This is a genomic window from Kutzneria buriramensis, assembly GCF_003387475.1.
In the GTDB taxonomy this organism is placed as follows: domain Bacteria; phylum Actinomycetota; class Actinomycetes; order Mycobacteriales; family Pseudonocardiaceae; genus Kutzneria; species Kutzneria buriramensis.
In genome coordinates this window covers 57072-244785 of the sequence record NZ_QUNO01000020.1, presented here as the reverse complement: position 1 = coordinate 244785, position 187714 = coordinate 57072, and the positions used below count along the sequence as shown (strand labels likewise).

Sequence of the window (187714 nt, the reverse complement as noted above, 5' to 3'; positions counted from 1 at the left end):
CGACCGGACTACCTACAAGGCCACCATCAGCATCGATGTCCTGGCCTCGCCCGAACCTTGACAGCTACGTGTCACGGCTAACTGAACGGCATTGGACCTAGTCCGCCAGCGTCCGCGGCAAGCCGAACCGCGGCAGCAGCTCCGCCCCCAGAAACGCGGTCATCCGAACGATCCCCGTCCCGGCGAGGGTCAACACCGTCACGCCATGGGCCCGCGCGATCCCGGCCTGGGGATCGCACACGTACCGCCCGAACGCCGGCTGGCCGTTGGCCCTGGTCGGCACGAGCCGCCACCGCCGCGTCCCCTGCACGAAGACGATGGCGTCGAAGAACTCGCCGATGGCCGAGCGCCCCTGGTATTCCAACGGCAGCGGCGGCATCGACATCCAGGCGTCGTCGGTGAGCAGCTCCACCATCGCCGGCACATCGCCGCTCTCGAACGCCACCACGAACGCGTCCACCACACGACGCTCCGCGACGGAACCCGGCAACGGAGGCGCCTCGACCGGAGCACGACTCGCCAGCGCACTCCGGGCCCGCTTCAAGCCGCTCGCGACGGCATCCTCCGTCGTGTCGAGCATCGACGCCACCTCGGCGCCGCGAAACCCGAGCACATCCCGCAGCACCAGGATCGCCCGCTGCCGCGGCGGCATCGTCTGCGCCGCGGCGATGAACGCAAGCGACACGGCCTCTCGGCTCTCCACCGACGCCTCCGGGCCGAGAGTCGGCACGTCGAAGGGGTACGGCTCCAGCCACGGCACCTCGTCCATGCGGCTCGGCTCCGGCAGCTGAGCCGCGGTGGCGTACGCCGGCCGATGGTCGCGGTCGCGCAGGGCATTCAGGCAGCGGTTGGTCGCGATGCGGTACAGCCAGGTCCGCAGGGACGACCGGCCGGCGAAGCGGTCGATGCCCCGCCATGCGGCCAGCAGCGTGTCCTGCACCAGGTCCTCGGCGTCGCCGAGGGATCCGAGCATCCGATAGCAGTGCACGTGCAGCTCCCTCCGGTACGGCTCGGTGAGCCGGCCGAACGCATCCGCGTCGCCGCCGCGAGCTTCCGCGAGCAGCGCCTCGTCCACGGTCATGTCCATGCCTGTATCGACACCGCCCGTCCCGGAAATCGGTCGCGCCCGGTTTCCCGGGTCGCCCGTGTCTACCCCGACATGACATCCCAGACCACAACACCCCGCGCCCCGGCCACCGACCAGCGCTGGACGCTCGGCCTGGCCAGCGTCGGCTCCTTCCTGGTGATCCTGGACCTGCTCGCCGTGTCGACGGCGCTGCCGACCCTGCGCACCGCCCTGAACGCGACCATCGCCACGCTCGACTGGACGATCAACGCCTACACGATCACCTTCGCGGTGCTGCTGATGACCGCCGCCGCGCTCGGCGACCGCTGGGGCCGGCGGCGGGTCTACGCCGGCGGCCTGCTGCTGTTCACGGGCGCGTCCGTCGCCTGCGCCCTCGCGCCGAACGCCGCCGTGCTGATCGGGGCGAGGGCGGTGCAGGGCGTCGGCGCGGCGGTCACCATGGCGACGGCGCTGGCCTTGATCAACGCCGCCTTCCCGCCCGAGCGGCGGGGCTGGGCGATGGGCGTGTTCGGCGCGGCCACCGGCGCCGCCAGCACCCTGGGGCCGGTGCTCGGCGGCGTGCTCACCCAGCTGCTGTCCTGGCCGGCCATCTTCTGGATCAACGTTCCGGTCGGGCTGGCGGCCGCGGTCGGCGTCCTGCTGCGCGTCCGTGACGGACAGGACCGCACCGCTGCGCCACTCGACCTGCCCGGGCTGCTCCTGGGTGGCGCGGCGGTGCTGGCCCTGGTGTGGGGCGTGATCCGCGCCGCGACCGACGGCTGGGCCGACCGCACGGTGATCGGCGCGCTCGTGCTGGGTGTCCTGCTGCTCGGTGCGCTGCTGCTCCGGGAGCAGCGCACGAAGCACCCGATGATCCCGCTGCGCGTGTTCACCGACCGCGCGTTCACGTCCGGCGTCGTCGGGATCTTCCTGCAGTCGGCATCCCTCACGGCGATCGTGTTCTTCACCGCCCAGTTCCTGCAGAACGGGCAGCACGACGGCCCTCTCGAAGCCGGTCTGCACCTGCTGCCGCTGGGCCTGGTGCCGCTGCTCCTCGCGCCACGCACCGGCGCCCACACCGACCGCGTCGGCACCCGGCCGATGATCGTCATCGGCCTGACGCTCCAGACGGTCGGCACCGCGATCCTCGCCGTCCTGGCCGGTCCCGACCTGCCGTACGCCGTGCTCGGCGCGGCCGTGGCGGTCGTCGCGACCGGCGTCACCTTCGCGGTGCCAGCGCTGACGAAGTCGGTGGTCGGTTCCGTGCAGCCGGCCGACATCGGCACCGCGTCGGGACTGTTCAGCACGGTCCGGCAGGTCGGCGCGGCCTTCGGCGTGGCTGCGAGCTCCGCGGCCTTCACCGCCGCCGGCGGCTACGGGAACGTCGCCGCCGGCTACCGCGCCGCCATGATCGTCGCGGTGGCGGCTGTCGGGATCGCCGTCGTCACGACACCCAGCCGGCGGTCAGCGACTGCACGACGGAGCCGTCCAGGTCGCTGAGCTTGGTGCCGCTGAAGGTGCGGGCGGCGTCCGAGGTCTGCACGCGGAACGCGGGCTTTTCGGCGGTGAGGACGTCGACGATCGAGGCGGCGGCGTCCTCGGAGGTCTGCGCGCCGTCGAACGCGTTGCGGGTGCGCTCCAGGTAGGAACGCAGCTGCGGCGCGTACGGGCCGGCGGCCTCCAGCTGGGCCGGGTCGAAGCCGACGTTGGCGACGAACTCGCTGGCCACGGCCCCGGGCTCGACGACGGTGACGCGGACGCCGTGCGCGGCGGCCAGCGGGGACAGCGACTCCATGAAGCCCTCGACGGCGAACTTCGCGCCGCAGTAGGCCTCGTTGAACGGCTGGCCGACGACGCCGCCGACGCTGGTGATGGTGATCAGGCGGCCCTGGGCGGCACGCAGGTGCGGCAGGGCGGCCTTGGTCACGTTGAGCACGCCGAAGAAGTTGACCTCGAACACCCCGCGGATGTCGTCGATCGACTCCTGCTCCAGGGTGCCGACGTGGCCCGCGCCGGCGTTGTTGATCACGGCGTCGAGCCGGCCGTACTCGGCGACGACGTCGTCGACGCAGGTCGCGGCGGCATCGGTCACGTCAAGGGCCCGCACGTCGATCAGGTCGGCGACGCCGGCGGCCTTGGCCGCCTCGACCAGCGCCCCGGACCGGGAGGTGTCGCGCATGGTGGCGACGACCCGCCAGCCGGCGCGGGCGGCGGCGACGGCCGTGGCCAGGCCGATGCCCGAGGAGGTGCCGGTGACGAGCACGGTGTTGGTCATGTCCTGCTCACTCTCGTTAGTTATGTTCCATAACCTTTATACTTCATAGCATGCCGGATGACGATGTGACCCTCGACATCACCGCCCAGGTGGTGCGCCTGATCGCCGCGATCACCCGCCGCTACTCGGCCGAGGCCCAGGCCGCGGCCACCCCGCACGGCCTGACCGCGATGCAGGCCAAGGCCCTGCTCGCGGCCCGGACGCCGGTCCCGATGCGCCGGATCGCCGAGGTGCTCAACGCCGAGCCGTCGAACGTGACCCCGCTCGTCGACCGCCTCGCCGAGTACGGCCTGCTGGAGCGCCGCCCGAACCCGGCGGACCGCCGCGGCAAGCTGGTCGCCGCCACCGAGGCCGGGCTCAGCGCCGCCGAGGACATGACCGCCCACATGCCGTTCGCCGCCGACCCCCTCGCCGCCCTCACCGACGATCAGCGCCACCTCCTGCGCGATCTGCTCGAACGCGTTCTCGAGGGCTAGCGGACACCAACCCCTCGGATCCCGCCACCCGTGGACCCCAGTGGTGGGACCAGGGCGTCCCACGGGTGCGACGGGTCTCCGCGACGGCGCAACCTTGTGCCAGCGGCCGCCGACAGACGGCCCCGGAACAGGGAGTCCGATCATGGACATGAAGCTCGAAGTGGTGGTCCTGCCCGTCACCGACGTCGACCGGGCCAAGGCGTTCTACACGACGCTGGGCTGGCGCGAGGACGCCGACTTCCCCGGCGCGGACGGCTTCCGCGTGGTGCAGCTGACCCCGCCCGGTTCGCCCGCCTCGGTGATCTTCGGGTCGAAGATCAGCGGCGCGCGGCCCGGCTCGGTCCAGGGCCTGCACCTCGTCGTCAGCGACGTGGAGAAGGCCCGCGCGGAGCTCGTCGAGAAGGGCATCGCCGTCAGCGAGGTCTTCCACGACGCCGACGGCGTCTTCCACCACGCCGACGGCGAGAAGGAGGTCGCGGGCCCGGACCCGCAGCACCGCAGCTACTCCTCGTTCGCGCGGTTCAGCGACCCGGACGGCAACGAGTGGGTGCTCCAGGAGATCACCACCCGCCTGCCCGGTCGGGAGTGGTGAGCCCGATGCCCGCGACCTACGAGAACTCCGACGAGCTGGCCGACGCCCTGCGGCGTGCCGCGGCGGCCCATGGCGAGCACGAGAAACAGCTCGGGCATGAAGACGCGGACTGGCCGAGCTGGTATGCCCAGTACATGGTGGAAGAGCAGCAGTCATGACCTACGACTTCGATGCCATCGTGCTCGGCGGCGGCGCACCCGGCGAGCACTGCGCCGCCGCCATCGCGGCCGGCGGCCTGCGGGTCGCCATCGTCGAGCGGGAACTGCTCGGCGGCGAGTGCTCCTACTACGCCTGCATCCCGTCCAAGACGTTGCTGCGGCCGGGAGAGGCGGTTGCCGGCACGCGGGACGTGCCCGGCGCCCGCGAGGCGGTGACCGGTCGGGTCGACGTCGCGGCGGCGTTGGCGTGGCGGGACTTCATGGTCTCCTCCTACGACGACGCCGGGCAGCAGAAGTGGGCGGCGAGCGCCGGCATCGAGGTCCTGCGCGGGACGGGCCGGCTTGCCGGCCCGCACGCCGTGGCGGTCGGCGACCGCACGCACACCGCGGCGCACATCGTCATCGCCACCGGCGCGGATCCGGTGATCCCGCCCGTGCCGGGGCTGGCCGACCTGTCCGGCGTCTGGACGAACCGGGAGGCCACCGGCGTCAAGGAGATCCCGCGCCGGCTGCTGGTCCTGGGCGGCGGGCCGACCGGCGTGGAGCTGGCGCAGGCCTTCCACCGCTTCGGGTCCGAGGTGACGCTGGTGGACGGCGCCGACCGCGTGCTGCCCCGGGAGCCCGAGGCGGTCGGCCGGGCCCTGGCCGAGGCGCTGACCGCCGACGGCGTCACCCTCCGCCTCGGCCAGCACGCCGCCGCCGCGCGTCTCGACGGCGACGACTACGTGCTGGACTTCCCGGACGGCTCCCAGCTGCGCGGCGACAAGCTGCTGGTCGCGACCGGCCGCAAGCCTCGGGTCGACGGCATCGGGCTGGAGACCGTCGGCATCGAGGCGAATCCGCACGGCATCGCCGTCGACGAGCGGATGTCGGCCGGCGACGGGCTGTGGGCCATCGGCGACGTGACCGGCCAGTGGAACCTCACCCACGTCGGCGAGTACCACGGACGGGTGGTGGCCGCGAACATCCACGGCGCCACTCGGGTGATCAACTACGACGCGGTGCCGCGAGTGGTTTTCACCGACCCGCAGGCCGCGGCGGTCGGCGCGGCGGAGGGGGCGTTCACGGCGACCATCCAGCTCGCCGGCGTGCCCCGCACCGCGACCTACACCCGTGCCTACGACACCACGCCCGGTTTCCTCACGCTGGTCTCCGACGGCTCGGTGCTGACCGGCGCCCACGCGCTCGGCCCCGAGGCCGGCGAGTGGCTCCAGCAGGCCACGGTCGCGATCCGCGCCAAGGTGCCGCTCGACGTGATGCTGGACGTCATCCAGCCCTTCCCCACCTTCTCCGAGTCGTTCCTGCATGCGTTGCGCGACCTCGACAAGCAGATCAAGGGGCAGTCGTGAACGCGCTCGGCGGGCAGACCGTGCTGGTCATCGGCGGCAGCGCCGGCATCGGGCTGGAGACGGCCCGGCTGGCGCGCGCCGAGGGCGCCGAGGTGATCATCACCGGGCGGAACGCGGACCGGCTCGAGCAGGCGGCCGAAGAGGTCGGCGCGGCACGGGCGGAGGCCTTCGACGCCACCGACTTCGAGCGGCTGGACGAGTTCTTCGGGGACCTGCCGGCGATCGACCACGTGCTGGTCACCGCCGGCAGCCCGTACTACGGCCCGCTGGCCGACTTCGACTTCGAGCGGGCGAACCGCAACACCGACCAGCACCTGTGGCTGCCGGTGCGCGTCGCCAAGCACGCCGTCGACAAGGTCCGCCCCGGTGGGACGCTGCTGTTCATGAGCGGCACCGGCGCGCGGCGGACCTACCCCGGCCTGTTCCTGGCGTCGGCGATGACGGCGGCGCTGCCGGCGCTCGTCAAGGGCCTGGCGCTGGAAATCGCGCCCGTACGGGTGAATCTGATCGCCGCCGGCTTCGTGGACACCCCACTGTCCGCGCAGCTGCTCGGCGACCAGCTCGACAACCGCCGCCAGCAGCTGCGCGACACGCTGCCGATCCGGCGGGTCGTCGGGCCGGCGGACGTCGCGGCGCTGGCCGTGCACCTGATGGCCAACACGGCGCTCACCGGCGCCACGTACGACATCGACGGCGGCCAGCAACTGCTCTGATTCGTACCGGATCGGGGGATGCCGTGTGTGGTACTCACATTCCATGCCAGCTTTCACGGCGTTGCTGATCGGCGCCCTGCTCCTCCCCGCCGCACCCTCGAGTTTCGCGCCGGAATACGTGGCGCTGGGCGATTCCTACGCGGCTGGGGTGGGCACCCCGGGCTCGTCCGGCCCCTGTGGACAGAGCCCGCAGGCCTACCCCAGCCTCTACGCGGCCCGGCAGAACCTGCCCGTCGTGCACGACGAGGCGTGTACCGGCGCCAGCACCGCCGACGTGGTCAAGGACCAGCTCGGCGACCTGACGCCCGGCACCTCGCTCGTCTCCGTCACCGTCGGCGGCACCGACATCGGCTTCTCCGACGTGATGACGACGTGCGTGATCGGCAGCGACTCGGCGTGCCTGGACAAGGTGCACCAGGCCGAGGGCGTCATCGACGGGCCGCTCGGCGGCGACCTGGACCGCATGTTCGCGGCGATCCGCGCCAAGGCCCCCACCGCTCACATCGTGGTGCTGGGCTATCCGCACGTGGTCGAGGCCGGCGGCGCCTGCTCGCTGAGCTCGACCAAGCGACAGGCCCTGAACGAGGGCTCGGACCGGCTCGCCGCCGTGACGCAGGCCCGGACGGCCCACGCCGGCGCCGATTTCCGCGACGCCCGGCCCGCCTTCGCCGGCCACGGCTACTGCGGCGGCGACCCGTGGATCAACGGCGTGAGCCTGCTCGACATCGCGGGTTCGTTCCACCCGAACGCAGCCGGCCAGCGCGAGGGATATCTCCCCCTGCTGGCCGGCTGAGTGCGTGCGGGTCGGACAGCTGGTGGTCCGGCTGTCCGGCGGCGGGAGGGTTCGTCAGCACTGCTTCCAGTTGAACTGGTACACCGTGTCGACGCTGGCGTGGCTCGAATCCATCTCGATGAAGCTGGTCGCGCCGGAATCGGATGTGCCGGCGTTGGCCCGCACCTCCGCGTTGATGTTCAGGTTCCGGTCGAGGCCGCACGGCGCGTACACCAAAACATCGGCGACGTCCTTCGCGGTCCATTGGCCGTCGAACGGTCCGGTAAGCGGGTGCGGCACGCGGGCCGTCGCCGCCTGTCCGGTGAAGTAGTAGTTCGCCTGCTCCAATGCGGACGCACCGGCGGCCACATGCGCGAATCCGCTGTAATCGGCCTCGGCGATCGCGAAGGTGAATCCCGCCGGAACGTGCACGAGCACGTTGATCTGGCAGTTCTTGCGCCCGTCGACGGCGGACGCGCCGTTGCCGGCCTTGGCCGCGAAGTTGTTGTAGTGAACGGTGAACGACGTGTTGTCGGACGAGACGTCGGCGGACGCGTCCGCCGTGCCGGCCGGGCAACCCGAGCCGTTGATCGTTTTGATGTCGAGGGTGATCTTTCCGGGCGGCGGCGACGATGTCTGCGAATCGGTCACGGGTGTGAACAACGACAGGACGAGGCCGACCACGGCCAACGCACCACGCATAATTCCCTCCGAAATGCGCGACAATTCAAGGTCGCGCGGCGTCAACGACCATATAGCACGTCCGTCGACACGCCGCCTGCTGAACGGAGTAAAAATTAGCCGCGAATTGCGAAGAAAGGGTGGCACGCTGATCCCATGAGGGGACCAAACCGATAGAACCTCGACTGTCCCGCCACGGCGGGACAACAGGGACATCCGGGCGGCGCCCACCACCCGGACGAGGCAACCTCGACTGAGCCGCTCGGGGGCGCGCGCCCGCCGTTCCCGACGCGACACGGCCGATCCGACACCGCCACCGCGGTGTCCCCTCCCCCGCTCCTCTGGCAGCATGACGCCGACGGATCTCGATCTTGAACCGGGCCTGCCGTTCGGAGCAGCCGCGACACGCGAGTGGACCTGGGCGAACGTGACAAAAACTTGATTGATTCCAGATTATGGGCGAGACTTCGTCCCGTGCCCACCTCCTCGGACTACGAGCGGTTGCTGCGCGGGGCCGCGCTGCGGGTGACCCGGCCCCGGGTGGCGGTGCTGACCGCGGTGCACGCGAATCCGCACGCCGACACCGAGACCATCCTCGGCGCCGCCCGCGCGGACCTCGGCGAGGTCTCCCACCAGGCCATCTACGACGTGCTCAAGGTCCTGACCACCGCGGGGCTGGTCCGGCGCATCCAGCCGGCCGGCCACGTGGCGCGCTACGAGTCCCGGATCGGGGACAACCACCACCATGTCGTGTGCCGGTCGTGCGGCGTCATCGCGGACGCCGACTGCGCGGTCGGCGACGCACCCTGCCTGACCGCGTCCGACGATCACGGATTCACGATCGACGAGGCCGAGGTCATCTACTGGGGCCAGTGCTCGGACTGTTCGACACTCGCCGCCTCGAGTCGTTTCCACTAGTTCCGGAAAGGTTTCCCGTGTCTGACAAGCCCGACGCCGTTGTTGGCGAGATGAACGACGAGAGCGCAGGCGGGTGCCCGGTCGCCGGGCGCTTCAAGCACCCCACCGAGGGCGGCGTCAACAGTGACTGGTGGCCCAACCAGCTCAACCTGAAGATCCTGCGCAAGCACCCGGCCGTGGCCAACCCCATGGGCGAGGACTTCGACTACGCCGCCGCGTTCGCCACCGTCGACCTGGACGAGCTGGCCCGCGACGTGGACGCCGTGCTCACCACCTCGCAGGACTGGTGGCCCGCCGACTTCGGCCACTACGGCGGCCTGATGATCCGGATGGCCTGGCACAGCGCCGGCACGTACCGCATCCACGACGGCCGCGGCGGCGCCGGCGCCGGCATGCAGCGCTTCGCGCCGCTGAACAGCTGGCCGGACAACGGCAACCTGGACAAGGCCCGCCGCCTGCTGTGGCCGGTCAAGCAGAAGTACGGCAAGTCGATCTCCTGGGCCGACCTGATGATCTTCGCGGGCAACCGCGCGCTGGAGACCATGGGCTTCAAGACCTTCGGCTTCGCCGGCGGCCGCGCCGACGTGTGGGAGCCCGACGAGGACGTGTACTGGGGCCCGGAGACCACCTGGCTGGGCGACGAGCGCTACAGCGGCGACCGCGACCTGGAGCAGCCGCTCGCGGCCGTGCAGATGGGCCTGATCTACGTCAACCCCGAGGGCCCCAACGGCAACCCGGACCCGCTGGCCTCGGCCCGCGACATCCGCGAGACCTTCGCCCGGATGGCGATGAACGACGAGGAGACCGTCGCGCTCATCGCCGGCGGCCACACCTTCGGCAAGACCCACGGCGCCGCCGACCCCAACGTCTACGTCGGTCCCGAGCCCGAGGGCGCGCCGCTGGAGGAGCAGGGCTTCGGCTGGCGTAACAGTTTCGGCACCGGAAAGGGCCGCGACGCCATCACCAGCGGCCTGGAGGTCAGCTGGACCGCCACGCCGACGCAGTGGAGCAACGGCTTCTTCGACAACCTCTTCGGCTACGAGTGGGAGCTGACCAAGTCCCCGGCCGGCGCCAACCAGTGGAAGCCGAAGGACGGGGCGGGCGCGAACACCTTCCCGGACCCGGAGACCGGTGAGCTCAACCGCACGCCCACGATGCTCACCACCGACCTGGCGCTGCGCTTCGACCCGATCTACGAGCCGATCTCGCGCCGGTTCCACGAGAACCCCGACCAGTTCGCCGACGCGTTCGCGCGGGCCTGGTTCAAGCTGACCCACCGCGACATGGGCCCGATCCAGCGCTACCTCGGCCCGCTGGTGCCGCAGGAGGAGCTGATCTGGCAGGACCGCGTGCCGGCCGTCGACCACGAGCTGGTCACCGACGCCGACGTCGCGGCGCTCAAGGAGCAGATTCTCGCCACCGGCCTGTCGGTGTCGCAGCTCGTCTCCACCGCGTGGGCGTCCGCCTCGACGTTCCGCGGCAGCGACAAGCGCGGCGGCGCCAACGGCGCTCGCATCCGCCTCGAGCCGCAGCGCGGCTGGGACGTCAACGAGCCCGACAACCTGGCGCAGGTGCTGCGGACCCTGGAGGGCGTGCAGGCCTCGTTCGGCAAGAAGGTCTCGCTGGCCGACCTGATCGTGATCGGCGGCGCCGCCGCGGTCGAGCAGGCCGCCAAGGCCGCCGGCCACGACGTCACCGTGCCGTTCACGCCGGGCCGCACCGACGCGTCGCAGGAGCAGACCGACGCCGACTCCTTCGCCGCGCTGGAGCCGACCGCCGACGGGTTCCGCAACTACCGGGGCAAGGGCAACCGGCTGCCGTCCGAGTACCTGCTGGTCGACCGGGCCAACCTGCTCACCCTCAGCGCGCCCGAGATGACCGTGCTCATCGGCGGCCTGCGGGTGCTCGGCGCCAACTACCAGCAGTCCCCGCTGGGCGTGTTCACCTCGAACGTCGGGACCCTGTCCAACGACTTCTTCGTGAACCTGCTCGACATGGGCGTGCAGTGGCGCAAGGGCTCCGACGAGGAGACCTACGAGGGCATCGACACCGCCACCGGCGACATCAAGTGGACCGGCTCCCGCGTCGACCTGCTGTTCGGCTCCAACTCCGAGCTGCGGGCCGTCGCCGAGGTGTACGCCAGCGACGACGCCAAGGCGAAGTTCGTCGCCGACTTCGTGAAGGCCTGGGCCAAGGTCATGGACCTGGACCGCTACGACGTCTGACGCAGTCCGATGAACCGGGCCGGTCGCTGAGCGACCGGCCCGGTTCTCGTTTCACCGACTTTCGGCGGGTTGACCGGGGCTGGTCAACTGAGTGCGGTGGGGGTCGTGCGACGACTGAGCCTTGCCACAGTGATTCTGGCGATGGCCGCGACCACGTTGGTCGCCGTCTCGCCCGTCGGCGCGAACGGAGCGCCGGCCCCTAGTGTGAACGCCGTGATGTCGAATGCTGATCTGGACGCGGCGACGATCCCGCAGCTGCAAACGCGCATGGCGAAGGGGGCGCTGACGGCGGTGGGACTGACGGAGGCGTACCTGGGGCGCATCCACCAGCTGGAACCGAAGGTGCACTCGATCCTGTTCCTGGACCCGACGGCGGTGAGCCAGGCCCGGGCCAGCGACGAGCGCCGCCGGAGAGGGCACGTGCTGGGCCCGCTGGACGGGATTCCGGTGCTGCTCAAGGACAACATCGACACCAGGGACCTGCCGACCACCGCCGGCTCGCGGGCGCTGCTGGCGAAGAACCCGGTCAAGGACGCGCCGCTGGTGACGGCGCTGCGCCGGGCGGGCGCGGTGATCCTGGGCAAGGCGAACCTGTCGGAGTGGGCGAACTTCCGCTCCACGACGTCCACCTCGGGCTGGTCGGGCGTCGGCGGCCAGACGAACAATCCCTATGTGCTGGACCGGAATCCGTGCGGCTCCTCGTCGGGGTCGGCGGCCGCGGTGGCGGCGTCGCTGGCGCAGGTGGCGATCGGAACCGAGACGGACGGTTCGATCGTCTGCCCGGGCGGGCAGAACGGCATCGTGGGCATCAAGCCGACGCTGGGCGTGATCAGCGGCGCCGGCATCGTGCCGATCTCCCACGAGCAGGACACTGCCGGCCCGTTCGGCCGGCACGTGGTGGACGTGGCGCTGACGCTGTCGGTGTTGGCGGGCAAGGACTACGTGCCGCCGACGACCTCCCTGCGCGGCAAGCGGATCGGCGTCTGGGCGATGGCCGGCACCGACGCCGGCGTGGACAAGGTGATGCAGGAAACCGTGGCGGCGCTGACAAAGGCGGGCGCGACGGTGGTGGATGTGGTGCCGGCCAACCAGGACACGATCGGCAACGATGAACTTCCCGCGCTGCTGGCGGAGTTCAAGCACGACCTGAACGCCTACCTGGCCACCCGGCCGGGCGTGCCGCAGACGCTGGCCGACCTGATCGCCTTCAACCAGCACGATCCCGTCGAGCTGTCGAAGTTCGGCCAGGAGCTGTTCGAGCAGGCGCAGGCCGCCCCGCCGATCACCGACCCCACCTACCTCAAGCAGCGGGCCGAGGCGACCGACCTGGCCCGGCACTCGATCGACGACCTGATCGCCGCCGACCACCTCGACGCGATCATCGCGCCGACCAACGGCCCGGCCTGGGTCACCGACTACGCCAAGGGCGACGTGGACGAGATCGGCTCCTCGACGCCGGCCGCGGTCGCCGGCTACCCGGACATCACGGTGCCGGCGGGCTTCGCCGGTCCGCTGCCGATCGGCGTGTCCTTCATGGCCGGCAAGAACTCCGACGCCCACCTGGTCGCGCTGGCGGCGGCGTTCGAACGGCTCACCGCGGCGAGGCAGGCCCCGAAGTTCCTGCCGACCTCACCTTGAGCCAGTGCTCGTTGCAGCACACGACGTGCAGGCGCAGCGGCGTGTCCCGCCGCTGCCCCCGCTCGGTTCCGACGTGCCACAGGCCGAGATCGATCTCGGCGCAGGTGTGCTTGTCGGGACGGACCGCGAGCGCGGCGGGGGCCTCGTCGAGTAGTTCCATCACGGTCTCGCCCTCGAGCTCGTACCCGTGCCGGCTGCCGGTCAGGAACAGGGTGTCGGCGGCGACTGCGTAGCGGAGGTGATCACGCGACGCGCGTTGGTGGTGCGCGGCCGGGTCGAAGGCGCGGAACGGCCGCTCCGGCAGGGTCACCTGCTGGATGCCGGTCGGCTTCAGCCGGGCCCGCACCTCCTTCCAGCGTGACGCCGGGAAACCGAGCCCGTGGTGTGCCAGCACCAGGTCCATCTTCCGGCCGCAGTACGACGACACCTCGTCGCAGCAGCTCTGCCGCAGCGGCAGGTACACCAGGCTGTGCGGGGACCGCGCGGCCAGCCACCAGGCCAGCACGAAGTCCACGGTGGCGGCCTTGTTCACGTACAGCTCGACGCCCCAACCGGCTTCGTGCATCGGGGCGTGCACGATCGGCCGTACCGGGTGGATCACCCGGTACGCTTCCGCGCCCAACCGCACCTCGTTGGTGTAGAAGCGTCTTCGCACTGCCGCCATGGTGTCCACCCTAGGCACCGCCGCGACCCGATTTCCGTGGTCAAGCGGCCCCGGTCCGGGTGCGAACGGCCGATTCGGAGGCATGATTACCGCCGTGATCGGTTTGGAACTCGTGGTGGCGCTGGGCATGGCGGTGCTGGTGTCGGGCGTGGTGGCGCAGCGGTTCCGGCTCGCGCCACCGGTGGTGCTGCTCGCCTGCGGCGTCCTGTTGGGATTCGCGCCGGATCTGTTGGACGTGCACCTGCCGTCGGAGGTGGTGCTGCTGCTCTTCCTGCCGGCGCTGCTGTACTGGGAGAGCCTGACGACCTCGCTCCGGGAGATCCGCTCCAACCTGCGGGGCATCGTCCTGATGAGCACGCTGCTGGTGATCGTCACGGCCGGCGCGGTCGCGTGGACGGCGCACGCGCTGGGCGTGCCGTGGGGCCCGGCGTGGGTGCTGGGAGCTGCGGTCGCGCCGACGGACGCGACGGCGGTCGGTGTGCTGGCGGGGATGCTGCCGCGTCGGTTCGTCACGACGCTGCGCGCGGAGAGCCTGGTCAACGACGGCACGGCGCTGGTGATCTACGCGTTGGCGGTCGGTGTGACCATCGGCCAGGAGCAGCTGAGCGTGGTGCACGTCGGGGGCCTGTTCCTGCTGGCCTACCTCGGCGGGGTGGCGGCCGGCGCGGTGACGGCGGCGGTGGGGATCCCGATCCGCCGGCGGCTGGAGGACCCGCTGCTCGGCAACGTGGCGATGCTCCTCACGCCGTTCGTGTCCTTCCTGCTGGCCGAGGCGATCCACGCGTCCGGGGTGCTCGCGGTGGTCACCACCGGTCTGATCATGAGCCAGGTCGGCCCGCGCATCGGCCGCGCGGCGACCCGGCAGCAGTCGCAGGGTTTCTGGAACCTGTCGACGTTCCTGCTCAACGGGGCGCTGTTCGTGCTGGTCGGGCTGGAGTCGCACGGGGCGGTGCGCGGCCTCGTCAGCGGCAGCCTGATCCGCGGACTGGTCATCGTCGGCGTGGTCTGCGTGGTGTTGGTGGCGGCGCGGATCGTGTTCCTGTTCGTCACCGTCTACATCATCCGCGCGGTCGACCGCCGCCCGTCGCAACGGCTGCGGCGGGTCAGCCACCGCACGCGGATCGTCAGCGGCCTGGCCGGTTTCCGCGGCGCGGTGTCGCTCGCGGCGGCACTGGCGGTGCCCGAGACGATCGGTGGCGGGGCCGCCTTCCCGGACCGGGACATGATCGTGTTCGTGACGGCCGGCGTCATCATCGTGACGCTGGTGGCGCAGGGCCTGGTGCTGCCCGGTGTCGTGCGCTGGGCGCACCTGCCCGAGGACCGGGTCGTCGAGGAGGAGCGCAAGCTCGCGCAGACGGTGGCAACCGAGGAGGCAATGGCCGCAATGCCGGCCGTCGCCGAGGAACTGGGCACCGACCCCGAGGTGGTCGACCGCCTCACCCGTGAACTCGAGGAGCACCTGGCGGTGCTGCACGCCGGCGAGACGCAGCTGGAGGACGAGCCGGCGCTGCGGCACGACCAGCACTACACGGCGCTGCGCCTCGCGCTGCTGGCCCGCAAGCGTGCGACCGTCGTCCGTCTACGCGACGAGCGCCGCATCGACGACACCGTGCTGCGGCAGATCCAGGCGCGCCTGGACATCGAGGAGGTCCGGCTCTCGCAGCGCGAACTCGTCGACTAGGTGTTGAGCACGAAGGCGACGTCCCGAGTCGGGATCTCCACGCCGTCCTCGCCGACGAAGGCCACGCGCACGGGCCGGCCCTCCTTGCTGCGCCGCAGCGCCGACGGGCCGACGGTGCGCGGCCGGTGCTCGTCGCCCCACTGCTGCAGCGCGCCCAGCACCAGCTTGAGCTCCCGGCCGGCCGGGGTCAGGTGATAGCTCTGCCGCTGGCGGCTGCCGGGCTCCTGGTACGCGCGGGCCTCCAGCACGCCGGCGGCGACCAGCGTCTTCAGCCGGGCGCTGAGCAGGTTGGGCGCGATGTCCAGCGCGCCCCTGATCTCGGCGAACCGGTGCCGGCCGGCGAAGATCTCGCGCAGCACCAACAGGGTCCACCGCTCGCCGAGCACCTGCAGGCTCCGCTCGATCGAGCACGCCGGCAGGTCGTCGGCCACCACCAGCTCCGTCATCCGGACCACGGTACCTCCTGACTACAGATTCGCAACCCAGCTGCGCTGTGAGAACAGCCACCAGGTTCAGCTGAGTACAGTTTTTATATCCAGCTGCTACGGTCGCTGCCAGGAACCGACCGACAGGAGCAGGACGATGACCGACACCCAGCAGGCCGTTCGCGTCCACGAGGTCACCCCCGCCTACTGGCAGGTGACGCTGGACAACCCGCCGCTCAACGTGGTCGACGCCGCGATCATCACCGGCCTGGCCGAGGTGCTCGACCGCGTCGAGGCGTCCGACCAGGTGCGGGTCGTGGTGTTCGAGAGCGCCGACGACGAGTTCTTCCTGGCCCACTTCGACATGACCGGCAACTCCACCGCCGCCGCCCGCACACCCGGCCGCACCGGCTTGCCCGGCACCACCGACGTGCTCGTCCGGCTGGCCGCGCTGCCGGTGCTGACCATCGCGAAGATCCGCGGCCGGGCCCGCGGCGTCGGCAGCGAATTCGTGCTGGCCTGTGACCTGCGCTACGCCAGCGCCGAGCGCGCGATTCTCGGCCAGCCCGAGGTCGGCGCGGGCGTGATCCCGGGCGGCGGCAGCATCGAGCGGCTGGCGCACCTGGTCGGGCGGGCCCGTGCGCTGGAGATCGTCATCGGCTCGGACGACTACGACGCCCGCACCGCGCAGGAGCTCGGCTACGTCAACCGGGCGGTGCCGGACGCCGAGCTCGACGCCTTCGTCGACGCGTTCGCCCGGCGGGTCGCCTCGTTCGACCGCCGCCCGATCGCCACCGCCAAGCGGCTGGTCGACCGGATCACGTTGCCGGAGAACGGTCATCTGCTGGAGAGCCAGGCCCAGTTCGCCGCCGCGCTGACGTGGCCGGAGACGCAGAAGCGGGTCGTCCGGCTGTTCGAGAAGGGCCTCCAGCAGCGCGGCGACTTCGAGCTGCGGTTCGGGCACCACCTGAACGGACTGTTCGACGAGTCCACCGTGGACTGAGCGCGGTCGCCAGGGGCAAGGCTTTCCACCGACACCGCGAGCGGGCGATTCCGCCACGATGTCGGCCGCCATGGGGGTGGTCGCACCCGGCGGCCACCCCTATGGTTGAAAAACGAACGTTCCGTCTCACGGCGATGTGACAGGCACGGATTCCAACACCGGCCGTTCGATCGCCCAGCGTGCGCCATCACGGCCACGGCTCCCGCCAATTCGGCGACCCGCGTAACGGGTTACCTATGCCGTTCCGGTCAGATGACCGATGCTCATCGCCGCCCGGCCTGGATACGTTCTCGGCAACCCGAGCAATACCCGTAGGAGCGTGCGCTGATGCGCAACGGAGTGACAGTGGCCGACGCCGTGCGAACGGGCGTCGGTTCCGCGAAAGGATGGCGACCATGGCAACGCCGCTACCGGCCGGTCCCGCTCCGAGCTACGGCCGACTCTGGCGAGCGCTGCCGCACGGGGAACGCGCTGTGGTGATGCACACCGACACCGCCCCGACCTCCGGCGGCTCCCGGCCGACGCTGTCGCGCGGGCGCTTCCGCCACGTCATCGCGCTGGTGGTGCCGACCGACGCCGTGTCGCTCGACATCGACGTCGTGCGTCAGGTATTCGGCCCGCGGGCGGCCGCCGAGTCCGATGTCGCCGGCCAGTACGAGGTGATGCTGTGCGGTGAGCGAAGCGACACGGAGAGCGACAAGCTGGCGTCGCTGGAGAGGCTGGTCACCGCCGACACCGTCATAGTGCCCGGTGTCGAGAATCCGCTCGCGCCGCGCAGCACCGCCCTGATCGACGCATTGCGCGCGGCCTATGCCGCCGGCGCCCGCATGGTGGGCTTCGGCAGCGGGGTATTCCTGCTCGGCTACGCCGGCGTGCTGGACGGCCGCCGCGCAACCACACATTGGCGTTATGCCCGCGAATTCCGCGACATTTTCCCGAACAGCCGCCTCGACACCGAACTCCCGCACGTGGACGACGAACGGGTGCACACCGGCGGCGGCGTGCTGTCCGGCGTGCACCTGGCGCTACACCTGCTGGCCATGGACGTGGGCCGCGGCCGCGCCGAGGCCGTCGGCCGGGCGGTGATCGCCGCGCCGTGGCGGGCCGACGCCCGGACCCGGCGGGAGCAGGACCGGGAGCCGATGGCACCGGTGATGACGTGGCTGCGGGAACACCTGCACGAGCCGCTGTCGCTGGCCCGCGTCGCCGAGGAGTCCTACATCAGCGAGCGCAGCCTGGTCCGCAAGTTCCGCGCCGCCACCGGCACCACCATCTTCGACTGGGTCAACCGGGAGCGGATCGACCGGGCCAAGCTGCTGCTGGAGACCACCGACCACCCGATCTCCGACATCGCCGCCATGGTCGGCTTCGGCTCGCCGGAGACGCTGCGCCGCAACTTCCAGCGCCACGTCGGCACCACCGCGCGCAGCTACCGGCACAAGTTCCGGCACGCCGGCGCCCGCGCCGACCGCGACTGAACGGCAGCGGGCCGGGGATGCCCCGTCGCCGTGTCGTGGATGACGTCGCGCGGTACTTGTCGTAGCCGAACCCCCGCGAGTCGCGCTCACAGACACACCGAATGCAGGTTTCGGGTAGATCAGTTGTGGACGGGGCAGACTCGCCACTGTGGACGCTCGGCAGCTGGAGTACTTCCTGGCGGTGGTGGATCACGGCGGCGTGAGCCGGGCCGCAGCCGCGCTGTACGTGGCGCAGCCCTCCCTCTCCCAGGCGCTGCGGACCCTCGAACACGACCTCGGCCAGCCGCTGTTCCACCGGATCGGCCGCCGCCTCGTGCTGAACGACGCGGGCCGGGCGCTGGTGGAGCCGGCGCGGCAGGTGGTGCGGGGGCTGGCGACGGCCCGGTCGAGCGTGGAGTCGGTGGGCGGGCTGGCGGTCGGCCGGGTGGAGATCGCGGCGACGCCGTCGCAGGCGGTGGAGCCGCTGGCCAGCCTGATCAAGACCTTCACCACGGCGCACCCCGGCATGACCGTCGCCGTCAGGGCCGCCTTCACGGCGTCCAGTGTCATCGACATGGTCCGCAGCGGCGTCGTCGAGGTGGGCCTGCTGGCCTCGACGGAGGAGCCGGCGGCGCCGGGGCTGCGGTTCACGGAGCTCGGCCGCCAGCGGTTCGTGCTGGTCACGCCGCCGGACGGCCCGTTCCCGCCGGGACACGTCGTCCAGCACGGCGAACTCGCCGGCCGGCGGCTGATCGTCGGCCAGACCGGCAGCGGCATGCGGCGGCTGGTGGACCGGATCCGCGACGGCGGCGTGGAGCTGGCGCCGATCGTCGAGACCGAACACCGCGAGGCGATCCTGCCGCTGGTGCTGAACGGCGTCGGCATGGCGGTGCTGGCGGACTCGTGGGCGGGCCTGGCCGAGCGCGCCGGCGCGCTGGTGTTCGACCTGGAACCGGCGGCCCACCTGCACATCTCGCTGGCCAGCCGGCCGGACGCGCTCGGCCCGGCGGCGGCCGCCTTCCTGGCGTCCCTATAGGCGTTGCCTATGAGCCGGGCTGGGATCCGGTCTTGGACCGGGGCCGCGCGCACGGTGTTGGGTCGAGGCATGGTCACGCATCGCATCGCGCTCATCCCCGGCGACGGCATCGGCCACGAGGTGACGCCGGCCGCCCGCCAGGTCCTGGACACCGTCGGCGCGCGGCACGGCGTGCGCTTCGAGTACGACGAGTTCGACTGGTGCTGCGCCCGCTACCACGAGACCGGCGCGATGATGCCCGCCGACGCCCTGAGCCGGATCCGCCATCACGACGCGGTGTTCCTCGGCGCGGTCGGCGATCCGTCGGTGCCGGACCACGTCTCGCTGTGGGGCCTGCTGATCCCGATCCGCCGAGGCTTCCGCCAGTACGTGAACCTGCGGCCGGTCAAGGTGTTCGAGGGCCTGCCGAGCCCGGTGCGCGGGGCCCGGTCCGGCGAGGTCGACCTCGTGGTGGTGCGGGAGAACGTGGAGGGCGAGTACGGCGAGATCGGCGGCCGCCTGCACCGCGGCTTCCCCGAGGAGATGGCCGTGCAGGAGGCGGTGTTCACGCGGGTCGGCGTGACGAGAATCGCCGAATACGCCTTCACCCTCGCCGAAAACCGTCGCGGGGTGCTGACTTCCGCGACGAAATCGAACGGGATCGTGCACACCATGCCGTTCTGGGACGAGGTCGTCACCGAGGTCGCCGCCAGCCACCCGGACGTGTCCTGGCGCGCCGAGCACATCGACGCCCTGGCCGCCAAGCTGGTGCTGGATCCGGCCCGGTTCGACGTGATCGTCGGCTCGAACCTGTTCGGCGACATCCTCAGCGACCTCACCGCGGCCGTGGCCGGCGGCATCGGCATCGCGCCGTCCGCCAACCTCAACCCGGAGCGGGAATTCCCGTCCATGTTCGAGCCGGTGCACGGCTCCGCGCCGGACATCGCCGGCCGCGGCGTCGCGAATCCGTTGGGGGCCATCTGGACCGCCGCGCTGATGCTCGATCACCTCGGCCATGCCGAGGCCGCCGCGGAGATCGAGCATGCCATCGCCGCCACCCTCGCGCAGACGTCCATCCGCACGCCCGATCTCGGCGGCACAGCGACGACCGCGGAGTTCACCAAGACCCTGTTGGAGCTGCGATGAGCGTGCCGCTGCCGGACAGCTTCACCTATCACGACATCGACGCCGGCGGCGTCCGCATCCACTGCGCCGTCGCGGGTGACGGCCCGCCGCTGCTGCTCCTGCACGGCTATCCGCAGACCCACCTGATCTGGCACCACGTCGGGCCCGCGCTTTCCCGCGACCACACCGTCGTGCTGGCCGATCTCCGCGGTTACGGCGACAGCGACAAGCCGGCGCCGACCGCCGGCGATGCCGAGTACACCAAGCGGGCCATGGCCGCCGACCAGGTCTCCCTGATGCGGACACTGGGTTTCGACCGGTTCGGCGTCGTCGGGCACGACCGGGGCGGACGGGTCGGCCACCGGATGGCCCTCGACGCGCCGGAGACCGTCGAGCGGCTGGCCGTGCTGGACATCGTGCCGACCCGGCATTCCTTCGAGCACGCCGACGCCACGTTCGGGCTCGGCTACTTCCACTGGTTCTTTCTCGCCGCCGGCAACGGGATCCCGGAGCGGCTGCTCGCCGCCGAGCCGGAGTTCTGGATCCGGTCACGGATGAATTCCCGGCACCGCGGCGGCACCGCCTTCGACCCCGCTGCCGTCGACGAGTACGTGCGCTGCTTCGCCGACCCCGCCGCGATCGCCGCCTCCTGCTCCGACTATCGCGCCGCCGCCGGCCCCGATCTCGTGCACGACAGGGGCTCCGGGCCGGTCACGTGCCCGCTGCTCGTGCTGTGGGGCGAGCACGGTTTCGTCGGCCGAACCTACGACGTGCTGGAGGTTTGGCGGGAGTACGCGGCAGATGTCACCGGTCGGGCGCTGCCCGGCGACCACTACCTGCCCGAGGAACAGCCCTCGCTGGTCACGGATGCGCTGCGGGAATTCTTCCGGCCTGCGTGATCCCTCCGCTCGGGGGTGACAGAGGGACCACGCGGCACCGGGTGGAGACTTTGGGAATCCCGGCTACGGCATTAGTCGCCGACGCGCCGCTGATCGTTAGCCTTTCGGGCACAACTTCTGCCCACCGGCCCGCTCCGGCTGGTCAGCAATACTTTCTGCCCCTTGAGGCAAGCCCGCGACCCGGCGTCTGCCGTAGCATCTGGGTTTCACACTGAAACCTAGGGGGCGGTCATGCCGATGCTCGATGTGCACATTCCCGACGGCGCGCTGACGCCGGCAGCCGAGGCGGAGCTGGTCGCCCGGCTCACCGAGATCCTGGTGCGACACGAGGGGTTCGACCCGACGGATCCGGCGACCCTGGCGGTCTCCTGGGTCTTCGTGCACCGGCCGGCGGCGGTGTACGTGGGCGGCAAGGCCGCGGACGCGCCGCGGTACAAGGTGGTGCCGTCGGTGCCGGAGGGGCAGCTCGACGCGGAACAGCGGGCCGGCGTCGTCCGCGAGGTGACGGCGGCGATCCTGGCGGCGGAGAACGGCGCCTGGCCGCCGGATCCGAGCCGGGTGTGGGTGTTCCCGACGGAAATCCCGGAGGGCCACTGGGGTGGGACGGGCCGGATCCTGCCGCTGGCGGCGATCCTGACCCGCCTGACCGGAAATGACGAGGAGCAGGCCCGGAAACTCGCCGCCGAACGGATCGAGCGCAGCCGGGCTAGGTGATCGCGGCGAGGATGTCGGTGCGGGCCGCCCGGTGTGCGGGCCAGAGGGCGGCCAGCACGCCGCAGGCGACGATCCCCGGCAGCGACAGGCCGATGGCGTCGAACGGCGCGGTGAAGGCGAGCAGTTCCTGGCCGAGCATGGCGTGCTGCATGACGGCCCCGACCCCCACGCCGATCAGCACGCCCGACAGCGCACCGAACAGGGAGATCACCAGGCTCTCCATGGTGATCATCCGGCGGACCAGACGGCGGCCGGCGCCGAGGGCGCGGGTGAGGCCGATCTCGCGGGTGCGTTCGAGCACGGACAACACGAGCGTGTTGACGACCCCGAAGACGCCGATCACGATCGCGACGCCGAACATGGCGTCGATGACGACGAAGGCCAGGGCCTGCTCGGCGATGTCGGCGGCGACGAGGGCATCACGGTCGGTGACGACGACGTCGGGGCGGTCGTGGAAGGCGGCCTCGATGGCGGCTCGGGGGCCGGCAGCGTAGATCATCGACGGCCGATCGCGCAGCTTGGCGGGGGCGAGCGAGACGTCGAAGTACAGGCTGGATTGCAGCTCGGTGGCGTTGTAGACGCCGGCGACGACCGTGTGGATCGCGGTGCCGTCGACCGTGATGGTCAGGGCGGAGCCGGGGCGCACGGCCATCATGGCGGCCTGGTTCCGGGAGATCATGACGCCGCGACGCAGATCGGCGACACCGGCGGTGAGCTGTGGCGTCAGCACCGTGCCCAAGGCCGACGGCTCGATGGCGGTCACCTTGAACACGGTGCCGTTGACGTTCGCCAGGGCGGTGCGAGCGGCGGCCGCGGTGACGCCGGGTAGCGACCGGACCGCGGTCAGGTCGGAGGCGTCCAGCGCCGCGGACTTGCCGGCCGCCGGTTCGAGAATCGTTGTGGTGGCGGGAATGTTGGCCCGGTCGGCGGAGCCGATCAGTGACGTCAGCGTGGCGCTCAGGGTGCCGAAAGCACGCACCAGCCCGAGCCCGACGGTGATCGCCGTTGCGGTGCCGGCGGTGCGGCGGGGATCCCGCCCCGCGTTCTGGACACCGAGTCTGGTCGCGGGTCCGGCGCGGCGCGCCAGCGCGATCAATGGCCGCAGCACCAGGCCGGCAAGAACCGGAGCCAGCAGGAGAATCCCGAACGCCCCGATGATCGCGCCGCCGATGGCGACGATGCGAGCGGTGGTGTCGGCAGCGGGGTCGAGCGTGGCAAGGACCGCTGTCACAGCCACGGCGACGGCCACCAAGCCGATGGCAGTGCGGCGATTTCGGGCCTGCCGAGTCACCGTGGCGTCGAGCCGCAACGCCGCCATCGGCGAGACCGAAGCCGCGCGGCGGGCGGCACCGTAGGCCGACAACGTGGTCACCACGATCGCCACGAGGTAGCCGACGCCGATCGTCAGCGGCGTGATCGTGTAGTCGATCTCCTGACCGGGGCGTAGCACGGCGATCATCAACGGCCCCAACGCAATGCCGAAGATCTCCCCCACCGTGCCGCCGACCAGCCCGAGCGCCGACGCCTCCACGAGAACGCTCCGCCGAACCTGCCGACGGTGGGCGCCGACCGCGCGCAACAGCGCGTACTGCTGGGTCCGCTGCGTGATCAGCATCGAGAAGGTGTTGGCGATGACGAACATTCCGACCAGCAGGGCCACGGCCGCGAACGGCAGCAGCGTTTCGCGCAGGTCGTCGGCGTTGTCCGTAGCTGTCGACTGCGCCGCCGAGGACAACTCCGCTCCGGTTTCAGCGGTGTAGCCCAGCGCCTGCGCCTCGGCCTTGACCTTGTCCGGCGAGTCGGTGGTCAACTCGACGCGTGAGTAGTCCCCGGTCGACGTGGCATGGGCAACCACCGGAGTCGGGTCCGAAGCGGATCCGAGTGACCGATACCTGAACAGACCTACCACCGTTGGGTTGTCCCGCTTTCCTCCCGCCAGCAGCACGCGGTGCTTGGTCCCCACGTGGATGCCGACCGCCGCGTTGACGGCGATCTCGCCGGGACGCGCCGGCGCCCGGCCTGCGACCAGCACGAATCTGCCGGTGTCGTCCCAATTCGTGCCGGCCTGCTCGGGCAGCGTGTCAGCGGCGACGAGCTTGCCGTTGTCCCCCACCAATCCGGCGCGGGCCACCACGATGCCCGTCGCCCGGGTGACACCGTCGAGCTCGGCCAACCGATCCCGGTCGCCACCCGGCACCGACACACCGTCGAGCACGCGAATGTCCCTGTGGGACAACGTCATCGAGACGGAATCGCTGACGATCAAGGAGGCCACCGTGGCCGCGACGCCGAGGGCCACGGCCACCACGGTCATGACCACGCGGCCCTTGTGCGCGAACAGGTCCCGCAGCGTCGCCCTCAGCATGACGACGTCACGATCGCGCCGTCGGCCAGGTGCAGCACCCGATCCGCGTACGCCGCGGCGGCCGGATCGTGCGTCACCATGACCACCGTCTGCCCCAGCTCGTCAACGCTCCCCCGCAGGAACCCGAGCAGCTCGGCGGAAGCGGCCGAGTCCAGCGCGCCGGTCGGCTCGTCCGCGAACACCACGTCCGGCCGCGTGACCAGCGCGCGGGCCACAGCGACTCGCTGCTGCTGGCCGCCGGACAGCTGGCTGGGACGGTGGTCCAACCGGTCGCCAAGTCGCACGACGTCGACCACCGACCGCACCGCCGCGGGGTCCGGCCGCCGGCCGGCCAGGTCGAACGGCAGGGTGATGTTCTCCCGCGCGGTCAGCGTCGGCAGCAGGTTGAACGCCTGGAACACGAACCCGATCCGGTCTCGGCGCAGCGCCGTGAGGGCGTCATCCTTGAGCCCGGTGAATTCGGTGTCGCCGAGCCAGATCCGGCCGGCGTCTGGCCGGTCGAGGCCGGCGACGCAGTGCATGAGGGTGGACTTGCCCGAGCCGGACGGCCCCATGATCGCGGTGAAGCCGGGCTCGAACTCGACGTCCACGTCGTCCAGGGCGAGCACGCGGGCGTCGCCGCTGCCGTAGGCCTTGGTCAGCCCCACGGCCCGGATTGTCGTCTTGACCATGGTGGCTAATCCTGGCCACGCACGTTCCCCGGCACGTCGGCCGATGGACGATCGGCAGGCCCTACTTTAGGTGTAGAGCTATGGTGGTCGCCGTGACCGAGAATCGGGGGACGGCCACCACCGCGATTTTGGCGGCGCTCGCGTTCGGCGGCTCGCTGCTGCCGGCCGGCGCACGCTCGGTCTCCTACTTCCAGCTTCCGGTGCCCGATCTGCTCCAGGGCGTGGCGCTCGGATTGCTGGCCGCAGCGGCGGTGCTGCTGAACCCACGCTTGTGGCCGCTGTTCGTGCTCACGGTCGTGGCCTGGCTGCTGCGGTCCACCTGGCCGGTGCTGATGATCACGTCGTACCTGACGGCGTCGACCTATCACCGCTCCCCCAAGCTCATCGGCTACGGCGTCGCCGCCACTGCCCTCGCGCTCGCGCCGATCACCCCGTCACCGGACCTGCCCAGCATGATCGGCGGCGCTGGTCTGTTCGTCTGGCTGCCGATCGCCTTGGGGCTGTGGCTGGACGACCGCCGGCAACTACTCGCCGGCCTGCGCGAACGGGCCGCGCAACTGGAGCGGGAGCAGGCCGTGCGGGCCGGGCAGGCCAGGGCCGAGGAGCGGGCGCGGATCGCGCGAGACATGCATGACGTTGTGGCGCACCGGGTTTCGCTGATGGTGCTGCACGCCGGCGCGTTGGAGATGAACGCGAAGGACGACTACACCGCCGGCGAGGCCGAGCTGATCCGGATCACCGGGAAGGACGCGCTCGCCCAGCTGCGCCAGGTGCTCGGCGTGCTGAAATCGTCCCCGGTGGACGGTTCGCCGGGTGATCTCGACCGGCTGCTCGACCACACCCGTTCCGCCGGCGTGCAGGTCTCACGCCGGGACGAAGGCCAGCCGCGCGAGCTGTCTCCCATCATCGCGTCGACCGTGTTCCGGGTCGTGCAGGAAGCGCTGACCAACGTGCACAAACACGCCCAGGCGCCGACGACTGTCGTGCTGCGGTACCTGCCGGACGCCGTCGAGGTGGAAGTCGTCAACGAGCGTCCGGCCCGGACGCCGGATCCGTTGCCCGGCAGCGGAATGGGGTTGGTCGGGCTGCGGGAGCGGGTCGAGCTGCTGGGCGGTGGGTTCAGCGCCGGTCCCCGTGACGGCGGCTTCACCGTGACAGCACACCTGCCGGAGGAAGCCGAGTGATCCGCGTGCTGATCGTCGACGACGAGGAGCTGGTCCGGGCCGGGTTCCGGATGATCCTCGAGCCCGTCGACGGCATCGAGGTCGTCGCCGAGGCCGGCGACGGGGCCGCCGCGCTGACCGCCATCGCCGCGCACCGGCCGGACCTCGTGCTCATGGACGTCCGGATGCCCGGCATGGACGGCCTGGCCGCCCTCGCCGCGATCGGCCGCCTCCCGCAACCGCCAGCCGTCGTCATGCTCACCACCTTCGACCTCGACGACTACGTGCACACCGCCCTGCGCCACGGCGCCGCCGGCTTCCTCCTCAAGGACACGTCCCCTCGCGACCTCGTCGCCGCCGTCCGCACCGTCGCCGCCGGCAGCGCCATGCTCGCGCCCACCGTCACCAAGCGGCTCATCGACGTCTTCGCCGGCCAGCACCACCCCCGGTCCGCCGAGGCCCGCCGCAAGCTCGCCCTGCTCACCGCCCGCGAGGGCGAGGTCGTCCAGGCCGTGGCCCGGGGCCTGTCCAACGCCGACATCGCCCGTGAGCTGGTCATGAGCGAGGCCACCGTCAAGGCGCACGTCAGCCGCTGCCTGACCAAGCTGGACCTCACCAACCGCGTCCAACTCGCCCTGCTGGTCCGCGACGCCGGCTGATCAGCCCAGCCGCTCCTTGAAGAGGGCAGTCGCCCGGGAGAAGGCGTCGTCGGCGGCATCGGCGCGATAGGTGTCGCGTTCGTGGCAGAAGAAGCCGTGCGGGGTGTCGGGGTAGACGACGAATTCGTGGTCGACGCCGTCCTCCACAAGTCGGGAACGGATGTCGGTGAGCTGTGACCGGGTGAAGAGGTGGTCGTCGGCGCCGACGACGAACAGGAGCTTGGCGCCGTGTTTGGCGATGCCGGGGGTGAGCGCCAGGGTGGGCTCGGGGCGGCCCAGGGGGATCGTGTCGTCGGTGAGCCAACCGGGATAGAACGTGGCGATGGCGGCAAGGGGGAACTGGGTGGCGGTGTAGTAGGCGAGGTGCCCGCCGACGCTGAGGCCGATCATGGCGGCGGGTCCGGGGAAACGGCTCAACACCGCCTCGACGTCAGCGAAGACGCCGGAACGGGTGACCTGGGACAGCAGCTCCAGGCCACGGGTGCGGCCCTCGGCGGTGGCCGGTAGCGAGATCCGACGGCCGGAGCGGTGGTAGAAGTCGGGGACCACGGCGGTGTAGCCGAGGCCGGCGATGCGGTCGGCGACGGACCGGACGTAGTCGGTGACGCCGAACATCTCGAAACCGACGAGCACGGTGGGGTGATCACCGGGCGCGTCGGGGCGGGCGAGGTAGCAGGACATCGGCTCGGCGACATGGGGCACGGTCACGTCGAGCCAACTGGTTTGGATCTCCACGCGGCGACCGTATCCGGCGGCTAGGCTGCGGAACCATCCGCTGTCGTTGCTAGTAAGACGGGTACCAGGATGAGCGAGCTCGCGGACCTGCTCCGCACCCGCCGGGCGAAACTCCAGCCGGCGGACGTGGGCCTGCCGACGCACGGCCGGCGCCGGACGCCGGGTCTGCGGCGGGAGGAGGTGGCGCAGCTGGCGGGCATCTCGACGACGTACTACACGTTCCTGGAGCAGGGCCGGGACGTGAGCCCGTCCCGGCAGATCCTCGACGCGCTGGCCCGTGCGTTGCGGCTGTCAAACGCCGAGCGGGATCACCTGTACGCCCTGGTCGACAGCACACCGGACGACCGGCCGCCGGAGGTGTTGGTGCCGGGTGTGCAGGACCTGGTCCAGCGGCTGGATCCGCACCCGGCGTACGTGAGCGGCCGGCACTGGGACGTCCTGGCGGCGAACCGGGCGGCGTGTGCACTGTGGACGGACTGGACGACAAAGCCACCGGAGGAAAGGAACATCCTCTGGTGGACGTTCGCCGACCCCGAGGCGCGCAAGATCCTCGTGGAGTGGGAGGCGGAGGCCCGGGCGCAGCTGGCACGGTTCCGGGCGGCGGCCGCGCGGCACCCCGACGACCCGAAGTACGGCGACCTGATCGACCGCCTCGAGGGCACGGAAGTGGACCGGTGGTGGCGGGACCACGATGTGGCGCGGCTGACCTCGGGGCGGAAACTCCTGTGGCACAAGGATCTGGGACGACTGGACCTGGAACTCGTGGTGTTGCAGGTCGCCGACGACCCCGAGCAGAAGGTGATCACGTTCCGGGCGGACGAGGCCGACGCCCAACGGATCGCCGACCTGATCCGCCCGGAACGCTGAGGGTCACGTCTTCGGGTTCAACGTCAACCCGAAGTGGTTGAACACGTCCGTGGCCTCCACCCAGAACACGCCCGGCGCGCCGTCGCCGGGGTCGCCGTCGGACAGCACACCCCGGGCCTGACGCGTGTTGCCGCTCTGCACGGCGAAAATCGTCGCACCGGAGTCACCGCCGGCCGCGCCCCACGAGCCGTCGCCCCACACGCCACGCACCCGATAGCTCAGCCCCGGGCAGCCCTCGGACGGCCCGCACCACTTGTCCTGGTTCGTCACCTTGATCCCGCACGGCGTAGGATGCCCCATGAAGAACGACCGCTGGCCGTCGTGGCAGACGTAGTCGCCGTTGTACGAGTAGGCGAAGCTGGTCAGCGGCAGCCACCCGCTGGTGTCGCTCTCGTCGGCGTTGTTGTCCGCGCCGTCGATGGTCTCGGAGTCGAACTGCTCGTACCGCGCGGTCACGGTGCCGACGTAGTTGCCCAGCTTGCCGCTGCTGTAGTCGCCGGTGGTGCCGCCACGCGTGTAGACCTTGGTGCCGACGCCGAAGCAGTGCGCCGCGGTGATCATGATCGGGTGGTTGTCGGACTTGCGCACGGCCGGCAGCCCTGCGGTGCAGCCGTGGCCGGAGCCGCTGCCGGTGATGGCGTCGCCGCCGATGAACGGCGAGCTGTCGTGCCACTTGGAGTCCCGCCATGCCTTGGGCACGAGCGTGTGGCCGGGTTGGAAGCTCGCCGGCACGCCGATCGCCGCCGACGCCGCGAACGGCACCGCCTGCGGGTTGTCGACGTTGATCTCCAGCCCGGACGCGTCCGGCGCCGGCCCGACCAGATCCACGTGGTACGGCAGGCTGTGCGCGTCGGCGAGGTCGAGGACGTGCACCGCCGCGGCGTCCAACTGTTGGTGCGTGAAGGCGGCCTTCGCCACCCGGATCAGGCCGGCGTTGATGGACGGGTCGATCCGCTCGGCCGCCGTCACCACACGGTCCAGCTGGCCGGGATCGGTCAGGTACAGCTCGACGACGCCGTGATTGGCGTCGATGTCCAGATTGCCGTAAATGTCGGCCGCCGGGCCGCGGCCGACCTCGCCGACGGCGTTGGCGACGGCGCGCAGGGGATCGAGGATCTTGGCCTGCTGCAAGGGATCCATCGACGCCAGCTGCGCGTCGGTGTAGACCGGCGCGGCGGTCGCGGGCGCCGCCAGCGTGCCGGCCAGCGCGAGCGCCGCGACGAGCGCCCGGGTCGTTCTTCTCACGGTTGCTGCTCCCGTCTGTAGGAGGAACCAAGGACTACTCGGATCCGCCGCCGGCGGGCAGCCGGTTTGCAGGTTTAGGCACGGACGCGGGCGAAGGAGTCACTCGACCGGTTGGTCGATGATCATCTACGGCGCGTCCGCCGCCACCCGGAACATCCGGTGCGGTGCACTCCACGCCATGCGTACCTCACCGCTCGCCCGCACCCTCACCGCTCTGACGGTGGCCTGTGCGGCGCTCACCGTCATGCCCGTCGCGGCCTCCGCCTTCCCGGCCGTCACCCAGGCGCCGGCGAAGCACAAGATGAAGGTCCAGGCCAAGCCGGCCAAGACGAAGATCAAGAAGCAGGAGAAGACCCAGATCAAGGGGCGGATCGACGACACCGCGCGATCCGCGTCCGACACCGCCGAGACGCTGATCGTGCAGGAACTCCAGGCCGGCGTGTGGGTGGACGTGGCCACCGACGAGTGCCGCCCGAACGGCGCCTTCGCCATCGACGTCAGCTTCGACGTGTCCGCGACGCTGTCCCTGCGGGTGTTCCACCCGGAGAGCACGCTCTACGCGGCCGCCTACTCCGACGTGTTCGCCCTGGTCGTGCTCTGACCTTGTCGGTCGAACGGCCGACGTCTGTCGCCTGATCGAGGCGTTACGTCGGCCGTTCACCCTCTGTGACCGCCGCCCCGAAAAGCTCACGCTGTGCAGTGTCCAGTCGTCGAGCGGAACGGGGTGATCGCCGTGGCGCTGCTGTACGAGCCCGTCCCGGTCGTCGCGGTCCGCCTGATGACCGTCGCCGCCGCCGAGCCACGCGTGGCGACCACCCGGGGCACCGCCATCGACGCGCTGGTGCAGTCGGTGGAGGCGGTGGCCGTGATCGGCCCGACCCTGCCGCTGGCGGCGGCGCTGGAGTTCGCCGCCGAGGCCCGGCTGGCCCGCCCCGGCGCGGGCATCGTGCTGCTCCGGGACAAGATCGACGACGACGTGCTGGTGCGGTCGATCCGCGCCGGCGTGCTCGTCGTGGTCGACGCCAACGACCCGGTCGCGGTGGCCAACGTCTTCAAGTACGCCCACCCGTCCGAGGTCTCCTACCGGCCGGGCCAGGTCACGGTGGTGCTGGGCGCCGCCGGGGGCTGCGGCAAGACCACCGTGGCGATCAACCTCGCGACGGTCCTGGCGGCGGCCGGCGCGCAGGTGTGCCTGGTCGACCTGAGCCTGGACACCGGCGCGATGGCGGCCGCGCTCACCCTCGACCCCGTCTCGCCGCTGGTGACGCCGTACCGGCCGGGCCTGGACTGCGCGCTGGCGCAGGCCAAACCCGGCGACGCCGAGCGGTTCACGCCGACCTTCGTCGCCGAACTGCTCGTCGCCCTGGAAGGCGAGTACGACCACGTGGTCGTCGACACGCCGACCCGCTTCACCGAGCACGTGCTGACCGCGCTGGACGCGGCCCGCCACCACGTGCTCGTGGGCACGTCCGAACGGCCGTCGCTGAAGTCGATGCGGCTCGCGCTGGACATGCTCGACCTCCTCACGTACGACCGGCGGGGGCGTCGGATCGTGCTCAACCGCGTGGATCCGGCCATCCGGCTCGGTGCGCGGGAGATAGACGCCGTGGTGCGCAACCGCGTGGACGGCGAGCTGCCGGCGACCCGTGCCGTACCGGCATCCATCAACCAGGGCGTGCCGCTGGCCGCCGCTCTCCCGGACCACCCGTTCAGCCGGTCGGTGCGCCGGTTCGCCGACACCTGCATCGACCACTGCTGATGTCCGAAAACCCTGTCCAGCAAAGGAAGCGTGCCATGCTCGAGCAGATCCGCGCCGCCCGCGAGAACGAGAGCGGCTTCACCCTGATCGAACTGCTGATCGTCATCGTCATCCTCGGCGTGCTCGCCGGCATCGTGGTGTTCGCGGTCAGCGCCTTCAACAACGACGGCGTCGCCGCCGCCTGCAAGTCGGACGCGAAGAACGTCGAGGTCGCCAGCGAGGCCTACTACGCCAAGACCGGCGGCTGGGCGAACGACATCCCCACGCTGGTCACCGCGAACTACCTGAAGCAGGCCCCAAGTACGTCAAAGTACACGATCACCTACACCAAGGGCACCGGCACCACCGAGTCCACCGTGACCGGCGCCATCAACGGCGGCGGCTCCTGCTACCCGTAATCGTCCACTGAGGAGGGTCGGGTCACACCGGCCCTCCTCTATCACTTCCGTTGGGAGGAAAGCGATGCACGGACCGGAAGCGGGCGGCAGGGTCGACGGCCTGCTCGCCGAACTCTGGCGGGCGCAGGGCACCGATCTCCTGCTCACCGTCGGCATGCCGCCGCAGATCCGGGTGCACGGCGAGCTCTCCGCCGTGCCCGGCCAGCCGGCGCTGCGCGCGGAGGACACCGAAGCCCTGCTGGGCGAGTTGCTCGACGCCGAGCAGAAGGCGGCGTGGAAGGCCGCCCACGAGTACGACTTCGCGTTCACGTGGCGCACCGACGCCCGGGTCCGCGGCAACGCCTTCACCCAGCGCGGCTACACCACCGTTGCGTTGCGGATGATCCCCATGACCATCCCGACCATGCAGCAGCTGGGCCTGCCGCCGGTGCTGGGCTCCTTCGCCCGCAAGCACCAGGGCCTGGTGCTGGTCACCGGGCCGACCGGCTCGGGCAAGTCGACCACGCTGGCCGCGGTGATCGACCAGATCAACACCGAGCGGGCCTGCCACATCATCACCGTCGAGGACCCGATCGAGTACGTGCACCAGCACAAGCGGGCGGCGGTCAACCAGCGCGAGGTGGGCATGGACACGCCGTCCTTCCCGCACGCGCTGCGGGCCGCCCTGCGGGAGGACCCGGACGTGCTGCTGGTGGGCGAGATGCGGGACCTCGAGTCGATCCGGTTCGCGCTGACCATCGCCGAGACCGGCCACCTCGTGTTCGCGACGCTGCACACCAACGACACCGCCCAGTCGCTGGCCCGGATCATCGACGTGTTCCCGGCCGAGCAGCAGGCGCAGGTGCGGGTGCAGCTGGCGGCCGCCCTGACCGGCATCGTCTACCAGCGGCTGATCCCCCGCGTCGGCGGCGGCCTGGTCGCGGCGTACGAGGTGCTGGTGGCCAACTCCGCGGTGCGCAACCTGATCAAGGAAGGCAAGACCAACCAGCTGCGCAACTCGCTGGTGACCGGGCAGCGCGAGGGCATGGTGACCTTCGAGCAGTCGCTGTCGGTCCTGGTGCAGGGCGGCTGGGTGAGCTACGAGGACGCCGTCGCCCGCAGCCTGTACCCGAAGGACATCGAGCGGCAGCCACGACTGCGAGTGGGGGCGCCGGCATGAGACCACGCAATCCGCTGCGCGACTTCGAACGCGTCGATCTCGGCGCCATCGCACCGGATCCGGCCGCGACGGCGCTGCTGTCCGAACGCCAGGCGCGCGAGCTGACGGCGATCCCGCTGTCGGTCGACCGCGACGGCGTGATCGTGGCGGTCGCCGACCCGACGCCGGACGTGGTGGAGAAGCTGCGCGCGGCGATCAGCCAACCCGTGATCGTGCAGACGGCGGCGCGGGCCGACGTCCTCGGCGTGATCGGCGCCGTCTACCGGGCGCTGTCCGGGGTCGGCGACCAGGTCAAGGCGTTCGAGACGCGGGACGCGATGCGCCGCGACCAGGCCCGGGCCGAGGTCGCCGGCGTCAACGAGGACGCGCCGGTCGTGCACGTGGTGCAGATGATCATCACGCAGGCGCTGCGGGACCGGGCGTCCGACATCCACATCGAGCCCAGCGCCGACCGGATCCGGGTGCGCTACCGGGTCGACGGCGCGCTGCACGACGTGCTGGACCTGCCCGGCTCGATGGGGCCGGCGGTGGTCAGCCGGATCAAGATCCTGGCCGGCATGAACATCGTGGAGCGCCGACGCGCGCAGGACGGCCAGATCAGCACCGAGGTGGAGGGCCGCCCGGTGGACATCCGCGTGTCGACCGCGGCGGTGGTCGGCGGCGAGAAGGCGGTGCTGCGGCTGCTGGACAAGAGCCGGCCGCTGTACCGCCTGGACCAGCTGGGCATGCCGGCGGCGATGGCCGAGCGCTACACGGCGATGCTGCGCGCCCCGTACGGCATGCTGATCAGCGCCGGCCCCACCGGCAGCGGCAAGACCACCACGCTGTACGGCTCGCTGGGCGAGATCAACAGCCCCGACCGGAACATCATGACCATCGAGGACCCGGTCGAGTACACGTTCCCGTCGATCAACCAGATCCAGATCAACGAGGCCGCCGGCATCACCTTCGCCGGCGGGCTGCGGTCCATCCTGCGCCAGGACCCGGACGTGATCCTGGTCGGAGAGGTGCGGGACGTGGAGACCGCGCGGATCGCGGTGCAGTCGGCACTGACCGGCCACCTCGTGCTGTCCTCGCTGCACGCCACCGACGCCGCCTCGGCGCTGCACCGGTTGCTGGACATGGGAATCGAGAACTTCCTGGTGGCCTCGTCGGTCAGCGCCGTGCTGTCGCAGCGGCTGGTGCGCCGGATCTGCGGGCACTGCCGCGAGTACTACCACCCGACCGCGCAGGAGCTGGCGTTCCTCGACGCGATCGGCGGCGCCGCCCCGCCCGGCGGCTTCCTGCACGGCGCGGGCTGCAACCTCTGCGCCCGCACGGGTTTCCTGGACCGGATCGGAGTGTACGAGATGATGCCCGTCTCCGACGGCATCCGTGAGCTGGTGCTGGATCGCGCCCCGCACGGGGAGATCCGCAAGCAGGCCCGGTACGAGGGCATGCGCACGTTGCAGGACGAGGCGGTGCGGCTGGTCGGCGAGGGCGTGACGAGCCTGGCCGAGGTGCTGCGGTCCGTGTACCTCCCGGGGGTGTCGTGATGGCCAGGTTCACTTACGTGGCAACGGGCCCGGACGGGATGCCCGCGCACGGCGTGCAGAAGGCCGCCACCCGCGAGGCCGCCGAGCTCGCCCTGTACGAGCGGGAGCTGCGGGACATCCGCGTCACCGAGCGGCCGAGCCTGCTGCGCACGGAGCTGTCCGCGCCGCGGGTGAAGCGGGAGGAGGTCATGCACCTTTCCCGCCAGCTCGGCGCGTTCGTGCGGGCCGGCCTGCCGCTGATCGACGCGGTCCGCTCGCTCGGGCTGGAGTCGTCGAACTCGTCGGTGCGGCGGATGATGGCGCAGATCGAGGAGGGCCTGCGCGGCGGCGAGAAGCTGTCCGACTGCCTGGACGCCCACCCGAAGGTGTTTCCCGAGTTCTACCGGGGAATCCTGCGCTCGGCGGAGCTGTCCGGGCAGCTCGACACCGTGCTGGACCGGCTGGCCAGGTATCTGGAACGGGACCTGGAGGCCCGGCGGAAGATCACCTCGGCGCTGATCTACCCGGCCATGATCTTCGTGATGGCGATCGTCACGGTGGTGGTGCTGTCGACGTTCGTGCTGCCGCGGTTCAAGGACTTCTTCAACAACCTGCACGCGCAGCTGCCGCTGCCGACGCGGATGTTGTTGGCGGTCACCGACTTCCTCACCGAGTGGTGGTGGGCGCTGACCTCGGGGCTGGCCGTGGTCATCGCCGTCCTGATCGTCGTGTTGCAGTTCGAGTGGGGCAAGTACGCCCGCGACCGGTTCTATCTCGCTATTCCCGTGGTCGGCGACACGATCCGATTCGCGCTGGTGGAACGGTTCTCGCGGATCCTGGCGTCGATGGCGGGCGCCGGCGTGTCGCTGCCGGAGGCGCTGCGCGTGGCGACGGAGTCGTTGCGCAACAGAGTGTTCACCAACGCGCTGTGGCGGGTGGCCGAGGCGATGCTGGAGGGACAGGGGCTGGCCGGCCCGCTGGCCGCGACGGGCCTGTTCCCGCGCACGGCGGCGCAGATGATGCGGGTCGGCGAGGACACCGGCACGCTGGACACCCAGCTGGAGGTCACCGCCTCGTACTACGAGGGCGAGTTGGACTACAAGCTGAAGAAGGCGACGGCGCTGATCGAGCCGATCGTGATCGTGGTGATGGGCGTGATCGTCGGCTTCGTCGCGGTGGCGCTGGTGTCGGCCATGTACGGCATCTTCAACCAGGTGCAGGTGTGAGATGACCGACGAGCGGGGCGAGACCCTGCTGGAGCTGCTGATCGCCGTGGTCATCATGGCGGTCGCGGTGGTGGCGGTCGTCGGCGCGCTGGTGAACAGCATCCAGCTCTCAGATGTGCACCGGAAACAGGCCACCGCTTCGGCGGCCGTGCGCGACTACGGCGAGGCCATCACCAACGCGGTCGACGGCGGCGGCTACGTCAGCTGCGCCGGCCCGTCCAGCTACGGCACGGGTTTCACCCCGCCGGCCGGCTACACCAAGTCCGTCGGCTCGGTGAAGTACTGGGACGGCGCGGCCTGGCAGACGACCTGCGGCGCCGACACCGGCCTGCAACAGGTGACCATCCAGGTGGCCAGCGCCGACGGCCGGGCCAGCGAGCAGCTGGTGGTCGTCGTGCGCAAGCCCTGCGGACTCTCGGACTCGCCATGTGCATGAACGACGACGACGGTTTCACCCTCATCGAGCTGCTGATCGCGATCGTCGTGCTCGGCATCATCGTGCTGGGCTTCGGCAACGTGCTGATCGCGGCGTTCCGCAACACCGACGCCACGTCGGCGCGGTTGCAGCTCTCGCACGACGCCCAGATCAGCTCGGCGTACTTCGCGCAGGACTTCGCGGCGACCGGCCGGCGTGACTACTCGGCCGCCGGCGCGGCGAGCGGGACCGTGACGTTCCTGCCGTCGGTGCAGACCAACGCGGCGTACAACGCCGGCGGCGTCACGTGTGGCACCGCCGCCACGCCGACCGCCCTGCTGCGGCTGCTGTCCGACGACTGGGACTACTCCGGCCCCTCGCCCGTCATGGGCACGGATGTCGTGGCGTACTACCTGTCCGGCACGGAGCTGCACCGGTTGAAGTGTGTCGCCGCGTCGACCCCCAGCTCGGACGTGGTGCTCGCGCACTTCGTGGACACGTCGACCGTGACGGTGACGTGCTCGTCGACGTGCACGGCGACGCCGATCCCCCAGCAGATGACCCTGGCCTTCACGGTGACCATGCCGTCGGCCGATCCCTACCCGGTCACGCTGACCAGCCAGCGGAGGCAGTCATGAGACGCGGCGACGACAGCGGCGCGGCGCTGATCCTGGTGCTCATCGTGGTCACGGTGCTCGGGCTGGTGCTCGGCGCGCTGCTGACCTTCACCGACACCGGTCTGCGCGCCACGCTGGCGCTGCGGGATCAGGCCGCCGCCGCGTACAACGCCGACGGAGCGGTGCAGGCGGCGATCAACAACCTGCGCAACAGCTCCTACGACGCCGCCGTCGGCCAGCAGTGCTTCGGCGGCTCGAACACGTTGGCACTGAACAACTTCTACGGAGCGGACTCGGCGGCGGTGACCTGCTCGCCGGATCCGGCGAAGGTGCTGATCCAGTGTCCGTCGCTGGCCCACTGCAACCGACCCGGCTCGGCGATCCTGACGCTGGGGCGGATCGCCGGCGAGGACGGCGTCAACATCACGCAGCCGAACGGTTCGGCGTTCAACGTGCACGGCGTGGTGTTCTCCAACTCGAACATCAACGTGGTCAAGGGCAGCCTGGCCACCAATGCCGCCGCCTACGCCCGCGGCGCGTGCACCGGAGCCATCACCAGCACGCCGGCCGCGCAGTGCAATTACGGCAACACCGCGAACGCTCTCGGCAACGATCCCGGCTATGCGGCGGCGACCGCCACCGTGCCCGTGCACCAGGACCTGCCGGCGTGCACCGCGGCCAACTCGGTGGTGACGTTCCTGCCCGGGTACTACGACGACGCCGTCGGCCTGTCGCAGATGATGGCGGGCAACAGCTTGTGCAAGCACAGCACGTGGTGGTTCAAGCCCGGCACGTACTACTTCGACTTCCACAACGGCGGCACGAGTCCGAATCCGCTGCTCACCGCGGGCAGCGACATCTGGACCGTGAACGACGGCTACCTCGTCGCCGGCTCGCCGGTGAACTCCTCCGGCGCAGCCCTCGCCACGCCGCCGGTGCCCGCGACGATCCCGGGCTCGTGCGACAACCCGATCAACCACGCCAACGCGCAGGGCGTGCAGTTCATCTTCGGCGGCGACAGCCAGCTCGCGGTGAAGGCCGGGCAGGCCGAACTCTGCGGCACCCTCACTCCCGACTCGCCGCCGGTCGCGCTGTACGGCATGACCTCGGGCGCGGAGACGACGTCAGCGGTCACGCTCAAGACCACCGCCGTGACGCCCGGCGACTTCACCGACGCCACCGTCACCAAGCTGGCCAACATCGACGGCAACATGGCCACGTGGGCCAACAACAGCAACGGCAACCAGACCGGCACGGTCACCACCAGCGGCTACGCCCCGCCCGCGGCCGTCCCCGCCGGGTCGATCCTGCGGTCGGCGAAACTTCGCGTCGTCCATGCCAACTCCGCCCTGTCCGCTATGGACAACCTCACCCTCAAGATCACTCCGAACGGCGGAACCGCCTACACCGTACCGATTCCCATCACCAACCCGATCGACTCGTCGGTGCACAACGACCTGATCGACATCTCGCAGGGCGGCACCGGCGTCCTGGCCCAGCAGATCTACGCCGGCACGTTCACCGGTGCGCAGATCCAGTACTCGGCCGCGGTGAAGCACAAGGGGAACGAGCAGCTGGACTCGATGCAGCTCGAACTCAGCTACGTGGCCCCGGCGCTGCGGGCCGAGAACGGCTGCACCACCACCGGCCCGTACACCGGCGTCGGCAACTCCACCACGTGCGCGATGGTCACCACCGTGAACAACGCCGGCGGGCTGTTCTACGTGCAGGGCACGACGTATGCGCCCGGGGCGGTCCTGGACATCACCCTGAACAACGCCACCGAGCAGGTGTTCCGGTTCGGAGTGATCGCGAGGTCGTTGTGGGTGAAGGAGACCGGCAGCTTCGCGTACATCGGTCCGGTGATCGAGGTGCCGGACGACTCACCCGGCTTCGTGTTGAGCGTGTTCCTCCAGGCGTACATATGCCCGAAGGCATCGACGTGCACGCCGAGTGGGACACCGGTGTTGACGGCGAAGGTGGCCATCGTGGATGCGGATCCGACGACGCCGGCGCCGGGGAGGCGGCAGATCTCGGTGCTGAGTTGGTCGAGCCGGCGGTAGCGGGTGCGGTCGTCCCCCGACCCCTACCACCCGGACCTCGCACGCGATCCCGTACGCCCAACTCGGCGAACCCCCGGCTGCTGACCGACAACGGTCGCCGCAGGCATCAAGATCATCGTTCGGGAGCCTGCCCTCCGACGTCGAGGAGCGCCCGTCCGAGCCGCTCACGGCTGGCGTCAGCAACCAGAAGTTGATGCCGGCATGCGACCTCGATGTCCCGCCAGATCCGTTGAAGAGGGCTCGCGGAGGCGAACCCGCGAGCAGCGCAGGAGTCCATGAGCAATCCAATAGCCTCGCGGATCTGCGTAGAAGCCACGCCGACATCCATATGTGTGCGAGCCGCTGCCGCCGCGTCCAGGCCAGTGCGGCTTTTCATGGCCGCAGAAAGTACGCCAACCGCGCGGTCGACGTGCAGGTGGGCGCCGTCTATCAAGCCGACCGCTTTCGCGACGGAGAGCTGAACGGCCGGCGAATACACCGCCCTTGAGTAGTCGGTGCCAACAATGGCGCCGCGCTCACGGATCAGACCGAGCGCGTGCGCCAAAGCGCTGTCCACCATTCCCAACACCGGCCCGACGGCTATCGTCGCCAAAAATGGAACAATGGGAACCGCCGCAAGTGGAAGATTGATTTTCCGCGTCGCATAACCACCCGAAAGCGCTCGCGAGAAGGACAAAGCTCTACGATTCGGAACAAACACGTCATCTGCAATAATCGTGTCGCTAGCGGTTCCACGCATGCCAGGCGCAGACCACGTCGGTTCGATACGGATCTCACTCGCGGGTATCAACATCTGTGTGATTTCATCCTTGCCGCGGTCTCCCGGCACCGGCGTCCCCACGAGTACCCACTGTGCATGCCGCACGCCCGATGCGGGTTGCCAACGTCCAGAGACATGCCAACCGAATGACACTTTCCGAGCGACCCCACTCGGGCTCGTCACAGTCGCAACGGCGGCATGCGGGTCGCCACCCCACACTTCATCGCAGACCTCGTCATCCAGCAGAGAAACCAATGCGCAGCCGCCGGAAAGGATCATAGCCACCCAGGCGGTCGAGCCGCAGCCGCGACCGAGTTCCACGAGTGCCTCAACGACGGCCGGGAGCCCGCTGTCCGGGCCCCACGCAGCTCGTGGCGCAAGCATGCTGAACATGCCGGCTTCCTTCATCAGCGCCAGACAGGGCGGCGCTATGTCGCCCGCGAGCTCAGTTTCAGCGGCATGCTTCGCCAGCAGCGGACTCAGCCTCCGCGCGTGGCGCACCAGCGGCGACACGGCAAGATCTCCAGACATGAGTGCCAACCTAGATTTCCATTTCACTTGGTGACGGATAGGAGCAACCAAGCTCGAACCGGCCGGTCGCGGCCCGGGCGCACAGTTGAAGACGGTCGCCTCGTAGGCACCGGCGGCAGCCGTGTCGAGTCAGCCCCACTCGAGCACACACCCTGACAGTCCCCCGCCGATAGCCTTCTCAGGGAGTCACACATCGAGAAGGTCCGAAACCTGACGCGGACGACAACACCTTTGACCAACAACACCACGGGTTTACGCGACCAAAGTTGGCAACGTCAGAGGATTGAAGATCAGTCGATTACAAGTATTTACACTCCCTCATCACACCTCCGGATGAAAAGTGATTTCACATAGGAAAACATGAATACACTTGCCTCCGGATGCGGTGCGCCGTCACCGTCCGGCTTCCGATTGGACGGGGTTCGCCGTTGTCCCGCTGCGATGGATGGCGCACGCTCACCCTCACACCTCTCCGGTTCAGGACGGTCTGAGACAGCGAACGTCACTACGCCAGGCCCACGACTGTCATCCGACAGGCCTCGATCGCAGCCCGCCTGATCGTTCGTCGTGTGTCGGTCGCCTCGCCGGCCACAGTTTTACGACAAGCAAGAGTGCACGAAAACCCGGGTCGCACCGTTTAAGGCCGACTCGGTGACGGCTTGACGCCATTGTTACCGAGATACCGCGACTCAAGCACCACGTCCCTGATTAGGGTCTCATGTGTCGCATGCTCGATCGAGCGCCATGTCCTCCCTTCTGCCGACTTCATGTACGCGCGGTACTCCGGAGCGCCAGGGAACTTGACATTGTCCGCGACCACGACGGAGCCTGCGTGCAGCCAGTCTCGATCGACAACTCGGTGGAGGTCAGGAAGGTACGCGTCCTTGGCGTGGTCGATGAACACGAAGTCCACCGAGCCGGGCGCAAAGCCATGTTCGACCTCGAGCCGTTTCAGCGTCACGTCGCCATCGCCGAGCGTCCCGACCACGACGGCCACACGGCTTCCGACCCCGGCGTGATCCCAGATCCGCCGCGCAATGTCGGCGTTGGCAGGGTTGAACTCGACTGAGACCAGGCGACAGTCCGCATCCAACAGTCGCACTATCCGCAACGCGCTGTATCCACAATAGGTCCCCAGCTCGAGCACGCGCTTCGGGCTTGTACGCCGGACAGCGGCGTCCAAGATCGCACCCTTCTCCTCGCTGACGTGGATCATGAAGCTGCGTCGAGCGCAGAATTCGTCGATAGTTCGGATCACATCGTCGACGTCACCCGCCCGCGCTCTCGTGACCACATAATGAGCAAGCGCTTCCTCGCGACCGTCGCCGACCTGCCACTCGGTGGTCAACTTCTTAAAGGAGAACAGCAATCGCAGAAAAGACCATCGCAGAAATGGCACGCGCTTGCCGACCAGCTCCAGCGGATTCACAGAACAGGATCCTTCCCTCTCGAGGTCGAGTTGATTCAACGCAATGCGATATTAGGCCTCCTTCCCATTTTCGACGGCGTCACGCCGGACATGCGCTGCGGGCACCGCAGCAGATCCCATTCCACGATCAACCGGACAGGACGGTCGACCCTGCGTCCGCGGCGGCCCAGGTACACGCGACCACGCACCGGTCCGACCCCATGTCACACCGGGACCGCGGATCAAAGTCCGACACCCCGCCTTCTGGTGCACACACAAAGCTCCCACCTCGACGAGGCCATTCAAACGAATAACGGAGGTAGTTTTCGGGCCAGCCTCGGGCTGCCAAGAGGCCGTCGAAGGCGATATTGAATTTCTACAGGACCGCTTCCCGTCGGCTCGATATAGAACCAGGCAGGATGAACCCCGTATCGAACTCCTAATTGTCGTCGACCTCCGACCGTCATCACTATAAGTGTCAATTTGACTACCGCGCGTGATGCAATCGGGTGAGTCGAACGGAAAGCAGTCGAGTGAATCCAAACGGAGTACGCCCGCACCTCGCATACGCTTCCCGCTCGGCATCGGGCGTCAAGCAGGCGGGCCATGCATCAGGGCATGGATCCTCGCGCGGTTCCGGTGTCGATTCGGTCCAGTGTGGCCGCCATGAAGGTGACCGCCGGTCCGAGAGTGGCGGTAGGGCGGCTCAGCCCGAGCACGGACCCGGCCGAACCGGGTGCGCGGCGACAAGGCCCAATCGTCGCGGACGATCCGGGCTCTTCTACGCCGGATTCGTGCGGCCTCGGGGTGGCCGGCCACCGGCGTTGGACGCGGTGGACCAAAGCTCCGTCAGACACGCCCTATGCCAAGCCCTGTAGCAAAAGTTTCACGTACCCGTCGGCAATCGCGTCGGCGGTGAACATGGCCAGCAGCGCTCCCGCGACCATGAACGGTCCGAACGGGAGCGCTGTTCGGCGTCCGCCCTTGCGCACGGCCATCACCACCACGCCGACGACCGCGCCCAGCAGGAAACCGCCGAAGCTGCCGATCAGCAGCGCCCGCCACGACAGGTAGCCGAGGACCATGCCGATCAGGCCGGCCAGCTTGACGTCGCCGAAGCCCATGCCGGCGGGGTACACCGTGGCGAGCATGAAGAAGAACGCGAACAGCACGACCCCGCCGACGCCGGCCCGCAGCAGCGGCCAGAAATCCCGTTGCCACGCCGCGGACGCGGTCAGCAGCACCGCGATGACCGGATAGGACGGCAGCACGATGGCGTTGGGCAGCCGCCGGGTGTCGAGGTCGATCGCCGACAGCGCGACGCCGATCGCCGTGAAGTACAGGTACGCCGGCAGGTCCGGGATGGACACCCGCAGCGCGACCGCCACGAACAGCAGACCGGTCAGCAGCTCGACGAGCGGGTAGCGAGCGCTGATCGGCTCCTTGCAGTCGAAACACTTGCCGCGCAACAACAACCAGCCGAGGACCGGGACGTTGTGCCGCACACGGATCCTCACATCACAGTTGGGACACGCCGAGGGTGGGGTCGCGACCGAGATTCCGGCCGGCACACGGTGGATGACGACGTTGAGAAAAGAGCCCACGACCAGGCCCAACAGCCCGATGAAGATCAGCAACACGGCCATCGCCAACCCTCCGCCAACCTGTGAACTCCCTGAATGGTGTAGCACACGCTGGGCCAAAGCGATGAAGAGGGCAACACGCACCACGCGGGACAGGACGGCCAGCCAATGACGATCAGAACGGCAGTCATCGAGGAGCACACGCTGATCCGCTACGGCCTCGCCCGGCTGATCGAACAACAGCCGGACATGGAGTTCGTCGGTGAGGCATGCTCGGGTTCCGACGCCGTGCGCCTGATCGCCGCGCAGCGGCCCGATGTCGTCACGGTCGCCGTCACACTGCCCGACACCGACGGCATCCGGCTGGCCCGCGAGCTGCGCGACCGCCACCCGAACCTCGGCATCGTCGTGCTGACCTCCCAGGGCGAGGACGACGTGCTGTTCCGCGCCATGGAAACCGGCGCCTCCGCCTTCGTGCCGAAGACCGCCCCCACCAGCGAGGTGCTCGGCGCCGTGCGGCACGCCTCCGTCGCCGCGTCCTCGTTCACGGCCAGCGGCCTGGCCGGCGCGTTCGCGCGGCAGCGGGAGGCCGAGGCCCGGCACGGGCTGAGCCCGCGCGAGCGGGAGACGCTGGAACTGCTCAGCCGCGGGCTGTCCGTCCCGGCCATCGCCGGTCAGATGTACGTCAGCCTCTCCACGGCCAAGACCTACGTCACCCGCCTGTACGACAAGCTCGGCGCGAGCAACCGGGCCCAGGCGATCATGGCCGCCGTGCAGCACGGCCTCATCCAGGGAGTCGCCTCCTAGGCTGGCGCGGTGACCGATTTCGCGCCGCAGACGGCGACCGGCAAGGTGTTGTGGCACTTCGCGATGTCGCTGGACGGCTTCGTGGCCGGCCCGGACCACTCGATGGACTGGATGACCGGCTTCACCGTGCGGCCCGGCCTGCACCAGGAGTACATCAGCACCACCGGAGCCGTGCTCGGCGGCCGCGACGGCTGGGACGTGATCGACGACGCCCGCCCGTACGGCGGCGCCTGGCAGGGCCCGATCTTCGTGCTGACCCACCATCCGGAGGACGCCGAGCCCGCCCCGGGAGTCACCTTCCTGAACTGCGACGTCGCCGAGGCGGTGCGGATCGGCCTGGAGGCGGCCGGCGGCAAGAACCTGGAGGTGTTCTCGCCGACCATCGGCCGGCAGCTGCTGGCCCGCAACCTGATCGACGAGATCGACCTGCACATCGTGCCGGTCCTGCTCGGCGACGGCATCCGCCTCTACGACAACCCCGGCGGCGTGCCGATCCGGCTGGAGCCCGCCGCGGCTGTCAATGTGCGGTACCGGCCGGCCACCCCCTGACGGCCATTCGTACATTTTAATTAACCCCAGCCACGCCGAAGCTGCCCTGTCGGTTAACATCGGGGGCGCTCCAGGCAACGAGGGAGGGGTGCGGTGGACACTCGCATCGAGGGGGCGGCCCCGTCGACGTTCGTGCTGGCCAGCCGGCTGAACCACCTGTTCGACATCACGGTGAAGTCCCTCGACCCGCAGGGTCGGCCGGTGCGCTACTCCACCCCCGAGGTGGCCTACGCCATCAGCGCGGATCCCTCGCACCCGCTGTCGATCTCCCGGCTTACGCTGTGGCAGGTCCGCGAGGGCAAGGCGAACCCCACCATGGAGAAGGTCCGCGCCATCGCCAAGTTCTTCGACGACCACCGCCCCGTGGGCGCGCCGCGGGTCACCACCTCCTGGCTGCTCGCGCTCGGCGAGGTCGGCGATCCCGGCGGCGAGCCGAACTTCGAGTAGGAGCCGCATGAGCAGGGTGCTGGTGATCGGCGGCGGGGTCGCCGGCATGGCGACGGCGATCGCGCTCAGACACGCGGGCCTGGACGCCACCGTCTACGAGGCGCATCCCACCGGCGCGGACGGCAAGGGCGCCTTCCTCACCATCATGGCCAACGGCCTGGACGCGCTGCGCGCCGTCGACGCCGAACACCTGGTGCTGGATCGCTCGTTCGCCTCGCGGGACGTCAAGATGCGCAACGGCAAGGACCGCGCGCTCGGCGTGCTCACCATCCCGACCCCGGATCCCGAGAAGGTCATCCCGCGCACCCTGCGCCGCGCCGACCTGTACCGCGCGCTCACCGACGAGGCACAGCGCCGCGGAGTCGAGGTGGTGTACGGGAAACGCCTGGTCGCCGCGAGACAGGAGGGCAGCGTCACCGCCTTCTTCGACGACGACACCCGCACCGGCGGCGACCTGCTCGTCGGCGCGGACGGCGTGCACTCCACGACCCGGACCCTGATCGACCCGGACGCCCCGAGGCCGGACTACACCGGCTGGAACATCGTCATGGGCGCGGTGCGGGACGTCCTGCCGTCGAGCAGCCGCGACTCGTACTACATGTACTTCGGCACCAAGGCCAGCTGCGGCCACACCACCGCGCCGGACGGCGAGACCTGGTGGTTCGCCAACGTGCCGTGCGGGGAGGAGGAGCTGGCCGGCGCGACACCGGCCGAGCTCCGCAGCCGGCTGGGCGAGCTGTTCGCCGGCGACCGGATCGACACCGTGGAGGCGATCCGGGAGACGGCCGACGAACAGTTCATGGCGACGGCCTGTTTCCAGCTGCCAACCGTGCCGACCTGGTCCCGCGCCGGCATGACGCTGGTCGGCGACGCGCTGCACGTGGCCTCGCCGGTCACCACGCAGGGCGCGTCCATGGCCATCGAGGACGCCGTCACGCTCGCCCATTGCCTGCGCGACATCCCGGACACCACCGCCGCGCTGCGCACGTACGAGCGGTTGCGCCGGGAGCGGGTGGAGCGCGTGGTGAACACCGGGGCTCGGATGCTCGGGCCGAAGAATCCCGGGCCCCTCCTGCGAATGATCCGGGACTGGGCGATCAGCCGGCAGACGCGGAAGCCGGACATGGACTGGCTGCACCTGCACCACATCGACTGGGACAGCGAGCTCACCGGCTGACAGCCGGGCGTAACGAACACCTTCCGTCGGCAGACATTCGCATGCAGTGACCGTCGCGACGAAGGGGCGTGCCGCCGTGAAGATCGACCTGTTCAACGAGATCCAGAACCCCCGGCCCTGGCCCGAGGGGCACGAGCAGCTCCGCTTCCGGCGGGCGATCGAGCAGGCCAAGCTCGCCGACGAGCTGGGCTACGGCTGCTGGTGGCAGGTGGAGCACCACGGCGCGGGCGAGTTCAGCCTGTCCTCGGCGCCGGAGCTGATGCTGGCGGCGATCGCCCAGCACACCAGCCGGATCCGACTGGGCCACTCCGCGGTGCTCGCACCCGGGCGGTTCAACCACCCGATCCGCGTGGCCGAGCGGGCGGCGACGCTGGACCACCTGTCGGGCGGCCGGGTGGAGCTGGGGCTGACCCGCTCGACCATCCCCGAGTGGCGGCTGTTCGGCATCTCGCCGGAGCAGGCCCGGGCGCAGACGCAGGAGGCCTTCGAGATGGTCCCGAAGATGTGGACCACCGAGAACTTCTCCCACGACAGCGAGAACTACCGCATCGACAACGTCTCCATCGGGCCGAAGCCGTTGCAGCAGCCGCATCCGCCGCTGTGGCAGGCGGCGGCCAGCCCCACCTCGTTCGAGGACGCCGGCCGGCGCGGCGTCGGCGTGCTGGGCACGACCATGTGGGAGTCGCTGGAACGCGTCGGCCGGATGATCAAGCTGTACCGGGCGGCGGTGGAGTCCTGCACCGACCCGGTCGGCTCGTTCGTGAACAACCAGGTCGGCTACTTCACGTTCGTGCACTGCGCCGAGACCGACGAGCAGGCCATGCGCAACGGCGCCGCTGCTGCTGCAGCCTGGTACACCGTGACGGCGCTGCGGTTCTTCGAGGCCGCCACCGAGTTCGCCGCCACCATGCAGCGGCACCAGGACCTGCTCGACTCCCCCGACGGCGGCGGCCTCACCGGCGACTTCCTCCGCGGCGAGATCGACAACGCGCCGACCGACGCCCAGTTGTTGATCGGCCGTGTGCTCCAGGGCGAGGACGTGCCCGACGAGGAGGTGTTCACCGTGCTGAGCGCCCAGCAGTCGCTGATCGTGGGCAGCCCGGAAACGTGCCGGGAGAAGCTCCAGGTGTACGCCGACCTTGGCATCGACCGGCTGATGTGCCTGCACCAGATCGGCAGCATCCCGGACGAGGCGGTGACCACCAGCATCCGCCTGATCGGCGAGCTCATCGGTGAGTTCGAGCGCTAGGGTGACGGCATGGAACGACCCAGCTGGGCGCCGCCGGACGTGGACATCGACCAGCCGAGCATCAGCCGTATCTGGGACTGGTTCCTGGACGGCTCGCACAACTTCGCGGTGGACCGCGAGGTGGCCAAGCAGATGCTCAAGCTGATGCCGGAAGGTCCGAAGATGGCGCAAGCCAGCCGGGCGTTCCTGCGCCGCGCGGTGCGCATGTGCGCGGCGGCCGGGGTGACACAGTTCCTGGACATCGGCTCCGGCATCCCGACCGTCGGCAACGTGCACGAGATCGCCCGCGCGGCCGACCCGCAGTCCCGGGTCGTGTACGTGGACACCGATCCCGTCGCGGTCAGCCACACCCGGCAGCTGCTGGGCGGCGATCCGACGACCACCGTGCTGCGCGGCGACCTGCGCGAGCCGGACGCCATCCTGGACAGCCCGGAGCTGCGCGGGACGCTGGACCTGGAGCGGCCGGTCGCGGTGATGCTGATCATGATCCTGCACTTCATCCACGACGAGGACGACCCGGTCGGCATCCTGCGGCGGTTCCTCGACCGGCTGCCGGCCGGCAGCATGCTGGCCATCGCGCACGGCAGCCCCAACACCGAGCGCATGCCGGACGAGCACCTACACGCCGCCCGCGAGATGTACACGAAGTCCGTGGCCCAGGTCCGGCTGCGCACCCAGCCCGAGGTCCAGGCCCTGTTCCAGGGCTGGGAGCTGGTGCGGCCGGGCGTGGTGTGGATCCCGGACTGGCGGCCGGACCTGGCCGACAACGGGCCGGAGTCGCTGATGCCGAACGCCGGCTACGCGGGCGTGGCCGTCAAGGTCTGAGCGGCCAGCCGGCCCTTCTCCTGGTTCTCCGCGACGTACGGGCGGAGCTCCCGCTCGTACGCGGACGGCTGGTCCAGGTGGCGGGCGAGCGTCCGCGCGCCGATGAGCGCCTGTGACGTGCCCATGCGGCTCGGTGCCGCTGGCCCTGTTCACCGGCCTGATGCTGCAATGGCTGGTCGACCCCGTGCACGCGCCGTCCGGGGCTGACGTGGTGGCAGAGCTGGAAAAATGGCCGGAAGGCCATAGCGCGTTCTGCGAGAATCCGCCGCATGTTCGCGGGCGACTTCGAGATCCACTTGACCGGCGCTCCGGTGGAGGCGGACGCCCTGGCGACGTTCGCGCAGCGTGCCGGGGCCAAGTACACCTGCATCGAGCTGAACCGCGGCGCGCAGGCGACGCAGCCGATGCTGACCATCACCGCCAGCGGCACGCTGGACGACGTGCGCCGAGTGGCGCAGCGCTGGGCCGGCGATCTGGCCACGGCCGGACTCCGTGTGCTGCGAACAAAAATCGAGGCGGCGCCGTGGAACGAGGGCGTGCCGCGCACCGATGACGACCACCGCGACGGCCTGTACTTCGAGCACCACGTCAAAGTCCTGCTGCCGTCCGGTGATCTGCGCACCGTGCTGGCGTTGACGATGACGGCCGTGGGGCACGACGGCCACGTGTCGCGCAACGCACGCCGCCGGCGCGCGGACGGCCGTGAGGAGCGGTTCGTCACGCAGCGGTGCCGCCTGGTGGGGCTCGACACCGCCCGGGCCCGGCTGGACGGGTTGCTGAATGCCTTGCGGGGCTTCGAGGTTCTGGAGGTCGAGCAGGAGTACGTGGTGGTGGACGACGCCCCGAGCGTGGACGTCGGCTGGTCCACCACGCAGTGGCGGGACGAGCGGCTGCGCGCCTGGAAGGCCGGCCGCGAGGGCTTCCCGGCCACGTACCGGCCGCTCGCCGTGGAGCCGGGGCAGGGTGTCTGGCAGCAGGCGATCTTCGATCCGGCACTCAAGCAGTACTCGAACGCCTATCGCGCCGGCGATCCCTGGTTCGCCGACGCCGCCGACGGCAAGCGGTGGATCAAGGCCCGCCGCGACGCGATGGGACACGTCCTCGCCACCATCGCGGAATCCCCGTGGGCCCAGAACCTGGTGCTGCGCGGCAGCATCGTGCTCAAGGCGTGGCTGGGCGAGGCCGCCCGCGAGCCCGGCGACCTGGACTTCGTGGTGGTCCCGCGGCGGATCGATCCCGACGACGCCGAGGCCGAGGCGATGCGGGACGGCCTGGTCGAGCGGCTGCGGGCCAACCCGGGCCCCGGGCTGCGCGCGGACCAGGCCGTCGCCGAGGAGATCTGGACGTACGAGCGGGTGCCGGGCCGGCGGCTGGTGATCCCGTTCGACGTCCCCGACCTGCCGCAGGGCGCGATCCAGCTGGACTTCGTCTACCGCGAGCCGATGCCGGAGCCGCCGGAGGTGGTGCGGATCCCGCCGCTGGACACGCCGATGCTCGCCGCGCCGGCGGATCTCTCGCTGGCGTGGAAGCTCCAGTGGCTGGTGACCGACTTGTACCCGCAGGGCAAGGACCTCTACGACGCGGTGCTGCTCGCCGAGCACGCCACCGTGTCGCTGGATCTGGTGCGGCGGCTGCTCAAACCCGAGATCGGCAGGGACGAGGCGGAGGCGTTCACGGCGCGGAACCTCCTGGAGCTCCGGGAGGTCGACTGGGAGAACTTCCGCAGCGACCAACCCGGCGTCGACGGCAGCGCCGACAGCTGGCTGCGCCGGCTCGTGTCGGCGCTGGAGCGGGACCCGTCCTGGCGCTGAGCGAACCAAGGAGGTTGCGGCCGTTCGGCCCGCGCCGATCGGCCGCGTTGACAGGAATCGCCTACGGGCCAAGTGTTACCGGCATGGAGCCCTTACGACCAAGTCGCCGAGGTTTCCTCGCCGCTTCCGCGGCGGCGGCCGTCGGCGCCGCAGCATCCACGACACCAGCAGCGGCCGATCCGGGGCCGGCGGCCTGGCCGCCCGGCCCCGGGACCCGGTTGCGGCCGCAGGCCCCGGACGCCGAGCTGCGCGGCATCCTGGCCCGCATCGACCAGACCAGACTCCAGGCCACCGTCCAGAAGCTGACCACGTTCGGCACCCGGCACACCCTGTCCAGCCAGACCGACCCCAACCGCGGCATCGGCGCGGCCCGGGACTGGATCCTGGGCCAGATGCAGGACATCGCCGCCACCTCCCAGGGCCGGATGACCGTGCAGGCACAGTCCTTCGTGCAGCCCGTCTCCAGCCGCATCCCCACCCCCACCGTGATCACCAACCTGATCGCCACCCTGACCGGCGCCGCGTCGCCGAACCGGGTCTACGTGGTGTCCGGCCACTACGACTCGCGCGTCAGCGACGTCATGAACTTCACCAGCGACGCCCCGGGCGCCGACGACGACGCCTCCGGCGTCGCGGCCGTGCTGGAGATGGCCCGCGTCATGGCCACGCACCAGCCGAAGGCCACCATCGTGTTCGCGGCGGTCGCCGGCGAGGAGCAGGGCCTGTACGGCGCGGCGCACATGGCCGCGCAGTTCAAGGCGGCCGGCACCGACGTGCAGGGCATGTTCACCAACGACATCGTCGGCAGCAGCCGGGCCGACGACGGCACCCGCGACCCGCACGCGCTGCGGCTGTTCTCCGAGGGCGTGCCGACGTCCGAGACCCCGCAGCAGACGGCGGTGCGCCAGGCCGTCGGCAGCGAGGCGGACTCGCCGAGCCGGCAACTGGCCCGGTTCGTCACCGATGTCGCGAACAGCGCCGACATGACCGTGCACGTGATCTACCGCCGCGACCGCTACCTGCGCGGCGGCGACCACATCCCGTTCCTGCAACAGGGTTTCCCGGCCTGCCGGTTCACCGAGCCGCACGAGAACTTCGCGCACCAGCACCAGGACACCCGCGTCGAGAACGGCGTCCAGTTCGGCGACCTGATCGAGTTCGTCGAGTTCGACTACGTGCGGCGGGTGGCCCGGGTCAACGCGGCGGCGATGTGGTCGCTGGCCAACGGCCCCGGCACGCCGAAGAACGCGCTGCTGCTCGACGCCCAACTCGGCAACACCACGACACTGACCTGGGACGCCTCTGCCGAGGCCGACCTGGCCGGCTACGAGGTGGTGTGGCGGGAGGCGACCGAACCGGACTGGACGCATGGCGTGCCGGCCGGCAACGTCACCTCGTTCACCGTGAACCTGGCCAAGGACAACGTGTTCTTCGGGGTGCGGGCGATCGACAAGGCCGGGCGGCGCAGCCCCGTCGCGTTCCCGACGCCGTCACCCTGACCGCTCGCCGGACAGCCTGGCGATCTCGACCCGGGACTGCGCGCCGAGTTTGGCCAGGATGTGCGAGACGTGCGTCTGAACCGTGCGGCGGGACAGGAACATCAGGGCGGCGATGTCCGGATTGGACAGTCCGTCGGCGACCAGCGTGGCCACCTTCGACTCGGTGACCGTGAGCGCGTCCCAGCCGGTCGACGGCCGGTTGCGGGGGCCGCGCCGGCCCCGGCGGACGCCGTGCCTGCGGGCACGGCTGTCCGCCCGCATCACGTCCCAGGTCGCGCCCAGCGACAGGTAGGCGTCGACGGCCTCGGTGAGCGTGCGCAGCGCCGTGGGCCGGTCCTCGTAGGCCATCAGCACCGCCGCGTCCTCCAGGCAGTGCCCCAGTTCGAGCGGCCGGCCGGCGGTGCGGAAGTACTCCGCGGCCTCCAGCAATGCAGCCCAGTCGCCGACCAGCAGGCCGCGGCACCAGCGCGCGGCGGCGGTCTTGACCGGTATCGGTTCCGCCTCGGCCTCGTACTCGCAGAGGTCGCTTGCCCGGCGCGCGGTGTCCAGGTCGCCGAGTTCCATCGCCAGCCGCACCAGCTGCGGCGACCAGCGGTGCCGTAGGTACTGGTACTTCTCGACGCGGTTCGGGTCGAGGGTCTCGCGCAGCACCGCCAGCGCGCCCTCCGGCCGGCCCGCCCGTTCCTCCGCCATCGCGCGGGCCCGGACCAGCAGGATGGAGTCCGAGCCGCGGACCTTCGGCCGGTTCAGGTCCGCCTCCACGGAGGCGACGTCGTCGCGGTGGCCGGCGATGAGCGCCTTCATGCCGTACACGCGTTCCCACAGCTCGGGCCACGAGTCGGCAGCCGGCAGGTGCTCCGCGGCCACGTCGGAGGCGGCCAGCGCGTCGTCCCACTGCCCCATCGCGAACCAGATGTCCGCGGCGTTGGTGTAGACGTGGCACAGCCGGGGCGTGCCGGTGTGCTCGGCGAGCTCGATCGCCTCCCGTACGGACCGGCGAACCTCGTCCCAGCTGTCGAGCTGCGCCAGGAACGCCGTCTGGTCGATCAGCAGCGTCTGGCGCAGGTCGGTGGTGTACGGGTTGTCGCCGACCGCCCGCAGCGCCCGGCGGACCGCCCGCAGCGCGCCGGCGGTGTCCCGCTGCCGCAGCCGCACCAGGCTGATCTCGTGCAGGGCGTACCCGATGGCGACGGGGTCGTCGGCGAGTTCGGCCTGCGTCAACGCCTTCTCCGCGGCGGAGTCGTCGAAGCGGCGGCCGCTGCGCCGCAGCCGGACGCTGATCGCCAGCAGCCGCGCCTCCCACAGCGGGGGCAGCTCCGGGTCGCGCAGCGCCACCTCGACCATCTCGCGGGCGTCGCAGAACCGGCGCGACCGGTGCAGGCAGCCGACCACCGTCCAGCGCATCTTGGCGACCATCTCGGGATCGCGCGTACGGGCCAGCACCTGCCGCGCGAGGCGTTCGCTCAGCTCGCCGTTGCCCAGCAGGAACGCCGTGATGGCCAGCCTGGCCTTCAGCTCGTCGTGCAGCGGGTCGTCCGGCGGGATTCTCGCCACGGCCCAGGTCAGCAGCCGTTCGGCGACCGGCGACGCCCGCTGGGTCAGGGCGGTGGAGTGCTCCGCGAGCCACTGCGGGACCCAGTCCGCCATCTCGCCCCGCGCGGCGGTCAGCTGGGCGGAGATCCGCTCCACGGGGCCGTTCGCCCGCACCAGCGCATGGGCGGCGTCCTGGTGCAGCGCGGAGCGCAGCATCTCCGGGATCGCGGCGTACAGCGCGTGCCGGATCAGCGGATGCCGGAACGCCAACCGGTCGCCGCGCTCCGCCAGGACGCCGGCGGACATCGCCTCCTCGACGCCGTCCGCCAGCTCCGGCGGCGCATGCCCGCTGACGGCGGCGAGGTCGGCCAGGGAGAACTCGTTGCCGAGCAACACCGCCGGGCGCAGCACGCGGGTCGTGGCGTCGGACAGGAACGCCAGCCGGTCGGCGATGGCCGTGCCCAGCGACGCCGGCGCTCGGTCGATGCCCGCCGCCAGCTCGACGAACCCGTCGCGCTCGACGTGCTGCTCGCGCACCAGGGCGTCGACCAGCTCCCGTACGAACAGCGGATTGCCGCCGGCCTGGCGGGCCATCGCCCGCAGCCGGGGGCCGGAGGGCGCGCCGACCAGGTCGTCCACCAGTTCGTCGACCTGCTGGTCCGGCAGCGCCCGCAGCCGCATCACCGTGGTGCCGTGGGTGGTGAGGGTCCGCCGCAACTCGGCGATCTGGGCCCGCCGCGGCACCGGCCGGCAGGTCGCCACCAGCAGCAACGGCACCTGGTCGACGGCGCGGCTCAGCCGCCCCCACGTCAGCAGGCTGGCGTCGTCGGCCCAGTGCAGGTCGTCCAGCACCAGCACCACCGGCGAGTCGGCGCACAACTGGTCGGCCAGGGCCAGAAACCTCTCGACCCCGGCCGTGACCGGATCTCCGACGGCCGGGCACGGGCCGAGGCTCTCCCGCTCGGCCGGCGTCAGCGCGTCCCGCAGGGCCTGCAGCGGGAAGCGGCTCACCAGCTCGTCGGCGGCCGCCCACAGGACGCGGCAGCCCAGCGTCGCCGCCAGGACCAGACCGGCGTTGACCAGCGCGGACTTGCCGATGCCGGGCTCGCCCTCGACCAGCACGGAGCGGCCGCGACCGGCGACCAGGTCCCGCAGCAGCGCACGGAACAGGTCGAGTTCGGCAGCGCGACCAACGAGCACGAGGCGAGGGTATCCCGGATCTGTCACCGCTTCGGCCGTCGGGCTGCCCGAACAACGAAGTCGGACTGCCCGGTCGGTCAACCGCGCGCGTCCGTCCCCACCGCGTCCGCGACGCGGGTGAAACCGTCGCGCCGCAACAGCTTGGGCAATTCTCGGTTGATGGCGCGCGCGACGGTCGGTCCGCGGTAGACGAGCGCGGTCAGCAGCTGCACGAGCGAGGCGCCGAGCCGGATCTTGGCGTACGCGTCCTCGGCGGTGAACACGCCCCCTGATCCCACGATCACATGTCGTTCGGGGTCGATCGATCGGTAGAGCTCCCGGATGGTCCGGTTCGCCGCCGCGGCCGCGGGCCGGCCGGACACCGCGCCCGGCAGCTCGGCCGCCGACGCCCGCAGCCCCGGCGGCTTCCCGGCCGGCAGGTTCACCGAGAAGCCGGACACGAACTCCGCCGGCGCCACCGCCTGGAGGAAAGTCTCCATCGCGCGGAGATCGGGGAACGGCGCCACCTTCAGCAGCAGCGGCTTCTCGATGCCGACCTCGCGCAGGCCGTCGATCAGCATCGCCAGCCGGTGCGGCTGGTGGAAGAAGCCCTGACCGTCGTGGGTGTTGGGGCAGCTGAGGTTCAAGCACAGATAATCAGCGTGCGGCTGGAGGATCCTGGTCGACGTCAGGTAATCGGCGATCACTTCGTCCTCAGTGGACGGTGGCGCGTCGATGCCGTGATTGGTGTTGACGATGTTGATGCCGAGCGTCGCGGTGCGGCGACGGTTCGCCAGCCGCTGCGCGACACGGTCCGCGCCTTCGTTGGGCACCCCGTAGTACACGACGATCGCCTCGTCCTCCGGGAGCCGGAACAGCCTCGGCCGGGGATTGCCGTCGGACGGCCGCGCGGCGATCGAGCCGACCTCGACGTGGCCGAAGCCCAGCGACGCCAGCGCCGGCACTGCCCGGGCGTTCTTGTCGAAGCCGGCGCCCAGCCCGATCGGCGTCGCCATCCGCAGGCCGGCAACGTCGGTGACGAGGCTGGCATCGGTCGGCGCGCAGTAGCTCGCGATCGCCGGCACGCGGCCGACCCGCTCGGCCAGCCGGATCGCCCGGTCATGGATCCACTCCGGCTCGGCGCGGAACAGCGCCGGCGCGAGCAGCCTCCGGTACACGACGCCTCCTCCCCGGATCGCTGGAAAGCGCTTACCCTATACCTCCCACGAGCCCGGGAGTGATCGATGAAAGCGGTTCAGGTCATCGGCTACGGCGAACGAGTCCGCGTCGGCGAGGTCAAGGAGCCGGCCATCGTCGACCCGCACGACGTGATCGTGCGCATCGCCGGGGCCGGCATCTGCCGCACCGACCTGCACATCCTCGACGGCCAACTGGCGGAGGCGTTCCACCCGACGCTGCCGTACACACTGGGCCACGAGAACGCCGGCTGGGTGCACGAGGTCGGCCCCGCGGTCGACGCCTTCTCCCCCGGCGATCCGGTGATCGTGCATCCGGCCGTGACGTGCGGGCTGTGCACGGCCTGCCGCTCCGGCAACGACATGCACTGCCCCACCTGGCGATTCCCCGGCGTGGACGGGTGGAACGGTGGCTACGCCGAGTTGCTGCGCACCAGCGTCCGCTCGCTGGTGAAGCTGGCGCCGAAGACCGACCCGACGCGGATCGCCCCGCACGCCGACGCCGGCCTCACCGCCATCCACGCCGTCAAGCGGCTGGCGCCGTTCACGTACCCGGGCAGCACCGTCGTGGTGATCGGCTTCGGCGGGCTCGGACACCTTGCCGTGCAACTGCTCCGCGTGCTGACGCCCGCGCGGATCGTGGTGGTGGAGGCCGATCCCGGGCGCCTGGAGTGGGCGCGCGGATACCCGGTGGACGCCGTGCACGCCAGCGGCGAGGACGGCGGCGTTTCGGTCGTACTGGACGAGACGAACGGCCTTGGCGCGGACGTCGTGCTGGACCTGGTCGGCGACGGCCGGGCGCCCGAGCACGCGCTGCGGATGCTGCGCAAGGGCGGTGTGTACTCGATCGTCGGCTACGGCGGCGGGGTCGCCCTGAACCACCTGGACATGATCAACCGGGAGCTGACGGTGATCGGCAACCAGATCGGCTCGCACCGGGACCTGATCGACCTGATGGAACTCGACCGGTCCGGAAGGGTCGTGCTGCACACCCGCTGCTTCCCGCTGGACGAGGCCGCCGACGTGCTGGCCGAGGTGGCGGCCGGTCGGGTGCCCGGACGGGCCGTGCTGGTGCCGTGAGCCTTGACAGCGGGCGCGTCGTCGGCGACCGTGGACGCGCGGGAAAGCGCTTACCTGGATCTCCGCCGGGAGGCTCGATGACGAGTGCGGCCGGGCTGCCGTCGATTCGTGGGCTGCTGTCCGTGCGAGGCGTGAGCAAGGCCTTCGCCGGCACCACGGTGCTCGACGACGTCTCGATGGACGTCCGGGCGGGCGAGGTGCACGCCGTCGTCGGCGAGAACGGCGCCGGCAAGTCGACCCTGATGAAGGTCGTCGCCGGCCTGCACCAGCCCGACGGCGGCGAGCTGGCGCTGGACGGCCGGGTCGTGCGGTTCCAGCATCCACGGCAGGCGATGGCCGCCGGAATCAGCCTGGTGCACCAGGAGTTCAGCCTGCTGCCGGACCGAACGGTGGCGGAGAACGTGTTCCTCGGCCGGGAGCCGACGCGGCGGCTGCGCGTGGACCGCCGGGCGATGATCTCCCGCACCGCAACACTGTTGGCCGAGTCCGGTGTGGACAATGTGTCGCCGCATTCGCTCGTGCGGCGGCTTTCCGTGGCCCAGCAGCAGAACGTCGAGATCACCAAGGCCCTGGTGCACCGACCGCGGATCCTCGTGCTCGACGAGCCGACCGCCGCCCTCGCCCCGCACGAGGTGGACGCCCTGTTCGCCCGGCTGCGCGCGATGGTCCACCGCGGACTGACCGTAGTCTACATCTCGCACCGGCTGTCGGAAGTCTTCCAGCTGGCCGACCGGGTCACTGTGCTCAAGGACGGCCGGGTGGTGGACACCGTCGACATCAAGTCGATCACGCCCGCCGACCTCGTCCGGATGATGGTCGGCCGGGAGCTGTCCAACCACTACTTCCCCGACCGCGCAACCGATCCCGGCAAGGGCCCCGTGCGGCTCCAGGTCAGCGGCGGCGGCAACGACGCCGTGCACGACATCGACCTCGCGCTTCGCGCCGGCGACATCGTCGGGCTGGCCGGCCTCGACGGCTCCGGCCGCTCCGAGCTCGCCAGGGCCCTGTTCGGGGTGCAGCCGTTCACCCGGGGCACCGTCCAGATCGACGGCTCCACCAGGCGATTGACCTCGCCGCGAGCCGCCATCCGGGCCGGCATCGGCCTGCTCACCGCCGATCGCAAGGCCGAGGGCCTCGCGCTGCCGCTGCCCGCCCGTGACAACGGACTGCTGGCCGCCCGCGCCCTCGGCGGCCGCGTCGCCTCCGCCGCCGTCGCCGCGCTCGTCGAACTGGCGGTCAAGGTCGGGCTCCGTCCCGAGGCCCTGCATCGGGAGAGCCGGCTGCTGTCCGGCGGCAACCAGCAGAAGGTCGTGCTGGTCAAGTGGCTCGCCACCGACGCCAGGGTGTACCTGTTCGACGAGCCCACCCGCGGCGTCGACATCGGCGCCAAGGCCGGCATCCACGACCTCATGCGGCAACTCGCCGCCGACGGCGCCGCCATCCTGATGATCTCGTCCGAGCTGCCGGAGATCATCGGCATGAGCGACCGGATCCTGGTCATGCGCGACGGCCGGATCGCCGGCCACCTGCCGGCCGGCGCCGGCGAGCCGGAGATCATGGCCCTGGCGGTGCCCGCATGACCGCCGCCGCGCACCGCCACGTCGGTTCCAGCCGGCCGGTCTGGCTGGTGCTGGTGCTCCTGTTCGGCGTCGCCTGGCTGGTCGTCGCGCTCGACGGCGGCAACTTCGTCGCGCTGCCCAACCTCCAGAACATCGCGCAGTCCTCGGTGGCGCTGGGGCTGGTCGCCGTCGGCCAGAGCCTGGTCGTCCTCGCCGGCTCCCTCGACCTGTCCGTCGCCTACGTCGTCAGCGTCTCCGCCGTCACGGCGTCGGTCGTGATGAACGGCAGCGCCGCCGACATCCCGCTCGGCCTCGCCGCCGCGCTGGGCGTCGGCGCGGTGATCGGCCTGGGCAACGGGGCCGTCATCGTCGGGCTGCGGGTGAACCCGTTCATCGCCACGCTAGGAATGTCCCTGGTGGTACGGGGTATCCTCAACGCACTGTTCGACAATTTCGCCGGGGCGGTGCCCGACGAGTTCCAGGCCCTCGGCTACGACGCCGTCGCCGGCGTGCCCGTGAGCTTGTTCCTGCTCGCCGCGGTCGTGGCCGGGGCGTGGCTCCTGTTGCACCGCACCAGGTTCGGATATCACGTGTACGCCGTCGGCGGCAACATCGAGGCCGCTCGGGCATCCGGCATCCGTACCGGACGGGTCGTGCTGGTGGCCCACGTGCTGGCCGGGGTGTGCGCGGCGGCGAGCGGCGTGTTCCTGGCCAGTCGCCTTGGTGCCGGGGCGCCGTGGGTTGGCCCCGACGGCGGCTACGACCTGGAGTCCATCGCCGCGGTAGTCCTCGGCGGCACCGCCCTGGCCGGCGGCCGCGGGCGGCTGCTCGGGACCATCGCGGCGGTGCTGATGCTGGCCGTCCTGGACAGCGTGTTCAACCAGTTCCAGGCCAACGCCTTCGTGCAGACCCTGGTCCGCGGCGTGATCATCATCGGCGCGGTGGCGCTCTACGCGTTCCGGGAGCAGTCATGACCGCCGCGACCACCGCCGCCCGGCTGCGCCGGATCGCCCCGATCTGGGTCGTCCTGGTCCTCGTGCTGGTCGGCATCGTCTGGCGCGACCCCACCTTCGCCGACCCGCCGACGCTGCTGGCCTTCGTCAAGCGCTCCGCCCCGCTCGCGGTGCTCGCCCTCGGCCAGCTCTTCGTCGTCATCTCCGGCGAACTGGATCTCTCCGTCGGCGCGCTGATCACGGCCTGCGTGGTGGCGGCGGCCCGCCTCGGCGAGGGCGATCCGTCCCGAACGTGGTGGATCATCCTGCTGGTACTGGGTTTCGGCGTCGTGGTGGGCGTGGTGAACGGCCTGATCACCACCATGCTCCGGGTGCCGTCATTCATCACCACGCTCGGCATGATGCTGGTGCTGGGCGGCGCGGTTTTCCTCTGGACCGGCGGCTCGCCGACCGGGGCGCTCGCGGAGAACTTCCGTCAGTACGGCCGGGAGGACATCGGCCCGGTCCCGTACGCGGTCGTCATCCTGCTGGCGATCGCCGTCGCCGCGTACTTCCTGTTGCACCGCAGCAGGTTCGGCCACCAGGTGTTCGCCACCGGCGGCGGCACCCGCGCCGCCGAGCTGTCCGGCGTGGCGGTGCGGCGGATCCGCGTCACCAGTTTCGTGCTGTCCGGCCTGCTCGCCGCCGTGTCCGCGATCCTGCTGGCCGGCTTCGCCGGGCTGTCCGCCAACGCCGGCCAGGGCTACGACTTCCAGTCCATCTCGGCGGTCGTGCTCGGCGGTGCGGTCCTCGGCGGCGGCCGCGGCGGCATCGGCGCGGCGCTGGGCGGCGCGTTCGCGCTGCAGGCCATGTTCACCCTGCTCAACCTGCTCGGCATGGCGGCGCCGCTGCGCGACACCGTGCAGGGCCTGCTCATCGTCGCGGCGGTGGCCTTCGCCGCCTACCGACTCCGAAGCAATCGGTGACCGGAAGGAGATGCCATGTCCCGCAAGGTGTTGCCCGGCATCGCGATCGCGGCAGCGGTGCTCGCGATCGCCGCGTGCACCTCGACCAAGCCGACCGGCGCGGCCGGCCCCAGCTCGTCCGCCACCCCGACGGACGCGAGCCAGTCCAAGTTCTACAACCAGGCCGACTTCGACCGCGAGCTGAAGCAGCGGACCGAGACGGCCCAGGGCGATCCCTCGACGCCGTGGTTGCAGACCATCGATGCGTCCTATGTGGACACCACGAAGTACAAGAAGAACCCCAAGTGGCACCTGTGCTTCTCCAACGCCAGCGTCAGCAACCCGTGGCGGGTGACCGGACTGACCACCATGAAGGCCGAGGTGGCGCTGCACCCGGAGATCGGCGACTTCACCGTCGACGACGCGCAGGGCAAGGACGACAAGCAGATCTCCGACATCGCCGACCTCCAGACCCGCAACTGCGACGCGCTGATCATCTCGCCGAACACCACCGACGCGCTCACCCCCGCCGTCACCAAGGCGTGCCAGAGCGGCATTCCGGTCGTCGTCTTCGACCGCGGCGTCAACACCACCTGCCCGGTCTCGGTGGTGCACCCCATCGGCGGCTACGCGTTCGGTGCCGCCGCGGCCGAGTTCGAGTCGCAGCGCATCCCCAAGGGCGGCAAGGTGCTCGCGCTGCGCATCCTGCCCGGCGTCGACACCCTCGAGAACCGGTGGGCCGCCGCGAAGTCCGTGTTCCAGAAGGCCGGCGACAACGTCGTCGGCGTCGAGTTCACCGACGGCGACCCCGCCAAGACCAAGACCATCGTGTCCGACTACATCGACCGGTTCGGCGGCCTGGACGCCGTGTGGATGGACGCCGGCGCGACCACCGTCGCCGCCGTGGAGGCGTTCCAGGACGCGGGCAGGAAGGTGCCGCCGATCGACGGCGAGGACGAGCAGGACTTCCTGGAGCTGTGGCAGAAGGACGGCCTGAACGCCATCGCCCCCACGTATCCGGTCTACGAGTGGCGGACCGCGGTGATCGCCGCCGTCGACATCCTGTCCGGCAAGCAGGTGCCCAAGGAATGGGTGCTGCCGCAGCCGGTGATCACCAAGGACAACCTGTCGCAGTTCATCACGCCCGGGATGCCGCCGCTGTTCTATTCCACCTGCGGCTGCCAGAAGATGCCGGGATTCCCTCAGACCTGGGGCGGAAAGTGACGCTCACAGCGCGACGGTGATCGTCACCCGATTCTTCGCCGTGCGCCGCGCGACGGCGTGCCCGGTCCGCTGCCCGCCGGGAAGGTCCAGCGTGAGCGGGCCGCCGTCGCCAGTGAAGTTGCGCCACCAGTTCTTGATGTCGGGCATCATCACCGCGATGGTGACGGCGTCGCCCTTGCGCCGATAGCCGACCGGCGTGCTGAACGTGCGACCCGATCGGCGGCCGGTGTAGCTGACAACCGTGAGATGGCGGCTCAGCCACGGGCCCAGCAGGCGTGACGTGCGCAGATTGTCCAACCGGCGGTTGAAACCGTCGACATAACGCGCGACCGAGCTTTCCTGCACCCTCATCTTTCCTCCTCCGCTGCTGAGAAAAACGTAGCACCGGAAGTGGAGCACCCCGTCCACTTGACCTAAAGTGAGAGACATGCGCGCCGACCCGTCTCACCTGCGCTCGGACGCCGCGGCGAACCGCGACCGGATCCTCGCCGTCGCCCGGGACCTGTTCGCGGAGCGCGGCCTCGACGTGCAGATGGCCACCGTCGCCCGCCGCGCCGGGGTCGGCGTGGCCACCCTGTACCGCCGCTTCCCCACCAAGGAATCCCTGGTCACAGCGGTGTTCGAGGACCAGTTCGAGGCCTGCTTCGTGACCCTGGACGCGGCGATCGCCGATCCCGACCCGTGGCGCGGCCTGTGCACCGCGGTCGAGCAGGTGTGTGCGATGCAGGCCGTCGACCGCGGCTTCAGCGCGGCGATCCTGTCGGCCTTCCCGGACATCGTCGACGTCCACCGGCAGCACGCCCGCGCCGTTCGCGGCATCGCCGAACTCGTCGACCGCGCCAAGTCCGCCGGCCATCTTCGTGCCGATTTCGTGCCCGAGGACCTGACCCTGGTGCTGATGGCCAACAACGGCATCGTCGCCGACTCGCCGGAGACCGCGCTGGCCGCGTCGCGGCGGCTGGTCGCCTACCTGCTCAGCTCGTTCCGCGCCGAGCACACGGAGCCGCTGCCGCCGCCCGTGTCGGTCGACCTCCGGGACGTGCTGCCGGGATTCAGCGCTTCTCGAACTTCGTCTCCAGCCAGTCCAGCGTCTCGTCCGTCACCGGGTCCGTGACGTCGGCGAACCCGTCGTGCTTGCCCAGGTACGCCAGCACCGCCGGGCACACCGGCACGATCCGCTTGCCCGCCGCCACGGCGTCGGCCAGCGCCCGCTCGATGAGCACAGTGGACAGTCCCTCGCCGCGGTGCGAGCGGCTGATCTCCGTGTGCGTGAAGATCCGCTGCCCGTCGCGGTCCACGTAGGCGGCGAGGCCCGCGATCTTGCCGTCGACCCAGATCTCGTACCGGTCGTCCTTGCGCTGCACGTCGATGTCGGTCACGGGGTGATCCTATGTCCCGAGGCCGCCGAGCCTCCGAACCTGCGCCGGGGAGTACACCACGCCCGGCAGCCAGTCCTCGTGCACCTGCGCGATCTGGGAGGGCAGCGGCTCGAGCGGGTTGGACGCGACGCCCCGTGACCAGTTCCGGAGCAGACCCTCGGTGGTGTCGACCGCGGTGACCACCAGCGTGACCGGCACCTTGCCGCCGAGACCCCACGTACGCCACAGCGCCCAGCCCTCAGGCCGCGGCTCGACCCCGAGTCGGTCGCACTCCTGCTCGTAGTCGTCCTGCTCCGGGCGCACGATCCGCGCGCCCGCCAACCTGATCAGCGGCCGCCCCTCTTCCCAGCATCCGTCGCCGGTGAAGTGGTCGTGCCGCACCGCGCGGGCCAGCAGATTCACGGCTCGCTGCAACTTCGATGCGTCCGATTCCGCTTCGTAGGAAAGCCAGCCCTCGTCGTACGCCGCGTCGACCACCCGCCGGACCCGTCGCTCGATCTCCCGCAGATAGTCCAGCTCGGAGGGCTCTTCACTCGACACGGCCGGCAGTCTGACAGCCCGCACTCGCTGCGAGCACGACAATTTCCGCATGCGGATCCAGCAGCTGACCGCCCGCGACCATGCCCTGCTCGACACCGCCGTCCGCACCTTCCGAGGCGTCGCCGTCGACAACCACGAGCCGTTCCTCACCGACCCGGCGTCCATCGCCTTCGTCGCGGTGGACCGCGACGAGGTGATCGGCTGGGTGTGGGGACTCCGCCAGCGCCACGCTGCCGGCTACTCGCAGGTGCAGCTCTACGAGATCGGAGTCGTCGCCACCGCCCGACGCAAGGGCGTCGGTCGCGCGCTGCTCACCGCGTTCCGCGAGCTGGCCATCCGCGAGCGCCACCGTCGGATGTGGCTGTTCACCGACGAGGACAACCACCCGGCGAAGGCCCTGTACGAGGCGATGGGCGGCGAGCCGTCCCCGCACGACGACGCCGGCTACTGGTGGCAGCTCGGTCAGTAGTCGTCGTCCCCGGTGAACTGCTCCTCCAGCAGTTCGGCGGAGCCGGCGATCAGTTCCAGCGGCTCGGTGAACTCGTTGATGTCCAGGTTCACCAGCGGCAGGGAGTGCCGCAGCACCAGGTAGTCGCCCATGATCACGGCTCCGCCGACCACGGTGGTGGCGCCGATCTCGGCGAGCACCCCGGTCACGTCGACGGCGTCGGCCCGGGCGAACGGGGTGGCGATCTGCACCCAGTCCTGGCCCTCGACGTCCTCACGGGCGACCACCACGATCTGCGTCCGCTCGCCGTCGTCGACGTCCTCGCCGCCGTAGTGCAGCCGCACCCGGATCTCGTCCGGTTCCCTCCTGGTCACGTCGTACTCGAGCTCGATGAACCGGACGAGATCGCGCCAGGCCGCCATCGCCGACTCCTTCCCGTGTCCACGGTACGCGCCGGCGACCTACTACAGCGTTGTAGTATCTAGCCTGTGCTGACCTATCTCGAAGCGATCGTGGTCGGCGCCTTCCAGGGCGTCACCGAGCTGTTCCCCGTGTCCAGCCTCGGCCACTCGGTGCTCATCCCGGCCCTGGTCGGCGGCGAGTGGGCGCGGGACCTCGACGTCTCCGCGCCCGAGTCGCCGTACCTGGCGTTCATCGTCGGCCTGCACGTGGCGACCGCGGCCGCGCTGCTGCTGTTCTTCTGGCGGGACTGGGTCCGCATCATCGGCGGCTTCGTCACGTCGATCCGCCACCGCCGCATGCAGACCCCCGACGAGCGGCTGGCCTGGCTGATCATCATCGCCACGATCCCGGTCGGCGTCGCCGGCCTGCTGCTGGAACACCTGTTCCGCACCACGCTCGGCCGCCCGATCCCGGCGGCGGCCTTCCTGATCGCCAACGGCGTCGTGCTGTTCGTCGGCGAACGGCTGCGCCGCAAGGCCGAGGCCACCGACGAGGCCGACGCCGACGCCCGGCTGGCCAAGATGTCCATCGGGCGCGGCACGCTGATCGGCGCGGCGCAGATTCTGGCGCTGCTGCCCGGAATCAGCCGCTCCGGTGTCGCCATGGTCGCCGGCCTGCTGCGCGGACTGTCCCATGAGGACGCCGCCCGGTTCTCCTTCCTGTTGGCCACGCCGGTGATCCTCGCCGCCGGCGTGCTGAAGATTCCGGACCTGTTCGGCCCGCTCGGCGCCGGCATCCACGGCCAGGTGCTGGCCGGCAGCATCGCCTCCTTCGTCAGCGCCTACCTCGCGGTCCGATTCCTCACCCGCTACTTCCACACCCGCACGCTGACGCCGTTCGCGATCTACTGCGCGATCGCCGGCACGGCCAGCCTCATCTGGCTGACGGTATGAAGTCCGGATCCACCTGCGCCGCAAGGTCCTCGCCGGCCCAGGCGCGGGCGTTGCGCAGGTGGAACTCGACGGCCTGACGCTGGTAGGCGGCCCAGTCCCGGGTCGTGCCGTCGAGTTCGGCGCGGATCGTGTCGAGCGCGGCGAGATTGTCCGGCTCCAGCTCGGAAACCGGCAGCACCCGGCCGCGCTCAGCCGCCCGGACGTGCGAGGAGCGACCGAGCCAGCACAGCAGGTTGTCGCCGACCTCGTCCCGCAGGAAGTCCAGGTCGTCCTGGTCGCAGACCTTGTTGCCGATCACCGCGATCCGGATGCCGAAGTCCTTGGCGTAGCCCAGATACTGCCGGTAGACGCCGACGCTGCGCAGCGTCGGCTCGCAGACCAGCGCGGTCAGGTCGAAGCGGGTGAACAGCCCGGAGGCGAAGGAGTCGGCGCCGGCGGTCATGTCCACCACCACGTACTCCCCCGGCCCGTCGACGAGGTGGTTGAGCAGCAGCTCGGCCGCCCCGACCTTGGAGTGGTAGCAGGCGACACCGAGGTCGTCGTCGGTGAACGGCCCGGTCAGCGCCAGCCGCGCGCCGTCGATCTCCCGCACGCAGGCGGCGTAGATCGGGTTGTCCTGCGCCACTTCCAGCAGCCGCGAGCCGGCGCCGGGCGGCGTCGTCTTGATCATCTCGGCCGCCGAGGAGATGCGCGGGTTGCTGCCGCGCAGCCAGTCCTTGATCAGCGGCAGGTGGGCGCTGAGCGTGGGCAGCGTGAGCACCTCCTCCTCGGTGGCGCCCAGCGCCGCCGCGAGGTGCTGGTTGATGTCCGCGTCGATGGCGAGCACCGGCGCCCGCTCGGCGACGAGCCGCCGGGTGAACACGGCCGACAGCGTGGTCTTGCCGCTGCCGCCCTTGCCGACGAAGGCGATCTTCATTCGGGTGACCCCTGTTGATAATGAATTCGATGTTCAGTAGAACGGTAGCACCCGACGATCACCCGGAGGTTCTGGTGTCCCTGGACGTGTCCCCCGCCCTGCTCGCCCGCGCCGTCGACGGCGACGTCAGCGACGAGGAGTTCGTCGCCTGCGTCCGCGAGTCGCTGCCCTACGCCTGGCAGGTGATCAGCGGCGTCGTCGCGGACCTCGGCTCCGGCGACTTCGCCGACGACGCCACGCCCCCGCCCACCGAGGCCGAGCGGGGGCAGCTGCTGCGGGCGCTGGCCTCCGACGCCATCCGCGGCGGCCTCGAACGGCACTTCGGCGTGACCCTGGCGTTCCAGAACTGCCACCGGGTGGCGGCGTTCCGACCGTCCGCAGTGGACGGCCAGCGCTACCGGCGGTTCGTGTCGCCGCGCGGGCAGTTGCTCAACCAGAGCCCCGAACTGCGGGACTGCTAGGCCAGCGTCTCGTCCAGCCAGTCGAAGATCACCTGGTGGGAGCGGGACATCGCGCCCATGTGGCAGTGCTCGCCGGCGCCCTCGGCCTCGCGCAACGTGACGAGCGTGGCGTTGGCCAGGGCCTTGGCGACCTGCTCCGGCTGGCCCTTGAAGAACTGGTCGTTCTCCGCGTCGAGCACCAGGGTCGGCGCGATGATCCGGTCTGCGACGCCGTCGAGCGTGTAGCGGCGGAACTCCCGCGCCAGCGCGGCGTCCGAGTCGACGCCCATCGTCCACTGGCCGTTGCGCATCGCCCACCGGAGCTGGGTGTTGAACGCCCGCAGCATCGCCATCACCGGCGCCACCGCGTCGTCACGGCCCTCCTCGATCCACTGGGTGATGAACGGCGGCAGCGAGTGCTGGATGGCGGCGTAGAAGTCGAACAGGCCGTCGTCGAGGATCACGGCGGCGGGGCGCTGGTCGAACGCCGCGGCGCGGGCGACCAGGTAGCCGCCGAGGCTGTAGCCGAACAGCGCGACAACGCCGACCTCCGGCCGGGTCAGGGCGAAGTCGATCACCGGCGTGATGACGGCTTCCCAGTCCGGCCGGAACACCAGGCCCTGGTTGCGCAGCGCGGCGCCCTGCCCGGGGCCGTCGAAGGCGAGCACGTTGTAGCCACGGGCGAGTGCCGCGGCGGCGATGGCGAAGTACGACTCCTCCAGGGTGGAGTCGTAGCCGCTGTTGTAGATGACGGTCGGCCGCCGCGTACCGTCGACTGTGTACAGATAACCGGGCAAGGTCGTGTTCTCGTAAGGGATGTCGATCCGCTCGAAGCCGAAGTCGAACAGCTCGGCGGCGGTGACGAAGGCGTCCCGGGAGCGTGACGACAGCTCGATGACCTCCGGGTCGTGCTTGGGGTCGTCGCGGCGGTAGAACTCGGCCGTGCGGAAGTAGTTGGACGCCCGCAGCAGCGCCTCGCGGGCGCTGACCTTGTGCCCGGCGGCGAGCGAGGCGCGCCCCAGCGCCTCCACCCGCTCCGCGGTGGCCTTCCACTCGCGGTGCCACGCCGCCTCGTCGCCCTCGGGAATGGCCCGCGCGGTCGTCAGGACCTCGCCCAGATCGGCCCCGCCGTAGTTCGCGAAGCCGGCGGCGCGCAGCGCCTCGAAGGAGAAGGACTCGTCCTCGAACAGGAACTCCATGGCTCTGACCTCGTCAAACCAACGGAACGGAACGGTTACGTTCCGTACGATAGACCCGACGGGTCGCGAGACGCAACCGTTCCGTTCCGTGCTACCGTCGGTGCCATGACCGTGGGCAAGGCGCTGCGCGACGACGTCACCGACGCGATCGGCGAGGCGTTCTTCGTGGAGCTGGCCGAGACCGGGTACGGGCGGCTGTCCGTCGACGCCGTGGCCAAGCGCGCGGGCGTCGGCAAGGCCGCGATCTACCGGCGGTGGCCGTCCAAGCAGCGGATGGCCGTCGAGCTGATCGCGTCGGTGGCCGTGCCCGCGATCGACAGCCCCGACACCGGCAGCCTCCGCGGCGACGTCCGCGCCTACCTCGTGAACGCCCGGGCGGCACTGGAGCACCCGCTGGCCCGGACGATCGTCCCGGACCTGCTGGCCGAGGGGAGCCGCAACGGCGAGCTGGCCGAGGCGCTGCTCGCCAACATCCGGGATCCCCGCCGCGCCAAGGCATCCGACCTCCTCTCGCGGGCGATCGCCCGCGGCGAGCTGCCCGCCGACACCGATGTCGAACTGTGCCTCGACTTCCTCGCCGGCCCGCTGTACTGGCGGCTGACCGCCATCCACAGCCCGATGGCCGAGGACTATGTGGACCGGCTGGCCGACATGGTGGTCGCCGCCTTCCGCGCCTGAATTCCGGTTGCCGGCGTCGGTGAGACTGGCGCCATGGAGGAACCACCCGGGGCGCTGACATGGTGCGTGGTCGCGAACGTGGCCGCGGAGACGACTTACGGGCCGGACGCGGAAGTCCGTCGCGGGCTGCGGCACTTCGCCGGTGGAGCGAAGGTGTGGGTGTTACCGCCGCAGTGGGGCGACGGCGGCGACAGCGTGTTCGTCATCGGGCGGCACCGCGGTCGCGGGCAGAGCCGGTATGTGCGCATCGTGATCGAAAGGTTCCATCTGACCAATTTCCGGGTACGCGGTGTGTACAGCCCGGCGGTTCATCGGGAGCTGACGCGGCCGTGGAAGCACTGGGATCGCGAGCTGTGGCTGTGGGACACGCGGGAACTGGCCGAGCAGGTGGCGCAGCGGTGGAACCTGGTCAGCACCGGGCTGACGGAGGTGCGCCGACCTCGCAAACGCCTCGAACTGCTCGGCGCGGTCCAGAACCTCGCGGACGGCGGAATTTATCGATGGGACACACTGCTCCGGTTGACGCCCGGCGAGGTGCTGCGCAACGATCTCGAGGCCGCCGCATTCGAGGCCGTTTTGGCGCTATTGCAACGAATGGTCGGCGACCTTGGGCCCGATGCGCGTTATGAGCGGTATTCGGAGGATCCACGATGGACCGATGTCGTTGACGCCGCGGCAGCACTGTTCACCGTCATGACGAGTTGAACCCTCGCGGGCTCCCCCGCGTATCAGAGCGTGGAGATCTACGTCCCATCGTCCGGTCGGAGGTGCTCGCGCCCCATGGCGGCACATCACTCGCGCGACTCGCGGCATCCGCTGCGTCCGTTCCTCCTCCCCCTCATGGTCGCCTCCCTCGCTGTCACCGGCGTGGTCGTGGCGAACGCCGTGCGCTCGTCGCACTGCCACGGCCAGTCCGTCACGCTCCGTGTAGTCGTCGCGCCCGCCATGCTCGCGCCCGTGCGGAACATCGCCGAGGCCTTCGACCCCAGCGCGGCCGACGGCCCCTGCTTCTCCGTGGAGGTCGCCGGCGAGCAGGCCGCCCAGGTCGTGCAGGACCTCCCCGTCAACCCGATCGACCCGCCGGCGCTGTGGATCCCCGACTCCAGCCTGTGGGTGCCGACCGCCCAGCAGCTGGAATCCAAGATCACCGGCCCCACCCCGCACCTGCTCGAGCACTCGTCGCTCGCCTCCTCGCCGCTGGTCATCGCGACCAGTCAGCAGCAGGCCGCCAAGATGGGCTGGCCGGCGTCCCGGGTCAGCTGGCAGCAGCTCGTCGGCGGCGACGTCGCCATCGCCGACCCGCTCAGCAACACCGAGGGCATCGCCACGCTCGCCCTCGCCCAGCAGCTCTCCCCCGCCTCGACCGGCACCCCGCCGCCCCAGCTCATCTCCGCGCTGCTCAAGCTGCGCAGCTCCACTGTGGACAGCGTCGACTCCGCTTTCGGTGTCCTGCAGGGCAAACCCGGCGCCGTCTTCACCACCACCGAGCAGTCGGTCGTCGCCCACAACGCGTCGGCCACCACCAAGGTCGTCGCCGTCTACCCCGCCGAGGGCAGCGTCCTGTTCGACTACCCCGTCGTCCGCGTCGCCACCAACACCGAGTCCTCGGCCGTCGCCGCCGCGGCCACCTCGTTCGAGAACGAGCTCCGCTCCGCCCGCTCCATGGGCGTCTTCGCCGCCGCCGGCTTCCGCGACCCGCACGCCGTCGCCTCCGCCTCGTGGGGCGGCAAGGACGGCGTCCGCTCCCAGACGCCGGCGATCCTGCCCGCCCCCACCGCCGACCAGGTCACCACCGTCATGCGGGCGTGGAACGTCGTGCACCTGGACGGGCGGACCCTGGCGATCATCGACACCTCCGGTTCGATGAACGAGCCCATGCCCGACCACCAGAAGCGCATCGAGGTCGCCCGCGACGGGGCGCTCGCCGGCCTGTCGCTGATGCCCGACACCACCGCCGTCGGCCTGTGGACTTTCGCCCAGCAGACCACTGAACTCGTGCCGCTGGGACCGCTCGGCGGCCTGGACCACGGCGTGCCCCAGCGGCTGGCCCTGCAACAGGCCGGCCTCACCCTGCCCGGACGCGTCGGCGGCAGCACCGCGCTGTACGACACCGCCCTGTCCGGCTTCGAGGAGCTGCGCAGCACCTACGACCCCACCAAGGTCAACGCCGAGGTCCTCATCACCGACGGCCGCAACGAGACCCCCGGCGGCCTCGACCTCAACAGCCTGCTCACCAAGCTCCGCACCGAGGTCGACCCCACCCGCCCCATCGAGATCATCGGCATCGGCCTGGGCCCCGACGCCGACATGAACGTCCTCAACCAGATCGCCGCCGCCACCGGCGGCAAGGCCTACCAGGCCCTCGACGGCGCCGCCTTCCGCGCCGTCTTCTTCGACGCCCTCAGCCGCCGCCCCTGCACCAGCGGCACCTGCTGACCCCAGTCCCGCCACTCCGCTCGAAGGCCCCACCCACCGTTCCCAGCCCCACCCACCACGACCCTGCTCAGCCACCTCGCCGTTCCACCGCCCGCCCGACCACCGCACTAATCCCGCATGTGGTCCACCACGTCCAGCCTCTGCTCCCGGACCCGCCCATCGCCGCTCCGCCCCTCGACCGATTGCTCACCCTGCAGCGCGACCACCCCGCCCGCTCCTCAGCCTGTCAACCACCCTCAGGACCGTCGCCTCCCTTGTCGCCACCCGCTACTGCCACTCAGTCGCCGCCTTCTCCACCGCCGCTCGCCGTTCGGCCCAGAACGCCGCATCGCGGCCCAGCATGTCCGCACCGGGCTGGCCGTCGAGGCCCTCGCGCAGGATGTCGGCGTGCCCGGCATGCCGGCTGGTCTCGGTGAGCATGTGCACCAGGATGTTGAACAACATCACGTCGGGCCGCGGCCACCACGGCACGTGCCCGGCGGCGTCGATGGGCAGCGCCTCGATCGTCGCGTCCGAGTGCTCCACCACGCGCCGATAGCGGTCGACGATCTCCGCGCGGCTCTCGAGCTCGGTGGCCCACATGTCCCGACCACGCTGCGACAGGTCGTCCCACCGCGGCATGGCCTCGGCGAACGGCCGCCCGAAGACGTCGCCGAAGTACCGCGACTCCGACAGCGTGAGGTGCTTGACCAGGCCGAGCAGGTTGGTGCCGGTGTAGGTCAACGGCCGGCGGATGTCGTGCTCGGACAGGCCGTCGAGCTTGCCGATCAGCTCCTCACGGATCGAGCGCAGATCGTCGTGCAGATACTCTTTCGCGAATTCGTCGATCATGGACGTCAGCTTGTCACTGGGACTCGCCCGGGTCCTCGGCGCCGTCACGCTCGTCCCGCTCGGCCCACTCCAGCAGCGGCTCCAGCGAGTACGCCACGTCGTCGATGCCCTCGTGCAGGTCGCCGAGCTCGGCGAACCGCGCGGGCACTGTGGCGATGGTGAAGTCTCGTGGCTCGACGCCGGGCAGCTCGTCCCAACGGATCGGCGTGGACACCGTCGCTTCCGGCACACCCCGCACGGAGTAGGCGCTGGCGATGGTGTGATCGCGGGCGTTCTGGTTGTAGTCGACGAACAGCGTCCGCGGATCGCGGTCCCGCCGCCACCAGGTGGTCGTGACGACGGCGGGCGCCCGGCGTTCCACCTCGCGGGCGAAGGCGAGCGCGGCCCGGCGGACCTGACCGAACTCCCACTCGGGCCGGATCCGCACGTAGACGTGCAGGCCACGGCCGCCGGAGGTCTTCGGGTAGCCGGTGACGCCGAGTTCGTCGAGCACCTCGTGCACCACCCCCGCGACCCGGCGGACCGTGTCGAAACCGCACTCGGGCATCGGGTCCAGGTCGATGCGCCACTCGTCGGGTCGCTCGGTGTCGGCGCGGCGGGAGTTCCATGGATGGAACTCGACGCAGGACATCTGCACCGACCAGATGACGTCAGCGAGCTTGGTGACGCACAGCTCGTCGGCATAGCGCTTGTACCGGGGAAAGTGCACCCGCACGGTCTCCAGCCAGGGCGGCGCTCCGGCCGGCACCCGCTTCTGGTGCACCTTCTCGCCGGCGGTCCCGCTCGGGAACCGGTGCATCATGCACGGCCGCTCCCGCAGCGCCCGCACGATGCCCGGCCCGACGGCCAGGTAGTACTGGGCCAGATCCAGCTTGGTCTCGCCGCGAGCGGCGAAGTACACCCGGTCCGGGCTGGACAACCGGACCGGGAGGCCGTCGACGTCCAGTTCGACCGGGCTCGCCACCCGATCACGGTAACTCGGGACCGGGGAATGCACCCGGCAAGCGCGCGACCAACCTGGCGCCGGTGTCGCTGTTCTCGACGCACAGCGAGCCGCCATGCCGGACCGCGATGCCCCGGGCCAGCGTGAGCCCGAGCCCGGAGCCGCCGACGTCGCGTGCCCGGGCATCGTCCAGCCTGACGAACCGGTCGAACACGCGTTCACGATCGTCCACGGGTATGCCGGGCCCGTCGTCGAGCACCGTCAGCACCACCTCCCTTCCACCGGTCAGGGACACCGTGACGGTCGAAGCGGCGTGTCGCACGGCGTTGTCGAGCAGGTTCCGGAGCAGCCGCTCCAGCTGCACGAGCTCGCCGCGCACCATCGCCGGACCATCCACAACGGACCGCACCGTCGGCCCGCACTCCAGCGACGACCTCTCGGCGACCTGCTCCGTGACCACCTCGGCCAGGTCGACCAGGTCCGGCGGCGCCTGCTTGTCCTCGACGGCGAGCTGGAGCAGGTCGGCGGTGATCCGCTGGAGGCGCTGCACGTCGAGCAGCGACTGCCGGGCGACGGTCGGCCAGTCGGCCCGGTCCGGGTGTTCGAGCGCGACCTCCAGACCCGTGCGCAGGCTGGCCAGCGGGCTGCGCAGCTCGTGGCTGGCATCGGCGACGAACCGTTCCTGCTGGTCGTGGGCCCGCTGGAGTCGTTCGAGCGTTTCATTGGTGGTGACCGCGAGCTGGGAGATCTCGTCCCGCGACGGCGGCACCGGCACTCGCCGGTCGAGCCGGCTGCCGTTCACCCCGGCCAGCTCGCTGCGGATCGCGTCCACCGACCGGAGCGTCCGCCGCAAGGCGAACCACGCGACCACCGCGGCGATGAACGCCGCCAGCGGGACGAAGATCTCCATCGACTCGTCGAGCAGCTCGACGGCGTTGAGCGCGTCCCAGGGCAGTACGAACTGGTACACCGTGAGCCGTTGCCCGGACGTACCGGTCGCGATCCTCCCCAACGCGGTGTACGTGCGGAACTCACGCCAGTGCGAGTGCTCGACCGACCGCAGCGTCACCTCGGTCGTCGTCTGCCAGTTCCCTGGCGCACCAGCAGGTGCTGGCGGCGGCAGCGTCCACTGTGGATGCAATCGGATGATGCTGTCGCTCGTCACCACCGCCTTGCCGCCGTCGTCCACCGCGACGAACATGGCGTCGCCGTTCAGACCCGAGTCCTCCGGCGCCGTCCGGCCGGCGGCAAGCGTCGGCGCCAGCCGTTCCACCTGGGCCCACGTGGCTTTCGCCGCCCCCGTGGACAACCGCGCCTCCACGAAGGCCCGGACGCCCAACGCTCCCAGACTGAACACCACCCCGCATGCCAGCGCGGCCGCGAAGGCCGCGCCGTGCCGGACCGACGCCGGCCACCACCTACTCATCGTCGACCAGCCGGTAGCCGATGCCGCGCACGGTGGCGATCGTGCGTCGCCCGAACGGCGCGTCCACCTTGCGGCGCAACGTGCTCACGTACACCTCGACGATGTTCGGATCGCCGCGGTAGGCCATGTCCCAGACCTGGTCGAGGATCTCCTGCTTGGCGACGACCTCCCCGTCCTGGCGCAGCAGGCACTCCAGCACCGCGAATTCCTTCGACGTCAGGGTGATCGGCTGCCCGGCCCGCCGGACCGTGCGCTTGGCCGGATTCAGCACCAGGTCGTCGAAGGTCAGCTCGGCGGCCGCGCTCACCCGCCCGCGCCGCGTCAGCGCACGCAGCCGGGCCTTCAGCACCACATAGGAGAACGGCTTGCTGAGGAAGTCGTCGGCGCCGGTGTCGAGCGCCTCCGCCTCGTCGTACTCGCCGTTCTTGGCGGTGAGCATGAGGATCGGCGTGGTGACCCCGCATGCGCGCAACGCCTCGCACACCTTGTACCCGTTCAGCTTCGGCAACATGATGTCGAGCACGATCACCTGGTACGCGTGCTCCTGCCCACGCGCGAGGCCCGTCAGCCCGTCGTACGCGAGGTCGACGGCGTAGCCGTCCGCCTCCAGTCCCCACTGGAGCGACTCGGCCAGCCGCCTCTCATCCTCCACGACGAGCACTCGCATGCGTCGATCCTCCCAGATGGGCCCGACAGATCCTGAAGAGAACTTCAGGTCGCTTCAGGACTCGTTCAGCCGCCCCCCGGCACGATCGCCGTGCGAGCCCGACGAGCGAGGAGAGCACAGTGGACAGTCCAGCGGCGGTCGAAGCGGCCGACGTGGTGAAGGTGTACGGACACGGCGACGGCGCGGTGCGGGCGCTCGACCACGTGTCCGTCGCCTTCCCGACCCGCCGGTTCACCGCGATCATGGGACCGTCGGGCTCCGGCAAGTCCACGCTGATGCACTGCCTGGCCGGCCTGGAGCGGGTGGACTCGGGACAGGTGCGGATCGGCCGGCACGAGGTCACCCGCCTGTCCGACGCAGCGCTCACGCGTGTGCGCCGCGACCACGTCGGCTTCGTGTTCCAGTCCTTCAACCTGCTGCCCACGCTGAGCGCCGAGGACAACATCCTGCTCGGCCTCCGCCTCGCCGGCCGTGACCCGGACAAGCAGTGGTTCGACACCGTGGTGGACGTGCTGGGACTACGTGCCCGGCTGGGACACCGGCCGAGTGAGCTGTCGGGCGGCCAGCAGCAGCGGGTGGCGTGCGCCCGCGCGCTCGTGGGCCGGCCGGACGTGGTGTTCGCCGACGAGCCGACCGGCAACCTGGACTCCCGCTCCGGCGCGGAGGTGCTGGGCTTCCTGCGGGCGTCGGTCCACGAGTTCGGGCAGACGGTGGTGATGGTGACGCACGATCCCGTCGCCGCCTCCTATACGGACCACGGAGTTCTACTCGCCGACGGTCGAGTCGCCTCGCATCTTCAGCGGCCCACAGCCGACGCCGTCCTGTCGGCGCTGACGAGTCTGGGGGCGTGATGCTGCGTACCGTTGTCGCCGGTCTCAAGGCCCGGCCCAAGCGACTGCTGCTGTCGGCCGTCGCCATCATGCTCGGCGTGGCCTTCGTGTCCGGCGCGCTGGTCCTGGCTGACGCCGTGCACGCAAGCGTGCGAGCAGCCGTCACATATCAGCTGCGCGGCGTCGACGCCGACGTCACCGTGAAGCATGGCGATCTGGACGACACCGTCCTGAACCAGATCCGCCAGGCGCCGGGCGTCGCCTCGGCCGAGGGCCGCGCCTTCACCCCGACTCCCCTGCTGGTCGACGGTCACGCACGGGACGCCGGCGCGATCGCCCTGCCCGCCGACCCTCGGCTCCGCCCGTTCGACCTGGCCGGCGGCCGTCTCCCGGGCAAGGCGGACGAGGTCGCCACCGCCGCCGAGCTCGGCTACGCGCCCGGTGAGCGCGTGACGGTGTTCGACCAGAACGGCACGCAGCACCAGTACTCGGTCGTCGGCTCGTTCAGCCGGCCGACCGACGCGGGCATCGGCGCGCCGCAGTTGGTGCTCACTCCGGACGCGGCGCGGCAGCTCGCGCCGGGGACGGCGTACAGCGAGATCATCGCTCGCGCGGCGCCGGGCGTGAGCCAGCAGCAACTCGCCGACAGCATCGCCCGGACCGTGCACGGCGTCGACGTTGCGACCGGCGAGCAAGCGGCGTCGCAGCTACTGGGCAACGCCGCCCCGGACTCGGCGAGCCTGACCAAGTTCTTCACGGCCTTCGCGGTGTTGGCGATGGTGGTGGCGGGATTGGTGATCCTGAACTCGTTCACCATCCTGGTCACCCAGCGGGCCCGCGAGCTGGCACTGCTGCGCTGCGTCGGCGCCGACCGGTCGCAGGTCTTCGCCAGCGTGCTGGCGGAAGCCGTGGTGGTGGGCGTCGTGGCATCTGTCGTCGGATTGTTCGCAGGCCTGGGCGTCGCCGCCGCGCTCCAGACGATCATCGGCGCACAGTCCGTGTACGTGCCGCTCAGCGTGCGCAGTGCCGTCGAATCCGTGGCGATCGGCGTGCTGGTCACGGTCCTGGCCGCCGCTGTACCGGCACGGGCGGCCACCCGGGTCGCACCGGTGGAGGCACTGCGGACCCCGCTCGAAGGCAAGTCCACGCGGGCCGGCCGACTGCGGGTCACCGCCGCGGTCGTGGCGTTTCTGGTCGCCGTCGGAGCGGGCGCGCTGTCACTGGGCGTCGACACCGACACCGGCGCCGCACTGGCGATCGTCGCCATGGTGGCGCTGCTGCTGGCGGCGCTCACCATCGGCCCGGTCCTGGTCGGGCCAGTCGTACGCACCTTGAGCTCGGTGTTCGCGCCGGCCGTGGGCCAGCCCGCCAAGCTGGCCGCGCTCAACGCCGACCGCAACCCCCGGCGCACCGCCGCCAGTGCCGCCGCGCTGACGATCGGTCTGGCGGTGGTGTCGATGGTGACCACGACGACCGCCGGCATCGAGGCCGGCCAGAGCCGAGGCCTCGATCAGCAGCTCGCGGCGGACTTCACCGTCACCACCGCCGTCGTCAACCGGCCACTGCCCGACAATCTGGCCGGCACCCTCGCGCGGGTTCCGGGTGTGTCGGTCACCGCCGAGCGGCTGTCGTTCAACGGCGACCTCGGCTCCGCCGGTGTCTACAGCATGGCCGCGGTGACCGGGAGCGCCGTCGGCAGCCTGCTGCACCCGGCGGTGCTGTCCGGCCGGCTCGACCACCTAGACGTGGGCGAGATCGCCGTGAGCAAGGAACTCGCCACCGAGACGAGGCTCAAGGTCGGTGACACCGTGGCAGCCAGGACGCCCCTCCGTGTCGTCGCCGTGTACGACAGCGTGAACGCCCCCGGCGTCGACCTCGGCCTCGCGCTGGTCGATCTCGCGCAGCAGCAGGCGATCGCGTTCAAGGGCGAGCCCGGCTACGACGAGAGCGTGCTGGTCAAGGTGGCCTCCGGGTCGGCCGCCGCTCAGGTCCGTCCCGTACTGGAGCAGGCGCTGTCCGGCGCACCGCTGGCACAGCTCAACACCGTCGCCGACATCAAGGAGCAGATGACCACACCGCTGCGCGGCACGCTGAACCTGTTGTGGGCTCTCACCGCCCTCGCCGTGTTGATCGCCTTCGCCGGCATCGCCAACACGCTGTGGCTGTCCGTACTGGAACGAACCCGCGAGTCCGCCCTGCTGCGGGCCCTCGGCCTCACCAGGGGCGGCCTCGGCGCCACCGTGATGACGGAGTCGGTGTTCGTGGCCCTGCTCGGCGCCGCATGCGGTCTGATGGTCGGCGTCGCGTCGGCCTGGATGCTGGCCCGCGTGGCCTCCACCGACGCCCAGCCCGTGCTGTTCACCCTGCCCTGGGACCGCCTCGGCGTCCTCGTCGCCGCCTCCGTCCTGGCCGCCGGTCTCGCGGCTCTGATCCCCGCCCGCCGCGCCGCACGCCAATCCCTCACCACCGCCATGGCCGACCGATGAACCCCCGCGAGTCACGCTCACAGACACATCGAATGTACGTTTCGAGCAGAACTGCGACTCGAAGCTCGGTTCCCACGAGGACGGGTCGGTGCCAGCGTGACCCTGATTCCGGGCGTTCGCGGTGGACCATGACGACGACCCATCGTGCGGGCCGACCGTCGTGTACGGCGGGGACCTCGGCACCGCGTCGGATCAGCTCGACGACGACCGCGTGGGGCCGAACTTCGTGGCCTGGCATCGCACGTGCCCGCGCCGACGGTTCGCGCGGCTCGAGTCCGCGCCAGCGACCGCCGCCCTGACCATCTCCGTCCAGTGCGGGCCGAGCCAAGTCTTCCCCTCGCTCAGCTGCCATGCTCGGACTGACTTTGGCCGTGTTCATTCCGGGCCCGGGAGACCCGAGAGGCGAGCCGCGGATAGACGCGGCGGGCGTTGTGCTCGTACACCTTCGCGGCGTCCTCCTCGGACAGCTTCACGGCATCGACGTACCGCCGGGTGTCGTCGAAATGGTGGCCGGTGCGGTGATCCACGCCGCGGACCGCGCCGAGCGCCTCCGAGCCGAAGAGCACGGCGTCCGGCTCGATCACGTCGAACAGGAGGTTGATGCCCGACTGGTGGTAGACGCAGGTGTCGAAGGAGACGTTCGCCAGCACGTGCCGGGCGGGGTCCGGACGGCCCAGCATGTCGGCGAGGCCGCGGTAGCGGCCCCAGTGGTACGGGACCGCTCCCCCGCCGTGCGGGATGACCAGCCGCAGCTCGGGCAGGTCGCCGAACAGGTCGCCCTGCACCAGCTGCATGAAGGCGGTCGTGTCGGCATTGAGGTAGTGCGCGCCGGTGGCGTGGAACGCCGGGTTCGCGGAGGCGGACACGTGCACCATCGCCGGCACCTCCAACTCGATCATCGCCTCGTAGAAGGGATACCAAGCATGGTCGGTTAGCGGTGGCGCGGTCCAGAAGCCGCCGCTGGCATCGGGATTCAGGTTGCAGCCGACAAAACCCAGCTCCGTCACGCACCGCCGGAGCTCGCCGATCGAGCGCTCGATCGGTACCCCCGGCGACTGCGGCAGCTGGCACACGCCGACGAAGCGGTCGGGGTGCAGCGTGACGACGCGGTGGATGAGGTCGTTGCATGCCGCTGCCCAGGCGGCGCTGAGGGTCTCGTCGCCGAGGTGGTGGGCCATGGCGGACGCGCGGGGCGAGAAGACGGTCAGGTCGATGCCACGTTCGTCCATGAGCCGCAGCTGGCCCCGCACGGACTCGCGGATCTCGTCGTCGGAGATGGCCGGGTACGGCCGGATGTCGCCGGCGAGCTGCTGTTCCCGCCATGTGGTGTGGGCGGCGGGGGCGGTCGTGTAGTGGCCGTGGCAGTCGACGATCACGGGGAAAGCTCCTCCAGAGCACGGTTGCGGGTACGCGGCGTGAACTGGGCCAGCACGGCGGCGACGACCAGGAAGCTCGACACCAGCAGCAGCGCCGGCAGCGGCGCGAGCAGCGGGACCAGCGGGGCGATGACCAGCACGCCCGTCGCGCCGCCGAGCACGCCGATGCCGTCGACCAGGCCGAAACCGGCGGACCGGATGCGGGTCGGGAAGCTCTCCGCGGACAGCGCGAACGTCGGCGGCACCCAGACGTTGAAGCCGAAGAACACCAGGAAGGAGCCGGCCAAGGCCCAGCCGATGTCCGTGCCGAACACGGCGATGATGACCGCGCCGAGCACGGTCATCGCCGCGCCGACGGGCAGCCAGTAGCGGCGCTCCAGCACCTCCGAGTAGCGGGCGGAGAACAGGCCCTGCACGAAAAAGCCGACGCCACCGGCGGCGGAGATCATGCCGGCGACCGGCGGCGTGAAGTGCAGGCTGGTGAGCACCACCGTGGAGCCCGTGGAATAGGAGAAGACCGTTGCGTAGCCGGTGAACCACATCGCCACCAGCAGCAGCGCGCGTCGCCGGTAGCGGCGGTTCGCGAACAGCTCGCGGTAGGCGTGGCTGGCGTGCTCGGCCGGCGGCGGCACCGTGGACGGGTCGGGCTCGGGCAGCGGACCTCGTGCCCTGGCCTCCAGGCCCGTCACCACCGTGTCGGCGTCGTCGAGGCGGCCGTGTTCCACCAGCCAGCGCGGGGATTCCGGCAGGCGCGACGCCGCCGCGGTGGCGAGCGCGCCCAGAATCACCGCCACCCAGTGGATCCAGCGCCAGCCGTTGGCGAGACCGAACGCGAGCGGCATGCCCTGGGGAAACGGCGCCGCCTCCGTGGTGAGCACCAGCCCGAGACCGATGCCGACCATCGCGCCGAGCGTGCACAGCACGAAGGTCGTTGCGGTGTAACGGGCCCTGGCTCCGTGCGGGGCGAGTTCGCCGATGTAGGTGTTGCCGACCGCGAGCACGCCGCCCATGGCTATGCCCGTGACGGCCCGGCCGACGGTGAACGTCGCGTAGTCGCCGGCCAGGGCAGCGATCACCGAGCCCAGCGCCGTGAAGGCGACCGAGGCTGCCAACACCGACCGTCGGCCGAAGCGGTCCGACATCGGGGCGATGAGCAGGCCGCCCACGACGTAGCCGGCGAGGTACGCGCAGACCGGCAGCGGCAGCCAGGACTGCGCGTTCGCCGGCGTGCAGCCCGGGACGATCTGGCTGCACGTCTGGAGGAACGAGACGTTGATGTCGAAGTTGCAGTAGAAGATCACGAACATGCCGAAGCCGACGATGCCGGTGGCCGCGTAGCCGACGGCCCGCCGCGGCAGGCGGTCCAGCCGGGCCAGCACGGCGGCTCGGTCCTGCGTCGGCGCTTGCGCGCTGCTGGACATGAACCCTCCCTCGGGTCGATGGCCCGGAACCGTAGCTTCGCCACCACGATCGTCACAAGAGTTGTGAACGAGATTGTTGACAATCTTGTGTGAGATGCTTAGCGTCCGTTGTCGAGGAAGGGAGCACCCATGTCGAGCGCGCCACGGGACGGCGAGGCCGGCGGAGCCGGGCAGTACCTGGCCGAGAGCGTGGGCGGCCGGCAGATTCGGGAGACCCATGCGGGGCCGCATCTCCAGGAGAGCAGGCTTGGTCGGCAGCAGCAGGAAGGCGAGGCCGGCAAGCAGGCGGCGATCGCCGCGTTGCGGGCGGCACTGCTGTCCGGCGACGTCGTGCCTGGTCAGCGACTAGTGGAGGCCGAACTGGCCGAGACGTTCGGGGTCACGCGCGCCAGCGTGCGGGCCGCGCTGATCGACCTGACGGCCGAGGGGCTCGTGGAGCGCATTCCGAACCGGGGGGCGCGGGTGCGGGTCGTGACCGTCGACGAGGCCGTGGCGATCACCGAGTGCCGGATGGTGTTGGAGGGGCTCTGCGCCGCCAAGGCCGCGGAGAAGGCCACCGACGACCAGATCGAGGCCCTCGTCGAGGTCGGCGAACAGATGCGGGCGGCCGTCGCCGACGGCGAGCCGATGAAGTATTCGGCGCTGAACCGGGAGTTGCACCGGCTGGTGCGGGAGATCGCCGACCAGCCCGTTGCCGGCGAACTGCTGGAGCGGCTGCACGGGCAGATCGTGCGGCACCAGTTCCGGCTGGCCATGCGTGACGGCCGCACGCACGTGTCGCTACCGGAACACCTGGCGATCATCGAGGCCATCGCCCGCCACGACTCCGACGCAGCCGAGGAGGCGGCTCGCGCCCACCTGCGCAGCGTGATCACCGCGCTCCGCGAAACGGAGTAGACACCAACGGAACGCGGTCACGAGGCTTCGCGAGACAGAACAGCGGCGCACACCAGCACAACATCCGCGCTCCGCGAACGGAGCAGCGGCGTGCACCAGTGCGGCATGGGCACCAGCTCCGCGAACCGAGCAAGCGAACCGAGCAAGCGAACCGAGCCGACGAAGCGCCACCACAGCACGTCGGCCAGCGTCCGAGGAGCGCGGTCACAGCACTTCGGCCAGCGTCCGAGGCGCGCGGTCACAGCACTTCGGCCAGCGTCCGAGGCGCGCGGTCACAGCACTTCGGCCAGCGTCCGAGGCGCGCGGTCACAGCACTTCGGCCAGCGTCCGAGGCGCGCGGTCACAGCACTTCGGCCAGCGTCCGAGGCGCGCGGTCACAGCACTTCGGCCAGCGTCCGAGGCGCGCGGTCACAGCACTTCGGCCAGCGTCCGAGGCGCGCGGTCACAGCACTTCGACAAGCGTCAAAGGAGCGTGGTCACAGCGCTCGCGCAACACACCAGGTGGCACACAGCGGGCGGCTCGCGATCACCGCACTCCACGAGATGGGTAGGCGGCACAGCACTCAGGGAACGGAGTTGGCATGGACACCGTGGTGGTGACCGATGTCCCGCGGGCGTCGCTCGAGGCGATCGACCGGTTGGCGCCGTACGGAGTGGCGACCGTACACGAGGCGTTGGGGCGCATCGGGTTCGTGGGCCCCGGGCAACGGCCGACACACCTGGGCAACCGGATCGGCGGCTCGGCGGTCACGGTGTTGTCTTGGCCCGGGGACAACCTGATGATCCACGCAGCGGTGGAGCAGTGCGAACCGGGTGACGTCCTGGTCGTCACCACGACTTCTCCTTGCACGGATGGCATGTTCGGCGAACTGCTGGCCACGTCGTTGCAGGAGAGGGGCGTGCGGGGACTGGTGATCGACGCCGGCGTGCGGGACGTCGCGGAGCTGCACGCGATGGGGTTTCCGGTGTGGTCGAAGGCGATCAGCGCTCAAGGAACCGTGAAGTCGACCGCCGGCGCGGTGAATGTGCCGATTGTGGTCGGCACGCAGACGGTTCGACCCGGCGACGTGATCCTGGCCGACGACGACGGGGTGCTTTGCGTGCCGCGCGAACAGGTCGACCAGGCAATCGGACTGGCTCAGGCCAGGGTCCAGAAAGAAGAAGCGGCCCGGGAAGCATTCCGCGCCGGGCAACTCGGCCTCGACCGGTACGGGCTACGGGACAAGCTGGCGGCGCTGGGCGTTCGGTACGTGACCGCAGAAATGTACGCAACCCAGTGACGCCGAAGGCTGGAGGAAAGCAAAGGGCCAGAAGACCGCACGATTGACGACAACCGCCCGTTGCTGACGACGCAAGAGACCAAGGCCGCGCGAATGACGCAACCCACCCGTTGCGATGCAAGAGAGCGAGGCCGCGATTGACGACTACCTGCGCGTGAAAGAGGCGAGGTGTGGGGATGGCTGGGGTTCCGTGCATGCTGATGCGAGGTGGTACCTCGAAGGGGGCCTACTTCCTGGCCAGCGATCTGCCGGTGGATCGGGAGCGGAGGGATGATCTGCTGCTGAGGATCATGGGGAGCGGGGATCCGCGGCAGATCGACGGCATCGGCGGGGCGACGCCGTTGACCAGCAAGGTGGCGGTCGTCTCGCCGGGCACGGAGCCGGGTGCGGACGTCGACTATCTGTTCCTGCAGCTGGGGGTCGAAGAACGAACGGTCACGGATAGGCAGAACTGCGGGAATCTGCTGGCCGGAGTGGGACCGTTCGCGGTGGAGCGGGGTCTGGTGCCGGCGGGCAAACCGGTGCGGATCCGCATGGTGAACTCCGGCAGCGTTGCGACGGCACGGTTTCCGACGGAAGGGGCGGCGATCTCGGGGGTTCCGGGCACGGCGCCGGGAGTGGTGCTGGACTTCGAGGACACGGAGGGTCCGAGAGGGGTGCTGCCGACCGGCAACACCGTCGACACCATTGGCGGGGTGCGAGTGACGTGCGTCGACAATGGGATGCCGGTGGTTGTGGCCTGGGCGGAAGACCTCGGGATCACGGGATACGAGACGGTCGAGGAGCTTGCGGAGAATGCCGAGCTGACGAATCGCATCCAGGAAATGAGGCTGGGGGCGGCGGAACTGATGGGGCTGGACGACACGACGTCGGTGCCGAAGACGACGTTGATCGCGCCGCCCAGGGACGGCGGCACGGTCTGCACCCGGACGTTCATCCCGCTGGCACCGCACACGGCGATCGGCGTGCTCGGGGCGGTGAGTGTCGCTACGGCGCTGATGATCGAGGGCACGACGGGCCACGTGCTCACAGGTCGAAAGGCCAGAGTGGACGTCGAGCACCCTACCGGCCACCTCCAGGTGGAGGTCGAGCTGGACGAAACCGGCCGGGTGCGGCGCAGCGGCGTGCTGCGCACGGCCCGGAAGTTGTTCGACGGCAAGGTTTTCCCCCGCTGACAAGGAGATCCCATGGCCCCCAGGCACGACGTCGCGCACCTCGGGCATGTCGAGCTGCTGACCCCGGAACCCGAGCGCAGCCTGTGGTTCTTCACCGAACTCATGGGCCTCACGGAGAACGGCCGCGACGGCGACTCGGTGTACCTGCGCACGTGGGACGACTACGAGCAGTACAGCCTGATTCTCACGGCGAGCGACACCTCGGGCCTCCGGCGCACGGCGCTACGCACGTCCAGTCAGGATGCCCTCGACCGCCTTGCGGCCGCGATCCCGGACGGCCGTTGGCTGCTCGCCGGTGCCGGCATCGGACCGAGCTACCTGTGCACCGACCCGGACGGCCACGAGATCCAGCTGTACTGGGAAACCACCTGGTTCGAGGCCCCGACCGGGCTCAGGCCGTCGCTGAAGAACCAGCCGCAGGCCTACCCCGGCCGCGGCGTGTCCGTGCGGCGCCTGGACCACGTCAACTTCCTCGCCGCCGATGTCCCCGCCAACGGCCGCTTCGTCGCCGGCGCCCTCGGCGGCGAGGTCACGGAGCAGATCGTGCAGGACGACGGCGCGATCGCCGCGCAGTGGCTGCACTTCGGCAACAAGTCGTACGACCTCGTCTACACCAACGACTGGACCGGCAGCGCGGGCCGCCTGCACCACATCGCGTTCGCCACCGACACCCGCGAGGACATCCTGCGCGGCGCGGACATCTTCCTCGACAACGGCGTGTTCATCGAGACCGGCCCACACAAGCACGCCATCCAGCAGACCTTCTTCCTCTACGTCTACGAGCCCGGCGGCAACCGCGTCGAGCTGTGCAACCCGCTCACCCGCCTGATCCTCGCCCCCGACTGGCGGCCGATCAGCTGGACCCAGGCCGAACGGGCCAAGGGCCAGGCCTGGGGCCTGAAGACGATCGAGTCATTCCACACCCACGGCACTCCCCCGGTGCCGGCGAAGGCGTTGTAGGGCAAGGGAAACTGGTCAGCCGATGACCCGCCGGTACTGACCGGGGGCGCAGCCGTACTCACGGCGGAAGGCAGCGGAGAACTGGGCGGCGCTCTGGTACCCGCAGGCGAGCATCACCTGCTGAACGGTCTGCGAACTGTTCCGCAGCAGACTGGCGGCCTTGCGCATGCGCAGCCGCACGAGGTACCGGTGCGGTGTGGTTCCGGTGGAGCGCTTGAACGTCCGGAGCAGGTGGTACTTGCTCATGTTGGCCTGCCCGGCGAGATCGTCCAGGGTGACGTCCTCGTGCAGGTGTTCCCGCAGGTAGCCGAGCAGCGAATGCAGCGCGGTGCGCCCGAGCATGACGCGCGGCTCCTCCGGCCGGCGGCCCTGCACGGTGCACAACAGGTGCGCGGTAAGGGAATGCGCCAGCGAGTCGGCGTACAGCGGGCTGGCCCTGTGCTCGATGGCCTTGGCGATGACGTATCCCGTGGCGGTGATGAAACCGTCGTCGACGGCGAGCGAATCGGGCAGCTCGTGCGGGCGCAGCATGCCCATGCCGCCGAGTTCGTGGCTGATCTCGTCGACGAGATCCGGGTACAGGTACATGTGCACGGAATGCAGCGGCTCGGCCGACTTGGCCCGCCACCGCAGCGAACTGGTTCGCAGCGGCGCGGTCACACCGGTGGAGCCGGGCTGGTAGGCGGCGCTGTGCCAGCGCGGGCCGGACTTGGCCTCGATGGTGTAGGCGCCGTTGGTGACGACGACAACCAGCAGCGCGGCGCTCGGCGCGGTCTCGAACTCGTCGGCGACAGAGGGGTCGTGGTACGTGCGGGCCAGCATCGACCGCCAGCCGTAGCCGTCGCTGCCGGCGATCCGCCGCGACGGCAGCGCCCGGTCGGCGGTCAGCACGCCGGCCAGCGCCTCGCTGTGCGACATGGAGCCGCAGCCGACGGGCACCAGCGCGTCACCAGGCTGAGGCGCGGTGGCAGTCATGCCGGGATTGTCGCAGGCACGGGGCGACTAGCCGAAAGTAGTACGCGGTCAGCGGTTCTGAGCCGCGAGGGCGTCCCGCAGCGCGGCCCGCGAGGTGATGCCGAGCTTGGGGAAGATCTGGTACAGGTGCGCGCCGATGGTCCGGTGCGACAGGAACAGGCGCTCGCCGATCTGCTTGTTGGTGAGCCCGCTCGCGGCGAGTTCGGCGATCTCCTGTTCCTGCGGCGTGAGCAGCGACGCAGTGTTCTGCTGCGCGACCGGTTCGCCGGCGGCCCGCAGCTCGGTGGCGGCGCGGGCCGACCACGGTTCGGCGCCGAGCTGGTCGAAGGTGTCCAGAGCGGACCGCAGCCACACGCGCGACCGGGCGGTCAGTTTGGTCCGCCGCAACCGTTCGCCGAGCAGGAGGCGGGCCCGCGCGAGGTCGAACGGCCAGGTCCGGGCCTCGGGCACGCCGACGGCGGCCTCCAGGTGCTCGACGGCGAACTCGTCGTCCCCGTCCACCAGCGACTCCGCGCAGGCGACGAGCAGTGCCATCCGTGACGACAGCTTGGCGATCTCGGCTTCCCGCATGGCCCGCACGTGGGCACGGGCTTCGACCTGACGATTCGTTCGCACGGCCGCCTCGACCAGATCGAGCGCGGCCCACAACGCGTGCGGCACGTGCGAAGCCAGCGTGCCGGGCGGGTTGAACACGATGATCTGCTGGTACGCGGCCTCGAAGTCGCCCTGCCCGATCGCCGAGAGCCCGCGCGGGTGCTGCGCGAACAACTCCGCGCCGCGAGCGCCGCGCAACGCCGACCAGTTGACGACCTCGTCGCACAGGGCGCGGCTCGTCTCGAACTTGCCGCGCCGGGCGGCCAACACGGCGTGCACGTAGGCGAAGTACCAGCGGTAGAACCGGTAGCCGTGCTCCTCGCACACCTGCATGCCCTCGTCGGCGAGGGCCGAAGCCTCGTCCCACCGGCCGCTGAGGTAGTCGTCCAGGCACAGGTGCATGAGCGCCCCGAGGTGCCGCCGGACCGGGCCGCCGCCCTCCCGTCCCTGCCGGACCACCCGCCAACTCGGCTCCCGTACATCGGCGAGCCGGTCGAGGTACACCGAGGCCGATCCGACTCGAATGATCATCGTCGGATCGGGTTCGGTGGCGAGTTTCCGCAGCAACGCGTCCAATTCCGGGGCGGCGGCCACCCCGGTCCGGGCGGGGTCGGCGAACGTCCGGCAGCACACCGACAGCACCGCCGGCGGCGCGGGCCGCAGCCGGCCGACGGCGTCGAACAGCGTCGGCCAGAACTCGGTGGTGCCGCTGAACCAGCAGAACAGCAGCAAGGTGTGCAGCGCCTCGACGAGGGCGATGTCGTTGGCGTCGTAGCCGTGGTCGCCGGTCTGCACGGCCCCCATCAGCAGACGGAACGCGGTGCCGACCTCGCCGCCGCTGTTGATCAGCAGCAACGCCGCCGCGGCCGCCGCGTGCAGCGACTGCCCCTCGCCGGCGAGCGTCCGCGCACGGTCCAGCAGCTGGGAAGCGCTGCCCAGCTCGCCGGTCAGCTCCGCCGCGATGTACGCCGCCTCCGCCAACCGCCGGCTGCGATGCCGGCGCTCCGGTGTGAGGTCCGCGGCACGGATGAGGGCGTTGACCGCGCCGACCGCGTCCCCGCGCGTGAGGGTCGACCGCGCCGCCTCCTCCAGCATCGCCGCCACGTCCTCGTCGGCGGTGATCGTCGCCTCGGCGAGGTGCCACGCACGCCGTTCGGAATGGTCTTCCAGCACCTTCGCGACGCGCCGGTGTGCCTGCCGCAGCTCGACGCTGGTCGCCGCCGCGACCACCGCCGCGCCGATGAGCGGGTGCCCGAAGGTGATCCGGTTCGTCGCGGTGTCCACGGTGACGAGTCGGTCCCGCTCCGCGGCGGCCAGGTCGTCGACGGGGCCGATCGCGCGCAGAACCGCCAGGTCGCCGGTGCCGTCGAGGACGGCCAGCAGCAGGACCGCCCGTGTCGCCTCCGGAAGCGCCTGCACCCGCGTGAGAAACACCGCGTGCAGACGTTGACCCAGCGGCAACACGGGCGGCAGTGTTGCCATGGCGGCAAGCTGCGGGCCACTCAGCGCCGCCGGCAACTCCAACAGCGCCAACGGGTTTCCGGCCGCCTCGTCGAGCAGGCGCCGGCGCACCCGCGGCGCCAGCTCGGGGAAGTGCGAATCCAGCAGCGCGCCGGACGCCTCGGTGTCCAGCGGCAACAGCTCGTGCACGGGCATGCTGCCGCGTTCCGGGAACACACCCTCGCCGGGTCGGGCGGCGGTCAGCAGACCGACATCGCTTCCGACCAGGCGACGTGCGACGAAGCCGAGCACCGCGCCGCTGGCCCGGTCCAGCCAGTGCGCGTCGTCGACGATCAACCGCACGGCGATGTGCTCGGCGATGTGCCGCAACAGCAGCAGGACGGAGTTGGACAGCAGCAGCCGGTCGGGCGGCGTGCCCTGGTCGAAGCCGAGCGCCGCCTTCAGCGCGTCGCGGTGCAGCGGCGGCAGTGCGTCGAACTCCTCGTGCACCGGGAAAAGCAGCTGGTGTAGTCCGGAATAACTGATGTCGGCCTCGAACTCCACGCCGGCGGCACGCAACACGCGGTGCCCCGAGTCGGCGAACGCGGCCGTGACGGCGTCCAGCAGCGCGGTCTTGCCGACGCCGGCCTCGCCCAGCACCAGCAGCGCCCCGCCGCGCACGGGCGCTTCCTCGAAGTAGACACGGATCGTCTCGAGGTCGTGCGCTCGACCGACCAACCCGCGTCGCAAGCTGTCCATTGCGGCAAGGATCTACGACGTCGAGGGGCCCGCACCACTCCCAATCTTGCGTCGTTGTGACCGGAAGTTGCGTTCTGACCGGACGTCCGCGACCGGATTCCCGTATTGCCGGGCCCGGTGTCCACAGCGGACACCGGGCCTGGTCGCCGACGGCGTCAGAGCGGGTACTCGCTGTGCCGGTCGGCGACGGTCACCCAGCGGGTCTCGGTGAAGAAGTCCGCGCCCCACTGGCTGCCGAACCGCCCGAAGCCGCTGTCCTTCACGCCGCCGACCGGGGCCTGCGGGTCGTCGGCCACCGAGTGGTCGTTGACGTGCACGGCGCCGTGCTCCAGCCGCCGCGCCACGTCCAGGCCACGGGTGGCGTTCTCCGTGTACACGGCGCTGGAGAGGCCGTACTCGGTGTCGTTGGCCAGCGCGATGGCGTCGTCAACGGTGGCCACACGGTAGATCGTGGCCAGCGGGCCGAACGACTCCTCGTGGTAGAGGCGCATGTCCGGGGTGACATCGGCGACGACGGTGGCCGGATGGAACGCGCCCTCGGGAGCGCCGCTGCCGCGCAGCACGGTCGCGCCCTTGGACACGGCGTCCTGCACCAGCCCGGCGACCCGCTCCGCCGCCCGGGCGTTGATCATCGGCCCGACCAGCGTGCGCGGGTCGGTCGGGTCGCCCTGCACGACCCGGTCGACGGCGGCCAGGAACTTCTCGGTGAACTCGTCGGCGACCGACTCCAGCACGATGATCCGGTCCACACTCAGGCAGATCTGGCCGGAGTTGAAGAACTTCGCGAAGGCCACGCCGCGGGCCGCGTGGTCCAGGTCGGCGTCGTCCAGGACCACGATCGGGTTCTTGCCGCCCAGCTCGAGGATCACCGGCTTGAGGTAGGTGCCGGCGTGCCGTCCGACGATCCTGCCGACGGTGGTGGAGCCGGTGAAGTTGACCCGGCGCACCCGCGGGTTGGCGATCAGCGCCTCGACGACCTCGGGCGCGTCCGACCGCTCGTTGGTGACGACGGTGACCGCGCCGGCCGGCACGCCGGCCTCGATCAGGAGATCGGCGAGAAAGTAGCCCGAGGTGATCGGGGCATCCTCGCTGGGCCGGATGACCACGGGATTTCCGGTGGCCAGCGCGACCGCGACGGCGCGGGTGCACAGGATCAGCGGCCCGTTCCACGGCACGAACGCCGCGACCACGCCCGCCGGCGCGCCGACCGCCATCGACCACTTGCCGGGATCGTCGGTGGCGAGCATCTTGCCGGTCGGCTCGGTGGCCATGGTCGCCGCCTGCCGCAGCAGGTCCACGGACATGGAGACGTTGAAGGCGGCCCAGGCGCGGGTGCCGCCGGTCTCGCCGAGGAGCAGTTCGGTGAACTCGCCGACCCGCTCGGACAGGAGCTGCGCGGCGCGCTCGAGGATGAGCCGCCGCTGCGAGGCCGGTGTGCCGGCCCACTGGGGGAACGCCGCGTGCGCGGCGGCGATCACGCGGTCGACGTCCTCCTTGCCCGCGGCCGCCATCCGCGAGTGCACCTCGCCCGTGACCGGGTCGAGGTGCTCGGTGATCCGGCCCGACGCGGCGGGAATCTCGGTGTCGCCAATAAGCAGCCCACGTTCGATGGGCTGCGCTCCGACTGCGGTCATGTCGCATCTCCTGGCTTGCTGGGGTTTCGACCGCCGACGAGCCTGCCGCCGAGGTCTAGCTGCGACATCGGTCACATGACGGTGACGATGGCTCGGATGGACATGTGACTGTGGTGAGGCCGCGGCGAAACCCCGGACACTGTGTCCGGAAGCGAGGAGAAAGCCATGACAACGCCGATCCGCGCGCTGACGCGCCTGAAGCCGGCGCCGTCCCGGTGGCCGAATGCCTGGCGGTCTGGGGTGTGCGCCGCGATCGTCATCGGCACCGCGACCGCACTGGGCCAACCGGCGCTCGGTCTCGTGGCCAGCGTCGGCGCGTTCGCGCCGCTGTACGGCGGACGTGGTCCGGTGAGGCGGGAGGCGGTGGTCGTCGTCATCGCGGCGGTCGGCCTCGCGCTGGCGATGCTCGTCGGGTCGAGTGCCAGCGGGATTCCGTGGCTGGCGGTGATTCTGGTGGCGCTGTGGACGGCCGTTGCCAGCGCCGCGACGCAGATCCTGAACGCGCCGCCGCCGGGGCAGCTGATGTTCGTGCTGACGTGTGCGGTCGGCGCCGGTCTGCCCGCCGGCCATGCTGTCGGGTACGCGTGCGTCGTGCTGGTGGCCGGCGTTGTGGGGATTGTGCTGACGGTGTTGCGCCCGTGGCGGGCCGCTCCTGGCTGGGCTCCCCCGGTGATCATGTGGCGGCTGCACTGGGTGTTGCGGTCGCCGGTTCCGCGGGTGGCCTGGCGGACGGCGCTCGGTGTGGGGTCGGCCGGCCTGGCAGCGGTGGCGTTGGGGCTGTTCCATCCGTCCTGGGCGATGATCGCGGCGGTGGCCGTCCTCGCCCAGGGCACATATGCGGCCATCACCATCGAGCGGGCGCTGCTGCGCGGTGTGGGGGCGATCGCGGGCTGCGTGGTGGCTATCGGCGTGTTGCTGTGGCATCCGCGCGACTATGCCGCGGCGGTGCTCGTGGGCGGACTGTTGTGCATGATCGAGCTGACGGCGGCGAGGAATCATGCGCTGGCGATGGTGTTCATCACGCCGCTGTCGCTGACGTTGGTGACCGCTGGTGGAGCGCCGCTACCCGTACTGTCGACGACCGGCGCGCTGCTGACGGACACCGCGTTGGGCTGTGTCGCCGCCGTCATCGTCGGGCAGCTCGTGTCGACGACGTGGGTCGACAGGCAGTCCTTCTATGTCGTGAACGGTGTTCTGAAGGCGGCAACGGCCACTTTGGACGATCACGGGCGGGTCGCCGAGTTGACGCATGCCCGGGCCCGTGCGGCAATCGTCCGGCAGCGGATGATGGGTGAGCGGCGAGGAGTTCGGCCGGTGGCGGCGGCGTGGCAGGAACTGGCCGCCGATTGCGACGCGGTCGCCGGTCGGGTAATGGCCATTGTGGACGGTGAGTCGGCCGGCGCGGGTGAGGCGGCGGCGGAGATCCGGCGGCTGGCCGAACGCGCGGGACGGCAGTGGGCGCAAACCGGCCAGTCCCTCTGACACAGGAAAGCCGGGCGGTGCGCACCCCGATGCGCGCCGCCCGGCCATGTGCAGCGGGTCCTAGATGGCACCGCCGTTGGCGTAGACGACCTGGCCGTCGACCCAGCGCCCCGGGCCGGTGAGGAACGCGATGATGTCCCACCCGGCCAGCTCCCGGGCCAAGGTGAGGGTCATCGCCTCGACCGCGCCTTTGCTCGCGCCGTAGGCGGTGTAGCCGGGACGGCAGAACCGGGTGATGGAGCTGGAGAAGTTGACGATCGAGCCGCCGGGGCGGATGCGCCGCGCGGCCTGCTGGTTGACGACGAAGGTGCCGCGGATGTTGACCCGCAGGCTGGTGTCCAGCACGGCCAGGTCGAGGTCGACGAGCGGCGCCAGCGGCATCATGCCGGCCGCGTGCACCACGACGTCCAGGCCGCCGAACTCCTGCTCCACCTTGTCGAAGACGGCGGCGACGGCGATCTCGTCGGCGACGTCCGTCTGGAACGGCAGCGTCTGCGAGCCCGCGGCGGCGATCGCCGCGACGGCCTCGTCGGCCGCCTTGTCGTCGCCGACGTAGAGCAGCGGCAGGTCGCAGCCGTCGGCGGCGAGCCGCCCGGCGGTCTGCCGGCCGGTCCCTCTCGAGCCACCGGTGACGACGGCGACGCGTCCGTTGGTCAGGATGTCCTCACCTTCTTCTCCGCGAGCATGCCGAGGGCGTGCAGCCAGTGCCGGGTGATGTTGTCCGACCAGCTCGGCCGGCTCTCCCGGTATGCGGCGGCCACCGGCCCGACCGCGACCACCTCGGTGATCACGCGGGTGCACGGCCGGGCCGCGACCAGCAACCACGACTGGTAGACCTGCACCTCCGCGGCGATCGCGGTCCAGCCGACCCGGTTCGGCGGCCGGCACTCGGCGACGAGCACCTCGAACCGTTCACCGCGCATGTCGACGTCGAACGTGCACTGCGTCCGCAGTGGACCGCCGAGGTGGGTGATCGCGCTGACGCCCGGCACCCACGACGGCCACGCGGCCACGTCGGTGAGCACGTCGAACACGACCGCCGGCGGGGCCGGCACCGTGGTCTCCGCATGGCAGAAGCAGTCGGCCCGCTCGGGGGTGAACCCGGCGGGCCAGTGGATCAGTGGACGGCCCGCGTCGTCCTCCGTCATGACCTAGCCCTCTCGCCCGCGTCCGGAACGGGTACGGCGGTCACCGTGCCCGGCGGCGGGGCGGGTGGCTTCAGTCAGATGACTGGGCGAGCGACTGCCCGTCGATCAACTCGGCCCATCGGTCGAGGTGGTCGACGTCGTCGGCGCCGGAGGCGAGGGTGAACAGGCAGCGGTCGACGCCGGCATCGGCGAAGGCTCGCAGCATGGGGGCTTCGGGTATCGCGCTGAACAGCGTGACCGGAACGTCGCGGTGGGCCCTACGGCGGAGGTCGGCGATCCGGTCGGCGAGTTCCTGCACCGAGTCGAGGTGGCCGCACTGGGGCATCCAGCCGTCGCCGAAGGCGAGCACGCGGTCCTCGACGCCGGGGCCGTTGCCGCCGACGAGGACCGGTGGGTGGGGATGCCGGGTTGGCTTCGGCCATGACCAGATCGGGTCGAAGTTCGCGTGCGGGCCGTGGTGCTCGGCCTCGTCCTCCGTCCAGATCTGTTTCATCGCACGGACCCGGTCGGCGAGGACGGCCATCCGGTGGCGGGCGTCGGTGCCGTGGTTCGCGAGTTCGAGGTGGTTCCAGCCGGCGCCGACGCCGAACAGGAAGCGGCCGTCGGACATCCGGTCGACGCTGGCGACCTCCTTGGCCGTGATGATCGGATCCCGTTGCGGCACAAGGCAGACGGACGTGCCGAGCCTGAGAGTGGTGGTCACGGCCGAGGCGGCGGCGAGGGCGATGAAGGGATCGTAGGTGGCGGCGTAGTCGCGCGTGGGGCGGCCGTCGTCGCGGCGGCTGGCCACGGGGATGTGCGTGTGTTCGGCGTACCAGAGGGACTCGAAGCCGCGTTCCTCGACGGCGCGGGCGAGTTCGGCGGGCGGCAGGCCGTCGCAGCCGCCGAAGACGGCGATCCCCAGATCCATGGCGGGACACGGTAGCCGCGTCGGCGACTGGAGTGTGCGGATTTTCCGGAGTGGTCCGATGTGTGATGCGTGGACGCGTCAGCACGTGGTGAAGCATTCACATATGTGGCACGGAACTGGGGAGTTCCCGTTGACAGCGCAGGGTGACCGTTCTAGGGTCGTTACCCACAAGACATCGGATGTTCTGGCCCACTCGGGGCTCGTTCTACCGCCGCCCGATGTGTACCCCCTGTCGTACGCCGCCAGGAAGGACACATTGACGATGCCGGAATCCCTGCCCGGTTTCTCCCGTAGGACCGCACTTCGGGGGCTGGCCGTGACGGCGCTCGCCGCGCCGCTCGCGTTGCGCCCGCTCACCTCGGCGTTCGCCGCCACGACGCTGTGGCACCCGAACCCCGCCACGGACGGTCTGAACGCGTTCGAGGGCATCGAGGCCGACCGCGGAAACAAGCATCCCGACCGGAAGTACGTCGTCGTGGAGGGCGGCGACCACTACCGGTTCAACATCTGGGCCGACGACCGGGACACCACCGGCGGCGGCGACCGTCAGCGGACGGAGTCGAAAGGCATGGTGCAGAACGGCACCGTGCTGAAGATGCACAACGGCGAGACGTGGACCATCGCGTACGAGATGTTCATGCCGACCACGCTGCACGGGACCAGCAAGTTCACGCACATCTTCCAGACGAAGACGCCGGCGACCAACGCCGGGCCGTGGGTGACCATCGACCTGAGTCGCAGCGGCAGCAAGGAGATCATCCAGGCGCGGGCGTACGCGAACCCGGGATCGCCGGCGATCGCGTCGACGGACCTCGCGCCGTTGCGGAACAAGTGGATCACGGTGGAGTTGACGTTGACGATCGGGGCCAAGGGAGCTGCTTCGGCGGTGTTCCGGGACGGAGTGGGAGCTGGTGCACCGGTGGCTGCTCAGGGGCATTTGAGTGGGGTGAGCATTCCGGATCAGGGGGATTATGTGCGACCCAAGTGGGGGATCTACCGGTCCGTACAGAGTGCCAAGACGGACATTATTGACACGTATGTGTTGTTCAGGAATTACACCGCCAGCAAGGGGTAGCGGTGTAATTCGTGTGTAGGTCGCGTGGATTTTGCGTGGAGCCTCTGGACGATGGCCATGAGGGGCATCTCCGGGGCAGGCTACGCCTGCCCCTCACGCAGTAAAGCTTAGGCCATCGTCCCCCTCCACGCAAAATCCACGCTTATCGTGTTGTTGCCGGTTCTGCGCGACCGATCGCTCGATTATGCATGAAACAGTTCACCCGTTAGGGATTCGATTTGGATCTTGCAGGTCGGTATTCTTAGAGGCATGGAACTCACCCGAGAGTTGGAAAAAGCGGAGCCCAGCGGGGCCCTGCTCGACCTTCTCGCGGGGCTCGATCTGGACGCCCTTTCCGCCGACGAACGGGTCACCGTCACCATTCTCGCCCGCAAGATCAAGGCCTTCGCCGACTACGTGGAGTTGACTGTTCTGCGGAGTGTCGAGGACACCGCCGAGTTGGCGATGGCCATCACCGAACCCGAGCAGACCGTGGCCCGCCGCAAGGAGTTGACCGAGGATCTACGGACCCTGCCCCGCCTGATGGACCAGTTGCGGCAGGGGCGCCTGGACCTGCGCCGGCTCGAAGCGGTTCGCGATCGGGTCCGGAACCTGCCGTCCGTGGCACTCATCACCGAGGTCGAAGACACGCTAGTTGAGGCGGCTCCCGGCTTGACCCACTCCCAGTTGGGCCGGCGGACCACCGCCCTGGTCGCGCAAGCCGACCCCACCGGCTACGAACAACGCCACCAGAAAGCCAAAGCCGAGCGACGGGTGGAGATCCGGCCCCTGCCCGATGGCATGGCCCAACTCACCGCCGTGCTGCCCGCCGTCGAGGCCCGCATGGTCCACGACCTGCTCTGCGCCGACGCCAAAGACCTCCCCACCGACGAGCGCACCACCGACCAGAAACGAGCGGATGCCTTCCTGGACCGGTTCCTCGGCCAGGCCAAGGAACGTGACGTGCGGGTGCACGTCACCATCTCGATGGAGACCTTGATGGGGTTGACCGAAGACCCCGCCCTACTCGAGGGCTACGGCCCCATCTCCGCCGACACCGCCCGAGAGTTGGCCATGGACGGCATCTGGCGGGCGATCCTCCTCGACGAACACGACCACGCCGACACCATCGGCAAACACACCTACCGCCCCGGCCAACGCCTCAAAGAACTCGTCGGCGTCCGCGCCGGCAACATCTGCTCCGCCCCCGGCTGCACCCGCCCCATCCAAGAAGGCGACCACGTCACCCCCTGGCCCAAAGGCCACACCACACTCCCCAACCTCAAAGGCCTCTGCACCCGACACCACCACCTCAAACACGACACCCACAAAGCCACCGTCGACAACGACGGCACCCTGCACTGGACCACCCCGCTCAACCGCAGCTACACCACCACACCCCACAAATACTGACCGGCCAACCGGCCACATGACGCCGCCCCACCGGCGAGCCCCCCCATTGCCTAACCGTGCCACCGCCTAACCGTGCCACCGCCCCAACTCCATTCTCACCGCCCAACCTCCTCACCACGTCCCAGTTCCTTGACAACTCCACAGCGAACCGAAAACCCGCCAACGCACCTCCAGTAACCGCAAACTCGGGTCGATTTTGTGTGGAGGTGGACGATGGCCTAAGCTTTCCGCGCGAGGGGCAGGCGTAGCCTGCCCCGGAAAGGCTCCTCGAAGGCCATCGTCCAGAGGCTCCACACAAAATCGACCCGAACACCGCCACCAAAAACCGGGTCACCACCAGCCTTAAACGACCCCAAACCACGCCGCCCTAGAAACCACACCTCTCCAACTTCAAACGACCCCGAAACACGCCACCAAAAAAGCCACGTCTCCACCAGCCTCAAGCCAACCCAAAACACGCCACCCAAAACACGCGACACCCCAGCTCAAGCAATCCCCGAATCACACCACCCAAAAACGCCGCCACCCAAACCAAAACCACGCACAAAAAAAGGGGGCGCCCGCGACCAGCGCGGACGCCCCTCAGACACACCGGATCACTGGAACGAGCAGCCCGGGTTCGGCGCGTCGATGGCGACCGGCTGACCGGCCGGCGCCTCGTAGAGCACCTCCAGCACCACCGGCGTCGTGCCCAGGTTGCGTCCGATGTGGACGTACCCGTCGCCGGCCGTCTCGCTGATGACCTGCCCCGGCCGGTAGACGCCGTCGACCGAGCAGTCGGACTTGTTGTGGGTCAGCACGCCCGCCTTGACCACCGCGTACACCGGGCCCGGGTGGTAGTGCCAGCCGGTGGCGCCGCCCGGGTCCAGGGTGATCTCCTTGAACACGTAGTCCGTGTCCCCGATGACGTGGTCGAACAGGGTCACGGCGGTGATCCCGTGGCCCGGGGTGGCGTTCGCCGTTGCCGGCAGCACCGTCAGACAGAGGCCGGCCGCCGCCGCGACGGCGACGGCGGCACGGATGGTTGTACGCATGGATCAGCACTCCTAGCGAGACCCCAGTTGGCGCAGGTCACGCTAATGGACGAACGCCCGCCACCAGCCCGTTCGCCCCCTTCCCCGCCCGAACGTGCGGAATTCCCTGCCGCGCCGACAGCGCCCGGCCGAAGCCCGTGCGTACGACTTATCGCCGCAGGTCTTGCGTTCGCGCCCAGATTGGTCATGCTCATCCGCTCATGAGTCGTACTGATCGAGGGAGCCGCCGTGGGGGACGCCGCCGAGACCACCGGCAACGGCCGGTACCGGCCGGGCAACGAGCTGGTCGCGGAGCGGCTGCTCCAGCACATCGCCGAGCAGAACCTGCACGCCGGCGACCGGCTGCCGACCGAGCAGGGCCTGGCCGAGCTGCTGGGCACGACCCGGAACCAGATCCGGGAGGCGGTCAAGGTGCTGGCGGCGATCGGGCGGCTGAGCGTCCGCCGCGGCGCCGGCATCTTCGTGGCGGCGGCCGACAAGAGCACCGACGAAGAACTCGCGCACTTCCAGCCGACCGACATGGCGCACGTGTCGATGCTGCTGGACTTCCGCCGCCTGATCGAGGCCGAGACCGCGCGCCGGGCGGCCTCGCCGGCCACGCCGATCCAGGTGCGGGCGATCCGCGACAGCGCCCAGGAGTCGCTGACCACCGGCGCCGCCAACGGCGCGAAGGCCTTCGCCCAGGCCGACAAGCAGTTCCACGACGCGGTGGCGATCGCCGCCGACAACGTCTTCCTCCAAGCCGACGTCGTCAACATCGGGCGCTTCGCCGCCCAGACCGACACCCTGCTGTTCCACGGGAACGTGCCGGGCTCGCTGGAGGTCGCCGGCCGGCAGCACGTCGCCATCGCCGAGGGCGACCCGGACCGGGCCGTGCAGCTGATGACCGCGCACGTCGACACCACCCAGCGCCAGTTCGAACGCAAGATACGCAACCGGATGTTCAAGATGAACGACTGACCCGCCGCACGACCAACTACCCCTGGGACGGCCCGAACCACGCCGCGACCCGGTGTGGCGATGCCCCCTGCCCGCGCACAACCCTCCACACTGGACAGACCTCGAAGGTCACGCACGTCGAGTCGCACCGGATCCACGTTCCCCCGACGCAGCCGCCGTTCCACTGGCGGGACGGCCTGGCCGGCAGCCCGTCCCACACCGACGGCCTCGCCATCCTGGGCAGCACCTTCCAGCACCTCGGCGCGGCCGGCCTGCAACTCGGCCAGTACGTGCACAACTCGTCGATCACCGGCAACACGGCCACCAACCGGTACCGGTGGTCGTACCAGGTGGATCTGCGACAGGCGCAGTCGATCGACGTGGTGTCGCTGCTGATGCCGGCCGACAAGTTCGCCACCCGGTTCCACATCGACGTGTCGCTGGACGGATCCACGTACTACACCGCCGCGCGCCGGGTGGACAGCGCCGGCGGCATCACCGGTGTCCAGCTCGACCAGACGGTCAGGGCCCGCTACGTCAAGGCCGTCGCCGACCGGCCCGACGAGGGCGGTCAGACCGGCGGCCAGATGGCCGTGAGCGAACTGGCGGTGCACGGCTCGCGGTGAGGCGGCTCCGCGGCGGCCGGCCCACGCGCATTACCCTGCGCGTGGGCCGGTTTCTCGACGTCAGGAGGCGCGATGCTCGCAGCGCTGGGCATGACCGTGGCCGAGGAGCGGGTGTACCGGGAAGTGATCGCCGCTCATCGTGTGGCCACCGACGAGCTCGCCGCGCGGCTGGCCGTCACGCCCGGGGAACTGGCGCCGATACTGGACAATCTGGTGGACAAAAGCCTGATCAGCCGGGCCGGCGGGGATTTCCTGCCCGCGCCGCCGGACGTCGCCCTGGGGCCGCTGCTCGTGCACGGGCAGGCCGCCCTGGAACAGGCCCGCGCGGCGGTGGGCCAACTGGCCGAGCAATACCGCAACGACGTGCGGCGGCGGGACTCGATCCAGCTGGTCGAGGTGGTCACCGGCGCGGAGGCGATCCGGCAGCAGGCGCTGCGACTCCAGCGCGGGGCCCGCGAGGAGATGCTCTGGTTCTGCCGCAAGAGCCCCATCGCCATGGCGTCCTCGGAGAACGAGGAGGAGTTCCTGGCGCTGGCCCGGGGCGTGCGGTACCAGGTCGTCTACGAGGCCGACATGCTGGACGAGCCGGAGGCGCTGAGCGGGCTGGCCGAGGGCATCCGGGCCGGCGAGGAGGCCCGGACGATCTCCTCGGTGCCGGTCCGGCTGGCCATCGCCGACCGGGAGGTCGCGCTGTGCCCGCTGGGCGACGAGACCGGCGAGCCGACCGCCGCGCTGGTGCAGGGGACGAGCCTGCTCACCGCGCTCATCGCCCTGTTCGAGAACTACTGGAACCGCGCCGCGCCGGTGCGGATCGACGAGTCGACGGACGGGCCGCTCACCGCCGACCAGCTGCGACTGCTGTCGCTGCTGGTCGGCGGCGTGAGTGACAAGTCGATCGCCACGCAGATGCGGGTGAGTCAGCGGACCGTGCAGCGCCGCGTGCAGGACCTCATGCAGCGGGCCAATGTCCGCAACCGGATGCAGTTGTCGTGGCAGGTCGGCAAGCTCGGCTGGCTCGATCAGCCCAGCGGCAGCCGGTAGATGCCGCTCGACCCCGTGCCGACGAACAGCCAGTCCCCGGTGGTCAGCAGCGATCGGACGTCCCGATCGGGCAGGCCGGCGGACAGGTCCGTCCAGTGCTGGCCATCCCGGCTGCGGAGCAAGCCGTGCCCCGGGCCGTTCGGGCCCGAATGCGAGCCGACGTACACGGATCCGTCCGGGCCGAGGGCGACGGCGTCGTAGTCGGCGGTGAGGCCGCTGTCCGTGAAGGTCTTGCCGCCGTCGCGACTGATCTTCACGATCTTGTCGCCGACGGCGACGACCGTGGTGCCCTGGACGGCAACGCCTTCCACGTTGCCGGCGAACACCTTTACAGCAGTCACGCCGGAATCGGTGCTGTGGAACAGCCCCGCGTGGTCGGCGATCCACACCGAGCCGTGAGCGTCCGTCGCGACCGCCCACGCCCCGTCGGCGCCGTCGTAGCTGCGCGGCGTCAGCGTCTTGCCGCCGTCGGTGCTGGTGTAGAGGCTGGCGCTGGTGAGGTACGTGGCGACGTAGATCGTGGACGGATCGGCGGCGACGGATCGGGTTCCGCCGGGGACCATCGGAGCGGTGGCCTGCCAGGTGGCGCCGCCGTCGTGCGAGCGTTCCAGCGAGATGCACGGGTCCGGGCAGAAGGCGTTGCGCACCCGCACCATGTCCTTGCCGGGCAGCGCCGCCAGACCGCCGATGCCGTTGCCGATGGTGGCCGGGGCCTTCCCCGTCCAGCCCCAGTCCTGGTACCCGGCGGGCAACCGGTTGCCCAGCGCCGAGGTCGACCGGTAGCTGTCCACGGACGTGCCGGCGACCAGTGCGGAACCCGACACCGCCATGGCGTTCACGCTCGCGGCCGGCACGCCGATGCGCCGGAACTTGGCGGAGTCGGTGGTGGTGTAGATGCCGGCGGCGGCGCTGATCACCAGTTCGCGCGGGCGATCGGGGAAGCTGCCCAGGTCCGAGTACAGGTCGAGGGCGGGCAGCGCGGCCGGCTCGGCGGTCCAGTGCCGGCCGTTGTCGTGGCTGACCCAGGTGTTCTTGCGGGCGGACGTGCCGTCGCTGGGTTGCAGCGTCTGGGTCTGGATGTCGCCGCCGGGCGTGATCGCCAGGAAGCTGACCCAGTCCGTGCCCCACGGACCGGTCATCGGCCGCCAGCTCCGGCCGCCGTCGGTGGAGATCACCGCGCTGCCGTCACGTTCCTGCGACGCCACCACGACCTGCCCGCGCCCCGCGAGGTACTCGACGAAGATGTCGCCGGGCACAGGGAGCTTGGCAGTGCTGCCGTTGTCGATCCGGTAGACGGCGTTGTCCGTGGCGACGAACAGCGTGCTGCCGTCGAGAACGAGTCGCTTCGCGCCGGCCGGCGAGCCCGACAGGAGCCGCCAGTGCGCGCCGCGGTCGTCGCTGGCGAACACCCCGGACGTGCCGGCGGCGTAGACCTTGCGGCCGGACGTCGCCACGTCGGTGATGTCGGCCTTGTCGTCCAGGATCGGCCGGAACGTCCGCGCGCCGTCGCTGCTGCGGAACACATGCCCCTCGCCGCCGCCGAGCACGCTCGCCGCGACGTACACGACGTCGCCGTCGGTCGGGTCCGCGGCGATGTGGTCGCCGCTCATGTTCGGCGTGCCGAGCTGCGCCGGCTTCGCCCACGTCACGCCGTGGTCGTCGCTGCGGAAGACGCGGTCCGCACCGTCGGGCAGGACGAACAGGCGGGCCGGCGCGGCCGGCGTGAAGGCCAGGTAGCCGCCGCTGGCGTTCGGCCCCATCGACGTCCACTGCGGCTGTGCGGCCGAAGCGGGCGCGACCACTGTGGCGGCCAGTGCCGCCGCAAGCCCCATCGAGAGCAGGAAACGATGCTGCATGTGATCAGCATTGGCGACGCTTCGAGGCGCTGTCACTGTCCGAATTGCGACACGTCGCATGCCCGCCAACGCGTCACACGGCGAGCAGCCGGTAGTGCGCCACGGTCGTGAATCCCATGCGGCGGTACACCGCCTCCCCCATCGCGCTGGCGGTGAGCGCCCCGAGCCGCAGGCCACGTTCACGGCCGGCGACCAGCGCGGCGGCGGTGACGGCAGTGCCGATGCCCCGGCGGCGGTAGTCGGGATGCGTGCCGACGAGGTACACCGTGGTCACGCCGTGGCTCAACCACCCCACCGCCGTGGCGGCGAGAAAGCCGTCGACGCGGGCCTCGAACCGGAGCACGTCGAGGGTCGATTCCCGTTCGACGGCACGGGGAACGTCGTGGATGTGTGAGACCTTCGAATACGCGGTCACGAATTCGGTCACGTCATCGGCGGGACCGATGCGCACCCCGTCCGGCACGGCGAAGTCCACCCGGTCCAGGTCGATGGTCATCACCGGCAGCCGGAACACCTCCGTCGCGCCACGGGCGAGAAGCTCGTCGGCCAGGCCGGCAGAGCTGTCCGGGCCGACCCACCACGTCCACGGCACGCCGGCGAGGCGCCGCCTCGCCTCGGCGATCGCCTCCTCGACGGGCACGCCACGGCTGCGCACCACGCCGTTCAACGGCGGATGCGCGACGCCACTGCGGTAGATCACCAGGTCGCCGTCGGGCGGGTGCGTGGGATCCCAACCGCGCAGGTACGCCCGGTTGGCCGCGAAGACGTCAGGCACGCTTGCGCGCCCGCCGATTCACCATGAACGCCCGCAGCAGAACTCCCGGCTTGGCCAGCGTGCCGGGGTGTTTGAGCATGTAGGTGACCTCGTCGAAGCGGCGGCTGATGTCGGTGTCGTGCACGGCGGCGGCGGTGACCTGGCCGCCGATCCGCTTCATCAGCCAATACCCGCGCGGATACGGCCCGTCGACGTGCGGCAGCTCCAGGTCGGCGCGGGTCGAGGTCTCCCACGCCGCGTCGACCAGGACCTTCTGCAACGCGAAGAACTGGCGCGCGGGCCGGGACAGATCCGGCCGCGAGCGCAGGTACTCCGACAGTGCCGAGGCGTGCAGAATCGCCGACGACATGCCCTGGCCGTACACCGGGTTGAACGAGGCGACGGCGTCGCCGGTGGCGATCAGCCGCGCCGGAAGCCGGCGCAGGGCGTGGAAATCGCGGCGGCGGCTGTCGGCGTGCCGGTACGTCTGCGGCTCCCCGACCGGCTCCTTGGCCGCCACCTCCCCGAACTCGGCGGGATAGCCGGCGCAGAACCGCCGGAGGTCCTCGATCGTCCGCCCGGGCTTGCTGTCCTTGAAGCCGGCCACCAGCACCTGCCACCGGTCGCCCTCGATCTGGATGAAGTTCGCACCGGTGGCGTCGGTGGAACCGCCCGTCGCCCCGTAGGCGATCACGGCGTTGAGGTCGAAGTCGTCGTGGTTCCGGTGGAACATCGTGGTGGCGTAGTTGACGTCCACGTGCATCCGCTGCATCGCCGGCCGCTGCCAGCCGGCCTGCTCCAGCCAGTCGCTCAGCCGGCTGGACCGCCCCATCGCGTCCACCACGAAGTCGGCCCGCTCCACGGTCTCCGCGCCGTCGGCCTCGACCCGCACGCCGGTGACCGCGCCGCCGTCGAAGTCCAGGCCGGCGGCCCGCCCGACGATCGACTTCACGTTGGGCAGCGCCAGCGTCCGGCGGCGCATCTGCGCCTCCAGGAACGGGCGGCTGCCGGTGAGGAAGTTGGTCTGCGAACCGGCCGCCTTGCGCACGCCGCTGATATACGTGCGGCGAACCGACGCCGCCGCCATCCGGCCGCCGGCGGCCAGCGTCTGCTCGGTGAATCCCGGGAACCAGCGCTCCAGCTGCACGAGCCCGCTGGGCAGCAGGCCGTGGATCTGGTTGCCCTGCGGCACACCCGGCCGCGGCTCGGTGCTCGCGCCGGGATCATCGCGTTCGACGATGACCACGCTCTCGGCGTGATCAGCGAGGATGCGCGCGGCCAGCAGACCGGCGACGCTGCCGCCGAGCACGATCGCAGTGCCGAGCACCAGCGGGGTGTCGGTCGGCGGGTTCGGGTCGCTGAGGCGGGCGAAGACCGCCGCGGGTGAGGCCATGCAACGATTTTACTGGCGGTAGCCGCCCGGTCACGCCCGGACGCCAGCTCGGGCAGTCGGGCCTGGTCGAACTGTCAGGGGTGCTGCGTAAGCTGCGGCCCATGGGTGTCAGCAGTGCCGTGTTCCACCGTGTCCTGGACGCGCTCGGCGAGGTCGAGCACGCGCAGGGGCGCGACTGGACGTCGTTCAGCGTGCGGGGCAAGCGCTTCGGCTACTACTGGCCGCGCACCGAGACCGTCGGCCTCAAGCAGACCGTCTCCGAGCAGCTGGCGCTGGTGTCCGAACGCCCCGACGTGTTCGAGGAGCAGTTCACCATGGGCGGCTTCGGCTGGGTGGTCGTGCACCTGGCCGGCGTCGACGGCGACGAGCTCGCCGAGCTGGTGTACGAGGCGTGGCGGCTGAGCGCCCCCGAGGAGCTGGTCGAGGGCCTGCCGTTCGCCAAGGTCGCCAAGGCGGTGCCGCGCAAGCGCGTCAGGAGTTGAGGTCCTCCATGCCGATCAGGCCGTCCTGGATCGCGCGCTCCACCAACGCCGCCTTGGTCCGCGCCGGCCGGCCGGTGTTGGCGTACTTGATCCGCACCCGGTCGATGTAGGTCTCCACCGTCTTGATCGACACGCCGAGCTTGCCTGCGACCAGCCGCTTCGAGTCGGACTCGAACCACGCCACCAAAGTCTCCATCTCCCGCTCGGACAGCTGAGGACGGCTCGGCCGGCGGTCGGTGCTGATCGCGCCGCCCAGCGACGGCGAGGTGTACGGCAGGTTCGCGGCGGCCGCGCGGATCGCCGGGATCAGGTGGTCGGGCCCCTCGGCCTTGGTGAGGTAGGTGAACACGCCCAGGTCCAGGCAGGTCAGCACGGTGTCGCGGTCGGCCCGCTGGGAGTAGACGATCACCTGCCGGCCGGCGTCGACCAGCTGCTCCACCTCGCGGAACGCCGGCGGCCCGCCCAGTTGCAGGTCGAAGATCACCACGTCGGCGGACGCGCCCGGCTCGGTCCAGGCGCGGGCCACCTTGCCCTCGGCGTCGACCAGCGTCACCGGCGGTGTCGCCGCCGCGCACCACGCCCGCACGCCGGCGGTGATCGCCGGATGGTCGTCCACAATGACGGCGGTGATCAGCTCTGCCACGTCGCTCGCACCCACAGGCGGTCCTCGTCCTCCACGGTGGTGATCATCACAGCCCCGTCGGCCTCGGCCGGGATGCCCGCCGCCACGGCGTCGGCGACCACGCTGACCGAGACCCCCGAATCCGTGCCCAGAACCGTAACCCGCGCCCAGTTGCGGGCCGTGCTCAGCACCCGCACCGGCGCCTCGGTCAGGCCGCGCCGCACGTCCAGCGGCAGCCCGGGCCAACTCCCCTGCGTCGCCAGGTCCACGAGCACCCCGCGCCGCTCGGCGACATCCACGCAGGCCTTCAACTCGTGCAGCAGGCGGTCGTCCACGTCGTCGCCCTCGGCGAACAGCCGGCGCATGCGAGCGGCGGCGATCGCGCAGTCGCGGCGGGTCTGCTCCGCGGCCGGGTCCAGGCTGCCGTCGGCGAGGCCGGTCAGTAGCGGGCGCACCTCGGCGTCGAGCTGCTGCGACCGACGCCGGCGGTCATCGTGCACACGTTCGGCGATGCTTTCCGCCGCCCGCACGGCCTCCTCGGCCTCGGTGGCACGCGCGGCGGATGTCGCCGCGTACCGGAGCATCCACGTCGCGGCGCCGGCCGTCACCTGGAACGCGCCGATGGTGACGATGTCGGTGCCCACGTTGATCACGGCGATCGGCGCGAAGGCGCCGGCCACGGCCAGGTGCACGAAGCTGGTGGCGAAGTGCGCCGCGAGCACCCCGAGCAGCACGCCCAGGTGCAGGTCCATCAGCAGCAGGATGGCGACCCAGCCGATGCCGTCGATCGTCCAGTTCGCGTAGCCGGGCACCTCGGCCGCCGGGATCAGGGCGTTGACCAGCACCGACACCGCGAGCGTCAGGCCGAGCGCCGGCCACCGCCAGACGCCCCACGACCGCCGGCGCGAGATCAGCACGGCCTCGGTGGCCAGGATCGCGACCAGCACCAGGTAGCAGGCGACAACCAGCCAGGCGACCCGGTAGACGTCGAGGTGGGTGACCATGGCCGGCAGGTCCAACGCGGCCAGGTCGGCGACGGCGATGATCAGGACGGCCAGCCGGAGCTGGCCGCGCAGGCGCGCCATGGTCGCGCGGGAGTCAGCCACGGTCCCACTCCAGCCGCACGGTCGTGCCTTCGCCCGGCGCGGACGTGATCACGGCTCGGCCGCCCGCGGCGGCCAGCCGGTCGACGATCGAATTGGCGACGCCGCGCCGCTGTGCCGGCACCGCCTCCGCTTTGAAGCCGCGGCCGCGATCGGCGATCACCACCGCCACCCGACCGCCCTCGTCGGTGACGGTCACCGACGCCTTCTGCTCGCCCGAGTGCCTGGCCACGTTGTTCAGCGCCTCCCGCAGCGCCCCCAGCACCGCCGTTCCGACGGCCGACGGCAGCGGCAGCACGTCCGGCGCGGACAGGTCGACCGCCAGCCGACCGGTCCCGATCACGTCCAGCAGACCCGGCATGACGTCGCCGTACTCGGGCGTGGGGTCGGTGTCGGTGACCAGCGCCGTCAGGTCGCGGCGGGCCTGGCCCCGCACCCACGCCTGATTCGAGCCAACCTCACCCAGCCCCACCATCAGCAACGTCGTCGCCGCCGTGTCGTGCAGGGTCGCGATGTGCACGCGCTCGTCCGCACGGACCGCCTCGGCCACCAGCGCCTCGCGCCGCGCGGCCTCCGCCCGGGCCTCCTGCGCGTCGGCGGTCCGCGCACCCAGCAGCAGCAACGTCACCAGCACGCGGGACAGCACCGCCTGCACCGGCGTCCAGGCCCCGATCGCCGCCGCACCGACCCACAGCGCCGGCGCCGTCCACCACGCGCCGAGCAGGAACGCCGCCGTCACGATCAGCGCCGTCACCAGGCCGGTCGCCGGCTTCGTGTGCCACTGGTGGAAGACGACCGCCACCGACACCAGCGTGATCACCCAGCCCTGGCCGTTGGCCACCGACACCACCGGCACCGTCCACGGCTGGAACAGCCCGATCGCCGCCAGCACCGCCGCGTCCGCCCAGGCCAGCCCCACCGGCGGGTCGCGCCACAGCCATCTGGCGTACAGCGCGCTCCAGGCCGTCACCGCGATGATGATCACAACCGTCTGCGTCTGGTGGGCGCTGGGCGCGGACATGATGCCGAGCAGGCCGGCCACCAGCGCGACCGCAAGCCTTGCCCCGGCGAGGATGCGCAACGCCGCGCGCATCAGCTGCCGCTCCACCGCGCCCCTTGTGGGGTGTTCACCCGACACCATCGGCAGCGAGTATGGCGCATCCTTGGTCTCGGACGGGGAACTGTCCGCGGGGGAGAGAAAACAGTGAGGGGAAGACGGGCTCGGCGAATCTGTGCGCCGAGCCTGTCTGAATTTCCGGGCCTGTCCGGTTATCCGGGTCGTGTCATCACCGACCAGCTGCGAGACCCCCTCACCATCTGACCGGTTTCCCCGCACGGCGACCGCCGTGTGATCTTGCTCCCGTGTCGAGCCGTCAACGGCTTGTCGGTCGGCGCGCACGGAACCGTCACATAGTCGGCAGAGCCTTGTCCTCTCACGGATCGGTGAGGGGATAACACCATGGCACTGCGGTTGGTTGCTGTTGTACTGCTGGCGCTGCTCGTCGGCGGCTGCGGCGGACGGGCCGTCGGTCGGCCCGGACCGACCGACACGACGACCGACGGCCCGCTCGGCGCGGCCGACGGCGTGATCGCGGACGACGCCGGCATCAGCCCGTTCGACACCGGGCTGCCGGCCATCGCCAAGCTCGACGCGGGGCTGCTGGACGCCGTGCAGAAGGCCGCCACCGACGCGGCGGCGAAGGGGATCACCATGCGGGTGACGTCGGGGTGGCGCAGCAAGGCGTACCAGCAGCAGCTGCTCGACGACGCCGTCCGGACGTACGGCGGCATGAATGAGGCGCGCAAGCACGTCGCCACGCCGGACGCGTCGCACCACATCACCGGCAAGGCGGTGGACATCGGTCCGACCAACGCCGACGACTGGTTGCAGCGGCACGGCGCGGACTACGGGCTGTGCCAGGCGTACGCGAACGAGATGTGGCACTTCGAGCTGGTGGTGGCGCCGGGGCTGACCTGCCCACAGCCGCTGCCCGACGCCGCAAGCTGAGCCGCCCGTCACACAACTGGCACAGTCCGGGCGATGTGCTCGCACATCGGGCGCTCAGCGTGGGGTCATGGACAGAGGACTCGGGCGGGTGCATCTGGTCGGCTGCGGCGGCGTCGGCATGACCGGTCTGACGGAACTGTTGCTGCACATGGGGATTCCCGTGTCCGGCAGCGAGCTTCGCGCCGATCCCACGCTGGATCGGCTGCGCAGGCTCGGCGGCACCGTCCACACGGGACACGACGCCTCGAACGTCCACGGGGCGGACACGGTGGTGTATTCGACGTCGATTCCGGACGACCATGCCGAGCTGGTCGAGGCCCGGCGCCTGGGGTTGCAAGTGCTGCATCGCGCCGAGGCGCTGGCGATCGCCATGCGTGGGCACGAAGTCCTTGCCGTGGCCGGGACTCACGGCAAGACCAGCACCACCGCGATGGCCGTCGCCGCGCTCGGCTTCGACGTGCCGTTCGTGGTCGGCGGCGAGATCACCGGCATCGGCAACGCGGGTTACGGCGACGGCACCTTCGTGGTCGAGGCCGACGAGAGCGACCGGTCGTTCCTGAACTTCTCGCCGCATGCCGCCATCGTCACCAACATCGACTCCGATCACCTCGACACGTACGGGGACATGGCCGAGTTGCGGGACACGTTCCTGGAGTTCTGCCGCCGGGTGAGCGGGTTCCTGGTGACCTGTGCCGATGATCCCCGCTGCCGCGATCTCGCCGCCCGCGTGGACGTTCCCGTGCACACCTACGGCCTTGACCCGGACGCCGATCTGCGAGTGACCGGTCTTTCCTCCGGCGTCAACGGTGTCCGCTATCGAGCGCTTCTCGGCGGCAACCACCATGAGGTCGAGCTTCCCGTGCCGGGCAACCATCTCGGGCTGAATTCCGCCGCCGCGCTGCTGGCCGCGGTTCGCCTCGGCCGACCGGTGGACACGGTCGTCGCCGGCCTCGCCGAGTATCCGGGCGTGGGCCGGCGGTTCGAGCTCAAGGGCATCGGCGGCGGCGTGCGGGTGTACGACGACTACGCCTGCCACCACACTTCCATGGAGGCGTCGCTGCGGACCATGCGCGACCTGGCCGGCGACGGCCGGTTGCTCGCCGTCTGCCAGCCCTGCCGCACGTATCGGCTCCGCGACTTCCAGGACGAGATGGCCGCGGCGCTCGCCCTGGCCGACCAGGTGGTGGTGACCAGCGTCTTCGCCCCGGCCGGCCCCGGACCGGACGGCGCCTCCCTCACCCGGGCCGTGCCACTGCCGAGCGCCGCAAAGTCCTATGTGGACGACTGGTCGGCGGTGTCGGACGAGGTCGCGCGGCGGGCCCGTCCCGGCGACCTCGTCGTCACGCTGGGCGCGCCGGCGGTGTCCGCCATTGCCGACCAGATACTCGACGCGCTCCGGAGGTCGGGATGACCACGCTGGAAACGCTTGTCGCGGAGGCACATCACGACACCGCCGACCGCCAGGCCGACTTCTCGCTGGAGCAGATGAAGGCGCTGACCACCGACGCCCCGCCTGTCCGCGACTTCGCCGCCGCCTGCCACGCCCGCCGCACGGCCGTGGTGTGCGAGGCCAACCACCCCGACCAGGCCGCCCGCCACGCCGCTCGAGGCTGCGCAGCGGTGAGCGTTGTGACCGAACGCCATCACGGCGACGTCATCGATCTGCTCCGGGTGCGGCCGGTCGTGGAGATTCCCCTGCTGCAACGGGACATCGTCGTCACCGACTACCAGGTTTGGGAGGCCCGCGCCTTCGGCGCCGACGCCCTTTCGCTGCTACCGGCAGTGCTGAGCGACCGCGAGCTCGTCGCCCTCTACCAACTCGTCCGCGACATCGGCATGACCCCGGTGGTCGAGGCCTACAGCACCGAGGACGCGGTTCGCGCCGGCGACATCGGCGCCGAGCTGGTCGCCCTCAACCTCGTCGACTCCGCCCGCGTCGCCGCGCTCCTGCCGCCACTGACGATCACCCTCGCGCCGGCCGGCGCCGACGTCGTCCTCCTGGGCGAAGGCCCCGTTATGACAGTGCTTGTGCCGCGCGGGGTGAGGTCGCCCGACTCACGAAGTCCAGGAGATCGGCGTTGAGCTGCTCGGTGTGGGTCAAGTAGATCGCGTGGGCGGTGTTGGCGTAGACCTTGAGCTCGGCGTCGGGGATCAGGTCGGCGGTGACGCGGCCGGTCAGTTCCAACGGGGCCGAGGCGTCGTGGTCGCCGTGCACGACCAGCGCCGGCACGGTGATCTTGGCTAGCTCCGGCCGGAAGTCGGCGGCGACATTCGTGGCGGTGCAAGCGATGGCGGCGTTCAGGTTCACGCTCATGCAGTCGCGGACCGTCCAGTCCCTGGTCGCCTTGGGCACCTCACAGCCGGGCAGGCCGTCGCCGAAGAACGCGCCGGCGTTCTCGTCGATCCAGCCGCCGAAGTCGACCCGCAGCCGCGCCAGCAGCTGGTCGCTGGCCGCCGCGGGCACGCCGTCGGGGTTGTCGGGTAGCTGCCCCAGGCACGGCACGGTCGACCCGACCAGCACGATCTTGGCGACACGGTCGTCGCCGTGCCGGGTCAGGTAGCGCACGATCTCGCCGCCGCCCATCGAGTGCCCGACCAGCGTCACGTCGGCGAGGTCGAGGTGCTCGATCAGCGCCGCCAGGTCGTCGGCGAGGGTGTCGAAGTCGTAGCCGGCGCCGGGGTCGTCCGACCGGCCGTGTCCCCGCCGGTCGTAACCGACGGCGCGGAACCCGTTCTCGGCGAAGTGCTGCATCTGCTGCTGCCACATGATGCTGCTCAGCGCCCAGCTCGTCACGAACACGACCGGCCGCCCGGTGCCCCAGTCGCGGTAGAACAGCTGCGTGCCGTTGGCGTTCAGGTAAGGCATCTCTCGTCCCCTCCTCGGTTCGACGAGAGCAATCCTGGCCGCCGGCGGGGAGCTTGGCGATTACGCGACAGGTAATGGGGGCTACTCCCCCGGCGCGTCGCGCCCGATGGCCAGCCCGATCACGGTGATCACCGCCGTGACCGCGACATACGTGGCCAGCGCGGGCCAGGTGCCGGTCCAGGCCAGCAGCGCGGTGAACAGCAGCGGGGCGGGCGCGCCGCCGATGACGCCGGCCAGCGTGTACGCCAGCGAGCTGCCGGTGTACCGCAGCCGGACGGAGAACTGCTCGGCGACGAAGGCGCCCTGCGGGCCGTACATGGCCGAGTGGATCACCAGCGCGACGATCACCCCGAAGAACACCCACGCCACCGATTTCCCCGCCACCAGAGGAAAGAACACCAGCGGCCAGACCGCCGCGGCCAGCGCCGCGACGAGGTACACCTTGCGACGGTTGATCCGATCGGACAGCGCACCGAAGGCGGGAATCGCCACCACCTGCACCGCGGAACCCACCAGCACCGCCGCCATGCCGACCGCGCGGGGCATGCCCAGCTGCTGGATGTAGGTCAGCACGAACACCGTGAACAACGCGTAGTGCACGTCCGGGCAGACCCGAGCCAGCACGGCGGCGAGCAGCCCGCGACCCTCGTGCCGGAACAGCTCCGTCACCGGCGCGCTGGGCCTCTCGTCGCGAGCGGCCAACTCCTGGAAGATCGGCGTCTCCTCCAGACGGACCCGGATCCACAGGCCGAAGCCGATCAGCAAGGCGGACAACAGGAACGCCACCCGCCAGCCCCACGACTCGAACTGCGTCTCGGTCAGCGCCACCCCGAGGATCGCCAACACGCCGTTGGCCAACAGGTTTCCCACCGGCGGACCGACCTGCGCCGCCGACGCCCAGAACCCGCGCCGCCCCGGCGAGCCGAACTCGCTGGACAGCAGCACCGCGCCGCCCCACTCGCCGCCGATGCCCACGCCCTGCGCGAAACGCAGGCACACCAGCAGGATCGCCGCCGTGCCGCCGATGTCGGCGTACGTCGGCAGCACTCCGATGAGGACGGTCGCGAATCCGGTCAGCAGCAGGGTGGCCACCAGCACCCGCTTGCGGCCGATCACGTCGCCGAGCCGGCCGAACACCACGCCGCCGACCGGGCGGGCCACGTAGCCGACGGCGTACGTGGAGAAGGCCAGCATGGTGGCGGTCAGCGGGTCGCCGCCGGGGAAGAACAGGTGGCCGAAGATCGTCGCGGCGGCGACCGAGTAGGCGGCGAAGTCGTACCACTCCAGCGACGTGCCGGACAGGCTCGCCGCGAACGCGCGCCAGAGGGAACGCCGGTCCACCACCACGTCAGCCATGTGGCATATTCTATGTATACAACTCGTATGCGCAAGGGAGGACACGTGACCGAGCTGACGTTCGAGCTGGTCGACGGGCAGAAAGCGGCAGTCGAGGTGCGGTCCGCGCTGAACGGCGGCTACGCCGGGCGCAGCCAGGACGACGTCGCCGCCCACGTCGCGGAGCTGGCCGCGCTGGGCGTGCCGGCGCCGAGCACGACCCCCAGCCTCTACCCCGTCGCGCCGTACCTGGTGAGCCAGGCCGACACCGTGCCGGCGCAGCACGGCCGCACCTCCGGCGAGGCGGAGTGGGCGCTGGTCGTCACCGACGACGATGTGCTGCTGACCGTCGCCTGCGACCACACCGACCGCGACCTGGAGGTGCACGGCGTCGCCTGGAGCAAGCAGGCCGGGCCGGACGTGGTGGGGCGCAAGGCTTGGCGGCTCGCCGACGTCGCCGACCGCATCGACGACCTGACGCTGACGGCCTGGGTCGGCGACGGCGACACCTGGACGGAGATCCAGCGCGGCACGCTCGCCGAGTTGCTGACGCCGCATTACTGGCTGGAGGTGCTACGAAAGCGGGATCTCCTGGCACCCGGCACGGTCCTGCTGTCGGGCACCATCCCCATGCACGAGGGCGTCGACCAGTTCGCGCCGGCCTGGCGCGTCGAGCTCGGCGATCCGGCCACTGGTGACACCATCCGCTGCGAATATCGCGTCCAGCTGCTCCCGGAGCCGATCGGATAGCCCACGATCGGGCGTCTTTTCGGTCGGCGGCAAGGATTTCCGGTGATCTTCCCGCTAGCGTCGCGGCCGTCACAGCGAGGCGGGAGCATCCACATGGGAACGTCGACAAAGACCGTCGACCTCGTCATCCAGGGCGGCGGCGTGAAGGGGGTCGCCGCCCTCGGCGTGATCCTGACCCTCGCCGAGGCGGGCTACCGGTTCAACCGGATCGCCGGCACCAGCGCGGGCGCGATCGTCGGCACGCTGGTCGCCGCCTACCAGCGTGCCGGCGAGGACCTGCACAAGCTCGAACCGGTGATGCGCGAGCTGGACTACAACCGGTTCAAGGACCCGAGCACGCTGGAGCGGTTCACCGGCCCCATCGGCCTCGGCATCGACCTGCTGGTCAAGGACGGCCTGTACAGCGGGGACTTCGTGCAGGAGTTCATGACGCCGCTGCTGGAGGGCGTCGGCGTGACCACGTTCGATGATCTCCGCCTGGACGACCCGGACGCGGCCATGCCCGACTACCAGGCGTACTCGCTGGTCATCGCGGCGACCGACATCTCCCGGCGGGTGCTGGTGCGGCTGCCGTGGGACTACGGGCAGTACGGGCGGCAACCCGGCGAGCAGCGCATCGTCGACGCGGTCCGGGCGTCGATGTCGTTCCCGTTCTTCTTCCGCCCGGTGCAGTTCACCACCGGCGCCGGCGAGCAGGTCACCTGGGTCGACGGCGGCATGGTGGCCAACTTCCCCGTGACCATCTTCGACCGCACCGACGACAAGCCGCCGCGCTGGCCCACCTGGGCCGTGATGATCTCCGCCGAGCCGGTGGCCGCGGACAAGCCGGTCACCTCGGCCCTGGGCCAGGCCCACGCCCTCTACGACACCGTGCTGTCCGCGATGACGAATCGGTACCACCTGGCGGAGGAGGGGCTGACCAGGAGGACGATCACCGTGGACACGAGCGAGGTGACGCCGCTGGACTTCGGGCTGACCCGCGACCAGCAGCAGACGCTGTTCGCCCACGGTCGGGCCGCGGGCCAGGCCTTCCTGGCGCGACAGCCCTCGCCCTGACGGACAGGGGACCGCCGAGATGGATCTGATGCGCTTCTTCCGCCGCGAGGCCCGCGAGGCCGAGATCGGCGCCTTCCACGCCGTGGAGACGAAGGTCAAGGCGGCCAGCACCACCGCGCTGGTCACCAGCTTCGTGATGGACCTGGCGGCCAGGTACGTCTTCCCCAACGGCGTGCCCGGCTGGGCAACGGCGCTGATCAGCGGGGCCGTGGTCGGCGGGCTGACCTTCGCCGCCGGGTGGCTGGCCAAGCACACCCCGCGCGAGCCCACGACACCCGCCGCGCCCGCTCCTGCGCCTGAAAAGGCGTGACAGGGTCGTCCGGCCGGTCCAGGGACGTTGCGCTGCCCGCTAACCTCTTCCCCCGAAAGTGTTATCGAAGGGGAGTCGTGCTGTGAGGCCGTTAGGGACGTCCGACCCGGTCGCGGTGGGCCCGTACCGGACCATCGCGGTGCTGGGCCGCGGCAGAACCGGTCGTGTGCTGCTGGGCGTCGCCCCGGACGGCCGACTGGTCGCGCTGCGGCTGCTGCACCCCTACCTGATGCGTGACGAGGGCTTCCGCCGCGAGGTCATCGCCTCGCGCGACGTGACCGGTCCGAGCACCGCGCCCCTGGTCGACGGAGACCTCGACGCGCCGGTGCCGTGGCTGGCCACGGGGTACATCCCGGGCCCGTCGCTGCGGCAGGCGGGGCGGCTGCCGGCGGACTCGGTGCTGGTGCTCGCCGCGGGCATGGCGGCGGCGCTGGCCGAGATCCACGCCGTCGGCCTGCTGCACCGCAACCTCAACCCCGCCAACGTGCTGCTCGCCGACGACGGCCCGAAGGTCATCGACTTCGGCATCTCGCACGCGCAGGGCCTGGCCGGCACGCCGGGCTTCGTGTCGCCGGAGCAGGCCGCCGGCCAGCCGGCGAGCTGGGCCAGCGACGTGTTCGCGTTCGGCACCGTGCTGTACACGGCGGCGACCGGCCGCAGCCCGTTCGCGGCGCAGTCGCCCCAGCAGACCCTGGCCAACGTGATGAACGTGGTGCCCGACCTGGCCGGCGTCCCGGACACGGTGCGCTGGATCGTCGGCCCCTGCCTGGCCAAGGACCCCGCCGGCCGGCCGACGCCCCAGCAGATCGCCGAGGCCATCGGCCAGCAGGCGCCGTTCGTGAGCCCCTGGCCGCAGTCCGTGCAGGAGATGATCAACCGCCGGCGCGCCGAGGCGGCCCGCACGGTCGAGGCGCCGCCCGAGCCCGGCACCCCGCCGGTCGCCGTGGAAACCCCGGAGAAACGCCGGAAGACCGCCACGATCGTCGGCGCGACCGTGGTGGCGATGGTGTTCTTCACGGCGATGGCCGGCGTGCTGCTGGCGTTCGGCGGCGGCCCGCACACCGACGCGGCCACCCAGACCCCGCAGCCGACCACCACCACGCCGCCGCTGCCGACCACCACCGTCGCCCCGACCACGACGACCACCAGCACCACCACGACCACCAGCACCTCTAACGCAGTCCCCGTCCAGGCCGGCATCTGGTACACGATCACCAACGCCGGCACCGGCAAGTGCCTCGACGCCGCCGGCGGCGGCCGCCGCGACGGCACCCCGGTGATCGAGTTCGGCTGCGGCACCGGCAAGTCCAACCAGCTGTGGCAGTTCATCCCCGTCGGCAACGGCTTCTTCCGGGTGCTCAACCGCAACGCCCCCAAGCTCGCCCTGGACGTGACCGGCGGCCCCGGCTCGACCTCCCCCGGCACGCCGGTCCAGCTCTGGGCCTTCGGCGGCGGCTCGAACCAGCTGTGGAAGCTGGCCGACCAGGGCAACGGCGCGTTCTCTCTGATCGCCCAGCACAGCGGCCAGTGCCTGGACGTGCCCGGCAGCGGCGACAACACCCGGCTCGACCAGCAGCAGTGCAACGGCAGCCCGTCCGAGCAGTTCACGGTGCAGCAGCAGAACTGAGCGGCGGAGACCACCCGCCTACGATCGAGCCATGACACCGGACGTCGTCGAGCTGTTGCGGGCCGGCAGGTTCGCCGAGATCCGCGAGCTGTTCACGCCGCAGCTGCGGCCGCTGGTGCCGGCCGACGCGATCGGCACGGCCTGGACGGCGGCGGTGGCCCAGTACGGCGAGCTCACCGAGACCGGCGCGCCGGTCGGCGATCAGGGCACGATCCGGGTCCCGCTGACGTTCGAGCGGGGCCGGCTGACGCTGGTGCTCCAGGCCGGCCCCGGTGGACTCGGGGGGTTGCAGCTCGCGCCAGCGGAGGCGGCCGAGCCGGTCGCGCCGTGGGAGCCACCGTCCTATGCGGACGGTTCCCGTTTTGCCGAAGAGGCCGTCACTTTGGACTCCGGTCCGCTGGCCGTGGGCGGCACGTTGAGCGTTCCCCACGGTTCCGGGCCGTGGCCGGCGGTGGTGCTGCTCAGCGGTTCCGGCGCGCACGACCAGGACGAGACCATCGGCCGCAACAAGCCGCTCAAGGACGTCGCCTGGGGGCTCGCCAGTCGCGGCATTGCCGTGCTGCGCTTCGAGAAGGTCACGCACGCGCACCCGCAGGAGGCCCGGGCCGACCCCGGCTTCACCATGTACGACGAATACGCGCCGGCCGCGCTGGCCGCCGTCGAGTTGCTCAAGCAGCGCGAGGACATCGGCCGGATCCACCTGCTCGGGCACAGCCTCGGCGGCACGGTCGCGCCGCGCATCGCCGCCGAGGAGCCGGCAGTCGCCGGCCTGGTCCTGATGGCCGGCGGCGCACAGCCGTTGCACTGGGCGGCCGTGCGCCAGATGCGGCACATCGGCTCGCCGGAGGGCACGATCGCGGCCATCGCCAAGCAGGCGGAGCTGGTCGACAGCCCCGACCTCTCCCCCGACACACCCGTCACCGAGCTGCCGTTCGGCGTGCCCGGCGCGTACTGGCTGGACCTGCGCGGCTACGACGCGCCGACCACCGCGGCCGCTCTGGACGTGCCGATCCTCGTCCTCCAGGGCGCTCGCGACTACCAGGTGACCGTCAAGGACGACCTGGCCCGCTGGCAGGAGAAGCTCGCCGACCGCCCACAGGTGACGGTCCGCGTGTACGACGCCGACAACCACCTGTTCTTCCCGGGCAGCGGTCCGTCGACGCCGGGCGAGTACGAGCCGGTCCAGCACGTGGACCCCGAGGTGATCGCCGATATCGCCGGGTGGCTCACCGCGTGACCGGTTGGGAGACTCCGATGGCATCACGGCGGACCGTGTTGACCTGCGCCGCCGTTGTCCTCGCCGCGGCGGTCGGGGTCGGCGTGTATGCGCTGACCCGCGGACCGTCCGCACCGTCGTCTCCGCTGCCCTTGCGGGCGGTCCGCAAGCTCCCGCTGCCTGGCGACAACTCCCGCTTCGACTACGCCAGCCTCGACGCCCGGCGGGGCTTGCTGTTCGTCGCGCACCTGGGCGCCAGCGAGATCGTGGAGATCGACGTGCACGCGAACAAGGTCGTGCGCACGATCCCGAACGTGTCGCAGGTGCACGGTGTGCTCGTGGTGCCGGCCCTGAACCGGGTCTACGCCACAGCCACCGGCGCCAACCAGGTCGTCGCGGTGAACGAGGACACCGGCGAGGTGATCAACCACGGGGAGACCGGCGCCTACCCGGACGGGATCGCCTACGACCCGCGCCGGAACACGGTGTGGACGACGAACGAGACCGGCGGCACCGAGACCGTGGTCGACGCCGCCACCGCGGCCGCGCGGGGCAGTGTCGATCTCGGCGGCGAGGTCGGCAACGTCGCCTATGACCCGACCATGGACCGGATGCTGGTGGACGTGCAGGGCCGCAACGACCTCGCCGTCATCGACCCCGCCTCGCTCGCCGTCACCAAGCGGGTGCCGCTGCCCGGCTGCGACCACGACCACGGCCTGGCCCTGGACACCGCCGCCCGGTTGGCGTTCGTCGCCTGCGACGGCAACGCCACGCTGCTCACCGTGGACATGAGCACCTGGCAGGTCACCGGCGCCGACCTGGTGGGCGCCGATCCGGACGTGCTGGCGTACGACGCCTCGGAGCACCGGCTCTACGTCGCGTGCGAGAGCGGGACGGTGTCGGTGCTGGATCTCCACGATCGCAGGCTCACGGTGGCCGGCTCGGACCACCTCGCCGACGGCGCGCACGTGGTGGCGGTGGATCCGGGCACGCACCACAGCTACTACCCGGTGCCCGCCGGCAGCGACGGTCGTCCCGCGTTGCTGGAGCGGGAGCCGGTCACCCCTTGACTCGGCAAAGTGTGAGTGGTTTATTACTCCTATGACACGGACGCGACCACGGACCCTCTCCACCTCGGAGGAACGGCGGGACACGGTGCTACGCACGGCGGTCGAGACCTTCGCCAGCCGCGGCTACTACGGCACCACCACCACCGAGGTCGCGACCCGGGCCGGCATCTCGCAGGCGTACGTCTACCGGCTGTTCCCGAACAAGGAGGCGCTGTTCCTGGCCGTCGTCGAGCACGCGTTCGACCTGGTCCGGGACAGTCTCGCCCGCGGCGCGGCCGCCGCCGCCAGCACCGATCCCGAGCTGGTGCTGCGGGCGATGGCCGACTCGTACGCGGAGCTGATCTCGGACCAGAACCTGATCCTGGTCCAGCTGCACGCCCAGGCGGCGGCAGCGGCCGAGCCGACGGTGCGAGAGGCCGTCCGCGCCGGCTACGCCCGGGTCGTGGAGTACGTGCGCAGCGTGTCCGGGGCCAGTGAGCCGCAGGTGCAGAACTTCTTCGCCGTCGGCATGCTGTGCCACCTGATCGTCGCCATCGACGCCAGCAGCGTGGACGCCCCCTGGGCGCGCGTGCTCTCGGCCGGCATCAAGCACGTCTGAAACCTGAGTTCGGGCCGTCGGCCCTGCTTTTCGGCCGCTTAGTGAGTGATTAACCACTCTATTCCTCGAGGAGACCATCATGACCACGACCGCCACCGAGATCGTCCTGCCGGGCAAGGTCGAGCCGGAGGGCCTTCGGACCCGCTCGCACGTGATCGCCGAGCCGGCCGCCGGCCAGGTGCTGGTGCGCATGGAGGCGACCGGCGTCTCCTTCGCCGAGCAGCAGATGCGCCGCGGCAAGTACTACGACCAGCCGGCCTTCCCGTTCGTGCCGGGCTACGACGTGGTCGGCGTCGTCGAGGCGACGGGCCCGGGCGTGGACCCGGCGCTGGCCGGCCGGCGCGTCGCCGCCCTGACGAAGATCGGCGGCTGGTCCTCGCACCTGCTGCTGGCGGCCGACGCGGTGGTGCCGGTGCCGGAAGGTGTGTCCGCCGCCGACGCCGAGACGCTGGTGGTCAACGGCATCACCGCCTGGCAGATGCTGCACCGGACGGCGAAGATCCGGCCCGGCCAGACGGTGCTGGTGCTCGGCGCCAACGGCGGCGTCGGCTCCACCCTGGTGCAGCTGGCCCGCGCGGCCGGCGTCCGCGTGATCGGCACGGCCTCGCCCCGCCACCACGACGCCGTTCGGGCGCTCGGCGCGACGCCGCTCGACTACCGCGCCCCCGACCTGTACGACCAGATCCGCGCCCTGGCCCCGAACGGCGTCGACGCCGTCTTCGATCACGTCGGCGGCGCCGGCATCGTGGAGTCGTTCCGGCTGCTGGCGCCCGGCGGCACGCTGGTGTCCTACGGCACCGCCTCGACACGTGACCAGGAGGGGTCGTCGCGGCTGCCGGTGCTGAAGCTGATCGGCCGGCTGCTGTGGTGGAACGCGCTGCCGAACCGCCGCCACACCAGCTTCTTCAACATCTGGACGGGCGTCCGCGACAAGGCCCGCTTCCACGCCAAGCTGCGGCACGACCTGGGCCAGGTGTTCGACCTGCTGGCCGACGGCACGCTCCAGGCTCAGGTCGCCGCCCGGTTCCCGCTGGCCGACGCGTCGGCGGCGCTGCGCCTCGCCGAGTCGGGCACGGTTGCCGGCAAGGTCGTACTGGTCCCTTGACGGCCCCGGCACAGCGAGCTTGCATGCATCCCATGACCGACATCCACCTCGTGCACGTCTTCCCTGCCGGCCCCGGCGGCGGGAACCCGGCACCGATCGTGGTCGACGCCGACGGGATGTCCGACGCGGAGATGCAAGCGGTGGCAGGGAAGTACGGGCACGAGTCGGGGTTCGTGCTCGCCGGGCCGCCCGGTTTCGACCTCGCGCTGCGGTTCTGGGTGCCGGAGCACGAAATGTCCATGTGCGGGCACGCGACGGTCGGCGCGGTGTGGGTGTTGCGCCGCCTGGGCCGCGTGACCGGCGACCAGCTGAGGATCTCCACCGCCAGCGGCGAAGTCCGGGCCCGGCTGCGCGACGGCATCGAGATCAGCCAACCGGTCGGGACCGTCGAGCCGGTCAGCGAAGTGGAGGCCGTGCTGGACGTTCTCGGCATCACGGCGGCGGACCTCGCGCCGTACCCCGTGCAGAACGCCAGCACCGCCCGGGTGAAGACGCTGGTTCCCTTGGCCAGCACGGACATCCTGGACGGGTTGCAGCCGGACTTCAGCCGGGTCAAGGAGGTCTGCGACCTCGTCGGTTCGACCGGGTTGTATCCGTACGCGATGCGGGACCGGCAGGTGTTCGAGGCCCGGCAGTTCCCCCGCTCGTCGGGATATCCCGAGGACGCGGCGACGGGCATCGCCGCCGCCGCGCTCGCGTTCGGGTTGCTGGAGAACGGACTCGTGGAACGCGGTGACCGGCCGATCCGGGTCCGCCAGGGCCGCGCGATGGGCCGCCCGTCGGAGATCACGCTCCGGCTGGACGGGTCGCGCGGGCTGTGGCTAGGAGGTCACGTGCAGGTCGAGTCGGCGGCCGGCAGCGCGCCACCGGTGAGGTAGTCGACCACCGCCGCGTCGATGCAGGCGCTGCCGCCGAGGAAAGCGCCGTGATGGTACGCGTTGAGCTGCGTGACCATCCGTGACGCGGTGAGGTCGCGGTGCATGGCCAGCTGTCCCGGATTGGGTGTGGTCGCGTCTCCGGCAGCGCCGACCATCAGCACCGGGACTCCATTGTGGACGGTTGTCGGCGGCTCGACCGGGGCGGTGGGCCAGAACGCGCACGGCGAGATGTTCCGGGTCAGCGGTCCGAAGAGCGGCTCGTCGGCCCGATGGGCCTGGATGTCTCGGTAGTAGGTCCACGGGTCGCGCGAGACGGCGCGATCCGCGCACAGGACCGGCGTGCCGAACCTGGCGCCGGCTTCGCCGGAGCCGGTGGCAAGGCCGTCGAGCTGCGTGGCCAGAGCGCCGGTCGGCGCCGTGCCGTCGCGCAGAGTCCTTGTCGTCGCGGCGAGTTCGTCGTACCTCCGGTCGTCCGCGACGCCGGTGTAGATCAGGTACGGCAGCACGTGATCGTCCACTGTGTACTTTCCGACGGTCGTCGGCTTCAGGCCGTTCACGGTGGCCAGCACGTCCTGGGCGGTGTCGCCGAGCCCCTCGTGACCGGCGGCCCACTGCGCGAAGTGGTTGAGCGCAGCCTGCCGCGCCGGGCCCTGGTTGGTGAAAAGGTTCGGGCCGTATGCGTCCGGGTCGACCGAGCTGTCCAGCACGAAGCGGTCCGCGTGGTCGCCGAACATCTGGAGGTAGACGGCGCCGAGGTAGGTCCCGTACGAGAAGCCGATGTAGGAGATCCGCTGTTCGCCCAGGGCCTGCCGGATCACATCCATGTCGCGAACGGCGTTGCGGGTCGAGTCGTACGGCAGGTTCTTGTCGGCGCAACCAGCCGCCAGACGGGCCTCGAAGGCGACGGACTCCTGGAAGCTGCGCAGGCTCGGCCCCGCGGAGCGTTGGAACGTGGACGTGTTCCACCGGCACTCGTGCGGCGTGCTGCGCCCGACGAACCGGGGGTCGAAGCCGATCAGGTCGTACGCCTTGCCGAGCTCCGGCGAGTACTGGCCGAGCAGCGCGTTGTCCAGGCCGATGTCGCCGGGGCCGCCGGGGTTGATCAGCATGACCCCGCGGCGGTGGGCTGGGTCGGTGGCGGTGATCCGCGAGATGGCGACGGTGATCTTGTCGCCCTGTGGTCTTCGGTAGTCCAGCGGCACGGTGATGTCGGCGCACTGGGCGCCGGCGTCGTTGAGGGCCTGGCCGACGGGATCGGGCGGGGTCGTGAGGCACGTGTGCCAGGCGATGGGTTGGTGCGGCGCGGAGGTCAGGGCCGCCGCGAGCACGGCGGTCGTCAGGTAGGTGGTCAAGGGCATGGCGGAAGGGTCGCCGTGGCGGTGGTCAACTCGCGTCGGACCGGGAGCGGAGGGCAAGGGTCGGCCCGCGGTGGGATGTGCGGGCAGCGGTCACTGTGCTAGTTCGGCGCAAACCGAATCCATTCACGGCCGCAAACGGTTATTTCGGTTCACCGTTCGACGCCCGTAGCGGGCTGCGGAAAAACCATAGACAAGGCCCGCCATCCTTGTTCGCGACGGAATGGACCGGAAAGCTCTCTCTCGACGGCGGAAACCATTCCGGACCGTACGCGACAGAGGAGAGAACAATGAACGCTCTGCACCGTATCGCCACTGCTGTCGTCGCGACCGCGGCCGCCGGCGCCCTGCTCGGCGGCACCGCGGCGGCCTCGGCCGCGCCGGTCGCCCCGGCCGCCTCCGCGTCCGCCGAGGTGTCGGTGTCCGGCAGCCTGTCCGCCGTCGTCGGCAACGTCATCACCGTCACCACCAGCGCGAACGCGCACGTGAAGATCACCCTGACCAGCGGCACCACGATCGAGGGCAGCCTGTCGCTGGACGCCCTGATCACCGTGAAGGGCCACCAGGTCGGCGGCTCGCTCGTCGCCGACGCGGTGATCGTGGGCTGAAACAGGTGCGGGCGCGCTGGGGTTAATTCCCCAACCCCAGCGCGCCGCGCAGCTCGCGTCGGCCGGAAACCCCGAGCTTGCGGTAGACGCTGGTCAGCGCGAATTCGACGCTCCGCGTCGTGACGTACAATTCACCGGCTATTTCCTTGTTCGTCCGGCCGGCCGCGGCCCGCTGCGCGACGAACGATTCCCGCTCGGTCAACATCGCCGGATCGGCGGCGGCGAATCTGCGGCGACCCCCTGCCTGCCGCAGTTCCCGACTCGCCGTTTCCATCAGCGCCACCGAGCCGCAGCGCATGGCCATGTCGTGCGCCATCCGCAGCACCGACCGCGCCGCGAGCTCGTCCCCGGATTCCCGCAGGCAGCGGCCCCAGTCCGCGAGCGCTCGGCCGTACTCCAGGCGCGTGGGCGACTCGCGCAGGGTGTCCACGGCCTCCGCGAGCAGTTCGGCGTTGCCGGTCACCACACCGGCGCCGCGCAGCGCGACACCGACCGCCGACGCCGAGCCCCAGTGCCGGGCGAGGTGGAGTTCCCGCTCCGCCAACGTCACCGCGCGGCGACGGTCCCCCAGCTCGACGAGGATCCGCGCGGCGGTCGACCGCCACGGGCACACCGCCGGGTTGAGCACGCCCCGCTGGTCCTGCCGGCGACCGCATTCCAGCAGGTCATTCACCGCGCGGGCGTTGTCGCCGGTGGCCGCGCGCAGGCGTCCGCGCTGGAACAGCACCTCGTCGTACCGGGCCGAGCCTGGGACCTCGCCGTCCAGGCCGTGCGCGCTCAGCAGCACCGCCGCCGACTGCGTTTCGTTCACGTCGATCAGGGCGCCGATCATCGGCGCGAGCGCCGTGACGTGCGGGTCGTTTTGCAGCAGGGTGACCCGCCGCGCCTCGCGCAGGTCGCCGCGGCGCAGCGCGAGCTCGGTGCGCAGACCTAGCGCCAGGCGGGACAGTGCCGGCCTACGGCGGTCGGCCACAGCCGCGAGGGCGTTGTCGCACAAGCGCTCCGCCTCGTCGAGATCGTCCATCAGGGACAGTGCGGTGACGATGTGCAGGAAGGCGCGGCGGTCGACCAGGTCAGAACCGGCCGTGACGGCCAGGTTCCGGCCCGACACCCGCCGTAGCGCGGCCGATGCCCGCAGGCGGTCGCCGGAGAGGGCAAGGGAAACGGCCGCGACGGCGTGCCAGAGCCGTTGCCGACGGGCGGTGTCCGGCAGCGGCGGCATCTGGTCGACCGTGCCGGCGTGCTCGACGGCGATGGACACCGGGGCCAGGTCGTCGTCGGTGTCGGCCAGCACGCGGGCCGCGTCCACGAGTTCGCCCCGCTCGGCAAGCTCGTAGGCCAAGGTCACGCCGCCGCCGGCCTGCGTCAGGTGCGCCAACGCGGCGTGTGGGTCGGTGTGCACCTCGGCCTCGCCGAGCTGGGCGAATACCCTCCGGCGGTCGTCCTCGGTCAGCGGCTCCGCGAGCAGCCGCCGGAGGCAGTCCGCGGCGCGCTCGGGATCGCCGTCGGTCATGGCCGTGGCGGCGAACTCCGCCAGCAGGCGGCAGGTCCACTCGTCGCCGACGGGATCGGTGGCAAGCAGGTGCTCGACGACATCGTCGACCGGGGCGCGGCGCTGGTGCAGCTGCCGCGCCGCCCGCAGCCGCATCTCCGACGGCGTGCCGGCGTTCACGGCGGCGATGACCAGCGGCACGGCGACCGTCTCGAACTCCAGCAGCCCGCGGCTCGCGGCCTCGTGGCCGACGGCGGCAACCGCGGCGACCAGTGGGATGTCGCTTCTGCCGACCAACTCCGCCGCCCGGCCGACGGCCACGAGCTCCGGCCCCAGCGTCGTGACCACAGTGGACACCAGCTCCGCCGAGGGCGTCCGGCACAGGTCGCCGACCGACTCACCGCGCAGCTCGGATTCGCGCAGCAGCTCCGTCACCAGCCACGGATGCCCGCCGGTCGCCTCGTGGCACAGGGCCGCCTCGTAGCCGACCAGGGCCCGAACCGCCGGCACGTCGAGTCCGCCCAGCGTGAGGCGGCGGGCGCCGACCGTGCATTCCAGCAGCCGGCCGGGCAGGGTCGTGGCGATCATCGCGACCGGCAGGTCGGTGAGGCGTCGGCGCAGGTAGGAGAGCAGGCGCAGGGAGTCCCGGTCGGCGAGGTCGAGGTTGTCGACGGCGACCAGCACCGGGGTCCGCTCGGCGAGCTCCCGGAACTGCCGGTACAGCTCGCGCAGCGCCGCCTGGTGGGCGCGGGGATCGGGATCGGCGCAGCTGGCGACGCGATCGACCACGTCGGCGGCGAGCGGCTCGAACAGCTGCGACGCGAGTTCGTACGGGAAGTCGGTCTCCACGGCCGAGCCCTGGGCCTTGAGCACGGTGAAGCCCATGGTCGCGGCGAGCTCGGCACAGGCCTCCAGCAGGGTGGTCCGGCCCATCCGGGGGCCGCCCGCCACGCAGACCACCGACGGCAGCCGGCACAGCGCGTCGGAAAGCGCTTGCTGAACCACAGCCAGCTCCGACTCCCGGCCTACACACCCTTGCACTGCCCGCACACCCACTCCCCTCGACGTTTCGTTGAGGGGTCGTACGGGAAGGGCTTCACCCGCAAAACAGATGTCATTCAGTCACTGGGCGATTCCGGAGCGTCCGGCGTGTTAGCTTCCGGATCGATCGAGGGAGGGCCATGACCGTCGACGAGTACGGCGCCGTGCGCGCCCATGCGCTGCGCCTGTGCCTGGCCGCCGGGGCCACCCTCGAGGAGGCCGAGGACTGCGTGCACGAGGCCCTGGTCGAGCTGCTGGAGGTGGACGACCCCGAGTCCGTGCGGACGCCCGCGGGCTGGGTCGCCACCGTGTCCCGGCGGCGGCTGATCGACCTGGTCCGGCGGCAGTGCCGGGAGCGGCTGGCCGGCCGCCGCCAGCACCCGATCGGCCCCGACGATCCCGCCGACCTCGTCGCCGATCGCGACCTCGCCCGCTACCTGGTCCGGTCCATGGCCGAGCTGCCGCCGGCCACCCGCGAGGTCTGCGCCGCCATCGGCGACGGCATGTCCGAGGCCGAGGTCGCCGAGGCGTTCGGGCTGACCGCCCGGGCCGTCGAGTCCCACCTCACCCGGGCCCGGCGCCGGCTGCGCAAGCTGCGGATCGCCGTGGTGATCCCCGTCGGCGTCTGCTGTGCCCGGTTCGCCCAGCGCTTCGCCGCCCCGCTTACCTGCGCCGCCGTCGCCGCGCCGGTCGCCGCCGTCATGCTGCTGCCCGGCACCGCGCCGTCCGCCCCCGCCCCCCGCGCCGAGGCGCCGGCCGCCATGACGACCACCCCGACCACGACGGCCGTCACCACCACGACCACCACCACCCTTGCGCCCACCACCACTACGTCGGAAGCGCCGCCGGCCGCTCCACCGCCTGTGACTCCTGAGACCACTCCGCCGCCCAGCCCCAGTCACCTGTTGCAGGCCCGCGAGGTGGTGCCGCACGTCGACAGCGTCGTCAAGGAGATCCTGAGCCAGGTGCCGACCACGCTGCCCCTGCTGCCGCCGCTGCCGTCCCTGCCGCTCAAGCTCCCGTTCGGCAACTGATCAGTCCAGTTCCGCCGCGATCGCGCCGCGCAGCAGCCTGCGGGCGCGGGCGAGGGTCATCGACCCGCTGAGCCAGCGGTCGCTCAGGCCCTCGACCAGGGCGGTGAGGAGGTCGGCGGCCTCGGCCGGTCGGACGTTGCCGGAGACCGATCCGGCCCGCTGGGCCCGCGTGATGGCGGCGGCGATCTCGTCCACCCACACCTTGGTCGACGCGGCCAGCGGTTCCCGGAGATCGTCGTCGAAGACGGCGGTGGCGCGGAGTTCGCCCCAGGCGGTGCTGTTGACCCGCACCTCGTCGGTGTCCTGGAGCTCCAGCAGCAACAACCGCTCGACCTCGCGCCGCGGATCCGGCCCCGCCGGCTTCCGGGTGTAGCTCGCCGCACGGTCGTTGATGTGCTCCAGCGTCCGCCGCAACAGCCCGGCGCGGTCCCCGAAGTGGTAGTAGATCAGCGCCATGGAGACGCCGGCCTCGGCGGCGAGCTCCTCCACGCGCAGCCCCCGCACCCCGGCGCGGGCGATCACCCGGACGGCGGCGTCCAGGATCGAATTCCGGCGGTCCGGCACCGTCACCTCCACTGAGCCATGCTCGACTTGACTGAAATTTTAGTCAGACTCATGATGAGCGTCATGCGACTGTCCCGACGGACCGCGCTGCGGACTTTGGCCGGCTTCGGCATGGCCGTCGGCGGGGCGGCGTGCGCCCGGCCGGACGAGCCGGTGGCCGCCACCGCGCAGCCGTCCGCCGACCGTCGGCTCGGGGCCGAGTGGGAGAAGCACGCGCGGACGTTCATGTCCTGGCCGACCACGACGATCTGGGCCGACGAGGTCGGCGCCGTCCGCTCGGACATCGCCGGCCTGGCGCGGGCCATCGCCGGCTACGAGGCCGTCACGCTGCTCGCACGCCCCGAGGACGTCGCCGGCGCGCAACAGGCGTGCGGCGGCGATGTAGAGGTGGTCCCGATCCCCGTCGACGACCTCTGGTCCCGCGACACCCTGCCCGTGTTCGTCCACGAGTCCGGCAACGTCGCGGGAGTCGACTTCAACTTCAACGGCTGGGGCAGCAAGCAATCACACGCCGACGATTCCCGCGTGGCCCGTGCGGTGCTCGACAAGTACGGCATCCCCCGCGTCCAGACCTCGCTCGTCGCCGAGGGCGGCGCGTTCGAGACCGACGGCGCCGGCACCCTGCTCGTCACCGAGAGCTCGGTCGTCAACGACAATCGCAACCGGGGCAAGTCCCGGCAGCAGATCGAGGACGAGCTCAAGCGGGTTCTCGGCGTGCGCAAGGTGATCTGGTTCGCCGGCGTGCGCGGCAAGGACATCACCGATGCCCACGTCGACTGCCTGGCGCGGTTCGTCGCGCCCGGGATCGTGCTGCTGGACAAGGCCTTTCCCGACTCGCCACAGGACATCTGGTCCCGGGCCGCCGACCAGGCCCGCACCGTCCTCGCCGCGTCCACCGACGCCGCCGGCAAGCCCTTCCAGGTCGTCGACCTCTCCCAGCCCGATCCGGACCAGGTCACCGTCCGCAGCAGCAAGGCCGTCATCTCATACGTCAACTTCTACGTCGCCGACAAGGCCGTGTTCCTGCCGAAGTTCGGCGACGCCACCGCCGACGACCGGGCCGCGCAGATCCTGCGCGACCACTTCCCGGGCCGCGAGGTCGTGCCGGTCCGCATCGACGCCATCGCCTCCGGCGGCGGTGGAATCCACTGCGCCACCCACGACCAACCCGTCACATGAAGGTGTCCCGCCCATACCCATGAGCGGGACACACCACGGTCTCGACCTGTCAGCCGGCCGGGGTCAGGACCTTGTCGATGACGAACACGGTGGCATTGCCGGTGGGGATGTTGCCGCACAACACGTGCGCGTCGTTGACCATCATGCCGGACGACTTGTCGCCGCTGATCTTCACCGTGCCGCCCTGGAGGGTCTTCTCGGAGCCGGCGGCGATCAGGCCGTCGGCGTCGTAGCGCTGCGGCAGCACGTGGAACTGCAGGATCGGCGCGAGGGTGCCGGGGTCCTTGGCCAGGGCGGCGAACTTGTCGGCGCCGAGCGCGTCGAACGCCGGGTCGTACGGGGCGAACACGGTGATCGCCTTCTGCGAGTTCAGGGTGTCGCCGAGGTTGGCGGCGCCGACGGCGGCGACGAGCTTGGTCAGCAGCGGGTTGTTGCTCGCGGCGGTGGCGACCGGGTCGGAGGCCATGCCGTTGAGGGAACCCTTGCCGCTGGCGGGAATCTTGTCGCACGCGGGCCCGAAGGTGTCGGTGGTCTTGGTGACGCCGTCGGAGGCGCTGGTCGTGGTGGTCGGCGCCATCGAGGAGCTGGAGGTCATGCCGCCGGAGGCGGCCGAGCCGCTGCCGCATGCGGCCAGGGCGAGGGCGGCCGAGGTGACGACGGCAGCGGCGGCGACGCGGTGGAACTTGCTCACGGAGATCACTCCAGACGTTGGGCGGTACGAACACCGAGGCGTTCGCAAGTCGAGCTCGGCTCGGTTCGACGAGATTGGTAACGCTTGGATCACGCCGTCGTGAAGACGATCGTGTGCAAACCCGTTGCGCCGTCGGGTATCGGGCCGACGCGCCCTGTGGTCTGGGTGTAGCCGGTGGTGTCGGTGGCGCGGCAGATCACGGTGTGGGTGCCGGGTTTGAGATCGTATTCCTTGCGCCACATGCGCCACGTCTCGGCGCTGACGCCGGCGGCGAGGTCGGCCTCCTGCCACGGGCCGCCGTCCATCCGAACCTCGACCTTGGCGATTCCCCTGGTCTGCGCCCAGGCTATGCCGGCGACCACGACCTTGCCGTTGGGCAGCGCCTGCAATCCTTGCGGCACATCGATTCGCGACTCGGTCTTGATCGGCGCGCGTTCGGAGTAGCCGCGCGGCACCCAGTATTGCCGCTTCGCGGCGAACGTCGTCAGCTCGATGTCGTGCACCCATTTGGTCGCCGACGCGTAGCCGTAGATGCCGGGAACCACCAGCCGTGCCGGGAAACCGTGCTCGGGCGGCAGCGCCTCGCCGTTCATGCCGACGGCCAGCATCGCGTCGCGCCGGGGATCGAGCACGTCGACGACCGGGCTGCCGGCGCTGTAACCGTCCACACTGGACGACAGAACCTGGTCGGCCTCCGGTCTGACGCCGGCGCGGGCCAGCAGGTCCCGCAACAGCACGCCGGTGAAGTTCGCGGTCGACACGTACGGGCCGCCGACCTCGTTGGAAACACAGGTCATGGTGATGGTCCGCGTGACCAGGTCCATTGCCATCACGTCGGCGAACGTCAGGTGCAGCTCGCGGTCGACCAGGCCGTGCACGCGCAGCGACCAGTCCTCGGCCCGCAGCTGCGGCACCGCCAACGCCGTGTCCACGCGGTAGAACTGGGGATTCGGCGTGAGGAAACTCGGCGTGCCGTCACGAGCGAAGTCCGCGCCGTCGGGAATCCGAGGCGGCACGCGACCGGCGAACATTCGGGTCACCTTGTCCCGCGAACCGGCCACGTCCACCCGCCCGACGAGCAGACGACCGCCGACACCGGCGACGGCGATGCCGGCGAGCGCGCCGAGCGACCCCAGCAAGAACCTGCGGCGACCCGGTCCGTCCACAGTGTCCACTGTGCCGGAAAGCCGGTGCAGCCAGCGGAAAACGGTCACGCCGACGATCAAGCTGGCCACCGGGGCCAGCACACCGAGCGGCGTGAAGTTCGGCCGGCCCAGCACGGCCGCGACGCCCAGCAGGCCCAACAGCACTGCCAGTACGGTACCGGGAAGCGGTCGCCGCCGCGACAGCACGCCGGCGATTGCCGCTGCCACCAGCAGAAACGCGCCCATCCCGGACAGCAGCACGACCTTGTCGTAGGTGCCGAAGGTGCGGACGGCGAAGTCCTTGAGCGGCAACGGAGTCAGGTCGATCGCGGTGTTGCCGACGGCCAGGAACGGCGACGCGTCGGCGTCGACGAACGCGGCGACCAGGTCGCCGGCGGCGAGCGCGGCGCCGACGCCGAGCACGCCGACCGCCACGGACGTCACCAGCGAGCGTTGCTCCATGACCCGGTGTTCGCACCGGGTCGGCAGTTCGGTTCAGAACATCGTGTTGGCGTTGGCGGCGGCTTCGGGAACCTCCTGGATGACGTCCCAGTGTTCGACGATCTTGCCCTGCTCCAGCCGGAAGATGTCGATGGTCGCCAGGTCCGGCACGCCGGGACGGATGAACCGGTTGTGCAGCACGACGTGGTCGCCCTCGGCGACGGCCCGCTTGATCTCGACACGCGTCTGCGGGGCGCGCTCCCGGTTGGCGTTGATGAAGGCGACGAACCCCTCGGCCCCGTCGGCCGCCCGCGGGTTGTGCTGGATGTAGTGATCGCCCAGGTAGGCCGCCGCGGCGCCCTCCGGGTCCTTCTGGTTGAAGGTCCGCTCGAAGAAGTCGACGGCGGTCCGCTTGTTCTCGTCGATGGCCATGTAATAACCATAATCTGATTGCCTATGTCGACGTCAAGGTCGGGATAGAGTACGGGGATGTCGAACCTCCGCGAGCGGATCCTGTCCGAGCTGGGCGTGAAGCCCACTGTCGTGCCGAAGACCGAGGTGCGACAGCGGGTCGACTTCCTCAAGGACTACCTGCGCTCGACCCCGGCCAAGGGCTTCGTGCTCGGCATCAGCGGCGGCCAGGACAGCACGCTGACCGGCCGGCTGTGCCAGCTCGCCGCCGAGGAGCTGCGCGCCGAGGGCCACGAGGCCACCTTCGTCGCCGTGCGGCTGCCTTACGGCGTGCAGGCCGACGAGGACGACGCCCAGATCGCGCTGCGCTTCATCCAGCCCGACCGGTCGATCACCGTCAACGTCAAGCCGAGCGCGGACGCCGTCGCCGCCGAGTCCGCCGAGGGCCTGCGCGAGCTGCTCGGCACCGAGCCGAAGCTGCGGGACTTCGTCCGCGGCAACATCAAGGCGCGCGAGCGCATGGTGATCCAGTACTCCATCGCCGGACAGCTCAACCTGCTGGTCGTCGGCACGGACCACGCGGCCGAGGCCGTCACCGGCTTCTTCACCAAGTACGGCGACGGCGGCGCCGACGTCACTCCGCTGACCGGCCTGACCAAGCGCCAGGGCGCGGCGCTGCTCCAGGAGCTGGGCGCGCCGCCCAGCGTGTGGGAGAAGGTGCCGACCGCCGACCTCGAGGATGACCGGCCCGCGCTGCCCGACGAGGTCGCGCTGGGCCTGAAGTACCGGGAGATCGACGACTACCTGGAGAACGCCGACGTCGCGCCGGAGATCGCCGAGCGCGTGGAGTCGGTGTTCCTCGCGACCCGGCACAAGCGGGCCGTCCCGGTCACCCCGCTGGACGACTGGTGGCGCTGAACAACTCCCGGCAGTAGGCCGCGAACACCTCGGCGCGGCGGGTGAGCCGGCCGCCGGCGGCGCGGCCGAGCACCAACGGCGTGGTGGGCACCGTGTCGCGGAGCGGCACGGTGCCGAACGCGATGCCCTCCACCGACCGGTCGACCGCCGGCCGCTGCACGGAGAGCGTGTATCCGAGGCCGCGGGCCACCATGGCCCGGGCCAGCTCGAAGCTGCCGGCCCGGTGCGCGACGGCCATCGGCACGCCGGCGGCGTCGAACACCGACCGGAAGTAGCGCTCGCTCGGCTGCACGTCGAGCAGGATGAACGGCTCGTCGGCGAGCTCTTCGAGGGCCACCGACCGGCGTCGGCGGAAGCGGTGGTCCGGCGGCAGCAGCACGTGCGGCTGCTGGTCGGTGAGCACCTGAACCTCGATGCCGGGCAGGATGTCCTGCCGGTACAGAAACGCCAGCTCGCAGCGGCCGTCGAGGAGCTGGCGCTGGAGGTCCGGCAGCGAGCCCTCGACGAACTCGATCGCCACCTCGGGCTGCTCGGTTCGGAAGCCGGCGATCGCCGCCGGCAGGCACAGCGCCGCCACCGGGGCGTAGCAGCCGATCCGCAGCGTGCCGGCGATGTCCTGGCCGAGCCGGCGGGCATTCGCCCCCAGTTCGGACACGGCCGTCAGCACGCCCCTGGCCTCGGCGACGACCTCGCGGCCGGCGTCGGTGAGGACCGCGCCGCGACCCGGGCCGCGGATCACCAGCCGGAGGCGGAGAGCACTCTCCAGCTCGGAAAGGCCCAGGGAGACGGCCGATTGGGAGACGTGGCACCGCTCCGCCGCGGCGGTGAGGCCGCCGGTGTCGGCGACCGCGACCAGGTATTCGAGCCGGCGGAGATTCATCAGCTCAGCTTATGTCCTTCCCCAGATCTTTGAGCTGGACGCATGTATCGGGGCGTGCGATGGTCGGAGCGTGTCCCGCAGCCACTCGCATCCGTTCGTGCCGTACCGGCCGCCACGCCCCTCGGTCGAGGAGTCGTTGCGGCGCGGCCAGGAGTTCCACCGCCGGCTCGACGAGCGTCGGTCGGTGCGGTGGTTCTCGCCGGACCCCGTGCCGCTCAAGGCGATCGAGCTCGCAGTCCAGGCGGCGAACACGGCTCCGAGCGGTGCTCACCTTCAGCCGTGGACGTTCGTGGCGACATCGGATCCGGAGCTCAAGCGGCAGGTCCGGGCGGCGGCCGAGGAGGAGGAAAGGCGCTTCTACCACGACCGCAGCGCCCCCGACTGGCACGCGGCGCTGGCGAGGCTGGAAACCGACAAGCACAAGGACTTCCTGGAGACGGCGCCGTGGCTGGTGGTGGCGTTCGCGCAGAAGAGCACGCCGCTGCCGGACGGCTCACTCCGCAAGAACTACTACGTGAACGAGAGCGTCGGCATCGCGTGCGGGCTGTTCATCGCCGCCCTGCACGAGATGGGCCTGGCGACGCTCACCCACACGCCCAACCCGATGGCGTTCCTCACCGAGCTGTTCGGCCGCCCGGCCAGCGAGCGGCCGTACATCCTGTTCCCGGTCGGCTATCCGGCCGACGACTGTGAAGTGCCTGCGCTGCAACGAAAGCCGCTGTCGGAGGCGCTGGTCGTCACGCGATCTCCAGCAGGATCGGCTCCAGCACCTCCCTGATCCGGTCCGGATCGCTGCGGGTCTTCTCGCTGACGAGCAGATGGTCGGTGGCGGCCCGGTGCGCCCAGAATCCGTCGACGGGAAGCATGGTGATGCGGAGCCTGAACGGGATCGGCTTGCGACCCAGAGTCTGAGCGACGCCGTCGACGATGCGGTTCACCAGGAGCGGGTATGCGCGACGTCGCCGCATGAATTCCTCGATGTGCTCGTGCTTTCGCCGCCCCGCCCACTCCGAGGCCTCCTCGAGCAGGTCGGCGACCAGGGCGTGGAACTGCGGATCCCGCTCGATCGGGAAGTCCGTGTCCACCAGGTCGGCGAACCAGCCGCGCCAGGCCTGGGACCAGCGCTCGTCCCGCCGTTCCGGCGCGACCGCCGGGACCAGCGGCGGCACCCCGATCTCATCGGACAGGCCGAGGCGGTCGCGGACGAAAAGGGCGATGGTGAGGTGCCAGCCCATGTCCTCGGCGATTCTCCAGCTGTCGCTGTTCGACAGACGCATGGTTTCCCCCCTTGCGTGTTGCCTTTGATGCTACTGCCGATCGGTGTAGGCGGAGCGAACCGTCGGCCACGGGCCGGGCTGGCCGGCCAGTCCGGACAGCACGGCTCGAACCAGGCGATCCGCCTCGACGTCGACCGCGGCGGGGTCGTCGAAGCGGAGCAGGCCGTCGGCGAGCAGGGCGGCCAGGCCGTGCATGGCGGCCCAGAGCAGGAACACCGCCCCGCCCAGGTCGAGGCGGTCGAGCTCGGCGGCGAGGATGTCGTGCGGATGCGGCGAAATCGGGGCCTCGGGGTCGTCGACGCCGAAGGCGAGCCGCCACACGGCGGGATCGTCGAGGGCGAAGCGGACGTAGGTCTGGCCGATGGCGACGATCCGCGAGCCGGGGTCGTCGAAGGCGGCAGAGGCGTCGCGGACAGCAGTGCCGATGCGGCTGAGGATCCGGTGCGAGAGGGCGCGGACCAGGGCGTCGCGCGAGGCGAAGTGGTGGTAGGCGGCGCTGGGACTGACGCCGACCTGGGCGGATGCCTCGCGCAGCGACCAGCCGTCGACGCCCCGCGAGCGGACGAGCTCCTCGGCGGCGTCGAGCAGCGCGACGCGGAGGTCGCCGTGGTGGTAGGGCACGGCCAATCTTAACACCGTTCAAATAGCGTGCTACGGTCGAGAGCATCTGAACACCGATCAGATGGGAGCACCGACATGACCCTGCCGGACGTCACCGAGAAGCCGGCGGTCCGCGGCGAGCCGACGGAAGTCGCCGACGGCGTGCACGTGATCGCCGACAACCGGGTGCCGCTGGTGCCGAACGTCGGCATCGTGGTCGGCGACCGCGCCGCCCTGGTGATCGACACCGGCATCGGGCCGCGCAACGGCGAATACGTGCTGGGACAGGCAAGACGACTGGCCGGTGGCCGCCCGCTGTTCCTGACCACCACGCATTTCCACCCGGAGCACGGCTTCGGCGCGCAGGCGTTCCGAGGCGAGGCGACGATCATCTACAACCGGGCGCAGCGCGACGAACTGCGCCGCAAGGGGCCGGGATACGTCGAGATGTTCAAGGGTCTCGGCCCGCACATCGCGACCGCCCTGGATGGAGTCGAGCTGGTCGAGCCGGACGTCGTGTACGACGGGGAGGCGGAGCTCGACCTCGGCGGCCGACAGGTGACACTCGCCAGCGCCGGGCCTGCGCACACGATCGGCGACCAGACGGTGCTGATCGACGGCCGCGTGCTGTTCACCGGCGACCTCGCGGAGACCCGGATGTTCGCGATCACCCCGCATTTCCCGCCGCACGACGCCGATGTCGACATCGACGGCTGGATCGCGCTACTGGAGAAACTCGCCGCCCGACGGCCCGAGATCGTCGTCCCCGGGCACGGCGAGGTTTCGGACGTCACGCTGCTGCACGACGTCCGCGACTACCTGGACTTCGTCCGGAGCGAAGCGCAGCGGTCACAAGGCAGGGATCTCGCCGCGGCGACCGCCGAGATCTCCGCCGCGGCGCGGAACCGCTGGCCGGACTGGGCGAACCCGGAGTGGATCGACTTCGCGGTGCGGATCTGTTCCCCGGCACAATGATCGGGTGCTTGTGACCTCGCGATCGGCGGCGGAGTACCGCGCGATGTTCGACCTCTCCCCCGCCGACCTCGCCGGCCCGGTGCTGGACTGCTGCGCGGGCGGCGCCAGCTTCGCCGCGGAGACGCCGAACGTGCTCGCGGTGGATCCGTCGTACGCAGTGGGTTTCGACGAGATGGCCCGCCGGGTGAGGGCTTCCCTGCCCGGCACCGACGCGATCATCGACGACCACCGCGATGCGTTCGAGTGGAGCTGGTACGGCGATCCCCAGCGGCGGCTGGAGATCCGCAGCCGGGCACGCGAGATGTTCCTCGAGGACCTGCGGGACAACCCGAGCCACTACGTCGCCGGCGCGCTGCCGAATCTGCCGCTGGCGGCGAAAAGCGTGGACCTGGCGCTCTGCTCGCACCTGCTGTTCACGTGGTCGGATCAGCTCGACGAGCAATGGCACCGCGCCGCCCTCGCCGAGCTGGTCAGGGTCACCCGCCGCGAAGTGCGGATCTTCCCGCTGGTCGTGCAGGGCACCGGCGAGCCGGTGGAGTTCCTGGACCGGCTGCGGGCCGAGCTGCCGCCCAGCGAGCTGCGGGACGTGCCGTACCGGTTCCAGCGCGGCGCGCGGCAGATGCTGGTGATCGACGCTAGGCGGTGAAGAACTTCTCCAGCAGGGCGTTGAACGGGGCGCCGGTGTCGGGGACGAGATGCCCCGCGCCGGGGCACTGGGCGCGCTCCGCGCCGGCACGCGAGGCGATCACGTCGCAGATCGCCTCGTACGGCTCCAGATGGGCGCCGGTGATCGCCAGCATCGGCAAGTCCCGCAAGGCATCCAGCGGCGGATGCGCCTCGTCCGGCGGCCGCGCGCCGACGAGCTGGCGGGTGCCCTGCAACAGCGTGGGATGCACGGGATCGGCCACCTCGACCTGCGCGCCGACCAGCGCCAGGAAGTCCCGCAGCAGCGTCGGCAGGTCCGGGTCCGCCGGCGCCATCAGCCGGCGGATCGCCGCCGCCCACTCGTCGACGACGGGATTTCCCTTGGCCAGCGCGGTTGCCGGCGGTTCGACGACGGTCAGGGTCAGCACGTTCTCCGGCCGCCGCGCGGCGGCGTACATGGCGACCAGCCCGCCGTACGAGTAGCCGACGAGGTGCACGGGCCGGTCCAGCAGCTGGTCCGCGAGCTGCACCGACTCGGCCTCGAAGTCCTGCCGCGCCGGCGGCGTCCGGCCGTGTCCGGGGCGGTCGACCGCGCGCAGCCGCCAGCGCTCGGCCAGCGGCCGCTGCCCGCGCCAGCACTCCCGGCCGCCGAGCACCGCGCCGTGCACCAGCACGACTTCCGGCCCCTGTCCCCACTCGTGGACGTACACACGGGTCACGGTATCGGGCTTTCCATACGGCTACGTCACCAACTCGGGCGTATTGGTTGCCCGTTTTGTCGAACGCCCAGAATTCGCGCCTACTCTCCGGCTCGTGAACATTCCCACCGAGCTCGCGGAACGGTCCGAAGCCGAGGCGCTGTACGACTTCGTGTCGGCCACGCCGGCGGCGCGCGAGGCGATCGGCATCACGCTGGCCCGGATCGGCGGCGGCGTCGTGATCTCCACCCGTACCGACGAAACCGGCTTCTGGAGCCGGGCCAGCGCCTTCGGCTTCAACGAGCCGGTCACCGCGGACCTGATGGCGGAGGTGTCGGCCTTCTTCCACAACGCCGGCACGCCGCGGGCCATCGTCCAGATCGCACCGTCGGTGCTGCCGGAGGACTGGGACGAGATCGCCGCCAGGATCGGGCTGACCGCGAGCAGCCGCTGGGCGAAGCTGGCCTGCGACGTGGATGTGGCGCTGGCCCGGACCGTCGAGACGGACCTGCGGATCGGGCCCGTGTCGGCCGCCGACGGTCCGGAGTGGACGTCGACGATGCTGACGACCTTCGGCATGGACGAGAAGTACACGTCGATGGTCGAGGCGAGCATCGAGCGGCCGGGCTGGACGGCGTTCGCGGCGTGGCTGGGCGACGAGATCGTCAGCACCGGCGAGGTCTTCGTGCGCGGCGAGACCGGCCAGTGCTTCGCCGGCTCCACCAAGCCCGAGGCACGGCGCCGCGGCGGGCAGTCGGCGGTGTTGCAGGCCCGGGCGCGGGCGGCGAAGGCCGCCGGCTGCCGGTGGCTGGTGTCGGAGACCGGGGCCGAGGAGCCCGGCGAGCACAACTCGTCGCTGCACAACATGTACCGGCTCGGCTTCGAACTGCTCTACGAGCGGCAGAACTGGATCTGGTCGCCGTCCCAGAACTGAGATACTGTCCCAGATGTGGGACACGACTTGGATGGGCGGCTCGCCGCCCGGCTGGCGGAGCTGCGCCAGGCCCGGGACTGGTCGCTGGACGAGCTGAGCCGGCGCAGCGGCGTCAGCCGCTCGACGCTGTCGCGGCTGGAACGGGCCGAGCTCAGCCCGACCACGGCCGTGCTGAGCCAGCTCTGCGCGGCCTACGGGCGGACGGCATCGCAGCTGCTGGCCGAGGTGGAGGAGGAGTCGCCGCAGCTGGTGCCGGCCGGCCGGCAGCCGGTCTGGCGCGACGACGACGCCGGCTTCGTACGGCGGTCCGTGTCGCCGCCGCAACCGGGTCTGCGCGGCGAGCTCGTCGAATGCACGCTGCGGCCCGGCGCGGACATCTCCTACGCGGGGGCGTCGGTTCCGGGCCTGGAGCAGCACATCTGGGTGTTCGACGGCACGCTGGAGATCACCGTCGACGGTCGCGTGCACGTCGTCGACGCCGGCGACTGCCTGCGGTTCCGGCTCTGGGGCGCGTCCCGATTCCGTTGCGCCGGCGCGGATCCCGTGCGCTACGCACTGGTGGTGGTGCTGCCATGACGTACCTGCACCGGCCGGCGACACCGGACGATCTGCCGGCGATCGTCGACATCTACAACGCGGCGGTGGCCGCTCGGACCAGCACCGCCGACCTGGACCCGGTGAGCATCGAGGCCAGGCGACGGTGGTTCGAGGAGGCCAAGCACCCGATCTGGGTCGGCCACCGGCCCGACGATCCCGACACCGTCACCGGATACCTGTCGTTCGAGCCGTTCCTCAACGGCCGGCGCGGCTACGACGTCACCCTCGACCTGGCGATCTACCTGCACCCCGAGCACCGCGGCCGGGGTCAGGGCCGCGACCTGCTCGGCGCGGCGGTGGCGCATGCCCCGAGGCTGGGGGCCCGGACGCTGGCCACCACGATCTTCGGCAGCAACGAGGCCAGCCTGCGGCTGTTCCGCTCGTTCGGCTTCCAGGAGTGGGGGCGGCTGCCGGCAGTCGCCGATCTCGACGGCGTGTGGAAGGACCTGGTGATCGTGGGCCTCAAGCTCCAGGGGTGTCCCGTGGATCATGGGCGATGAGAGTCGGGATCGAGGTGGTTCCTGGCGGCGCCGCGGAAACGCCCTCATACCGGGCGTATTTGGACGTTTCCGCGGTGTCGTCAGGGGCCGCGTCGGCGCGGCTGTCGCCGTCTTTGATCCACGGGACACCCCCAGGCCCCAGCAGGGCGATGGCCGCCCGCACCGAGGTCTCGGTGATGTCGGTCAGCCGGCCGCCGTCCTCCACGGTGGCGGCCATCAGCTCACGCAGGCCGCCGAGCAGCACGATAGCCACCTGCCGCGGCGCCCGGACGATGCCCTTCGCGCGCAGGCTCTCGGCGTCGGTCAGGGTCTGGATCATCGTCACGAACCGCTCCATCAGGTCCCGCTGGAGGTCCCGGCCCAGCACGCCGAGGGCGGGGGTGTCGCGGATCCAGCTGTGCGTGACCGCCGGCTGCGAGTCGGCGCAGGCCAGCCACTCCTCGACCGCCCGCCGCACCTGGGTCGGCCAGGGCGCGGCCGGGTCCACGGCGGCGGTGATGCGCCGGATCATCTCGTCGTTGGCCTCGGTGATCAGCGCGACGAAACACGTCTCCTTGCTGGCGAAGTGCTCGTAGAAGGTGCGGCGGGAGGTCTTGGCGAGGCGCACGACGTCGGCGACGGTCGTGTCGCGGTAGCCGCGGTCCGCGATCGACGCGGCGAGCGCGTCGAGCAGCCGCTGCCGGTGGTGCACCGGAATCGCGGTCGTCACCGTGGTCACGCTATACCCCTCCCTTGAAACGACCTGGTACATGGGCGTACCGTCGCCATGGTACGACGCCGTACCACCTGGGAGGCAAGGATGACCACGCTGCGGCTGCCGCCGGGCCCCACCACTCCCCCGCTCATCCAGGCGGTCTACGGGCTCACCCGGCCGCGCCGCGGCGTGCACCGGCGGCGCGACCGCTACGGCGACGCCTTCACCATGAACTCCCCGGTGTTCGGCCGCTCCCTGATGATCAGCGACGCCGCCGAGATCCGGCAGCTGTTCCAGACCGATCCGGCGATCGCCGACAACGTCGAGCCCAACCTCGGCCGGGTGCTGGGGCGCGGCTCGCTGTTCGCCCTCGGCGGCGACGAGCACCGCAGGCAGCGCAAGCTGCTGGTGCCGCCGTTCCACGGCCGCCGGCTCGCGGCGTACGAGCAGATCATGGAGCGCGAGACCCTCCGCGAGTTCGACTCCTGGCCCCAGGACCGGGAATTCGCCACCATGCCGTCGATGATGCGGATCACCCTCAACATCATCCTGCGGGCGGTGTTCGGGGCCGAGGGCGCCGAGTTCGACGAGCTGCGGGAGCTGCTGCCGCGGTGGGTGAAGCTCGGCTCGCAGCTGGCGCTGCTGCCCGTGCCGACGGTGGACTGGGGCCGCTGGAGCCCGTGGGGCCGGTTCCACATCATGCGCCGCCGGTACGACGCGATCATCGAGCGGCTGATCGCCAAGGCCGAGCGGGACGGCGACCTCGACGACCGCGAGGACATCCTGGCGCTGATGCTCCAGGCCCGCTACGACGACGGCTCCCCGATGAGCCACCGCGACATCGCCGACCAGCTGCTGACCCTGCTCACCGCCGGCCACGAGACCACCGCGACCACGCTGGCCTGGGCGGTCGAGCGCCTGCGGCGGCACCCGGACGTGCTGCGCGCGCTGTCGTCCGGTGACGACAAGAAGCTGCGTGAGGCGACGATCGTCGAGGTGCAGCGGACCCGGCCGGTGATCGACACGGTCGGCCGCAAGATCCGCGCCGACGGCTTCCGGCTCGGGCGGTGGACGCTGCCCAAGGGCATGACGGTGCTGGTCAGCATCGCGTTGATCCACGAGGACGGTACCTTGTTCCCCGACCCGCTGCGGTTCGACCCGTATCGGTTCGTGGACGCGAAACCCGATCTGTACCAATGGATTCCGTTCGGTGGCGGCACCCGGCGCTGTCTGGGCGCGGCCTTCGCCAACATGGAGATGAACGTGGTGCTACGGACCCTGCTGCGTGAGTTCGAACTCGTTCCCACGGCCGCGCCGGACGAGGCCTGGCACTCCCGGGGCATCGCCAGCGCGCCCGGCAAGGGCGGCCTGGCGGTGGTGCGCCGGCGGGTCTCGACACCGGCCGCCCAGGCGACGGCGACGGCGGTGGCCCGGTGAAGCCGCAGCTCACCGGGCGGCCGGTGATGATCACCGGTGCGGCGTCCGGCATCGGCCGGAGCCTGGCACGGCGGCTGAGCCGCCTCGGCTCGCCGGTCGCGATCGCCGACGTCGACGAGACGGGGCTCAAGGAGACCGCCGCCGGCCTGCGCGGCAAGGTGCTCACCCGCGTGCTGGACGTCAGCGACGCCGCCGAGCAGCGGAAATTCGCCGACGAGGTGCGGGACTGGCTGCCGGCGCCGCTGGCCGCCGTGTTCAACAACGCCGGCGTCGCCCTGTCGTCGACCGTGCTGGACGGCGACCCCGCGGACGAGAACTGGCTGCACGACATCAACTTCCACGGCGTGGTCAACGGCACCAAGGCGTTCCTGCCGATCCTCGTCGAGCAGAACGAGGGCGTCGTCGTGAACACGTCGAGCGTGTTCGGACTCGCCGGCATGCCGTACCAGAGTGCCTACTGCGCCGCGAAGTTCGCCGTTCGGGGCTTCACCGACTCGCTGCGGCAGGAGCTGCGCGGCACCGGCGTCTCGGCGGTCAACGTGCATCCCGGCGGCATCAAGACGAACATCGTCCGAAATGGACGGATGCGGCAGGACCCGGACGGCGAGGAGCGCGGCAAGGACGAGATCGCGGCGTCCTTCGACAAGATCGCCATGACCACGCCGGACAAGGCGGCGCAGATCATCCACCGGGGCGTGGAGCAGGGCAAGGCCCGCATCCTCGTCGGACCCGACGCATACTTCTTCGACACCCTCATGCGCGTCGCCCCCACGCACTACTTCGACGTGCTCGCCCGCTTCATGCGCTCCGGGAGTCAGCGTGGCCAGTGAGAATCTTGACGTGCTGATAGTCGGCGCCGGCCTGTCCGGGGTCGGCGCCGCCCACCACATCCAGTCCGCCTTCCCGCACCGGACGTACGCGATTCTCGAGGCGCGGGAGGCGATGGGCGGCACCTGGGACCTGTTCCGGTACCCGGGCGTGCGGTCCGACTCCGACATGCAGACGCTGGGCTACCGGTTCCGGCCGTGGACGCAGGCCAAGGCCATCGCCGACGGTCCGTCGATCCTGGAGTACGTCAGGGAGACCGCCGCCGAGGCCGGCATCGACCGGCACATCCGGTACGGGCACCGGGTCGTCGGCGCGGCATGGTCCACAGAGGACTCCCGCTGGACGGTGGACGTCGAGAGCGGCGGGGAAACCTTCCAGCTGACGGCGAAATTCCTCTACCTGTGCACCGGCTACTACCACTACGACGGCGGCTACACCCCCACCTTCCCCGGCATCGAGCGGTTCGGCGGCACGGTCGTGCACCCGCAGCAGTGGCCGGAGGATCTGGACTACGCCGGCAAGAAGGTCGTGGTGATCGGCAGCGGGGCAACCGCGGTGACGCTCGTGCCGGCGATGACCGACAAGGCGTCGCACGTGACGATGTTGCAGCGCTCGCCCACGTACATCATCGCCGTGCCCGGCGAGGACCCCATCGCCAACCGCCTGCGGGGACTGCTCGGCGACCGGCTGGGGTATCGGGTGACGCGGTGGAAGAACGTCGCCGTGAGCACGCTGCTGTACCAGCTCAGCCAGCGGCGCCCCCGGCTGGTGAAGTCGTTGCTGCGCAAGGCGACCGTGAAGATGCTGCCGCCCGGCTACGACGTCGACACGCACTTCAGGCCCCGGTACGACCCGTGGGACCAGCGGCTGTGCCTGGTGCCGGACGGCGACCTGTTCCGGGCCATCAGCAGCGGCAAGGCATCCGTGGCCACCGACGAGATCGCCGACTTCTCGGAGACCGGCATCCGGCTGCGGTCCGGGACGGAGCTGCCGGCGGACGTCGTCGTCACCGCCACCGGGCTGCGGCTGCTGGCGTTCGGCGGCATCCGGCTGGCGGTGGACGGTCGCGAGATCAAGCTGCCGGAAACCATGGCGTACAAGGGAATGATGCTCAGCGGCCTGCCGAACTTCGTGTTCACCATCGGCTACACGAACGCGTCCTGGACACTGAAGGCCGACCTGGTCAGCGAATACACGGTACGGCTGCTCAAGCACATGGACGCCAACGGTTTCCGGCGGTGCGTGCCGGTGAACGACGACCCCCGGGTCAGCGAGCGGCCGCTGATGAACTTCCAGGCCGGCTACGTGCAGCGGTCCGTGCACGAGTTCCCCAAGTCGGGCTCGCGGCGGCCGTGGCAGCTGAGCATGACCTACGCCGTCGACGCCGTGCAGCTGCGCCGCGGGCGCGTCGACGACGGCACGATGCAGTTCGGTTAGAGGATTTCCGCCGCGTCCGGCCAGGTCATCGGGATCTCCGCCGAGTCGGAGATCCGCAGCTTGCGCCGGGCGCGCTGGAAGAAGGTGGTCCGTCCGAGCCGCACCACCCGTGCGGCGCCGGGGCGGGCCACCAGCTCGATGACGTCGCCCGGCTCCACGTAACCGGTCACCTCGCCGTCCACCTCGACGGCGAGCCGGCCGCTGGTCGGCAGGATCTCCAGTTCCACGGTGTCGTGCACGGAGAGCACCACGCCCCGGCTGTAGGCCGAGTGCGGCGCGGCCGGCGTCACCAGCAGGGCCTCCACCGACGGGCTGGTGATCGGGCCGCCGGCGGAGAAGCTGTAGGCGGTCGACCCGGTCGGGGTCGCGACGATCACCGCGTCGGCGGCGTAGCTCACGAACGGCTGCCCGTCGACCCGCACCGCGACCACGGCGCTGCCGTCGCCCGGCACCCGCACCACCGCGACGTCGTTGAACGCCGTCATGCGGCGGCCCGCGAACAGGGCGTCCACCGCCAGGCGCGGCTCGATCGTGAACTGGTGGTCGTCGATCGCGGTCAGCGCGTCCGGCAGCTCCGGCACGTCGACCTCGGCCAGGAAGCCCAGCTTGCCCAGGTTCACGCCCAGCACCGGCGCCCGCTGGCCGTCCGCGATGCGCATCGCCCGCAGCATCGTGCCGTCGCCGCCGAGGCTGACCACGAGGTCCGCCCGCTCGCCGAGCTCGACCGGCGAGACCGGCACCGCGGCGCAGTCCAGCCGGCCGACCTCGCCAGCGATGCCGAGGATCTCGATGTTCCGCTTCGCGGCCCAGCCGAGCACCGCGGACACGGCGGCCATCGAGTCCCGCTGGGGGTGCAGCACAAGACCGGCGGAGTGCATGGGTGAAGTCTGCCCCGTCCCGGGCGTTCCGGCGAGGCCGACTGCCCCATCGATCATCGCGTCCCGGCCGTCCGGCCCAGGTGGCCGGTATTCTTGGCGGATGAGCGTGGGGTCGACGGCACCGGCGCGGGGACAGCGCCGCGCGGCGCTGGTCGCGGTCGCGTCCGAGATGTTCGCCCGCAAGCCGTACGACGAGATCTACATCAGCGACATCGCCAAGGAGGCGGGCGTCGCCCACGGGCTGCTGTTCTACCACTTCAAGGACAAGCGCGGGTTGTACCTCGAGGTGCTGCGGCAGATGCAGGCCGAGATCGCCGCGCTGCACGACCGGCGGCCCGGCGAGGACACCAACTCGGAGTGGCTGCGCGGCGTGGTGCGGCGGCAGATCGAGTACCGCCGCGACCACGTGCACACGTCCATGGCGATCATGCGGGCCGGCGGCCAGGACCCCGAGGTCGACGAGCTCGTCGAGCAGACCCGCCGGTCCGGGGTCTGCTTCCTGCGCCGGCTGCTCGGCGTGGAGGGCGAGCCCGTGCCCCAGCTGCGGGTCGCCATGCGCGGCGCCATGGGCGCGGTCGACGAGATGACCGTGGACTGGCTCGCCCACGACCTCGACCTGGACCTCGACCAGCTGATCGAGTTCGCCTACGGCACCGTGCTGGCCATCCTCGGCTCCGTCTGCACCGCCGGCGACCACGACATCACCCAGGCCCTGGACGCCCTGCGCCCCGCCGGCTGATCAGGCCACCGGCACCGGGGCCCACAGGCCGTCGATCTCCTGCTCGGCCTGGAGCAGGCTCTTCTCCGCCAGCGGGATGAGCTCCGCCATCGCCGGCACGACCGGGGCCAGCGTCAGCTCGGCGGTGATGAAGCGGGGCTCCAGGCCGGTCGCCTCCAGGGCGTGCGGCAGCCACGGGGTGACGTGGTCCCAGCCGTGGCGCGGCGTGCCGGGGCCGTAGCCGCCGCCACGGGAGCCGAGGACGATCAGGTCCCGGCCCTCGAGCAGGCCGGTGCCGGTGCTCGGGTCGTAGGACAGACCCGGCGCGAGCAGGTGGTCCACCCACGCCTTGACGCTGCTCGGCGCGCCGTAGTTGTAGAGCGGCAGGCCCAGCACGATGGCGTCGGCCTCGCGGATCTCGCCGATCAGCTGCTCGCTGAGCCGCCAGGACGCGGCCTGCTCCGGCGTGTGCTGCTCGACCGGCAGCTGACGGGCCATGCCGCCGTTGTCGTCGAGGTGCGGGATCGGGTTCCGGCCCAGGTCGCGGTACGTGACCGTGCCGTCCGGGTGGGCCGCCCGCCACACCGCGACGGCACGCGCCGTCAGCTTCCGGCTGACCGACTGCCCGCCCTTGATGGACGAGTCGATGTGCAACAGATGAGCCATCCCGTGTCACCCCTGGCTTGACTTGACTTCATGTCAGTTGAGAGCTCAAGCATGCAACCTGACTTGACTTCATGTCAAACCCCGAGACCGGCATCACAACCCCCGCGAGTCGCGCCCACAGACACACCGAATGTCGATTTCAGGCAGAAACGAACCCCGGGTCTCAGCACCCACCCCAGGGCCTCAGATGTGCACGAACCCGCATTTCGGTGTGACGCTGGGCGGGACTCGCGGGGGGTTCTGCCCCAGAGTTACATTCGGGGTGTCTGAGAGCGCGACTCGCGGGGGTTCAGGCGAGTTGGTAGGTGATCTCGGTCCAGACCTGGGCGGGGTCGTCGTGGTGGGGGCCGTAGGTCTCCCATGAGACGCCGTTGCGAGAAAGACCTTCAGCGCCGCAGAAGTCGGTGACGGCGCGGTGGGCGGCGCCGAGGTCGGCGTACGATCCATAGTGGACGGTGCGGGCCACCCGGCCGGCGGGCAGCACCGAGGCGACGACGCGGCCCGTGAGCGGACACGGGCGATCCAGCATCACGCCGACCTCGACGTTGGGCACAGCGTCCTTGTACAGCATGATGTTCCGGCAACCGCTGGTGATTCCGCCGGCCCTTAGGCAAGCCCACACCTCGTCCAGCAGCGGCTTCCACAGCGACGGGAACTCCCGCCACGTGGTCGCCGCGGCCACGACGGCCGTCGGAACTGCGTCCACATCGACCACGGTCACGGCGTGTGCCATGCGTGCATGGTAGGCGTGGATCTACCGTTGCGGAATGACGGTCGTGTTGTGGGTTGTCATCGCGCTGTGGGCGATCGGCGAGGTCGCGCTTCAACTGACGCAGCTGCTGCGCAGCGAGCGAACCAAGGTGCGGGAGTTCGGCAGCTACGGCGGCATCGCCGTGTCGGCGCTGCTGGCGGTCGGGCTGGCGACACTGCTCCGCAGAGCGCTGCCGGCGCTGGACTTTCCGTCCCGGCAGCCGGGCTGGCTGGCGGCGAGCATCGTGCTCGTCGCGCTGGGCGGCGGCTTCCGGCTGTGGTCGATCGCCACCCTGGGCCGCTACTTCCGGGCGGTCGTGCACATCCAGGAGAACCACCACGTGGTGCGTTCGGGGCCGTACCGGGTGCTGCGCCACCCGTCCTACACCGGTCTGCTGGTGGCGCTGCTCGGCGTCGCGCTGATCATCGGCAACTACGCGTCGTCGGCGATCTTCTGGCTGACGGTGGTCGCCGGCATCCTGTACCGGATCCGCGTCGAGGAGCGGATGCTGCTCGACGGCCTCGGCGACGACTACGCCGCCTACATGCGCGAGACGAACCGGCTCATCCCCGGCGTGTGGTGACCCACTTGAGGGTTGTGCGCCATAACAGCAGACGGCAACGACGAAAGCCTCACATAGCGGTTCAATGACACACTTGAAGGGTGGATGTCGACGAACTGACCAGGCACATCACTGACACCTTCGCCGGAGTACGGGTCGCCGAGCACCAGGGCGACCTGTTCTTCCTCTACGACCCGGACGGCGACCTGCCGCCGCAGCGGCAGCTCCCGTTCGTCACGATCGTCACCGGCGACCACTACGACACGGCGTCCGATCTCGGCCGCGACGGCGCGTACCGCGTGAACATCGGCCTCACCAAGGCCGGCTACGCCGAACTGATCACCAAGTCCACAGTGGACTCATACACCGCCCGGGACACGCTCCTACCCCACCCCGAATATGCCGGCCAGCACTGGGTCTGCGTGGTCAACCCCGGCTTGCGCACCGCCGACACGGTGCGCAAGCTCGTCGCCGACGCCTACGAGTTCGCGGCCCGCAAGCACGACAACCGCACGGTCACCAGGTGACCGGCATGCTCCGCAGCCCGTAGACGATCCCGTTGTGCTTGAAATCGGACGGCGCCTGCGGCTCCGCCAGCCGCAGGCCCGGCACGCGTTGCAGCAACGCCGTCAGCGCGACCTGGAGCTCGATCCGCGCCAACTGCTGGCCGATGCACTGGTGCGCCCCGAAACCGAAGGCCAGGTGCGTGCGGTCCTTCCGGGTGACGTCGAGGCGGTCGGCGTGCGGGTAGACCTGCTCGTCCCGGTTGCCGGACTGGGTGGCGGCGATCAGCCACTCCCCCGCCTTGACGTCGATGCCACCGACCGTGAGGTCCTCCGTCGCGTACCGGAAGATCCCGAACTGCACCACCGACAGGTAGCGCAGCAACTCCTCGACGGCGGTGCCGATGGTCTCCGGCGCGGCACGCATGGCGGCCAACTGCTCGGGATTCGCCAGCAGCGCCGACATGCTCAGCACGATCGTGTTGGCGGTCGTCTCGTGCCCGGCGACCAGCAGCGACAGGGCGAGGATCTCCAGCTCTTCCATGATCAGCGGCCGGTCGGTCTCGTTCCCACGGGCGATCAGCCGGCTCACCAGGTCGTCCCGCGGTTCGACCATCCGCTGCTCGATCAGCTCCCGCAGATAGTCCCGCAGCCGCTGCGCCGTCGCCTCGCGGGTGGCCATGTCCGCCTCGAAACCGATCAGCACCTGGCTGTCGTGCTGGAACATGTCGCGGTCGGCGTAGGGCACGCCCAGCATCTCGCAGATGACCAGCGACGGGATGGGCAGCGCGAAGTCGGTGAGCAGGTCGGCGTCGGCGCCCTTGAGCATCCCGTCGATGTGCTCGTCGGTGATCCGTTGGATGTAGGGCCGCAGCGCCTCCATCCGCCGCACGGTGAACTCGCCGATGAGCAGCCGACGCAGGCGCGCGTGCTCCTCGCCGTCGTGCGAGAGGATCGCCCCGGGCAGCGGGTCGGCGTCGTCGTAGTCCGGCAGCATGTGGTTGGACGTCGCGGCGCGAGCGCTCACGCGCGGATCGGCCAGCACGGCGCGGATGTCCTCGTACCGGCTGACCAGCCACGCGTCCATGCCGGCCGGGCAGCGCACCGGGGTCACCGGGTCTTCCGCGCGCAGCCGGGTGAAGGCCGAGTCCGGGTCGAACGGGCAGCTTTCCGGCCTGGTGGCGGGGAATTCGGGGATGTCGGCGCGGGTGGCAGGGCGAGTTTCCGTCACGTGAGCTAGCTTGCCAGCCATGAGGAAGCACTGGGGTGGTGTTCTCGCCGTGCTCGGACTGGCCGGCGCGCTGATCTTTCCCGTTCAACCCGCGATGGCGGCAACTGTGCCCCTGACCCGCTGCACTTTCACGCCGACGCCGGACAATCCGGCCGCCCGGCCGGTGCTGCGGCCGCTGCCGATCGCACCGACCATCGGCACCGTCGACGTGACCTACTGGTTCAACTACGGACCGGTCACCGTGCGCCTGAACCGGGCCGGCGCCGCCCCGTGCGCCGTGCACAACATGATCAGCCTGGTGGCACAGCGGTTCTACGACCACAGCCAGTGCTGGCGGCTGACCAACAGCACGCGGCTGGGTGTGTTGCAGTGCGGGGACATCTACGAGGTGGAGAAGGGCGGCCCCGGCTACAAGTTCCCGGACGAGACCGACGGCACCGAGACCTACGGCCGGGGCACGATCGCGATGGGCAACCAGGGGCCCGGCACCAACGGCAGCGAGTGGTTCATCGTGCACTCGTTCGCCCACATCCCGACCGACTACTCGGTGATGGGCACGGTCATCCGCGGCATGGACGTGCTGGACCGGATCGTTGCCGCCGGCATCATCCCGAGCGACCGGGGCCCGCTGGACGGCTCGCCGGCCCAACCCGTCAAGATCCTCCGGGCGGCGGTGACGAACTAAGTTCGTACAGGCCGGTAGAGTGGCCGGCATGCCGCGCAAGACTCCCATCACGGCCGACCGCATCACCGACGCGGCGCTCCAGGTCATCGCCGCCGAGGGCTACGACGCGCTGACGATCCGGCGCGTCGCGGCCGTGCTCGGCACCGGACCCTCCTCGCTGTACGCGCACATCGTCAGCAAGGAGGAGCTCGACGACCTGCTCATCGGCCGCCTGCTTGCCGGCATCGAGCTGCCCGCGCCCGACCCGGCCACGTGGCGACGGCAGATCCGCGACGTCTACGCCCAGATCCGCGACCAGTACCTGGCCTACCCCGGCGTCTCCCGCGCCGCGCTGGCCATCGTCCCCACCAACCCGGAGACGCTGCGGGTCGCCGAGGGGATCCTGGCGATCCTGCTGGCCGGCGGCGTCGAACCCCGGACCGCCGCCTGGGCGCTGGACGCGCTCACCCTCTACGTCTGCGGCTACACGCTGGAGCGCTCGCTCGTCCAGCGGGGGCAGGAGTGGGTCCTCAGCCGTGAGGAACTCATGGACCGGTTCGGCGCCCTGCCGGCCGACCGGTTCCCGCACACCCGGCGCCACGCCGCCGACCTGACCGCCGGCACCGGGCACGACCGGTTCGACTTCACCCTGTCGCTGATCCTCGACAACCTCTAACGGTGGTCGTCCTCGCCCGCCTCCAGCAGGGTCGACGCCGCGCCGACCACGTTCGGGTCGGGCTTGCCGATCACCTCGTGGTCCTTGTCCTCGAAGTCGACGAGCGAGAGCACGTGCCGCATCGCCTCGACGCGGGCCCGCTTCTTGTCGTTGCTCTTCACCACGGTCCACGGCGCGTAGTCGGTGTCGGTGGCGCGGAACATCGCCACCTTCGCCGCCGTGTAGGCGTCCCAGCGGTCCAGTGACTCGACGTCGTTCGGGCTGAGCTTCCACTGCCGCACCGGGTCGACCTGGCGGATCAGGAAGCGGGTGCGCTGCTCGGCCTGGGACACCGAGAACCACAGCTTGACCAGGATCACGCCGTCGTCCACCAGCATCCGCTCGAACGTCGGAGCCTGCTCCAGGAAGCGCCGGTACTGGTCCTCGGTGCAGTAGCCCATCACCCGCTCGACGCCGGCGCGGTTGTACCAGGAGCGGTCCAGCAGCACGATCTCGCCGGCCGTGGGCAGGTGCGCGGCGTAGCGCTGGAAGTACCACTGGCCCTGCTCGCGCTCGGTCGGCTTGTCCAGCGCCACCACCCGCGCGCCGCGGGGGTTGAGGTGCTCGGTGAACCGCTTGATCGTGCCGCCCTTGCCGGCCGCGTCCCGGCCCTCGCAGACGATGACCATGCGGCGGCCGGTTTCCTTGATCCAGTACTGCATCTTCAGCAGCTCGATCTGGAGCAGCCGCTTGACGAGGTCGTACTCGTCCCGGCCCAGCCGCGAGGAGTAGGGGTAGTTCTCCCGCCACGTGTCGACGACGGAGCCGTCGGCGCGCAGCAGGATCGGCTCGTCGCCGTCCTCGTACTCGACCACCATGTCGTCGTGCTGGAGTTCCGGGAAGCGGGCGAGGACCTCTGGGGATTGCTGGATCACAGCTCAGGCATACCCGGCGGGTCACGGCCGGAACAAGGAACTCCGGGTTACCAGCGGATTGACTTCAATTGACACTGAAGCCACAGTGTTTACTTTTCGCAGGCGATGCCGTCCCCGTCCCGGTCGAGCCCGGACCGGTAGCCGGGCTGGCCGCGATAGAGCGGCGCGACGCCGGCGGCCCGCGCGGCGGCGCAGTTCGCGTAGTAGACGTTCGCCGGTGGCGGCGCGGCGGCCGTGGTCTGCGGCGCGGGCGGGGGCTGCTCGACGGTCGGCGGCGGAGGTGGCGGCGCGATCGTGGTGGTGGTCGTCGGGGGCGGAAGTGTGGTGGTCGTCGTGGTGGGCGCGGCGGAGCTGGTCGTGGTTGTCGTCGTTGTCGTCGTTGTCGTCGTGATGGGTGGTGGGGTCGCCACCCCGGACCCGCAGGCCGCCAAGGCCACAAGCAAAACGATCGAGACCGTCAATTTCGCGCACGTGCGCAATTCCACGAATTCCTCCCCTGGCCCTGTCCTGGTCATCACTATCGACGCCCGGTGCCGCCCGTTACGCCCGCAATGACCGGTCGGTGCCGCGCCCCGCGTTGGCCTAGCCTGCAAGCAGGGGAAACTGCTGAGGGGGATGGTTCGTGGCGCTGTGTGAACGGGAGTCGGAACGTACCCGGCTGGCGGCGCTGGTCGGCGGCATCCGCGAGCGGGGCGGGGCGCTGGTGGTGCGCGGCGAGGCGGGCATCGGCAAGTCGGCGCTGCTGGCGGAGATCCGCGCCACCGGGCTGCGGGTGCTCACGGCGACCGGGGTGGCGGCCGAGCAGCACCTCACCTTCGCGGGCCTGCACCAACTCCTGTTCCCCCTCCGCAAGTCGATCGACTGCCTGCCGGCGGCCCAGCGCGAGGCGCTGCGCGCCGCCCTCGGTCTGACGGACGGCCCGCGGCCGGAGATCTACCTGGTCGGCATGGCGGCGCTGAACCTGCTCGCGGAGGCGGCGGCCGAGCGGCCGGTGCTGCTCGTGGTGGACGACGCGCACTGGCTGGATCCGACCAGCCAGGACGTGCTGACGTTCGTGGCGCGGCGGCTGGAATCGGAGCCGATCGTGTTCGTGGCGGCAATTCGGGACGGAGAGGCTTCCCGTTTGGACGCCGCCGGCCTGCCGGCCCTCAACCTCGCGTCGCTGTCGGCCGAAGCATCATTCGAGCTGCTGGACGAGGCCGCACCGGAATTGGATTCGGCGACGAAATCTCGGGTGGTCACGGCGGCGGCCGGCAATCCGCTGGCGCTGCGGGAGCTTTCCCGCGGCGACATCACCGGCATGGAGCAGACCTTCGCGACGCGCGCGCGGGCGCTGCCGGCTACGACACAGACCTTCCTGCTGATCGCCGCCCTGAACGACAGCAGTGCGGTCTCCGACGCGTTGTGCGCAGCGAATGCGGACCTGGTGGCGCTCACCCCGGCGGTCGAGGCGGGGTTCATCGTCGTCGAGCAGGACACCATGACGTTCCGGCATCCGCTGATGCGGTCCGCCGTCGTCAAGGATGCCTCGCCTTCCGCACGCCAGGCGGCGCACAAGGCCCTGGCCGGGGCGATCGACGAGCCGGACCGCCGCGCCTGGCACCGCGCGGCGGCCGCCAACGGCCCGGACGAGGCGGTGGCTCAAGAGCTGGAAGACAGTGCCCAGCGAGCGGAGCGCCGGGGCGGCGTCGAGGCGGCGGTGGCGTCCTTCGAGCGGTCGGCGCAGCTCAGCGAGTCGGCGGAGCTCAGGGCGGTGCGTCTGTTGAAGGCGGCCGGCCTCGCCGTGGAGACCGGCCAGCGGGAGCTCGTCGACCGGCTGCTCACGGACGCCTCACGGCTCGAGCTGAACGCGAACCAGCAGGCCGTGGTCCGGTGGTTGCCGACCAGCTTCGATGACGGCCTGCGCGACGGCCTGTCCGGCCCGGGCGAGCTCGCCGACCTGGCCGTGTCGGTATTGGCCGACGGCACACTCGACCTGGCGATGGGGATCCTGTGGGGCGCGGCGATGCGCTGCTTCTGGGTCGAGCCGGGGCCGGCGGACCGGCGGCGGCTCACCAGGGCCGCCGACCGGATGCCGCTCGACCGGCACGACCCGCGGCTGGTGGCGATCAACGCGTACGTGACGCCGTTCGAGCGAGGCGAGTCCGTGCTGGCCGATCTGACCGTGCTGGCCGGGCAGGTTCGCGACCCGCAGGTGGACCGGTTCCTCGGCAGCGCGGCGATGCAGGTCGGGGCGTTCGACCTGTCCGCACGGTTTTCCGCCGCCGCACAGCCGGGTCTGCGCACGCAGGGCCGGCTCGCGTTCCTCGCCCGGGCGGTCGGCGTGCAGGCGTGGAGCTGTGTGCGGCTGGGTGATCTCGCGACGGCGTTGTCCGCCGCCGAGGAGGGTGAGCGGCTCGCCGTCGAGACCGCGCAGCCGTACATACACGGGCTTTCCGTTGCCGTACAGGCGGAAATCGCCGCCCTGCGCGGCGACTACGCCAGGTCCGAGGAGCTGTGCGTTGCGGCGGAACGGATCGGGCTCGCCGCCGGCGCCCGACCGGTGTTGGCGACCGTGCAGCTGGCTCGCGGCGTCGCGGCGCTCGGCGAGGGTCGGCACGCCGACGCGTTCGCGAACCTCATGCGCCTCAACGATTCCGCCGACCCGGCGTACCAGATGGCGTTGCGCTGCTATGTGATCGCCGAGCTGACCGAGGCCGCCGTCCGCTGCGGCCAGCTCGGGCCGCTGGAGGAACTGTTGCGGGAGTTCGAGATGTACGCCGCGATGACGCCGTCTCCCGCGCTGCACATCGGACTCCGGCACGCGCGGGCGGTCCTCGCCCCGGACGACGAGGCGGAGAAGCTGTTCCGCGCGGCCCTCGACGCGGACCCGTGGCCGTTGGAGCGCGGCCGCATCCAGCTGGCCTTCGGCGAATGGCTGCGCCGGCAGCGACGCCCCTCCGATTCCCGCCCGCAGCTGCGGGCGGCCCGCGAGACGTTCGAGGCGCTCGGCGTGACGGCGTGGGCCGAACGGGCCCGCAACGAGCTCCGCGCGGCCGGCGAGGCCAGCCCCGACCAGGCCGCCGACGCGGTCGGCGAGCTCACCCCGCACGAGCTGAACATCGCTCGGCTCGCCGCGTCGGGCCTCACGAACCGCGAGATCGGGCAGCAGCTCTACCTCTCGCACCGGACGATCGGCACGCACCTGCACCGCATCTTCCCGAAGCTGGGCATCAGCTCGCGCGGCGAATTGCGAGACGTGCTCGGCGGGTGACGTACACCGGTTGAGTCATCCGACGGTCGCGGGCTCAGCCGCCGGTCACTAGCGTGGGAAACGCCGTGATCGCCGTTGCCGTCAGGAGTTGTGATGATCAGCAGGAGACTGTTCGCGCAGGGGTTCGCCGGCGTGGTGGCGGCCGGCACGCTCGCCGGCACCGGCTCGGGCACCGCCGTCGCGGCGGAGAACGGCCACACCGCGTTCAAGGAGCTCAAGCAGGTGCAGGCCGGGCCGCTGAACATCGGCTACGCCGAGGACGGGCCCGCCGACGGGCCGGTGGTCATCCTGCTGCACGGCTGGCCGTACGACATCCACAGCTACGTCGACGTCGCCCCGTTGCTGGCCGCGGCCGGATATCGGGTCATCGTGCCGTACCTGCGCGGTTACGGCAGCACCACGTTCCGGTCCGCGCAAACCGTGCGCAACGGGCAGCAGTCCGCCACCGCGTCGGACGTGATCTCGCTGATGGACGCCCTGCACATCGACCGGGCGATCCTCGGCGGCTACGACTGGGGTTCGCGCACCGCCGGCTGCGTCGCCGCGCTGTGGCCCGAGCGCGTGAAGGCCGCGGTGCTGGTCAGCGGCTACCTGGTGACGAACCTGAAGGCGCAGCAGACGCCGCTGGCGCCGGCGGCCGAACTGGGCTGGTGGTACCAGTACTACTTCGCCACCGAGCGGGGCGTCACGGGCTACACCGAGAACCGCCACGACTTCAACAAGCTCATCTGGACCAACGCCTCGCCGCGATGGAAGTTCTCCGACGCCACCTACGACCGCAGCGCGCAGGCGTTCACCAACACCGACCACGTGGCCATCGTGATCCACAACTACCGGTGGCGGCTCGGCCTGGCGCCGGGTGAGGCCCAGTACGAGGCGATCGAGCAGCGGCTCCAGGCCGCGCCGCCGGTCACGGCGCCGACGATCACCATCGGCAGCGACTTCGACGGCGCCAACATCGACGGCTCCTCGTACCGAAAGATGTTCACCGGGCCGTACCAGCACCGGATCTTCCGCGGCGTCGGGCACAACGTGCCGCAGGAGGCCCCGCGCGACTTCGCCAAGGCGATCGTCGCGGCGGACCGGCTCTAACCGAACCGGCCGTGCACGGAGTGCGCGGGTCGACCGGTGAGCCGAACATCGCCTCGGTCGGCCCGGCACGATCGTGCATCCGTGGGCACAACCCGATCGCCCGACCGAATAGTCGGGCTTGGCCGCACCGAGCGTATCTCGGTGGTCTCGGGCGGGACGTGCGGAGACAATCCGCACGTGGACAGCTACCCGGGACCCGCACGACTGGAGTGGCAGGCGAACTCCGACACCCGTCTCGGCTCGTTCGAGGTGAACTCACCGTTGTTGTCGACGACTCGGGGTGGCACGCCTCGGCCGTGCTGGCCGCTTTGCCACCAGGCGGAAATCGCGATGCCTGGACGTTTCTGATGCAGCTGGACCCCTACTTCACCCTCCGACTGCCGGAGGAGGAGCAAGCCACGATCTTGGTGCACGTCGACGAGGAGACCGGGGAAGGCCGACTGCTCTTGACCGCCGCTTGATCCTCGGCCAGACGAAGCCAGGCGTTGGAGTCGGTCGGCTGCGGACGTCGGACAAGCCGTCGGCATCCCAGCCGCGAAGATCCGGCAACCGTGTCAGCGCCGCGGACACGTCTCAGTCCAGGCAGAACTCGTTGCCCTCGATGTCCTGCATGTTGATGCACGACTCGTTCTGGTCGTCGGAGACCAGGAGTTGCACGCGGGTCGCGCCGAGGGCGACCACGCGGGTGCACTCCGCCTCGAGCGCGGCCAGGCGCTCGGCGCCGGCGAGGCCGGGCGCGGCCCGGACGTCGATGTGCACTCGGTTCTTGGCGACCTTGCCCTCGGGCACCCGCTGGAAGTACAGCCGCGGTCCCACGCCGGTGGGATCGCTGCACGCGGACCACGAGCCGTCGGACTCGGCCGCCGGCCCGTAGCCCAACACCTCGCTCCAGAATCGGGCGACGCGCACGGGATCTGCGCAGTCGAACGTGACCTGGACCTGCTTGACGGACGCCATGGGCCCACCCTAGCGGCAACCCGTTTGCGGCGGGTCGCAACCACGCGCTACCGTGAAAACGGCGGTGCCGGCCGCCTCTGGGTCCGCGGGCAGGGCTGCAAGCCCACCGGAAAGAGCTCCACCCACTGACGGCAGGTCTTTCCCGCCCGATGTCGCGGACCCACGGGCGCCGAGGAAGGACTGCCTTGTCCGAGTCATCCCGTGCCCTCCCCGACCGGCCCAGCCTGCGCTTCCTGAAACTCGAGGCGAAGCGGCGGCTCGCGGCGGCGGAGTTCGGCACCCTGCACGAAGCCCAGCTGGCGATCGCCCGCGAGCACGGGTTCCCCAGCTGGCCGGCGCTGAAGAACGCGATCAGCCCGGAGACCACGGCCCTGCCGCACGTGCGGTGGCTGGTCGACCGGTTCAAGGACGACGAGAACTGGTCGCCGCCGAGCGACACGGAGCTGGGCGAACACCTCACCGAGCGGTTCCTGGGCATGGTGCCGCCCGACATCCTGACCAAGCAGCTCCGCTCGGTGGCGGCGAAGCTGCGCGAGGAGCTCACGGTCGACGCGAGCACCGACGACACCGTCCGGGCGGAGATCGCGGGACTGCGCATCGAGGCCTCGGCGGAGGACGAGCCGCCGCACCGGCTGCGGGCACTGCGCATGTACCCGATCGCCAAGAGGCTCACGGACACGCGGGTGAACAACCCGACAAGCCGAACCACCGGGGACGCGCCGCAGCGGGGACAGGACATCGCCGAGCAGTCGATGGCGGAACTGGGCCTGCCGGGCCTGATCCTCGCCGGCAGTCCGGAGTGGACGGTCGCCCGCGGCTGGGCCGACCTGGACCGCCGCGAGGAACTACGCCCCGACCACCGCTTCCCCGCCTACGGCGTGGCCAAGCTGATCACGGCCGTCGCCGTGCTGAAGGTCGTCGACGGCATCGACCGCCGGGCCAACGAACTCCTCCGCGGGCCACGCCTGGCCGACGACGACATCACGGTCCGGGAGCTGCTCACCCACACCGCCGGCGTCGTCAGCCCCGAGGTTCAGTTCGCCCCGGAAGCACCCGAATTCGCCTACCACGACACGACCATCCCCTGCTCGGACCGGCGCGGCGAGTTCGTGCCCAGCAACGGCGGCTACGCCGTGCTGGGCAAGATCATCGCCGACGTCACCGGGGTTGCCTACCCCGACGCGGTGCGGACCCTGGTGTTCGAGCCGCTGGGCATGGCGGACTCGGACTTCCCGACCCACTGGCCGGGAGGCGCCGTGGTCACCGGCTACCACCTGGCCGACGACGGGACGTTCGAGGAGGCGGAACGCCACGTGTCGACGACGGCGGCAGCCGGGGGCCTGTGGACCACGGCGCCGGACCTGGTGCGGTTCGGCCGGCACTGGACCTCGCTGCTGACACCCGAGCTGACAGAGGAAGCCCTGCGCCCGCAGGCTGGACCGCCGGGAGCCGCCCAGCTGGGCCTCGGCTGGCTGGTGAATCCGGCCAAGGCGGTCTGCGGCCACTCCGGCGTCGGCCCCGGCGCCGGAGTGTCGCTGATCATCAGCATGAGCACCGGTTCGGTCACGGTGGCGGCGGCCAACCGCCTGGTCCCGATCGAGCCGGTCAACGCCCGGCTGAGCCGGCCGATCGCCTGAGGAACGGGGGCCGGTGCCACGAGCCGGCCCCCGCACCCGTCAGACCCCCGGTGTGGTCGGGGTCTTGGACAACCCCTTGCCACCGGTGCTCTTGTTGGAGGCGCCGATGATATTCGGCGAGTTCTCCGAGGTGCACTGGCTCTGGTCGGTCGCGTTGATACCGTATCCGTTCTTGTTCTTCACGGTCAGCGTGTTCTTGCTGAACGTGTTGCCGCAGCCGGTGTTGCCCCACACGTTGTGCAGCTGGATGTCGTCCAGGAAGCCGTTCTTGGCGATGTTGTTGGTGATCTTGTACTTGTCGCCCTTGATGTCCATCGTGGAGTCGGCGTCGTGCTGGTTCTTCTCACCGGTCCCGTCGAGGGTGTTGCCGTCGATGACGCCGTCGTGCGTGCCCTCCTTGACGTCGATGCCCTCGGCGGCCACGTTCGGCCCGATCTTGTTGTTCAGCACCTGGGTGTAGTTGCTGGCGTCCGGAGTGCTCGGCGTCGCGCCGTAGCACGACCAGTTGCTGTTGGCGGAGCCCAGGTACACGCCCTCACCGAAGCCCGGCTCCTCCTTGCCGGTGTTGTAGATCGAGGAGTTCTTGATCACGCCGTAGGCGCTGCTCTTGCGGAAGTGCACACCCTCGTACCCGATGTCATGCACGCTCACGCCGTCGATCGTGACGTGCGACGCGCCGTCGAGCACGATGCCCTTCTTGGAGGTGGTGACCGTGAAGCCCTTGAGATTCCAGTAGTTCGCGCCCTGCAGCCACAGACCGTACCCCGTCTGGCCGGACGGGCAGTCGGTGTCGCCGAGCTTGAACTTCGGATCGTGCAGCACCGCCTTCGCGCTGCCCACCAGCGTGATCGGGTTGGCCGCGGTGCCCGGCGTGGTCGCGATGAACTGGTCGCCGTAGTCGCCGTCGGCCAGCTGGATGGTGTCGCCCGGCTTGGCCGCCTTGAGCGCGGCGATCAGCTGGGCGGCGGTGCTGACGTTGATCGTGGAGGAGACGTGGGGCGCGGCCAACTGGGCGACGAGCGCGGCCGCGGCAATGCTCTTGATCACAGGGAATTCCTTTCCAGCAGGGGGAACGGGGGCCGGCCCGCATAGCGGCTGGATGCGGGACGGCCCCCTCTCCGCTACACGCCCGGTGTGGTCGGGGTCTTGGACAGGCCCTTGCCCCCGGTGCTCTTGTTGGAGGCGCCGATCACGTTGGGCGACTTCGACGAGACGCACTGGCTCTGGTTGGTGGAGTTGACGCCGTAGCCGTCCTTGTTCGTCACGACGAACGTGTTGTTGCTGAACGTGTTGCCACAGCCGGTCTTCTTCCAGAGGTTGTGCGTCTGGATCGCGTCGAGGAAGCCGTTCTCGGCAGTGTTGTTGGTGATCTTGTAGCCGTCACCCTTGATGTCCATCGTGGAGTCGGCCGAGTTCTCGTTCTTCTCGCCGGTCCCGTCCAGAGTGTTGCCGTCGATCACGCCCCCGGTGGTGCCCTCCTTGACGTCGATGCCCTCGGCCGCCACGTTCGGGCCGATCTTGTTGTTCAGCACCTGGACGTTGTCGCTGGCGTCGGGGCCCTTGCCCTTGTTGGTGCCGTAGCACGACCAGTTGCTGTTGGACGAGCCGATGTAGACGCCCTCGCCGTAGCCCGGCTGCTCCAGGCCGGTGTTGTACACCGAGGAATTCTTGATCACGCCGAACGGGCTGCTCTTGCGGAAGTGCACACCCTCGTACCCGATGTCGTGCACGCTCACGCCATCGATCGTGACGTGCGACGCACCGTCGAGCACGATGCCCTTCTTGGAGGTGGTGACCGTGAAGCCCTTGAGATTCCAGTAGTTCGCGCCCTGCAGCCACAGACCGTACCCCGTCTGGCCGGACGGGCAGTCGGTGTCGCCGAGCTTGAACTTCGGATCGTGCAGCACCGCCTTCGCGCTGCCCACCAACGTGATCGGCGCGGACGCCGTGCCCGGCGTGGTCGCGATGAACTGGTCGCCGTAGTCGCCGTCGGCCAGCTGGATGGTGTCGCCCGGCTTGGCCGCCTTGAGCGCGGCGATCAGCTGGGCCGCGGTGCTGACATTGATCGTCGACGACACGTGCGGTGCGGCGAGTCCGGCCACGAGGGCGGCCGCCGCCATTGTCTTGATCACAGGAACCGTTCCTCTCTGGCCGTTATTTCGCCGTGGACGTGTTGACTGTCTTCAGGAACAGCGACTGACCGGAATCGCTCTTGCTCGCGTCCACGCCGTGGCCGTTGGTGTAGTCCTTCTGCTCGTTGTGCGCCCAGTCGGTGATCGGCGCGCCACCGACGTCCAGGTGGTGGTAGCCCGTGCCGTCCCAGCCGAACTGGTAGATCGTGTGCCGGCTCGGGTAGTACGGCGTGTACGGGGCGCCGTCGGTCACCTGCTTCTGCATGTCGTTGTTGAAGAAGACGTTGCGGTAGCCCGAGGAACCCGACCACTTGACCGCCTTCTGGCCCGTGGACCAGTAGATCGGGAACCAGGTGGAGTCGTCCGGCGGGTCGTTGCCCTCGTCGCCGCAGTGCGCGGTGCAGTTGCCCGAGCGGTGGGCGTAGGACACCTTCTGCGTGTTGTCCTCGATGAGGTTGTTGCGCTCGTACCCGCCGTGGACGTTGAAGTCGGAGTCGATGTCGTTGCCGATGGCCACGTTGCCCGAGGCCGACCACTGGAAGGTGAAGTGGCGCAGGTCGCGGGTGGTGTTGCCGGCATACAGCGAGTCCCACACGCGGGAGCCGCGGAAGTAGCCGTTGCCGCCCTTGCCCTTGTTCCACGAGCCGTCCAGCTCGTTGTTCACGATCTGGAGGTTCTTGGCCTCCTCGGTCACGATCGGGTGCGAGCCGGTCATGATCGCGTGGATGCCGGTCACCCAGTCGTTGGCCGCCCACTTGAACACGATCCCTTGCATGGCCAGGGACGGCGCCAGGTTGCCGTAGTTGTCCTTGGCCTGGGCCTGGGTCACGCCGGGCGGGGCGACCTGGGTGTAGGAGAAGTTCTCGAAGCCCACACCGACGATCGGGTCGACGATCGGCGACGCCTTGGAGGCGTACGCGGTGCCGTCGATCGGCGCCGAACCGTCCGAAGTGGAGTCGACCGGCACGTCGTACTCGAGCGGCTTGTCCACGGTCACCGTGTGGTTCTTGGTGTCGACCGCCGCGATGGTGAACCACTGCTGCCGCATGTGCAGGTTCTGGAGCGGCCAGGTGGTCGGGTACGCGTTCATCGACTTGTAGAAGTTGACGGAGTTGGCGGCGCGGATGTTGATGAAGCCGCCGACCTTCATGTTCTTCATGTCGGCGTTGGTGGCCAGGTAGACCACCTTGTCGCCGGTGCGCGCGGCGAAGCCCTTGTCACCCGGCTTCACGCGGAGCTTGGCGCCGACCTTCCAGTGCACGTTGACCGTGCCCTCGAACTCGTCCTTCCGGTTGGCCGGCGCGGACTTGTACTCGCTGGCGTAGCTCGGGTCCACGCCGCGGGACTGCACCCGGAACAGGCCGCGGCCCGGCCACAGCCAGCCGCCGCTGGCGTCGTCGAAGCCCATGTTGCTCTGGTCCCACTGGTCGCCGTCGGGCGTCAGGACGTCGTACTGGGTGTTCTTGTCCGGCGCGTACACGAACTTCGTCGCGTCCGTGCCGGCTCCGCGCAGCACCAGGTAGTTGGCGTCCACGTGGATCTCGTGGGTGACGTCCAACTGCCCGGCCGGGAACGTGATCAGGCTGAGCTTGTTGTAGCTGCCCTTGGCCGAACAGGTCGAGTGCAGCTTGTCGATCGCGGCCTGGATGCCGTTGGTGTCGTCGACGTTGTCGTTCGGGATCACCTTGTACGTGCTGGCCAGCTGCGCCGCGGTGATCTGGCAGGACTTGTCCGGGTTGATGTCGCCGGCGCCGGGCAGGTTCTGCCCGCCGCGGAACCCGGCCTTGCTCCAGTCGTACAGACCGGAGACGGGCGCACGCCGGTTGCCGGCCGAGGTGTCCAGGTTGACGAGGGCGTGGCTGCCCGCCGTGGCGCCGATCGCGGCCTGTGAGGCCGCCACCAGCCCCCCGGCGACGCACATGGTGGCCGTCACGATGGCGACGACCCGCTTTCGAGACAAGGAGAACCTCCGGGGAAATGAGGGAATTGGCGAAATGGCAGTGTTGGCTGCGATGCGCGGCGGACGCCCCAGTCCGCCGCCGGCCCCTTCGCGCACCCTGACGCGCGTCGGGGCCGGCGACGTCCCGCCCCTGCCTGGGCTTTCTGGTACGACCGGTTACTTCGCGGTCGTGGTGGGGAACGTCCACTGCGCGGCCGAGCCCGAACAGCTGCCCGCGGTCACCGCGGTCGCCGTCGCCCGGAAGCACTTCTTGCCGGTCTGGATGTCGGAGATGGTCCCGTTCGGGTTCTCCGACCACTGCTGGGTCGGTCCACCGGTGCACGTCTTGAACGCGATGCTGCCGCCCTTGGAGTCCGCGCACAGATTCTTGTTGAGCTGGGCGCGGCCGTTGACGGACAGGAACGTGCCGTCGAAGGTGAAGGTCTGCTGGGCCGAGCCGTTGCACGCCTTCACGCCGAGCGTGAAGCCGTTCTTGGTGCCACCGTTGGTGTCGAGGCAGACACCGGAGCCCTTGCTCTTGTACGGGCCCGTGGTGATGGTCGGCTCGGCGCCGCCGATGCAGTTACCCGTCGAGGTGTTGAAGATCGGGTCCGAGCTGACCTTCTCGTTCGACGGCGGGTCGATGATCACTGGTTCCATCGTCGGCGTGCCGTTGTCGTTGTAGTGGGTAAGCGCGTCCTCGCAGTCGATGGCACTGATCGGGGACCCACCCTTGCCACCGAGCCAGAGGTCGAAGTGCCACAGGTTCGGGCCGCCGTTGGGGCCCTTGCCGTTCCAGTCCGCGTTGCACTCGTCGCAGCCGTCTTCCATGATGAAGTACTTGCCCACCCGCGGCACGTAGATCCTGCCGCCCGGCTTGACCTCCTTGGTGGAGGTGGCGAACGTGATCGGGTCCGCGAACGTGCCGGTGCCGCCCGCGGTCTGGTGCAGCTTCGGGTAGGAGATGTCCCCGCCCGGGGGCGTGTTGTCCCACCAGCCGTAGAACGTCAGGAACGTCTGCTGGGTGCTCGCGTGCGGCGCGGCGGGCGCCGCCGACGCCGGCACGATCGCGGTGAGCACCATGGCGATGACGGCGAGCACCGAGAGCAGACCGGACGTCAGGACGGGGACGATGGCACGTCTGGACATGGTTGCCTCCGTAGCTGGCTGGCTGGGGCGCCAGGACTGCGAAGGCGGCGGTGACGCAAAGCTTAGGACCAATCACCCGGATTAGTAAAGAACCCTTCCTAACAATTTCGCCGCGGCAGACCGCCGAACGGCGGATCCGGTCACGACCCGGCCGGATCCGGCCACCAGTGCTCCATAATGGACAGTCATGACCGGTCCGCCGAGGTCAGCCCGTGCGAGCGCAGCACCCGCCGCTCCACCGGCGCGAACACCAGCTGGTTCACCCCGATGCCCACCACCAGCACCAACGCGATGGCGCCGAAGGCCAGCGCCATGTCGTTGGTGTCCTGAGCCTGCTTGAGCAGCTGGCCCAGGCCGTGCCCGAGCGAGGCCGAGGTGGCGATGATCTCGGCCGCCATCAGCGACCGCCAGGCGAAGGCCCAGCCCTGCTTGAGGCCGGCGACGTAACCGGGCAGGGCCGCCGGCAGCAACACGTGCGCCACCGAGGAAAGCCCGGTGGCGCCGAGGTTTCGGCCCACCTTGAGGTAGAGCGGCGGCACCTGGTCGAGCCCGGCGATCAGGCCGTTCGCGATGGACGGCACGGCGCCGAGCAGGATCACCGTGTAGATCGTTCCAGGTGTTACACCGAGGAAGATGACCGCGGGCGGAACCCACGCCACCGACGGGAGATTCTGCAACCCGGAAAGTATCGGCCCCACGGCGGTGCGGATCGTCCGGCTGCGGCCGACCACGATGCCCAGCGGAGTGCCGACCGCCACCGACACCAGGAAGCCGAGTCCGCCACGCGAAACGCTGTTCCACACACTGGACCACACCTCGCCCCTGCCGGCCGCGTCGGCCAGCGAGTGCCACACCTCCGCCGGCCCGGGCAACACCCAATCGGGTTGCACTCCGGCCAGATACAGGCCCTGCCAGGTGGCCAGCACCGCCGCCACCGCGACCAGCGGCGGCAGCAGCTTCTGGCGCAGTCGTCGTCGGGGCGCGGACCGGGCGCCGGCCAGCGAGTCGAGACCCGCCTCCAGCCGGGCCAGCCCGTTGTTGTCAGGTCTGGCCATGTCGTCGGATCTCCTCCCGGAGATGTTCGGTGATTTCCACGGACAGCGCCGCGACGGCCGCGTCCTCGACCCGCCGCGGGTGCGGGATGTCCACGGTCCACTCCCGCGCGATCCGGCCCGGCAGCGACGTGAGCAGCACGACGCGCTGCGCCAGCCGGACCGCCTCACGCACGTTGTGTGTGACGAACACGGTGCTGAACCGGGCGTGCTGCCAGAGTCGGATCAGCTCCTCGTGCAGCACGTCCCGGGTGATCGCGTCCAGCGCGGCGAACGGCTCGTCCATCAGCAGCACCTCGCTGCCCTGGGCCAGCGCGCGGGCCAGCGCGACCCGCTGCCGCATGCCGCCGGACAGCTCGTGTGGACGCTTGTGCTGGGCGTGTTCCAGGCGTACCAACGACAACAGCCGCCGGGCCTCGGTGTGCCGCTGGCCGCGCGGCATCCCGCGCAGCCGCAGCGCGAGCTCGACGTTGCGGGCCGCGGTGAGCCAGGGGAAAAGGGCGGATTCCTGGAACATCAGCGCGGCGTGGCCGCCGTCGAGCTCGACGGTGCCCGCGGTGGGCGTGTCCAGGCCGGCGATCAGGTTGAGCAGCGTGGACTTGCCGCAGCCGGAGGCGCCGAGCAGGCAGACGAACTCGCCGGAGCGCACGGACAGCGAGATGTCCTCCAGGATCGGCGGGCCGCCCTCGAACGTCTTGCCGACGCCGTCCAGCGCGACCGCCTCCCTGATGGTCTGGCCCGTGATCAGGGTCATTGCTTGGCCCCCAGCCCGGCGTCGTCGACCGCGGGACGCTTCTTCGCCGCCAGCTCCGCGTTCAGCGGGCCGGTGTCGACGATGCCGCGCAGGTCGGTCGCGCTCATCAGGCCGACGCTGACGGCGTGATCAGCCTGCACGCCGACCGTCGAGGCGAGCGGGTCGTCGGTGACCTGCTGCTCGCCCCAGGCGCGGATGATCTCGGCGTCGGTGAGGGCGGCGCCGCTGAGCCGCTTCAACTCGGTGTTCGCGGTCTTCTGCGCCTGCGCGGCGTTGGCGTCGATCCAGTCGTTGGTGGCCAGTTCTCCGTCGATCAGCCGCCGCACGATGTCCGGGTGGTCGCGCAGAAAGGTGGTCGAGACGACCAGGTCGGTGCTGGGGAAGCGGGCGTCCGGCCACAGGTGCCGCTCGTCCACCAGCATCTTGGCTCCTCCCTCGACCACCATGCGGGACGCCCACGGCTCCGGCAGCCAGGCGCCGTCGATCTTGCCGGCGTGGAACTGGTCGAGCGTGGTGGCGTTGTCCTGCGGGCGGATCGACACGTCGCCGCCACCGTCGGTGGTGGTCCTCAGGCCGTGCTGGCTGAGCCAGTACCGCAGGGCCACATCCTGGGTGTTGCCGAGTTGGGGCGTGGCAAGCGTTTTCCCCTTGAGGTCGGCCGGCGAGCCGATGGTCGATCTGACGACGAGCTCGGCGCCGCCCATGGTCGCCCCGGCGACGATCTTCAGCGCCTCGCCGTGACTCTTCACGTAACCGTTGAGCGCGGAGGACGGTCCGACATAGGCGGCGTCGAGCTGGTTGCCCAGCAGCGCGGTCATCTCCGCCGGGCCAGCGTTGAACACCTGCGTGGTCAGCGGCGTGCTCCCCAGTGCCCTGGCGAAGAACCCGTTCGCCACACCGATGATCGGCGTCACGTGCGTGAGGTTGCCCAGATATCCCAGACGGAGCCGGTTCTCCGACGACGCCGCCGAGGAGCAGCCGGCGAGCAGCAGGGCCGCGGCGGCGACGGGTAACAGCCGTCTCACGGCCACCACGTGGGCACGCCCACCATTCCCGCCGTCAGCGTGTCGCCGCTGGCTTCGTCGATCAACAGCACCGCGCCGCAGTGCCGGTTCGCCTCGTACGGGTCGACCGCGACCGGCTCCGCCGTGCGCACCGACACCAGCGCGATCTCGTTGGTGTACAAGGTGTCCAGCGCGTTGTCGGTACGCAGCGAGTGCACGTCCAGCCGCTCGTCGATGCCCTCGACCACGGCCCGGACGGTACGGGTGGTGTGCCGCAGCAGCACCCGGTCGCCGACCCGGATCGGCCGCGACGCGAGCTGACAGCCGACCAAGAGCAGGCGGTCGGCCGGGATCGGCTGGGTGGCGACCGGGGCGATCATGTCGCCGCGGGCCACGTCCACCGCGTCGGCCAGCCGCACCACGGCCGACTGCGGGGCGAACGCCTCCTGCACCGGAGCGCCGCCCAGCTCGATCCCGGTGATCCGGGTGTGGTGGCCGGCCGGGAGTACGGCCACCTCGTCGCCCACCCGGAGCATGCCGGACGACAACTGTCCGGCGTAGCCACGGAAATCCGCCGCCCGCACCACGTACTGCACCGGGAACCGGGTCGCCTCGGGCACGCCGTCGGTGTCCACCGTCTCCAGGTGCTCCAGCAGCGTCGGACCGGCGTACCAGCTCATGTTCGGGCTAGGCTCCACCACGTTGTCTCCGCACAGCGCGGAGATCGGGATCGCCACCACGTCCGGCACGCCCAGTCTCCTGGCGTACTCGGTGAATTCCTCGGCGATCTCGGCGAACCGCGCCTCGTCGTGGTCGACGAGGTCCATCTTGTTCACCGCCAGCGCCACGTGCGGCACCCGCAGCAGCGCGGAGACCACGGTGTGCCGGCCGGTCTGCTCGACGAAGCCGAGCCGGGCGTCGACCAGGATCACCGCCAGCTGCGCGGTGGACGCGCCGGTGACCATGTTCCGGGTGTACTGCACGTGCCCGGGCGTGTCGGCGAGGACGAACCGCCGCTTGGCGGTGGCGAAGTACCGGTAGGCGACGTCGATGGTGATGCCCTGCTCCCGCTCGGCGCGCAGGCCGTCGGTGAGCAGCGCCAGGTCGGCCTGGGCCAGGCCCTTGTCGCGGGACACCCGGCGGACCGCCTCCAGTTGGTCGGGCATGACCGCGCTGGTGTCGTGCAGCAGCCGCCCGACCAGGGTGGACTTGCCGTCGTCGACGCTGCCGGCGGTGGCCAGCCGGAGCAGCCCGCCGACGGCGATCTCGGTCGTGGTCATCAGAAGTAGCCCTCCCGCTTGCGGTCCTCCATGGCGGCCTCGGACATCCGGTCGTCGGCGCGGCTGGAACCGCGTTCCGTCACCCGGGACGCGGCGATCTCGGCGATCACCTCGTCGACCGAGGCCGCCGGCGAGTCGACGGCGCCGGTGCAGGACATGTCGCCCACGGTGCGGTACCGCACCATCCGTTCCTGCACCGGCTCCCCGTCGCCGGGCCCGCCCCACGACCCCGGCGCGAGCCACATGCCGCCGCGCAGGAACACCTCGCGGCGGTGGGTGAAGTAGATGGAGGGCAGCTCGATGTCCTCCGCCCGGATGTAGCCCCACACGTCCAGTTCGGTCCAGTTGGACAGCGGGAACACGCGCAGGTGCTCACCCGGCCGGTGCCGGCCGTTGTACAGCCGCCACAGCTCGGGCCGCTGCCGGCGCGGGTCCCACTGGCCGAACTCGTCGCGCAGCGAGAAGACCCGTTCCTTGGCGCGGGCCTTCTCCTCGTCACGGCGGCCGCCGCCGAGCACCGCGTCGAACCGGTTGGCCTCGATCGCCCGCAGCAGCGGCAGGGTCTGCAGCGGGTTGCGGGTCCGGTCGGCGCGCTCCTGGAGCAGGCCGGCGTCGATGTAGGACTGCACGTCGGCGACGAGCAGCCGGACGCCGAACCGTTCCACCGTGCGGTCGCGGAACTCCAGCGTCTCCGGGAAGTTGTGGCCGGTGTCCACATGCAACAGTGGGAACGGGATCGGGGCGGGCAGGAAGGCCTTGCGCGCCAGGTGGAGCATCACCGTCGAGTCCTTGCCGCCGGAGAACAGCAGCGCCGGCCGGTCGAACTCCGCGGCCACCTCGCGGAGGATGTGCACCGACTCGGCCTCCAGGGCGTCGAGGTGCGAGAGGATGTGCCGTGCTCGGGTCGTCGCCCTCACACCGAAACCCCTTTCGGTCACGGCGGGCGGCGGTTCCGCCGGATGTGGTCGTGCTACAGGGATGTTCGTGCCGGTGGGGATGTTTGTGCCGCGGAGATCTCCGGCTCAGCCGTGCAGGCCGCACTCGGTCTTGACCAGGCCGAGCCAGCGGCCGCTGCGCGGGTCCGCGCCGGGCGTGACGCGGGTGGTGCACGGGCGGCAGCCGACAGACAGGTAGCCGTCCGCGAGCAGCGGATTCTGGAGAACCCCGTGCCGTGCCGCGTGTTCGGCCACGTCCTCGGCCGTCCACCCGGCGAGCGGGTTGATCTTCACCATGCCGTGCCGCTCGTCCCAGCCGATCACGGGCGTGTCCGCCCGGGTGGGCGAGTCCTCGCGGCGCAGCCCGGTCACCCAGGCGTCGTAGTGCTCCAGGGCCGCGTCCAGGGGTGCGACCTTGCGCAGGGCGCAGCACTTGTCCGGATCGCGGGTGTACAGCCGCGGCCCGTAGGACCGGTCCTGCTCGGCCACGGTCTGCTCAGGTGTGACCGTGACCAGCGTGATCGGGTAGATCGCGGCCATCGCGTCCCGGGTGCCGATGGTCTCGGGGAAGTGGTAGCCGGTGTCCAGGAACAGCACGTGCACACCGGGGGCGTGGCGGGCCGCGAGGTCCACCAGCACCGTGTCGGCCATCGAGGAGGCCACCGCGAGCCGGTCGCCGAAGGTGCGGCCGGCCCAGCTCAGGATGTCCTCGGCGGTCGCGTCACGCAGTTGTGCGGCGGCGGTGTCGGCGATGCGCCTTATTTCGGCACGCGGGCGAGCGTCCATGACGGGTCCTCCTCCAGAGGGAGCGACCAGTTTGTTAGGAAACTTTCCTTACTGTGCGGCGGAGCGTAGGCCCGTCGCGCACGGGCCGTCAAGCCCCGGCCAGATGGCCTCATAGTGCAGGTCCAGCACGGAAAACGTTTCCATCCACGGCGTCGAAGACGAGCTTCGCTCGGCGGTCGGCGGCTTGACGCGGTCCACGTATGCGAATAGTCTCCGAGTCCGAGTTAATAAACTTTACTATCTAACTCGACCGGCCGGCGGACCCTGACGCTCTCCCGCCGACGCTCCCCCCGCCTGCGCGATCCCCTGGATTCCTCGCGGTCGCGCCATGGTGGTCCCTGGACAGAACTCCCGAGGGGTGCATTTCGCATGCGTGTACTTGTTCTGGGCGGAGACGGATTCTGCGGCTGGCCGACGGCGCTGCACCTGTCCGACCACGGCCACGACGTCGCCATCCTCGACAACCTGAGCAGACGAGCCATCGACCTCGAGCTGGAGGTCGACTCGCTGACCCCGATCCGCCCGCTCGGCGAGCGGTTACGGGTCTGGCGTCAGATTTCCGGGCGGGACATCGGTTTCGTCCGACTGGACCTCGCCACCGAGTACGACCGGCTCGTCGAGACGCTGCGACGGCTTCGACCGGACGCCGTCGTGCACTTCGCCGAGCAGCGGGCCGCGCCGTACTCCATGCGCTCCACTGTTTCAAAGCGTTACACCGTCGACAACAACGTGCGCGCGACTCACAACCTGTTGGCCGCGCTGGTGGTCACCGGCGGTGAGACCGCGCTGGTCCATCTGGGCACCATGGGCGTCTACGGCTACGGCTGGTCGGGTTCCGCCCCCGTTCCCGAGGGCTACCTCACCGTCAAGGTGCCGACCCCCGACGGCGACCTGGAGCGGGAGATCCTGCACCCGGCCAACCCCGGCTCCGTCTACCACCTGACGAAGACGTTGGACCAGCTCATGTTCGCCTTCTACGCGCACAACGACGGGCTGCGCGTCACCGATCTGCACCAGGGCATCGTGTGGGGCACGCAGACCCCGCAGACCGCCCGCGACGAGCGGCTGATCAACCGCTTCGACTACGACGGCGACTACGGCACCGTGCTCAACCGGTTCCTCATGCAGGCGGCCATCGGCCACCCGCTGACGGTGCACGGCACCGGCGGCCAGACCCGAGCGTTCATCCACATCCGTGACACCGTGCGCTGCATCGAGCTCGCGCTGGCCAATCCGCCCGAGCCGGGCGAGAAACCCACCGTCTTCAACCAGATCACCGAGACGCACCGGGTGCGCGACCTGGCCGAGCTGGTCAGCGCCATGACCGGCGTCGAGGTGGCGAACCTGCCCAACCCGCGGCAGGAGGCCGTGGAGAACGACCTCGTCGTCCGCAACGACCGCTTCCTCACGCTGGGCCTGTGCCCGACCACGCTGTCCGAGGGACTCCTGGAGGAGTGCACGGACATCGCCGACCGCTACAAGGGCCGCGTCGACCCGTCGAAGATCGTCTGCCGGTCGGTGTGGCGGCAGGGCATGGCCATCGCCGAGGACCTCGTCACCGAACTGGCCGACCGCCGGCCGGTCGCGGTCGACTGAGCCACGGGACGGTTGCAGCGATGGCGCGCCAGGCCCGGGTCCGCGGCATGAACGCGGCGGCCGATCTGACCCCGAACCTCAACGGGCACGACAAGGAGTTCCCGCACTCGTCGGTACGTCAACTTCTGGTGGCGGTGGCGATCCTGTCCGGGGGCGGGGTCCTGGCCTACTTCACCTACGCGGACGTCTCAGCGCGGTCCAGCTTCGTCGGGGCCGTACAGCCGCAGCAGACCCTGAACCTGGACTTCACCCAGACCGGGCGGATCCAGGACGTGATGGTGCGGGCCGGCGAGACCGTCAAGAAGGGGCAGCCGCTGGCCACGCAGGACCAGGCCATGGCCAAGGCGACGCTGGCCGACGCGCAGGCAGTGCTCGCCGCCGCGCAGGCCAAGGTCGCGGCGCTCCAGACGCCGGCGCTGACCGAGGCGGCCCGGCAGAACCTGGATCTCCAGGTGGCCAAGGCTAATGCGCAGCTGTCCGGTGCCCAGCGGGCGTCGGCCGACGCCACCTCCGAGGCGAACACCCAAGTGGCGCAGGCACAACAGGCCGTCACGGACGCACAGGCCAACTACGACACCGACAATGCCCAGCTGACCTCGTTGTGCGGCCCGGATTCCGACACCGACAAGACGTACTGTCTGAACCTCCGGTCCCAGGTCCAGAAGGGCAGCACGGCGATCGCCAACGCCAATGCCAACCTCACGCACACCAAGGCGTCGGCGACGCAGCTACGCGACACGGCGGCCAACGCCGTGACGTCGGCGCAGTCCGCGCTGGCGCTGACCCAGAACCAGCGCGCGGCGGCCAGCGACCCGGCCTCGCCGGCGGACATCTCGTCCGCCCAATCCGGGGTGGCGTCCGCGCAGACCGCCGCCGACCAGGCCAAACACACCCTCGATCAGCTCACGCTGACCTCCCCGATCGACGGTGTGATCGCCAATGTCGGCGGCGTGCCCGGCGAACTCGACGGCACGACCGGCGTGCACGGGTTCGCCGGGCCCCAGTCCGTACAGCCCGCGCAGGCCCCGGCGTTCAGCCTGTTCCCGCCGGCCGACGGCGGCGGGTCGCAGAACACCGGCGCCGCCAACCAGCATCCGCTGATCACCATCGTCAGCACAGCCAGCGACGCGATCGCCCAGGTGGCCGAGTCGGCGATGCCCCGGCTCAAGCCCGGCAGCAAGGCCCGGGTCACCGTCAACGCGTTGCGGCAGACCGTGGACGGCACCGTGGAGCAGGTCATCCCGATGCCGATCGACCAGTCCGGCGGGGTCGAGTACGCGGTGCGGACGAGCGTGCCGCGCTGGCCCGACGGCACCACCTCCGGCATGAGCCTCAGCGTGGTCTTTCCATGATCAGATGGACCGGGCTGCTCCTGCTGGCGCTCAACATCGGGCTGATCGCGGTGCTGGTCGTGCACGCGCTGCGGCGCCGGTTCGACGACTCCGACCGCGGCGTCGGCAATGTGGTGCGGCTGCCCAAGCCGCACCCGCCGTCGCTGCGCCGGGTCGCCGCGTTCGTGCTGATCACCCTGGGCGGCAGCGCCACGCTGAACGGCCTGCGCTCGCCGGATCTGTCCACTTCGTACAGATGGGTGATCGGCCGCGCGGTGACGTCGGTGGTGCCGATGCCGGCCGTGGTCGCCGACTACGTGTCGCACCTGCGGCCGGTGATCCCGATCAGCTTCCTGGCCTTCACGGCGGCGCTGGCGCTGTGCGTGCACGCGACCCCGTTGCGGCGTCTGCTGATCCTGCTGCACGCCCCGCTGGCGATCTTCGCGGCGGTCACCGCCGACACCGCGCTGGCGGTGATCGGCATCGAGTTCCGGTTGCCGCTGGGGCCCTTCCCGCTGATCAGCATCCTGATGCACTACTTCGTCGCGTACGTGATGGCGATGCGGCTGGCGCTGACCACGTACCTGCTCCCCCGGCCCACGCAGGTGCCGATCCGGCGCAAGGGTGACGCCCTCGACACCGTGATCACCATCGTCTCGCTGGCGGCGGTGTCGGCGTTCGTCGCCGCCGGCGCCGCGTACGTGGTGAGCCTGATCGGCGACGACCCGGTGGCGTACACGTTCCTGCTGCTGGCCATCCCCGTCTACCTCAAGTTCGGCCTCTACGTGCTGCTCACGCTCCTGCGCGTGGTCGGCCGGCGGCGACTGCCCGAGCCCGGGCCGAATCCGCCGCCGGTCGACGTGATCGGGCCGGCGTTCAACGAGGAGACCAACATCGTCAACTGGGTGCAGAGCGTGGACCGCGCCGCCGTCGCCTATGGCGGCCCGGTGCACCTGATCCTGTGCGACGACGGCTCCACCGACAACACCCGACAACTGGCCGAGGAGGCGATGGCGCGTGCGACCGCCCTACAGGGCACGGTGATCGCCGGTTCCCACACCGGCAAGGCGACCGCCCTCAACCTGGCTCTGACCCGGTGCACCGCGGACTACGTGGTGCGCCACGACACCGACTGCGAGCTGCACCCGAACGTCCTGCGCCACAGCATCCCCTGGTTCCAGTCGGATCCGCGGATCGGCCTGGTCGGGGCGTTCATGCTGCCGAAGTTCCCGTTCCACACCTGGGTCGACCGGATGCGGTCGCTGGAGCTGGCGGCGGGTTTCGGCCTGCCCCGCCTGGCGTACGCGGTGGTCGACATGCAGCCGTGTGTGCCGGGCAACTACACGGCGGTGCGGCGCGAGGCGGCGCTGGAGATCGGCGGCTGGCCGGAGGGCATGCTCGGCGAGGACATCGACTTCACCTGCGGCCTGGCCCGGATCGGCTACCGCGCGGTCTACGACCGGCGCGTCTGGGCGTACGAGGACGTGCCGGAATCCCTGGCGCAGCTGCGATTGCAGCGGCGCCGGTGGAGCCAGGGCTCGATCTACAACTTCGCCCGGTTCGTGCCGTTCGCCGCCGGCTCGGCCGGCCCGCGGTTCTGGTTCGCCGAGTTCTTCAAGGGCGCCAGGCGGTTGGTGCAGCCGATGCAGTTCGCCGCGTACCTGTTCGCCATCCAGGGCGCGGTGTTCCAGCCGGGCCTGCGGCAGAACCTGGTGCACCTGCTGGCGTTCTTCGTGCTGGCCAAGCTGCCGATGCTGCTGGTGACGGTCTGCGCGCTGTGCTACCGGCGGATGTGGAAGTCCCTGCTGTGGTGGCCGTTGTTCCTCGGCTTCGTGATGGTCAAGAGGCTGGCCAACGTGGAGGGCCTGCTGCTGCTGAGAACCAGACCGGTCCGGCCGGTCTGGCGGCGCGCCCGCCGCGTCGTCTCCGACGCCGACATGACCTGGCCGGTGCTCGCTCCCCGGTACCTCGTCCCCCCTGCTTACTCGAACGGAGAAGCGTGAAGCGACTGCATCGTGTGGTCGTGGCCACCGCCGTCCTGCTCACGGCCTGCGCCACGACGACGTCGGCGAAGGCGGCCGACCCGTGGTCCACGGCGGCCGCGGACGACACCGTCATCGTCGACCCGACCCCGCACCTGACCGCCGACCAGATCTCCTTCCTCCGGGAGGTCGCCGCCCGCACCTGGCGGCTGCTGTCCGGCCCCGGCGTGGATCCGGCGACCAAACTGCCGCTGGCCAGCGTCATGCTCGCCGGCGACCCGAGCACCGAGGTCGAGCTCGCGCCGGCGACGCCGGCCCAGCAGTACACCAATCCCACGCTGATCGGGAACTACCTGTCGGCGATCGTGGCGGCCAAGGACCTCGGCCTGACCACCCCCGAGCAGGCCCAGGCCGAGGCGGTGGGGGTGCTGGCCGAGATCCGGAAGCTGGCCAAGTACAACGGTTTCCTGTTCCGCTGGTACAGCACGACCACCGGGCAGGCGATCCAGACCCCGCAGGGCCGCCCGGTCAAGAACGGTTACGTGTCCACTGTGGACAACGGCTGGCTGGCGCAGGGCATGCTGACCGCCGCGCAGGCGTTCCCCGCGCTGTCGGGGGACTTCCACGCGCTGCTGGACGCCATGCAGTGGGACTTCCTCTACAACAAGAAGTCCAACGTGCTGTACAACGGCTACCAGGTCGGCCGGACGTACTCCGACGCCACCTACGACAATCTCTACTCCGGCCCCCGCATCGCCGACTACATCGCGATCGGCAGCGGCAAGGTGCCGGGCGCGCTGTGGTGGGGCCTGGCCCGCACGCCGCCGGCCGACCACCGGCAGCGCCAGGTGCCCGAGGGCATGAACCGGACGTACACCGATCCCCAGGACGGCAAGCCGTACACCATCTTCGAGGGGCACTACTCCTTCGACCGGATCAAGTTCGTGCCGACGTTCAACGGCAGCATGTACCAGGCGCTGGCCCCGGCGATGGTGGTGCCGGAGCAGACGCTGGCGCCGGAGAGTCTGGGCCTGAACAACCGGAACTCCGCGCTGACGCAGGGCGCGTACGCGCAGTTCCGCGCGAAGACGCCGGTGTGGGGCTGGTCGGCGGCCACCTCGCCGACCGGCAAGCAGCGCTACACCAACTACGGCGCCACCGCGCTGGCCATCAACCAGGGCGAGGTGCCCGACGACGTGACCACGCCGTCGGCGGCGTTCCTGGCGCTGCCGGTCATCCCGGAGCTCGCGTTCGCCAACATCAAGCAGTTCATCTCGTCGTTCCCGATGGTCTACAACCAGTACGGGATGCTGGACGGTGTGGTGGCGCGCAAGGGCGACCTGGCGCCGCGGTTCATGGCCATCAGCCAGACCATCATCCTGATGGCCATCGACAACGCCGTCGACCACGACCAGCTCCAGGGCTACTTCGGGGCCAGCTCGTACTCGAAGGCGCTGTTCCCGTACCTGTCCATGGAGCGGTACTCGATCCACGGGCTGGTCGGGCCCGGTGGCTGATCAGTCCCCGGCCAGCAGCGCCTCGACCTTCGCGCGGTGCTTGGCCTCCCACTGGTCCAGGGTCTGCTCCGCCTCGAGCGCCAGAACCTGCTGCGCCTTCGCGAAGATCTCGTCCGCGTCGGCGGCGGGGACGACCACAACGCCGTCCTCGTCGCCGACGACGATGTCTCCCGGGTGGACGGTCACGCCGCCGCAGGTGACGGGAACGTTGTGCGGCCGCACAGCCTTCTTCACACCGGGAATCGGCACGACTCCCCGGGCCAGCACCGGGAACGGCAGGTCGCGGATCTCGCCGATGTCCCGGATCACGCCGTCCAGGACGAACGCCTCGACCCCGCGCCGGTGGGCGACCGCGCAGACATTGCCGCCGGCAAGGGCGAAATCGGTGTCGCCGGACTCGACCACGATCACCGCGCCGGGCTCGGCGCGGTAGATGGCGGCGTGCAGCATGAGGTTGTCGCCGGGCGGGCACTGGACCGTGAACGCCGGCCCGGCGACCCGCTCGGACGGCCACAGCCGGCGGATGCCGAAGTCCATGACCTGCTTCTTGCCGAGCAGGTCGGCCAGCGTGGTGGTGGGAATCGCGTGGAAATCACCCATGTCGCGGAGCCTACCGGCGCGCGCCGCACGGGTGCGGTGGATTCCGTGACGGTGACCGGCGGGTTTTCCACGCCTGGCGAGTGTTCGTCAGCCGTCGACGACCGCCGTCAGCTCCGCCCGCTGCGCCGTCGTCAGCTCCAGGTCCACCGCGGCCAGCATCGGCTTGAGGTGCTCCGCCGACCGCGGCCCGACCACCGCCGCCGTCACGCCCGGATCTGTCAGTACCCAGGCCAGAGCCAGCGTCGTCAGCGAGACACCGTGCGCGTCGGCCAGCTCGATCAGCCGCGGCAGCACCTCGAACGCCCGCTCGATGGTCAGATCCGTCAACTCGGGCGGCCGCAACGCCATCCGCGAGCCGGGCGCGGGCGGCTCGCCGCCGCGGTGCTTGCCGGTCAGCAGGCCGCCGGCGAGCGGGCTGTACGCCGTGAATCCGACCCGTTCCGAAGAGGCCAGCGCCAGCATGTCCGAGGCCCAGCGCCGGTCGAACAGGTTGTATCCGTTCTGGACGTTCACCGGCCGGCCGACGGCCAGCGCCGCGGCCAGTCCCGGGGCGTCGAAGTTGCTCATCCCGTACGCGCCGATCTTGCCCTCGGCGACGAGCTCCTCGAACGCCCCGACGGTCTCCTCGATCGGCACCGAGTCGTCGGTGGTGTGGGTGATGTACAGGGCCACCCGCTCCACGCCCAGCCGCTTCAGGCTGTGGGCGATCTGGCGGCGGATGTGGTCCCGGGAAAGCCCTCTCCCGCCGTCGGCCGGCCCGCCGACCTTGGTGGTGATCTGCACGTCGTCGCGGGCGTTACGGCTGGCCAGCCACTCCCCGATCCACTGCTCGGACAGCCCGCCGGCGTACGCGTCGGCGGTGTCGAACATCGAGACGCCGCTCTCCCGGGCCGCGTCCATGACCTCGAACGCCGTCTCCCGGTTGTCGCCCTTGCCCAGGAACTCCTTGGGCGAGCCGATGCCGCCGAAGTTGCCGCAGCCCAGGATCACCGCCGGGACCAGCGGCCCGGCCTCCCCCACCGTCGCGTAGCGCATGCCGCCACCGTAGTCGCCCCCTTGACGACCAATTGAGCAAGTGATTTAGTCAATTTTCGCCACCGCCGCCGAGGGGAGCCCCACATGACAGAGGCGCCGCAGGCCGGCGGGCTGTCCGACCGACTGGTCGACGGCCTGCTGGACCTGATCAGCGAGGGCGCGTTGGGCCCGGGCGACAGCCTGCCCACCGTGCGCGAGCTGGCGCAGCGGTTCTCCGTCACCACGCCCACCATCCGCGAAGCATTGAGACGCCTGCAGACCACCGACGCGGTGCGGATGCGGCACGGCTCGGGCATCTACGTCGGCGAGGGCATCCACCGCAAGCTGATGCCCAACCCGAACTCCACGCCGCTCAAGGACGAGCACATCATCCAGCTCGTCGAGGCCAGGCTCACCATCGAGCCGGGCATCGCCGCCCTCGCCGCCGCCAACCGCACCGTCGACGACCTGGAGCGGCTGGCCCGCGCGGTCGACACGGCCAAGCGCGCCGCCGACGACAACCGGCCCAAGCTCAACTTCCACCGCGAACTCGCCGCCGCCTCCGGCAACCAGGTGCTGTTCGAGGTGGTCGACTCGCTGCTCGCGGCGCGCAGCCGGGAGCAGCGGGCGTTGCGGGCACAGATCGAGAACCACACCCGCGACTACGACCAGCACGTGGCGATCTTCCTCGCCGTCGAGGCCGGCGACGCCGAGCAGGCCCGCCTGCTCACCGAGCAGCACCTGCGGGACCTGCGCACCACCATCACCACCAACCTGGGCGGCCACGAATGACCTTCACCCCTCGCACCCACCGGCTCGCCGACCTGACCTGGCCGGAGATCGACGAGCTCCGCCCGCACGCGCCGGTCGCCATCGTGCCGCTGGGCGCCACCGAGCAGCACGGCCTCGGCATGGCCCAGCGCACCGACACCACCCGCGCCGAGGCCGTCGCCGACATGGTCGCCCGCCGGATGTCCCCGCAGGTCGTCGTCGCACCGGCGATCCCGGTCGGCATGTCCGAGCACCACATGGGCTTCCCCGGCACGCTCACGCTGTCCGCGGACACGCTCCAGCGCGTGGTCGCGGACGTCGTGACCAGCCTGCACCGGCACGGCTGGCGCCGCATCTTCGTGCTGACCGGCCACGGCGGCAACAACTCGGCGGTGGACACCGTGGTGTCCCGGCTGCGGGCCGAGCTCACCGACACGCACCTCGCCTGGAGCGGGGTCACGCCGGTGGTGTCGGACCTGGTCAAGCAGCACGCCGACAGCCCTGTCCGCGGGCACTCCTGCGAGATCGAGACGTCGCAGGCGATGTACGTGGACCCCGACCTCGTGCTGTCCGAACGACTCACCCGCGGCAGCGCCACGCTGGACGACCTCGACCCGGCCGGCCGGCTCGGCCGCTCGCACCCGGGTTTCCACTTCCCCCAGGCCTACGACGTGCTCAGCCCGACCGGCAACCTCGGCAACCCGCGCCTGGCCACCCCCGAACTGGGCGCGCTGCTGATCGACACCGTCGTCGACCGCATCTGCGGCTTCCTGACCGGCCTGATCGGCCTGCCGGACCGCCTCCCGGCCCCGCCACCCGCCCGTATCGCACTGGAGACCTCATGACCGCCGCCCCGACCCGGCGCCGTATCGGAGTGGCCGCGCTCGCACTCGCCGCCGGGATGTCCCTGGCCGCGTGCGGGGGCGCCGACGCCGGCTCCGACCCCAACTCGCTCGGCCTGATCAAGCCCGGCGCCATCTCGTTCGCCTTCCGCTCCGACGACAAGCCGGTGTCCTTCATCGACAACGGCAAGCCGGCCGGCTTTCAGATCGAGCTGACGCAGGCGATGGCCGCGAAGATGAAGCTGACGCCGCAGTACACGTCCACCGACTTCGCGTCCATGCTGCCCAACGTCCGCAACCACAAGTACGACTGCGCCGCGTTCGGCACGTTGGCCACCGACGCCCGCAAGCAGGTCACCGACTTCACCACCCCGGTGTCCTACGGCGAGGCGAAGATGGTCAGCCGCAAGGCCGCCCAGCTGTCCACTGTGGACGCCTCCGCCGGCAGGACCATCGCCGTCACCCGCGGCAGCGAGCTCATTCCGCTGCTCAAGGCCAAGGTGCCGACGGTCACCGTCAAGGAGTTCCCGAACATCGCGGCCAGCGCCAACGCGCTGACCGCCGGCCAGGTCGACGGGCTGTTCACCGGCGACGCCACGGCCCTGGACCTGGTGTCCAAGCACCCGGACTACTTCGCGTCGCCGTCGATCACCAGCGGCGAGACCGCGTTCCCGGTGGCCAAGGACCGGCCCGAGCTGAAGAAGGCCCTCGACGACGCGCTGAAGTCGGTCATCGACGACGGCACGTACACGAAGCTGTTCGACAAGTGGAACCCCAAGGGCGTGCCGATCCCGCAGGACATGATCAACGCCTACCCCGGCATGCAGCAGCGCCCCGGCGCGACCACATCCTGAGGCGGCCGCCATGGACGGACTCCAGCACGTTCTCGACACCTTCTTCGACCTGCCGCTGATCTTCGGCACGCTGCCCTCGCTGCTGCGGGAGGGCCTGCTCAACACCCTGCTGCTCACGGTGTTGGCCAGCGTGATCGGCCTGATCATCGGGGTGGCGCTGGCCAGCGGGCTGATGTCGCGGCACCGGCTGCTGCGGCTGCCGTGCCGCTGGTACGTGGACGTGCTGCGCGGCCTGCCGCACATCCTGTCCATCTACCTGATCGGACAGGGCCTGCCGCTGGCCGGGATCACCGTGTTCGGCAGCTGGACCTACGGCTACGCGGCGCTGGCGATCGGGCTGATGGAGGGCGCGTACATGGCGGAGATCTTCCGCTCCGGCTTCCAGAGCGTGGAGAAGGGCATCGTCGAGGCGGCCCGGAGCCTGGGCCTGTCCCGGGCCAGGACGATGCGGCTGATCGTGATCCCGATCGGCTTCCGGCGCGTGCTGCCGGCGCTGACCGGGCAGTTCATCCTCGTCATCAAGAGCACGGCGCTGGTGTACCTGCTGGGGCTGGCCACCGGGCAGCGGGAGATGTTCGCCATCGCCCAGGACAGCTCCAGCAACAACGCCTCGCTCTCGCCGCTGGTCGCCGCCGGCCTGCTGTACCTGGTGATCACCGTGCCGCTGACCTACGTGGTGAACGCGTGGGACCGGCGGATGCGGGAAGGCCGCCCGGCCGTCGCCCTGCCGCCCGTGGAGGCCGCCGCATGACCACCATGACCCGCGCCGGCACGACGGTGCGCTTCGAGCACATCGACAAGAGCTTCGGCGACCACCAGGTGCTGCACGACATCGTGCTGGCGGCGCCCGGCGGGGCGACCACCTGCGTCGTCGGCCCGTCCGGCTCCGGCAAGTCGACGCTGCTGCGCTGCGCCAACCTGCTGGAGGTGCCCAGCGCCGGGCGGGTCCTGATCGGCGAGGAGGCCATCACCGACCCGGGCGCGGACGTGGACCGCATCCGCACCCGGGTGGGCATGGTGTTCCAGAACTTCCACCTGTTCCCGCACCACACCGTGCTGCACAACGTGACGCTGGCCCAGCAGAAGGTGCTGGGCCGCTCGCGGGACGAGGCGGTTCGGATCGCCCGCTCCCACCTCGCCTCCGTCGGGCTGGCGAGGCTGGAGGACCGGCGGCCCGAGCAGCTGTCCGGCGGGCAGCAGCAGCGCGTGGCCATCGCCCGCGCGCTGGCGATGGATCCCGAGGTGATGCTGTTCGACGAGGCCACCTCCGCACTGGACCCCGAGCTGGTCAAGGGGGTCCTGGCCGTGATGCGCGACCTCGCGGGCCGCGGCATGACGATGATCGTCGTCACCCACGAGATGCGCTTCGCGCGCGAGGTCGCGCAGCAGGTGGTGTTCCTCGACCAGGGACGGCTGCTGGAGAGCGCGCACCCGACGGAGTTCTTCGACTCCCCCCGCACCGACCGGCTCCGGTCCTTCCTCAAGCAGGTGCTGTGATGAGACGTTTGCTCGCCGTCGCGGCGGCCGCCGCGATCGGCCTGGCCTTACCCGGGGTTGCTTCCGCCGACGACAATCCCGTGCACGACTACCCGATCCTGTCCTTCGGCTGCCTGAACCCGCAGACGCCCGACAACCTGGGCACCACCGTCGACGAGACCATCACCTCCGGCGGCATCCAGCGCGACTACCTGATCCACGTGCCGACCAGCTACCGGCCGTTCCACCCGATGCCGGTCGTGATGGCCTTCCACGGCCGCAAGGGCGACGGCAGCGACATCGCGGCCTTCTCCGGCATCGACAGTCTGGACGCCATCGCCGTGTATCCGGTCGGCGCCAAGGGCGAGGCCGACCAGCGGGCGTGGGAGAGCGCGCCGTACGCGGCCGTCGGCGTCGACGACGTGAAGTTCGTCAGCGACCTGCTGGACCACCTCCAGGGCACCCTGTGCGTGGACCCGAACCGGATCTTCGCCACCGGCAAGTCCAACGGCGCCGGCTTCGTCGCGCTGCTGGCGTGCCAGCTGCCGCTGCGGATCGCGGCGTTCGGCACCATCGCCGGCGCGTACTACCCCGGCACCACCACCGGCTGCGACACCAGCCCGCCCGCGCCGATCGTCGACTTCCACGGCACCGCCGACCCGACCATCGCCTACGACGGCGATGTCAGCCACGGTGTGCCGACCCCACCGCTGATGGTGTGGGCCCAGGGCAAGGCCGACCACAACCACTGCACCGCGACGCCCGAGCAGACGAACATCGGCACGGACGTCATCGAGTTCGCCTGGACCGGCTGCGCCCAGCACGAGAACGTGACCCACTACCGGATCCTCGGCGCCGGCCACACCTGGCCCGGCGAGCTCGTCGACAGCGGACCGGGCTCGGCAACCCAGACGATCAAGGCAACACAGGTGATCTGGAACTTCTTCACCGCGCACCCGCTGCTGTTGCACCTGACGCACTGAGCACTCCTCCGGTACCATCTTCCGCGAAGGACTTCGCGCCGCCCTCCGCCGGCAGCCCGCAACCCTGGGGGCTTCACCATGCCGCTCGGACGGACTCCGACCGCTGTGCCGCCGGTTCCGGCTTCGCCGTCGTCGGGACCGGCGCTCATCAGGGGTGCATTGGCGGGAATCGGGCTGCTCGCCGCGGCGATCTACGCGTGGGGCATCACGGTTCGTCCCGTGCACAACTACTACGCCTCCGCCGTGCGCAGCATGTCCATGAACTGGCGGGCGTTCGTGTTCGGCGGCTTCGACCCGCAGGCGTCCATCAGCATCGACAAGATCCCCGGCGCGTTCTGGTTGCAGGCGTTGTCCGTGCGGGCCTTCGGCTTCCACGACTGGTCGGTGGCGCTGCCGTCGGTGCTGGAGGCCGTGCTCACGATCCTGGTGCTGTACAAGGTGGTCTCCCGCTGGTTCGGCCCGGCCGCCGGGCTGCTCGCGGCGCTGGTCATGGCGTTGACCCCCATCGCCGCCGCGCTGGCGAAGTCCCAGATCTCCGACACGTTGCTGACGTTGCTGCTGGTGCTGGCCGCCGGGGCGTGGCAGCGCAGCGTCCTCGACGACAAGCCGCTGTGGCCGTGCGCGGTCTGGGTGGGGCTTGCGTTCCAGGTGAAGATGGTGCAGGCGTGGCTGGTTCTGCCTGTCTTCGCCGTCTGCTATCTGCTGTTCGCGCGTCGCCGCCGGATCTGGCACCTGCTCGCCGCCGGGGTGGTCACCTTGGCGGTGTCGTCGATCTGGGTCGTGATCGCGCTGCTCACGCCGGCCGTCGATCGGCCGTACATCGATGCGACCACCGACAACAACCCGCTGGGCATGGTGCTCGGCTACAACGCCACCAGCCGCTTCCACGGGTCGGGCGGCTGGCAGAACCTGTTGTCCGAGCACACGTTCATGCAGGTCGGCTGGATGTATCCGATTTGCCTGCTCGCTGTCGTGCTCGGTCTGCTGTGGACTCGTGAGCGCAGCGGTTTCGCCATGTGGGGCCTGTGGCTGGCCGTGCACTTCGTCGCCTTCGGTCTCGGTCAGTTCAAGCACGCCTACTACGTCGTCGTGCTCGCCCCGGCCGCCGCGGCCCTGACCGGCGCGGGATTGGTGCTGTTCTGGCGGGAGCGGACCCGGTACCGGTGGCTGCTGCCGTTCGTCGTGCTGGTGACCGCCGGTTGGACACTTGTGTTGCCGCACAAGTCTGTCACCGGGCTCGTGGCCGTATTGGCGTTGTTCGCCGTCCTCGCCCTGCTGGCCGCCCGCTCGTCGCGTGTTGTCGCAGTCGGGGCCGCGATCGGGCTCGTCGCCGTGCTGATCACCCCTGCCGCGTGGACCCTGTCCACCGACTCTTCCGTGGCCCGCGCCAATGCCGCCAATCCGTCTGCCGGCGCTCCTCCGCGTAAGCCGCACCTTTTGTCCAAAGAGGACCTTGAGCTGCTCGCTTTCGTCCGTCAGGGCAGCGTCAACGCTCGCTACGTGCTTGCCGTCGACGGCGCCGGTCCCGCCGCCACGCTGATCTCGCAGGCCGGGGCCAGTGTGCTGCCGATGGGCGGGTACAGCGCCAAGACCCCCTTCCCCAGCGCCGAGCAGTTCCAGGGCTTGATCCACAGCGGCCAGCTCCGGTACGTCAAGGGTGACGTCAAGAAGCCCGCGAAGACCGTGCCCGAGGCCAACGTCGACTGGGCCGCCGATCACTGCAGGGAAGTCCGAAAACACCTATACGACTGCGGCGGGGTTTGAGCACTACACTCCACCGGGTGATGATCCCCGTTCGGCAGGTGCTCGGCGACCAGCCGTTCGCCGAGATCAGCGAGCCTCGGGCGGTCGCCGTCGGCGAGGAACACGGGTTGATCGCGATCGGCGGGCACCGGGGATGGCTGCACTGGGCCGGGGCCGGCACCGCGAGCCAGGACTGGCTGCCGCACGCCGTCTGCCTCTACGACCAGGCCACGCACCGCTTTCGTTCGCTGCTCACCACGCGGTGGCCGGTGCGGTCCCTGGACTTCCATCCGCGGCAACCACTGCTGGCCATCGGCACCGGCAGCTACGACGGCGGCTGGAGTTTCCACGGCGAGCTGCTGCTCCTGCACCTCGACACCGGCGAGGTCGTGTCGGCGCTGGCCGACAGCCGCGAGGTGCGGGCCGTCAAGTGGCGGACCTGGCGGCACGGCCGGGTGCTCGACCTCGCGCTCGCCCCGCATTCCGAGGCCGAATACGGCAACGACGCCATGAAGATCGGTTTCGACGCCATGGTCGTCCGGGAGGACTGGCTCGCCGTCCGCGACGGTGAGATCGCCGAGCCCGAGCTCGACGGACCGTTGCGGGACAGCGACATCGTCACCGCCGACCAGGCCCGCGCGGCCGTCGAGGCCCTGTCGCCCACGTGGTCTCATCGCGGTCCCGTGCGGGCCGTCGAGCAGCTTCGCGACGGTCGGATCGTGGCCACCATGGACGGCGTCCGCCTCGAAAGTCGGCTGCCGTCGGGGGAAGTGGACTGGTCCGTCGCCGAGGACGGCGGCCGCCAGCTCTTCGTCGCCCCCGATCAGGAATCCGTTCTGGTCGCCGCCACCGTCACCGGCCGGAAGCCCTGGTATGAAACGGACATCCACGTGGGCCGCTATTCCCTCCGCGACGGGAAGCTCCTGTCCGCGCTCGACCCCGGCTTCCCCGGTGCGGTCGTCGGACGTACCGACGGCTCCTTCGCACTGCGATCCGTCGACCATGTCGCCGAGCCTGCTGCGTTCTTCTCCCCTCGCGGCGACGAGATCGGCCGGGTCGACCTCAAGGGCTTCTCCCCCTTCCACCATGCCTTCCCCATCCGCTACGCCTCGGCCCTGTACTTCCTCCGCAGCGAACTACCCACTCCTCGTGTCAACCTCGACATCGATGCCGTTGCGGTCGGCGACGATCTCATCGTGCGCCACCTTTTTCCGCTCGATTCGCAGTCCGCCGGCCCGGGCGTCGAAGTCGGCGATTCGTTGGTGTACAGCACCTCTCGGCCCGATTCCTGCCTCGTGCGCCGACGCCTCTCCGACGGGGCGGCGCTGTGGCGACTTCCACTGGCGCGGCCGGTCACCGCCATCGAGCTCGACGCCGGCGGCTCGGTCCTCTACGTCGCGCTGAACTCCGGCGAGTTGCTGGCCGTCTCCGCCGATACCGGAACCGTGTTGTGGCGTCAGGACCTTCGCGTCGGCGACGCACCGACCGTCGGCACGTCGCTCGCCTCCGCCCGACCCGGCCGGCTACTCATCGGCACCATCGACGGCCGCATCCTCGACGTTGATGTGAGTGCCAGCAACACACGAGCGGCGACGTAACCACGGGGTACGGTGGGCGGGGTGGAAGGGGTTCGTACGTGCTGGACAGCGTGGAGCAGGCGATCGTCGACACGGTGCGGGACTTCGTGGACCGGGCGGTGCGGCCGGTGGCGCGGGAACTCGAGCACGGCAACACCTATCCGGAGGCGCTGATCGAGCAGATGAAGCTGCTCGGGGTGTTCGGGCTGGCGATACCGGAGGCGTACGGCGGGGCGGAGGTGTCGACGGCATGCTTCGCGATGGTGACGGAGGAGCTGGCACGGGGGTGGATGAGCCTGGCGGGGGCAATGGGCGGCCACACAGTGGTGGCGAAACTGTTGCTACGACACGGAACCGAGGAGCAGCGACGGCGCTACCTGCCGGCGATGGCGACGGGTGAGTTGCGGGCGGCGATGGCGCTGACGGAGCCGGACGGCGGGTCGGACTTGCAGGCGCTCAGGACGGTGGCCACGAGGCAGGGCGACGAGTACGTGGTCAACGGAAGCAAGACGTGGATCACCAACGCCCGCCGAGCCGGCCTGGTGGCGGTGCTGTGCAAGACAAATCCGAACGCGGAACCCGCGCATCGCGGCATGAGCGTGCTGCTGATGGAGAAAGGGCCGGGGTTCACGGTCAGTCGCGATCTGCCGAAGCTGGGCTACAAGGGCGTCGAGAGCTGCGAACTGTCCTTTCAGGACTGCCGAGTGCCCTCGACGGCTTTGCTCGGCGACACCGAGGGCGAGGGCTTCGGGCAGATGATGCAGGGCCTGGAGATCGGCCGGATCCAGGTGGCGGCGCGGGCGACGGGGGTGGCACGGGCGGCGTTCGACGACGCCTTCGCGTACGCCCAGCAACGGGAATCGTTCGGCAAGCCGATCTGGCAGCACCAAGCGGTCGGCACGCTGCTGGCGGACATGGCGACGAAGCTGACGGCGGCGCGTCAACTGCTGCTGCACGCCGCCACCCGCTACGACTCGGGCGAGCGGGCCGATCTGGAGGCGGGCATGGCCAAGCTGTTCTGCTCGGAGACGGCGATGGAGATCGCGCTCAACGCCATCCGCGTGCACGGCGGCCACGGCTACTCCACGGAGTTCGACGTGGAGCGCTACTTCCGGGACGCGCCGCTGATGATCGTCGGCGAGGGCACGAACGAGATCCAGCGGGACGTCATCATCCGCCAGCTGATCCGTCGGGGTGGGCTGGCTCCGTAGGGAACATGATCAGGCTGGTCAGGTACGGCCGCCGCGCGCCGCCGGGGCCGTTCGCGGCCCGCCGGCGGAACACCTCGACCACCTCGAGCGCCAGCTCCTCCATCTCGGCCGGATCCACCCACAGCACGCCCTGCTTGTAACCGACGGAATCGGCGGGCGGATCGGCGTCCTCGCGGTCCAGGTAGGCGTTGAACTCGGCGAGCAGCGACGCCATGGCTCCGGTGAATCCGCGGCGATGGTCGTCCAGGGTCATCGCCAGCGCGGTCTCCCGGTCGATCACCGCGCCGCCGCGCCGCAGTCGGTAATGCCGCTCGACGGCCCCGTGCACCCGCTGCTCCTCGACGACCTCCAGGATGCCGCCGTCGGCGAGCAGCCCGACGTGCCGGTAGACGCTGGTCTTGGGCACGTCCGGCAACTGCCGGCACAGGTCGGTCGTCGTCCGCACGCGGTCGCCGGACATGGCGTGCACGATGCGCAGCCGGATCGGGTGCAGAAGCAGGTCGAGCTGGTCCACGCCGTTACATTCCCACATCTGGTACCGTTCTCAAAGTTGGGAACGCAACCGGAGGGGGAACCACGATGCTCAGCGACGCGGCGATGTTCGGACTCGACGACCTCGACCGCCTGGCCCAGGCCATCGGCGGCGCGCGGGTGGTCGCGATCGGCGAGAGCTCGCACTACAACCGCGAGCAGTACCTGCTGCGCACCCGCCTGCTGCGGCACCTGGTCGAGCGGCACGGCTTCCGCACGTACGCGATGGAGAGCGGCTTCGTGGAGGGCTGGGGCGTCGCCGACTGGGTGCGCGGCGACGACACGCGGCAGCTCGGCGACGTGCTGGCCAACGGCGTGACCGGCCTGATGGGCCTCTGGACGGAGATGCGCGCGCACCTGGAATGGATGCGCGAGCATCGGATCGCCTTCTACGGCACGGATCTGCCCGGCTCGAACGCGTCCACTCTGCCCGGCCTGGACGCCGTGCTCGCCTACCTGGCCGAGGCCGACCCACAGTTCGAGGTCGACCCCCGCATCCGCGAGATCGCGCTCTCCCTGTCCGGAGCGTCGGCGTTCTCGCAGCTCACGGCGCTGAACGCGTACACACAGAGCGCCGACAAGGACAGCCTCACCGCCGGTCTCGCCGATCTGCGCTGCCGGCTGACCTCCGGGCGGATCGGCTACGTACGGCGGACCTCCATCGAGGCGTACCAGCGCGCGCTGCGGGCCCTCGACGTCACCATCGGGCTGGACGGCACCGCCCGCGGGATGGCGCGCGGCGACCAGGCCGGCGGCATGGAGGTTCGCGAGGTCACCATCGCCGACACCGTCGAGTGGATCCTGCGGCGCGAGGAGCGGATCGTGCTCGTCGAGCACAACGCGCACGTCCAGCGCCTGCCGGCGGCGCTCACCAACACCCGCCCGATGGCGACGATGGGTGTGCATCTGTCCGACCGCCTCGGCGACGAGTACCGCATCGTCGGCACCACGACCGGCGGCGGGCAGACCCTCAACTACACGGCCGGTTTCTACGA

182 protein-coding genes (1 of these 182 running past the window's edge) are annotated in these 187714 nt (G+C 70.5%); 109 read left to right on the top strand and 73 right to left on the bottom strand.

All coding sequences use genetic code 11. The annotated features are described in order from the left end of the window. Positions 1-97 precede the first annotated feature (97 nt). Entirely contained in the window at positions 98-1081 is a 984-nt protein-coding gene (locus BCF44_RS44535) for a sigma-70 family RNA polymerase sigma factor (RefSeq protein ID WP_116180597.1), read from the bottom strand. Positions 1082-1159: 78 nt separating this feature from the next. Between BCF44_RS44535 and BCF44_RS44530 the strand changes: the two genes are divergently transcribed. Beyond that, complete coding sequence (locus BCF44_RS44530) at positions 1160-2566, top strand: MFS transporter (protein WP_116180562.1); 1407 nt, start codon at positions 1160-1162, stop codon at positions 2564-2566. On the opposite strand, the gene BCF44_RS44525 is transcribed toward BCF44_RS44530, so the two are convergent. Beyond that, complete coding sequence (locus BCF44_RS44525) at positions 2511-3341, bottom strand: SDR family oxidoreductase (protein ID WP_116180561.1); 831 nt, start codon at positions 3339-3341, stop codon at positions 2511-2513. The two genes, BCF44_RS44530 and BCF44_RS44525, sit on opposite strands and share 56 nt — an antisense overlap. A 50-nt stretch (positions 3342-3391) precedes the next feature. Between BCF44_RS44525 and BCF44_RS44520 the strand changes: the two genes are divergently transcribed. The 6 genes from BCF44_RS44520 (at position 3392) to BCF44_RS44500 (ending at position 7422) form a co-directional block, all read left to right on the top strand. After that, a complete protein-coding gene (locus BCF44_RS44520; RefSeq protein WP_116180560.1) occupies positions 3392-3817 on the top strand; it encodes a MarR family winged helix-turn-helix transcriptional regulator in 426 nt (141 codons plus the stop codon). Between the two features lie 142 nt (positions 3818-3959). Continuing rightward, positions 3960-4409 carry a VOC family protein gene (locus tag BCF44_RS44515; RefSeq protein ID WP_116180559.1) on the top strand — a complete coding sequence of 150 codons (450 nt, stop codon included), beginning with the start codon at positions 3960-3962 and terminating at the stop codon, positions 4407-4409. Positions 4410-4414: 5 nt separating this feature from the next. After that, a complete protein-coding gene (locus BCF44_RS56125; RefSeq protein ID WP_170218080.1) occupies positions 4415-4567 on the top strand; it encodes a hypothetical protein in 153 nt (50 codons plus the stop codon). After that, the gene (locus BCF44_RS57030) at positions 4564-5916 is read left to right on the top strand and encodes a dihydrolipoyl dehydrogenase family protein (protein ID WP_116180558.1); all 1353 of its coding nucleotides are present in this window, start codon (positions 4564-4566) and stop codon (positions 5914-5916) included. Before BCF44_RS56125 ends, BCF44_RS57030 begins: the two co-directional genes overlap by 4 nt. Beyond that, positions 5913-6629, top strand: coding sequence for an SDR family oxidoreductase (locus BCF44_RS57025; protein ID WP_116180557.1), 717 nt, complete (start codon positions 5913-5915; stop codon positions 6627-6629). The genes BCF44_RS57030 and BCF44_RS57025 overlap by 4 nt, the downstream gene beginning before the upstream one ends. A 43-nt stretch (positions 6630-6672) precedes the next feature. Beyond that, positions 6673-7422, top strand: coding sequence for an SGNH/GDSL hydrolase family protein (locus BCF44_RS44500; protein WP_116180556.1), 750 nt, complete (start codon positions 6673-6675; stop codon positions 7420-7422). Positions 7423-7476: 54 nt separating this feature from the next. On the opposite strand, the gene BCF44_RS44495 is transcribed toward BCF44_RS44500, so the two are convergent. Beyond that, a complete protein-coding gene (locus BCF44_RS44495; RefSeq protein ID WP_246016173.1) occupies positions 7477-8148 on the bottom strand; it encodes a DUF4360 domain-containing protein in 672 nt (223 codons plus the stop codon). Positions 8149-8556: 408 nt separating this feature from the next. On the opposite strand from BCF44_RS44495, the gene BCF44_RS44490 reads away from it, so the two are divergent. The 3 genes from BCF44_RS44490 to BCF44_RS44480 all read left to right on the top strand — a co-directional run bounded on the left by BCF44_RS44490 (position 8557) and on the right by BCF44_RS44480 (position 12863). Continuing rightward, the gene (locus BCF44_RS44490) at positions 8557-9000 is read left to right on the top strand and encodes a Fur family transcriptional regulator (RefSeq protein WP_116180554.1); all 444 of its coding nucleotides are present in this window, start codon (positions 8557-8559) and stop codon (positions 8998-9000) included. A 17-nt stretch (positions 9001-9017) separates the two neighbouring features. Continuing rightward, complete coding sequence (gene katG, locus BCF44_RS44485) at positions 9018-11225, top strand: catalase/peroxidase HPI (RefSeq protein WP_116180553.1); 2208 nt, start codon at positions 9018-9020, stop codon at positions 11223-11225. A gap of 141 nt (positions 11226-11366) precedes the next feature. Beyond that, positions 11367-12863, top strand: coding sequence for an amidase (locus tag BCF44_RS44480; protein WP_116180596.1), 1497 nt, complete (start codon positions 11367-11369; stop codon positions 12861-12863). Here BCF44_RS44480 and BCF44_RS44475 read toward each other — a convergent pair. Next, entirely contained in the window at positions 12817-13527 is a 711-nt protein-coding gene (locus tag BCF44_RS44475) for a hypothetical protein (protein WP_116180552.1), read from the bottom strand. The two genes, BCF44_RS44480 and BCF44_RS44475, sit on opposite strands and share 47 nt — an antisense overlap. Before the next feature lie 94 nt (positions 13528-13621). Between BCF44_RS44475 and BCF44_RS44470 the strand changes: the two genes are divergently transcribed. Further along, positions 13622-15208, top strand: coding sequence for a Na+/H+ antiporter (locus BCF44_RS44470; RefSeq protein ID WP_116180595.1), 1587 nt, complete (start codon positions 13622-13624; stop codon positions 15206-15208). Here the strand turns inward: BCF44_RS44470 and BCF44_RS44465 are convergent. Further along, the gene (locus BCF44_RS44465; RefSeq protein WP_116180551.1) at positions 15205-15654 is read right to left on the bottom strand and encodes a winged helix-turn-helix transcriptional regulator; all 450 of its coding nucleotides are present in this window, start codon (positions 15652-15654) and stop codon (positions 15205-15207) included. The two genes, BCF44_RS44470 and BCF44_RS44465, sit on opposite strands and share 4 nt — an antisense overlap. A gap of 136 nt (positions 15655-15790) precedes the next feature. Between BCF44_RS44465 and BCF44_RS44460 the strand changes: the two genes are divergently transcribed. The 6 genes from BCF44_RS44460 (at position 15791) to BCF44_RS44435 (ending at position 21846) form a co-directional block, all read left to right on the top strand. After that, on the top strand, positions 15791-16636 hold the full coding sequence (locus tag BCF44_RS44460) for an enoyl-CoA hydratase/isomerase family protein (RefSeq protein ID WP_116180550.1): 846 nt from the start codon (positions 15791-15793) through the stop codon (positions 16634-16636). A gap of 395 nt (positions 16637-17031) precedes the next feature. Next, positions 17032-18114: a GlxA family transcriptional regulator gene (locus BCF44_RS44455; RefSeq protein ID WP_170218079.1), complete on the top strand. Its 1083-nt coding sequence runs from the start codon at positions 17032-17034 to the stop codon at positions 18112-18114. Between the two features lie 148 nt (positions 18115-18262). Then, on the top strand, positions 18263-19129 hold the full coding sequence (locus BCF44_RS44450; RefSeq protein ID WP_116180548.1) for a LysR family transcriptional regulator: 867 nt from the start codon (positions 18263-18265) through the stop codon (positions 19127-19129). Positions 19130-19198: 69 nt separating this feature from the next. After that, the gene (locus BCF44_RS44445; protein WP_116180547.1) at positions 19199-20254 is read left to right on the top strand and encodes a tartrate dehydrogenase; all 1056 of its coding nucleotides are present in this window, start codon (positions 19199-19201) and stop codon (positions 20252-20254) included. Next, the gene (locus tag BCF44_RS44440; RefSeq protein ID WP_116180546.1) at positions 20251-21132 is read left to right on the top strand and encodes an alpha/beta fold hydrolase; all 882 of its coding nucleotides are present in this window, start codon (positions 20251-20253) and stop codon (positions 21130-21132) included. The genes BCF44_RS44445 and BCF44_RS44440 overlap by 4 nt, the downstream gene beginning before the upstream one ends. Before the next feature lie 231 nt (positions 21133-21363). Beyond that, a complete protein-coding gene (locus BCF44_RS44435) occupies positions 21364-21846 on the top strand; it encodes a tautomerase family protein (RefSeq protein WP_116180545.1) in 483 nt (160 codons plus the stop codon). Here the strand turns inward: BCF44_RS44435 and BCF44_RS44430 are convergent. Both BCF44_RS44430 and BCF44_RS44425 read right to left on the bottom strand, forming a co-directional pair. Beyond that, positions 21839-24211 carry an ABC transporter permease gene (locus BCF44_RS44430; protein WP_116180544.1) on the bottom strand — a complete coding sequence of 791 codons (2373 nt, stop codon included), beginning with the start codon at positions 24209-24211 and terminating at the stop codon, positions 21839-21841. The genes BCF44_RS44435 and BCF44_RS44430 overlap by 8 nt on opposite strands. Then, positions 24205-24882: an ABC transporter ATP-binding protein gene (locus tag BCF44_RS44425; protein ID WP_116180543.1), complete on the bottom strand. Its 678-nt coding sequence runs from the start codon at positions 24880-24882 to the stop codon at positions 24205-24207. Before BCF44_RS44425 ends, BCF44_RS44430 begins: the two co-directional genes overlap by 7 nt. Positions 24883-24974: 92 nt before the next feature. Here BCF44_RS44425 and BCF44_RS44420 point away from each other — a divergent pair, with 92 nt between their 5' ends. Together BCF44_RS44420 and BCF44_RS44415 are read left to right on the top strand one after the other, a co-directional pair. Beyond that, positions 24975-26066, top strand: coding sequence for a sensor histidine kinase (locus BCF44_RS44420; RefSeq protein WP_211353513.1), 1092 nt, complete (start codon positions 24975-24977; stop codon positions 26064-26066). After that, entirely contained in the window at positions 26063-26704 is a 642-nt protein-coding gene (locus BCF44_RS44415) for a response regulator (protein WP_116180541.1), read from the top strand. Before BCF44_RS44420 ends, BCF44_RS44415 begins: the two co-directional genes overlap by 4 nt. Here BCF44_RS44415 and BCF44_RS44410 read toward each other — a convergent pair whose 3' ends face one another. Further along, entirely contained in the window at positions 26705-27439 is a 735-nt protein-coding gene (locus BCF44_RS44410; protein ID WP_116180540.1) for a dienelactone hydrolase family protein, read from the bottom strand. Between the two features lie 69 nt (positions 27440-27508). Between BCF44_RS44410 and BCF44_RS44405 the strand changes: the two genes are divergently transcribed. Beyond that, positions 27509-28306: a helix-turn-helix transcriptional regulator gene (locus tag BCF44_RS44405; protein ID WP_116180539.1), complete on the top strand. Its 798-nt coding sequence runs from the start codon at positions 27509-27511 to the stop codon at positions 28304-28306. Positions 28307-28309: 3 nt separating this feature from the next. On the opposite strand, the gene BCF44_RS44400 is transcribed toward BCF44_RS44405, so the two are convergent. Further along, positions 28310-29551 carry a chymotrypsin family serine protease gene (locus tag BCF44_RS44400; RefSeq protein WP_211353512.1) on the bottom strand — a complete coding sequence of 414 codons (1242 nt, stop codon included), beginning with the start codon at positions 29549-29551 and terminating at the stop codon, positions 28310-28312. A 178-nt stretch (positions 29552-29729) separates the two neighbouring features. Here BCF44_RS44400 and BCF44_RS44395 point away from each other — a divergent pair, with 178 nt between their 5' ends. The 9 genes from BCF44_RS44395 (at position 29730) to BCF44_RS44355 (ending at position 38702) form a co-directional block, all read left to right on the top strand. Continuing rightward, the gene (locus tag BCF44_RS44395) at positions 29730-30152 is read left to right on the top strand and encodes a hypothetical protein (RefSeq protein ID WP_147328871.1); all 423 of its coding nucleotides are present in this window, start codon (positions 29730-29732) and stop codon (positions 30150-30152) included. 93 nt (positions 30153-30245) lie between these two features. After that, positions 30246-31310: a CpaE/TadZ family protein gene (locus tag BCF44_RS44390; protein WP_147328870.1), complete on the top strand. Its 1065-nt coding sequence runs from the start codon at positions 30246-30248 to the stop codon at positions 31308-31310. A 35-nt stretch (positions 31311-31345) separates the two neighbouring features. Then, complete coding sequence (locus BCF44_RS44385) at positions 31346-31708, top strand: type II secretion system protein (protein WP_116180536.1); 363 nt, start codon at positions 31346-31348, stop codon at positions 31706-31708. A 64-nt stretch (positions 31709-31772) separates the two neighbouring features. Then, positions 31773-32867 carry a type IV pilus twitching motility protein PilT gene (locus BCF44_RS44380; protein ID WP_116180535.1) on the top strand — a complete coding sequence of 365 codons (1095 nt, stop codon included), beginning with the start codon at positions 31773-31775 and terminating at the stop codon, positions 32865-32867. After that, a complete protein-coding gene (locus BCF44_RS44375) occupies positions 32864-34402 on the top strand; it encodes a GspE/PulE family protein (RefSeq protein WP_116180534.1) in 1539 nt (512 codons plus the stop codon). Before BCF44_RS44380 ends, BCF44_RS44375 begins: the two co-directional genes overlap by 4 nt. Further along, entirely contained in the window at positions 34402-35607 is a 1206-nt protein-coding gene (locus BCF44_RS44370) for a type II secretion system F family protein (protein WP_116180533.1), read from the top strand. Before BCF44_RS44375 ends, BCF44_RS44370 begins: the two co-directional genes overlap by 1 nt. 1 nt (position 35608) lies before the next feature. Continuing rightward, a complete protein-coding gene (locus tag BCF44_RS44365; protein ID WP_116180532.1) occupies positions 35609-36043 on the top strand; it encodes a prepilin-type N-terminal cleavage/methylation domain-containing protein in 435 nt (144 codons plus the stop codon). Further along, positions 36040-36660: a PulJ/GspJ family protein gene (locus tag BCF44_RS44360; RefSeq protein ID WP_116180531.1), complete on the top strand. Its 621-nt coding sequence runs from the start codon at positions 36040-36042 to the stop codon at positions 36658-36660. The genes BCF44_RS44365 and BCF44_RS44360 overlap by 4 nt, the downstream gene beginning before the upstream one ends. After that, the gene (locus tag BCF44_RS44355) at positions 36657-38702 is read left to right on the top strand and encodes a hypothetical protein (RefSeq protein WP_116180530.1); all 2046 of its coding nucleotides are present in this window, start codon (positions 36657-36659) and stop codon (positions 38700-38702) included. The genes BCF44_RS44360 and BCF44_RS44355 overlap by 4 nt, the downstream gene beginning before the upstream one ends. 112 nt (positions 38703-38814) lie before the next feature. Here BCF44_RS44355 and BCF44_RS44350 read toward each other — a convergent pair whose 3' ends face one another. The 3 genes from BCF44_RS44350 to BCF44_RS44340 form a co-directional block, all read right to left on the bottom strand. After that, positions 38815-39993 (bottom strand): acyl-CoA dehydrogenase family protein, encoded by a 1179-nt coding sequence (locus BCF44_RS44350; RefSeq protein ID WP_116180529.1) that lies wholly within the window; start codon positions 39991-39993, stop codon positions 38815-38817. 637 nt (positions 39994-40630) lie between these two features. After that, positions 40631-41422: an O-methyltransferase gene (locus BCF44_RS44345; protein ID WP_211353510.1), complete on the bottom strand. Its 792-nt coding sequence runs from the start codon at positions 41420-41422 to the stop codon at positions 40631-40633. A gap of 839 nt (positions 41423-42261) precedes the next feature. Next, a complete protein-coding gene (locus tag BCF44_RS44340) occupies positions 42262-43047 on the bottom strand; it encodes a prepilin peptidase (protein WP_116180528.1) in 786 nt (261 codons plus the stop codon). Positions 43048-43152: 105 nt separating this feature from the next. On the opposite strand from BCF44_RS44340, the gene BCF44_RS44335 reads away from it, so the two are divergent. The 6 genes from BCF44_RS44335 (at position 43153) to BCF44_RS44310 (ending at position 48038) form a co-directional block, all read left to right on the top strand. Further along, positions 43153-43791, top strand: a complete 639-nt coding sequence (locus BCF44_RS44335) for a response regulator transcription factor (protein ID WP_116180527.1) — start codon at positions 43153-43155, stop codon at positions 43789-43791. A 9-nt stretch (positions 43792-43800) separates the two neighbouring features. Further along, positions 43801-44340, top strand: a complete 540-nt coding sequence (locus BCF44_RS44330; RefSeq protein ID WP_116180526.1) for a dihydrofolate reductase family protein — start codon at positions 43801-43803, stop codon at positions 44338-44340. Positions 44341-44433: 93 nt separating this feature from the next. Next, entirely contained in the window at positions 44434-44787 is a 354-nt protein-coding gene (locus BCF44_RS44325) for a hypothetical protein (RefSeq protein ID WP_116180525.1), read from the top strand. A 7-nt stretch (positions 44788-44794) separates the two neighbouring features. Then, positions 44795-45964 carry an FAD-dependent oxidoreductase gene (locus BCF44_RS44320; protein ID WP_116180524.1) on the top strand — a complete coding sequence of 390 codons (1170 nt, stop codon included), beginning with the start codon at positions 44795-44797 and terminating at the stop codon, positions 45962-45964. A gap of 46 nt (positions 45965-46010) precedes the next feature. Then, on the top strand, positions 46011-47213 hold the full coding sequence (locus BCF44_RS44315) for an LLM class flavin-dependent oxidoreductase (protein ID WP_246016172.1): 1203 nt from the start codon (positions 46011-46013) through the stop codon (positions 47211-47213). A gap of 9 nt (positions 47214-47222) precedes the next feature. Beyond that, positions 47223-48038: an SAM-dependent methyltransferase gene (locus BCF44_RS44310; RefSeq protein WP_116180523.1), complete on the top strand. Its 816-nt coding sequence runs from the start codon at positions 47223-47225 to the stop codon at positions 48036-48038. Here BCF44_RS44310 and BCF44_RS56115 read toward each other — a convergent pair. After that, a complete protein-coding gene (locus BCF44_RS56115; protein WP_170218078.1) occupies positions 48011-48163 on the bottom strand; it encodes a hypothetical protein in 153 nt (50 codons plus the stop codon). The genes BCF44_RS44310 and BCF44_RS56115 overlap by 28 nt on opposite strands. 144 nt (positions 48164-48307) lie before the next feature. Here BCF44_RS56115 and BCF44_RS44300 point away from each other — a divergent pair, with 144 nt between their 5' ends. Beyond that, positions 48308-49849 carry a nucleotidyl transferase AbiEii/AbiGii toxin family protein gene (locus tag BCF44_RS44300; protein ID WP_116180522.1) on the top strand — a complete coding sequence of 514 codons (1542 nt, stop codon included), beginning with the start codon at positions 48308-48310 and terminating at the stop codon, positions 49847-49849. An 83-nt stretch (positions 49850-49932) separates the two neighbouring features. Then, complete coding sequence (locus BCF44_RS44295) at positions 49933-51348, top strand: M20/M25/M40 family metallo-hydrolase (RefSeq protein WP_116180521.1); 1416 nt, start codon at positions 49933-49935, stop codon at positions 51346-51348. Here the strand turns inward: BCF44_RS44295 and BCF44_RS44290 are convergent. After that, positions 51340-54081, bottom strand: coding sequence for a helix-turn-helix transcriptional regulator (locus tag BCF44_RS44290; protein ID WP_170218077.1), 2742 nt, complete (start codon positions 54079-54081; stop codon positions 51340-51342). The two genes, BCF44_RS44295 and BCF44_RS44290, sit on opposite strands and share 9 nt — an antisense overlap. Positions 54082-54158: 77 nt before the next feature. Further along, complete coding sequence (locus BCF44_RS44285; RefSeq protein WP_170218076.1) at positions 54159-55238, bottom strand: quinone-dependent dihydroorotate dehydrogenase; 1080 nt, start codon at positions 55236-55238, stop codon at positions 54159-54161. A 66-nt stretch (positions 55239-55304) separates the two neighbouring features. Here BCF44_RS44285 and BCF44_RS44280 point away from each other — a divergent pair, with 66 nt between their 5' ends. From BCF44_RS44280 to BCF44_RS44260, 5 genes are all read left to right on the top strand, one after another. After that, complete coding sequence (locus BCF44_RS44280) at positions 55305-56336, top strand: NAD(P)-dependent alcohol dehydrogenase (RefSeq protein ID WP_116180518.1); 1032 nt, start codon at positions 55305-55307, stop codon at positions 56334-56336. A 77-nt stretch (positions 56337-56413) separates the two neighbouring features. Beyond that, a complete protein-coding gene (locus BCF44_RS44275; RefSeq protein WP_116180517.1) occupies positions 56414-57916 on the top strand; it encodes a sugar ABC transporter ATP-binding protein in 1503 nt (500 codons plus the stop codon). Continuing rightward, positions 57913-58869 carry an ABC transporter permease gene (locus BCF44_RS44270; RefSeq protein ID WP_116180516.1) on the top strand — a complete coding sequence of 319 codons (957 nt, stop codon included), beginning with the start codon at positions 57913-57915 and terminating at the stop codon, positions 58867-58869. The genes BCF44_RS44275 and BCF44_RS44270 overlap by 4 nt, the downstream gene beginning before the upstream one ends. Further along, positions 58866-59813, top strand: a complete 948-nt coding sequence (locus BCF44_RS44265; RefSeq protein WP_116180515.1) for an ABC transporter permease — start codon at positions 58866-58868, stop codon at positions 59811-59813. Before BCF44_RS44270 ends, BCF44_RS44265 begins: the two co-directional genes overlap by 4 nt. A gap of 15 nt (positions 59814-59828) precedes the next feature. Then, positions 59829-61016, top strand: coding sequence for a substrate-binding domain-containing protein (locus tag BCF44_RS44260; protein ID WP_116180514.1), 1188 nt, complete (start codon positions 59829-59831; stop codon positions 61014-61016). 3 nt (positions 61017-61019) lie between these two features. Here the strand turns inward: BCF44_RS44260 and BCF44_RS44255 are convergent, their stop codons facing one another. Beyond that, entirely contained in the window at positions 61020-61367 is a 348-nt protein-coding gene (locus BCF44_RS44255) for a hypothetical protein (RefSeq protein ID WP_116180513.1), read from the bottom strand. Between the two features lie 76 nt (positions 61368-61443). Here BCF44_RS44255 and BCF44_RS44250 point away from each other — a divergent pair, with 76 nt between their 5' ends. Beyond that, complete coding sequence (locus tag BCF44_RS44250) at positions 61444-62130, top strand: TetR/AcrR family transcriptional regulator (RefSeq protein ID WP_116180512.1); 687 nt, start codon at positions 61444-61446, stop codon at positions 62128-62130. Here the strand turns inward: BCF44_RS44250 and BCF44_RS44245 are convergent. Together BCF44_RS44245 and BCF44_RS44240 are read right to left on the bottom strand one after the other, a co-directional pair. Then, positions 62069-62395 carry a GNAT family N-acetyltransferase gene (locus BCF44_RS44245; protein WP_116180511.1) on the bottom strand — a complete coding sequence of 109 codons (327 nt, stop codon included), beginning with the start codon at positions 62393-62395 and terminating at the stop codon, positions 62069-62071. The two genes, BCF44_RS44250 and BCF44_RS44245, sit on opposite strands and share 62 nt — an antisense overlap. 9 nt (positions 62396-62404) lie before the next feature. Further along, complete coding sequence (locus BCF44_RS44240; protein ID WP_147328869.1) at positions 62405-62935, bottom strand: hypothetical protein; 531 nt, start codon at positions 62933-62935, stop codon at positions 62405-62407. Between the two features lie 49 nt (positions 62936-62984). Between BCF44_RS44240 and BCF44_RS44235 the strand changes: the two genes are divergently transcribed. Continuing rightward, positions 62985-63404, top strand: a complete 420-nt coding sequence (locus tag BCF44_RS44235; protein WP_116180509.1) for a GNAT family N-acetyltransferase — start codon at positions 62985-62987, stop codon at positions 63402-63404. On the opposite strand, the gene BCF44_RS44230 is transcribed toward BCF44_RS44235, so the two are convergent. Further along, on the bottom strand, positions 63398-63805 hold the full coding sequence (locus BCF44_RS44230) for a hypothetical protein (protein WP_116180508.1): 408 nt from the start codon (positions 63803-63805) through the stop codon (positions 63398-63400). The two genes, BCF44_RS44235 and BCF44_RS44230, sit on opposite strands and share 7 nt — an antisense overlap. 66 nt (positions 63806-63871) lie before the next feature. Here BCF44_RS44230 and BCF44_RS44225 point away from each other — a divergent pair, with 66 nt between their 5' ends. Then, positions 63872-64738 carry an undecaprenyl-diphosphate phosphatase gene (locus BCF44_RS44225; protein WP_116180507.1) on the top strand — a complete coding sequence of 289 codons (867 nt, stop codon included), beginning with the start codon at positions 63872-63874 and terminating at the stop codon, positions 64736-64738. Here BCF44_RS44225 and BCF44_RS44220 read toward each other — a convergent pair. Next, positions 64719-65654 carry an ATP-binding protein gene (locus BCF44_RS44220; protein ID WP_116180506.1) on the bottom strand — a complete coding sequence of 312 codons (936 nt, stop codon included), beginning with the start codon at positions 65652-65654 and terminating at the stop codon, positions 64719-64721. The two genes, BCF44_RS44225 and BCF44_RS44220, sit on opposite strands and share 20 nt — an antisense overlap. Before the next feature lie 74 nt (positions 65655-65728). Between BCF44_RS44220 and BCF44_RS44215 the strand changes: the two genes are divergently transcribed. After that, complete coding sequence (locus BCF44_RS44215) at positions 65729-66115, top strand: SCO5389 family protein (RefSeq protein ID WP_116180505.1); 387 nt, start codon at positions 65729-65731, stop codon at positions 66113-66115. On the opposite strand, the gene BCF44_RS44210 is transcribed toward BCF44_RS44215, so the two are convergent. After that, a complete protein-coding gene (locus tag BCF44_RS44210; RefSeq protein ID WP_116180504.1) occupies positions 66112-67293 on the bottom strand; it encodes an alpha/beta hydrolase family protein in 1182 nt (393 codons plus the stop codon). The genes BCF44_RS44215 and BCF44_RS44210 overlap by 4 nt on opposite strands. 105 nt (positions 67294-67398) lie before the next feature. On the opposite strand from BCF44_RS44210, the gene BCF44_RS44205 reads away from it, so the two are divergent. The 3 genes from BCF44_RS44205 to BCF44_RS58795 all read left to right on the top strand — a co-directional run bounded on the left by BCF44_RS44205 (position 67399) and on the right by BCF44_RS58795 (position 70407). Next, positions 67399-67971 (top strand): TetR/AcrR family transcriptional regulator, encoded by a 573-nt coding sequence (locus tag BCF44_RS44205; RefSeq protein WP_116180503.1) that lies wholly within the window; start codon positions 67399-67401, stop codon positions 67969-67971. A 78-nt stretch (positions 67972-68049) separates the two neighbouring features. Next, on the top strand, positions 68050-68676 hold the full coding sequence (locus BCF44_RS44200) for an SCO4402 family protein (RefSeq protein ID WP_147328868.1): 627 nt from the start codon (positions 68050-68052) through the stop codon (positions 68674-68676). A 75-nt stretch (positions 68677-68751) separates the two neighbouring features. Then, positions 68752-70407: a substrate-binding domain-containing protein gene (locus BCF44_RS58795; protein WP_116180501.1), complete on the top strand. Its 1656-nt coding sequence runs from the start codon at positions 68752-68754 to the stop codon at positions 70405-70407. A gap of 267 nt (positions 70408-70674) precedes the next feature. Here the strand turns inward: BCF44_RS58795 and BCF44_RS44190 are convergent, their stop codons facing one another. From BCF44_RS44190 to BCF44_RS44175, 4 genes are read right to left on the bottom strand one after another with little or no spacing between them, the layout of a single operon-like run. Next, positions 70675-71238: a DinB family protein gene (locus BCF44_RS44190; RefSeq protein WP_116180591.1), complete on the bottom strand. Its 564-nt coding sequence runs from the start codon at positions 71236-71238 to the stop codon at positions 70675-70677. A 13-nt stretch (positions 71239-71251) separates the two neighbouring features. Then, on the bottom strand, positions 71252-72202 hold the full coding sequence (gene ligD / locus BCF44_RS44185; protein ID WP_246016171.1) for a non-homologous end-joining DNA ligase: 951 nt from the start codon (positions 72200-72202) through the stop codon (positions 71252-71254). Between the two features lie 4 nt (positions 72203-72206). Next, positions 72207-73607, bottom strand: a complete 1401-nt coding sequence (locus BCF44_RS44180) for a sensor histidine kinase (RefSeq protein WP_116180499.1) — start codon at positions 73605-73607, stop codon at positions 72207-72209. After that, positions 73600-74274 carry a response regulator transcription factor gene (locus tag BCF44_RS44175; protein ID WP_116180498.1) on the bottom strand — a complete coding sequence of 225 codons (675 nt, stop codon included), beginning with the start codon at positions 74272-74274 and terminating at the stop codon, positions 73600-73602. The genes BCF44_RS44180 and BCF44_RS44175 overlap by 8 nt, the downstream gene beginning before the upstream one ends. Before the next feature lie 119 nt (positions 74275-74393). Between BCF44_RS44175 and BCF44_RS44170 the strand changes: the two genes are divergently transcribed. Both BCF44_RS44170 and BCF44_RS44165 read left to right on the top strand, forming a co-directional pair. Further along, on the top strand, positions 74394-75125 hold the full coding sequence (locus tag BCF44_RS44170; protein ID WP_116180497.1) for an ABC transporter ATP-binding protein: 732 nt from the start codon (positions 74394-74396) through the stop codon (positions 75123-75125). Continuing rightward, positions 75125-77590: an ABC transporter permease gene (locus BCF44_RS44165; RefSeq protein ID WP_116180590.1), complete on the top strand. Its 2466-nt coding sequence runs from the start codon at positions 75125-75127 to the stop codon at positions 77588-77590. The genes BCF44_RS44170 and BCF44_RS44165 overlap by 1 nt, the downstream gene beginning before the upstream one ends. Before the next feature lie 341 nt (positions 77591-77931). Here the strand turns inward: BCF44_RS44165 and BCF44_RS44160 are convergent, their stop codons facing one another. Next, positions 77932-78966, bottom strand: a complete 1035-nt coding sequence (locus tag BCF44_RS44160) for an amidohydrolase family protein (protein ID WP_116180496.1) — start codon at positions 78964-78966, stop codon at positions 77932-77934. Further along, on the bottom strand, positions 78963-80387 hold the full coding sequence (locus BCF44_RS44155) for an MFS transporter (RefSeq protein ID WP_170218075.1): 1425 nt from the start codon (positions 80385-80387) through the stop codon (positions 78963-78965). The genes BCF44_RS44160 and BCF44_RS44155 overlap by 4 nt, the downstream gene beginning before the upstream one ends. A 129-nt stretch (positions 80388-80516) precedes the next feature. Between BCF44_RS44155 and BCF44_RS44150 the strand changes: the two genes are divergently transcribed. The 4 genes from BCF44_RS44150 to BCF44_RS44135 all read left to right on the top strand — a co-directional run bounded on the left by BCF44_RS44150 (position 80517) and on the right by BCF44_RS44135 (position 84699). After that, on the top strand, positions 80517-81284 hold the full coding sequence (locus tag BCF44_RS44150; protein ID WP_116180589.1) for a GntR family transcriptional regulator: 768 nt from the start codon (positions 80517-80519) through the stop codon (positions 81282-81284). Between the two features lie 581 nt (positions 81285-81865). Further along, on the top strand, positions 81866-82564 hold the full coding sequence (locus BCF44_RS44145) for a 4-carboxy-4-hydroxy-2-oxoadipate aldolase/oxaloacetate decarboxylase (protein WP_116180494.1): 699 nt from the start codon (positions 81866-81868) through the stop codon (positions 82562-82564). Positions 82565-82740: 176 nt separating this feature from the next. Continuing rightward, complete coding sequence (locus BCF44_RS44140) at positions 82741-83739, top strand: PrpF domain-containing protein (protein WP_116180588.1); 999 nt, start codon at positions 82741-82743, stop codon at positions 83737-83739. A gap of 12 nt (positions 83740-83751) precedes the next feature. Then, complete coding sequence (locus tag BCF44_RS44135) at positions 83752-84699, top strand: VOC family protein (RefSeq protein WP_116180493.1); 948 nt, start codon at positions 83752-83754, stop codon at positions 84697-84699. 15 nt (positions 84700-84714) lie between these two features. On the opposite strand, the gene BCF44_RS44130 is transcribed toward BCF44_RS44135, so the two are convergent. The 3 genes from BCF44_RS44130 to BCF44_RS44120 form a co-directional block, all read right to left on the bottom strand. Continuing rightward, a complete protein-coding gene (locus BCF44_RS44130; protein WP_116180492.1) occupies positions 84715-85674 on the bottom strand; it encodes a helix-turn-helix domain-containing protein in 960 nt (319 codons plus the stop codon). A 48-nt stretch (positions 85675-85722) separates the two neighbouring features. Further along, positions 85723-88467, bottom strand: coding sequence for a helix-turn-helix transcriptional regulator (locus tag BCF44_RS44125; protein ID WP_116180491.1), 2745 nt, complete (start codon positions 88465-88467; stop codon positions 85723-85725). Positions 88468-88622: 155 nt separating this feature from the next. After that, complete coding sequence (locus BCF44_RS44120; RefSeq protein WP_116180490.1) at positions 88623-90101, bottom strand: aldehyde dehydrogenase family protein; 1479 nt, start codon at positions 90099-90101, stop codon at positions 88623-88625. A 165-nt stretch (positions 90102-90266) separates the two neighbouring features. On the opposite strand from BCF44_RS44120, the gene BCF44_RS44115 reads away from it, so the two are divergent. Further along, entirely contained in the window at positions 90267-91583 is a 1317-nt protein-coding gene (locus BCF44_RS44115) for an FUSC family protein (protein WP_116180489.1), read from the top strand. A gap of 60 nt (positions 91584-91643) precedes the next feature. Here BCF44_RS44115 and BCF44_RS44110 read toward each other — a convergent pair whose 3' ends face one another. The 3 genes from BCF44_RS44110 to BCF44_RS44100 form a co-directional block, all read right to left on the bottom strand. Further along, the gene (locus BCF44_RS44110) at positions 91644-92240 is read right to left on the bottom strand and encodes an SDR family NAD(P)-dependent oxidoreductase (RefSeq protein WP_342775728.1); all 597 of its coding nucleotides are present in this window, start codon (positions 92238-92240) and stop codon (positions 91644-91646) included. Then, on the bottom strand, positions 92237-92731 hold the full coding sequence (locus tag BCF44_RS44105) for an SRPBCC family protein (RefSeq protein WP_116180586.1): 495 nt from the start codon (positions 92729-92731) through the stop codon (positions 92237-92239). Before BCF44_RS44105 ends, BCF44_RS44110 begins: the two co-directional genes overlap by 4 nt. Before the next feature lie 70 nt (positions 92732-92801). Then, positions 92802-93641 carry an LLM class F420-dependent oxidoreductase gene (locus tag BCF44_RS44100; protein WP_116180488.1) on the bottom strand — a complete coding sequence of 280 codons (840 nt, stop codon included), beginning with the start codon at positions 93639-93641 and terminating at the stop codon, positions 92802-92804. A 262-nt stretch (positions 93642-93903) separates the two neighbouring features. Between BCF44_RS44100 and BCF44_RS44095 the strand changes: the two genes are divergently transcribed. Both BCF44_RS44095 and BCF44_RS44090 read left to right on the top strand, forming a co-directional pair. Then, complete coding sequence (locus tag BCF44_RS44095; RefSeq protein ID WP_246016170.1) at positions 93904-94716, top strand: hypothetical protein; 813 nt, start codon at positions 93904-93906, stop codon at positions 94714-94716. A gap of 225 nt (positions 94717-94941) precedes the next feature. Beyond that, positions 94942-96108: an HNH endonuclease signature motif containing protein gene (locus tag BCF44_RS44090; RefSeq protein ID WP_147328867.1), complete on the top strand. Its 1167-nt coding sequence runs from the start codon at positions 94942-94944 to the stop codon at positions 96106-96108. A 596-nt stretch (positions 96109-96704) separates the two neighbouring features. Here BCF44_RS44090 and BCF44_RS44085 read toward each other — a convergent pair. After that, complete coding sequence (locus BCF44_RS44085; RefSeq protein ID WP_116180486.1) at positions 96705-97142, bottom strand: cupin domain-containing protein; 438 nt, start codon at positions 97140-97142, stop codon at positions 96705-96707. A 228-nt stretch (positions 97143-97370) separates the two neighbouring features. Here BCF44_RS44085 and BCF44_RS44080 point away from each other — a divergent pair, with 228 nt between their 5' ends. The 3 genes from BCF44_RS44080 (at position 97371) to BCF44_RS44070 (ending at position 99748) form a co-directional block, all read left to right on the top strand. Continuing rightward, positions 97371-98102 carry a FadR/GntR family transcriptional regulator gene (locus tag BCF44_RS44080; RefSeq protein ID WP_211353509.1) on the top strand — a complete coding sequence of 244 codons (732 nt, stop codon included), beginning with the start codon at positions 97371-97373 and terminating at the stop codon, positions 98100-98102. Between the two features lie 269 nt (positions 98103-98371). Further along, complete coding sequence (locus BCF44_RS57020) at positions 98372-98707, top strand: galactose-binding domain-containing protein (protein WP_116180484.1); 336 nt, start codon at positions 98372-98374, stop codon at positions 98705-98707. 72 nt (positions 98708-98779) lie between these two features. Next, positions 98780-99748 (top strand): helix-turn-helix transcriptional regulator, encoded by a 969-nt coding sequence (locus tag BCF44_RS44070; protein ID WP_116180483.1) that lies wholly within the window; start codon positions 98780-98782, stop codon positions 99746-99748. Here BCF44_RS44070 and BCF44_RS44065 read toward each other — a convergent pair. The 3 genes from BCF44_RS44065 to BCF44_RS44055 form a co-directional block, all read right to left on the bottom strand. After that, entirely contained in the window at positions 99727-101604 is a 1878-nt protein-coding gene (locus BCF44_RS44065; RefSeq protein WP_116180482.1) for a WD40/YVTN/BNR-like repeat-containing protein, read from the bottom strand. The two genes, BCF44_RS44070 and BCF44_RS44065, sit on opposite strands and share 22 nt — an antisense overlap. Before the next feature lie 73 nt (positions 101605-101677). Next, positions 101678-102379 carry a GNAT family N-acetyltransferase gene (locus BCF44_RS44060; RefSeq protein WP_116180481.1) on the bottom strand — a complete coding sequence of 234 codons (702 nt, stop codon included), beginning with the start codon at positions 102377-102379 and terminating at the stop codon, positions 101678-101680. Then, positions 102372-103751, bottom strand: a complete 1380-nt coding sequence (locus BCF44_RS44055) for an FAD-dependent oxidoreductase (protein ID WP_116180480.1) — start codon at positions 103749-103751, stop codon at positions 102372-102374. Before BCF44_RS44055 ends, BCF44_RS44060 begins: the two co-directional genes overlap by 8 nt. 101 nt (positions 103752-103852) lie before the next feature. Here BCF44_RS44055 and BCF44_RS44050 point away from each other — a divergent pair, with 101 nt between their 5' ends. Further along, positions 103853-104233 (top strand): MmcQ/YjbR family DNA-binding protein, encoded by a 381-nt coding sequence (locus BCF44_RS44050; RefSeq protein WP_116180479.1) that lies wholly within the window; start codon positions 103853-103855, stop codon positions 104231-104233. Here the strand turns inward: BCF44_RS44050 and BCF44_RS44045 are convergent. From BCF44_RS44045 to BCF44_RS44035, 3 genes are read right to left on the bottom strand one after another with little or no spacing between them, the layout of a single operon-like run. Beyond that, positions 104223-104876 carry a DNA-binding response regulator gene (locus BCF44_RS44045; RefSeq protein ID WP_246016169.1) on the bottom strand — a complete coding sequence of 218 codons (654 nt, stop codon included), beginning with the start codon at positions 104874-104876 and terminating at the stop codon, positions 104223-104225. The genes BCF44_RS44050 and BCF44_RS44045 overlap by 11 nt on opposite strands. Continuing rightward, complete coding sequence (locus tag BCF44_RS44040; protein ID WP_116180478.1) at positions 104864-105961, bottom strand: hypothetical protein; 1098 nt, start codon at positions 105959-105961, stop codon at positions 104864-104866. Before BCF44_RS44040 ends, BCF44_RS44045 begins: the two co-directional genes overlap by 13 nt. Continuing rightward, positions 105954-107099 carry a sensor histidine kinase gene (locus BCF44_RS44035; protein WP_116180477.1) on the bottom strand — a complete coding sequence of 382 codons (1146 nt, stop codon included), beginning with the start codon at positions 107097-107099 and terminating at the stop codon, positions 105954-105956. The genes BCF44_RS44040 and BCF44_RS44035 overlap by 8 nt, the downstream gene beginning before the upstream one ends. Positions 107100-107417: 318 nt before the next feature. On the opposite strand from BCF44_RS44035, the gene BCF44_RS44030 reads away from it, so the two are divergent. The 3 genes from BCF44_RS44030 (at position 107418) to BCF44_RS44020 (ending at position 110048) form a co-directional block, all read left to right on the top strand. Continuing rightward, positions 107418-107966, top strand: coding sequence for a M15 family metallopeptidase (locus BCF44_RS44030; RefSeq protein ID WP_116180476.1), 549 nt, complete (start codon positions 107418-107420; stop codon positions 107964-107966). Between the two features lie 67 nt (positions 107967-108033). Then, entirely contained in the window at positions 108034-109377 is a 1344-nt protein-coding gene (gene murC / locus BCF44_RS44025; protein WP_116180475.1) for a UDP-N-acetylmuramate--L-alanine ligase, read from the top strand. Next, positions 109374-110048 (top strand): beta/alpha barrel domain-containing protein, encoded by a 675-nt coding sequence (locus BCF44_RS44020; protein WP_116180474.1) that lies wholly within the window; start codon positions 109374-109376, stop codon positions 110046-110048. Before murC ends, BCF44_RS44020 begins: the two co-directional genes overlap by 4 nt. Here the strand turns inward: BCF44_RS44020 and BCF44_RS44015 are convergent. Both BCF44_RS44015 and BCF44_RS44010 read right to left on the bottom strand, forming a co-directional pair. Beyond that, entirely contained in the window at positions 109981-110832 is an 852-nt protein-coding gene (locus BCF44_RS44015; protein WP_116180473.1) for an alpha/beta fold hydrolase, read from the bottom strand. The genes BCF44_RS44020 and BCF44_RS44015 overlap by 68 nt on opposite strands. An 81-nt stretch (positions 110833-110913) precedes the next feature. Further along, positions 110914-112188 (bottom strand): MFS transporter, encoded by a 1275-nt coding sequence (locus BCF44_RS44010; protein ID WP_116180472.1) that lies wholly within the window; start codon positions 112186-112188, stop codon positions 110914-110916. Between the two features lie 45 nt (positions 112189-112233). Between BCF44_RS44010 and BCF44_RS44005 the strand changes: the two genes are divergently transcribed. The 9 genes from BCF44_RS44005 to BCF44_RS43965 all read left to right on the top strand — a co-directional run bounded on the left by BCF44_RS44005 (position 112234) and on the right by BCF44_RS43965 (position 120777). After that, on the top strand, positions 112234-112917 hold the full coding sequence (locus tag BCF44_RS44005) for a DUF2848 domain-containing protein (protein WP_116180471.1): 684 nt from the start codon (positions 112234-112236) through the stop codon (positions 112915-112917). Between the two features lie 93 nt (positions 112918-113010). Continuing rightward, on the top strand, positions 113011-113973 hold the full coding sequence (locus tag BCF44_RS44000; RefSeq protein ID WP_116180470.1) for a patatin-like phospholipase family protein: 963 nt from the start codon (positions 113011-113013) through the stop codon (positions 113971-113973). A 19-nt stretch (positions 113974-113992) separates the two neighbouring features. Continuing rightward, entirely contained in the window at positions 113993-114283 is a 291-nt protein-coding gene (locus BCF44_RS43995) for a hypothetical protein (RefSeq protein WP_116180469.1), read from the top strand. Between the two features lie 82 nt (positions 114284-114365). Then, complete coding sequence (locus BCF44_RS43990; protein ID WP_170218073.1) at positions 114366-115910, top strand: serine/threonine protein kinase; 1545 nt, start codon at positions 114366-114368, stop codon at positions 115908-115910. A gap of 31 nt (positions 115911-115941) precedes the next feature. After that, on the top strand, positions 115942-117147 hold the full coding sequence (locus BCF44_RS43985; RefSeq protein WP_116180467.1) for an alpha/beta hydrolase: 1206 nt from the start codon (positions 115942-115944) through the stop codon (positions 117145-117147). Positions 117148-117164: 17 nt separating this feature from the next. Beyond that, complete coding sequence (locus BCF44_RS43980; RefSeq protein WP_116180583.1) at positions 117165-118196, top strand: YncE family protein; 1032 nt, start codon at positions 117165-117167, stop codon at positions 118194-118196. A gap of 31 nt (positions 118197-118227) precedes the next feature. Then, complete coding sequence (locus BCF44_RS43975; RefSeq protein ID WP_116180466.1) at positions 118228-118794, top strand: TetR/AcrR family transcriptional regulator; 567 nt, start codon at positions 118228-118230, stop codon at positions 118792-118794. Between the two features lie 79 nt (positions 118795-118873). Further along, complete coding sequence (locus tag BCF44_RS43970) at positions 118874-119899, top strand: medium chain dehydrogenase/reductase family protein (RefSeq protein ID WP_116180465.1); 1026 nt, start codon at positions 118874-118876, stop codon at positions 119897-119899. Between the two features lie 32 nt (positions 119900-119931). Continuing rightward, complete coding sequence (locus tag BCF44_RS43965; protein WP_211353508.1) at positions 119932-120777, top strand: PhzF family phenazine biosynthesis protein; 846 nt, start codon at positions 119932-119934, stop codon at positions 120775-120777. On the opposite strand, the gene BCF44_RS43960 is transcribed toward BCF44_RS43965, so the two are convergent. Next, complete coding sequence (locus BCF44_RS43960) at positions 120729-122135, bottom strand: alpha/beta hydrolase (protein ID WP_116180463.1); 1407 nt, start codon at positions 122133-122135, stop codon at positions 120729-120731. The two genes, BCF44_RS43965 and BCF44_RS43960, sit on opposite strands and share 49 nt — an antisense overlap. A gap of 287 nt (positions 122136-122422) precedes the next feature. Here BCF44_RS43960 and BCF44_RS43955 point away from each other — a divergent pair, with 287 nt between their 5' ends. Then, positions 122423-122740 carry a hypothetical protein gene (locus BCF44_RS43955; RefSeq protein WP_116180462.1) on the top strand — a complete coding sequence of 106 codons (318 nt, stop codon included), beginning with the start codon at positions 122423-122425 and terminating at the stop codon, positions 122738-122740. Positions 122741-122762: 22 nt separating this feature from the next. On the opposite strand, the gene BCF44_RS43950 is transcribed toward BCF44_RS43955, so the two are convergent. Then, on the bottom strand, positions 122763-125273 hold the full coding sequence (locus BCF44_RS43950) for a helix-turn-helix transcriptional regulator (RefSeq protein WP_281283225.1): 2511 nt from the start codon (positions 125271-125273) through the stop codon (positions 122763-122765). Positions 125274-125413: 140 nt separating this feature from the next. On the opposite strand from BCF44_RS43950, the gene BCF44_RS43945 reads away from it, so the two are divergent. After that, entirely contained in the window at positions 125414-126307 is an 894-nt protein-coding gene (locus BCF44_RS43945; protein WP_116180460.1) for an RNA polymerase sigma factor, read from the top strand. On the opposite strand, the gene BCF44_RS43940 is transcribed toward BCF44_RS43945, so the two are convergent. Further along, the gene (locus BCF44_RS43940; RefSeq protein WP_246016168.1) at positions 126308-126883 is read right to left on the bottom strand and encodes a TetR/AcrR family transcriptional regulator; all 576 of its coding nucleotides are present in this window, start codon (positions 126881-126883) and stop codon (positions 126308-126310) included. It abuts the gene before it with no gap. 51 nt (positions 126884-126934) lie between these two features. Here BCF44_RS43940 and BCF44_RS43935 point away from each other — a divergent pair, with 51 nt between their 5' ends. Beyond that, positions 126935-128050 carry an agmatine deiminase family protein gene (locus BCF44_RS43935; RefSeq protein ID WP_246016167.1) on the top strand — a complete coding sequence of 372 codons (1116 nt, stop codon included), beginning with the start codon at positions 126935-126937 and terminating at the stop codon, positions 128048-128050. 49 nt (positions 128051-128099) lie between these two features. On the opposite strand, the gene BCF44_RS43930 is transcribed toward BCF44_RS43935, so the two are convergent. The 3 genes from BCF44_RS43930 to BCF44_RS43920 all read right to left on the bottom strand — a co-directional run bounded on the left by BCF44_RS43930 (position 128100) and on the right by BCF44_RS43920 (position 130759). Beyond that, positions 128100-128741, bottom strand: coding sequence for a fasciclin domain-containing protein (locus BCF44_RS43930; protein WP_379801598.1), 642 nt, complete (start codon positions 128739-128741; stop codon positions 128100-128102). A gap of 89 nt (positions 128742-128830) precedes the next feature. Beyond that, complete coding sequence (locus BCF44_RS43925) at positions 128831-130348, bottom strand: molybdopterin-dependent oxidoreductase (protein WP_116180459.1); 1518 nt, start codon at positions 130346-130348, stop codon at positions 128831-128833. 33 nt (positions 130349-130381) lie between these two features. Continuing rightward, positions 130382-130759 (bottom strand): nuclear transport factor 2 family protein, encoded by a 378-nt coding sequence (locus BCF44_RS43920; protein WP_116180458.1) that lies wholly within the window; start codon positions 130757-130759, stop codon positions 130382-130384. A gap of 57 nt (positions 130760-130816) precedes the next feature. On the opposite strand from BCF44_RS43920, the gene nadE reads away from it, so the two are divergent. Continuing rightward, complete coding sequence (gene nadE / locus BCF44_RS43915; protein ID WP_116180457.1) at positions 130817-131656, top strand: ammonia-dependent NAD(+) synthetase; 840 nt, start codon at positions 130817-130819, stop codon at positions 131654-131656. Here the strand turns inward: nadE and BCF44_RS43910 are convergent. Further along, the gene (locus tag BCF44_RS43910) at positions 131628-132536 is read right to left on the bottom strand and encodes a LysR family transcriptional regulator (RefSeq protein ID WP_116180456.1); all 909 of its coding nucleotides are present in this window, start codon (positions 132534-132536) and stop codon (positions 131628-131630) included. The genes nadE and BCF44_RS43910 overlap by 29 nt on opposite strands. A 70-nt stretch (positions 132537-132606) precedes the next feature. Between BCF44_RS43910 and BCF44_RS43905 the strand changes: the two genes are divergently transcribed. Further along, the gene (locus BCF44_RS43905; RefSeq protein ID WP_116180455.1) at positions 132607-133314 is read left to right on the top strand and encodes a nitroreductase family protein; all 708 of its coding nucleotides are present in this window, start codon (positions 132607-132609) and stop codon (positions 133312-133314) included. Here the strand turns inward: BCF44_RS43905 and BCF44_RS43900 are convergent. Next, a complete protein-coding gene (locus BCF44_RS43900) occupies positions 133274-133813 on the bottom strand; it encodes a hypothetical protein (protein WP_116180454.1) in 540 nt (179 codons plus the stop codon). The genes BCF44_RS43905 and BCF44_RS43900 overlap by 41 nt on opposite strands. Before the next feature lie 30 nt (positions 133814-133843). Then, on the bottom strand, positions 133844-134434 hold the full coding sequence (locus BCF44_RS43895; RefSeq protein WP_246016176.1) for a TetR/AcrR family transcriptional regulator: 591 nt from the start codon (positions 134432-134434) through the stop codon (positions 133844-133846). Between the two features lie 75 nt (positions 134435-134509). Here BCF44_RS43895 and BCF44_RS43890 point away from each other — a divergent pair, with 75 nt between their 5' ends. Both BCF44_RS43890 and BCF44_RS43885 read left to right on the top strand, forming a co-directional pair. After that, positions 134510-135388 (top strand): MBL fold metallo-hydrolase, encoded by an 879-nt coding sequence (locus BCF44_RS43890; RefSeq protein WP_116180452.1) that lies wholly within the window; start codon positions 134510-134512, stop codon positions 135386-135388. Between the two features lie 4 nt (positions 135389-135392). Continuing rightward, entirely contained in the window at positions 135393-136034 is a 642-nt protein-coding gene (locus tag BCF44_RS43885; protein WP_116180451.1) for a methyltransferase domain-containing protein, read from the top strand. Here BCF44_RS43885 and BCF44_RS43880 read toward each other — a convergent pair. Further along, entirely contained in the window at positions 136024-136743 is a 720-nt protein-coding gene (locus BCF44_RS43880; protein WP_246016166.1) for an alpha/beta fold hydrolase, read from the bottom strand. The genes BCF44_RS43885 and BCF44_RS43880 overlap by 11 nt on opposite strands. Before the next feature lie 103 nt (positions 136744-136846). Here BCF44_RS43880 and BCF44_RS43875 point away from each other — a divergent pair, with 103 nt between their 5' ends. From BCF44_RS43875 to BCF44_RS43865, 3 genes are read left to right on the top strand one after another with little or no spacing between them, the layout of a single operon-like run. Continuing rightward, positions 136847-137665 (top strand): GNAT family N-acetyltransferase, encoded by an 819-nt coding sequence (locus BCF44_RS43875; RefSeq protein WP_116180449.1) that lies wholly within the window; start codon positions 136847-136849, stop codon positions 137663-137665. Between the two features lie 15 nt (positions 137666-137680). Further along, a complete protein-coding gene (locus BCF44_RS43870) occupies positions 137681-138241 on the top strand; it encodes a helix-turn-helix domain-containing protein (protein WP_246016165.1) in 561 nt (186 codons plus the stop codon). Further along, positions 138238-138762 (top strand): GNAT family N-acetyltransferase, encoded by a 525-nt coding sequence (locus BCF44_RS43865; protein WP_116180448.1) that lies wholly within the window; start codon positions 138238-138240, stop codon positions 138760-138762. The genes BCF44_RS43870 and BCF44_RS43865 overlap by 4 nt, the downstream gene beginning before the upstream one ends. On the opposite strand, the gene BCF44_RS43860 is transcribed toward BCF44_RS43865, so the two are convergent. After that, positions 138725-139480 carry a TetR/AcrR family transcriptional regulator gene (locus BCF44_RS43860; RefSeq protein ID WP_246016164.1) on the bottom strand — a complete coding sequence of 252 codons (756 nt, stop codon included), beginning with the start codon at positions 139478-139480 and terminating at the stop codon, positions 138725-138727. The genes BCF44_RS43865 and BCF44_RS43860 overlap by 38 nt on opposite strands. Positions 139481-139561: 81 nt before the next feature. Here BCF44_RS43860 and BCF44_RS43855 point away from each other — a divergent pair, with 81 nt between their 5' ends. Genes BCF44_RS43855 through BCF44_RS43845 form a run of 3 tightly spaced genes read left to right on the top strand, consistent with a single transcriptional unit; the run spans position 139562 to position 143158 of the window. Further along, on the top strand, positions 139562-140893 hold the full coding sequence (locus BCF44_RS43855; protein ID WP_116180446.1) for a cytochrome P450: 1332 nt from the start codon (positions 139562-139564) through the stop codon (positions 140891-140893). Between the two features lie 26 nt (positions 140894-140919). Then, positions 140920-141723 (top strand): SDR family NAD(P)-dependent oxidoreductase, encoded by an 804-nt coding sequence (locus BCF44_RS43850; RefSeq protein ID WP_116180578.1) that lies wholly within the window; start codon positions 140920-140922, stop codon positions 141721-141723. Beyond that, positions 141713-143158 (top strand): flavin-containing monooxygenase, encoded by a 1446-nt coding sequence (locus BCF44_RS43845; RefSeq protein WP_116180445.1) that lies wholly within the window; start codon positions 141713-141715, stop codon positions 143156-143158. The genes BCF44_RS43850 and BCF44_RS43845 overlap by 11 nt, the downstream gene beginning before the upstream one ends. On the opposite strand, the gene BCF44_RS43840 is transcribed toward BCF44_RS43845, so the two are convergent. Next, complete coding sequence (locus tag BCF44_RS43840; RefSeq protein ID WP_116180444.1) at positions 143155-144036, bottom strand: NAD(+)/NADH kinase; 882 nt, start codon at positions 144034-144036, stop codon at positions 143155-143157. The two genes, BCF44_RS43845 and BCF44_RS43840, sit on opposite strands and share 4 nt — an antisense overlap. A 100-nt stretch (positions 144037-144136) precedes the next feature. Between BCF44_RS43840 and BCF44_RS43835 the strand changes: the two genes are divergently transcribed. Next, entirely contained in the window at positions 144137-144775 is a 639-nt protein-coding gene (locus tag BCF44_RS43835) for a TetR/AcrR family transcriptional regulator (RefSeq protein WP_170218072.1), read from the top strand. Here BCF44_RS43835 and BCF44_RS43830 read toward each other — a convergent pair whose 3' ends face one another. Continuing rightward, entirely contained in the window at positions 144776-145420 is a 645-nt protein-coding gene (locus tag BCF44_RS43830; protein WP_116180442.1) for an FMN-dependent NADH-azoreductase, read from the bottom strand. A gap of 289 nt (positions 145421-145709) precedes the next feature. Then, positions 145710-146153 carry a GyrI-like domain-containing protein gene (locus BCF44_RS43825; RefSeq protein ID WP_116180441.1) on the bottom strand — a complete coding sequence of 148 codons (444 nt, stop codon included), beginning with the start codon at positions 146151-146153 and terminating at the stop codon, positions 145710-145712. A gap of 34 nt (positions 146154-146187) precedes the next feature. Here BCF44_RS43825 and BCF44_RS43820 point away from each other — a divergent pair, with 34 nt between their 5' ends. Further along, complete coding sequence (locus BCF44_RS43820; RefSeq protein ID WP_116180440.1) at positions 146188-146754, top strand: methyltransferase family protein; 567 nt, start codon at positions 146188-146190, stop codon at positions 146752-146754. 80 nt (positions 146755-146834) lie between these two features. Next, positions 146835-147260: a DUF6194 family protein gene (locus BCF44_RS43815; protein WP_116180439.1), complete on the top strand. Its 426-nt coding sequence runs from the start codon at positions 146835-146837 to the stop codon at positions 147258-147260. On the opposite strand, the gene BCF44_RS43810 is transcribed toward BCF44_RS43815, so the two are convergent. Continuing rightward, positions 147250-148467: a cytochrome P450 gene (locus BCF44_RS43810; RefSeq protein ID WP_246016162.1), complete on the bottom strand. Its 1218-nt coding sequence runs from the start codon at positions 148465-148467 to the stop codon at positions 147250-147252. The two genes, BCF44_RS43815 and BCF44_RS43810, sit on opposite strands and share 11 nt — an antisense overlap. Positions 148468-148486: 19 nt before the next feature. On the opposite strand from BCF44_RS43810, the gene BCF44_RS43805 reads away from it, so the two are divergent. Both BCF44_RS43805 and BCF44_RS43800 read left to right on the top strand, forming a co-directional pair. Further along, complete coding sequence (locus BCF44_RS43805; RefSeq protein WP_116180437.1) at positions 148487-149152, top strand: peptidylprolyl isomerase; 666 nt, start codon at positions 148487-148489, stop codon at positions 149150-149152. Between the two features lie 28 nt (positions 149153-149180). Then, entirely contained in the window at positions 149181-149807 is a 627-nt protein-coding gene (locus BCF44_RS43800) for a TetR/AcrR family transcriptional regulator (RefSeq protein WP_116180577.1), read from the top strand. Here the strand turns inward: BCF44_RS43800 and ppk2 are convergent. Together ppk2 and BCF44_RS59350 are read right to left on the bottom strand one after the other, a co-directional pair. Continuing rightward, positions 149804-150721 carry a polyphosphate kinase 2 gene (gene ppk2, locus BCF44_RS43795; protein WP_379801599.1) on the bottom strand — a complete coding sequence of 306 codons (918 nt, stop codon included), beginning with the start codon at positions 150719-150721 and terminating at the stop codon, positions 149804-149806. The genes BCF44_RS43800 and ppk2 overlap by 4 nt on opposite strands. A gap of 89 nt (positions 150722-150810) precedes the next feature. Further along, a complete protein-coding gene (locus tag BCF44_RS59350; protein ID WP_425460123.1) occupies positions 150811-151158 on the bottom strand; it encodes an excalibur calcium-binding domain-containing protein in 348 nt (115 codons plus the stop codon). 185 nt (positions 151159-151343) lie between these two features. Here BCF44_RS59350 and BCF44_RS43785 point away from each other — a divergent pair, with 185 nt between their 5' ends. After that, positions 151344-153974, top strand: a complete 2631-nt coding sequence (locus BCF44_RS43785) for an AAA family ATPase (RefSeq protein ID WP_116180434.1) — start codon at positions 151344-151346, stop codon at positions 153972-153974. A 93-nt stretch (positions 153975-154067) separates the two neighbouring features. Beyond that, positions 154068-155066 carry an alpha/beta fold hydrolase gene (locus tag BCF44_RS43780; protein WP_116180433.1) on the top strand — a complete coding sequence of 333 codons (999 nt, stop codon included), beginning with the start codon at positions 154068-154070 and terminating at the stop codon, positions 155064-155066. A 573-nt stretch (positions 155067-155639) separates the two neighbouring features. On the opposite strand, the gene BCF44_RS43775 is transcribed toward BCF44_RS43780, so the two are convergent. Further along, positions 155640-156023: a VOC family protein gene (locus BCF44_RS43775; RefSeq protein ID WP_116180432.1), complete on the bottom strand. Its 384-nt coding sequence runs from the start codon at positions 156021-156023 to the stop codon at positions 155640-155642. A 185-nt stretch (positions 156024-156208) separates the two neighbouring features. Here BCF44_RS43775 and BCF44_RS43770 point away from each other — a divergent pair, with 185 nt between their 5' ends. Next, the gene (locus BCF44_RS43770) at positions 156209-157660 is read left to right on the top strand and encodes a serine hydrolase domain-containing protein (protein WP_170218071.1); all 1452 of its coding nucleotides are present in this window, start codon (positions 156209-156211) and stop codon (positions 157658-157660) included. A 39-nt stretch (positions 157661-157699) separates the two neighbouring features. Here the strand turns inward: BCF44_RS43770 and BCF44_RS43765 are convergent, their stop codons facing one another. From BCF44_RS43765 to BCF44_RS43720, 10 genes are all read right to left on the bottom strand, one after another. Further along, positions 157700-158707 carry a right-handed parallel beta-helix repeat-containing protein gene (locus BCF44_RS43765; protein WP_170218070.1) on the bottom strand — a complete coding sequence of 336 codons (1008 nt, stop codon included), beginning with the start codon at positions 158705-158707 and terminating at the stop codon, positions 157700-157702. 74 nt (positions 158708-158781) lie between these two features. After that, positions 158782-159792, bottom strand: coding sequence for a right-handed parallel beta-helix repeat-containing protein (locus BCF44_RS43760; RefSeq protein WP_211353507.1), 1011 nt, complete (start codon positions 159790-159792; stop codon positions 158782-158784). 22 nt (positions 159793-159814) lie between these two features. Further along, positions 159815-161752 (bottom strand): right-handed parallel beta-helix repeat-containing protein, encoded by a 1938-nt coding sequence (locus BCF44_RS43755; protein WP_246016161.1) that lies wholly within the window; start codon positions 161750-161752, stop codon positions 159815-159817. A 156-nt stretch (positions 161753-161908) separates the two neighbouring features. Beyond that, complete coding sequence (locus BCF44_RS43750) at positions 161909-162880, bottom strand: RICIN domain-containing protein (RefSeq protein ID WP_116180429.1); 972 nt, start codon at positions 162878-162880, stop codon at positions 161909-161911. A gap of 185 nt (positions 162881-163065) precedes the next feature. After that, positions 163066-163935, bottom strand: a complete 870-nt coding sequence (locus BCF44_RS43745; RefSeq protein WP_116180428.1) for an ABC transporter permease — start codon at positions 163933-163935, stop codon at positions 163066-163068. After that, positions 163922-164686 carry an ABC transporter ATP-binding protein gene (locus BCF44_RS43740; RefSeq protein WP_116180427.1) on the bottom strand — a complete coding sequence of 255 codons (765 nt, stop codon included), beginning with the start codon at positions 164684-164686 and terminating at the stop codon, positions 163922-163924. The genes BCF44_RS43745 and BCF44_RS43740 overlap by 14 nt, the downstream gene beginning before the upstream one ends. After that, complete coding sequence (locus BCF44_RS43735; protein ID WP_246016160.1) at positions 164683-165711, bottom strand: ABC transporter substrate-binding protein; 1029 nt, start codon at positions 165709-165711, stop codon at positions 164683-164685. The genes BCF44_RS43740 and BCF44_RS43735 overlap by 4 nt, the downstream gene beginning before the upstream one ends. After that, positions 165708-166970 carry a sulfate adenylyltransferase subunit 1 gene (locus BCF44_RS43730; protein WP_116180426.1) on the bottom strand — a complete coding sequence of 421 codons (1263 nt, stop codon included), beginning with the start codon at positions 166968-166970 and terminating at the stop codon, positions 165708-165710. Before BCF44_RS43730 ends, BCF44_RS43735 begins: the two co-directional genes overlap by 4 nt. Beyond that, positions 166970-167887 carry a sulfate adenylyltransferase subunit CysD gene (cysD, locus tag BCF44_RS43725; RefSeq protein WP_211353506.1) on the bottom strand — a complete coding sequence of 306 codons (918 nt, stop codon included), beginning with the start codon at positions 167885-167887 and terminating at the stop codon, positions 166970-166972. Before cysD ends, BCF44_RS43730 begins: the two co-directional genes overlap by 1 nt. Before the next feature lie 105 nt (positions 167888-167992). Further along, positions 167993-168691 carry a phosphoadenylyl-sulfate reductase gene (locus tag BCF44_RS43720; RefSeq protein ID WP_116180424.1) on the bottom strand — a complete coding sequence of 233 codons (699 nt, stop codon included), beginning with the start codon at positions 168689-168691 and terminating at the stop codon, positions 167993-167995. A gap of 369 nt (positions 168692-169060) precedes the next feature. Here BCF44_RS43720 and BCF44_RS43715 point away from each other — a divergent pair, with 369 nt between their 5' ends. The 4 genes from BCF44_RS43715 to BCF44_RS43700 are packed head-to-tail and all read left to right on the top strand — an operon-like array spanning position 169061 to position 175117. After that, entirely contained in the window at positions 169061-170287 is a 1227-nt protein-coding gene (locus BCF44_RS43715; RefSeq protein ID WP_116180423.1) for an NAD-dependent epimerase/dehydratase family protein, read from the top strand. Between the two features lie 20 nt (positions 170288-170307). Next, positions 170308-171639 (top strand): HlyD family secretion protein, encoded by a 1332-nt coding sequence (locus BCF44_RS43710; protein WP_116180422.1) that lies wholly within the window; start codon positions 170308-170310, stop codon positions 171637-171639. After that, positions 171636-173621, top strand: a complete 1986-nt coding sequence (locus tag BCF44_RS43705) for a glycosyltransferase family 2 protein (protein ID WP_116180421.1) — start codon at positions 171636-171638, stop codon at positions 173619-173621. Before BCF44_RS43710 ends, BCF44_RS43705 begins: the two co-directional genes overlap by 4 nt. A 20-nt stretch (positions 173622-173641) precedes the next feature. Beyond that, complete coding sequence (locus BCF44_RS43700) at positions 173642-175117, top strand: glucoamylase family protein (RefSeq protein ID WP_147328865.1); 1476 nt, start codon at positions 173642-173644, stop codon at positions 175115-175117. Here BCF44_RS43700 and BCF44_RS43695 read toward each other — a convergent pair whose 3' ends face one another. Together BCF44_RS43695 and BCF44_RS43690 are read right to left on the bottom strand one after the other, a co-directional pair. After that, positions 175118-175717: an RraA family protein gene (locus tag BCF44_RS43695; RefSeq protein ID WP_116180419.1), complete on the bottom strand. Its 600-nt coding sequence runs from the start codon at positions 175715-175717 to the stop codon at positions 175118-175120. 87 nt (positions 175718-175804) lie between these two features. Beyond that, positions 175805-176752 (bottom strand): aldo/keto reductase, encoded by a 948-nt coding sequence (locus tag BCF44_RS43690; protein WP_116180418.1) that lies wholly within the window; start codon positions 176750-176752, stop codon positions 175805-175807. Positions 176753-176836: 84 nt separating this feature from the next. On the opposite strand from BCF44_RS43690, the gene BCF44_RS43685 reads away from it, so the two are divergent. From BCF44_RS43685 to BCF44_RS43645, 9 genes are all read left to right on the top strand, one after another. After that, entirely contained in the window at positions 176837-177523 is a 687-nt protein-coding gene (locus BCF44_RS43685) for a FadR/GntR family transcriptional regulator (RefSeq protein WP_116180417.1), read from the top strand. Then, positions 177520-178347, top strand: a complete 828-nt coding sequence (locus BCF44_RS43680) for a creatininase family protein (protein WP_116180416.1) — start codon at positions 177520-177522, stop codon at positions 178345-178347. The genes BCF44_RS43685 and BCF44_RS43680 overlap by 4 nt, the downstream gene beginning before the upstream one ends. Next, on the top strand, positions 178344-179198 hold the full coding sequence (locus BCF44_RS43675) for an ABC transporter substrate-binding protein (protein WP_116180415.1): 855 nt from the start codon (positions 178344-178346) through the stop codon (positions 179196-179198). The genes BCF44_RS43680 and BCF44_RS43675 overlap by 4 nt, the downstream gene beginning before the upstream one ends. A gap of 10 nt (positions 179199-179208) precedes the next feature. Continuing rightward, a complete protein-coding gene (locus BCF44_RS43670; protein ID WP_116180414.1) occupies positions 179209-179949 on the top strand; it encodes an amino acid ABC transporter permease in 741 nt (246 codons plus the stop codon). Continuing rightward, positions 179946-180695: an amino acid ABC transporter ATP-binding protein gene (locus tag BCF44_RS43665; RefSeq protein ID WP_281283223.1), complete on the top strand. Its 750-nt coding sequence runs from the start codon at positions 179946-179948 to the stop codon at positions 180693-180695. Before BCF44_RS43670 ends, BCF44_RS43665 begins: the two co-directional genes overlap by 4 nt. Beyond that, positions 180695-181657: a CE1 family esterase gene (locus tag BCF44_RS43660; RefSeq protein ID WP_116180413.1), complete on the top strand. Its 963-nt coding sequence runs from the start codon at positions 180695-180697 to the stop codon at positions 181655-181657. The genes BCF44_RS43665 and BCF44_RS43660 overlap by 1 nt, the downstream gene beginning before the upstream one ends. A gap of 159 nt (positions 181658-181816) precedes the next feature. Further along, positions 181817-183421: an ArnT family glycosyltransferase gene (locus tag BCF44_RS43655; protein ID WP_170218069.1), complete on the top strand. Its 1605-nt coding sequence runs from the start codon at positions 181817-181819 to the stop codon at positions 183419-183421. Between the two features lie 20 nt (positions 183422-183441). Then, positions 183442-184998 carry an outer membrane protein assembly factor BamB family protein gene (locus BCF44_RS43650; RefSeq protein WP_246016175.1) on the top strand — a complete coding sequence of 519 codons (1557 nt, stop codon included), beginning with the start codon at positions 183442-183444 and terminating at the stop codon, positions 184996-184998. Between the two features lie 38 nt (positions 184999-185036). Then, the gene (locus BCF44_RS43645) at positions 185037-186188 is read left to right on the top strand and encodes an acyl-CoA dehydrogenase family protein (RefSeq protein WP_116180410.1); all 1152 of its coding nucleotides are present in this window, start codon (positions 185037-185039) and stop codon (positions 186186-186188) included. Here BCF44_RS43645 and BCF44_RS43640 read toward each other — a convergent pair. Continuing rightward, entirely contained in the window at positions 186148-186702 is a 555-nt protein-coding gene (locus BCF44_RS43640; RefSeq protein ID WP_116180409.1) for a helix-turn-helix domain-containing protein, read from the bottom strand. The two genes, BCF44_RS43645 and BCF44_RS43640, sit on opposite strands and share 41 nt — an antisense overlap. A 65-nt stretch (positions 186703-186767) precedes the next feature. Between BCF44_RS43640 and BCF44_RS43635 the strand changes: the two genes are divergently transcribed. Beyond that, positions 186768-187714 carry the 5' portion of an erythromycin esterase family protein gene (locus BCF44_RS43635; protein ID WP_116180408.1) on the top strand. 298 nt of this gene lie beyond the right edge of the window, so the window shows 947 of its 1245 coding nt (coding positions 1-947); it begins with the start codon at positions 186768-186770; the stop codon falls past the right edge of the window.

What these genes read in the sequence shown, in the direction of transcription:
- BCF44_RS43650 (WP_246016175.1), top strand. Translation starts at nt 183,442, where the DNA reads ATGATCCCCGTTCGGCAGGTGCTCGGCGACCAGCCGTTCGCCGAGATC.
- nadE (WP_116180457.1), top strand. Translation starts at nt 130,817, where the DNA reads ATGTCGAACCTCCGCGAGCGGATCCTGTCCGAGCTGGGCGTGAAGCCC.
- BCF44_RS43865 (WP_116180448.1), top strand. Translation starts at nt 138,238, where the DNA reads ATGACGTACCTGCACCGGCCGGCGACACCGGACGATCTGCCGGCGATC.
- BCF44_RS44250 (WP_116180512.1), top strand. Translation starts at nt 61,444, where the DNA reads ATGCGCGCCGACCCGTCTCACCTGCGCTCGGACGCCGCGGCGAACCGC.
- BCF44_RS56125 (WP_170218080.1), top strand. Translation starts at nt 4,415, where the DNA reads ATGCCCGCGACCTACGAGAACTCCGACGAGCTGGCCGACGCCCTGCGG.
- BCF44_RS43960 (WP_116180463.1), bottom strand. Translation starts at nt 122,135, where the DNA reads ATGCCCTTGACCACCTACCTGACGACCGCCGTGCTCGCGGCGGCCCTG.
- BCF44_RS43780 (WP_116180433.1), top strand. Translation starts at nt 154,068, where the DNA reads ATGATCAGCAGGAGACTGTTCGCGCAGGGGTTCGCCGGCGTGGTGGCG.
- BCF44_RS44210 (WP_116180504.1), bottom strand. Translation starts at nt 67,293, where the DNA reads ATGGAGTTCCTGTTCGAGGACGAGTCCTTCTCCTTCGAGGCGCTGCGC.
- BCF44_RS44265 (WP_116180515.1), top strand. Translation starts at nt 58,866, where the DNA reads ATGACCGCCGCGACCACCGCCGCCCGGCTGCGCCGGATCGCCCCGATC.
- BCF44_RS44165 (WP_116180590.1), top strand. Translation starts at nt 75,125, where the DNA reads ATGCTGCGTACCGTTGTCGCCGGTCTCAAGGCCCGGCCCAAGCGACTG.
- BCF44_RS44255 (WP_116180513.1), bottom strand. Translation starts at nt 61,367, where the DNA reads ATGAGGGTGCAGGAAAGCTCGGTCGCGCGTTATGTCGACGGTTTCAAC.
- BCF44_RS44445 (WP_116180547.1), top strand. Translation starts at nt 19,199, where the DNA reads ATGGTCACGCATCGCATCGCGCTCATCCCCGGCGACGGCATCGGCCAC.
- BCF44_RS43705 (WP_116180421.1), top strand. Translation starts at nt 171,636, where the DNA reads ATGATCAGATGGACCGGGCTGCTCCTGCTGGCGCTCAACATCGGGCTG.
- BCF44_RS44095 (WP_246016170.1), top strand. Translation starts at nt 93,904, where the DNA reads ATGCCGGAATCCCTGCCCGGTTTCTCCCGTAGGACCGCACTTCGGGGG.
- BCF44_RS43660 (WP_116180413.1), top strand. Translation starts at nt 180,695, where the DNA reads ATGAGACGTTTGCTCGCCGTCGCGGCGGCCGCCGCGATCGGCCTGGCC.
- BCF44_RS44125 (WP_116180491.1), bottom strand. Translation starts at nt 88,467, where the DNA reads ATGGACAGCTTGCGACGCGGGTTGGTCGGTCGAGCGCACGACCTCGAG.
- BCF44_RS44355 (WP_116180530.1), top strand. Translation starts at nt 36,657, where the DNA reads ATGAGACGCGGCGACGACAGCGGCGCGGCGCTGATCCTGGTGCTCATC.
- BCF44_RS43840 (WP_116180444.1), bottom strand. Translation starts at nt 144,036, where the DNA reads ATGCACTCCGCCGGTCTTGTGCTGCACCCCCAGCGGGACTCGATGGCC.
- BCF44_RS44280 (WP_116180518.1), top strand. Translation starts at nt 55,305, where the DNA reads ATGAAAGCGGTTCAGGTCATCGGCTACGGCGAACGAGTCCGCGTCGGC.
- BCF44_RS43855 (WP_116180446.1), top strand. Translation starts at nt 139,562, where the DNA reads ATGACCACGCTGCGGCTGCCGCCGGGCCCCACCACTCCCCCGCTCATC.
- BCF44_RS44310 (WP_116180523.1), top strand. Translation starts at nt 47,223, where the DNA reads ATGGAACGACCCAGCTGGGCGCCGCCGGACGTGGACATCGACCAGCCG.
- BCF44_RS44000 (WP_116180470.1), top strand. Translation starts at nt 113,011, where the DNA reads ATGGGAACGTCGACAAAGACCGTCGACCTCGTCATCCAGGGCGGCGGC.
- BCF44_RS44175 (WP_116180498.1), bottom strand. Translation starts at nt 74,274, where the DNA reads ATGCGAGTGCTCGTCGTGGAGGATGAGAGGCGGCTGGCCGAGTCGCTC.
- BCF44_RS43715 (WP_116180423.1), top strand. Translation starts at nt 169,061, where the DNA reads ATGCGTGTACTTGTTCTGGGCGGAGACGGATTCTGCGGCTGGCCGACG.
- BCF44_RS44340 (WP_116180528.1), bottom strand. Translation starts at nt 43,047, where the DNA reads ATGGCCGTGTTGCTGATCTTCATCGGGCTGTTGGGCCTGGTCGTGGGC.
- BCF44_RS44335 (WP_116180527.1), top strand. Translation starts at nt 43,153, where the DNA reads ATGACGATCAGAACGGCAGTCATCGAGGAGCACACGCTGATCCGCTAC.
- BCF44_RS44375 (WP_116180534.1), top strand. Translation starts at nt 32,864, where the DNA reads ATGAGACCACGCAATCCGCTGCGCGACTTCGAACGCGTCGATCTCGGC.
- BCF44_RS44230 (WP_116180508.1), bottom strand. Translation starts at nt 63,805, where the DNA reads ATGGCGGCCTGGCGCGATCTCGTCCGGTTCATCGAGCTCGAGTACGAC.
- BCF44_RS44205 (WP_116180503.1), top strand. Translation starts at nt 67,399, where the DNA reads ATGACCGTGGGCAAGGCGCTGCGCGACGACGTCACCGACGCGATCGGC.
- BCF44_RS44050 (WP_116180479.1), top strand. Translation starts at nt 103,853, where the DNA reads ATGGGTGTCAGCAGTGCCGTGTTCCACCGTGTCCTGGACGCGCTCGGC.
- BCF44_RS44320 (WP_116180524.1), top strand. Translation starts at nt 44,795, where the DNA reads ATGAGCAGGGTGCTGGTGATCGGCGGCGGGGTCGCCGGCATGGCGACG.
- BCF44_RS43695 (WP_116180419.1), bottom strand. Translation starts at nt 175,717, where the DNA reads ATGGGTGATTTCCACGCGATTCCCACCACCACGCTGGCCGACCTGCTC.
- BCF44_RS43935 (WP_246016167.1), top strand. Translation starts at nt 126,935, where the DNA reads ATGCGACTGTCCCGACGGACCGCGCTGCGGACTTTGGCCGGCTTCGGC.
- BCF44_RS43685 (WP_116180417.1), top strand. Translation starts at nt 176,837, where the DNA reads ATGACAGAGGCGCCGCAGGCCGGCGGGCTGTCCGACCGACTGGTCGAC.
- BCF44_RS44380 (WP_116180535.1), top strand. Translation starts at nt 31,773, where the DNA reads ATGCACGGACCGGAAGCGGGCGGCAGGGTCGACGGCCTGCTCGCCGAA.
- BCF44_RS56115 (WP_170218078.1), bottom strand. Translation starts at nt 48,163, where the DNA reads ATGGGCACGTCACAGGCGCTCATCGGCGCGCGGACGCTCGCCCGCCAC.
- BCF44_RS44145 (WP_116180494.1), top strand. Translation starts at nt 81,866, where the DNA reads ATGGACACCGTGGTGGTGACCGATGTCCCGCGGGCGTCGCTCGAGGCG.
- BCF44_RS43945 (WP_116180460.1), top strand. Translation starts at nt 125,414, where the DNA reads ATGACCGTCGACGAGTACGGCGCCGTGCGCGCCCATGCGCTGCGCCTG.
- BCF44_RS44105 (WP_116180586.1), bottom strand. Translation starts at nt 92,731, where the DNA reads ATGACGGAGGACGACGCGGGCCGTCCACTGATCCACTGGCCCGCCGGG.
- BCF44_RS43825 (WP_116180441.1), bottom strand. Translation starts at nt 146,153, where the DNA reads ATGGCACACGCCGTGACCGTGGTCGATGTGGACGCAGTTCCGACGGCC.
- BCF44_RS44475 (WP_116180552.1), bottom strand. Translation starts at nt 13,527, where the DNA reads ATGGCGGCAGTGCGAAGACGCTTCTACACCAACGAGGTGCGGTTGGGC.
- BCF44_RS44035 (WP_116180477.1), bottom strand. Translation starts at nt 107,099, where the DNA reads ATGGTGTCGGGTGAACACCCCACAAGGGGCGCGGTGGAGCGGCAGCTG.
- BCF44_RS44430 (WP_116180544.1), bottom strand. Translation starts at nt 24,211, where the DNA reads ATGCTGAGGGCGACGCTGCGGGACCTGTTCGCGCACAAGGGCCGCGTG.
- BCF44_RS44525 (WP_116180561.1), bottom strand. Translation starts at nt 3,341, where the DNA reads ATGACCAACACCGTGCTCGTCACCGGCACCTCCTCGGGCATCGGCCTG.
- BCF44_RS44135 (WP_116180493.1), top strand. Translation starts at nt 83,752, where the DNA reads ATGGCCCCCAGGCACGACGTCGCGCACCTCGGGCATGTCGAGCTGCTG.
- BCF44_RS44115 (WP_116180489.1), top strand. Translation starts at nt 90,267, where the DNA reads ATGACAACGCCGATCCGCGCGCTGACGCGCCTGAAGCCGGCGCCGTCC.
- BCF44_RS43925 (WP_116180459.1), bottom strand. Translation starts at nt 130,348, where the DNA reads ATGGAGCAACGCTCGCTGGTGACGTCCGTGGCGGTCGGCGTGCTCGGC.
- BCF44_RS43680 (WP_116180416.1), top strand. Translation starts at nt 177,520, where the DNA reads ATGACCTTCACCCCTCGCACCCACCGGCTCGCCGACCTGACCTGGCCG.
- BCF44_RS44395 (WP_147328871.1), top strand. Translation starts at nt 29,730, where the DNA reads ATGCGTACCTCACCGCTCGCCCGCACCCTCACCGCTCTGACGGTGGCC.
- BCF44_RS44010 (WP_116180472.1), bottom strand. Translation starts at nt 112,188, where the DNA reads ATGGCTGACGTGGTGGTGGACCGGCGTTCCCTCTGGCGCGCGTTCGCG.
- BCF44_RS43970 (WP_116180465.1), top strand. Translation starts at nt 118,874, where the DNA reads ATGACCACGACCGCCACCGAGATCGTCCTGCCGGGCAAGGTCGAGCCG.
- BCF44_RS44150 (WP_116180589.1), top strand. Translation starts at nt 80,517, where the DNA reads ATGTCGAGCGCGCCACGGGACGGCGAGGCCGGCGGAGCCGGGCAGTAC.
- BCF44_RS43665 (WP_281283223.1), top strand. Translation starts at nt 179,946, where the DNA reads ATGACCACCATGACCCGCGCCGGCACGACGGTGCGCTTCGAGCACATC.
- BCF44_RS44425 (WP_116180543.1), bottom strand. Translation starts at nt 24,882, where the DNA reads ATGGTCAAGACGACAATCCGGGCCGTGGGGCTGACCAAGGCCTACGGC.
- BCF44_RS44370 (WP_116180533.1), top strand. Translation starts at nt 34,402, where the DNA reads ATGGCCAGGTTCACTTACGTGGCAACGGGCCCGGACGGGATGCCCGCG.
- BCF44_RS44155 (WP_170218075.1), bottom strand. Translation starts at nt 80,387, where the DNA reads ATGTCCAGCAGCGCGCAAGCGCCGACGCAGGACCGAGCCGCCGTGCTG.
- BCF44_RS44500 (WP_116180556.1), top strand. Translation starts at nt 6,673, where the DNA reads ATGCCAGCTTTCACGGCGTTGCTGATCGGCGCCCTGCTCCTCCCCGCC.
- BCF44_RS43910 (WP_116180456.1), bottom strand. Translation starts at nt 132,536, where the DNA reads ATGAATCTCCGCCGGCTCGAATACCTGGTCGCGGTCGCCGACACCGGC.
- BCF44_RS43805 (WP_116180437.1), top strand. Translation starts at nt 148,487, where the DNA reads ATGAGGAAGCACTGGGGTGGTGTTCTCGCCGTGCTCGGACTGGCCGGC.
- BCF44_RS44530 (WP_116180562.1), top strand. Translation starts at nt 1,160, where the DNA reads ATGACATCCCAGACCACAACACCCCGCGCCCCGGCCACCGACCAGCGC.
- BCF44_RS44295 (WP_116180521.1), top strand. Translation starts at nt 49,933, where the DNA reads ATGGAGCCCTTACGACCAAGTCGCCGAGGTTTCCTCGCCGCTTCCGCG.
- BCF44_RS43730 (WP_116180426.1), bottom strand. Translation starts at nt 166,970, where the DNA reads ATGACCACGACCGAGATCGCCGTCGGCGGGCTGCTCCGGCTGGCCACC.
- BCF44_RS44535 (WP_116180597.1), bottom strand. Translation starts at nt 1,081, where the DNA reads ATGACCGTGGACGAGGCGCTGCTCGCGGAAGCTCGCGGCGGCGACGCG.
- BCF44_RS44350 (WP_116180529.1), bottom strand. Translation starts at nt 39,993, where the DNA reads ATGTCTGGAGATCTTGCCGTGTCGCCGCTGGTGCGCCACGCGCGGAGG.
- BCF44_RS43750 (WP_116180429.1), bottom strand. Translation starts at nt 162,880, where the DNA reads ATGTCCAGACGTGCCATCGTCCCCGTCCTGACGTCCGGTCTGCTCTCG.
- BCF44_RS43710 (WP_116180422.1), top strand. Translation starts at nt 170,308, where the DNA reads ATGGCGCGCCAGGCCCGGGTCCGCGGCATGAACGCGGCGGCCGATCTG.
- BCF44_RS44065 (WP_116180482.1), bottom strand. Translation starts at nt 101,604, where the DNA reads ATGCAGCATCGTTTCCTGCTCTCGATGGGGCTTGCGGCGGCACTGGCC.
- BCF44_RS44030 (WP_116180476.1), top strand. Translation starts at nt 107,418, where the DNA reads ATGGCACTGCGGTTGGTTGCTGTTGTACTGCTGGCGCTGCTCGTCGGC.
- BCF44_RS43830 (WP_116180442.1), bottom strand. Translation starts at nt 145,420, where the DNA reads ATGGCTCATCTGTTGCACATCGACTCGTCCATCAAGGGCGGGCAGTCG.
- BCF44_RS44180 (WP_116180499.1), bottom strand. Translation starts at nt 73,607, where the DNA reads ATGAGTAGGTGGTGGCCGGCGTCGGTCCGGCACGGCGCGGCCTTCGCG.
- BCF44_RS43980 (WP_116180583.1), top strand. Translation starts at nt 117,165, where the DNA reads ATGGCATCACGGCGGACCGTGTTGACCTGCGCCGCCGTTGTCCTCGCC.
- BCF44_RS43965 (WP_211353508.1), top strand. Translation starts at nt 119,932, where the DNA reads ATGACCGACATCCACCTCGTGCACGTCTTCCCTGCCGGCCCCGGCGGC.
- BCF44_RS44460 (WP_116180550.1), top strand. Translation starts at nt 15,791, where the DNA reads ATGACCGACACCCAGCAGGCCGTTCGCGTCCACGAGGTCACCCCCGCC.
- BCF44_RS43850 (WP_116180578.1), top strand. Translation starts at nt 140,920, where the DNA reads ATGATCACCGGTGCGGCGTCCGGCATCGGCCGGAGCCTGGCACGGCGG.
- BCF44_RS43675 (WP_116180415.1), top strand. Translation starts at nt 178,344, where the DNA reads ATGACCGCCGCCCCGACCCGGCGCCGTATCGGAGTGGCCGCGCTCGCA.
- BCF44_RS43900 (WP_116180454.1), bottom strand. Translation starts at nt 133,813, where the DNA reads ATGCGTCTGTCGAACAGCGACAGCTGGAGAATCGCCGAGGACATGGGC.
- BCF44_RS44515 (WP_116180559.1), top strand. Translation starts at nt 3,960, where the DNA reads ATGGACATGAAGCTCGAAGTGGTGGTCCTGCCCGTCACCGACGTCGAC.
- BCF44_RS43985 (WP_116180467.1), top strand. Translation starts at nt 115,942, where the DNA reads ATGACACCGGACGTCGTCGAGCTGTTGCGGGCCGGCAGGTTCGCCGAG.
- BCF44_RS43775 (WP_116180432.1), bottom strand. Translation starts at nt 156,023, where the DNA reads ATGGCGTCCGTCAAGCAGGTCCAGGTCACGTTCGACTGCGCAGATCCC.
- BCF44_RS43975 (WP_116180466.1), top strand. Translation starts at nt 118,228, where the DNA reads ATGACACGGACGCGACCACGGACCCTCTCCACCTCGGAGGAACGGCGG.
- BCF44_RS44140 (WP_116180588.1), top strand. Translation starts at nt 82,741, where the DNA reads ATGGCTGGGGTTCCGTGCATGCTGATGCGAGGTGGTACCTCGAAGGGG.
- BCF44_RS57030 (WP_116180558.1), top strand. Translation starts at nt 4,564, where the DNA reads ATGACCTACGACTTCGATGCCATCGTGCTCGGCGGCGGCGCACCCGGC.
- BCF44_RS44360 (WP_116180531.1), top strand. Translation starts at nt 36,040, where the DNA reads ATGAACGACGACGACGGTTTCACCCTCATCGAGCTGCTGATCGCGATC.
- BCF44_RS44015 (WP_116180473.1), bottom strand. Translation starts at nt 110,832, where the DNA reads ATGCCTTACCTGAACGCCAACGGCACGCAGCTGTTCTACCGCGACTGG.
- BCF44_RS44385 (WP_116180536.1), top strand. Translation starts at nt 31,346, where the DNA reads ATGCTCGAGCAGATCCGCGCCGCCCGCGAGAACGAGAGCGGCTTCACC.
- BCF44_RS44440 (WP_116180546.1), top strand. Translation starts at nt 20,251, where the DNA reads ATGAGCGTGCCGCTGCCGGACAGCTTCACCTATCACGACATCGACGCC.
- BCF44_RS44130 (WP_116180492.1), bottom strand. Translation starts at nt 85,674, where the DNA reads ATGACTGCCACCGCGCCTCAGCCTGGTGACGCGCTGGTGCCCGTCGGC.
- BCF44_RS58795 (WP_116180501.1), top strand. Translation starts at nt 68,752, where the DNA reads ATGGCGGCACATCACTCGCGCGACTCGCGGCATCCGCTGCGTCCGTTC.
- BCF44_RS43720 (WP_116180424.1), bottom strand. Translation starts at nt 168,691, where the DNA reads ATGGACGCTCGCCCGCGTGCCGAAATAAGGCGCATCGCCGACACCGCC.
- BCF44_RS43690 (WP_116180418.1), bottom strand. Translation starts at nt 176,752, where the DNA reads ATGCGCTACGCGACGGTGGGGGAGGCCGGGCCGCTGGTCCCGGCGGTG.
- BCF44_RS43670 (WP_116180414.1), top strand. Translation starts at nt 179,209, where the DNA reads ATGGACGGACTCCAGCACGTTCTCGACACCTTCTTCGACCTGCCGCTG.
- BCF44_RS43745 (WP_116180428.1), bottom strand. Translation starts at nt 163,935, where the DNA reads ATGGCCAGACCTGACAACAACGGGCTGGCCCGGCTGGAGGCGGGTCTC.
- BCF44_RS44455 (WP_170218079.1), top strand. Translation starts at nt 17,032, where the DNA reads ATGGCAACGCCGCTACCGGCCGGTCCCGCTCCGAGCTACGGCCGACTC.
- BCF44_RS43820 (WP_116180440.1), top strand. Translation starts at nt 146,188, where the DNA reads ATGACGGTCGTGTTGTGGGTTGTCATCGCGCTGTGGGCGATCGGCGAG.
- BCF44_RS43835 (WP_170218072.1), top strand. Translation starts at nt 144,137, where the DNA reads ATGAGCGTGGGGTCGACGGCACCGGCGCGGGGACAGCGCCGCGCGGCG.
- BCF44_RS43740 (WP_116180427.1), bottom strand. Translation starts at nt 164,686, where the DNA reads ATGACCCTGATCACGGGCCAGACCATCAGGGAGGCGGTCGCGCTGGAC.
- murC (WP_116180475.1), top strand. Translation starts at nt 108,034, where the DNA reads ATGGACAGAGGACTCGGGCGGGTGCATCTGGTCGGCTGCGGCGGCGTC.
- BCF44_RS43890 (WP_116180452.1), top strand. Translation starts at nt 134,510, where the DNA reads ATGACCCTGCCGGACGTCACCGAGAAGCCGGCGGTCCGCGGCGAGCCG.
- BCF44_RS43995 (WP_116180469.1), top strand. Translation starts at nt 113,993, where the DNA reads ATGGATCTGATGCGCTTCTTCCGCCGCGAGGCCCGCGAGGCCGAGATC.
- BCF44_RS43920 (WP_116180458.1), bottom strand. Translation starts at nt 130,759, where the DNA reads ATGGCCATCGACGAGAACAAGCGGACCGCCGTCGACTTCTTCGAGCGG.
- BCF44_RS44235 (WP_116180509.1), top strand. Translation starts at nt 62,985, where the DNA reads ATGCGGATCCAGCAGCTGACCGCCCGCGACCATGCCCTGCTCGACACC.
- BCF44_RS44405 (WP_116180539.1), top strand. Translation starts at nt 27,509, where the DNA reads ATGAGCGAGCTCGCGGACCTGCTCCGCACCCGCCGGGCGAAACTCCAG.
- BCF44_RS44480 (WP_116180596.1), top strand. Translation starts at nt 11,367, where the DNA reads ATGGCCGCGACCACGTTGGTCGCCGTCTCGCCCGTCGGCGCGAACGGA.
- BCF44_RS43800 (WP_116180577.1), top strand. Translation starts at nt 149,181, where the DNA reads ATGCCGCGCAAGACTCCCATCACGGCCGACCGCATCACCGACGCGGCG.
- BCF44_RS44275 (WP_116180517.1), top strand. Translation starts at nt 56,414, where the DNA reads ATGACGAGTGCGGCCGGGCTGCCGTCGATTCGTGGGCTGCTGTCCGTG.
- BCF44_RS44190 (WP_116180591.1), bottom strand. Translation starts at nt 71,238, where the DNA reads ATGATCGACGAATTCGCGAAAGAGTATCTGCACGACGATCTGCGCTCG.
- BCF44_RS44070 (WP_116180483.1), top strand. Translation starts at nt 98,780, where the DNA reads ATGCTCGCAGCGCTGGGCATGACCGTGGCCGAGGAGCGGGTGTACCGG.
- BCF44_RS44270 (WP_116180516.1), top strand. Translation starts at nt 57,913, where the DNA reads ATGACCGCCGCCGCGCACCGCCACGTCGGTTCCAGCCGGCCGGTCTGG.
- BCF44_RS44055 (WP_116180480.1), bottom strand. Translation starts at nt 103,751, where the DNA reads ATGGCCTCACCCGCGGCGGTCTTCGCCCGCCTCAGCGACCCGAACCCG.
- BCF44_RS44365 (WP_116180532.1), top strand. Translation starts at nt 35,609, where the DNA reads ATGACCGACGAGCGGGGCGAGACCCTGCTGGAGCTGCTGATCGCCGTG.
- BCF44_RS44085 (WP_116180486.1), bottom strand. Translation starts at nt 97,142, where the DNA reads ATGCGTACAACCATCCGTGCCGCCGTCGCCGTCGCGGCGGCGGCCGGC.
- BCF44_RS44435 (WP_116180545.1), top strand. Translation starts at nt 21,364, where the DNA reads ATGCCGATGCTCGATGTGCACATTCCCGACGGCGCGCTGACGCCGGCA.
- BCF44_RS44300 (WP_116180522.1), top strand. Translation starts at nt 48,308, where the DNA reads ATGTTCGCGGGCGACTTCGAGATCCACTTGACCGGCGCTCCGGTGGAG.
- BCF44_RS44100 (WP_116180488.1), bottom strand. Translation starts at nt 93,641, where the DNA reads ATGGATCTGGGGATCGCCGTCTTCGGCGGCTGCGACGGCCTGCCGCCC.
- BCF44_RS44120 (WP_116180490.1), bottom strand. Translation starts at nt 90,101, where the DNA reads ATGACCGCAGTCGGAGCGCAGCCCATCGAACGTGGGCTGCTTATTGGC.
- BCF44_RS44260 (WP_116180514.1), top strand. Translation starts at nt 59,829, where the DNA reads ATGTCCCGCAAGGTGTTGCCCGGCATCGCGATCGCGGCAGCGGTGCTC.
- BCF44_RS44520 (WP_116180560.1), top strand. Translation starts at nt 3,392, where the DNA reads ATGCCGGATGACGATGTGACCCTCGACATCACCGCCCAGGTGGTGCGC.
- BCF44_RS44465 (WP_116180551.1), bottom strand. Translation starts at nt 15,654, where the DNA reads ATGACGGAGCTGGTGGTGGCCGACGACCTGCCGGCGTGCTCGATCGAG.
- BCF44_RS44020 (WP_116180474.1), top strand. Translation starts at nt 109,374, where the DNA reads ATGACCACGCTGGAAACGCTTGTCGCGGAGGCACATCACGACACCGCC.
- BCF44_RS43955 (WP_116180462.1), top strand. Translation starts at nt 122,423, where the DNA reads ATGAACGCTCTGCACCGTATCGCCACTGCTGTCGTCGCGACCGCGGCC.
- BCF44_RS44220 (WP_116180506.1), bottom strand. Translation starts at nt 65,654, where the DNA reads ATGAAGATCGCCTTCGTCGGCAAGGGCGGCAGCGGCAAGACCACGCTG.